This window comes from Nocardioides coralli (assembly GCF_019880385.1).
GTDB lineage: Bacteria > Actinomycetota > Actinomycetes > Propionibacteriales > Nocardioidaceae > Nocardioides > Nocardioides coralli.
The window spans coordinates 445,241-671,822 of sequence record NZ_CP082273.1 but is presented as its reverse complement, the minus strand read 5'-3'; the positions used below and the strand labels follow the sequence as shown (position 1 = coordinate 671,822).

The 226,582-nt window shown below is 71.5% G+C and carries 216 protein-coding genes, 2 tRNA genes and 1 pseudogene (2 of these 219 cut by a window edge); 108 read left to right on the top strand and 111 right to left on the bottom strand.

The annotated features are described in order from the left end of the window. Window positions 1-820, bottom strand: the 5' portion of a protein-coding gene (locus tag K6T13_RS03325; protein WP_222897121.1) for an FAD-dependent oxidoreductase. 407 nt of this gene lie to the left of the window's left edge; 820 of the gene's 1,227 nt are visible here — the first part of the coding sequence; the start codon lies at window positions 818-820; its stop codon lies off the left edge, out of view. Between the two features lie 71 nt (window positions 821-891). On the opposite strand from K6T13_RS03325, the gene K6T13_RS03320 reads away from it, so the two are divergent. The 7 genes from K6T13_RS03320 to K6T13_RS03290 all read left to right on the top strand — a co-directional run bounded on the left by K6T13_RS03320 (window position 892) and on the right by K6T13_RS03290 (window position 7,421). Then, entirely contained in the window at window positions 892-1,473 is a 582-nt protein-coding gene (locus K6T13_RS03320; protein ID WP_222897120.1) for an RNA polymerase sigma factor, read from the top strand. Continuing rightward, window positions 1,470-2,297, top strand: a complete 828-nt coding sequence (locus K6T13_RS03315; RefSeq protein ID WP_222897119.1) for a zf-HC2 domain-containing protein — start codon at window positions 1,470-1,472, stop codon at window positions 2,295-2,297. The genes K6T13_RS03320 and K6T13_RS03315 overlap by 4 nt, the downstream gene beginning before the upstream one ends. Continuing rightward, the gene (locus K6T13_RS03310; protein ID WP_222897118.1) at window positions 2,294-3,163 is read left to right on the top strand and encodes an ATP-binding cassette domain-containing protein; all 870 of its coding nucleotides are present in this window, start codon (window positions 2,294-2,296) and stop codon (window positions 3,161-3,163) included. The genes K6T13_RS03315 and K6T13_RS03310 overlap by 4 nt, the downstream gene beginning before the upstream one ends. Before the next feature lie 28 nt (window positions 3,164-3,191). After that, window positions 3,192-4,085, top strand: a complete 894-nt coding sequence (locus tag K6T13_RS03305) for a hypothetical protein (RefSeq protein ID WP_222897117.1) — start codon at window positions 3,192-3,194, stop codon at window positions 4,083-4,085. Continuing rightward, the gene (locus K6T13_RS03300; protein ID WP_222897116.1) at window positions 4,082-4,702 is read left to right on the top strand and encodes a hypothetical protein; all 621 of its coding nucleotides are present in this window, start codon (window positions 4,082-4,084) and stop codon (window positions 4,700-4,702) included. The genes K6T13_RS03305 and K6T13_RS03300 overlap by 4 nt, the downstream gene beginning before the upstream one ends. Window positions 4,703-4,767: 65 nt before the next feature. Then, window positions 4,768-6,420 carry a LuxR family transcriptional regulator gene (locus K6T13_RS03295; RefSeq protein ID WP_222897115.1) on the top strand — a complete coding sequence of 551 codons (1,653 nt, stop codon included), beginning with the start codon at window positions 4,768-4,770 and terminating at the stop codon, window positions 6,418-6,420. Window positions 6,421-6,569: 149 nt separating this feature from the next. Then, window positions 6,570-7,421, top strand: a complete 852-nt coding sequence (locus tag K6T13_RS03290; protein WP_222897114.1) for a class I SAM-dependent methyltransferase — start codon at window positions 6,570-6,572, stop codon at window positions 7,419-7,421. A 10-nt stretch (window positions 7,422-7,431) separates the two neighbouring features. Here K6T13_RS03290 and K6T13_RS03285 read toward each other — a convergent pair whose 3' ends face one another. Beyond that, window positions 7,432-7,617 carry a DUF1918 domain-containing protein gene (locus K6T13_RS03285; protein WP_222897113.1) on the bottom strand — a complete coding sequence of 62 codons (186 nt, stop codon included), beginning with the start codon at window positions 7,615-7,617 and terminating at the stop codon, window positions 7,432-7,434. Window positions 7,618-7,685: 68 nt separating this feature from the next. Here K6T13_RS03285 and K6T13_RS03280 point away from each other — a divergent pair, with 68 nt between their 5' ends. Further along, window positions 7,686-8,357 (top strand): nitroreductase family protein, encoded by a 672-nt coding sequence (locus K6T13_RS03280; RefSeq protein WP_222897112.1) that lies wholly within the window; start codon window positions 7,686-7,688, stop codon window positions 8,355-8,357. A gap of 6 nt (window positions 8,358-8,363) precedes the next feature. Here the strand turns inward: K6T13_RS03280 and K6T13_RS03275 are convergent, their stop codons facing one another. Then, window positions 8,364-9,254, bottom strand: a complete 891-nt coding sequence (locus tag K6T13_RS03275) for a haloalkane dehalogenase (protein WP_222897111.1) — start codon at window positions 9,252-9,254, stop codon at window positions 8,364-8,366. Between the two features lie 4 nt (window positions 9,255-9,258). Beyond that, window positions 9,259-9,639, bottom strand: coding sequence for a DoxX family protein (locus K6T13_RS03270; RefSeq protein WP_222897110.1), 381 nt, complete (start codon window positions 9,637-9,639; stop codon window positions 9,259-9,261). Between the two features lie 54 nt (window positions 9,640-9,693). Here K6T13_RS03270 and K6T13_RS03265 point away from each other — a divergent pair, with 54 nt between their 5' ends. The 6 genes from K6T13_RS03265 to K6T13_RS03240 all read left to right on the top strand — a co-directional run bounded on the left by K6T13_RS03265 (window position 9,694) and on the right by K6T13_RS03240 (window position 13,146). Beyond that, complete coding sequence (locus tag K6T13_RS03265) at window positions 9,694-10,416, top strand: YwaF family protein (RefSeq protein WP_222897109.1); 723 nt, start codon at window positions 9,694-9,696, stop codon at window positions 10,414-10,416. Between the two features lie 26 nt (window positions 10,417-10,442). Next, entirely contained in the window at window positions 10,443-10,754 is a 312-nt protein-coding gene (locus K6T13_RS03260) for a WXG100 family type VII secretion target (protein ID WP_222897108.1), read from the top strand. Beyond that, window positions 10,751-11,053, top strand: coding sequence for a WXG100 family type VII secretion target (locus K6T13_RS03255; protein ID WP_222897107.1), 303 nt, complete (start codon window positions 10,751-10,753; stop codon window positions 11,051-11,053). The genes K6T13_RS03260 and K6T13_RS03255 overlap by 4 nt, the downstream gene beginning before the upstream one ends. Next, window positions 11,050-12,438, top strand: coding sequence for an RNase A-like domain-containing protein (locus K6T13_RS03250; RefSeq protein WP_222897106.1), 1,389 nt, complete (start codon window positions 11,050-11,052; stop codon window positions 12,436-12,438). The genes K6T13_RS03255 and K6T13_RS03250 overlap by 4 nt, the downstream gene beginning before the upstream one ends. A gap of 1 nt (window position 12,439) precedes the next feature. Further along, complete coding sequence (locus tag K6T13_RS03245) at window positions 12,440-12,727, top strand: contact-dependent growth inhibition system immunity protein (protein ID WP_222897105.1); 288 nt, start codon at window positions 12,440-12,442, stop codon at window positions 12,725-12,727. A 140-nt stretch (window positions 12,728-12,867) separates the two neighbouring features. Beyond that, window positions 12,868-13,146: a hypothetical protein gene (locus tag K6T13_RS03240; protein WP_222897104.1), complete on the top strand. Its 279-nt coding sequence runs from the start codon at window positions 12,868-12,870 to the stop codon at window positions 13,144-13,146. Between the two features lie 6 nt (window positions 13,147-13,152). Here the strand turns inward: K6T13_RS03240 and K6T13_RS03235 are convergent, their stop codons facing one another. Next, the gene (locus tag K6T13_RS03235) at window positions 13,153-17,343 is read right to left on the bottom strand and encodes an nSTAND1 domain-containing NTPase (RefSeq protein ID WP_283247944.1); all 4,191 of its coding nucleotides are present in this window, start codon (window positions 17,341-17,343) and stop codon (window positions 13,153-13,155) included. Between the two features lie 152 nt (window positions 17,344-17,495). Here K6T13_RS03235 and K6T13_RS03230 point away from each other — a divergent pair, with 152 nt between their 5' ends. From K6T13_RS03230 to K6T13_RS03205, 6 genes are all read left to right on the top strand, one after another. Then, window positions 17,496-17,747 carry a hypothetical protein gene (locus K6T13_RS03230; RefSeq protein ID WP_222897102.1) on the top strand — a complete coding sequence of 84 codons (252 nt, stop codon included), beginning with the start codon at window positions 17,496-17,498 and terminating at the stop codon, window positions 17,745-17,747. A 106-nt stretch (window positions 17,748-17,853) separates the two neighbouring features. Then, the gene (locus K6T13_RS03225; protein WP_222897101.1) at window positions 17,854-18,954 is read left to right on the top strand and encodes a flavin-containing monooxygenase; all 1,101 of its coding nucleotides are present in this window, start codon (window positions 17,854-17,856) and stop codon (window positions 18,952-18,954) included. Between the two features lie 32 nt (window positions 18,955-18,986). Then, on the top strand, window positions 18,987-20,615 hold the full coding sequence (locus K6T13_RS03220) for a LuxR family transcriptional regulator (RefSeq protein WP_249423909.1): 1,629 nt from the start codon (window positions 18,987-18,989) through the stop codon (window positions 20,613-20,615). Window positions 20,616-20,711: 96 nt separating this feature from the next. Beyond that, on the top strand, window positions 20,712-22,793 hold the full coding sequence (locus K6T13_RS03215; protein WP_222897098.1) for an alpha/beta fold hydrolase: 2,082 nt from the start codon (window positions 20,712-20,714) through the stop codon (window positions 22,791-22,793). Between the two features lie 97 nt (window positions 22,794-22,890). Next, window positions 22,891-24,738, top strand: coding sequence for a glycerophosphodiester phosphodiesterase family protein (locus K6T13_RS03210; protein WP_222897097.1), 1,848 nt, complete (start codon window positions 22,891-22,893; stop codon window positions 24,736-24,738). Between the two features lie 94 nt (window positions 24,739-24,832). Further along, window positions 24,833-26,017, top strand: coding sequence for a fibronectin type III domain-containing protein (locus tag K6T13_RS03205; RefSeq protein ID WP_222897094.1), 1,185 nt, complete (start codon window positions 24,833-24,835; stop codon window positions 26,015-26,017). A gap of 32 nt (window positions 26,018-26,049) precedes the next feature. On the opposite strand, the gene K6T13_RS03200 is transcribed toward K6T13_RS03205, so the two are convergent. Further along, window positions 26,050-26,676, bottom strand: a complete 627-nt coding sequence (locus K6T13_RS03200; protein ID WP_222897090.1) for an NERD domain-containing protein — start codon at window positions 26,674-26,676, stop codon at window positions 26,050-26,052. Window positions 26,677-26,874: 198 nt separating this feature from the next. On the opposite strand from K6T13_RS03200, the gene K6T13_RS03195 reads away from it, so the two are divergent. The 4 genes from K6T13_RS03195 to K6T13_RS03180 all read left to right on the top strand — a co-directional run bounded on the left by K6T13_RS03195 (window position 26,875) and on the right by K6T13_RS03180 (window position 30,666). After that, window positions 26,875-27,666, top strand: coding sequence for a glycerophosphodiester phosphodiesterase (locus K6T13_RS03195; RefSeq protein ID WP_222897087.1), 792 nt, complete (start codon window positions 26,875-26,877; stop codon window positions 27,664-27,666). Window positions 27,667-27,737: 71 nt separating this feature from the next. After that, on the top strand, window positions 27,738-29,207 hold the full coding sequence (locus K6T13_RS03190; RefSeq protein ID WP_222897083.1) for a hypothetical protein: 1,470 nt from the start codon (window positions 27,738-27,740) through the stop codon (window positions 29,205-29,207). A 26-nt stretch (window positions 29,208-29,233) separates the two neighbouring features. After that, window positions 29,234-30,232 carry a GTP pyrophosphokinase gene (locus tag K6T13_RS03185; RefSeq protein ID WP_283247943.1) on the top strand — a complete coding sequence of 333 codons (999 nt, stop codon included), beginning with the start codon at window positions 29,234-29,236 and terminating at the stop codon, window positions 30,230-30,232. Between the two features lie 35 nt (window positions 30,233-30,267). Continuing rightward, on the top strand, window positions 30,268-30,666 hold the full coding sequence (locus K6T13_RS03180) for a GAF domain-containing protein (RefSeq protein ID WP_249423908.1): 399 nt from the start codon (window positions 30,268-30,270) through the stop codon (window positions 30,664-30,666). Window positions 30,667-30,672: 6 nt separating this feature from the next. On the opposite strand, the gene K6T13_RS03175 is transcribed toward K6T13_RS03180, so the two are convergent. The 3 genes from K6T13_RS03175 to K6T13_RS03165 form a co-directional block, all read right to left on the bottom strand. Then, window positions 30,673-31,698 carry an SPFH domain-containing protein gene (locus K6T13_RS03175; RefSeq protein WP_222897073.1) on the bottom strand — a complete coding sequence of 342 codons (1,026 nt, stop codon included), beginning with the start codon at window positions 31,696-31,698 and terminating at the stop codon, window positions 30,673-30,675. Between the two features lie 4 nt (window positions 31,699-31,702). Continuing rightward, window positions 31,703-32,161 (bottom strand): NfeD family protein, encoded by a 459-nt coding sequence (locus tag K6T13_RS03170; RefSeq protein WP_222897071.1) that lies wholly within the window; start codon window positions 32,159-32,161, stop codon window positions 31,703-31,705. A gap of 207 nt (window positions 32,162-32,368) precedes the next feature. Further along, window positions 32,369-33,082, bottom strand: a complete 714-nt coding sequence (locus K6T13_RS03165; RefSeq protein ID WP_222897067.1) for a trypsin-like serine protease — start codon at window positions 33,080-33,082, stop codon at window positions 32,369-32,371. 116 nt (window positions 33,083-33,198) lie between these two features. Here K6T13_RS03165 and K6T13_RS03160 point away from each other — a divergent pair, with 116 nt between their 5' ends. Then, window positions 33,199-33,546: a hypothetical protein gene (locus K6T13_RS03160; RefSeq protein ID WP_222897065.1), complete on the top strand. Its 348-nt coding sequence runs from the start codon at window positions 33,199-33,201 to the stop codon at window positions 33,544-33,546. A gap of 7 nt (window positions 33,547-33,553) precedes the next feature. On the opposite strand, the gene K6T13_RS03155 is transcribed toward K6T13_RS03160, so the two are convergent. The 4 genes from K6T13_RS03155 to K6T13_RS03140 form a co-directional block, all read right to left on the bottom strand. Beyond that, window positions 33,554-34,792, bottom strand: a complete 1,239-nt coding sequence (locus tag K6T13_RS03155; protein ID WP_222897053.1) for a hypothetical protein — start codon at window positions 34,790-34,792, stop codon at window positions 33,554-33,556. Between the two features lie 135 nt (window positions 34,793-34,927). After that, complete coding sequence (locus K6T13_RS03150) at window positions 34,928-35,572, bottom strand: hypothetical protein (protein ID WP_222897043.1); 645 nt, start codon at window positions 35,570-35,572, stop codon at window positions 34,928-34,930. Between the two features lie 112 nt (window positions 35,573-35,684). Continuing rightward, window positions 35,685-36,572, bottom strand: coding sequence for a hypothetical protein (locus K6T13_RS03145; protein ID WP_222897040.1), 888 nt, complete (start codon window positions 36,570-36,572; stop codon window positions 35,685-35,687). A gap of 54 nt (window positions 36,573-36,626) precedes the next feature. Further along, window positions 36,627-36,821, bottom strand: a complete 195-nt coding sequence (locus K6T13_RS03140; RefSeq protein WP_222897037.1) for a hypothetical protein — start codon at window positions 36,819-36,821, stop codon at window positions 36,627-36,629. Window positions 36,822-36,851: 30 nt separating this feature from the next. Between K6T13_RS03140 and K6T13_RS03135 the strand changes: the two genes are divergently transcribed. Continuing rightward, window positions 36,852-39,770: a DEAD/DEAH box helicase gene (locus tag K6T13_RS03135; protein WP_222897034.1), complete on the top strand. Its 2,919-nt coding sequence runs from the start codon at window positions 36,852-36,854 to the stop codon at window positions 39,768-39,770. 191 nt (window positions 39,771-39,961) lie between these two features. Here the strand turns inward: K6T13_RS03135 and K6T13_RS03130 are convergent, their stop codons facing one another. The 6 genes and pseudogenes from K6T13_RS03130 to K6T13_RS03105 all read right to left on the bottom strand — a co-directional run bounded on the left by K6T13_RS03130 (window position 39,962) and on the right by K6T13_RS03105 (window position 46,760). Continuing rightward, a complete protein-coding gene (locus K6T13_RS03130) occupies window positions 39,962-40,663 on the bottom strand; it encodes an ATP-binding domain-containing protein (protein ID WP_222897029.1) in 702 nt (233 codons plus the stop codon). Beyond that, window positions 40,663-41,604, bottom strand: a complete 942-nt coding sequence (locus tag K6T13_RS03125) for an NERD domain-containing protein (protein WP_222897027.1) — start codon at window positions 41,602-41,604, stop codon at window positions 40,663-40,665. Before K6T13_RS03125 ends, K6T13_RS03130 begins: the two co-directional genes overlap by 1 nt. Beyond that, window positions 41,601-42,902 (bottom strand): TY-Chap domain-containing protein, encoded by a 1,302-nt coding sequence (locus tag K6T13_RS03120; protein ID WP_222897019.1) that lies wholly within the window; start codon window positions 42,900-42,902, stop codon window positions 41,601-41,603. Before K6T13_RS03120 ends, K6T13_RS03125 begins: the two co-directional genes overlap by 4 nt. 72 nt (window positions 42,903-42,974) lie before the next feature. Further along, window positions 42,975-44,282 (bottom strand): DUF6884 domain-containing protein, encoded by a 1,308-nt coding sequence (locus K6T13_RS03115; protein WP_222897014.1) that lies wholly within the window; start codon window positions 44,280-44,282, stop codon window positions 42,975-42,977. A gap of 301 nt (window positions 44,283-44,583) precedes the next feature. After that, a pseudogene (locus tag K6T13_RS03110) lies at window positions 44,584-45,633 on the bottom strand (PGN_0703 family putative restriction endonuclease); the annotation flags it as partial. Between the two features lie 149 nt (window positions 45,634-45,782). Next, a complete protein-coding gene (locus tag K6T13_RS03105) occupies window positions 45,783-46,760 on the bottom strand; it encodes a hypothetical protein (RefSeq protein ID WP_222897007.1) in 978 nt (325 codons plus the stop codon). Between the two features lie 215 nt (window positions 46,761-46,975). Here K6T13_RS03105 and K6T13_RS03100 point away from each other — a divergent pair, with 215 nt between their 5' ends. Further along, complete coding sequence (locus K6T13_RS03100) at window positions 46,976-47,590, top strand: hypothetical protein (RefSeq protein ID WP_222897004.1); 615 nt, start codon at window positions 46,976-46,978, stop codon at window positions 47,588-47,590. Here the strand turns inward: K6T13_RS03100 and K6T13_RS03095 are convergent. From K6T13_RS03095 to K6T13_RS03085, 3 genes are all read right to left on the bottom strand, one after another. Then, window positions 47,587-49,071, bottom strand: a complete 1,485-nt coding sequence (locus tag K6T13_RS03095) for an ADP-ribosylglycohydrolase family protein (protein WP_222896996.1) — start codon at window positions 49,069-49,071, stop codon at window positions 47,587-47,589. The two genes, K6T13_RS03100 and K6T13_RS03095, sit on opposite strands and share 4 nt — an antisense overlap. Next, window positions 49,068-49,913 (bottom strand): ARPP-1 family domain-containing protein, encoded by an 846-nt coding sequence (locus tag K6T13_RS03090; RefSeq protein WP_222896993.1) that lies wholly within the window; start codon window positions 49,911-49,913, stop codon window positions 49,068-49,070. Before K6T13_RS03090 ends, K6T13_RS03095 begins: the two co-directional genes overlap by 4 nt. A 78-nt stretch (window positions 49,914-49,991) precedes the next feature. Further along, window positions 49,992-50,540, bottom strand: a complete 549-nt coding sequence (locus K6T13_RS03085; protein ID WP_222896988.1) for a hypothetical protein — start codon at window positions 50,538-50,540, stop codon at window positions 49,992-49,994. A 325-nt stretch (window positions 50,541-50,865) separates the two neighbouring features. Here K6T13_RS03085 and K6T13_RS03080 point away from each other — a divergent pair, with 325 nt between their 5' ends. Both K6T13_RS03080 and K6T13_RS03075 read left to right on the top strand, forming a co-directional pair. Further along, on the top strand, window positions 50,866-52,731 hold the full coding sequence (locus K6T13_RS03080; protein ID WP_222896985.1) for a hypothetical protein: 1,866 nt from the start codon (window positions 50,866-50,868) through the stop codon (window positions 52,729-52,731). Window positions 52,732-53,068: 337 nt separating this feature from the next. Continuing rightward, entirely contained in the window at window positions 53,069-53,923 is an 855-nt protein-coding gene (locus K6T13_RS03075) for an HNH endonuclease (protein WP_222896981.1), read from the top strand. Here the strand turns inward: K6T13_RS03075 and K6T13_RS03070 are convergent. Beyond that, on the bottom strand, window positions 53,920-57,411 hold the full coding sequence (locus tag K6T13_RS03070) for a TM0106 family RecB-like putative nuclease (RefSeq protein WP_222896979.1): 3,492 nt from the start codon (window positions 57,409-57,411) through the stop codon (window positions 53,920-53,922). The two genes, K6T13_RS03075 and K6T13_RS03070, sit on opposite strands and share 4 nt — an antisense overlap. A 231-nt stretch (window positions 57,412-57,642) precedes the next feature. On the opposite strand from K6T13_RS03070, the gene K6T13_RS03065 reads away from it, so the two are divergent. From K6T13_RS03065 to K6T13_RS03040, 6 genes are all read left to right on the top strand, one after another. Continuing rightward, window positions 57,643-59,964, top strand: coding sequence for a DUF262 domain-containing protein (locus K6T13_RS03065; protein ID WP_222896977.1), 2,322 nt, complete (start codon window positions 57,643-57,645; stop codon window positions 59,962-59,964). Window positions 59,965-60,122: 158 nt separating this feature from the next. Beyond that, window positions 60,123-61,736, top strand: a complete 1,614-nt coding sequence (locus K6T13_RS03060) for a DEAD/DEAH box helicase (RefSeq protein WP_222896973.1) — start codon at window positions 60,123-60,125, stop codon at window positions 61,734-61,736. Continuing rightward, window positions 61,733-63,547, top strand: a complete 1,815-nt coding sequence (locus K6T13_RS03055; protein WP_222896969.1) for an ATP-binding protein — start codon at window positions 61,733-61,735, stop codon at window positions 63,545-63,547. Before K6T13_RS03060 ends, K6T13_RS03055 begins: the two co-directional genes overlap by 4 nt. Before the next feature lie 56 nt (window positions 63,548-63,603). Then, on the top strand, window positions 63,604-64,134 hold the full coding sequence (locus K6T13_RS03050) for a hypothetical protein (RefSeq protein ID WP_222896966.1): 531 nt from the start codon (window positions 63,604-63,606) through the stop codon (window positions 64,132-64,134). Window positions 64,135-64,356: 222 nt separating this feature from the next. Beyond that, window positions 64,357-65,055 (top strand): phospholipase D-like domain-containing protein, encoded by a 699-nt coding sequence (locus K6T13_RS03045; protein ID WP_222896962.1) that lies wholly within the window; start codon window positions 64,357-64,359, stop codon window positions 65,053-65,055. Beyond that, the gene (locus K6T13_RS03040) at window positions 65,052-65,465 is read left to right on the top strand and encodes a T3SS (YopN, CesT) and YbjN peptide-binding chaperone 1 (RefSeq protein ID WP_222896955.1); all 414 of its coding nucleotides are present in this window, start codon (window positions 65,052-65,054) and stop codon (window positions 65,463-65,465) included. The genes K6T13_RS03045 and K6T13_RS03040 overlap by 4 nt, the downstream gene beginning before the upstream one ends. Here K6T13_RS03040 and K6T13_RS03035 read toward each other — a convergent pair whose 3' ends face one another. The 6 genes from K6T13_RS03035 to nrdR form a co-directional block, all read right to left on the bottom strand. Continuing rightward, window positions 65,466-66,317: a phosphoadenosine phosphosulfate reductase family protein gene (locus K6T13_RS03035; protein ID WP_222896951.1), complete on the bottom strand. Its 852-nt coding sequence runs from the start codon at window positions 66,315-66,317 to the stop codon at window positions 65,466-65,468. It lies immediately after the preceding gene. Further along, window positions 66,314-69,808, bottom strand: coding sequence for a hypothetical protein (locus K6T13_RS03030; protein ID WP_222896945.1), 3,495 nt, complete (start codon window positions 69,806-69,808; stop codon window positions 66,314-66,316). Before K6T13_RS03030 ends, K6T13_RS03035 begins: the two co-directional genes overlap by 4 nt. Continuing rightward, window positions 69,805-70,764 (bottom strand): DUF4007 family protein, encoded by a 960-nt coding sequence (locus tag K6T13_RS03025; RefSeq protein WP_222896941.1) that lies wholly within the window; start codon window positions 70,762-70,764, stop codon window positions 69,805-69,807. The genes K6T13_RS03030 and K6T13_RS03025 overlap by 4 nt, the downstream gene beginning before the upstream one ends. After that, a complete protein-coding gene (locus K6T13_RS03020) occupies window positions 70,761-71,918 on the bottom strand; it encodes a cysteine desulfurase family protein (RefSeq protein WP_222896937.1) in 1,158 nt (385 codons plus the stop codon). Before K6T13_RS03020 ends, K6T13_RS03025 begins: the two co-directional genes overlap by 4 nt. A 124-nt stretch (window positions 71,919-72,042) precedes the next feature. After that, window positions 72,043-74,922, bottom strand: a complete 2,880-nt coding sequence (locus K6T13_RS03015; RefSeq protein WP_222896933.1) for a vitamin B12-dependent ribonucleotide reductase — start codon at window positions 74,920-74,922, stop codon at window positions 72,043-72,045. A 146-nt stretch (window positions 74,923-75,068) separates the two neighbouring features. Next, complete coding sequence (nrdR, locus tag K6T13_RS03010; protein ID WP_222896929.1) at window positions 75,069-75,545, bottom strand: transcriptional regulator NrdR; 477 nt, start codon at window positions 75,543-75,545, stop codon at window positions 75,069-75,071. 310 nt (window positions 75,546-75,855) lie between these two features. On the opposite strand from nrdR, the gene K6T13_RS03005 reads away from it, so the two are divergent. Both K6T13_RS03005 and K6T13_RS03000 read left to right on the top strand, forming a co-directional pair. Then, window positions 75,856-76,209 carry a hypothetical protein gene (locus tag K6T13_RS03005; protein ID WP_222896924.1) on the top strand — a complete coding sequence of 118 codons (354 nt, stop codon included), beginning with the start codon at window positions 75,856-75,858 and terminating at the stop codon, window positions 76,207-76,209. 112 nt (window positions 76,210-76,321) lie between these two features. Beyond that, window positions 76,322-76,465 (top strand): type IV toxin-antitoxin system AbiEi family antitoxin domain-containing protein, encoded by a 144-nt coding sequence (locus K6T13_RS03000; RefSeq protein ID WP_222896920.1) that lies wholly within the window; start codon window positions 76,322-76,324, stop codon window positions 76,463-76,465. 43 nt (window positions 76,466-76,508) lie between these two features. Here the strand turns inward: K6T13_RS03000 and K6T13_RS02995 are convergent, their stop codons facing one another. The 3 genes from K6T13_RS02995 to K6T13_RS02985 all read right to left on the bottom strand — a co-directional run bounded on the left by K6T13_RS02995 (window position 76,509) and on the right by K6T13_RS02985 (window position 78,427). Further along, on the bottom strand, window positions 76,509-76,826 hold the full coding sequence (locus tag K6T13_RS02995; RefSeq protein WP_222896916.1) for a GIY-YIG nuclease family protein: 318 nt from the start codon (window positions 76,824-76,826) through the stop codon (window positions 76,509-76,511). A gap of 276 nt (window positions 76,827-77,102) precedes the next feature. Beyond that, a complete protein-coding gene (locus K6T13_RS02990; protein ID WP_222896913.1) occupies window positions 77,103-77,456 on the bottom strand; it encodes a LysM peptidoglycan-binding domain-containing protein in 354 nt (117 codons plus the stop codon). Between the two features lie 182 nt (window positions 77,457-77,638). After that, complete coding sequence (locus tag K6T13_RS02985; protein WP_222896911.1) at window positions 77,639-78,427, bottom strand: SDR family NAD(P)-dependent oxidoreductase; 789 nt, start codon at window positions 78,425-78,427, stop codon at window positions 77,639-77,641. Between the two features lie 139 nt (window positions 78,428-78,566). Between K6T13_RS02985 and K6T13_RS02980 the strand changes: the two genes are divergently transcribed. The 4 genes from K6T13_RS02980 (at window position 78,567) to lexA (ending at window position 82,621) form a co-directional block, all read left to right on the top strand. After that, window positions 78,567-79,265, top strand: a complete 699-nt coding sequence (locus K6T13_RS02980; RefSeq protein WP_222896908.1) for a DUF4386 family protein — start codon at window positions 78,567-78,569, stop codon at window positions 79,263-79,265. A gap of 14 nt (window positions 79,266-79,279) precedes the next feature. Beyond that, window positions 79,280-81,241 (top strand): sensor histidine kinase, encoded by a 1,962-nt coding sequence (locus tag K6T13_RS02975; protein ID WP_222896905.1) that lies wholly within the window; start codon window positions 79,280-79,282, stop codon window positions 81,239-81,241. Beyond that, window positions 81,238-81,843 carry a response regulator gene (locus tag K6T13_RS02970; RefSeq protein WP_222896897.1) on the top strand — a complete coding sequence of 202 codons (606 nt, stop codon included), beginning with the start codon at window positions 81,238-81,240 and terminating at the stop codon, window positions 81,841-81,843. The genes K6T13_RS02975 and K6T13_RS02970 overlap by 4 nt, the downstream gene beginning before the upstream one ends. Before the next feature lie 64 nt (window positions 81,844-81,907). Next, complete coding sequence (gene lexA / locus K6T13_RS02965; protein WP_222896891.1) at window positions 81,908-82,621, top strand: transcriptional repressor LexA; 714 nt, start codon at window positions 81,908-81,910, stop codon at window positions 82,619-82,621. Window positions 82,622-82,683: 62 nt separating this feature from the next. Here the strand turns inward: lexA and K6T13_RS02960 are convergent, their stop codons facing one another. Then, on the bottom strand, window positions 82,684-83,133 hold the full coding sequence (locus tag K6T13_RS02960) for a hypothetical protein (RefSeq protein ID WP_222896883.1): 450 nt from the start codon (window positions 83,131-83,133) through the stop codon (window positions 82,684-82,686). A 160-nt stretch (window positions 83,134-83,293) separates the two neighbouring features. Here K6T13_RS02960 and K6T13_RS02955 point away from each other — a divergent pair, with 160 nt between their 5' ends. The 7 genes from K6T13_RS02955 (at window position 83,294) to K6T13_RS02925 (ending at window position 92,264) form a co-directional block, all read left to right on the top strand. Next, on the top strand, window positions 83,294-84,457 hold the full coding sequence (locus tag K6T13_RS02955) for a sensor histidine kinase (protein ID WP_222896874.1): 1,164 nt from the start codon (window positions 83,294-83,296) through the stop codon (window positions 84,455-84,457). Beyond that, window positions 84,454-85,116, top strand: coding sequence for a response regulator (locus tag K6T13_RS02950; RefSeq protein WP_222896871.1), 663 nt, complete (start codon window positions 84,454-84,456; stop codon window positions 85,114-85,116). The genes K6T13_RS02955 and K6T13_RS02950 overlap by 4 nt, the downstream gene beginning before the upstream one ends. An 86-nt stretch (window positions 85,117-85,202) precedes the next feature. Continuing rightward, window positions 85,203-86,870 (top strand): alkaline phosphatase D family protein, encoded by a 1,668-nt coding sequence (locus K6T13_RS02945; RefSeq protein ID WP_249423907.1) that lies wholly within the window; start codon window positions 85,203-85,205, stop codon window positions 86,868-86,870. Continuing rightward, window positions 86,867-88,576 (top strand): alkaline phosphatase D family protein, encoded by a 1,710-nt coding sequence (locus tag K6T13_RS02940; protein ID WP_249423906.1) that lies wholly within the window; start codon window positions 86,867-86,869, stop codon window positions 88,574-88,576. The genes K6T13_RS02945 and K6T13_RS02940 overlap by 4 nt, the downstream gene beginning before the upstream one ends. Next, window positions 88,573-89,820, top strand: coding sequence for an alkaline phosphatase family protein (locus tag K6T13_RS02935; protein WP_249423905.1), 1,248 nt, complete (start codon window positions 88,573-88,575; stop codon window positions 89,818-89,820). Before K6T13_RS02940 ends, K6T13_RS02935 begins: the two co-directional genes overlap by 4 nt. Window positions 89,821-89,907: 87 nt before the next feature. Then, window positions 89,908-91,542: an MXAN_6640 family putative metalloprotease gene (locus K6T13_RS02930; RefSeq protein ID WP_222896865.1), complete on the top strand. Its 1,635-nt coding sequence runs from the start codon at window positions 89,908-89,910 to the stop codon at window positions 91,540-91,542. A 32-nt stretch (window positions 91,543-91,574) separates the two neighbouring features. After that, complete coding sequence (locus K6T13_RS02925; protein ID WP_222896861.1) at window positions 91,575-92,264, top strand: lysoplasmalogenase; 690 nt, start codon at window positions 91,575-91,577, stop codon at window positions 92,262-92,264. On the opposite strand, the gene K6T13_RS02920 is transcribed toward K6T13_RS02925, so the two are convergent. The 5 genes from K6T13_RS02920 to K6T13_RS17560 are packed head-to-tail and all read right to left on the bottom strand — an operon-like array spanning window position 92,251 to window position 98,992. Then, the gene (locus K6T13_RS02920; RefSeq protein ID WP_222896858.1) at window positions 92,251-94,224 is read right to left on the bottom strand and encodes an ATP-dependent DNA helicase; all 1,974 of its coding nucleotides are present in this window, start codon (window positions 94,222-94,224) and stop codon (window positions 92,251-92,253) included. The genes K6T13_RS02925 and K6T13_RS02920 overlap by 14 nt on opposite strands. A gap of 9 nt (window positions 94,225-94,233) precedes the next feature. Next, window positions 94,234-94,902: an SGNH/GDSL hydrolase family protein gene (locus K6T13_RS02915; RefSeq protein WP_222896853.1), complete on the bottom strand. Its 669-nt coding sequence runs from the start codon at window positions 94,900-94,902 to the stop codon at window positions 94,234-94,236. Window positions 94,903-94,910: 8 nt separating this feature from the next. After that, window positions 94,911-97,181: a protein translocase subunit SecD gene (gene secD / locus K6T13_RS02910; RefSeq protein WP_222896849.1), complete on the bottom strand. Its 2,271-nt coding sequence runs from the start codon at window positions 97,179-97,181 to the stop codon at window positions 94,911-94,913. Between the two features lie 48 nt (window positions 97,182-97,229). Next, window positions 97,230-97,883: a response regulator transcription factor gene (locus tag K6T13_RS02905; RefSeq protein ID WP_222896845.1), complete on the bottom strand. Its 654-nt coding sequence runs from the start codon at window positions 97,881-97,883 to the stop codon at window positions 97,230-97,232. Continuing rightward, complete coding sequence (locus K6T13_RS17560; RefSeq protein ID WP_222896842.1) at window positions 97,880-98,992, bottom strand: sensor histidine kinase; 1,113 nt, start codon at window positions 98,990-98,992, stop codon at window positions 97,880-97,882. The genes K6T13_RS02905 and K6T13_RS17560 overlap by 4 nt, the downstream gene beginning before the upstream one ends. Window positions 98,993-99,126: 134 nt before the next feature. Here K6T13_RS17560 and K6T13_RS02895 point away from each other — a divergent pair, with 134 nt between their 5' ends. Continuing rightward, a complete protein-coding gene (locus K6T13_RS02895; RefSeq protein ID WP_222896837.1) occupies window positions 99,127-99,828 on the top strand; it encodes a hypothetical protein in 702 nt (233 codons plus the stop codon). A 79-nt stretch (window positions 99,829-99,907) separates the two neighbouring features. Then, on the top strand, window positions 99,908-101,413 hold the full coding sequence (locus K6T13_RS02890) for a PhoX family protein (RefSeq protein ID WP_222896833.1): 1,506 nt from the start codon (window positions 99,908-99,910) through the stop codon (window positions 101,411-101,413). A 21-nt stretch (window positions 101,414-101,434) separates the two neighbouring features. Here K6T13_RS02890 and hflX read toward each other — a convergent pair whose 3' ends face one another. Beyond that, complete coding sequence (hflX, locus tag K6T13_RS02885) at window positions 101,435-102,901, bottom strand: GTPase HflX (protein WP_222896830.1); 1,467 nt, start codon at window positions 102,899-102,901, stop codon at window positions 101,435-101,437. Between the two features lie 92 nt (window positions 102,902-102,993). Here hflX and K6T13_RS02880 point away from each other — a divergent pair, with 92 nt between their 5' ends. Continuing rightward, entirely contained in the window at window positions 102,994-103,389 is a 396-nt protein-coding gene (locus K6T13_RS02880; protein WP_222896826.1) for a pilus assembly protein CpaE, read from the top strand. Window positions 103,390-103,392: 3 nt separating this feature from the next. Here K6T13_RS02880 and K6T13_RS02875 read toward each other — a convergent pair whose 3' ends face one another. From K6T13_RS02875 to miaA, 6 genes are all read right to left on the bottom strand, one after another. Then, a complete protein-coding gene (locus K6T13_RS02875) occupies window positions 103,393-104,859 on the bottom strand; it encodes a nitric oxide synthase oxygenase (protein WP_249423904.1) in 1,467 nt (488 codons plus the stop codon). Continuing rightward, the gene (locus K6T13_RS02870; RefSeq protein ID WP_222896822.1) at window positions 104,856-105,407 is read right to left on the bottom strand and encodes a DivIVA domain-containing protein; all 552 of its coding nucleotides are present in this window, start codon (window positions 105,405-105,407) and stop codon (window positions 104,856-104,858) included. The genes K6T13_RS02875 and K6T13_RS02870 overlap by 4 nt, the downstream gene beginning before the upstream one ends. After that, window positions 105,404-106,579 (bottom strand): globin domain-containing protein, encoded by a 1,176-nt coding sequence (locus K6T13_RS02865; protein ID WP_222896815.1) that lies wholly within the window; start codon window positions 106,577-106,579, stop codon window positions 105,404-105,406. Before K6T13_RS02865 ends, K6T13_RS02870 begins: the two co-directional genes overlap by 4 nt. A gap of 282 nt (window positions 106,580-106,861) precedes the next feature. Further along, window positions 106,862-107,638: an SDR family oxidoreductase gene (locus K6T13_RS02860; RefSeq protein ID WP_222896808.1), complete on the bottom strand. Its 777-nt coding sequence runs from the start codon at window positions 107,636-107,638 to the stop codon at window positions 106,862-106,864. Window positions 107,639-107,739: 101 nt separating this feature from the next. Beyond that, complete coding sequence (gene dapF, locus K6T13_RS02855; RefSeq protein ID WP_222896806.1) at window positions 107,740-108,519, bottom strand: diaminopimelate epimerase; 780 nt, start codon at window positions 108,517-108,519, stop codon at window positions 107,740-107,742. Between the two features lie 54 nt (window positions 108,520-108,573). Then, window positions 108,574-109,470: a tRNA (adenosine(37)-N6)-dimethylallyltransferase MiaA gene (gene miaA, locus K6T13_RS02850; RefSeq protein WP_222896805.1), complete on the bottom strand. Its 897-nt coding sequence runs from the start codon at window positions 109,468-109,470 to the stop codon at window positions 108,574-108,576. Between the two features lie 38 nt (window positions 109,471-109,508). Between miaA and K6T13_RS02845 the strand changes: the two genes are divergently transcribed. The 5 genes from K6T13_RS02845 to K6T13_RS02825 are packed head-to-tail and all read left to right on the top strand — an operon-like array spanning window position 109,509 to window position 110,833. After that, on the top strand, window positions 109,509-109,715 hold the full coding sequence (locus K6T13_RS02845; RefSeq protein ID WP_222896804.1) for an antitoxin: 207 nt from the start codon (window positions 109,509-109,511) through the stop codon (window positions 109,713-109,715). Window positions 109,716-109,723: 8 nt separating this feature from the next. Continuing rightward, entirely contained in the window at window positions 109,724-109,879 is a 156-nt protein-coding gene (locus tag K6T13_RS02840; protein ID WP_222896803.1) for a hypothetical protein, read from the top strand. Then, window positions 109,876-110,316 (top strand): NUDIX hydrolase, encoded by a 441-nt coding sequence (locus K6T13_RS02835; RefSeq protein ID WP_222896802.1) that lies wholly within the window; start codon window positions 109,876-109,878, stop codon window positions 110,314-110,316. The genes K6T13_RS02840 and K6T13_RS02835 overlap by 4 nt, the downstream gene beginning before the upstream one ends. Window positions 110,317-110,327: 11 nt before the next feature. Then, the gene (locus K6T13_RS02830; RefSeq protein ID WP_222896801.1) at window positions 110,328-110,585 is read left to right on the top strand and encodes a hypothetical protein; all 258 of its coding nucleotides are present in this window, start codon (window positions 110,328-110,330) and stop codon (window positions 110,583-110,585) included. Beyond that, complete coding sequence (locus K6T13_RS02825; RefSeq protein ID WP_222896800.1) at window positions 110,582-110,833, top strand: hypothetical protein; 252 nt, start codon at window positions 110,582-110,584, stop codon at window positions 110,831-110,833. The genes K6T13_RS02830 and K6T13_RS02825 overlap by 4 nt, the downstream gene beginning before the upstream one ends. A gap of 34 nt (window positions 110,834-110,867) precedes the next feature. Here K6T13_RS02825 and K6T13_RS02820 read toward each other — a convergent pair whose 3' ends face one another. Together K6T13_RS02820 and miaB are read right to left on the bottom strand one after the other, a co-directional pair. After that, complete coding sequence (locus K6T13_RS02820) at window positions 110,868-111,752, bottom strand: hypothetical protein (RefSeq protein WP_222896799.1); 885 nt, start codon at window positions 111,750-111,752, stop codon at window positions 110,868-110,870. Window positions 111,753-111,791: 39 nt separating this feature from the next. Then, on the bottom strand, window positions 111,792-113,294 hold the full coding sequence (miaB, locus tag K6T13_RS02815; protein ID WP_222896798.1) for a tRNA (N6-isopentenyl adenosine(37)-C2)-methylthiotransferase MiaB: 1,503 nt from the start codon (window positions 113,292-113,294) through the stop codon (window positions 111,792-111,794). Between the two features lie 1,054 nt (window positions 113,295-114,348). Between miaB and K6T13_RS02810 the strand changes: the two genes are divergently transcribed. Continuing rightward, complete coding sequence (locus tag K6T13_RS02810; protein ID WP_222896797.1) at window positions 114,349-114,543, top strand: hypothetical protein; 195 nt, start codon at window positions 114,349-114,351, stop codon at window positions 114,541-114,543. Window positions 114,544-114,551: 8 nt separating this feature from the next. Here K6T13_RS02810 and K6T13_RS02805 read toward each other — a convergent pair whose 3' ends face one another. Further along, window positions 114,552-115,670: a glycerate kinase gene (locus K6T13_RS02805; RefSeq protein WP_249423903.1), complete on the bottom strand. Its 1,119-nt coding sequence runs from the start codon at window positions 115,668-115,670 to the stop codon at window positions 114,552-114,554. A 14-nt stretch (window positions 115,671-115,684) separates the two neighbouring features. After that, window positions 115,685-116,728 carry a LacI family DNA-binding transcriptional regulator gene (locus K6T13_RS02800; RefSeq protein WP_222896795.1) on the bottom strand — a complete coding sequence of 348 codons (1,044 nt, stop codon included), beginning with the start codon at window positions 116,726-116,728 and terminating at the stop codon, window positions 115,685-115,687. Between the two features lie 123 nt (window positions 116,729-116,851). Between K6T13_RS02800 and K6T13_RS02795 the strand changes: the two genes are divergently transcribed. Genes K6T13_RS02795 through K6T13_RS02755 form a run of 9 tightly spaced genes read left to right on the top strand, consistent with a single transcriptional unit; the run spans window position 116,852 to window position 125,049 of the window. Then, window positions 116,852-118,087 carry an amino acid ABC transporter substrate-binding protein gene (locus K6T13_RS02795; RefSeq protein ID WP_222896794.1) on the top strand — a complete coding sequence of 412 codons (1,236 nt, stop codon included), beginning with the start codon at window positions 116,852-116,854 and terminating at the stop codon, window positions 118,085-118,087. A 42-nt stretch (window positions 118,088-118,129) separates the two neighbouring features. Continuing rightward, the gene (locus K6T13_RS02790; protein ID WP_222896793.1) at window positions 118,130-119,008 is read left to right on the top strand and encodes a branched-chain amino acid ABC transporter permease; all 879 of its coding nucleotides are present in this window, start codon (window positions 118,130-118,132) and stop codon (window positions 119,006-119,008) included. Continuing rightward, window positions 118,992-120,110: a branched-chain amino acid ABC transporter permease gene (locus tag K6T13_RS02785; RefSeq protein ID WP_249423902.1), complete on the top strand. Its 1,119-nt coding sequence runs from the start codon at window positions 118,992-118,994 to the stop codon at window positions 120,108-120,110. Before K6T13_RS02790 ends, K6T13_RS02785 begins: the two co-directional genes overlap by 17 nt. Continuing rightward, on the top strand, window positions 120,107-120,880 hold the full coding sequence (locus tag K6T13_RS02780) for an ABC transporter ATP-binding protein (protein ID WP_249423901.1): 774 nt from the start codon (window positions 120,107-120,109) through the stop codon (window positions 120,878-120,880). Before K6T13_RS02785 ends, K6T13_RS02780 begins: the two co-directional genes overlap by 4 nt. Next, window positions 120,870-121,616 (top strand): ABC transporter ATP-binding protein, encoded by a 747-nt coding sequence (locus K6T13_RS02775; protein ID WP_222896792.1) that lies wholly within the window; start codon window positions 120,870-120,872, stop codon window positions 121,614-121,616. The genes K6T13_RS02780 and K6T13_RS02775 overlap by 11 nt, the downstream gene beginning before the upstream one ends. 33 nt (window positions 121,617-121,649) lie before the next feature. After that, window positions 121,650-122,786 carry a Gfo/Idh/MocA family protein gene (locus K6T13_RS02770; protein ID WP_222896791.1) on the top strand — a complete coding sequence of 379 codons (1,137 nt, stop codon included), beginning with the start codon at window positions 121,650-121,652 and terminating at the stop codon, window positions 122,784-122,786. Further along, window positions 122,783-123,961, top strand: coding sequence for a dihydrodipicolinate synthase family protein (locus K6T13_RS02765; protein ID WP_222896790.1), 1,179 nt, complete (start codon window positions 122,783-122,785; stop codon window positions 123,959-123,961). The genes K6T13_RS02770 and K6T13_RS02765 overlap by 4 nt, the downstream gene beginning before the upstream one ends. Continuing rightward, window positions 123,958-124,860, top strand: a complete 903-nt coding sequence (locus K6T13_RS02760; protein WP_222896789.1) for a sugar phosphate isomerase/epimerase family protein — start codon at window positions 123,958-123,960, stop codon at window positions 124,858-124,860. The genes K6T13_RS02765 and K6T13_RS02760 overlap by 4 nt, the downstream gene beginning before the upstream one ends. Window positions 124,861-124,878: 18 nt before the next feature. Next, window positions 124,879-125,049, top strand: coding sequence for a hypothetical protein (locus K6T13_RS02755; protein WP_222896788.1), 171 nt, complete (start codon window positions 124,879-124,881; stop codon window positions 125,047-125,049). Window positions 125,050-125,058: 9 nt separating this feature from the next. Here K6T13_RS02755 and K6T13_RS02750 read toward each other — a convergent pair whose 3' ends face one another. After that, entirely contained in the window at window positions 125,059-127,347 is a 2,289-nt protein-coding gene (locus tag K6T13_RS02750; protein ID WP_222896787.1) for an ATP-binding protein, read from the bottom strand. A 127-nt stretch (window positions 127,348-127,474) separates the two neighbouring features. Here K6T13_RS02750 and K6T13_RS02745 point away from each other — a divergent pair, with 127 nt between their 5' ends. The 5 genes from K6T13_RS02745 to K6T13_RS02725 all read left to right on the top strand — a co-directional run bounded on the left by K6T13_RS02745 (window position 127,475) and on the right by K6T13_RS02725 (window position 131,841). Next, complete coding sequence (locus K6T13_RS02745; protein ID WP_222896786.1) at window positions 127,475-128,392, top strand: sulfotransferase domain-containing protein; 918 nt, start codon at window positions 127,475-127,477, stop codon at window positions 128,390-128,392. Between the two features lie 138 nt (window positions 128,393-128,530). Then, window positions 128,531-129,307 (top strand): amino acid ABC transporter ATP-binding protein, encoded by a 777-nt coding sequence (locus tag K6T13_RS02740; RefSeq protein WP_222896785.1) that lies wholly within the window; start codon window positions 128,531-128,533, stop codon window positions 129,305-129,307. Window positions 129,308-129,338: 31 nt separating this feature from the next. Beyond that, entirely contained in the window at window positions 129,339-130,226 is an 888-nt protein-coding gene (locus tag K6T13_RS02735) for a glutamate ABC transporter substrate-binding protein (RefSeq protein ID WP_222896784.1), read from the top strand. A 71-nt stretch (window positions 130,227-130,297) separates the two neighbouring features. Next, window positions 130,298-130,984, top strand: a complete 687-nt coding sequence (locus K6T13_RS02730; RefSeq protein WP_222896783.1) for an amino acid ABC transporter permease — start codon at window positions 130,298-130,300, stop codon at window positions 130,982-130,984. Further along, a complete protein-coding gene (locus tag K6T13_RS02725) occupies window positions 130,981-131,841 on the top strand; it encodes an amino acid ABC transporter permease (RefSeq protein ID WP_222896782.1) in 861 nt (286 codons plus the stop codon). Before K6T13_RS02730 ends, K6T13_RS02725 begins: the two co-directional genes overlap by 4 nt. 12 nt (window positions 131,842-131,853) lie before the next feature. Here K6T13_RS02725 and K6T13_RS02720 read toward each other — a convergent pair whose 3' ends face one another. Genes K6T13_RS02720 through trxA form a run of 3 tightly spaced genes read right to left on the bottom strand, consistent with a single transcriptional unit; the run spans window position 131,854 to window position 132,996 of the window. Beyond that, window positions 131,854-132,318: a hotdog fold domain-containing protein gene (locus tag K6T13_RS02720; protein ID WP_222896781.1), complete on the bottom strand. Its 465-nt coding sequence runs from the start codon at window positions 132,316-132,318 to the stop codon at window positions 131,854-131,856. 44 nt (window positions 132,319-132,362) lie between these two features. Further along, entirely contained in the window at window positions 132,363-132,626 is a 264-nt protein-coding gene (locus K6T13_RS02715; protein WP_222896780.1) for a metal-sensitive transcriptional regulator, read from the bottom strand. Window position 132,627: 1 nt separating this feature from the next. After that, a complete protein-coding gene (trxA, locus tag K6T13_RS02710; RefSeq protein ID WP_222896779.1) occupies window positions 132,628-132,996 on the bottom strand; it encodes a thioredoxin in 369 nt (122 codons plus the stop codon). 97 nt (window positions 132,997-133,093) lie between these two features. On the opposite strand from trxA, the gene K6T13_RS02705 reads away from it, so the two are divergent. The 4 genes from K6T13_RS02705 to K6T13_RS02690 are packed head-to-tail and all read left to right on the top strand — an operon-like array spanning window position 133,094 to window position 135,745. Beyond that, entirely contained in the window at window positions 133,094-133,402 is a 309-nt protein-coding gene (locus K6T13_RS02705; RefSeq protein WP_222896778.1) for a rhodanese-like domain-containing protein, read from the top strand. Next, a complete protein-coding gene (locus K6T13_RS02700; protein WP_222896777.1) occupies window positions 133,402-134,769 on the top strand; it encodes an MBL fold metallo-hydrolase in 1,368 nt (455 codons plus the stop codon). The genes K6T13_RS02705 and K6T13_RS02700 overlap by 1 nt, the downstream gene beginning before the upstream one ends. After that, window positions 134,769-135,557 carry a TSUP family transporter gene (locus K6T13_RS02695; RefSeq protein ID WP_222896776.1) on the top strand — a complete coding sequence of 263 codons (789 nt, stop codon included), beginning with the start codon at window positions 134,769-134,771 and terminating at the stop codon, window positions 135,555-135,557. The genes K6T13_RS02700 and K6T13_RS02695 overlap by 1 nt, the downstream gene beginning before the upstream one ends. A 26-nt stretch (window positions 135,558-135,583) precedes the next feature. Then, complete coding sequence (locus K6T13_RS02690; protein ID WP_222896771.1) at window positions 135,584-135,745, top strand: hypothetical protein; 162 nt, start codon at window positions 135,584-135,586, stop codon at window positions 135,743-135,745. A gap of 1 nt (window position 135,746) precedes the next feature. Here K6T13_RS02690 and K6T13_RS02685 read toward each other — a convergent pair whose 3' ends face one another. Then, window positions 135,747-136,118 carry a VOC family protein gene (locus tag K6T13_RS02685; protein ID WP_222896767.1) on the bottom strand — a complete coding sequence of 124 codons (372 nt, stop codon included), beginning with the start codon at window positions 136,116-136,118 and terminating at the stop codon, window positions 135,747-135,749. Continuing rightward, a complete protein-coding gene (locus tag K6T13_RS02680; RefSeq protein ID WP_222896765.1) occupies window positions 136,115-136,894 on the bottom strand; it encodes a methyltransferase domain-containing protein in 780 nt (259 codons plus the stop codon). The genes K6T13_RS02685 and K6T13_RS02680 overlap by 4 nt, the downstream gene beginning before the upstream one ends. A gap of 54 nt (window positions 136,895-136,948) precedes the next feature. Here K6T13_RS02680 and K6T13_RS02675 point away from each other — a divergent pair, with 54 nt between their 5' ends. Continuing rightward, on the top strand, window positions 136,949-137,434 hold the full coding sequence (locus tag K6T13_RS02675) for a MarR family winged helix-turn-helix transcriptional regulator (RefSeq protein WP_222896761.1): 486 nt from the start codon (window positions 136,949-136,951) through the stop codon (window positions 137,432-137,434). 68 nt (window positions 137,435-137,502) lie between these two features. On the opposite strand, the gene K6T13_RS02670 is transcribed toward K6T13_RS02675, so the two are convergent. From K6T13_RS02670 to rsmI, 6 genes are all read right to left on the bottom strand, one after another. Continuing rightward, the gene (locus tag K6T13_RS02670) at window positions 137,503-139,320 is read right to left on the bottom strand and encodes an ABC-F family ATP-binding cassette domain-containing protein (RefSeq protein ID WP_222896759.1); all 1,818 of its coding nucleotides are present in this window, start codon (window positions 139,318-139,320) and stop codon (window positions 137,503-137,505) included. Then, window positions 139,317-140,240 carry a 4-(cytidine 5'-diphospho)-2-C-methyl-D-erythritol kinase gene (locus K6T13_RS02665; RefSeq protein ID WP_222896755.1) on the bottom strand — a complete coding sequence of 308 codons (924 nt, stop codon included), beginning with the start codon at window positions 140,238-140,240 and terminating at the stop codon, window positions 139,317-139,319. The genes K6T13_RS02670 and K6T13_RS02665 overlap by 4 nt, the downstream gene beginning before the upstream one ends. Beyond that, the gene (rsmA, locus tag K6T13_RS02660) at window positions 140,237-141,094 is read right to left on the bottom strand and encodes a 16S rRNA (adenine(1518)-N(6)/adenine(1519)-N(6))-dimethyltransferase RsmA (RefSeq protein WP_222896752.1); all 858 of its coding nucleotides are present in this window, start codon (window positions 141,092-141,094) and stop codon (window positions 140,237-140,239) included. The genes K6T13_RS02665 and rsmA overlap by 4 nt, the downstream gene beginning before the upstream one ends. A gap of 30 nt (window positions 141,095-141,124) precedes the next feature. Then, the gene (locus K6T13_RS17555) at window positions 141,125-142,261 is read right to left on the bottom strand and encodes a resuscitation-promoting factor (RefSeq protein ID WP_222896749.1); all 1,137 of its coding nucleotides are present in this window, start codon (window positions 142,259-142,261) and stop codon (window positions 141,125-141,127) included. A 238-nt stretch (window positions 142,262-142,499) separates the two neighbouring features. Beyond that, a complete protein-coding gene (locus tag K6T13_RS02650) occupies window positions 142,500-143,390 on the bottom strand; it encodes a TatD family hydrolase (protein ID WP_222896746.1) in 891 nt (296 codons plus the stop codon). A 10-nt stretch (window positions 143,391-143,400) separates the two neighbouring features. Then, window positions 143,401-144,237: a 16S rRNA (cytidine(1402)-2'-O)-methyltransferase gene (gene rsmI, locus K6T13_RS02645; RefSeq protein WP_222896743.1), complete on the bottom strand. Its 837-nt coding sequence runs from the start codon at window positions 144,235-144,237 to the stop codon at window positions 143,401-143,403. A 49-nt stretch (window positions 144,238-144,286) separates the two neighbouring features. On the opposite strand from rsmI, the gene K6T13_RS02640 reads away from it, so the two are divergent. Continuing rightward, complete coding sequence (locus K6T13_RS02640) at window positions 144,287-145,951, top strand: dolichyl-phosphate-mannose--protein mannosyltransferase (RefSeq protein WP_222896736.1); 1,665 nt, start codon at window positions 144,287-144,289, stop codon at window positions 145,949-145,951. Between the two features lies 1 nt (window position 145,952). On the opposite strand, the gene K6T13_RS02635 is transcribed toward K6T13_RS02640, so the two are convergent. From K6T13_RS02635 to K6T13_RS02625, 3 genes are read right to left on the bottom strand one after another with little or no spacing between them, the layout of a single operon-like run. Further along, entirely contained in the window at window positions 145,953-147,176 is a 1,224-nt protein-coding gene (locus tag K6T13_RS02635) for an acetyl-CoA C-acetyltransferase (RefSeq protein ID WP_222896733.1), read from the bottom strand. 16 nt (window positions 147,177-147,192) lie between these two features. Next, window positions 147,193-147,663, bottom strand: a complete 471-nt coding sequence (locus K6T13_RS02630) for a hypothetical protein (RefSeq protein ID WP_222896724.1) — start codon at window positions 147,661-147,663, stop codon at window positions 147,193-147,195. Between the two features lie 37 nt (window positions 147,664-147,700). Further along, window positions 147,701-148,084 carry a hypothetical protein gene (locus K6T13_RS02625; protein WP_222896723.1) on the bottom strand — a complete coding sequence of 128 codons (384 nt, stop codon included), beginning with the start codon at window positions 148,082-148,084 and terminating at the stop codon, window positions 147,701-147,703. A 41-nt stretch (window positions 148,085-148,125) separates the two neighbouring features. On the opposite strand from K6T13_RS02625, the gene K6T13_RS02620 reads away from it, so the two are divergent. The 6 genes from K6T13_RS02620 to K6T13_RS02595 all read left to right on the top strand — a co-directional run bounded on the left by K6T13_RS02620 (window position 148,126) and on the right by K6T13_RS02595 (window position 153,469). After that, a complete protein-coding gene (locus K6T13_RS02620; RefSeq protein ID WP_222896722.1) occupies window positions 148,126-149,394 on the top strand; it encodes a hypothetical protein in 1,269 nt (422 codons plus the stop codon). A 66-nt stretch (window positions 149,395-149,460) separates the two neighbouring features. After that, on the top strand, window positions 149,461-150,120 hold the full coding sequence (locus tag K6T13_RS02615) for a fasciclin domain-containing protein (RefSeq protein ID WP_222896721.1): 660 nt from the start codon (window positions 149,461-149,463) through the stop codon (window positions 150,118-150,120). A gap of 172 nt (window positions 150,121-150,292) precedes the next feature. Then, window positions 150,293-150,757, top strand: a complete 465-nt coding sequence (locus K6T13_RS02610) for a hypothetical protein (RefSeq protein WP_222896720.1) — start codon at window positions 150,293-150,295, stop codon at window positions 150,755-150,757. A gap of 70 nt (window positions 150,758-150,827) precedes the next feature. Beyond that, entirely contained in the window at window positions 150,828-152,003 is a 1,176-nt protein-coding gene (locus K6T13_RS02605; protein ID WP_222896719.1) for a sensor histidine kinase, read from the top strand. Continuing rightward, complete coding sequence (locus K6T13_RS02600) at window positions 152,000-152,683, top strand: response regulator (protein WP_222896716.1); 684 nt, start codon at window positions 152,000-152,002, stop codon at window positions 152,681-152,683. The genes K6T13_RS02605 and K6T13_RS02600 overlap by 4 nt, the downstream gene beginning before the upstream one ends. A 102-nt stretch (window positions 152,684-152,785) precedes the next feature. Beyond that, the gene (locus K6T13_RS02595; protein ID WP_222896713.1) at window positions 152,786-153,469 is read left to right on the top strand and encodes a hypothetical protein; all 684 of its coding nucleotides are present in this window, start codon (window positions 152,786-152,788) and stop codon (window positions 153,467-153,469) included. A 252-nt stretch (window positions 153,470-153,721) separates the two neighbouring features. On the opposite strand, the gene K6T13_RS02590 is transcribed toward K6T13_RS02595, so the two are convergent. From K6T13_RS02590 to K6T13_RS02580, 3 genes are read right to left on the bottom strand one after another with little or no spacing between them, the layout of a single operon-like run. Next, the gene (locus tag K6T13_RS02590) at window positions 153,722-153,886 is read right to left on the bottom strand and encodes a hypothetical protein (protein WP_222896711.1); all 165 of its coding nucleotides are present in this window, start codon (window positions 153,884-153,886) and stop codon (window positions 153,722-153,724) included. A 29-nt stretch (window positions 153,887-153,915) separates the two neighbouring features. After that, a complete protein-coding gene (locus K6T13_RS02585) occupies window positions 153,916-154,431 on the bottom strand; it encodes a phage tail protein (RefSeq protein WP_222896709.1) in 516 nt (171 codons plus the stop codon). A gap of 22 nt (window positions 154,432-154,453) precedes the next feature. Continuing rightward, entirely contained in the window at window positions 154,454-155,215 is a 762-nt protein-coding gene (locus K6T13_RS02580) for an MBL fold metallo-hydrolase (protein WP_222896706.1), read from the bottom strand. A gap of 189 nt (window positions 155,216-155,404) precedes the next feature. On the opposite strand from K6T13_RS02580, the gene K6T13_RS02575 reads away from it, so the two are divergent. Next, complete coding sequence (locus tag K6T13_RS02575; protein ID WP_222896704.1) at window positions 155,405-156,874, top strand: DUF4331 domain-containing protein; 1,470 nt, start codon at window positions 155,405-155,407, stop codon at window positions 156,872-156,874. A gap of 65 nt (window positions 156,875-156,939) precedes the next feature. Beyond that, entirely contained in the window at window positions 156,940-158,250 is a 1,311-nt protein-coding gene (locus tag K6T13_RS02570) for a tetratricopeptide repeat protein (RefSeq protein WP_222896701.1), read from the top strand. Window positions 158,251-158,286: 36 nt separating this feature from the next. Here the strand turns inward: K6T13_RS02570 and ppdK are convergent, their stop codons facing one another. Next, entirely contained in the window at window positions 158,287-161,016 is a 2,730-nt protein-coding gene (gene ppdK / locus K6T13_RS02565) for a pyruvate, phosphate dikinase (protein WP_222896695.1), read from the bottom strand. Between the two features lie 7 nt (window positions 161,017-161,023). Next, the gene (glpX, locus tag K6T13_RS02560) at window positions 161,024-162,058 is read right to left on the bottom strand and encodes a class II fructose-bisphosphatase (protein WP_222896691.1); all 1,035 of its coding nucleotides are present in this window, start codon (window positions 162,056-162,058) and stop codon (window positions 161,024-161,026) included. 258 nt (window positions 162,059-162,316) lie between these two features. Here glpX and K6T13_RS02555 point away from each other — a divergent pair, with 258 nt between their 5' ends. Next, complete coding sequence (locus K6T13_RS02555; protein WP_222896684.1) at window positions 162,317-162,973, top strand: DNA alkylation repair protein; 657 nt, start codon at window positions 162,317-162,319, stop codon at window positions 162,971-162,973. 92 nt (window positions 162,974-163,065) lie between these two features. Here K6T13_RS02555 and K6T13_RS02550 read toward each other — a convergent pair. The 8 genes from K6T13_RS02550 to K6T13_RS02515 form a co-directional block, all read right to left on the bottom strand. Beyond that, window positions 163,066-163,138, bottom strand: a tRNA-Ala gene (locus K6T13_RS02550). A gap of 42 nt (window positions 163,139-163,180) precedes the next feature. Then, window positions 163,181-163,663 (bottom strand): SRPBCC family protein, encoded by a 483-nt coding sequence (locus tag K6T13_RS02545; protein WP_222896680.1) that lies wholly within the window; start codon window positions 163,661-163,663, stop codon window positions 163,181-163,183. Window positions 163,664-163,696: 33 nt separating this feature from the next. Then, window positions 163,697-164,494, bottom strand: a complete 798-nt coding sequence (sepX, locus tag K6T13_RS02540) for a divisome protein SepX/GlpR (RefSeq protein WP_222896679.1) — start codon at window positions 164,492-164,494, stop codon at window positions 163,697-163,699. A gap of 105 nt (window positions 164,495-164,599) precedes the next feature. After that, window positions 164,600-165,202: a GNAT family N-acetyltransferase gene (locus tag K6T13_RS02535; RefSeq protein ID WP_222896676.1), complete on the bottom strand. Its 603-nt coding sequence runs from the start codon at window positions 165,200-165,202 to the stop codon at window positions 164,600-164,602. Next, on the bottom strand, window positions 165,199-165,690 hold the full coding sequence (locus K6T13_RS02530) for a MogA/MoaB family molybdenum cofactor biosynthesis protein (RefSeq protein WP_249423900.1): 492 nt from the start codon (window positions 165,688-165,690) through the stop codon (window positions 165,199-165,201). The genes K6T13_RS02535 and K6T13_RS02530 overlap by 4 nt, the downstream gene beginning before the upstream one ends. Continuing rightward, window positions 165,675-166,154, bottom strand: a complete 480-nt coding sequence (moaC, locus tag K6T13_RS02525; protein WP_222896672.1) for a cyclic pyranopterin monophosphate synthase MoaC — start codon at window positions 166,152-166,154, stop codon at window positions 165,675-165,677. Before moaC ends, K6T13_RS02530 begins: the two co-directional genes overlap by 16 nt. After that, entirely contained in the window at window positions 166,154-167,386 is a 1,233-nt protein-coding gene (glp, locus tag K6T13_RS02520; protein WP_222896669.1) for a molybdotransferase-like divisome protein Glp, read from the bottom strand. Before glp ends, moaC begins: the two co-directional genes overlap by 1 nt. Then, on the bottom strand, window positions 167,379-168,755 hold the full coding sequence (locus K6T13_RS02515; protein ID WP_222896666.1) for a UTP--glucose-1-phosphate uridylyltransferase: 1,377 nt from the start codon (window positions 168,753-168,755) through the stop codon (window positions 167,379-167,381). The genes glp and K6T13_RS02515 overlap by 8 nt, the downstream gene beginning before the upstream one ends. Before the next feature lie 22 nt (window positions 168,756-168,777). Here K6T13_RS02515 and K6T13_RS02510 point away from each other — a divergent pair, with 22 nt between their 5' ends. Next, window positions 168,778-169,392, top strand: a complete 615-nt coding sequence (locus K6T13_RS02510; RefSeq protein WP_222896660.1) for a 5-formyltetrahydrofolate cyclo-ligase — start codon at window positions 168,778-168,780, stop codon at window positions 169,390-169,392. On the opposite strand, the gene K6T13_RS02505 is transcribed toward K6T13_RS02510, so the two are convergent. After that, complete coding sequence (locus K6T13_RS02505; protein WP_222896655.1) at window positions 169,389-172,010, bottom strand: penicillin acylase family protein; 2,622 nt, start codon at window positions 172,008-172,010, stop codon at window positions 169,389-169,391. The two genes, K6T13_RS02510 and K6T13_RS02505, sit on opposite strands and share 4 nt — an antisense overlap. A gap of 80 nt (window positions 172,011-172,090) precedes the next feature. Between K6T13_RS02505 and K6T13_RS02500 the strand changes: the two genes are divergently transcribed. The 3 genes from K6T13_RS02500 to K6T13_RS02490 all read left to right on the top strand — a co-directional run bounded on the left by K6T13_RS02500 (window position 172,091) and on the right by K6T13_RS02490 (window position 173,540). Further along, complete coding sequence (locus tag K6T13_RS02500) at window positions 172,091-172,417, top strand: FmdB family zinc ribbon protein (protein WP_222896653.1); 327 nt, start codon at window positions 172,091-172,093, stop codon at window positions 172,415-172,417. Between the two features lie 63 nt (window positions 172,418-172,480). Further along, complete coding sequence (locus K6T13_RS02495; protein WP_249423899.1) at window positions 172,481-173,122, top strand: SAF domain-containing protein; 642 nt, start codon at window positions 172,481-172,483, stop codon at window positions 173,120-173,122. 55 nt (window positions 173,123-173,177) lie between these two features. After that, entirely contained in the window at window positions 173,178-173,540 is a 363-nt protein-coding gene (locus K6T13_RS02490) for an MscL family protein (RefSeq protein WP_222896651.1), read from the top strand. A 4-nt stretch (window positions 173,541-173,544) separates the two neighbouring features. Here the strand turns inward: K6T13_RS02490 and K6T13_RS02485 are convergent, their stop codons facing one another. Both K6T13_RS02485 and K6T13_RS02480 read right to left on the bottom strand, forming a co-directional pair. Next, complete coding sequence (locus K6T13_RS02485; protein WP_222896649.1) at window positions 173,545-173,733, bottom strand: hypothetical protein; 189 nt, start codon at window positions 173,731-173,733, stop codon at window positions 173,545-173,547. Beyond that, complete coding sequence (locus tag K6T13_RS02480) at window positions 173,730-174,929, bottom strand: LCP family protein (protein WP_222896647.1); 1,200 nt, start codon at window positions 174,927-174,929, stop codon at window positions 173,730-173,732. Before K6T13_RS02480 ends, K6T13_RS02485 begins: the two co-directional genes overlap by 4 nt. A 129-nt stretch (window positions 174,930-175,058) precedes the next feature. Here K6T13_RS02480 and K6T13_RS02475 point away from each other — a divergent pair. From K6T13_RS02475 to K6T13_RS02465, 3 genes are all read left to right on the top strand, one after another. After that, window positions 175,059-175,131, top strand: a tRNA-Arg gene (locus tag K6T13_RS02475). A gap of 57 nt (window positions 175,132-175,188) precedes the next feature. Further along, window positions 175,189-177,516, top strand: a complete 2,328-nt coding sequence (locus K6T13_RS02470) for a response regulator (protein ID WP_222896644.1) — start codon at window positions 175,189-175,191, stop codon at window positions 177,514-177,516. Beyond that, complete coding sequence (locus K6T13_RS02465) at window positions 177,513-177,788, top strand: Hpt domain-containing protein (protein ID WP_222896637.1); 276 nt, start codon at window positions 177,513-177,515, stop codon at window positions 177,786-177,788. The genes K6T13_RS02470 and K6T13_RS02465 overlap by 4 nt, the downstream gene beginning before the upstream one ends. Before the next feature lie 132 nt (window positions 177,789-177,920). Here K6T13_RS02465 and K6T13_RS02460 read toward each other — a convergent pair whose 3' ends face one another. Next, window positions 177,921-179,093, bottom strand: coding sequence for a saccharopine dehydrogenase family protein (locus K6T13_RS02460; RefSeq protein WP_222896635.1), 1,173 nt, complete (start codon window positions 179,091-179,093; stop codon window positions 177,921-177,923). Window positions 179,094-179,186: 93 nt separating this feature from the next. Between K6T13_RS02460 and K6T13_RS02455 the strand changes: the two genes are divergently transcribed. From K6T13_RS02455 to K6T13_RS02445, 3 genes are all read left to right on the top strand, one after another. After that, on the top strand, window positions 179,187-181,115 hold the full coding sequence (locus K6T13_RS02455; protein WP_222896632.1) for a beta-propeller domain-containing protein: 1,929 nt from the start codon (window positions 179,187-179,189) through the stop codon (window positions 181,113-181,115). A gap of 64 nt (window positions 181,116-181,179) precedes the next feature. Next, window positions 181,180-181,449 (top strand): DUF2277 domain-containing protein, encoded by a 270-nt coding sequence (locus K6T13_RS02450; RefSeq protein WP_222896629.1) that lies wholly within the window; start codon window positions 181,180-181,182, stop codon window positions 181,447-181,449. Then, window positions 181,446-182,276, top strand: coding sequence for a Sir2 family NAD-dependent protein deacetylase (locus K6T13_RS02445; RefSeq protein WP_222896627.1), 831 nt, complete (start codon window positions 181,446-181,448; stop codon window positions 182,274-182,276). The genes K6T13_RS02450 and K6T13_RS02445 overlap by 4 nt, the downstream gene beginning before the upstream one ends. Here K6T13_RS02445 and K6T13_RS02440 read toward each other — a convergent pair. Further along, complete coding sequence (locus K6T13_RS02440; RefSeq protein ID WP_222896622.1) at window positions 182,263-182,949, bottom strand: iron-dependent transcriptional repressor DtxR; 687 nt, start codon at window positions 182,947-182,949, stop codon at window positions 182,263-182,265. The two genes, K6T13_RS02445 and K6T13_RS02440, sit on opposite strands and share 14 nt — an antisense overlap. 47 nt (window positions 182,950-182,996) lie before the next feature. Between K6T13_RS02440 and K6T13_RS02435 the strand changes: the two genes are divergently transcribed. Genes K6T13_RS02435 through K6T13_RS02425 form a run of 3 tightly spaced genes read left to right on the top strand, consistent with a single transcriptional unit; the run spans window position 182,997 to window position 186,689 of the window. Beyond that, on the top strand, window positions 182,997-184,328 hold the full coding sequence (locus K6T13_RS02435; RefSeq protein ID WP_249423898.1) for a cryptochrome/photolyase family protein: 1,332 nt from the start codon (window positions 182,997-182,999) through the stop codon (window positions 184,326-184,328). Beyond that, window positions 184,325-185,053: a hypothetical protein gene (locus K6T13_RS02430; RefSeq protein WP_222896617.1), complete on the top strand. Its 729-nt coding sequence runs from the start codon at window positions 184,325-184,327 to the stop codon at window positions 185,051-185,053. Before K6T13_RS02435 ends, K6T13_RS02430 begins: the two co-directional genes overlap by 4 nt. A 46-nt stretch (window positions 185,054-185,099) precedes the next feature. Continuing rightward, entirely contained in the window at window positions 185,100-186,689 is a 1,590-nt protein-coding gene (locus tag K6T13_RS02425; protein ID WP_222896612.1) for a glycoside hydrolase family 13 protein, read from the top strand. Window positions 186,690-186,952: 263 nt separating this feature from the next. Here K6T13_RS02425 and pdxH read toward each other — a convergent pair whose 3' ends face one another. Then, window positions 186,953-187,594, bottom strand: coding sequence for a pyridoxamine 5'-phosphate oxidase (gene pdxH, locus K6T13_RS02420; RefSeq protein ID WP_222896607.1), 642 nt, complete (start codon window positions 187,592-187,594; stop codon window positions 186,953-186,955). Between the two features lie 75 nt (window positions 187,595-187,669). Between pdxH and K6T13_RS02415 the strand changes: the two genes are divergently transcribed. From K6T13_RS02415 to K6T13_RS02405, 3 genes are read left to right on the top strand one after another with little or no spacing between them, the layout of a single operon-like run. Then, on the top strand, window positions 187,670-188,782 hold the full coding sequence (locus K6T13_RS02415) for a citrate synthase 2 (RefSeq protein WP_222896605.1): 1,113 nt from the start codon (window positions 187,670-187,672) through the stop codon (window positions 188,780-188,782). Continuing rightward, a complete protein-coding gene (locus tag K6T13_RS02410) occupies window positions 188,770-188,973 on the top strand; it encodes a GNAT family N-acetyltransferase (protein ID WP_222896602.1) in 204 nt (67 codons plus the stop codon). The genes K6T13_RS02415 and K6T13_RS02410 overlap by 13 nt, the downstream gene beginning before the upstream one ends. After that, entirely contained in the window at window positions 188,974-189,306 is a 333-nt protein-coding gene (locus K6T13_RS02405; RefSeq protein WP_222896596.1) for a GNAT family N-acetyltransferase, read from the top strand. Window positions 189,307-189,315: 9 nt separating this feature from the next. Here K6T13_RS02405 and K6T13_RS02400 read toward each other — a convergent pair whose 3' ends face one another. Beyond that, complete coding sequence (locus K6T13_RS02400) at window positions 189,316-189,717, bottom strand: VOC family protein (protein WP_222896588.1); 402 nt, start codon at window positions 189,715-189,717, stop codon at window positions 189,316-189,318. A gap of 44 nt (window positions 189,718-189,761) precedes the next feature. Here K6T13_RS02400 and K6T13_RS02395 point away from each other — a divergent pair, with 44 nt between their 5' ends. Beyond that, window positions 189,762-190,355, top strand: coding sequence for a class I SAM-dependent methyltransferase (locus K6T13_RS02395; protein WP_222896586.1), 594 nt, complete (start codon window positions 189,762-189,764; stop codon window positions 190,353-190,355). 17 nt (window positions 190,356-190,372) lie between these two features. Here K6T13_RS02395 and K6T13_RS02390 read toward each other — a convergent pair whose 3' ends face one another. From K6T13_RS02390 to K6T13_RS02380, 3 genes are read right to left on the bottom strand one after another with little or no spacing between them, the layout of a single operon-like run. Next, the gene (locus K6T13_RS02390; RefSeq protein ID WP_222896585.1) at window positions 190,373-190,927 is read right to left on the bottom strand and encodes a VldE C-terminal domain-containing protein; all 555 of its coding nucleotides are present in this window, start codon (window positions 190,925-190,927) and stop codon (window positions 190,373-190,375) included. A 59-nt stretch (window positions 190,928-190,986) separates the two neighbouring features. Continuing rightward, on the bottom strand, window positions 190,987-191,478 hold the full coding sequence (locus K6T13_RS02385; protein ID WP_249423897.1) for a GNAT family N-acetyltransferase: 492 nt from the start codon (window positions 191,476-191,478) through the stop codon (window positions 190,987-190,989). Next, window positions 191,471-191,896, bottom strand: a complete 426-nt coding sequence (locus K6T13_RS02380) for a zinc ribbon domain-containing protein (RefSeq protein WP_222896584.1) — start codon at window positions 191,894-191,896, stop codon at window positions 191,471-191,473. The genes K6T13_RS02385 and K6T13_RS02380 overlap by 8 nt, the downstream gene beginning before the upstream one ends. A 113-nt stretch (window positions 191,897-192,009) precedes the next feature. Here K6T13_RS02380 and serC point away from each other — a divergent pair, with 113 nt between their 5' ends. Continuing rightward, window positions 192,010-193,131: a phosphoserine transaminase gene (gene serC, locus K6T13_RS02375; RefSeq protein WP_222896583.1), complete on the top strand. Its 1,122-nt coding sequence runs from the start codon at window positions 192,010-192,012 to the stop codon at window positions 193,129-193,131. A 19-nt stretch (window positions 193,132-193,150) separates the two neighbouring features. Here serC and K6T13_RS02370 read toward each other — a convergent pair whose 3' ends face one another. The 10 genes from K6T13_RS02370 to K6T13_RS02325 all read right to left on the bottom strand — a co-directional run bounded on the left by K6T13_RS02370 (window position 193,151) and on the right by K6T13_RS02325 (window position 204,650). After that, window positions 193,151-193,648: an O-acetyl-ADP-ribose deacetylase gene (locus K6T13_RS02370; protein WP_430227866.1), complete on the bottom strand. Its 498-nt coding sequence runs from the start codon at window positions 193,646-193,648 to the stop codon at window positions 193,151-193,153. Between the two features lie 20 nt (window positions 193,649-193,668). After that, window positions 193,669-194,670 (bottom strand): DNA topoisomerase IB, encoded by a 1,002-nt coding sequence (locus K6T13_RS02365; protein WP_222896581.1) that lies wholly within the window; start codon window positions 194,668-194,670, stop codon window positions 193,669-193,671. Between the two features lie 53 nt (window positions 194,671-194,723). After that, window positions 194,724-195,728: a hypothetical protein gene (locus K6T13_RS02360; protein WP_222896580.1), complete on the bottom strand. Its 1,005-nt coding sequence runs from the start codon at window positions 195,726-195,728 to the stop codon at window positions 194,724-194,726. After that, the gene (locus K6T13_RS02355) at window positions 195,715-196,932 is read right to left on the bottom strand and encodes an SAM-dependent methyltransferase (RefSeq protein ID WP_249423896.1); all 1,218 of its coding nucleotides are present in this window, start codon (window positions 196,930-196,932) and stop codon (window positions 195,715-195,717) included. Before K6T13_RS02355 ends, K6T13_RS02360 begins: the two co-directional genes overlap by 14 nt. A 92-nt stretch (window positions 196,933-197,024) precedes the next feature. After that, window positions 197,025-199,730 (bottom strand): FAD-binding and (Fe-S)-binding domain-containing protein, encoded by a 2,706-nt coding sequence (locus tag K6T13_RS02350; protein ID WP_222896579.1) that lies wholly within the window; start codon window positions 199,728-199,730, stop codon window positions 197,025-197,027. Continuing rightward, window positions 199,727-200,989, bottom strand: a complete 1,263-nt coding sequence (locus K6T13_RS02345) for a hydroxyacid-oxoacid transhydrogenase (RefSeq protein WP_222896578.1) — start codon at window positions 200,987-200,989, stop codon at window positions 199,727-199,729. Before K6T13_RS02345 ends, K6T13_RS02350 begins: the two co-directional genes overlap by 4 nt. Before the next feature lie 17 nt (window positions 200,990-201,006). Beyond that, window positions 201,007-201,891 carry an NUDIX hydrolase gene (locus tag K6T13_RS02340; RefSeq protein ID WP_222896577.1) on the bottom strand — a complete coding sequence of 295 codons (885 nt, stop codon included), beginning with the start codon at window positions 201,889-201,891 and terminating at the stop codon, window positions 201,007-201,009. 9 nt (window positions 201,892-201,900) lie between these two features. Next, the gene (locus K6T13_RS02335) at window positions 201,901-202,689 is read right to left on the bottom strand and encodes a lysophospholipid acyltransferase family protein (protein WP_222896576.1); all 789 of its coding nucleotides are present in this window, start codon (window positions 202,687-202,689) and stop codon (window positions 201,901-201,903) included. A gap of 11 nt (window positions 202,690-202,700) precedes the next feature. Continuing rightward, window positions 202,701-203,936 carry a geranylgeranyl reductase family protein gene (locus tag K6T13_RS02330; protein ID WP_222896575.1) on the bottom strand — a complete coding sequence of 412 codons (1,236 nt, stop codon included), beginning with the start codon at window positions 203,934-203,936 and terminating at the stop codon, window positions 202,701-202,703. Between the two features lie 60 nt (window positions 203,937-203,996). After that, on the bottom strand, window positions 203,997-204,650 hold the full coding sequence (locus K6T13_RS02325) for a 4a-hydroxytetrahydrobiopterin dehydratase (protein ID WP_222896574.1): 654 nt from the start codon (window positions 204,648-204,650) through the stop codon (window positions 203,997-203,999). Window positions 204,651-204,767: 117 nt separating this feature from the next. Between K6T13_RS02325 and K6T13_RS02320 the strand changes: the two genes are divergently transcribed. Both K6T13_RS02320 and K6T13_RS02315 read left to right on the top strand, forming a co-directional pair. Continuing rightward, on the top strand, window positions 204,768-205,352 hold the full coding sequence (locus tag K6T13_RS02320; protein ID WP_222896573.1) for a TlpA family protein disulfide reductase: 585 nt from the start codon (window positions 204,768-204,770) through the stop codon (window positions 205,350-205,352). A gap of 4 nt (window positions 205,353-205,356) precedes the next feature. Continuing rightward, on the top strand, window positions 205,357-206,124 hold the full coding sequence (locus K6T13_RS02315; protein WP_222896572.1) for a cytochrome c biogenesis CcdA family protein: 768 nt from the start codon (window positions 205,357-205,359) through the stop codon (window positions 206,122-206,124). A 7-nt stretch (window positions 206,125-206,131) separates the two neighbouring features. Here the strand turns inward: K6T13_RS02315 and K6T13_RS02310 are convergent, their stop codons facing one another. Beyond that, the gene (locus K6T13_RS02310; protein WP_283247942.1) at window positions 206,132-206,794 is read right to left on the bottom strand and encodes a response regulator; all 663 of its coding nucleotides are present in this window, start codon (window positions 206,792-206,794) and stop codon (window positions 206,132-206,134) included. Further along, on the bottom strand, window positions 206,791-207,939 hold the full coding sequence (locus K6T13_RS02305) for a sensor histidine kinase (RefSeq protein WP_222896571.1): 1,149 nt from the start codon (window positions 207,937-207,939) through the stop codon (window positions 206,791-206,793). The genes K6T13_RS02310 and K6T13_RS02305 overlap by 4 nt, the downstream gene beginning before the upstream one ends. Before the next feature lie 145 nt (window positions 207,940-208,084). Here K6T13_RS02305 and K6T13_RS02300 point away from each other — a divergent pair, with 145 nt between their 5' ends. Further along, complete coding sequence (locus K6T13_RS02300) at window positions 208,085-208,771, top strand: hypothetical protein (protein ID WP_222896570.1); 687 nt, start codon at window positions 208,085-208,087, stop codon at window positions 208,769-208,771. Here K6T13_RS02300 and K6T13_RS02295 read toward each other — a convergent pair. Continuing rightward, window positions 208,706-209,395 carry a DUF429 domain-containing protein gene (locus K6T13_RS02295; protein ID WP_222896569.1) on the bottom strand — a complete coding sequence of 230 codons (690 nt, stop codon included), beginning with the start codon at window positions 209,393-209,395 and terminating at the stop codon, window positions 208,706-208,708. The genes K6T13_RS02300 and K6T13_RS02295 overlap by 66 nt on opposite strands. A gap of 82 nt (window positions 209,396-209,477) precedes the next feature. Here K6T13_RS02295 and K6T13_RS02290 point away from each other — a divergent pair, with 82 nt between their 5' ends. Then, window positions 209,478-209,843 carry a hypothetical protein gene (locus tag K6T13_RS02290; protein WP_222896568.1) on the top strand — a complete coding sequence of 122 codons (366 nt, stop codon included), beginning with the start codon at window positions 209,478-209,480 and terminating at the stop codon, window positions 209,841-209,843. A gap of 278 nt (window positions 209,844-210,121) precedes the next feature. Here the strand turns inward: K6T13_RS02290 and K6T13_RS02285 are convergent, their stop codons facing one another. The 11 genes from K6T13_RS02285 to K6T13_RS02235 all read right to left on the bottom strand — a co-directional run. After that, window positions 210,122-214,000, bottom strand: coding sequence for a DNA-directed RNA polymerase subunit beta' (locus K6T13_RS02285; RefSeq protein WP_222896567.1), 3,879 nt, complete (start codon window positions 213,998-214,000; stop codon window positions 210,122-210,124). Between the two features lie 33 nt (window positions 214,001-214,033). Further along, window positions 214,034-217,534, bottom strand: coding sequence for a DNA-directed RNA polymerase subunit beta (rpoB, locus tag K6T13_RS02280; RefSeq protein ID WP_222896566.1), 3,501 nt, complete (start codon window positions 217,532-217,534; stop codon window positions 214,034-214,036). Between the two features lie 242 nt (window positions 217,535-217,776). Continuing rightward, window positions 217,777-218,616 (bottom strand): J domain-containing protein, encoded by an 840-nt coding sequence (locus tag K6T13_RS02275; RefSeq protein ID WP_222896565.1) that lies wholly within the window; start codon window positions 218,614-218,616, stop codon window positions 217,777-217,779. After that, complete coding sequence (locus K6T13_RS02270) at window positions 218,613-219,233, bottom strand: hypothetical protein (protein ID WP_222896564.1); 621 nt, start codon at window positions 219,231-219,233, stop codon at window positions 218,613-218,615. The genes K6T13_RS02275 and K6T13_RS02270 overlap by 4 nt, the downstream gene beginning before the upstream one ends. Beyond that, a complete protein-coding gene (locus tag K6T13_RS02265) occupies window positions 219,206-220,483 on the bottom strand; it encodes an MCE family protein (protein WP_222896563.1) in 1,278 nt (425 codons plus the stop codon). The genes K6T13_RS02270 and K6T13_RS02265 overlap by 28 nt, the downstream gene beginning before the upstream one ends. Further along, on the bottom strand, window positions 220,480-221,991 hold the full coding sequence (locus tag K6T13_RS02260) for an MCE family protein (RefSeq protein ID WP_222896562.1): 1,512 nt from the start codon (window positions 221,989-221,991) through the stop codon (window positions 220,480-220,482). Before K6T13_RS02260 ends, K6T13_RS02265 begins: the two co-directional genes overlap by 4 nt. Continuing rightward, window positions 221,988-223,121 (bottom strand): MCE family protein, encoded by a 1,134-nt coding sequence (locus K6T13_RS02255; RefSeq protein ID WP_222896561.1) that lies wholly within the window; start codon window positions 223,119-223,121, stop codon window positions 221,988-221,990. The genes K6T13_RS02260 and K6T13_RS02255 overlap by 4 nt, the downstream gene beginning before the upstream one ends. 5 nt (window positions 223,122-223,126) lie before the next feature. Beyond that, window positions 223,127-224,095, bottom strand: a complete 969-nt coding sequence (locus K6T13_RS02250; protein WP_222896560.1) for an MCE family protein — start codon at window positions 224,093-224,095, stop codon at window positions 223,127-223,129. Further along, window positions 224,095-225,138 carry an MCE family protein gene (locus K6T13_RS02245; RefSeq protein ID WP_222896559.1) on the bottom strand — a complete coding sequence of 348 codons (1,044 nt, stop codon included), beginning with the start codon at window positions 225,136-225,138 and terminating at the stop codon, window positions 224,095-224,097. The genes K6T13_RS02250 and K6T13_RS02245 overlap by 1 nt, the downstream gene beginning before the upstream one ends. Next, window positions 225,135-226,427 carry an MCE family protein gene (locus K6T13_RS02240; RefSeq protein ID WP_222896558.1) on the bottom strand — a complete coding sequence of 431 codons (1,293 nt, stop codon included), beginning with the start codon at window positions 226,425-226,427 and terminating at the stop codon, window positions 225,135-225,137. The genes K6T13_RS02245 and K6T13_RS02240 overlap by 4 nt, the downstream gene beginning before the upstream one ends. Window positions 226,428-226,434: 7 nt before the next feature. Continuing rightward, a protein-coding gene (locus K6T13_RS02235; protein WP_222896557.1) for an MlaE family ABC transporter permease crosses the window boundary here: on the bottom strand, window positions 226,435-226,582 show its 3' end. The gene runs 680 nt beyond the window's last position; the window shows 148 of its 828 coding nt (coding positions 681-828); its start codon lies off the right edge, out of view; its stop codon occupies window positions 226,435-226,437.

The window sequence follows — 226,582 nt, the reverse complement described above, 5'->3', positions numbered from 1 at the left end:
ACCACCAGGTGGTGAGCGACCGGGTCGGGGAGCCGGGGACCCCCAGCGCGCTGTCGGTGTGGCCGTTGGCCGCGACCACGACAGCACCCGCACGGACCGACCCGGCGTCGGTGGCGACGACGCCCCCGGCGACCGACCCGACCCGGACGCCGAGGTGCAGCGAGTCCGACGCGAGCCGGGCCGCCAGCTGGTCGGGCATCGCCTGCATGCCGAGCGCCGGCAGCGACGGGTTGCCGCGGGCGAAGGACCGCAGCAGCATCGAGGCCATCCGCTGCGAGGAGGTGAGCTCCTCCTCGGCGAGCACCCCGGCGAGGAAGGGCCGCAGCACCCGGTCGACCATCACGTCGCCGACGCCGCGGTGGTGCAGCTCCTCGATCAGCGGTCGGTCCGGGGCGTGCAGGACGGTGTCGGGCGAGCCGAACGCCACCCCGGTCACCCACCGGACCAGGGCCGCCTTGTCCTTGAGCGAACCGACCGGGGCGGTGAGGCCGTGCACGACGGAGCCCGGCATCCGCCGGGGGTCTCCCAGGATCCAGCGGCCGCCGGCGCAGGCCACGACGAGCCCCGCCTGGAAGGGCTGCAGGTCCAGCGCGTCGAGGTCGAGCACCCGCTGCGCCTCGGGGTAGGCCGGGTTGAGGAGCTGGAAGCCGCGGTCGAGCCGGAAGCCGTCGACGACGTCGGTCCGGACGCGGCCCCCCACGGCCTCGGCGGCCTCGACGACGACCGCCTCGACGCCCGCCTCCTGGAGCCGGACCGCGGCGGCCAGCCCGGCCAGTCCCGCGCCCACGACGACGACGTCGGCACGGGCGGGGAGCGGCATGTCGTCAACCTAGCCAACCCGACCTGACCGGACCGGGAACCATTTCGGCCACCCGGTGCGACAGTGAGGGCATGGAGGGTACGGGGGGCCGCAGTGACGCCGAGCTGATCGGGCTGGTCGCCGACGGTGACACCGGCGCCCTCAAGGAGCTCTACGACCGGCACGCCGCGTGGCTCCACGCCCGGCTGGTGCGCCGCTGCAACGACGCCGAGGTCGTCCTCGACGTCGTGCAGGACACCTTCGTCGCCCTGTGGAAGGACTCCCGACAGTTCCGCGGCGAGGGGGAGGTCGCGGCCTGGCTGTGGGGGATCGCCTTCCGTCGGATGGTGTCGCGGCTGAGGTCGCGCAAGGACCTGATCCTCCTCCCTGACTGGGAAACGACCCAGCCCGACGCCGCGCGGTCCAGCTCCACCGGGCCGAGCGCGGAGGACGAGGTGCTGCTCGGCGTGGAGTACGGCGACCTCGCCGGTGCCCTGCGCCGGCTGTCGCCGGAGTTCCGCGCGGTGGTGCAGGCCGTGGTCCTCGACGGGCTGACCACCAAGGAGGCCGGGCGGCTGCTCGGTGTCCGTGAGAACACCGTGAAGACCCGGCTCCACCGGGCCAAGGCGCAGCTGCGGGGCGCCCTCACCGAGCCGCAGGAGGGATGGCGATGAGCACCCGGACCTGGCACACCGACGACGAGCTGCTGGCGGCGTACGTCGCGGGCCGCCTCGACGCGGTCGCCGCCGCCTCGGTCGAGCAGCACCTGACGCGCTGCGCCGAGTGCCGCACCGCGATCCGCGGCCACGTCGACCCGAACCCGCTCGAGCTCGCCTGGCGCGGCGTCCGCGACGCCGTCCAGAGCCCGCCGCTGCCGCTGCCGATCCGGCTCGCCCGCCGGCTGGGGCTGCCCGACTCCACCGCGGTGCTGCTCGCCGCGGCCGCCTCGCTGCGGACCGCGTGGCTGGTCAGCGCCGTGGTCGCCGTCGCCTTCGCCGTGGTGGCCACCGCCCTCGCCGAGGGCCTCACGCTGGCCCCGTTCCTGCTGGTGGCACCGCTGGTGCCCGTGCTCGGGGTGGCCGCGGCGTACGGCCCGCAGGAGGACCCGCTGGAGACCCTGGTCGTGACCGCGCCCGTGGGCCGGACCCGGCTGGTCCTGATCCGCACGGTGGCGGTGCTGGTCACGGTGCTGCCGGCCACTGCGGCCCTGGGTCTGCTGCTTCCGGGTCCCCTCTGGGTGGCTGCGGCGTGGCTCGGCCCGGCGCTGATGCTGGTGCCGGTGCTGCTGGCGCTGTCGAGCTTCGTGGGCCCGCGTGCCGCCGCTGCGGTGGTCGCCGTCGGGTGGAGCGTGGTCGTCGTGGCCCCGCTGCGCCGGCTCCCGGCCACGTGGCCCATCGAGGCCGACCAGCAGCTCGCCTACCTCGTCCTGGCCGCGGTCGCGTGCCTGGTCCTCGTCATCCGCTCCCGGGCGGACCGTCAGATCGGAGCCGTTCTGTGAACGCCATCGACCTCAGCGGGGTCACCAAGTCCTACGGCCGGACGCAGGCGCTGGCCGGGGTCGACCTCGCCTTCGACCGCGGTGTCACCGGGCTGCTCGGGCCCAACGGCGCCGGCAAGACCACGCTGCTGCGGATCGTCGCGACCTCGATCGCCGCCGACCGCGGCGAGGTGCGGCTGCTCGGCCGTGACCCGCACGCCTCCCACGCCGAGGTGACCGCCGTCCGCCGCGAGCTCGGCTACCTGCCGCAGGAGCTCGGGTTCCCCTCCGACATGACCGCCTTCGGGTTCGTCGAGTACGTCGCCGTCCTGAAGGAGTGGAACGACCGCGACCGCCGGGCCCGTGAGGTACGCCGGGTGCTCGACCTGGTGGGTCTGGGCGACCTGGCCACCAAGCGCGTGGCCAAGCTGTCCGGCGGCCAGCGGCGCCGGGTCGGGCTCGCCCAGGCGCTCATCGGCGACCCGCGGATCCTGGTCCTCGACGAGCCAACGACCGGTCTCGACCCGACGCAGCGGGCCGACCTGCGACGTACCCTCTCGGCCGCCGCCGGCCAGTGCGCCGTGCTGCTCTCGACCCACCAGACCGAGGACGTCGCAGCGCTGTGCGAGCGGGTCGTCGTGCTCGCCGGCGGCTCGATCCGCTTCGACGGACCGGTCACCGAGATGGTCGCCACGGCCGCCGGCCAGGTCTGGCTCGCCGACGAGCCCGGCCCCGACGCGCTGGTCAGCTGGCGCACCGGTACCGGCCGACACCACGTCGTGGGCGGCACCCCGCCTCCGGGCGCGGCACCTGCCGAGCCCACGCTCGAGGACGCCTACCTGCTGATGCTCGGTGCGGACGCCCGCACCGCCCACGCCCCCGCCTGAGAACCCACCACACACACCGGGAGTCACCATGACCAGCATCTCGCTGCCCGCGACCGGCACCGCCGGCACCCGGGCGATGGCCGCCATCGAGGCCCGACGGCTCGCGCGGCACCCCGCCTTCCTCGTGGGCACCCTGCTCGCCTTCGGCGTCCTGGCGCTCACCATCGTCCTCGACGACGACCCCGTCGCGTCCGACCTCCTCTCGGTCCCGGTGCTGCCGGCCTTCTTCATCGGCCTCCCCAGCCTGGTGGCCACCGCCCGGCTCACGCGGTCGACCGAGACGGCCGTCGAGGCGGTCGCCACCGCTCCGGGCACCGAGGCGCGGCGCACCGCCGCCCTGCTGGCGGCCTGCGTCGTGCCGTTCGCGGCGGGTGTCGTCTTCACGGGCGCGGTGCTGGTCCTGACCGCGATCATGGGTGTGCATCCCCACGAGTGGTGGTTCGGCACCATGCCCGACTGGCAGGTCTGGAGCATCCTCGTCGCCCTGGGCCCCGTCGCGTGCCTGGGCGGCGCCGTGGTGGGCGTGCTGGTCGGCCGGTGGCTCCACTTCCCCGGAGCGGCGGCGGTGGCCGTGGTGGCCCTCGTGGCGCTGAGCATCCTCGCCGAGCTCCCCGCCGACACCGAGGAGTCGAGGATGCGGCTGTGGGCGCCGTGGGCGCTCTGGCACTCGGGCAGCTGGCCCGACGGCACCGCCTTCGTCTACGCCGGCAACCCCGCCTTCTACACCGGCTACCTGCTGTGCCTGTGTGCCGCTGCCGGGCTGGTCGCGATCTGGCACGACCGCACCGCGCGCAGCTCGCGGCTCACCACCGCGATCGTCGGTGTCACCGTCGTCGGACTGGCCTGCCTGGCCCTCGCGACGACCACCGGACCGTCGGAGAACCGCCAGTCGAAGCCTGTCCCGTTCCAGGTCGCCACGTGACCCAGCGGGCCTGGTACCTCCGCCGCGGCGTGGCGTGGCAGCCGGTCCTCGGCTGCTGCGCCGCCGCGGCGGTCGTGGCTGCGCTCGTCGCACGCTGGCCCGAGAGCTCCCCGATGATGCTGCCGGCCCTGCTCGCCTGCTGCGCCGCCGCCGCGGGCTTCGTCTTCGACGAGCCGGCCACCTCGGTCGTGACCGTCACCCCGCGCGGCAGCGACTGGCGGCGTACGGCGCGGGCCGCCGTGGCCCTGCTGCCGCTCGCCCTCTGGGCGGCCGTCGTGCTGGCACGTCCCGGCGACCTGCCGCTGTCGCGGCCCGGTTGGCTGCTGATCGGTGCTGTCGCCGTCGGCACGGGCCTCGGCGCCGCCGGTCTCGCATCGCGGCGGGGCGTGGCGCGACCCGGCTCCGGGCTGGCCGCCGTGCTCGCCGTCGCGATCCTCGCCCCCGTGGTCACCGTCGGGTTCCTGGGCATCGACTCGCCCTACCCGCTGGGGCCGTTCAGCGACCCGGTCCGGACCGCCTGGCTGGTCGCCGCCGGCGTCGCGGGCCTGCTCCTGCTCGCCGCGCTCGCCCCCGTGTCCGACCGCACCGTAGCCCGGCTCGTCGGCACCCCACGCTGACGCATCCTGAGGCACGCACGCGCGACCCGTGGCACCCGGGGACGACAGCGACGACAATCGGCAAGGTGACGGGCTCGCGCGACGCGGCGAGAGCCGACCGGCTCGCGGCCGGCTGGCGACACCTGGCGGCCGCGGAGTGGGACTCTGCCCGCGCCGCCTTCGCCGGCTCGCTCGGTGACGACCCCGGCACCCACGAGGGGTTGAGCTGGGCCGCCTGGTGGCTCGACGACGCCGACACCGTCTTCGCGGCGCGCGAGGCGGCCTACCGGCTCTACCTCACGCGGCAGAGCCCGGTCGACGCCGCCCGGATGGCGACCTGGCTCGCCGCCGACGAGGTCGACTTCCGGGGCGCCACGGCCGTGGCGCAGGGCTGGCTCCGTCGCGCCCACCAACACCTGCACGGCCTCCCGGACGTGCCCGAGCACGGGTGGCTCGCCTTCCAGGAGGGCTACCTCGCGCGGATCGTCGGCGACACCGGGCGGGCGCTCGAGCTGGCGACCCGGGCGGCCGAGGTCGGCCGGGACCTCGGCGTGCCCGACCTGGAGGTCCTCGGGCTGGCGCTCCGCGGTGCCGTGCTCGTCTCGGAGGCGGACGTCGAGGAAGGCATGGGATGCCTCGACGAGGCCACCGCCGCCGCCCTCGCCGGCGAGACCACCATCCCGATCTCGGGGGCCTGGGCCTGCTGCTTCCTCGTGGGCTCCTGCAACGCGGTGCGCGACTTCGAGCGGGCGGGTCAGTGGTGCGAGCGGATCGAGGAGCTCGCCGAGCGCTACGGCAGCCGCTACCTGCTGGCGACGTGCCGGGCCGAGTACGGCGCCGTCTACCTGTGGCAGGGCAGGTGGCGCGACGCCGAGACCATGCTCGAGGGCTCGGTCGAGGACTTCGGACGCTCCCGGCCGGGGATGGTCGGCCGCCCGATCGAGGGCCTGGCCGAGCTGCGCCGCCGGCAGGGACGGGCCGACGACGCCCGGTCCCTCCTCGAGCGCGCCGGCGGGTCGACGCCGGCCTGGTTGACCCGGGCGCGCCTCGCCCTCGACGAGGGTCGGCCGGGCCGGGCGGTCGAGCTGGCCGAGCGCCACCTCCGCGGCACCTCCGAGCGGTCGCGGCTCACCCGTGCGCCGGCGTACGAGCTGCTGGTCCGGGCCCGGGTGGCCAGCGGCGACCTGGCCGGTGCCCGCGACGCCCTCGGGTCGCTGCAGGAGGTCTCCCGCCTGATCGGGACCGAACCCGTGCTGGCTGCCGCCGACGCCGCCCGCGGGGTCGTCGACGCCGCCGCGGGGGAGCACGAGTCGGGGCGGCGGCTCCTCGAGGACGCCGTCGACCGCTTCGACCGGTTGGGTGCGCCGTACGAGGCGGCCGTGGCACGGCTCGACCTCGCCACCACCCTCACCGCCCTCGGCCGCGGCCACGAGGCGCACCGCGAGGCGGAGGCGGCGTGCGCAGTGCTGGTCGGCCTCGGCGCGGAGGCCGAGGCACGACGGGCCCGCGACCTGCTGGGACGGACCGGGGCGGAGCGCGAGGAGGGACTGACCCCGCGCGAGCAGGAGGTGCTGTCCCTCGTCGCCGAGGGGCTGGCCAACAGGGACGTCGCGGAGCGGCTCGGGATCTCCGAGCACACCGTCCACCGGCACGTCACCAACCTCCTGCGCAAGCTCGGCCTGACCTCCCGCACCGCCGCGGCCGCCCACTGGCTCCAGCGCGACACCGGCCGGGGGTGACGGCCCTCCGGGCGTAGCCAGAACCGGCCAGTCCGGGGGCCACCGACGTGGTCGGTTACGGCGAAGCGCACCCCTCCCTCGCGGACCTACGGTCGCCCCAAGAGTCGCCAAGAGGGTCGCCGAGCGTGCGACCCGGCCGAGGAGGAGCCATGACCAGGGTGAGGACCGAGGCGCCCTACAGCACCGAGCTGGACCGACAGCTCAAGGCCGCGACGCGGGCGGCGTGGGCGCAGGGCGACTACCACCGGTTCGCCAAGGCGACCGTGTGGGGCGGGGGTGAGGTGCTGGTCGAGGCCTGCGGGATCCGGGCCGGCGACCGGGTGCTCGACGTCGCCGCCGGCACGGGCAACACCGCCATCCGCGCCGCACAGCGCGGTGCCCGGGTGATCGCCTCGGACCTGACGCCGGAGAACTTCGAGGCGGGCCGACGCGAGGCCGCTGAGGTCGGGGTGGAGCTGGAGTGGGTGGAGGCGGACGCCGAGGCCCTGCCGTTCGCCGACGGGGAGTTCGACTGCGTGACGTCGTCGTTCGGCGCCCTGTTCGCCCCGGACCACCAGGTCGTCGCGGACGAGCTGACCCGCGTGTGCCGACCCGGCGGGACCATCGGGATGCTCAACTTCACGCCGACCGGACTGATCTCCGACTTCTTCGGTGCGCTCGCGCCCTACCTGCCGCCGCCACCGCCCGGCGCCCTGCCGCCGCCGTTGTGGGGGGACGAGGACCACGTCCGGTCGCTGTTCGGCGACCGCGTCAGCGACCTCCGCACCGAGCGCCGGACCTACCTCGAGCGGGCCGCGAGCCCGCAGGCCTACTGCGACCTGTTCACCGAGACCTTCGGGCCGGTCGCCGCGACGTACGCCGCGCTGGCCGACGACCCGGAGCGCCGGGCCGCCTTCGACCGCGACTTCCTCGCCTTCGCCACCGGGGCGAACCGCACGCCCGACGGGCCGGGCGCGGAGTACGCCTACGAGTACCTCGTGGTCGTCGCCACGAGGGCGTGACCGGTAGGTGTCAGCCGGCCGGGACGACGTGCGCGTCGGGCCCCGGGAAGGTGAGCCCCTCGTGCCCGTCGCTCCAGCGGACCAGGAACGGCGGGCCGCCGCCCTCGCCACGCACCTCGACGATCTCGCCCTCACGCCGAGGCGTGTCGACCTTGTTGCTCTCGACGACCAGGCGGTCGCCCACGTTCGCGTGCATCACACCACCTCCGTGCTTCCCTCCACCTTGCTCCGGCCCTGGGTCGGCGGCAAGGGCAGGATGGGCGGGTGACCCCCGACCAGCTCCCGGACCACCCGACCGTGCCCGCGCCCGCCCGGCCGCGGCCCAGACCCGAGGAGTCGGTCGCCCGCTGCCGCGAGTTCGCCGACGAGATGGCCGGGCGACGGACGATCCGGGACTTCTCGACCGAGGAGATCCCGCTCGAGGCCGTGCGCGAGGCCGTCCGGGCCGCCGCGACCGCGCCCAGCGGGGCGAACCTGCAGCCGTGGCGGTTCGTCGTCGTCACCGACGCCGAGCGCAAGCGGCTGCTGCGGCAGGGCGCCGAGGACGAGGAGCGCACCTTCTACGAGGCCCGCGCGTCGGAGGAGTGGCTGGCGGCCCTCGCCCCGCTCGGCACCGACTGGCGCAAGCCGTTCCTGGAGGAGGCGCCCGTCGTGATCGCGGTGTTCGAGGTCCACGGCAGTACGGAGACCCCGAAGCCCTACTACGCCAAGGAGTCGGTGGGCCTCGCGGTCGGCCTGCTGCTCGCGGCGCTCCACCGCGCCGGCTTCGCGACGCTGACCCACACCCCGTCGCCGATGAAGTGGATCAACCAGGTGCTGGAGCGGCCCGCGCACGAGCGGCCCTTCGTGCTGATCCCGGTGGGCTACCCGGCGCCGGACGCGCGGGTGCCCGACATCACCCGCAAGCCGCTCAGCGAGGTGCTGGTCGAGCTCTGAGCGGGGTCAGGCGGCCATCCACGCCAGGGTGCGCCGCACGATCTCCTCGCCGGCGTCCTCCTGCACGAAGTGCCCGCCGCTGACGCGGGCGTGCGGCTGCCCCGCGGCGCCGGGGAGGTGGCGCTGCAGCGGGCGGTCGGCCCGGCCGAGGATGGGGTCGCCGGTGCCGAAGACGGTCAGCACCGGCTTCTCCCACTCCCCCAGCCGACGCCAGGCCTCGCGGTTGGCGGGGACGGCGGGGTCGTCGGGAGTCGTCGGGACCAGCGCCGGGAAGGCCCGCGCGCCGGCCTGGTGGGCGCGGGTCGGGAACGGCGCGTCGTACGCCGCTCGCTCGGCCCGCCCCAGCCGGCGGCGCGTGCCGGCCTCGACGATCCAGCCCGCCGGGAACACCGGGGTCCGCACGGCGAAGCCCCGCCACAGCCGGAACGCCGTCGGGGCGGGCCGGTCGGCGATGGGCAGGAAGCCGTTGGCGACGACGATCCGGTCGAACCGGTCGGGCTGCTCGGCGACCAGCCGCAGCCCGAGCAGCGAGCCCCAGTCCTGGCAGACGAGCGTGATCCGGCGCAGGTCGTGGGCCAGCAGCCACTCGGTCAGCCAGTCCATGTGTGACTGGTAGCTGTAGTCGTGACGGCGGCGGGGCTTGTCGGACTTGCCGAACCCGATCAGGTCGGGGGCGACCGCCCGCAACCCGGCGTCGGCGAAGCCGCGGACCATGTGGCGGTAGAGATAGCTCCACGTGGGCTCGCCGTGGAGCATCAGCACCGGGTCCGCGTCAGCCGGGCCCTCGTCCACGTGGTGCATCCGCAACCCGTTCGCGAGCTCGGTCCAATGAGGTGCGAAGGGGTAGTCGGGGAGGTCCCGGAACCGTTCGTCGGGGGTGCGCAGCGCGTCGGTCACGGGGTCAGCCTCCCACCGGCGCCGGGCCGAACCGGCCGTAGGTGACGACGGCGGCCAGCACCAGGAGGGTGCTCGTGACACCGACGTACTGCCACTCGCCCCGGCGCACGTGGGTCCCGGCCGCCGCGAGCATGAGCAGCACGAGGCCGAGAGCCGCGAGCGGCACGACGACGGTGGCGATGTCGAGCACCGCCGGGAGGATCAGCCCGACCACGGCGAGCAGCTCCAGCACGCCGATCATGCGGATCGTCGGCTGCGAGAAGTCCTCGACCCAGCCCATCCCTGCCTGGTGGAGGTCCTCCTTGGTCCTCGTCAGCTTCATCACCCCGGCGCCGAGGAAGGCCACGGCGAGCCCCACGGTGAGCACCCACAGGAAGATGTTCATACCGGGGCAACCCGCACCGGCGCGCAGATATGCCGGGCGCGGGATGATGGTGGCGTGCTCGCCACCGCGGAGCAGTTCGAGCCCTACGGCACCGCCCACCTGGTGGCGGTGCTGGTCCTGGTGGGCGGGGCGGTGGGTCTGGCCGTCGCGGGCCGACGCGTGCGCGACGACCGCGACCGGCTCGGCAAGGTGCTGGCGATCGCGATCCTCGTGACCACCATCCCGCTCCAGGTCCTGTACTTCACGCCCGCCTACTGGGACCTGCAGACCACGATCCCGATCCAGCTGTGCGACGTGGCCTCGGTCGTGGCGGCGTACGCGCTCTGGACGCGACGGTGGTGGGCCGTGGCCCTGACCTACTTCTGGGGTCTCACCCTCACCCCCCAGGCCATCGCGACCCCGACGCTGGAGCAGCCCGTCGGCCACCCGGTGTTCTGGCTGTTCTGGGGGATGCACATCGGCACGATCTGGGCCGCGGCCTACCTGACGTGGGGGCGCCGGGTGACGCCGGACTGGCGCGGCTACCGGCTCGCCGTGGCTGTGACCGCGGTGTGGGCGCTCGCCGTGTTCGGCTTCAACCTGCTGGCCGGCACCAACTACGGGTTCCTCAACCGCAAGCCCGGCAGCGCCACCATCCTCGACCTGCTCGGCCCGTGGCCCTGGTACGTCGCGGCGGAGATCGCCATCCTGCTGGCGGCGTGGGCGCTGGCGACGTGGCCGTGGGTGCGGGCGCGCAGCCGGGCACCGGCAGACCCTGTGGACAGCGCTCGCCGCTGACCGCGGATCTCGGTGATGCTCGGGGCATGCAGATCGTTCTCGGGCACACCACCGTCGACGACGCGCTCGCGGCGGTCGGCGGGGCGGTCGCCGAGCTGGCGGAGACGCGCACGTCGGCCGCGCGCCAGGTCGGGCTGCTCCTCGACGGGAGCTGGGCGGGAGCGGCCGCGGCGTCCTTCGACGAGGCGTGGCAGGACTGGCTGGCCGGCGAGGAAGAGGTCCGGGAGGCGCTGGGTGCGCTCCGGGACGCCCTCGCGGCCACCCGGCGCGACCTGACGGCGACCGACACGGCGACGGCCGCCGGGCTCGACCGGCTCCACGGGCGGTTGGGCGGATGACCCCCGAGCGGTTCCGCGTCGACCTCGACCACCTCGCCGACGTGGTCGCGCAGCTGGAACGTGACCATGCCCGGCTGGTCGCGCTGGCCGACCGCCTCGGCGCCCGGGTCGCGCGGCTGCACGACGACTGGGAGGGCGCCGCGGCCGCGGCGCACCTCGTCGCGCAGGCGAGGTGGGACCACGGCTTCGCGCAGATGCGCACGGCGCTCGCGGCGATGGCCGGCGCCGCCGGGACCGCCCGCCGCAACTACGCGACGGCCGGGGAGACGAACCTCGCGATGTGGCGGCAGGTCGGATGATCCTCGACGTCGAGGCCGGCAGCTACGTCGCCGCGGCGGACGCGTTCCGCACCGGCAACCACGCGGTCGCCGAGGCCCACGATCTCCTCGTGACCGGACTCGCCCCGCTGGCCGGGATGGCGGGTGACGACGCCTCCGGCACCGAGTTCGCGGCGGCGTACGACGGAGCAGCGGACGAGCTGCTCGCCGGCGTCCGGGACGCCGTGACCGCCTTCGCGACCCTCGGGCGGCTGACCCGGGAGTCGGCCGACAACCACCGACGGGCCGAGGCACGCTCGCTGGTCGGCGGCTCGGTAGTCGTCGAGCCGTGTGCGCCGGTGGCCGACGACGCCGACCGAGCGGTGCTCCCGACGACGCTGCCGACCTCGCTGGGCGGTGACCTGCCAGCGCTGACGCCACAGCAGGCCTGGGTCCTCGACCACCTCGAGGGCTTCGTGTGGCCCGACGCCGACGTCGCCGCACTCCGCGCGGCGTCGGCCGTGTGGCGCCGCATCGGCGGGTCGCTCCGCGACGCCGCCGGGTTCGCCGGGGTGGCTGCCACCACGCTCGAGTCCCAGCGCTCCCCCGAGATCCCGCTGGCCGTCGACGCGGCGAGCGACCTGCGCGCGACCGTCGACGAGCTGGCGGACTCCTGCTTCGGGCTCGGCGTGAAGTGCGAGGCGTACGCCGACGCGGTCGAGGTTCGTCGCGCCGAGGTCCTGGCGCTGGTGCACGAGGTGCTCCGGCTCGTCGTCGAGGGGGTCGTGATCGGCGCCGCCCTCGCGGCCGTCACCGCCGGCGCCGGAGCGGCGGTGGGTCTGGGCGCCATCGCCGCGCGCGTCGCGAAGCAGTCGCCCCGCTTCCTCGCCGTGCTGGCGTCGCTGCGGTCGACCACGTCGGCGATCGCGGCCTCGGTCCGTGCCACCCGTGCCTCGGTCGCCACCCAGCGGGCGCGGCTCGACCGCTTCCTCGGCCTGCCCACCCGCACCGAGGCGGGCCACCTCGTCCTCGGCCCTGCCCGCTGGCGCCGCGGCTGGCTCCGGGCCCACGAGCGCGGTGGGGGTCACACGATCAGCAAGCACGTGGGCCAGAGCGAGGCTCAGCTCGCGCAACGTCGCGCCGCCGAGGGGTTGCCCTACGCGTCGTCCTTCCGCAATCAGGACGAGGCAGAGACCTTCGTCGCCGCCGCCCTTCGCGGCAACGCGCAGAAGGTCGACGACTGGATGTCCGGCGGCGGAGGGCGCAACCTTCTCGTCAGCCATGACCTCGGTCGCCCTGTCGGGATCAGCGTGGGACCCGCTGGACCCGAGTTCCCCACCGGACTCCGCGTGATTCTGCGCAAGGATGCCGGAATGCCCGACGGATTCCGGGTTGTGACCGGATTCCCCCACCCGGTAGGGAGATGACGTGGACACCCCACTCCTGGAGAACCTGCTCGGCGCCTACTTCCACCCCGACTGGCGACACGAAGGCACGGAGCAGCAGCAGATAGACGCCTTCCTGCAGGCCGACCCCGAGCTGGCGGAGCAGCTGCGGAAGGAGGTCGATCACGTCCTTGCCGGGGCGCCCTCTGACGAGGCGCTCGAGAGCGTGCTGTGGCACAAGGGGTCCTACTACCTGGGCGATCCGGAACGTGGTGGCCCCCGCGCGTTCCTCGAGCGCATCGCCGAGCGCGCCCGCACCCACGGCCCCTGAGCCGCTTCCCCGGTTGCCCGGCCGACGCCCGCTGACCGCCCCATTACCGCCCCGTTACCGCTCCGAGACCGGGTGGATACCGACGTGCGGCACAACGGTGGCCACTGACGACTGCAGACACGACACGAGGGGGAGCCGTCATGACCATCACCACCGCCCACCCGGGACACCATCACATCTCCGTCAAGAGCGCCGCGCTCGCCATGGGAGGGGCCCTGCTGACCGTCGGGGCCGGCTTCGGGATCGCCGCGCTGACCGGCGACGACGTCACCTCCCCGGGCCGGCAGCCCGCGAAGGTCGTGAACACCGGCGGCGCCTGGGACTCCTGGGACCGTCGCGGCAACCGCAACTCCGTCCCGGGCACCGAGAACGGCGTCCGCGACTCGTGGATGCGACCGGGGACCACCGACCGGGGCTGACGCGCCTCACGCACACACGTCGACGTAGGGCCGCTCGCCGAACCACTCCTGCCACTCGGTGGGGTCGAGCCCGCCGTCGAGGATGCGGCAGGCCGTGCGAAGCGCGTGCTCGGGGCTGGTCCGCCAGATGTAGGCCGCGCCGTCGCTGTACTGCAGGAACAGCGTGTCGGCGTCGAGGAACAACGGCTGCACCTGCGAGTCTCCCGGCTGCACGGTCCCGAGCAGCTCGGCGGTGCGACCGTCCCAGAGGCTGACGCTGCCCATCCCGTCGGCGGTCGCGATGAGCCGACCGTCGGGAGAGAACGTCGGCAGCTGGCCCTCGGCCTCCGCGGCGCCGGTGCGGTCCTGGGACACCGTGGACGCAGCGGTGGCGAGGTCGACGATCTCGACCCCCGCCGGACCGGAGACGGCCATCCGGCTGCGGTCCGGCGACAGCACCAGGGCCGTGCCGGGCTGCCGGAGCGATCCCGACCTCACCGTCTGACCGGTCTCGAGGTCGACGACCCGCCACCGGTCGGTCACGGTGTAGCCGAAGGCGCTGTTGTTGGGCTCCGCGGTGATGAGGACGGCCGTCTCGTCCCCCGCACCGAGCGCTGCGTCGGTGACCCGGTTCGTCAGCTGGATCGGGCTGCCCACTGGCAGCAGGTCCTGCGCGTCGAGCAGGACGAGCCCGCGGGGGGTGACGGCGAAGATCCGCCTCCCGTCCTCGTCGTAGGCGAGCTGGCTGGCGCGGAAGGTGCGCGTGGTGACCAGCTCCTCCTCGCGCCAGTTCCAGACGCGCAACCGGTCGCGCGAGTCGACGAACGCGAGGTGCTCGTTGTCCGGGGACCACGCCGGTTCGAAGGTGTTGCCCGCCCAGCTCAGGCCCAGCTCGGCCACCGGCTGCTCCGTGACGCGCGACCGGATGTCGAGCACCGAGGCCCCGCGCGCCGGCTCGTAGGAGCTGGTCGCGACGACCGGCTCGTACGGCGAGCCGTAGCGCGTGACCCGGAAGTCCCCCGCCGTCCCCGGCGTGCCCCGACGCACCCGGGCGACGTAGCGCTCGAGGCCGGTGAGGCCGAACACGTCGAGGCGCGAGCCGTTCGGCACCAGCAGCCGGTCGCTGGCGAGGTCGAACCCGACGTCGTGCCCCTGGTCCTCCAGCACGATCTCCTCGAGCAGGTCCCCGGTGAGCACCTCCCACACGAAGACCGCCGGGTCGTCGGCGATCGCCGCGACCGTGCGCCCGTCGGGCGAGAACGCGACCTGTCGCACCTGTCCCTGCGGGCCCCGCAGCCGCTCCTCGATCTCGCCGGTGTCCTCGTCGACCAGCACCACCGTCGAGCCCTGGGCGTAGCCGAGCAGCGTGCCGGCCTGATTGATCGACAACCCCTGCCCGCCGTCCGGGGAGGTCCCGAGGAGCTCGCCCGTCCGCGTCGACCAGGTCCACCGGCCGGGGGGCGCGTCGGAGTTCCAGCCGGGCGATGCGTGGAGCCGGCGGCCGTCCGGGGAGAACGCCACGAAGAACGTGTCGCCGGGCAGCGATATCACCTGGCTCGGACGGGCGGGTCGCGCCAGGTCCCACAGGTAGATCAGGTTCTCCCCCTGCTGTGGTCCCTGCACCACACCCACGCTGACGGCCAGCTGGCGACCGTCGGAGCTGAGCTGGACGTCCGTGGGGTAGGCCCAGGGCGGCTGTCCGCCGGGCTGGCGGCGCGCCTCGGCGTACGTCGCGCTGTCGAGCAACCGGACGACCTCGTCCTCGATGGTGAGGACACCCACGGCCATGGTCGACCCGTTCCCGCTGAAGGCGAGCGGCGAGACGTTGCCGGCGACCGCCTGGACCGCGAGGCCCGGGTAGGGGTCGTATTGCCCCAGCTGCCGCAGGGTCTCGGTGTCGAGGAACCTGACCTGGTGGTTGTAGTCCATGAGGGCGGCCACGCTCCCGTCGGGACTGGAGCCCGACCACGCACCCGGCACCGGCCTGACGGCGACGAGCTCGGGGAACCGGGTCAGCGCCGCGAGCAGGCCCGCCTGGGACTCCGTGGACGGCTCCGCACCGAACGCCGCCGCAGCGAGCGCCAGCGACCGGTCGACGCCGGCGGCGAGCTGGGCCTGCGCAGCGACCCGGCGGGCGTCGGCGGTGCGGGTCACGTCGGCGGCACGGTTGGCCTGCCCGATGGCCAGCGTGCCGGTCACCGCCGACACGAGGAGCAGCAGGGCGGCCACGCCGAGCAGCGCGCGGAGCCGGCGGTTGGTGCGGGCCTGCCGGGCGGTCTGCTCGAGCAGGGAGCGCTTCTCGGCCCGGTGCCGCCTGCTGCCCGCGTCCAGGAAGTCGGCCTCCACCGGCGTGAGGTCCGGCTCGGTGCGGTCGCGCCACTCCAGCGCGGCGGCCAGCCGGTTGCCGCGGTAGAGCTCGTCGTCGGGCCGGCCCATGGAGTCCCAGGTGTCGGCGGCGATCGCCAGGTGGCGCAGGATCCGCTGGCCCTCGGTGTCCTCGTCGAGCCAGCCCTGCAGCCGCGGCCACGACCGCGCGAGCGCCTCGTGAGCCAGCTCGACGGCCTCGTCGTCGCTGCTGACCAGCCGCGCCGCGACCAGCCGCTCCATCATCCGGTCGTGCTCCGGGTCGGCGGTCAGCAGCCGCCGGGGCACCCGGCTGCGGACCGGTTCACCGTCCGGACCGGGGGACACCAGCCGCAGCATCACGTCGCGCAGCATCACCCGCTGGTCGCTCGACAGCTCCTCGTAGACCCGCTCGGCCGACCGGGCGACGGCGTCGCGGATCCCACCGGTGGACCGGTAGCCGTCGATCGTCAGCACCCCGCCCTCGCGCCGCTCCCACGTCTGGCGCAGGGCGTGGGACAGGTGGGGCAGCGCGCCCGGCTGGCCCTCGACCTCGGCGACGAGCAGCTCGACCAGGCCGGCGTCGAGACGCAGCCCGGCCAGCTGGGCGGGGCCCTCGATGGCGTCGCGCAGTGCGTCACCGCTCATCGGGGTGAGGACGAACAGGCCCTGCTCGACCAGCCGCGCGAAGACGGCGTACGCCGCCAGGTCGCCGAAGCGGTCCGCCCGCAGCGCCACGACCAGCCGGCCGCCGGCGGCGTGGAGGGTGAGGGCCGCGAAGAACTGCTCGACCTGGGCGGGGTCGTCGGGCGCCATCACCGCCTCCTCCGCCTGGTCGACGATGAGGACCACCCGGGGGTCCCGCGGCACGGCCGAGAGCGCGTCGAGGGGCCGGCGGCCGGGGGTGATGACCACGACCCGCTCCCCGTCGGCGCGCAGGGCTGCCGCCACGCCGGCCCGGACCAGCGAGGACTTGCCCGACCCCGAGGGCCCGACGACCGCGACGACCCCCGTGTCGGCCAGTCGCCGCCGGCACGCGGCGACGTCCTTCTCCCGGCCGAAGAAGGCGTCGCTGTCGGCGATGTCGTAGGGCACCAGACCGAGGTAGGGGCAGGCCCGGGCGGCGGTCGGCGTCGCCTCCTCCGGCTGGAGGTCGGGGTCCTGCCGCAGGATCCGGGTCTCGAGCTCGATCGCGTCCGGCCCCGGGTCGATGCCGAGCTCCTCCACCAACGTCCGACGCAGCTGGTGGAGGGTGCGGAGCGCGTCGGCCTGCTGCCCGGAGCGGTACTGGGCGAGCGCGAGCAGCTCCCAGCGACGTTCCCGCAGCGGCGCCTGCTCGACGAGCCGACGGGCGTCGACGAGGACGTCGCCGTGCCGGCCGTCGCGCAGCGCTGCGTCGACCCTCAGCTCCTCGGCGTCGCGGCGCAGCTCCCCCAGCCGGTCGGCCTCCTGCCGCCCCGGCTCCCAGTCGCTGAGCTCGACGAGCGCCTCACCGCGCCACATCGCCAGCGCCTGGTCGAGCAGGTAGGTGGCGCGGTCCGGCTCCCCCTGCGTCAGCAGCTCCCGCGCCCGCGCCACCAGCCGCTCGAACTCGCGGGCGTCGACCTCGCCCCTCGGCAGCGCGAGCCGGTAGGCGTGGCCGACGGTCTCGACGGCGCCGGGGCCCAGGGTCTTGCGGATCTGGACGATCGCGGTCTGCAGCGCCTTGGGCCAGGTCGCGGGGAGCCGGTCGCGCCACAGCGCCTCGGCCAGCTGCTCGCTGCTGACCGCCTCCCCGACCCGCAGTGCCAACGCTGCGAGGACCACGCGTTCGCGCCGAGCGAGCGTGGATTTCCCCCCATCTATCAGCAACGGGCCCAAGACCGCGATGCCCATCTGTCGAGAGTGGCCCTCCGGCGAGGAGCGGTCAATGGCCCCCTGTCGCTCCCATTACCGGGTCGTTACCGGCCCGAGACCGTCTGGATACCGGTGTCCTGCACAACGGTGACCACGACGACCGAAGGACAACACATCGAGGGGGAGCCGTCATGACCATCACCACCGCCCACCCGGGCCATCACCACATCTCCGTCAAGGCCACGGCACTCGCGTTCGCCGGAGCCCTGCTGGCCGTCGGGGCCGGCTTCGGGATCGCCAGCGTGGTGCTCGACGACGAGGTGCTCCCGATCACGCCGGCACCGGCGGAGTCGGAGTTCGACCTCGACCGGTACCCCGGCTTCGACCCCAACGGCTACGCCGGGACCAACCGCGAGGACCGCGCCTTCCAGCACCGTCGCTGAGCCCCGGAACAGGCGGGCATGGGCAGTTCGGCCCATGCCCGCTTGCCTGTCCTTTGGGTGCTCCGCCCGACGCGGAGCGGGCCTCCCCGTCCCTAGCGTCGGCGGCATGGACACCACACACATCGACACCGTCGTGATCGGCGCCGGCCAGGCCGGCCTGGCGACCGGTCACCACCTGCAGCAGCACGGCCGCGAGTTCGTGATCCTCGACGGCAGCGCCCGGGTCGGCGACAACTGGCGCCGGCAGTGGGACTCCCTGAAGCTCTACACCCCGGCGCAGTACGACGGCCTGCCCGGCCTCGACTTCCCCGCACCCCGCGGCAGCTTCCCCGGCAAGGACGCCGTCGGCGACTACCTCGAGTCCTACGTGCGGCACTTCGAGCTGCCGGTCCGGCTCGGCACCCGGGTCAGCGCCCTCGAGCGCGACGGCGAGGGCTACCGCGTGACGACCGACCACGGCGCCTGGACCTGCGACAACGTGGTCGTGGCCACCGGCACCTTCGGCCGCGCCCCCAGCGTCCCCGCGATCGCCGACCAGCTCGACCCGGGGATCCTGCAGCTCCACTCCAGCGAGTACCGCCGCCCCGGCCAGCTCCGCGACGGCCCCGTGCTCGTCGTCGGCGCCAGCCACTCCGGCAGCGACATCGCCTACGAGGTGGCCGAGCACCACCCGACGATCCTCGCGGGACGCGACTGCGGCCAGATCCCGCCGCGCCTGGACGCCCCGGTCATGAACGTGATGTTCCCGGTGCTGCTCTTCGTGTGGCGCCACGTGATGACCCGCCGGACGCCCGTGGGCCGCAAGGCGATGCCGCAGGTGCGCCACCACGGCGGGCCCATGCTGCGGGTCAAGCGCTCCGACCTGGCCGACCGTGGCGTCGAGCGGGTCACCTCCCGGATCGAGGAGGTCACCGACGGGCTGCCCGTCGTCGACGGCACGCCGCGCGAGGTCGGGACCGTGATCTGGGCGACCGGCTTCCGCCAGACCTTCGACTGGATCCGGCTGCCGGTCCTCCGCGACGACGGCTGGCCGGCCGAGCGGCGCGGGGTCGTCGAGGACGCCCCGGGGCTGTACTTCTGCGGCCTGAGCTTCCAGTACTCCTTCAGCTCGATGCTGCTTCCCGGCGTCGGCCGCGACGCGGCGTACGTCGTCGACCAGCTGGTCCGGCGCACCTCCCGGTCCGCAGCGCGGGCCGCCGCGGCATGAACGGGCTTAGGCTCGGGGCGGAGGTGCTCGCCGTGAGTGCTACGGGGCTGGAGCAGGCCCGGGCCGCGTTCGACCGCGGCGACTGGGTCGCGGCCCACAGCGCCTTCGGCGAGGTCCCGGACGATGCGCTCGAGCACGCCGACCTCGACCGTCTCGCCACCACCGCCGAGCTGCTCGGCGACCACGACGGGGCGGTGGCGGTGCTGCAGCGCGCCTTCGCCGGAGCCCAGGCCGCGGGTGACGTCACCGCCGCGGTCCGCTGCGTCTTCCGGCTGTCGATGACGCTGCTGACCCACGGCGAGCCGGCCCTCGCCGCGGGGTGGACCGCCCGGGCCGACAGCCTCCTCGAGGGCCTCCCGCCCGACGCCGTCGAGCACGCGTGGATCGCCTTCCCTCGCATGTTCCGGGCCCTGGGCGCCGGCGACCTCGTGACCGCCGCCAGCTGCGCCGCCGAGGTGACCGCGGCGGGCCGCCGGCACGGCGACCCTGACCTGATGGCCCTGGGGCTGTGCTCCCAGGGCCGGCTCTCGCTCTACGCCGGCCGCTTCACCGAGGGGCTGGCCCGGCTCGACGAGGCGATGGTCCGGGTGATCGCCGGTGAGACGACCTCGCCGATCCTCGCCGGCCACGTCTACTGCACCGCCATCGAGGGCTGCCAGGAGATCAGCGACTTCGCCCGGGTCGCGGAGTGGACGGCCGCGCTCGACCGGTGGTGCGCGAAGCAGCCCGGGCTGCTCGCCTTCACCGGCCAGTGCGCGGTGCACCGCGGCCAGCTGCTGCGCCTGCGGGGTGACTTCGGCGGCGCGCTCGCCGAGTTCGAGCTGGCGGCCGACCGCTACCAGCGGGTGGGGGCACCGGACGCGGTCGGGCTCTCGGCGTACGAGACGGGCGAGGTGCTGCGCCTGCAGGGCGACCACACCGGCGCCGACGAGGCCTACCAGCGGGCGGCCGACCACGGCTTCGACCCGCAGCCGGGCCTCGCGCTGCTGTGGCTGGCCCGCGGGCAGACCGACGTCGCCCGGGCCGCGGTGGAGCGGCTGCTCGCGGAGACCGGCGGCCCCGTGCACCGGGGACGGCTGCTGCCCGCCGCCGTCGAGGTGCTGCTGAGCACCGGCGAGGTCGACCGGGCCCGGACGGTCACGGCCGAGCTCGACGAGGTGGCCGCCGGCTTCGGCTGTGACTGGCTGCTCGCCGCCGCGGCGCACGCCGCCGGAGCCGTCGAGCTCGCCGCCGGTGACCCGGCGGGCGGCCTCCCCTACCTGCGCAAGGCCCAGCAGCTCTGGGCGCGCTGTGACGACGCCTTCCAGCGGGCCCGGACCCAGCTCGTCACCGGCCGCGCCCTCCTGGCCGCGGGCGACGAGGCCTCGGCCCGGCGCGAGCTCGAGACGGCCCGCACCACCCTGCGGCGGCTCGGCGCCCGGCCGGCCGCCGACCAGGCGGAGGAGCTGCTCGCCCCGGCCGCGCTGCCCGGCGGCCTGACCGCCCGCGAGGCCGAGGTGCTGCGGCTGGTGGCCGGCGGGCGCAGCAACGCCGACATCGCCGCCGAGCTGGTGCTGAGCGAGAAGACGGTCGCCCGTCACCTGTCCAACATCTTCACCAAGCTCGGCGTCGGCTCGCGGACGGCCGCGACGGCGTACGCCTACGAGCACCGACTGGTCTGAACCACCCAACCGCGCGTCAACGTCCGGTCTTCCCCATGCCTGTCCTCGGTGGGAAAGTCGAACGCTGGCGTCAGCCCAACCCTGAGGGGGAGCAGGATGGAAACGTCGAGAACACTGCGGATCATCGCGGTCACCGCCGCCCTGAGCCTGCTGGCCGTACCTGCGGCCGGCGCCGCACCCGGGCGGGGCCATCCGGGGCCAGACCGCTCCGCGGACAAGGCGATCCAGCTGGCGCAGCCCGAGCTGCTCCGGGACAGGTCGGTCCGCGGCCGGGCCCGACCCGGCACGCTGGCAGCCGACCCTGGCGTGGCCCTCGCACCCTGCCCGGAGGACGACGGCTGGCTCTGCGGGACCGTGGACGTGCCGTTCGACCGGGCCGAGTCGGGGGGTCGCGAGCTGCCGATCGCCTTCGCGGTGCTCCCCCGCAGCAACCCCACGTCGACCGCCACCGACGCCGTCTTCCTGACCGACGGCGGCCCCGGGGTCTCCAACGTGGCGAACCGCTGGTTCCTCGGCTTCCTGGGCGGCGGGCTCAACGACGACCGTGACCTCGTGGTCGTCGACCACCGCGGCACCGGCCAGTCGGGGGCCATCGACTGCCCGAAGCTGCAGAACCTGTTCGAGGGCGTCGTGACCCAGGAGGACGCCGTCCGGGCCATCGGCGCGTGTGGTCGCCAGCTCGGCGACGACGCCGACCGCTACGGCAGCGGTGACGTCGCGATGGACCTCGAGGCCGTGCGGGCAGCCCTGAGCTACGACCAGATCAGCTTCTACGGCCTCTCCTACGGCGGCGTCTTCGTGTCGGCCTACGCCGTCCGCTACCCGGGCCGGCTCCGGGCCGCGATCCTCGACGCCCCGACCCCGGTGACCGACGACCGGCACGAGTGGACCTGGGGCACGGAGATCCCGCCCGCGATCGCCGAGGGTGTCGGGCTGGACTGCCGGCGCGCTCCGGCTTGCCACGCGGCCCAGCCCAATGCCGACACGGCCCTCGCCCGGATCGCCGACATCCTGCGCGACCGCCCGGTGTCCGGGTGGGTGAGGGTGTCCGACGTCGGGCGGCGTCGCGTCACGGCCGACATGGAAGCGCTGGCGTGGCTGTCCCGGGGCAACTGGATCAACAACGGTGAGCTCGCTGCCGCCGCCAAGGCGCTCGGCCGGGGCGACCGGCGACCCCTGCTCCGGCTCGCCGCCGAGACCCTGCACCTCGGCGGAGTAGGCGGTTCGGCGCCACCCGAGTTCGACTCGCTCGGCAACAACGCGGCCGTCTTCTGCAACGACGCCGACCCGGTGTGGGACCGCGGCGACCCGCGGTCGACCCGCGAGGCGAAGTACGCCGCCGCCTACGCCGCCCTGGCTGCCGCCGACGCCTTCGCGCCGTTCACGGCCGAGGCGTGGACCGAGTACTTCTGGCCGCGGTGGTGCCTGCGCTGGCCGGCTCCCGACCGGTTCGTCCCGGCCATCCCCGACGGCGCGACCGTCCCGGCGGGGGTCCCGGCCCTGATGCTCACCGGGGACCGCGACACCCAGGTCCCGACGGACATGTCCCGGGAGCTGCTCGAGGTCTTCCCGGCGGCACACCACGTCGAGGCAGCGGGTGCCGCCCACCCGGCGGCCGGCTGGAGCGAGTGCGCGCGGGAGCTCTTCCACGCCTTCGTGCGGACCTTGACGCCGCCGGCGGCGGACGACTGCGACGAGCCGGCGAACGTCGTCCCGACGACGTCGAAGTTCCCCGAGCACGCTCGCGGCGCGGCGCCGGCGACCCCGGCGCCCGGCGACCGCTCCCGCCCGGTGCACCGCAAGATCGCCACGGTGGTCGTGCAGACGGTCCGCGACGCCTGGCTGCGCAGCTTCCGGGTCCCGGGGGCGAGGGGCGGGCTGACCGCCCTCCGGGGTGGCGGCGGCTCCTTCGACTACCGCGACTTCTCGGGCAGGCCGGCGCTGATCTGGCTGGACCAGGCGCAGCTCGCACGCAACGTGGCGGTCTCCGGTCGCACCACCTGGCACCTCTTCGGGGCCAACGGTCTGCGCTTCATCGTCGACGTCGACGGACCCCGAGGCGAGGACGGGTGGCTGCGGGCGCGCGGCAAGTTCGGGTTCTCCGGTCCCTACCGGGACTTCCGGGTCACCGGCGAGCTCGGCGGCAGACACGTCGAGGTGACCGTCCCGGCCAACTGAGGCGGGAGCGGCGCCCGGCCGAGGGTTGTCCGTCAGGTCATCCCGAGGTCGGGCGCCGGTCACCTGCCGTCCGCCTGGAGCGGTTCCCGTGTGGGGCATGCGGAACACATCTCGGGTACCGCGGCTCGTCTGCGCCGCGGTCGCGTCTGCCCTGTCGACCCCCCTCCTGGTCCTGGTCGCCCCTGCGGCGCAGGCCGACGACGACCTGGAGGAGGGCTTCGACCTCCAGGCCCACCGCGGCGGGCTCGGCCTGACGGTCGAGGGCACGCTGCCGGCGTTCGCCAAGGCCCTCGAGCTCGGCGTCACGACGCTGGAGCTCGACACCCAGATCACCGAGGACGGCGTCGCGGTCGTCACCCACGACCGCAAGGTCAGCGACAAGAAGTGCCTCGACACCGCACCGGCCACCCCCGGTGACCGGGAGTGGCCCTACGTCGGCAGGTACGTCAACACCCTGACCTTCGCGCAGGTGAAGACCCTCGACTGCGGCAGCCTCCGTCAGCCGGACCACCCGGACCAGGAGCTCCACCCCGGCGAGCGGATGCCGACCCTCACCGAGGTCTACGACCTCGTGACGGCCTACGACGCCGACGACGTGGTCCTCAACGTCGAGACGAAGGTCGAGGCGGGCGCGCCGCAGGAGACCGCGCCGCGTGAGCAGTTCGTCCAGGTGGTGGCCCGCGACACCCGGCGGGCCGGGATGCTCGACCAGGTCACCATCCAGAGCTTCGACTGGGGCGCGCTGATGCGGATGTCCGAGGTGGAGCCGCGACTGCCGCTGGTGGCGCTGACCAACCACGACTTCCTGCAGGTCGACCGGCCGGGCGCCTCGCCGTGGCTGGGCGGCATCGACATCGACGACTTCGACGACGACCCGATCGCCGCGATCGACTCCTTCGGCGCCGACGCGTTCTCACCGGTCCACGGGTTCCCGCAGCGCGGGAAGGTCACCGACCCCGACTACCGGCCCTACGTCACGCGGGCGATGGTCCGTCGTGCCGACCGCGCCGACATCACCGTGATCCCGTGGACGGTCAACGACAAGCCGACGATGGCCTCGCTGATGGACGCCGGCGTGGACGGGCTGATCACCGACTACCCCGACCGGCTCCGCGAGCTGATGGCCGAACGCGGCCTCGAGCTGCCGCCGGCGTACTCCCGGGACGAGCCGGAGGACGACAACGAGATGGCGGCCGCGCCGCTGGCGCGCGCGCACGCCCACAACGACTACGAGCACGCCCGTCCGCTGCGCGACGCCCTCGACCACGGCTTCAGCAGCGTGGAGGCCGACGTGTGGCTGGTCGACGGTGAGCTGTTGGTGGCCCACGACCGGCACGAGGTGCGGCCCGGTCGCACCCTGGAGTCGCTCTACCTCGACCCGCTGGTGGAGCGCGCGGAGCAGCAGGACGGCGCGGTCTACGAGGACTGGGACGGCGTCTTCCAGCTGCTGATCGACGTCAAGAGCGAGGCGAGGCCGACCTACCGGGCGATCGACGCCGAGCTGCGGGAGCACCGCCGGATCATGACGTCCTTCCGCGGCGGTCGCGTCGACGACCGTGCGGTCACCGCCGTCTTCAGCGGCAGCCGCGACCTGCCGTTCATGCAGGCCCAGGAGACGCGCTACGCCGGCTACGACGGCCGGATGCCCGACCTCGGCTCCGGGCTGCCGGCCTCCGACATGCCGCTGCTGAGCGACAGCTGGACCCGCCACTTCACCTGGCAGGGCGTCGGCCCGATGCCCCGGGCCGAGCGCGACAAGCTGCACCGCATCGTCGACGAGGCTCACGCCGCCGGCTACCGGGTCCGCTTCCGGGCCACGCCCGACCTCGACGTCCCGGCGCGGGAGGCGGTGTGGCGCGAGCTGCTCGCCGCCGACGTCGACCACCTCAACACCGACGACCTCCCGGGTCTCCGGCGGTTCCTGCAAGAGCACGACCGGGGCTGAGACATAGCCCATCCGAGGGGTGGCGCCGGCGTGCAACAGGCACCACCATGAGGCCCAGCGGCAGCGACGTGCCGCCCGGTCGAAGGGGTGCCCCGTGTCCCGATTCCCGTTGCTCACCGGTCTGGGCGGCCTGCTGGCCGCCGGCCTGGTCGTCCTCCCCGCCACACCCTCGGTCGCTGATCCGGCTGACTGGTGCAGCGCCCCCGGAGCCACGGCGCCGTGCATCGTGTCCGTCAAGCGCGACGGCGTGGGCATCACGCCGACCGACCCCGTGTGGCAGGTCGACCTGTCGGTCTTCGACGCCGGCCACGACGTCCAGTGGAACTTGGCCCAGAACGGCGCCTACGAGCTCACCGGCGCGGCCGCCGGTCGCTGGGAGGTGGTCCTCGACGTGGGGACGATGGTGCCGCGGGTCAACTTCGGCGCCGGGCGCAACGGCGAGGTCGTCCGGACCGACGACGGCGACGGCACGTGGACCGTGTCGATGACCGCGGAGCCGACCCTGGTCGCGGAGGGCTGCGCCGCGTCGCCGTTCCCCTGGCCCTGCCCCACCAACGCCACCGACGAGGACCTGCGGTTGGCCAGCCAGCTGCTCGACTGGCACTTCTGGAGCGACGCCACGCAGCGCCGGGCCTTCTTCGGCGTCGACTTCTGGACCAACGTCGAGGTCACCAGCTTCCCGCCCGGCGTCACCTACGACGACGCGACGGGGATCGCGACCATGCGGCTCGACTTTGGCGCACCGCACTTCGAGTCCGACGGGACGACCGTCTACCGCGGCCACTTCGAGGCGGTGCTGCCCAACGACTTCCTGCGCGAGAACTTCTTCATTCCGGACCCGGGCACCGTGACGCCCGCCAGCCTGGTGGTCGCCGGCGCCGGGCCGATCTCGAGCTCGTCGGTGGTCAAGTCCACCCCCGCGTCGCCGGCCGAGATCGAGGTGACCGACATGACCTTCAGCGTCCGGCGCCTCAAGGTGAGGACCGGCAAGGTCGTTCCGACCCGGCCCACCAATCTGCGCGCCAGCCGCACCGCGGCGCGCACGGGGAAGGTGGGCTACGACAAGGCGAAGCCGCGCGGGGCCAAGGTGACCGGCTACAAGGCCAGGTGCGTCTCACCACGCGGCGCCGTCGAGACCGCCAAGCGGAAGAAGAACAAGGCGCCGGTGACGGTGAGAGGGCTCAGCCGCGGCACCCGCTACACCTGCCGCGTCCGCGCGCTCTCCCGGGTCGGTCCCGGCCCGTGGTCGGGCAAGGTCAACCTCGCGCGCCGACCCTGAGTCACCGGGCCGGACCCCGACAACGGACGAGCTCAGCCGGCGGCGCGGTGCCGCGGAGCCACGGGCACCTGGACCGGGGTCGACTCGCGGCCCCAACCAGCCGGCGGCACGATCACGTGACCGTCGAGGCTCGCCTCCATCTCCCAGGCGAGGCGGTCGATCTCGGTCACCGACAGCACCTGCGGGCACCCCTTCATCGTCCAGGCGAGGGTCGGCGTCGAGGCGATCAGCACCTCCTTGGCGCAGCCGAGCACCTGCTCCTCGGTGGCCACGCTCAGTACCGGCCAGACCAGCTCGCGGCGCATCGTCGGCACCAGGGCGAGCAGCGCCTCGGCGTACCGGGTCGAGCGGCGCAGCGCCAGGTTGTGCCAGATGCCGTTGCGACGCAGCACATCGCCCTTCACCGTGATCGTGCCGGTCCAGCTACGGCGGTCGACCACGAAGACGCCGGGGGGGCCGACGACCACGTGGTCCAGGACGGCGCGCCCGAGCCGGAGGTCGTGGAAGACGATCCACTTCTCCTCCGGCAGCTGGTGCAGCGCCGCTGCTGTCTGCTGACCCTCGGCTCCGAGACCGTCCAGCTCGGCGTAGCGCGTGATCCGCATCGCCTTGTCGTGCTGACGCCGAGCGGCCTCCCGTGCGGTCGGTGCAATGCTCATGTTGGGGGTCCCCCTCCGTCAAAGGTTGATACAGGGTGGAAGACCCCCCAGACCCCCGGCGGGCGCTTTGCCGAACTTTTACCCACCTGTGCACCTGTCGCTCGATGGTCCGGCGCCATCCATGTCGCGGTCATGCGACCGTCACCTCGTCCGAGCAACCTCGCGGTCGACGGAGCTCCCTCACGCGAGGAGACATGGATGCGCACCACCGGACCGGTCACGCGGATCGCCCACCGCGGCGCGAGTGCCCACGCTCCCGAGAACACGATCGCTGCGCTCGAACGGGCCATCGTCATGGGCTGCGACATGGTGGAGGTGGACGTCCAGCGGACCCGTGACGGCGTCCTCGTTCTCCTCCACGACCTCGACCTGACGCGCACCACCGACGTGTGCCGGGTCTACCCGCGGCGCGCACCATGGCGGGTCCAGGACCTGACCTACCGCGAGCTGCTGCGCCTCGAGGCGGGCCGGTGGTTCAGCCCGGCGTACGCCGAGCAGCGGATCCCGACGCTGGAGCAGACCATCGACCTGCTCCACCACACCGGCACCGGGCTGCTCCTGGAGGTGAAGAAGCCGGCGCTCCACCCGGGCATCGCGGTCGACATCAGCACCACGCTCCGCCGCTTCCCGGGCTTCGTCCGCGAGGGCACGACCCACGAGCGGCTGGTGGTCCAGTCCTTCGACCATGCCGTGATGCGCCGCTTCGCGACCCTCGAGCCCGACATCCCCGTCGGTCTGCTCGGCCGGCCGCCGGTGCGCCGGCTGCCACGGCTGGCGACGTGGGCCCACCAGGTCAACCCACGTCACCGGGTCGCCACGGAGGAGTACGTCGCCGCCGTCCACGCCGCCGGGTTGGCGTGCAACGTGTGGACCGTCGACGCCCCCGGGGACATGCGGCGGGTCCTCGACCTGGACGTCGACGGCGTGATCACCAACCGGCCCGACGTGCTGGCGGAGGCGCTGGCTCCGCAGCTGGTGACGGCTGGCTGACACTCCCAGCGGGTCTGTGGGAAACCCGCAGAGTACTGGTGTTCGAACACGTGTTCGACTAGACTGGTCGCATGACGACCCCCCTCCTCACCCCGGGCACCGCCGCCCCGGCGACCGTGCCCGGGGAGGGTGCGCTGCTCGACGAGCGGGACGCGCGGGCGACCCTCGAGGCGGCCACGGCGGCCGTCCGTGCGCGGCGGGCGACCGAGGTCGAGGAGCTGCGGATCGCGGCCCACTGGGCGGCGCTCAACGGCGAGCCGCGGGACGACCGCGACCCGATGTCGGCCGTCGGTGGCGACGGCACCCTCGACGTCCGCGAGTACTGCCTGCCCGAGCTGGCGATGGCCCGTGACACCCACACCGCGACCACGCGGGCCCTGGTGGCCGACGCGCTCGACCTCGCCCACCGGCTGCCGCGGACGTGGGCCCATGTCACGGCTCTCGCGTGCGAGCCCTGGGTGGCGCGCAAGGTGGCTGTGATCTGTCGCGCCGTTCCTCGGGAGGCGGTAGCGGTCGTCGACCGCGCGGTCGCCGCCGCCATCGCCGGCCACGCCCCGTCCACGGTGCTGGAGATCGCCCAGGCGAAGGTGATCGAGGCCGACCCGGAGACCTACGCGATGCGCCGGGAGCTTGACCGCCACCGGCGCTACGTCACGCTGTCCCGGTCCGACGAGTTCGGCTACCGGTGCCTCATCGCCCGCGTCACGGCCGGCGACGCCGCCTGGATCGACGCGATGGTCGACCGGGTCGCCGACATCCTCGCCGCCGAGCACGGCCACGACCACAACCGCGACGAGCTCCGGTCGCTCGCGCTCGGCTGGCTGGCGCGGCCCGCCGACCTGCTCACGCTCCTGCTCGACCACACCCCGACCGACAGCGAGGCGTCGGAGCAGCCCGCATGGGCGCCCGACCACCTGCGCGACACCGTCGACCGCCTCGCCTCGATGTCGTGCCGCCAGCTCGCGTCCCTGCGCGGCAACGCCCAGGTCTTCGTCCACCTCACCGAGGCGGCCGTCCGGTCCCAGGCCGGCGTCGCCCGGGTGGAGGGCATCGGCCCGATGCTCGTCCAGGGGCTGGCGGAGCTGATCGGGCACGCCGACGTCCGGGTCACCCCCGTGATCGACCTCAACGGCCGCGTCCGCACCGACGCCTACGAGCACCCCGACCCCCTCAAGGACCGGGTGTGGCTGCTGGCCGGGGGTGACGTCTTCCCCCACTCGCCGCGCTCCGCCACCCGCGCCGCAGTCGACTTCGACCACTCGACGGCCCACGTGGCCGGCGGGCCGCCCGGCCAGACCGGGAGCCACAACTCCGGCCCACTCCGCCGCCGACATCATCGCTGGAAGACCCACGGCGGCTACCGCTGCCGACAGTCCGGCCCCGGCCGCTACCTCTGGCAGTCCCCGTGGGGGGTCTGCACCCTCGTCGACCACACCGGTTCCCACCGCCTCGCCCCTGACGACGCGGAGCTCATCCTGACCGCACCCGACGGCGTCGACCTCTACCCCAGCGACTTCTCCCTCGCCTACGAGGCCGCCTGAGGCGTCCCGTGGTGCAGGGTGGACCTGTGACCGACTCCCCCGACACCCCCGTGCGCGAGGCCGTGCGCACCTACGCGGCCCGGCAGCCGAGCCTGCGGCGGCCGACGCAGCGGTTCGTGGAGCTCGTCACCGCGCTCCTCGACGAGGCCGGCATCAACTACCTGACCGTCGAGGGCCGCACCAAGAGCGTGGCGTCCTTCGCCGCCAAGGCCGCTCGCACCGTCGACGGACGACCGCTCTACCCCGACCCGCTCGAGCAGATCACCGACCAGCTGGGAGTGCGCGTCATCACCTACGTGCACGCCGACGTCGCTGCGGTCGTCGACGTCTTCGAGGACCAGCTGCACGTGCTCGACGACCGCGACATGGGTGAGCAGACGGCCCGGCAGGGCGGCTTCGGCTACGCCAGCCGCCACCTGCTCGTGGAGGCGCGCGAGCCGGCACCGGCGACGTACGACGACCTCCTCGGCCACCGGGCGAGCATCCAGGTGCGGACGGTGCTGCAGCACGCGTGGGCGGAGTTCGAGCACGACATCCGCTACAAGGGCACGGTGCCGGAGGAGCACGTGCCCGACCTCGACCGGCGCTTCACGCTGGCGGCGGGTCTGCTCGAGCTGGCCGACCAGGAGTTCTCGGCGATCCGGGCGCGACTGCAGGAGGGCGCGCCACCCGAGACGCCGCAGGCCGACCCGGCCGACCCGCGGATCAGCGGACAGGAGCTGGCGGCGTTCCTGGCCGGGCAGTACGCCGACGCCGGCTGGTCGCACACCGACCACTACGGCTGGATCGCCGGCCTGCTGCTCGAGCTCGGCATCACCTCGCTCGGCGAGCTCGCCGACCTGCTGACCTCGGTCGACCCCGACGCGGTCATCCGCCGGATGGGCTACCGCTACCCCGCCGGCGCGGTCCGCCGGCTCGACGACGCGCTGCTCGCGATCTTCGGCGAGCAGTACGTCGGGCTCACCGGCAACGCCCACCGGGTCTCGCAGCTGCAGACGCGGCTGCAGCGGCTGACCACGGAGTGAGCCGCGCCGTGCCTCCTGACGCCTACCGCGCCCCGATGCAGTCGCGCCGCGACGACGTCGACCACCGCCTCGCCGTACGCCGGGCGCTCGAGCTCGGCCTGTGCGGGATCGGGGAGCCGCTCGAGGAGCGGGCCGCCGCCCGGCTGGAGCGGTTCTGCGCCGTCCCGGACGGCAGCTTCGTGTGGACGCTCGACGACACCTCGTTCCGGCTCGGTCGGCTCGCCGGCCCCTGCCGCCGCGACGACGACCGCGGCGCAGCGGCGGCCGACCTGGTCCACGTCAGGCCGTGCGAGTGGCTGGCCGAGCCGGTGGACCCGCTGCTGGTGCCCGAGCAGGTGGGCTACGCGTTCTCCCGCGGCGGCCGCAACTTCCAGCGCATCGGGCTGCCCGGCGCCGGGGAGGCGACGGCGCGGGTGTGGGACCAGATGGCCTGAGCGTCGTCAGCCGATGATCGACCGCTTGGCGTCCTCGGCCTGCGCCTTGGCCTCGTCCACGAGCGCCTTGGCGTCGTCCGCAGCCTGGGTGGCAGCCTCGACCGCCTGCGGCCGGGCGACGGGCCCGATGATCCGGTTGGTGTCGTTGACAGCACGAGCCGACGTACCCCCTCCTTCGGCGAAGGCCGAGGTCACCGTCTTGACGGCCTCGGTGAACTCGCCGGGGATCAGCAGGTAGCCGTTCCCGTTCTCGGTCAGCCGCGGGAGCATCTCGAGGTACTTGTAGGCCAGCACCTTGGCGTCGGCGTCGTTGGCGTGCACGGCCTGGAAGACCCGCTCGAGCGCCTTGGCCTCGCCGTCGGCCTCGAGCACCATCGCCTGCTGCTTGCCCTCGGCCTCGAGGATCTGCTTGTTGCGAGTGCCCTCGGCGGTGAGGATCAGCGAGGCCCGCTCGCCCTCGGCGTGGAGGATCGCGGCGCGCTTGTCGCGCTCGGCGCGCATCTGCTTCTCCATCGCCTCCTTGATCGTCTTGGGCGGGTCGATGGCCTTGATCTCGACGCGGTTGACCCGGATCCCCCACTTGCCGGTGGCGGAGTCGAGCACCTCGCGCAGGCGGGTGTTGATGGTCTCCCGGGAGGTGAGCGTGCTCTCGAGGTCCATCGAGCCGATCAGGTTGCGCAGCGTGGTCACGGTGAGCTGGTCGATCGCCTTGAGGTAGTCGGCGACCTCGTACGCCGCGGCCCGCGGGTCGGTGATCTGGTAGTAGAGGACGGTGTCGATCGCGACGACCAGGTTGTCCTCGGTGATGACCGGCTTGGGGTCGGAGGAGTAGACCTGCTCGCGGATGTCGAGCTTGGTGTTGACCCGGTCGACCAGCGGGATGATCAGGTTGAGTCCCGGCTGCAGGGTCCGTTGGTAGCGCCCGAACCGCTCGATGTTGTAGCGCCGGGCCTGCGGGACGATCCGGATCGCCGCGCCCACCACGAAGGCGACGAATGCCGCCAGGACGATGATCGGCACCATCGCTTCCATGTGCTCACCCTTCTCCAGGGAGCGGGTCGGGAAGCGGGTCGCGCGGGTGCACGAGCGCCGTGGCGCCCTCGATCTGGAGGACGTCGACCTTGACGCCCGCCGGGATGACGAGGTCCTCCTGGTAGGGCCGGGCCGTCCAGTCCTCCCCGGAGAGGTTCACCAGTCCGCTCGAGGCGGTGATCTCGCGGGTCACCAGCCCGGAACGACCGACCAGCGCGTCGCTGCCGTCGCGCGAGGCGGGCATCAGCTTGAGGTGCCGCTTCGCGATGGGACGGACAGCCACGAGGCCGATGCCGCCGGTGGCGGCGAAGGTGAGGAACTGGATGGCGACGGGAGCGCCGAGCCCCGCAGCGATCGAGGCCGTCAGGGCGGCACCGGCCAGCAGGCCGAGCGCCAGCGTCAGCGTGAAGAACTCAGCCACGCCGAGCACCACGGCCAGGAACAGCCAGACCAACCACCACATGCTTCCACCCACTCGTGAGTGTGCCGTCCATGCTACGTGGCTTGTGGAAATCCCACCCCCGCCGAAGCCGGAGGTTGAGGCCGCCGGAGGTTGAGGTGCGAGGGCGTGCAACGCCCGAGCCACGAAACCCCCGGCCCACCAAGGCCAACCCGACCCCACGGAGGTCGAGCCTGTCGAGACCCCCACCGCCGTACGCCGGAAAGCCGCTCAGCTGGCCCGCTTCACCAGGTTCGACGTCGACCAGAACCGCACCGCCTTGTCGGTGCCGCACTTCTTCTCGTTCACGGTGAGCCCGACCAGCCGCCGTTCCTCGTCGAGGACGGGACCCCCGAGGTCACCCGGGCAGGCGTTGAAGTCCCCCTCGGGAACCGCGCAGAAGTAGACGGACAGCCGGTCCTCCCCCACGACGTCGGCGCACTCCTCCTCGGAGACGACGGTGAGCCGTTCGGGCCGTGGCACGCACCCACCTCCGGGCCGACCGGGGCCCCAGCCCCACGCCACGACGATGTCACCCCCGGTCGGGACATCACCGCGGGGCAGCGGCGCGGCCGCCTTCGGCGGCACCTTCGCCTGCAGCTTCACCACGCTCGCGGTCCCGAGCGACGCGCGCGTCGCGTCGACACCGCGCCGCCGCATCCGCACCAGGCACCCCTCGGCCTTGAGGACCCGCACGTTGACCGACCGCGCCTTGCGCTTGCGCAGGCAGCGTGTGGCGGTGAGGACCTGCTTGGGTCCGATGAGGACGCCGGCGCAGAACCCGGCAGCGGGATCGGCGTCCGCTCCGCGCTCGCCGAGCACCAGCAACGGTGGCGGCACGGGTCCCGACGTCCGCGGTTTGCTCGTGACGGCGCCGCAGGCGGAGGCGACCATCGCGACGATCGCCGCCACCCCCACCAGCACCTTCGGCGTCCGATGCCCCATCAGGTCCCCTCCCCAGCTCCCCACTCTGAAGACTGCCCTGTACCCACCTCGGGCGACAGGCATGTCCCAGGTCCCGGACCGGCGCCGCGACGCGCACGGCTGGCTAGGCTCGGGAGATGGGCACGAGGAAGGACTACCGCGGCCCCGCGGAGGCCTTCGACAAGTACGACGCCGCGATCGCGCTGGTCGACGGCGTCACCCGCAAGGGCGCGGCGAACCCCTACACCTCGGGGAACGGGTGGATGGCGACGTACCTCGGCAAGGAGGGCGAGGTCGCGATCCGGCTGGGCACGGACGACCTCGAGGCGTTCCTCTCCGAGCACGGCACGGAGCGCCCGGTGTCCTACGGCTCAGTGATGAAGGACTTCGCGATCGTGCCCGAGCCGATCGTGGCGGACGCCGAGCAGCTGGCTCCCCTGATCCGCCGGGCCCACGACCACGTGAGCTCGCTGCCGCCCAAGTGAGAAAGGCTCAAGGCCGCCAGGCGGTCCACAGGCTGGCGTGGCTGGTGTCGAACCGACGGGTGAACAGCAGCATCACGTCGTCGGACGCGTTGACGTCGAGGTACGGCGCCGAGGACATCGGCTTCCCGACGACGGTCCGGCGGTCGCTCCAGGGCTGCCCGTCCAGCTTGCGCACGACCTGGATGCCGTCGCGTGCGGGCCAGGCCACCGTCGTCGTGCCCACGTCGCTGACGGCGACGGAGGCAGCCGGCTCCCGGGACAGCTGCGCCCGTGGACTCCAGCTGCCGTCCGGGCTGCGCACGGAGGCGAACGTGCGCCACGCGACGGAGGCTCGGCCCGTCTGGCGGCCAGAGCTCCAGACGACCGCGGCCCGGCCCGGCGCGGAGGCGTCGAGCGAGAAGGAGTTGTCACCGCCGAACGCGTCGTGCCTGCCGTAGGGCACCGGCTCGCGCCGCATCTCACCGCCGGGCGCGCGGGACCAGACACCGTGGTAGCTCATCAGGTAGACGCGGCCCTGGTCGTCGACGGCGAGGTCCAGGGGTACGCCGGCCCAGGGCCTGGCCCAGCAGCGGGCTGGACTCCAGGTCCGGTTGGCACCGTTGGCGACGCACCGCGCGCCGGAGTCGTTGACCCAGGCAGCCGTGACGCGTCCGCGCGGCCCGGTGACGAGGCGGAGCCCGTTGCCACCGCGGCGTGCCAGGGTTGCCGGGCCTCCCCAGCGTCCGTCGAGGAAGGTGAAGACGCGCGGTCGCGGCTGCCACCCGCCCCGCCGCGCGTAGGACAGGCCGACCGAGACCTTGCCCCGCGGGCCGACCGAGACCTCGGGCCCGTCAGTGCCGAACGCCGGGGTGCCCACCGCCAGCGTGGTGGGGCCGTTCCACTGCCCGCCTGCCGTCCGACGACTCACCCGGAGCCGCGTGTGGTTGCGGCCCTCCCGGGTCCAGGCCACGGCGACGTCACCGCGGTCGTTGACCGCGACGCTGGGCGAACGCGAGCCCCGACCGTCGAGGCGGACCTTCTGGTGCCAGTCCGTGCCGGGCACGCGCAGCCGGACGCGTACTCCTCGCGTGCCGGCCCAGGCGATGGCGGCGACGCGGTCGCCCATCGCGACGTCGTGGTCGAACACGCCGACGCGTGCCGGTGCCTGCTTGAGGGGCTGGTGCCACGCCGAACCGGCGCCGGGACCGGCGGCCGGTGCCGCCGAGTCCGCCGGTCCCGCTGTCGCTGTGAGGACGAGGGTTGTCACTACCGCAGCCAAGCCGGTCAACCGCCGGCGTCCGCTCGCGACCATCCCCCGTCACCTCGCCCCCCGCGATCCTCCAGCATGGCAGCGGGAGAGATGGGGCCGGTATCGGCACATTTGCCGAGGCGGCCGAGGGCGCTACCTCCAGAGCCTCCTCGCCTGCGGGAAGCCAGCCCGGATGTGGAGGCTCGTGGCGGCGGAGCGTTCGACACCGCCGCCCAGCTCGAACCCGAGCTGCTTCAAGCGGATGCCGAGCTCGCCGTCGACGGCATGGGTGCGGTTGCTCTTGATGTTGATGACGACCTCGGTGGCGGCGTTCTCGAGGACGCTGCTCACGGCCGCGGCGAAGCCCGGCTCGTCGGGCCACCGGAGCGGACGAGGATCGCGGGGCGCGCTCCCCGCACCGTTGTGGCGGAAGTCGAAACCGCTGTTCTCGAGCCGCTGCTGCTGCAGCTCGGCGCCCCGTCGCTTGACCCGGGCGCGGAGCCCGCGCCGCGTGGCAACCTCCCGGAACGTCTCGCAGGTGATCGTCGAGGCGCCGAGGGTGTTCATGATCCGGATCGCCTCGTTGTAGCGGTCGCGCAGTGACCAGTCGTCGTAGTCGGCGAAAGGGATCAGGAAGGGCCCGGCCTCACTGGCCCTCTCGACGTACACGACGGAGGTTCGCACGGCACCTTCGACCGACCTGCGGTCCGCCGCCGCCGCGATCGGCACCTGGTGGAGCTCGACCTGCCCCTTCACCTCGATGGGCTTGTCCTCGTAGTAGGCGACAAGCTGACTCATGTGCTCCCCGTTCGTCATCGACGTCGCGTGGACGCTACCGGTCCTCAGGTGCGGACCCTGCCAACGCGCCGGTGCACGCCTCGTCCGTCAGCCCGGCAGGAGGCCGGTGGCCTCACCCTGGGGCGGCGACACTCACGACCATCGCCATCACGTCGTCGATGGTGCATTCGCCGCGGGCCATGATCAGGTCACGAGCCGCGACGACGAGTCGCCGGCAGTGCGCCGGCGTGGTCACCCGACCGGCGATCCGACTGGCGAGGGTGTTGTCGATCAGCTCCTCGCACCGATGCTCGAAGATCAGCTCGATGGCGATCTTCGCCATCTCCTCCCACGTGTACGGGACGAGCTGGTCGGTGACCGGGAAGCCGTCGATGACGGCCGCCGGTAGCGCGTCCGGCATGACGGTCCCGGCGATGACGGTGATCTCCGACGCGAGGACCTCCTCGCCCTCGAACTGGACCGTCCGTGCCTCCAGCAGCGTCGTCAGCGCTGCCGCCCCGAACCCGTCGATGCGGTCGATCTCGTCGATGAACAGGATGTCGCGGTAGTCCAGCAGCGCCAGGGCGTCGTACAAGGCCCTCGCCGGAAAGGGAGCGATGAGCTCGACCAGCTTCACGTCGACCAGGCTCGCGAGCACCCGGGCGAAGTGGCGCTTGCCCATCCCGTACTCCTGGGATTCCAGCAAGGTGTGGGGCAACCGTCCGTGCCGCGCGAGCGCGGACTCAACCCGCACGCCGAATCGCTCCCGCAGGTGGTCCTGCCCGATGAGACTCGACCAGTCCCGAGTGAAGCGCGTCGCCGTGAGGTCGACCGGCGCAACACCCCACCGGATCTCGGACGCACCCGGCGACCCGCCCTCGGGGATTCCGGGGTCCCACTCGCTCAGGGCGGCACGTACGCCGTCCGTGATCTGCGCAGCTAGCCGGTCCTGACCGTGCCGGTAGAGCGCGTAGCCGGTCCCGAGCACCATCGGGTCCACCCCGTCGTCCAGGTCGTCCACGTCATCCATGGTCGTCCCCCGTCACGTCGTCGTCGTCAGCCTAGGCCATCGGGGTCAGGCGACCGTTGGTTTCGAGACGCCGATCCACCGGAGCTGAGCGAAGCGGAGTTTCCTCGAGATGGCGGTTCCTCGCAGCAGAAGAATGATCGCCGACAGCGCGTCGGTCTGCTCGGCAGACACCACCGACTCGCGAACCACGACAACTCTCTCCGCACCGAGTGCCTTCCCAGCGAAGGTCTGTAGTGCCAAGGTGGGCACCTAGCCTCTCGGGAGGTAGTTGTGGCTGAGCACTATCAGATCGTCCCGTCTCCTCAGTACCTACAGGATCGTAGGGAGCTGATCGACAATCCTCGCGTTCTCAAGGATCTGACTCGGCTCGAGGCACTGCTGAGCCGCGAGGGAACGCGCGCGTGCAAGGAAATCCATCGCGTCGGTGACGCATGGACCGTCTACCTGGGCGAAGGTCGTCGCGTCCTTGTTCGGCCGGAGGGGACGCAGGTCCATCTGCTGAGGGTGGGCGAGCACGACGACGTCTACCGGGCGCACGCACGGGCGGGCAATCCTGTGGCGATCGAGCAGGCAATCGCCGTCGGCCACGACAGCGTCGAGGAGCCGCGATCCGCCGACGGAGTACTCCATCACCTCAGCGACCAGTTCCTGCAGCGGCTCGGTGTCAGTGAAAGCCATTTCGCGTCACTTCGGGCCTGCCGCCACGAGGGAGATGTCTGGGAGCTCGTGGAGCAGCTTGGAGAGAACCTCACTATGCGGCTGGTCGAGTGCCTCGAGTCGCCGCCGGAGGATGTGTTGGCCGCGTACGAGAGCCGTGGCAAGGACGACGAGGCACAAGCGCTCATGCACGAGGCCGAGGAGGCGCGGCTTGCGGAGAAAGAAGCGCGCATGGCTGCCGAAGAGAAGGCCGCCGAGGCACATCGGGAAGCAGACGCGGCTCGCGACGAGCTCGTGTCGAAGAAGGCAGAGCTCGCACGGGCTGAACAGGAGCTTTCGGATCTTCATTCGCGGTCTGCTGACGGCGCCCGTGTGGAGCAGCTCGAGTCCCAGGTCGATGCCCTCAGTGAACAGCTACCCAGGCTGCTCGAGTCCATCGAGAAGCTGGACGAGAGAGCACGTGAGCGCCAGGCACAGCTCGAGAACGTGCCGGGCCCGCAGGACGCTCAGCCGAGCACTCCATCCGCCAGTACGACCCCGCACGTGACGCGTAGACCAACGCTGGAGCGACGCTTCGTTCCGAGCCCGGGGACCCCCTGGGACAACGAACCCGGCCGCGAGCGCTGGCGCCTTAGTGCGGCGACGCGGAGCATGACCCGGCTCAGTGATCATCAAGGCTTGGCCGGAGTCGTCGGGAAGGATGTCGCGAACCGGTTGGTCAGTCAGTTCCTCGCTGTGCGGCCCGAGGGCGGTCGCGTCTGGGTCGACCAGGAGGGGAACGCAGTGACCCTGGCGCATGGCCGCCACGTCTTCCTGGGTCAGATCGTCGGCGGAGCCTCGAACCTGGAGCTGCCGTCGGACAACAGCCTGCGCTCGGCGATCATCCGGTACCTGTCGGAGGTCCCGGACTCCACCGCTCGCGAGATCGCGTTTGCTCTCAGCCGCGGCGACTTCCCGTCGGTGGCGCGGGGTGACGTCAACTCGGCCCTGTACCGAGACCTTCAAGTGTTCTGTAAGGACGACTCGCGTGTACCAAGGTGGAGTCTCGTGCACGCCGACGGCAGCGCCGCTACCGTGGCTGGCGGACCGACGCGCGGCGAGACGGTTGCCAAGCTGCACCGCCGGGACCATGACGAGGGGACGGCGTACGCCGATCTCGTCGCCATGGCCACCCCGGCGCGGACCTCGCCTGTCCAGCCGGTGGCTCGACGCCCGGTCGAGCCAAGGCCACTCCCCGACCAAGTGCTCGGCCTCCTTACCTGGCAGCAGGAAGCCATGGCCGCCTGGTACGCGCACGGCTGTCACGGCATCGTCGAGGCAGTCACCGGCACAGGCAAGACCCACCTCGGGTTAGAGGCTGCGGCCCATGCCGCGACTGCGGGGCAGCGGACCACGGTGCTCGTACCGTCGGTAGACCTCCAGCAGCAGTGGGTGGAGAGGTTCGCGACCTTCCTGCCCCATTTGCGACTCGCAAGAGTGGGCGGCCACAAGGCCGGCGACCCTCACCGGGCCGACGTAACGGTCGCGGTCGTTCACTCAGCGCTGACTCACGACCTGAGCGATCTGTCCGACGACTCCCTGGTGGTGGCCGACGAGGTGCACCGCTACGGCGCCGAACAGTTCCAGTACGCCCTGCGGGCCCGGTATGCCCGGCGACTGGGTCTCACGGCCACTCTCGAACGATCAGGCGACGACGCGGTGGAAGAGGTACTGCTCCCCTACTTCGGAGGATCGATCCTCACTGTCGACTTTGATCGCGCGCTGCGCGAGAACGTGGTCGCCCCCTTCAAACTAGTCATGGCTCCGATCAGCCTCGACGGCGAAGAGCAAGAGCAGTACGACGCTGTCAGCCGCCAGATCTCGAACGGGCTCAAGGTGCTCCGCAACAGCGGCGCACTGAAGTCAGGCGGCGGAGACGTCGTCCGCCAACTCGGCCGCCTCAGAGGTGCCAGTGGACAGATCGGCGCCGCCGCTCGCTCAGCCGAGTCGGGCATGCGAGCACGTCGGCGCCTGCTCGCGGGACTCACAGGCAAGCTCGACGCAATCGAGGAACTCAGCGAGCTCGTCGAGCAGAGCCAGGGCACGGTCATCTTCACCCAGTCGAAAGAGGTGGCGGAGGACGCTGCTCTGCGGCTGCGGGAGTGGGGCATCAAGGCCTCCGCGCTGCATGGAGGGATGCCCGACGGCGAGCGCAAGCAGAGCGTGGATGGACTGGCCTCCGGGCGGCTGCAGGCGCTGGCTGCTCCCAAGCTGCTCGACGAAGGCATCGACGTGCCCACGGTGGACCTCGGTGTCGTGATGACGGCTAGCCGCTCGCGCCGCCAGATGGTGCAACGCCTCGGACGCGTTATCCGCAGGAAATCCGACGGGCGACCCGTTCGCTTCGTGCTTCTTTTCGCAGCCGGAACCGTGGAGGATCCCGCCAGTGGAGTCCACGAGGGGTTCTTCGATCTCGTGGGCGAGGTCGCACGCGACAAGACGGTGCTGGAACCGGGATGGACTGCGGACGACCTGCTCGGGCTCCAGCCGTAGCACGACGAACCCCGGTGTGGGTGTCTAGAAGGTGGCGCCGTTTGTATGCGCGCCTCCGTAGAGCGGTATGCAATCCCTGCACTCCGCCTTCGGGTCGAGGTCGACCTTAGCCTTGCAGTCGCTTGGCTCGCCGGTTTGCGCCGCACGCCACCTCGGAAGCACTGGTCGAATGCCGCACCAACGAAGCGACCTCAGATCCCGAGCTGCTCGGCCACCGCCGGTCCGCCGATGTCCCGCACCAGCGCCGGGTCGCCGACGACGATCAGCTGGTCGGTGGCACGCGACATGCCGACGTACAGCTTCTCCCGCGAGCGGTCGTGGGCGGCCGACTCGTTGACGCAGAGCACGACGGCCGGTCGCTCGAGGCCTTTGCAGCCGAGGACGTGGCCGTAGAAGACCTCGTCGTCCCAGTAGGTGCGCCAATAGCCGACCTGGCCGCGCGACTCGGCGAGCTCGACCTGGACGTTGTGGCGCTTGCCGGTCGTGAGCAGCGCGATGTTGCCGGGCGCCCAGCCAGCGTCGAGGAGGATGTCGATCGCGTCGTCGGCCGCACCCACCGGGTCGTCGGCCGTGGGGATGAAGTGGACCGCGGCACCCTCGCCGCCCCGCGACGTCATGCGGGTGGGCGCCAGCGGCTTGAACGACTCGTGGATCTGACGCGTGTTGCGCAGGTTGTGGTCGAGCACGAGCGGCACGAGCGGCACGGGCGGCTGACCGAACCGGGCGAAGATCCGCTGGTTCTCGTCGGAGTAGACGTAGACCCCGCCGTGCTCGGGGTCCTTGAGCGCCCGCAGCAACGGCACCCACCAGCTGTCGGCGAAGTCCTGCGCCTCGTCGACGATGATCGCGTCGTACTTGTCGTGGTCGGCCAGGTCGGCGGCGAGGTCGGCCATCAGCTCGGGCAGCCGTTCCTCCCAGAACTCGCTGTCCTCGCGGTCGCCCTCGGGGGCGCCCCACCGTCGCCCGACTCGTGGAAGGTGCCGACGTACGCCGGGCGGGTGCCCTTCGGCCACGACTCGACCTCGCGCCGCAGGAACTGCCCGAGGCCGATGGAGTAGCAGAGCACCGCGACCCGCTGGGGTGGGGCGTCGTGTCGGCCCCGCGTCAGCTCCTTGGCCTGCGCGAGGGCGAGCACCGTCTTGCCGCTCCCCGCCCCGCCCCGTACCTCGATCCGGTTGAGCAGCCGAGTCACCTGGAGCAGTGCGGCCTGCTCCGCGGTGAGCCGGTCGGCCTCGGCCTGCCGCTCGAGCGCCTCGGCGTTGCGGTCGTGGCCGGTGAAGCCGCGCCCCCGGAGGATCTCGCTGATGAGCTCGACGTCGGCGTGGGACGGCGCCCTGTGGGACTGCGACGCGCAGCGGGCGTTCTCCGCGAGCCGGCCGGCGAGGTCGTGGACGTCGTCGCGGTCGTGGAGCGCCCACCGCGGACAGTCGGGCGCCGCGAAGTCGGCGGGGAAGGCGGAGTACGGCGTCACGACCGCGTGGGCCCACACCACGTGGCCGCGCCCGCCCCACCGGGGGTCGGCCTCGACGTAGTCGCGGAAGGCGTACTTGACCCGGATCGCCTGGTCGACCGGGCGGATCTCGCGCTCGCCGCCGCCGCGCTGGGTCCATCGCCCGCCGTCGTAGGAGACGGATCCGCCCTTCACCTCCACCACCACGACCCCCGCGTCGGGCAGGAGGACCATCAGGTCGGCCTCGTGGTCGAGGTTGTGGTCGACGAGCCGCTGGTTGGCGATGAGGAAGGCGTCGCCGGGGAGCGTGTCACGCAGTCGCTCCCACACCTGTTTCTCGGCCTCGCTGGCGAACTGCGGCCGCTCCGGGAGCAGCCGGGTCACGAGATCGCCTCGTCCTCGGGGAACAGCGTCAGCTGCTCCTGCCGGTCCGGCTTCGCCGGGGCCTGCACGGCCAGTCGCAGCGCGCTCCGCTGACGCGCCCGCAGCCCGTGGTAGTAGCGCTGCCGCGCTCGGGACAGCTTGGCCGTGGCCGTCCGGCCCTCCTTCTCGGCCTCACGCAGGCGCACACCCCACTTGTTGGCCCGCGCGAGGGAGTGCCGGATCGCGGCGAGCAGCAGGTCGCGGTCGCCGTGGAAGATCCGGAGCATGGTGCTCGGGTCGACCGACCCGCGCTCCTCGCTCTCGAGCTCGCGCAGGACACGCAGCGCCTGCTGGAGCCGCTCGTCGTGCGGCCCGTCCGCTTCCCGGCTCGGAGGCGTGGCTGCCTGGGGCGACTGGGCGGCCTCGTCAGAGAAAACGTCCCGTCCTCCCACTCGGGTGACGAGCTCGCTCACCCATCGGTCCATGCTGTCCCCGACACGCTTGATCTCTGCGCGGAGGACCTCCGGCACGAAGGCGGCCACCGGCAGCTCTCGCCGGACGGTGATCCGTCGCTCGGCGAGGACGAAGGTGAGCCCGAACTCGGCCTGGTTGAGGAGGTTGACCTCGCTCAGGGCCCGCTGCTCGTCCACCACGTCGACGACCAGGGTCGCGTGCATGAGGATGCGGGGCGCCGACTGGGCGATGGTGAGGTAGAGCACCGACCGCTCGGTCATGATCGGGAGGTCGCCGTCCTCGTCCCAGTGGGGGGCGTGGCCCAGGACGGGGGCGAGCGCGGCGTCGAGGGCTGCCCTGACCTCGTCCGCGTTCTCCGCGAAGGTGGTCCGGTCGGCGTCCGCTGCCTCCCCTGGGTCGGACTCGGGCTCCCTCGGCTGCGGCTCGAGCCCCCCGGCGTCGAGGTAGATCGGGTGGAGCACCCCGTAGACCTCACGCAGGGCGCGGACCATCATCACGGCTGCGAGGTCGGCCTCTCGCTGCTCGAGGTCCGTCCAGTAGTTCGGCGAGGCGTCCGGCTGCGGCAGGGCGAACCCGAGCTCGCGCATCGCCTGCTCGCCCGTCTCGTCCAGCGCGTGGGCCCGGTCGAGGAACTCGTTGCTGACTGCCTCGACGCGCAGCTGGTCACCGTAGGCCAGCGCCTGGCAGTAGGGCGTCGCACCCTCGAGCTCGTCGTCCTGGGGCAGTTCCACGACGACCGACTCGTCGGCGCCCAGCTCCGCCAGCCGGTCTCCCAGCCGCTGCCTGAACTCGCTCCAGGCCTTCTCCACTGCGTCGTCCCACCGACGCTCCAGCTCATCCGTCATCTCGACCCCCGTTCTCGTCGTGCAGATCACACGTTAGGGGCGACCACTGACAGTCCGGCTGCACGCGGCGGTTTACTCCCGGCCCGCGGCGCCAGCGCGGAGAGCCTTCAGTCGTACACGTAGTGGCGACGTGCTGACGTGGTCGAGGTTCAGCGGAGGGTCGAGACGATGAACCACGCGACGCTCGAGATCCCCTATCACGTCCCCGTCATCGAGCCTCAACAGAACCACGCTGAGGTGCTCGCGCATCCAGTCGGTGAGTTCTGGTGGGCCCAGGATCCGGCCGCGCGTCTCGTCGAGCACGGCACCGAGGGTCCGGCGAAGTGTCGACGCCGACCGGCGACGTCCCAGGTGCTGCCCAAGAATCCGCGTGCGGAGCGTGCTCGCGCTCCGTGTACCCGTTGGCCACTTGGTAGCGCCTGTCTGTCCGACATAGATGAGACCGGGCGCCACCGGCTCACCGAGTCCTCGCGCCAAGTCCGCCGCGCCGGAGTCGTCCACGAACCAGGCGTACAGGCCCGGTCCGGCCAGCTCCGTCCTTGACAGTAGGCGCCCATTGCTTGCGGACGTCGCCACCGACTCGTCCGCCAGTCGGCGCCACACCGGTTCCACGTCCCCGGCGAACAAGTGCGAGCGGTCCGTGGACCCGACGCGGCCATACCACTGCAGCTGCGAACCCAGTGACAATCCGGCCAATGGGAGCTGGATCGTGGCGCCCGCAGCTCGCAGCGGCCCGTGAAGCGGCCCGACGTACTGCCGCCCGGCGTGGATCTCGATGGTGCGCCCGCCCAGACCGTTGAGCAGCAAGCTCAACCGGGCAACGACCCACTCACCCCACACGCGACGGTAGGCACGAGGCGTGTCCGGTAGATAGCGGTCGTACGGCGCCAACCACTCATCTGGGCTCACGAGACCGTGCTCGGCGGAGAGGATGAACCAGGGAACTCCTGCGCCCTCGGCGTACCTCCGCGCTTTCGAGAACCGCGTTGAGGAGTAGAGGTCCTTCGCGGCACTCGGCTTGTCACGCTTGGTCTTGGAGCAGGACACCAGGACCACCCGACCTCGATCCGCTAGCCGGTCAGCCGTGACTGCAGTTGCCGCACCGTGTGCGACAAGGGTCTGCATCGGTCGACTGTCCGGGACACCCCCGCCGCCGGTCCGCACAAAGGTGACGGAGACGCCGGGTTCCCGGGACTCCAGCTCGAAGCCGGCGGCCCGCCATGCGCGCGTGTGCGGACGGTCCCCGCTCCACCAGGGCACGTGATTCAACGCTGACTCCGGTACACCCCCCACGAGGGCGTCGAACTCGGGCCAGCTCAGCTCGACGCGCTCGCCCTGTGTGCTGAGGTGCCTGGCCAACGCACGCCAGTTCGCTGCCATGGATACAGGGTGGCCATGCAACCAATCATTCGCCAGACCCGCTTCTTCGCCGGCAACATGGCCGATCAGGTCACCGCACCTCCATGACCGGCTCGCCACAGTTGGGGCACGGGTTCATCTCGACACACTCGTCGTCGGAGGACGTCCCTTCACTGCCGCAGTAGTCGCACTCCCAGCGCGCCATGACTCCCCGTTCCGCGGACCCGTGCGGCCCGACGTGACGACGCTACAGACGGCCACCGACAACCGGGAGGAGCTGCCCGTGCCTCTCCTGGGCGACAACGGTGCGGTTCAGGGCCGATCAGTCGTCGCGCGCGAGCTGCTCCGCCTCGGCTGCGAGCTGAGGTGCCAGCTCGAACAGCTCCTCGATCAGGAACGGGTACGCGACGAAGGTGCCGGCCCGACCCACGATGAGCTCCACGCCGTCCTGATGCAGCTGCACGTCGCCGTCGAAGTCCACATCGACGTAGAGGCGGTCCTCCACCCCCGAGTCGTCGTCGGCGCCCATCGCCTCGAGGAGTCCCCGGCGATCATGGGCTGCGCGGTTCCCGTAGCGCAGCGCGTACTCCCGTGACGTGACCGCCGGGTCGTGGAAGGCGGACGCGTCCAAGCTTGCGAACCTGTCGGGCACCCGGATGAGCCGCTGCCAGACCTCGCTGACGGACGCGCCCAGTGCTCGGTGCTCGGGCCGGGTCAACGAGGCTTGATACGCGTCGTTGCCACGAGGTAGCACGTGGACCACGCGCACGCGTTGGGCGCCCTCGGCGCCCGCCCGCTCCAGCTCGTGGGCGAGCAGCTGCTGGCGGACCAGCTGGTAGAAGGGCTCGTCCAGGAGCAGCTCGAACGGCAGCACGTCGCTCCGAACCGGCCCCGACGGGTCCTCGACGAATGGCTTGTAGCGTCCGGCACGGACCTCGTCCCTTCGCCTGTCGGGCTTCCGCTGCCCGTACGACTCCGTGTACTTCCACTCCACCAGGACAAGCTCGACGACCCCGTCAGGGGTTCGGTGGAGGAACGCTGCGTCCACGCTCGTGCACCTCGCACCTCGAGTCCTCGAGCCGGTGACGGACTCGCCGAAGAAGTCGGTGGGCCCGATGTACTCGAAGGTCAGGAAGCGTCCGGGTTCGATCTCGAGGACCTCGCCGACCTCGATCACGGACGCGAAGGCCCTGGCGATCCTCGTGGGGTCGTCGACCATGCGAGCGAGTGCGTTGACGCACTGGACCTGCGACGACAGAAGGTGGTTGCTGGGTCCGTTCCCGACTCCCGCGTGCCAGGGAATACCCAGCTCCTCGAAGACGCGGAGCGCTGTGCTGCGAACGTCGGGCAACAACGTGAGGGCGGCATGCTCAGGCGGGAGGCAGAAGTCATGGTCAGTGGTGCCGCTGAGACCGTCCTACCCGACGTACGGCGCCGGGAGCCGGGCCTCGTCGGGGAGCGATGTTGTCGAGTTCTTCCATCGCGCTGCTCTTGCTCGCTCGGCCAGCACGAAGGCGCCGGTCATCCGGCAAGCTCCTTCAAGTCCCCGGTGATCGAGACCTCGTAGACGCGCACGTCCGGGACCCCGAGGTCGGCGGCGTTCAAGGCATCGCGCACCGCAAGCATGCGGTCCTTCAGCTTCTGGGTGGCGCCACGCTGGAGAGCCACGACGGGCCGCACCGACAGTCGACCGGGCAGCGTCACGTCAGTCTTGGGGCAGAGCCCGAGCTCGCGGCGTTGACGGAGTGTGTCGCCCAGGACTTCCCGCGCGAGCGCGTGACCGTCCTCGTCGATCCACGTCTGGAGCACCCGGGCATACATGGTCGCTTGAGCGGCCACCCACGGGACCCCACCGCCCGCGAGCGGCTTGACCTCGATGGCGAGCACTTCGCCGCTGGCCTCGAGCGCGAGGAGGTCGCACTCCGCTCCGAAGTTCGTGGGAACCTTCCCCGGCCCGAAGTCGTGTCGGTGCAGGACGTCCAGGATGGGGCGCCGGCAGTCCCTGAGCATCCGCTCCTTCGTCTTCTTGTCGCGGAAGTGGGGCACCACCTCGCGGTCGAGCATGACGCGCTTGCGACTCGTGCCCGAGCTGACGGCCGCCTGCACAGCTCCCTCGGTGACGCCGTGGTTCTTCGTGGCGACCGGGATGACGCGCTCGAGGTAGAGCTCGACGTCGTGCCAGCGCTCACGCCAGGTGTCGACCGGCGCAGTCTTGCGCCAGTCTTGGTCGAAGCCGTGACCCTTGCCGGTCCAGGTCTGGTGGCCGCTCAGCTTCAGTCCGTCCTTGGTGCGGTGGAGGTTGAGCACCGCCGTGAGCCCCGTGTAGAGCGTGGCGTGCTCTGCGCCGGACTTGGGTGACCTGCGGAACTGCAGGTCGAGAGGATAGAGCGCGCGCTTGGTGACCATGCGGGTCAGCGAGGCGGCCACGCCCTTGGGGCGAAAGTGAGCCAGCAGATCGTCCGAGACACGGCGGTCATAGCGGATCTCGAAGTCGCTCATGTTTCCTCCCGAGAGTCGATCCTTGCGTGACAGTAGTCGACGGGGCTGACAACACGGGGGGAGTCGGTGCGAGCCCACCGGCGCGATCTGGCGCGCGTCGATGCACTGTGCCGAAAGGCCCCCGGCTCGAGACATCGGCAAGTAGCGTTCACCCCGGCGGTGATCAACCGCCCGCCATACTCTGCATCACGACACCACAAGGCTCGGGACTTCTCATGACACGACGGCTGACCAGGTCGGCACTGCGCCTCCTGCCCCTCCTCCTGACATTCGTCGTCTCACTCGGCGTCTTCTCCGTGGCGAAGAGCCTCGGATGGCTCTCACCCTTCGGGATCCAGTCCGAGACCAACGACTCGCAGGTGATCCGCGCCATCGAGCGGACGCAGGAAGTCTCCCTGCTGAGCCTCGGGATCCAGGGAATCACCGACAAGACCGAGAGCCGTGAGGTGTTCGGGCAGTCCATCCCGGGCAGCGCCGAGACGGTCTTCCTCCAGTACAACTTCGACGCCAAGCTCGGCATCGACGGCGCTGAGGTCACGGTGACCCGGACCGGTGAGGACAAGTACCAGGTCTCCGTCCCCGAGTTCATCTTCATCGGGTACGACGAGCCGACCTTCAGGGTGGCCGTCGAGGAGGACGGGCCCCTGAGCTGGGTCACCCCGGACGTCGACAAGGTCGAGATGGTCAACGAGATCCTGAACGACGACGCCCGTGACACCTACATCGAGTCGAACCAGGACCTGCTCGAGGAGCAGACCGCGGTGTTCTACGACCAGCTGATCACCAGCATCGCCCCGACCGCCGAGACCACTTACGAGTTCCGCTCCTAGGACGTACGGCGCGCACTCGCGAGGCTCTCGAGCGCCTCGACGAAGAACCGCCGCGGCGAGGCAGCAGGCAGCGCCGCCGTCACCTGAGTCAGGGCGTCCTCGAGCGACGCCCCCTCCAGCACCGCCACACGCGCGGCCACCGTGGGCGTGCGGCTCTGGGCAGCCGCGCAGTGCAGGTAGACCCGCTTGCCCTCGTCGCGCAGCCGCAGCACGGTCCGCGCGGCGTCGTCGATGACCCAGTCGACGTTCGGGTTGTCGGCGGGCTCGGTGTCGATGAGGCGCACCTGCACGTGCTCGCGACCGACCACCTGGGTCCGCCCGACCCGGCACAGGCTCACGACGACATCGATGGTGTCGGGCAGGTCGTCGAGCGCCGTCGCCCCGCCGATCCACACGTGCTCGACAGTCGGGTGGGGCACGAACGCCCGGTGGTAGTCGTAGTCCGCGTAGTCCATCCGGTCGACGTCAGGCCAGTGACCCGGGCGAGGCGCCACGGTGCGCGTCGCGAGCTCGACCAGCGCCTGCCCGCTAGGGGCACCCCAGCCGTGCAGCATCGACACCCACGCCAGCGGTACGGCGCTGGCACCCCACCGGGCCCCGAGCAGCGCACCGGCGATCGCGGCGACCGTGTCAGTGTCGTGGCCGATGCCGATTGCGGTGGCGAGCGCGTCCTGGAGCTGCCGGCACGGCATCACCTCGGGCACCGGTGTGTGGACGATCGCCGACCACGCCGCCTGCAGCGCGCCCACGACCCATCCGTTCTGCGCGAACGCCGAGGGCGGGTTGGCCTCCGCCTCCGCGAGCAGCGCCGCCCAGTCGATGTCGCCGGTGGTTGAGGTGCGAGCGGAGCGAGCCTCGAAACCCCCGGCATCCTCGAGCTCGGCCAGGGCCTGCGCCGCCGTCGGGAGCTCACCCGTCAGCACCGCGTGCCGGATCATCAGGCACCACAGCGCGGCTCCCTCCTGCGCCAGCGGGTCGTGGTGGGTGAGCGCGCTGACGGCCTTGGCGGCCTCTACCAGCGCGGCGGGGTCGTCGAGGTGGGCGAGCGCCACCGGCCCGGTCCGCATCAGCGACCCGTTGCCGGCGGAGCGTCCGCTCTGCTCGTGCACCCGGCGCGCTGCCTCGGCCATCTCGGCGCCGGTGGCCGATCGGCCCGCCAAGCGCAGCACCTGGCTGGTCTGGATACCGACGTCGGCCGGCCCCCCGGCGTACCACTCGGCGAACCCGTCCGCGACAGCGTCGAGCGCCTCTGCGCTGCGCAGGTCCGCGCCGGTCGCGGCCACCCGGGCGATCGCCACCGCCTGAGCGGTGTCGTCGGTCCACTCGCCGGGGGCGAAGCCACCGAGCCCGCCGCCGATCATCGCCGGCGTCCCGTCGTACGGCGCTGCCCCGAACTCGTAGCCGGCGCCCAGTGCGTCACCCGCGGCCGAGGCCAGCAGCACCCCGCAGGCCCGGTCGATCTGTGCCGAGGTCAGCCTCATCGCACACCTGCCAGCATCGGGTGGCGCACGTTGCTCAGCCGGGTGTGCACGTCGCGGCCCTGCCACTCGAGCCGGACCCGGTCGACGTGCTCGGTCGCGCCGACCCCGCGCTGGGCGACCCCGGCACCCTGCACGTAGCGGTCGTGGACCAGCTCAGCCCTTCCGAGGAAGCGACGGGCCCGCCGACCCGGCGTCGCGACCTCGGGTGCGAACCGCGCGTCGAGGGCGGCGGCGTCGATGATCGCCCGGAACTCTCGGCGCAGCGTGATCGTGGAGTCGAACACCTCGGCGACGTAGGGCTGACCGCCGAGCCCGATCAGCACCCCGACCTGGCCGGGCAGCGCCCGGAAGGCGGAGGTGTCGACCGTCGTCCCGTCCAGGTGACGCACGAACGAGTCGGTGTCGTTGGTGGTGCCGGCGGTGTGCTCGGCGACCCGGCTCCAGACCGTGCGCTGGACGTCGCCTCCCCCGCGGACGGCGTCCCGAAGGTACGGCGTCGCGCGCCGCCCCCGGCTGGTCTGTCGGGTCGACCCCGCCCAGCGGCCCTGCTCGACGCACGCGACGTCGACCGGCATCCGCTGGTGGACACCGACCATGACCGACAGGGTAGCCATCCGGTGCTGCCAGCCACCCTCGAACAGCTGGCCTTCGAGCACCAGCACCGGCCGGTCACCGTGGTTGCCCACCATGAGCTGACCGACGTCGGGCCCGTTGTCGGCCTCGCTGATGTCGAGCGTCTTCGCGCTCGTCGTGTACCGGCTCCAGCCGGCTCGGTCCGCCCACAGCGGGAAGACCGTCATCGCGCCCCGGGTGATCCCGCGACCTACGTGCAGTGTGTTCATCGTTGCCTCCCATTCGCCGGCGTTGTGTCCGGCGGGAGGACTGTGACAAGTGGACCGTCATTGGGAGGGTGACTCGACTTACCTCCACCGGGGCGCGAGGTCAGCGGGGAGGTCGTCGATGGTGATAGTTCGGGTGAGGTGGCACAGGTAGTGACCGAGCTGGTCCAAGCTTTCGAGGTTCAGCCACCGCTCTTCGTTGACCCGGTCACGGACCGCAAGCACCGTTTTCGTCAACGCCGGCTGCCCGATGCCGAGGGCAGAGGCGGCCGCGGACAGCAGATTGGCCGGGGCGGGCTCGCCGACCAGGAGCCACCGGAACGTGGCCGCAATCCGCTGCCGCTGGGTCGTCGTCAGGTTCAGGCGGTGGGCGCCGTATCTGGTGCTGCTCACCTCCCCGGGGTCGCGCGCGTCCTGCAGCTCCGGCACGTCCCACGCGAGCTCCTCGGTGTGAGGATCGACCAGCGGGAGCGACTGGATGACCACACCAAGCTGGATGAGCTCGTCAAGCTCGGGGAAGGTCAGCGTCGACTTGCCCTCCTGCAACGCGATCAGCGCGTGGCAGCCGAAGACGTGGTCGCCGACGAACTCGTTGACCACGCGGACCCGCGCGCGAGAGCCGAGCTGCACGATCCATCCCATGGGGGCCGGGACGAACCGGCACAGGTTCCTCGGCACCCACGAGTTCGGAATCACCAGGCCATGACCAGGTGCGCGGCCGACTGACGCCGGTTCCGCGGTGGGCAGTCGCCACTTGCCCGCGGGCCCATCCTGGGTGTTCAGCCAGACGTGGCCCAAGACATCGTTGATCACCGTCGCAGGGTAAGTCGACTCACCTCTGGGCGTGGCCAGGTTGTCCTAGCGTGTGCACAGCGCCCACCCCGCCGAAGGAGTCGCCATGCCGGCCGATCAGTCCGTTCTCCTGCTCCGCATCTCACAGTCGTGGTCTCCGAGCATGACCGACGACGAGGTTTACGCCGTCACCCGCCACTGGTGGCGGACGAAGTTGGAGAAGGCAGAGCAGGTCGAGCGCGTTCTAGCCGTCGCGCACGGACGAGTCGTCGCCGCGTTCGAGCCTTACGCCTGGGACCGGTGGCCAGCGGGCGAGCCGTACCGCTACGGCTTCGAGGGAAAGGTCGCTCCTGACGCGGCCGACTGGCTCGGGTACGACGTCCGACACCTCTTCAAGCCTGGCGCTGCCAACCCGGTCCGCTACGCGACAGTGGACGAGGTGCGTACACCCGCGACAGCTTCGCCACCGTCACTACACACCTCCGGCGAGACCATCCTCGTGCTCCGCATCAGCCAGGCGTGGCACCCCGCGATCACCCCCGAGGAGCTGTACGACGCAACGCGCCACTGGTGGGTGCTCAACCGGGAACGCCTCCCCGGCATCAGCCTCGTCCTCGCCGTCGCGGGCGGAGAGGTCCGGGAGGCGTACCGGCCCACCGCCTGGGAGTCCTGCCACGAGCCAGGTTGGGAGCACCGGGTCGGCTTCTCCGGCGAGATCGATGCCCAACGACAGCGTTGGGCAGGCCTCGACGTCTCCCACCTCTTCAAGCCGGGCTCTGCCAACCCGGTGCGCTACCTGTCGTACCGCGACTTCACCGGGCTCGAGGCTGATGCTCAGGCCCCGTCGAGGGTGCGGGAGCTCATCGACAGCGCCGATGGTGAGGAGCCGAGCCTCCTCGAGCAGGTAGCGCCTCTCTTTGACGCGTTGTCCGGTGACCTGTTGTGGAGCATGTCGCAGGCGGCTCAGGAGCTGTTCCACTCGAACACGCTGGGCTGGCTGATCGAGCACCGCCCGAGGGCAATGCAGCCGCTCGTCGAATTGTTGTGCGGACGCCGTTTGGCCCCAGTCGACCACAGCACTGTGTGGCGCGAGCACGCCAACCTCGACCTGGTTATCGAGTCGGCGCTGAACACTGGCGAGAGCGTCCGCATCGTCGTCGAGAACAAGACGTACTCCATCCCTGCGTCTGCACAGCTAGAGAACTACTACGAGTCGAAGAAGCTGCCTTGGCAGAAGCAGCCACAGCCCCAGGATGCGGAGTGGACGCTACTCACCCTCATGGCACCGACGTTCCCCATGCCATACACGTGGCAGGTCGTGAGGTACGCCGACCTGGTCAGGGCGTTGGACTCGGTCGACGCTGCCACACTCGACGACGACGGGGGTTGGTCCGGCACCAGCGCCCCCGCGCGCGAGCTCTTCGAGCGGTACCGCCGCTTGGTACGTCGTCTGGTCGATCTCGAGGTGCTCCTCCAACCGGCGGCTGCTCTTGACTCCGCCTTCGAGGTCACTGACGTGATGCAGCACTTGGTGGGGACCAAGTTCGGTGGGCCGCTGCAGCGCATGCGCTTCAGCGGACTCGCCGACCTCGTCCAGCAGAGGCTGAACCACACCGAGACCATCGGCACCGGTTTCTCCAAGGGCACGGGTCTGGTCGAGTGGACGACGGCGTTGACCGACCAGACGCGCATCGGCTGGCAGCTCCAGGGTGGTCAGCTGCGTCAGCAGCTGGTCGTCGGCAAGCGACACCCCACGTACGGTCGCGGTGATAAGGCGGCCACGACTCGCGCTGAGCTGGCCGACGAGTTGTGCCCCGACTACTTCGACCTGTCGGCGGCTGAGCGCGTATTGGGGCCCCGGCTTCTACCCGTCGTGGGCAGCGCCGGCGGTTGGAAGCACTTCGCACCCGACTTCGTCTACCGCTACCGCAAGGTGGATCCGTCGACCACCACTGATCAATTGGCAGATGCCCTCGTCACGTTAACGCGCTGGGGTCGGGAGTTCGCCCGTCGCTGCCAGAGCCTCTGAATCTCGGCTCCTGGGTACGTGGGACCTCGTCGCAACCGTAACCAGATTGGTCACCTGCACAGTCGGCTGCACCCACATCCTCCGGGGGACTCGACTCCTCGCCGTCCCACCATTCAGAAGACGGATGACCGTGTGGAGTCTTTGACGACGCGGGTCTCCTCATGGACTTGCACGGGGCCGCGACGAATCAGCGGCTCCGTTTGGCTACAACGTTCTGTGGCTAGACGGGATCACATGTAGCGCCGCGAGGCTTACGCGGACCTCCCAGTTCGGGCGGATGTCTGGTAGGACCAGGAGAGTGGATGTCGAGCGCGAACGGGCAGTCCGAGAGGCAGCGATGGCATGGCTCGACCAGAGACGAGAGCCACGGGTCGACTACTCCTGGCTGCGGGGCTTCGAGTATCAAGGGCAGCAGCTGCCCTTGATGGACCGACAACGCGGGATCCGGAAGCCGCTCGGGATGGATGCGGCGCTGGCCATACGAACAGCCTTCACTGAGCCCGGCAAGACTCCGCCTTATGCCGACGCCATCGGCGTCGACGGGCTGCAGCGCTACAAATATCGCGGCGACGATCCGATGCACCCCGAGAACGTGGCTCTCCGTAACGCCATGAACGCCAAGCTGCCGCTCATTTGGTTTGTGGGCGTTTACAAGGGTCTCTATGAGCCCATCTATCCGGTATGGATCATCGGCGACGCTCCCGATCTACTGGAGTTCACGCTCGCCGTAGACCAAGCGCAGCGGTACTTGGATACGTCTTCATTCGACGATGACATGCGGCGATACGCGGAGCGACTGACCAAGATGCGTCTTCACCAACGCATCTTCCGCTCCCAAGTGCTCCTGGCGTACGACGGGAAGTGCGCGATCTGCCGTCTCCGACATAGCGAACTGCTTGACGCAGCTCACATCATCGCTGACGGTCAGCCCCACGGTGAGCCCGTTGTCCCGAACGGCTTGTCGCTGTGCAGAATTCACCACGCAGCCTTCGACAACGGAATCCTGGGCATCAGACCCGACCTGTCAGTGCACGTCCGTCAGGACGTGCTCGACGAGGTTGACGGGTGGATGCTCAAGGGCGGCATCCAGAACGTCCACAACAAGTCACTTGAGGTCGTGCCCGCAAGCTTGCCAGCGCGGCCCGATCCCGTTCGACTCGATGAGCGGTACGCCGAGTTTCTCAGCGCCTAGGCCCCGGTGAGTGAGGCCTCGCAGAGGCCGGCGAAGGCGCCGAGCTCTAGCAGTCCCGGCACCGTGGCTGGCATGTAGGCCGTCAGCGTCTCCGAGCGCACGAGGATGGCGAGCCACTGTGCGCGAGAGACCGCCACGTTCACTCGGTTGCGGTTGAGCAAAAACCCGATCCCGCGCGGAACCTCGGCCTGCGAGGACGCGGTCATGGAGGTCAGGACCACCGGCGCCTGCTTGCCCTGGAATTTGTCCACGGTCCCGACCTGGACCTCGTTGAGACCGGCTGCCTTCATCTTGCGGCTGATGAGCTGGCGCTGGGCGTTGTACGGCGCCACAACGAGGAAGTCGCGCTGATCGAGAGGCCGAGTCACGGGCAGGGCCTGCGGATCCGTCCACGGCGTCCCCATCAGCGCCTGTATGCGGGCGACGATCTCCTCCGCCTCTTCAGCGCTCGCCACGCTGTTGCCCACGTGCGGCACCCTGACCACCAGCACGCCCGGGTGGACCCCATGCAGCGTGCGAGCAGCTGGAACCTCGGTGGCCTTGAGCTCGCCGTCGTAGGACAGGGTCGAAACCAGTTCACAGACGGCCGGATGCATTCGGAAGCTCCGATCGAGGAAGTAGCCCAATTCCGGAGGCAGGGCTGCGTCCTCGCCCATGAGCCAGCCGAGGGCGGACTCATTGACCGGCTCACCGTGTGTCCCCTGGCTCACCTGTGGGAGCTGCTGGGGATCTCCGAGCAGCAGCAGTCGCCGCGCCGCCACCGAGACAGCCATGGTGTTGGCAAGCGAGAACTGTCCGGCCTCGTCGATGACCAGCAGGTCTAGGCATGCGCGTTCGAAGCTGGACGCCGAGAAGTTCCAGGCGGTCCCCCCGACGACACATCCCTCGGGGTGGTTCGCGACGAAGGCGGCAGGGTCGCCCACCGTCTGCCATGGCGCGGCAGGAGTCTTGGTGGCCTTCTTGCCGATCAGCTGCGCATCTAGCCCCGACCCGACCACGCTGGCCAGGAAATTCTCGACAACGTCGTGGGACTGGGCCACGACGCCCACTTTCCAGCCGTGCCGTTCTACAAGCTCTCTGATCACATGAGAGCCGGTGTAGGTCTTGCCAGTGCCTGGCGGTCCTTGGATGGCTAGGTACGAACTGTCGAGGTCGCGCAAGGCCGCGACGATGTCGCGTCGGACGTCGCCAGTCCTTGGCAGCGCGGCCAGAGACCGCAGGCGCGGGGGGCGCCGACGCAGCACATCGGCAATCGCACTTTGAGGCAGGATTCCGAGCTGATCGGCCCCCTCGGCGACCTCGCGCACAGCGGCTTCGAGGGGCTTGTCGTTAACGCCGTACCCCGGCACCAGGGCTAAGGGCGTCTGCGGAAACCCCGTCTGACCCCTCTTGAGCCGCTCCTCGAAACGGACCTTGACTTGTTCGTCGTTGACATGAGTCAGCTCGGTGATGGTGGCACCGCATCCGATCGCGTGGCGCGCGCCGTCGTGCGGTTCACTGCACGACGGGTACGGCGCGGCGTATAGGGCGCTCAGTTCGCCGCGGCTCACCCGGTTGCCAGGCCCCACGTGAGCGATGCACTCCAAGACCCGACTATAAGTCTGCTTGCCTGGCAGCTTCTCCCAGTCCTGCACGATCGCCGGCGAGTCACTGAACACCAGAACGTCCGAGCTGCTCTCCCACTCCGCAACGGGGTTAAAGAGTCGATGGAAGTGCTCCCAAGCCGAGGGAAGGCGCTCGCGACGGTGATAGCCAAGGGCCGAGGCGAACATCGCCCACGCCTGCTCCTCGGGAGAGCGCTCGATGCGCTCGGCGGAGCCACTGCGGCTAAGCAGCGACATCGCAAGCTCGTCGTGCTCCTCATCCTTCTCCCCGCTCTCACTCGCAGCCGGCACAGAGGAGGGGGAAGAAGATCGCTCAACAAGCGCGTACAGCCAATCGCGGAGCTCCAGCGTGCTCTCGCAGTCGTAGCGGTTGTAGTCGAGCAACGCCCCTCGAGACTTCATCGCGTCCTCGGACTTTCCCTGCTCGAGGAAGAGGCGATAGGCGTGATACTCCGCGATGGAGACGTCCCCCTTTGTCACGTCTCCGGTTCGCGGGTTCTCTATGTAGAGGGGCTCGAGCATCTTGATGCTGTACGACCGCTGCGAGATGCGAATCGAGGCGCGAACCACGGCGTACAGGTCGACGAATACGTTGTTGCGCAGCAGCTCGTCCAGGATCGCCTCATGGGTCTTGTGCTTGGCGGTCAGTCGCTTGAGTGCGGACACCTCGTAGGGCGCGTAGTGATAGATGTGCAGATCGGGATGCTCCGTCAGTCGGACGGCGACGTCGTCGAGGAATGCGATCAACTGAGCGCGCTCCTCGGCATGGCTGTCCGCCCAGAGCGGGAGGAACTCGCGCTGCTGTGTTGGATGCGCGGGGCTCGTGAGGACCCCCCAGAGATACTCCAACCCCCAGTCGCTGGGGTCGCCCTCGTTGTGAAGCGGGTCGCCCTCGAAGTCGAAGAAGAGATCCCCCGGTGACTTGGCCGGCATCGCGAGCAGAGCCTCCTCGTCAAACACTCGGAAGTGAACGCTCGGCACCTCCCCGACTGGGGTCTCCTCCTGCAGGATCTGCATCTCCGCCTGGGCGCGCAGTCGCTGGAAGGTGGTCGCCGCCATCCCCTCCGGCGCTGTCTCGCGCGCGGCTAGATCCTGGAGCGTGTATGTCCCGGCCGCGTTCAGCTTGCGGCGCTGCTCCATCCGCATCCCCGCCACGAGGATCAGATCGTCGGCCTTCTTCGCAGCTGCCTGGCAGTCCACACAGCTGCCACACACAAGCAACTCAGGCGCCGGCCACCCGACAGGCTGATCCTGTGCGGCGTGTTCGTTTAGGAGCGGCACCAGGCGGGCGCGGCGCTCCCGAAACACCGGCTCGATGTCGGACCGTCGAAACGTCTCACGCACGCCATTGCCGAGAAGCAGCTCGACCGTGGGCGCCACAGAGGCACCAAGAGCGGCGAGCTGATCCGCGTACGCGGCCAACTGCAGTAGCGCGGCAGCCTTCGCGTGACGGGCCAGCTTCGCATCGCAGACAACCCAGCCCGCATCGCTGCGACGCACGAAGTCGGCCAGCCCGAAGAACGACTCATCAAAGAACGCCGGTTGGTAGAGGACATCGGCCCCGGACTTGAGCGCTCCGGCTGTGAGCTCAGCGGCGCCATCCAAGACGGTCGCGTCTCCCCCGCGCGGCAGCTGAAACTCACGTACGCCAGACCCGGTGACGGCATCGTAGGGTCCGTGCAACTCGCGAAGCCGCTCTAGCTCACGTTTCTCGTGTCGGATACCCAGCTCCGCGATCTGCTCTATAAGGGGGTCTTCGGCCTGCTGCGCGACGGCGACGCGCCCCAGCCGGCGGTCCACCTCAGACAACAAGCCGTACTCGCAGCTCGCAGCGGCTGTCAGGTCGGTGGCGCTCCATAAAAGTCGGCTTCCGAGTAGCTGCACGTTCCCTACATACACGAGATCCCCAGTGAACGGCACGAGTCCGTCCTGCCAACGCTGGGCACAGGTCAATGACCCCGCCTACAGGACGTGATTGCCTCCCACTGTGGCACCGGCCCGGGGGAAGGCCCACAGGAAGTAGGTCAATGAGCTGATGAAGCCCTAAGGGGATCGACTAGTGTCTCATCGACGCTCGACGAACTAGTTCCTGATCCCTGAAAGGACAGCGCCAGTATGGGCACCACTGAGGTAGACGCGCTCTTCAAACCCACCTCGGCGTCCATACGGCAGCTTCTCTCAGACCTCGTCGGCGGGTTCTGCATTCCTTCCTATCAGCGGCCATACAGGTGGAAACCAGCCGACCTGCGACGGCTTTGCGAAGATTTGATTGCTGGCCTTCAGCGGCTCAGCAGCGACGAATCGGCTGTCTCATTCATTGGCGCCATCATTACGGTCAGCGGGATTAGCGATCTACATGACACCAAGCCATCCGACGCGCGGCAGGTTATTGATGGCCAGCAGAGACTAACCACGATCCTTATGTTGGCAGTCGCTCTTCATGAGCGTCTTGGGCAGCAGCAGGGGTCAGTTGACACAAGTTCTCTACCTGAAGAGGTACGGGATTGGTGCACTGAACAGATCGCGGAGACCCGTGGCGGCCTCTTTGCCTGCCTCGGCCAAGTACGGCAGTCGGGAGACGCGGCTTTCCGTAATTTACCCAAGCTGGTCAGAGATGTCTCAGACATTTGGAGCGCCAAGCAGTCGAAAGCACAGTATCGATCTCCGATCTCTCGACTTCTCATTGGATACATTCAACACGATGGGACCAACACCTACTCGCCAACCCTCCCATCTTCGATAGTTATGCCCGAGGCGCCAGGGAGCTCTCTCGCCGACTTCGAGACGGTTAATCGCAGATACCAATCGATTAAAGAGCTCGTTAGAGACCTGGCTCGAGGGCGAGAAGGCGATCTAGCGGACGCGATTGATTTGGATGTATTACTGGGCCCATCTTCCAAAGCGCTCCCCGCACTCTTCGAGAACGTAACCGACACTTTGGCTCCGTCCCTCCGAACGGCCGCCCTTACATCCACGCAGCTCAGCGAGGCCTTGAGGCTGCTGCTTCTGAGTCGATTCCTCCTCGAAAGAGTGGCATTAACTCAGATCAACGCTAAAGACGAAGCGTATGCATTCGACTTGTTCGACTCGCTGAACACCACGGGCGAGCCTCTCACAGCACTGGAAACCTTTTTGCCGTTGGTGGTTGAGGCGGAAGGGGTGGAGAAATATCCAACGTCACCTAGCTTCGAGCACATGTCGCTGACCAGTAGGCTGCTTGGCGACGACGATAACGTTCAGCGGCAGGCCGAACGTCTGGTGACCATGTTCTTGCTGTCGGACGCGGGATTAAAAGTTCCAAACAAGCACAATGATCAACGGCGTGAGCTTAACAAGCGGTACAAGAGCGCCGAGAACGCGGACCAGCAGCGAGCGATGACGCGATACTTGGCAGACTGCAGCCTGACGTACTTCCACATGTGGCAAGAGTTGGAACTGTCGACTGGAGCGACCGGGGTCGAAGGGCACCTCGACGATCAGTCACTTTTTGCGCTTCGTTTCCTTAACCAAATCAACCACACTGTCGTCCTCGCCCCGCTTGCCCGATACTTCGCCGCATGGCGCAAGGACCCGTCAGTACAGACGGTTTCTGCCCTACAGGCGGCCATTAAGTCCTCCACGGCATTCTCCGTCCTTTGGCGTGCGGCTCATGGCGGGACCGATGGCATCGATGGTATCTACCGGAAGATCATGTCAAGCGGCGTCGACGGGATTTGCGCCCCCCTTGCCCGCACCGCAGGTTCTAGCCATGACGAGCGGGAGCTTCCCGACGTGAGCGCTCTCGCTGCCGCGTACCGACACCACCTGGCAGGCGCCAACGGCTATAGCTTCTCCAGCAAGTCTGACTGGTTAGCTCACGTGGCCGGACGTCCGATCTATGATGAGCAGTTCGAGTTGTCCAGGTTCCTCCTGCTGCTCGCCGCCCATCACGCCGTCCCAGAAGAGACCTCAGGGCTAACCAAGGACGGCGCCAAGGCTGACCACACCGACATGCTTAAGCCCGATCGCTACACAACCGACGATCGGCTCGCCACGGTTGAACACGTCGCACCACAGAATCCGACACCAGACGATTGGGCAATTGACCTATACGCGTCCCCCTCCGCGATCCCAGTCCTTGGAAATCTGACCCTCTTGCCCTTGGACGACAACTCATTCATCAGCAACCGGCCTTGGAACGAGAAGCGTCGCCTATATTCGGCTCTATCGGCCGAGTCGCCAGACGCCGCCCGTGCTCTACTGGAGGCAGCTGTCAAGGAAGGCGTCTCTCTCAGTCCGGAGAAGATCGATTTCCTAGTTGGTCGGCGGCTCCACCTCCCTGTCCTGCAGGCAATCGCCAATTACGAAGGAGAGTGGGACAGAGATTTCATCGATCAACGCACCAGAAACCTCCTAGAGAGAGCTTGGACCGTTCTCGACGGATGGCTATCCACCTAGTCACATGCTCGGCGAACTGGGTGCGCCACAGGCGCGGGGACCGAGCTCTCCATCAAGCGGGCGCCCCCAAGCGCCTGGACAAAGCGTTCGCACCTTGGGTGAGGCAGGAACGCAGAGCTTCTTGAATGCAACCACCACATGTAGAGGTGCCTAATTCAATGTTGACCTTCGAGGAGCTGCTGTCCAGGGCGAGCGATCCAACCCTCCAGGAGCTCGTGGGTCGGAAGGTTGTCCGACTTCTCGCCAAGCTGCAAGAAGACCTTGCTCATCCAGATCGGCTGCGCGAGGTCCTGCAAGACCTAAGGGCCCCTTCGGAGCTCCTACTGAATCGAGACTCAAGGGCCGAGCTCGCGTCCCTGCTGCCCCCTTCCCAGGCTCGTGATCTTGCAACGGCGCTGGACCTGCCGGGGGATGATCCCTTCCGCGAGCTCTCGAGCGTGTCGATACGGCGTGGGTCAGAGCGCGCAAGACGGCTCTTGGAGTTCTTCTACGTCCAAGACGAGTCGCCGCCGGTGAGGGATGCTCCGACGAGCACAACGGTCACGGTGGGTCACGGACTTTTCCCGCATCAGCGCAATGCGGCCCGACAAGTCCTAAGCCTGTTGGAGGCTGAGCCGCAGCGTGCACTGCTCCACATGCCGACTGGATCCGGTAAGACCCGTACGGCCATGAACGCCATTTGCGAGCTCATGAACCGGAGCGAGCCATTCCTGGCGGTCTGGCTGGCGCACTCCGAGGAGCTCTGCGAGCAGGCCGTGGAGGAGTTTTCGTCTGCCTGGCAAAGCCTAGGTAACCGGGACGTCCCCGTGGCGCGATGGTGGGGTGACCACGAGCTCGATGCAATGTCCATGAGGGACGGGCTCCTGGTCGCCGGGCTGCCCAAGGCGTACGCCTCGGTGAAGCGCGACTTTCGTCAGCTCGGTCAGCTCTCCGGCCAAGTTGGACTCGTCGTCATGGACGAGGCCCACCAGGCGATCGCGCCCAGCTACCAGCTTGTACTCGACCTTCTGTCTCAGGCGGGTAGCCCTGCCCCACTCCTCGGTCTCAGCGCAACGCCGGGTAGGACCTGGAACGACGTTGACGAGGACCAGAAGCTCGCGGACTTCTTCTATCGCCGTAAGGTCACACTTCGCGTTGGGGGCTACGACAATCCCGTGGACTACCTCGTGGATGAAGGCTATCTAGCTGCGGCGCAGTTCGAGAGTCTGCACTCGAAGATCGGCGTCGAACTGACTCAGACCGACTACGACAACCTCGCTGACGGTCTCGATCTGCCTGCCAGAGTGCTAGAGCAACTCGCCGACGATGAGAAGCGAAACCTGCTCATCGTTAATCGGGCCGAGCAGATAACACGAACGACGGCAAGACTGATCATCTTCGCTGCAACAGTCGAGCACGCAGTCGTGTTGGCTGCAGTGCTCCGTTCCCGTGGCCTCTGGGCCCGTGCTGTCACGGGGAAGACTCCTTCCTCGGAACGAGCGCAATCCATCGGCGAGTTTCGAGACGACTCTCCCGAACCTCGAGTCTTGGTGAACTACGGTGTGCTGACAACGGGGTTCGACGCCCCCGCCACTGGAGCAGCGATCATTGCCCGTCCGACGGCGAGCCTGGTCCTCTACTCCCAGATGGTGGGTCGCGCCATTCGAGGCCCCCGGGCGGGCGGCAACGCGCGAGCTGTGATTGCCACTGTCGTGGATCCGGGGCTCGAGGGGTTCGCCTCCCCTTCAGATGCTTTCGAGAACTGGGAGGACGTGTGGGAGACAGCGCGATGACCGAGTACGACATTGTGCCGACCTCGCTCGCGGTGAAGGCGATGCGGGACAACGGATACAAGAACGCGGCCTACGCACTCGCCGAGCTGATGGACAACTCCATTCAGGCGGGGGCAACCCGTGTCGATCTGTTGTGTGCAGATCAGGAGACCATGGTCGACCAGCGGACGCGTCGTCGACTCAGCTCGGTAGCCGTACTAGACAACGGCAGCGGAATGGACTTCGACACCCTCCAGATCGCACTGCAGTTCGGCAACGGAACTCGTCTTTCGCCGGAGAACGCCGCCAAGGGGATGGGCCGATTCGGCATGGGGTTGCCAAGTGCATCCATCTCGCAGTGCCGGAGGGTCGATGTGTGGAGCTGGCAGAAAGGCGCATCGTCTGCCATGCACAGTTACATCGATCTCAACGAGATCGAGGCTGGGTCGCTCAAGGTCGTCCCTGCGCCCCAGCCGCTGGCGATTCCGGACACGTGGCTAGACGCCAAGAGCGGTGAAGGGTTCGGCGAATCCGGAACTCTAGTGGTCTGGAGTCAGATCGATCGAGCGCTCTGGCGGACGTCGAAGGCGCTCATCGACAACTCCGAAGAACTCATTGGCCGGATGTACCGCGAATGGATTCATCGCGGCGACGTGGCCATCCGCCTTCGGAGCTTTCTTGAGTACGACCCTCGAAAGCCGGTTATCGACAAGACGGCGAAGCCGAACGACCCGCTGTACCTCATGACGCGCACAACTTGTCCGGCGCCGTTCGACGACAAGCCGATGTTCCAGCCCTTCCCCTCTGAAGAGGCGTACGAGATTCGCACCACGATCCGTTTCCAGGGTGAGGATCATGAGGTCGTCACCCGGCTCGCGATCGCTTCTGAGGCGGCGCGATCGGGCGACAACGCCGGCAGCAAGCCCCACGGTCGACACGCGGCTCGCAATGTAGGTGTATCGGTTGTCCGGGCTGGCCGTGAGCTCGAACTCGACCCGGCCTGGACCACCGCATACGACCCGCGCGAGCGTTGGTGGGGAGTCGAGGTGCGGTTCGAGCCTGGACTCGATGAACTGTTTGGTGTCTCCAATAATAAGCAGTCCGCCCGCAACTTCGCTGAGGCAGCCAAGATCGACACGGCCGCCTTGATAAAGGAGCACGGCGGGTCAATCAGTCGAGCGCGTCAGGCGTTGGCGGACGAGGAAGACCCCCTCGAGCCGCTGCTAGAGCTCGTGCATCGGATCCAGACCAACATCCGCGAGATGCGCAAGTTGATTGGTGTCCAAGCCGAGGGTCGCAGACGAAAGAGGCATCAAGACAAGAGTGTCGAGGTCCAGGCGACTGAGGCAGTCCGCAAGCGCCAAGAGGCCGGCCATCGCGGCCGCAGCGACGATGACGAGCAGCGTCCGCTGGAAGAGCGTGCGAGCGAACTCGCCGAGCAGCTCGAAGCCTCGGGTCACTCGCCCGAGGCTGCCCAGGCTCTCGCCGCGGAGACGATCGATAAGGGTCTCAAGTACCGCATGGACGTCGCCTCCCTCGAAGGCGGCGCGTTCTTCTCGGTGCAGCCGCGCGGCGGCGTCCTACTCGTCACGCTGAATACTGACCACCCCGCCTATGAGCTCCTGCTGGGAGCACAAGACCCGGCTTCGTTGCCGGGGGATCCCGAGGCCCTCAAGGAGAAGCTGCAGGCTGCGCAGTCCGGCCTCGAGATGATGCTTTTCGCCTGGGCGCGTTACGAAGATGAGCAGACGTCCGTAGAGCAGCGCCGTTCGGCACAGAACGTCCGCCATGACTGGGGTCGGATGGCCGAGGGCTTCTTGGGGGCTCAGTGACCGCTGATTCGCCTAAACGAAAGGTCGTCGACGAGCTTGGGCGAGCTGAGGGGCCCATGACGGTCCCTCAGCTCGCCGCAGCGACTGGACTCGCGGAGCGAGAGGTCGACGCCCTCCTGTGGGGGTCTCCGCAATCTTTCGTGTGGCAGCCCGGCCACAAGTGGGGCCTTAAGTCCTCGAAACGACGCCCTGGTTCGGTCGATAGCGCCAAGGTTGAGGTCGTCGACTCCAAGTCGGAGCTGTTAGCGGCCAAACCCGCTAAAGACCTTGGCGCCCGCACGCTTTCTAATGGCCTGACTATCCAGTTCCGTCGTCGTGCGTTGGACACGGATGCCTTCTTCGCCGTCAAGTCGAGTGGCAACACCATCGAGCTCACGCTTAACTCGACCCACGAGATCTTTGATTATCTCCCCATCCCCTACGACGACGACGACAGCGATCACTCGCCCTACAGAGAGCTGGTCGAGACCCTGCTTTCGGCCTGGGCGCTCCACGAGGACGGTGCCAGCACACCGTCGGCGCGTCGACAGCTCGTCGATGACAGGCTCTTCTGGGGGCGCAGGGCCATCGAAATCCTTCGGGAGTGAGACGTGCCCCTCGGCGACGACTTGCTACAGCTGTGCTCTCGGGCGCGTCGCGAACTGGTCCTCTGCGCTCCCTTCGCGAAGACACACGTCATGTCGCGGCTTCTAGAACATCTGGGTACCCAGGTCCGGCTAGTGGTCATCACCAGATGGCGAGCGGAAGAGATTGCGTCGGGGGTCTCAGACCTCGAGGTACTGGAACAGGTGGCTGCGCGTGGAGGGGACGTGCTGCTACACGACCGACTCCACGCGAAGTACTTTCGCAGCGAAAGTGAAGTCCTGCTCGGGTCCGCGAACCTAACGGGGGCCGCGCTTGGCTGGAGCGCGCCACGCAACCTGGAACTGCTCATTCCCAGTCCGTTGGGAGTGGTCACGAAGCTCGAAGACCAGTTGCGCTCCGAATCGATCCGTGCCACCGCAACGTTGGCCCACGAGCTTCGGGAGATCGCCAACCAGTTGCCTATTCGGGCCACCGTGGCCCCGCCGGATGAGCTACACAGCCCCCCCGCGGTGCAACGCCCCTGGCTGCCGTCTTTTAGGCACCCGGCCGACCTATGGCTGGCCTACCGCGGTGAACAGGAGACGCTTAGTCTCCCGGGCAGGTCAGCGGCAGCGCAGGATCTCGCCTGGCTCGAGCTTCCGGGCGGCTTCGACGAGCCAGCCTTCAAACGTGTGGTCGCCGGCCGGCTCATGCAACATCCGTTCCTCACAGAGCTGGACGACTTCTTAGTCTCCAGTCAGCGCTTCGGGGCCGTTCGGGACTTTCTTGCTGCGCGGTTTGAGCTGGATCGCGAGGAGGCCGATCTGGCGTGGCAGACACTGATGCGTTGGCTACTCGAGTTCCTACCCGCTCGCTATACAGTGACCACCGCGCGCTGGTCCGAGGTGATTCAGCGGAGACCGTCCCGCGAGGAGCGAGTGTGAACCTGACCAAGTCCCGCAGCAACGTCCGCTCGATTCTGGAGAGCAACGGAATGACATGGCACGAGACAGGGGACGATCTCGTGCTCCGCTTCGCCAGCGCCCTGGTAACCATTTCCTTTCGAGAGTGGGGCTCGCAGTCGCTGGTCGAGTTGCGTTCTAAAGTGCTGCGTGGCATCTCAGCTACTAGCGAAGACGTCCTGCGCACGGTCAATGAGCTGAATTGCGAAGAGGTCTTCGGGCGATGGGTCTACTACGCAGACGAGGCCCTGCTCACCCTGGAGTACGACATGCTCGGCGATCACCTTCAAGAGCCGGAGCTCATGGCCGCTTTCACCTCCATCGCCCAGATTGCTGATCACTACGATGATGTCCTGCGGTCATCCCTTGGTGGTCACCGCGGGATTGACTAGCTAAAGGGCGCAAACGGCGCAGGCTTCACTGTCATCGTCCTCGTCAAGAGCGCCTGACAACACCTCGATCAGCGGCAGATTGCGGCGGCTCTTGGCTGCTCGCGCCATGGCGTCCGCGTGCTTCTTGAGGATCTCCTCCCGGCGCTCAAGCAGCTCAGGCAGGGTCTCGCCATTCGACCAGGTGTAATCGCGTCCCTGCATCGCGAGCCCCTGGTAGCTCGCGTCCCCCGAAGCTCCGGCATCCTTGAGTACCTTGCTCTCGATGGCCACGGCCCGCTCGAAAAGTTCGGGGTGACGGTCAGCGAGTCCGATCCACTCGGCCTTGCGCTGGTAGAAGCAGAAGTAGCAGCCGCTACGAGTCCGCCACTGGTAGTAATCCGGAAGGCCAACGCCCGCCTCGTCCAGGATTCGCAGCACTCCCTCATGGTCGATGTCGTTCTCGACGAAGGGGAAGATTGCCGAGATGTTCGGCTTGGTCGAGACGTATCCCTTGCGATTCTTCTCGTCGGCGCGGATCGCTACGTAGCTGATCGCCTCATCGTCGCCGAGCCATGCCTCAAGCGGCTTGATCTTCACCAACTTGGTGCACCAGCGCATCTGGGGGGAGGGCAGCGTGCCTCGGTAGACCTCGAACCAGTGGTCGAAGCCCTTGTCCGCATTCAGTCGCGCGATCGGCTTCCCAAGAACCACCTCGAGCTTGTTCAGGTACTCGTAGGTTTCCGGAAGCTCAGCGCCGGTGTCACAGAAGAAGTACTCCATATCGGGGACCTGGTCGCGAAGGTAGATCGCGAGGGCGCTCGAGTCCTTGCCTCCCGAAATCCCGCAGACGTGCCTTACCTTGCCGCTGCTCATGCGAGGTTCTCCTTTCTGGACGAGTCATTGTCACCGTAGGCGCGACCACCGACATCGATCCGGCTTGCCGTGCTTTCAAGCTCTACGTGGAGGAGGTGGGCCAGAATCCACTCGCGGGCTTCACGCGCGTCGACGCCATGCTCCAGAAGGCTGGCCAGCGTCGACTCAAGAGCGCGGCCAACCGCTGCGCTGCGACTCTCGTCCAACTGGACAAGACGGACAAGATCTCCGCCTCGAGAGGAGTTAACGGAGATACGCATTGCCTCGAAGTTCCCGTCGAGGGCGCGCATATCGGCGGCCAGCGCTTCAACCCGCAGGAATGCCGCGCCCAGGTCATGCATTGTCAGCTCGAACCGGTCAGCATCCTCGTCGGTCCAGCTGCTTGGCGGTGCCCCCACGACCTGCATCGCGACGTAGTCCAGCCACTCGTCACGGTCCATCTCACCCTGTAGGGCTACAGACAACGCCCTAAGGCGGGAGTCCAGGATCTTGTCCTTGACCTCGAGGCTGCGGTGCCTCAACGAGGCTTGCACGTCGCCCTGGACCTTGAGCTGGTCTCCGAGAACCTTCTCGATGCGGGAGGCGAGAACCCCTCTGGCGGCCTGCAGCTCATGGAGGGCGGCGCCCACTCGGGCGGCCACCTGCTCGTACTCGTCCTTTGGACGGCGATCCCTGATCGAGATCGGCTCCTGTCCCACGGCGGTCGGCAACAAAGCGAAGAGCAACTCATCTGGCTCCGTAGCCGACAGGAGCGCAGCACGGACCGCAGCCGCGTCTTCGCCCACGATGCGCGTCTTCTTGGCGTACTGGGTCAGCATGTTGAGGCGCGCGACCATTGAAGACACCACTGTCACCACGCTGGCCTTCTGCGGATCACCGGACAGCCCCAGCTCGACCGCCATCGCGCGAACGAACTCGTGGCGCGCGCGGCTTCGCGTTCCGAAGCACTTGAGCTCGAAGTTCCCGGGGTTGCGCAGCAGCCGCTCAACGACATCCCCCGTCAGCCGCGGTCTGAAAGTGCCGTGCTCGTACATCGCGAACTCGTCGGAGTGGGCGCACAAGACCGCCAGCAGCAGGATCGGAGCGACCCCAGCCCGCAGGCCGAACGGCGGCAGCGCTAGCTGCTCGAAGAGCCCGGCGACGTTGAGGCGAGAACCTGTGGTCGATCGGATCTCGGTAACGAACGCGTCCCACACGTGAGAGGCCTCGCTCCCCCGCTCGGGCGGAACGAACGCCCAGCTCTCACCAACCCGGCGGTGGATGCCGAACGCGGCGAAGATCGATCGATAGAGGGTCCGATCCGGACCGAAGCCGTCGAGACCGAGCTCCGCATGCTGCTGCCTCGCCTGCATGATCTCGGTGACTTCCCGGCGAGCCTTGGCCGCTTGCGACGAGAGCTCATGACGGTTGATGAGGTCGTTTCGAATCGGGATGGCGTGGGTGTAACAGGCGTCTGCCACCTCCGACACGACTGCGGCCAAGGAGCCCGTGAAACTGCGACGGTCGTCGTTCTGGGAGCTCGCCCAGATCCATTCGACCGGCGCAAGCGGACCGAAGGCCGACTCGAACTCCCGCTTCGCGTCCACGATCGCAGCGACCCGTCGCTCGCTCAGCTCCTTGCGTACGACCCAGTCGTCCTGGACCAGAGCATCGTCGCCGAGTAGGTCCTGCAGGGCGAGAACTTCGCGTGCCGCGTCGACCAGCCGCGAGGAATCCGCCTGTCCAATCACGACGGGCTTGTCTGTCTCGCGTGCCAGAACGTCGCCGCAGAACTCACCTCCGACGACGTACGCGACGAGGCCATCCCCTCGGTCACTGCTGGTCAGCGGCGTCAGGTTGGCGCGGTTGTCCACCCACACCCGTTCGAACGCGCGAAGCGTTCCCGACTGGTGTGAGTGACGGGCGGCGACAACCGGCGCGAGATGCAGTACCTCGCTGAGCGCTTCATCAGCTCGGACATCTCTGATACGCCTACGCGCCTGCTCGAGCGCACCCTGGACGTCGAAGTCGCTACCCTGCCAGACCCGGTACTCGTCGGCAAAGTCGCGGTAGGTGACGAGTGCGCGTTCCTGAAGTTCCGTGAGGGCGGACTCGAACTGCCCCTGGCCCGGCCCCGGCTCCTCACCCATGGCATACCGCAGAACCTGTGCGCTGGCACGAAGGACGCCACCACTGGAAGTCAGATTCAGCAGGCCGATCGACTTGAGCAGCTCCAAGGCGGCGTCACTGAGCCCACGCGCGTCCCTGATTCTCGTGTCGATCTCGATCCAGCGGGAGGCATCCGCGGAGACTCCAACCATGTTGGATGCCGACTCGATGAAGTAGTCGTAGAGCCGGTTGAGGCGCACCGCTGGCAACGGCTGTGCGCCCTCCCAGCGGGAGTCGTGAAGGAACCGGCCAACGCTCTGGGGCTCACGGCTCGCCAGGAACGAGAACATGGTCCGCTCGTTTTGGCCGTACCGGTGACAGAGGTCCGGGAGGACCGCTAGGGCGAGAGGATGCAGGGGCCAGCTGCGACGGATGATGTCGCCGTCGTCCGCGAGGTCAGCGAGCCCGAGGACCTTGAGACGCTCGAGGTGTCCCTGTACCCAACTCGTGAGGGGGGCAGTCAGCTCCTCGTCCGCATCTCCGAATGCGGCCGCGATGAGTGCCCGGGTCTGGCTCGGCGTGTCGATGAACGGCACGTCTTCGAAACGGCCTTGGATCTTCATCCACTCACGCCGTTGGACTCCGGAGGCACCGGTTGCGTAGTCACCGAAAGCCATGTGCTGAAGCGTCACAAGGGCGATCGGATGCCGCTGACTGGATCGTGTCCACTCCGCGAGTTCCTGGAGGAGGAAGAGGTCACTCTCTCCTGGGCTCTCGGCGAAGGCCTCGAGATTCTTGCCGAACTCGTCGATGAGAATCAGCAAGGGTGCGACCTCGCTGATGCCGTGAACGAGCTCTCGGATCTCTCGGGTCTGTACGGCGAAGTCACCAGTGGTGAATCCCTCAGCCAGAACCTCGATACGCCGGGAGAGGTCCCGCACGACGCCCGTATGCTTCGCCGGCGGCTGGAATCGGGCGAGCCCATGTCCGAGCGCTCGGAGAACTGTCTTCGAAACCGGTTCCCGTTGCGCGGTCACCACGGCACGAACGAATCCAGAGCGATCCGCGTTAGCGCGCTTGCGCGCCTCAGTAACAACTGCGAGCACCTCGGGCGCCGCCTCGAACAGAATGCTGTCGGCCGTCTGACGCGAGCCGTCGGCCTTGGGTGCATAGAGGCAGTCAAGAAGCAGCGCCAGCGACGACTTCCCAGTCCCATAGGGGCCCGTTACGGAGAGAGCGACTTCACCCTCGCTGAGCATCGCATTAGCGAGCCGTTCGACGCTGTCGATCGCGCGCCCCACCGGCAAGTAGCCGTCGATGGCGTGCGTCCCGGCGTCGCGCTCCACATTGATGGACCGCGCGAACCGGTCGCGCGGCGCCTTCAGGTCAATCAGTCGCCTCACGCGGCATTGCCCCTCATGGTCGTAGGCCGGAGCTCGGCTCCGAACTGCGCGTAGTGGTCGATAAGCAACTTCTGCATGGCCGTGTACGGGTCTGTCGGGAGCACTAGCTGAGGAAGGCCGTTCGAGAGCTGCACGTTGACGGCCTCGGAAGACTCAGCCGCGCGCTCTAATAGGTCCAGCGCCGCGCCTTCGGTCAGCCGAAACGCTCGACCGGGCGAGCCTGGCTCAGCCAGGGCACGACTCATGCTGACGACACGGTCCTCGCCGCCTGCGCGAAGCATGAAGTCGATCACTGTCGCGGCGAACACCATGGGCGGGAGCGTCACCTTGGGTCCGACCATGAATCGGTACGCGCCCTTCTGCGCGCTGCTGGGCTGGACAAGACCTAGCTCGCGGAATGGGCAGTCAATCTTGTCCTCGAAGGTCGCGCGGGTTGCATGGCCGGAGGCGTACATCCTCAGAAGGACACTCACATCCTTCTTGAGGGATGTGGCGTTGGGCCGACCGAAGCCCTCGAGACGGTCGGTGACGAACGCGAGCAGCTCTTCCTCGGTGAATTCAATGGCAGGGAACTCGTTAAAGGTCACCCACCACACCGGGGCCTGCGACGGCGGAGCGAGGAGCCACCAGTGCAGAAGCCAATCGGTCCCGGGCAGCTCCATGAAGGGGTCGACGCCCTCTTGGTCGTCGAACCAGGCCCGTCCGATGTCCGTCCGCCGCAAAGTCGGCATGCGAGATCCTTCGACCTTGACGGCCTCCAAAACCTTGAAGGCCAGGCTCCAGTGGCGAATCGACTTGACCATGTTCTTGCCCACGCCCATCGACACGACGGCCGCGGCCTTGTTGAAGATGTTGGGATCAGCCGACGCGTCGTACCCCTTCTTCACCCAGCCGTACCGGGGGTGAAACGTCTCGTGTCGAGCGAAAACCCGCTCGCACGACTCGTCCAACCTCACGCGCCTGCTCCTTCTCTTGTCAGCTCTCTGACCCTTGTTGCGGCCGCAGCAATGGCGGCCGCCGCTGTCGTGACGTCATTGGGGGTTGTCTCTCGGCCCATGCTGATCCGCACGCACTCATAGGCCGTCTCCTGGGTCATGCCCATGGCTTGCAGGACGTGAGAAGCGTCGGGCACGCGTGCGGTACACGCCGACCCTGTGGAGATGAGGATCTGCGGCGCGTTCACCAGAACAGCCTCACCGTCAGCACCGACCATGCGGAGGTTGACCGTGTTGGGAATCCGAGTAGCGCCGCTCCCTACAACCTGCCAATCGTCGAGGAGCCGGTCGAGCTCGCCTAGGAAGATACGCATGAGCTCCGCATAGCAGCGGCGATCCTCCACCAGCCGCTGCACGGCCAAGTCTGCTGCGGCGCCCATCCCGACGATCCCGGGGACGTTGCTGGTCCCGCTTCTCAGGCCGCCTTCGTGGCCTCCGCCGTGGATCTGCGGCGTCACCTGGAGCCCTCGACGGACGAACAATGCTCCGGTCCCCTTGGGGCCGCAAAACTTGTGCGCGGAGAACGAGGCTAGATCCACACCAAGCATTTCCAGATCGATCTCAAGGCGTCCAGGAGCCTGGGTTGCATCCGTGTGGACGACAGCGTCGACCGCCCCCGCCATGGCGGCAATTCGCTCGAGGGGCTGCACGACGCCGGTCTCGTTGTTAGCGAGCATGACGGACACCAAAGCCACGTCCCGACCAAGAGCCCGCTCATAGTGATCCAGATCCAGAAGGCCATCGGAGTCGACCGGAAGCACCTCGAGCTTGAACCCCTTTGCCGCGATGGCCTCAGCGGTATCAAGGACCGACTTGTGCTCGGTGGCCGAAACGAGGATGCGGGCCCCGGGAGGAGCGGCGTTCATCACGCCCTTAAGGGCGAGATTGTTCGCCTCCGTCGAGCCAGAGGTCCACACGATCTCTCGGGGCCGAACACCCACAAGGTTGGCCACGCTTTCGCGGGCCCGGTCGATGGCAGCGGAGGCCAGGCGACCACCGGCGTGTGCCGAAGCGGCGTTCCAGGAACGATCCCGCATCCACGGGAGCATCTGGTCGAGCACCTCTGGTGCGACGGGTGTCGTCGCGTTGTAGTCCAGATACACGAACTCAGACATCCCAAACCTCCGCTCCAGAACCTACGCCGCTACCGACGCGCTCACGCGCACCCTCCACAGGTGTCGCAACACCGATGTGGCGCCGATCGGTGTACCGCTCGGCGCCACATCGAATCGACGTCGATCAGCTGCAGCCGGAGGTGCTGCCGCAGCCCTCGCACACGTAGCAGGAGCCGGCGGGGCGCATCTTGGTGCCGCAGGTCATGCAGAGCGGGCTGTCGACGGCGTGGCCGGTGATCTGCTCGAGGAGCTCGGCGGAGGTGTGGGCCTCCTTGGTCTCGACAGGCTCGACCTCCGTGTGGGCGGTCTCGACAGGCTCGACCTCCGTGGTGGTCTCGACAGGCTCGACCGGCGTGGACTCCGGTGAGAGCAGCTCCGACGGCGAGCCGGTCTCTTCCTGGAGGGGCTCGTACGAGCCGGTCTCGAGGTAGCGCTGGCGCTCGTCGGCCGAGTAGATGCCGAGTGCCGAGCGCTTCTCGAAGGGCAGGTAGTCCAGCGCCAGGCGGCGGAAGATGTAGTCCATGATCGACTGGCTCATCCGCACGTCCGGGTCGTCGGTCAGACCGGCCGGCTCGAAGCGCAGGTTGGTGAACTTCGAGACGTAGGTCTCCAGCGGGACGCCGTACTGCAGCCCGATGCTGACCGCGATCGAGAAGGCGTCCATCACGCCGGCCAGGGTCGAGCCCTGCTTGCCCAGCTTGAGGAAGATCTCGCCCAGCTCGCCGTCGTCGTGGGCGCCGGAGGTCATGTAGCCCTCCGCACCGCCGACCGTGAAGCTCGTGGTCCGCGACACCCGCGACTTCGGCAGCCGCTTGCGAGTCGGGGCGTAGACGACCTTCTCGACGACCTTGGTGGCCTCCTCGACCTCCGACGCGGCGGCCTTGTCGGCGGCGTCCTTCTTCGCCTTGCCGCCACCGTCGGCCAGCGGCTGGCCCACCTTGCAGTTGTCGCGGTAGACGGCCGTCGCCTTGAGGCCGAGCTTCCACGACTGCAGGTAGATGTCCTCGATGTCCTCCACGGTCGCCGTCTCCGGCAGGTTGACCGTCTTGGAGATCGCGCCGGACAGGAACGGCTGGGCCGCCGCCATCATCCGCACGTGACCCATCGGCTTGAGCGCCCGGGCGCCCATCGCGGTGTCGAAGACCTCGTAGTGCTCGGTCTTCAGGCCCGGCGCGTCGATGACGTGGCCGTGCTCGGCGATGTAGTCGACGATCGCCTCGACCTTCTCCTCGTCGTAGCCCAGCTTCTTCAGGGCCCGCGGGATGGTCTGGTTGACGATCTGCATCGAGCCGCCACCGACCAGCTTCTTGAACTTCACCAGGCTGAAGTCGGGCTCGATCCCGGTGGTGTCGCAGTCCATCATGAAGCCGATGGTCCCGGTCGGCGCGAGCACCGAGGCCTGCGCGTTGCGGTAGCCGTTCTTCTCGCCGAGCTTGACGACCTTGTCCCAGGCCTTCGTGGCGAGCTTGTGGACCCGCTCGTCCTCGAGGTGGAGGGTGCGGACCGCGTCGTTGGCCGCCTGGTGCTTGCGCATCACCCGCTTGTGGGCCTCGGCGTTGCGGGCGTAGCCGGCGTACGGGCCGACGACCCCGGCGATCTCCGCCGAGCGGGCGTAGGACGCGCCGGTCATCAGCGAGGTGATCGCCGCCGCCATCGCGCGGCCGCCGTCGGAGTCGTAGCCCAGGCCCATCGCCATCAGCAGCGCGCCCAGGTTGGCGTAGCCGATGCCGAGCTGGCGGTAGTCACGCGTGGTGTCGCCGATCGGCTCGGTCGGGAAGTCCGCGAAGCAGATCGAGATGTCCATCGCCGTGATGATCAGCGTGACGGCCTTCTCGAACAGGGCGGCGTCGAAGGTGTCGTCGTCCTTGAGGAACTTCAGCAGGTTGAGGCTCGCCAGGTTGCACGAGGAGTTGTCGAGGCTCATGTACTCCGAGCACGGGTTGGACGCGGTGATCCGCCCGGTCTCGGGGTTGGTGTGCCAGTCGTTGATCGTGTCGTCGTACTGCAGCCCCGGGTCGGCGCAGGCCCAGGCGGCCTCGCTGATCTTCGTGAACAGCTCGCGGGCGTCGACGGTCTCGATGACCTCGCCGGTCTTGCGGGCCCGCAGCCCGAACTCGGTGCCCTCCTCGACCGCCCGCATGAACTCGTCGCTCACGCGGACCGAGTTGTTGGCGTTCTGGTACTGGACCGAGGTGATGTCGGCGCCGCCGAGGTCCATGTCGAACCCGGCGTCACGCAGCGCGCGGATCTTGTCCTCCTCGCGCGCCTTGGTCTCGACGAACTCCTCGATGTCGGGGTGGTCGACGTCGAGCACGACCATCTTGGCCGCCCGCCGCGTCGCGCCGCCGGACTTGATGGTCCCGGCCGAGGCGTCGGCACCGCGCATGAAGGAGACCGGGCCGCTGGCCGTACCGCCGCTGGAGAGCAGCTCCTTGGACGAGCGGATCCGCGACAGGTTGAGGCCGGCACCGGAGCCGCCCTTGAAGATGAACCCCTCCTCCTTGTACCAGTTGAGGATCGAGTCCATGGAGTCGTCGACGGAGAGGATGAAGCACGCGGACACCTGCTGGGGAGACTGGGTGCCGACGTTGAACCAGACCGGGGAGTTGAACGAGAAGTACTGGTGCACCAGCAGCCAGGTCAGCTCGTGCTCGAAGAGCTCGGCGTCGGCCTCGGAGGAGAAGTAGCCGTGGTCCTCGCCGCCCTTGCGGTAGGTCTTCACGACCCGGTCGATGAGCTGCTTGAGGCTCCACTCTCGCGCGTCGGTGCCGACCGCGCCGCGGAAGTACTTCGTGGTGACGATGGTGGAGGCGTTGACGCTCCAGAAGTCGGGGAACTCGACGCCCCGCTGCTCGAAGACCGTCTCGCCGGTCTTCCAGTTGGTCTGGACGACGTCGCGGCGCTCCCAGGTGATCTCGTCGTACGGGTGGACACCCTTGGTCGAGAAGACCCGCTCGATCTTCACCCCGGTGCTGGTGCCCGCGCCGCTCACGGTCTCCGTCATGTACTTCTCCCCTGTCGCTGGTGCTGTGTGTGCTGGTGCTCTTCTTGATGGTGGCCCGATCCACCGACACTGCTGGTGCTGCTGGTGTTTTGGTGGGGCCCGGCGTACCTGGCTTCCCCTCCACGCACGCCGGGCCCGGTCTCTGGTCAGCCCGAGGGCTGAGGTTGTGCCTCGCGCTCCATGCGGAGCATCGCGATCTCGGCCTCGAAGTCGTCGACGGACTCGAAGGCGCGGTAGACGCTCGCGAAGCGCAGGTAGGCGACCTCGTCGAGCTCGCGCAGCGGGCCCAGGATCGCCAGCCCCACCTCGTGGGCGGGGATCTCGGCGGCACCCGACAGCCGGAGCGCGTCCTCGACCTGCTGGCCCAGGCAGGCCAGCTCGTCCTCGGTCACCGGCCGGCCGTGACAGGCCTTGCGCACCCCGCGCACCGCCTTGTCGCGGTTGAAGGGCTCGGTGGCACCCGAACGCTTGAGGACCGTCAGCTGCATCAGCTCCACGGTGGTGAAGCGCTTGCCGCAGTCCTCGGCGTTGCAGGTACGCCGGCGGCGGATCGCGCTGCCGTCCTCGGCGACCCGCGAGTCGACGACCCGGGTGTCGGTGTTCCGGCAGTACGGACAGTGCATCGCGGGCCTCCCTTCGGGGTCGCTCGAGACACCCTCGATGAGGGTGTAACGGCTGTGGATGTGTGGGTGTTTCCTGTGGAGTACGGCTGCTGTGCTGTGAGTCACACACCCGGCCCCTGTGAACTAGATGTGGAGAACCACAACGGTGTAACTACTAGATGTAGTGGTAACCGTACGTCGCGGGCGGAGGGCGCGCAAGCAGAACGCGGCAGATTGCCGAGAGGTTTTCGCAAAGTCTGCATCTGCGCAGGTCAGCGGCCTCTTGGCGGGTTCCGGGGCGGCGTGTCGGGGCATCGGACACAATGGCCCGGTGGCACAGCGGGGCAAACGGGTCGGGCCGAAGAAGAAGGCCAGGTTCCGCCCGACCCCGCTCCTGCTCGCCCTCGGCGTCACGCTCGGCGTGGTGGCCTGGGGCTACCTCGTCAAGGCCGCCATCGACTTCGGCGTCGAGGCCCGCAACGGCGACTCCGGCGCCTGGCTCTACCTCGGACTGGCCTGCCTCGGCGCGGTCGCCTGCCTGTTCATCGGCCTGCTCATGGTCGCCCGCCTGCTGCGGGTGCTCGGCATCACCCAGCCGTCCTCCGCGGCCGCCCCGCCGGCCGAGACCGAACCCCCGCGGCGGGCCTCCGGCGGCGGCGGCGGAGGCCGGCGGGCCGCTCGGTAGGGGCTTGTGCGGTCGATCGTGGTCGCCAGGTGACACCGATCGACCGCGTTGATCCACAGACCAGCGAGGTGGCCCTTACGACGGGTGACGGTCCGGTGCAGGGTGACCGGCCATGGACGAGCTCCGAGACCTGCTGGACCAGCAGTCAGGGGTGATCTCACGCGGGCAGGCCCGCGACTGCGGCCTGCGGGACCACGACATCCGCCGCCTCGTACGCCGCCGCGAGCTCGTCGTGCCGGCACCCTCCGGTGGTTGAGGTGCGAGGAGCGCCAGCGACGAGCCTCGAAACCCCCGGAGGTCTACGCCGACCCGTCCCCGTCCTCACCTCGGCGCGCGGACGGACGTCGGGCCAGCTCCGGAAGATCCGACCACCGCTCCTCGATGAGGGCGATTCGCTTGGCCCGGCTCCAGCCCTGGACCTGCTTCTCGAACCAGAACGCGTCGTCGATCCGCTCGAAGTAGCCGGACCACGCCAGTCGGACCGGGAGCCGGTCACGTCGTGAGGTGTAGCGCGAGCCCTCCCCTGACTCGTGCTGGGCTAGCCGTGCCGTGAGGTCGATGGTGCTCCCGACGTAGAAGGAGCCGTCAGCGCACTCGAGGATGTAAGTCCAGGCCATGTGGTGGGTCTGCCCGCCGACTCGTGGCCGAAGCCTGGGTCAGCGCGCCCTGTGGAGGACGTGGGAGGGCTCCGGGGGTTTCGAGGCTCGGGCCTTGGCGGCCCTCGCACCTCAACCACCGGAGTGGCGCGGCACGTCACCTGCCTCTCGAGTGCCGGGACGCCGCGAGGGGCGGGCCAGCGTGTGGCCCACCCCTCGTCTTCCCCGGCTCGCCGCCCGGGGGTCGAGGTCGGGCGGCGAAGTATTCAGTTGTGGGTCTGGGTTGGTCGGGACTGCTCAGCCGACCGGCACGCGGAGGCGGTCGCCGACCTGGATCACGCCGGACTCGAGGCCGTTGAGGCGCTGGATCTGGTGGATCGTGGCATTGACGTCGCCGTCGGTGGTCGCATCGGCGGCGAGGCCGAAGAGGGTGTCGCCCGGCTGGACCTGGACCACCTGGGTGGCCGGCTCGCCGCGCTGCTCGGAGGCGACCGAGCCCGCACCCCACACCATGCCGAGGACCAGCACCGCGAGCAGCCCGGTCGCGAAGACCACCAGCCGGCCGCGGCGCGTCAGCCGGACGGGCGCGGGGCGGGCGGGCCGGGTGGGGCGGCGTACGGGCATCGGGCGGGTGATCGTCATGGTGCTCATCGGGACCTCCTGGGGAAGCGGCGGTCAGCCTGTCGGTCGGTGTTCGGGTCGAAGCCTGACCGAGACCACTGACAAGCCCCCCGGCCGAGGGTCTCGATCAGACGTTCGATCGAACACGTGTACGAGAGTAGAGCAGGTGTTCGAACGAAAGCAAGGACCAGACGAACGCGTGTTCGACAGCGTCAGCGGGCGCGGCGGGCGATGGTGCGCCGGCCCTGCGCGGCCACCAGCCTCATCGCGTGCCGCGACAGCGACGGGGCGACGGCCGCGGTGCGCACGACTCCCCCGCGCCAGCGCGGCACCGAGAGCAGCACGCGACGCGAACCGAGCAGCGAGACCGCGTCGCGGGCGACCTCGTCGGCGGTGAGGACCACGCCGGAGTGGGCGATCCGGGAACCCAGCGAGTCGTGGGTGTGCCCCTCGGTGAGCATCGCGGTGTCGACGACGTCGGGGCACACGGCGTGCACCCGTACGTTGCGTGGCGTCTCGGCGTCGACCGAGGCGGTCAGCGAGACGACGCCGGCCTTGCTGGCGGCGTAGACCCCGAAGCCGGGGACCGGTCCGAGCCCGGCGAGGGAGGCCACGTTGACGATGTCGCCGCCGCCCTTGCCGAAGGCGCCGAGCGCGGCGCGCATCCCCCACATCGTGCCGAGCAGGTTGACCTCGACCAGGCGGCGTACCTGCTCCTCGCTCTGCTCCGTCAGCCGGCCGTCGTCACCGACCCCCGCGTTGTTGAACCACGCCGTCAACGGCGCGTGGTGGAGGGCCGCCTGCGCCGCGGCCTCGTGGTCGGCGGGGTTGCGTACGTCGTGGGTCAGCCCCTCCTCGGCACCGATCTCGGCCGCGGTGTCGGCCGCCGCGGCGCCGTCGATGTCGGTGATGACCACCTGGTGACCACGGGCCACCAGGAGCTCGGCGATGGCGCGGCCGATCCCGCGGGCCCCGCCGGTGACCACGACGCTGCTGTCCATGGGGCGCGAGTCAACCAGACCCCGCTCCCGGGCCGACCGGGAGATCTTCCCGGCCGGTCCGGGAACGGGCCCGATGTGCCGGCGCGCCCGGCGCCGCACGCTCGGGGCATCGACCACACCGCACCTCGAGGAGGACCCCATGACCGCCGTACCCCGCCGCCTGTGGCAGATCGCCGGAGCGCTCGCCCTCGTCCACGTGGCCCTGATCCCGGTGGGCATCGCCCTCCAGGGCGGGCCGCTGTTCGCCGACGGCCGTGAGGGCATCGTCGACTCGTACGCCGAGGGCGACCTGACCCGGTCGTTCACCGGCGGCATGCTGGAGGCCGTCGGCTTCGTGCTCCTCCTGGCCGTCCTGGTCTTCCTCGGCCAGGTGCTGGGCCGCAGCACCGCCGGCGGCCGCTGGGCGGCGCAGACCGGCACCGTCTGCGGCCTCGCCTACGTCGCCGTCACGTTCGCGGTCGGCTTCCCCGCCGGCGCCGCCGCCATGTACGGGGTGCAGCACGGGCTCGACGTCGACGCCGCGTTCGCGATCAACAACGTCCGGCTCTTCGGCTACTTCCTGTCGCTGATGCTGCTCGGCGCCAGCACCCTCGGCTTCGCCGCGGCCGCGCTCGCCGAGCGCGTGCACCCGCGCTGGATCGGCTGGTTCGGCCTGGCGACCGGCGCCCTCCTGGTCGCCTCCACCCCGCTGGCCGGGGTGGGGCACCAGGACTGGGGGACCCTGGTCTGGATGGTCTGGTTCGCCGGCGTCGGCGTGCTGATGATCCGCCACCGCGAGCCGGCCACCACCGCCGCCGCAGATCGCTCCCCCACCGGCGTCGTCGTCGGGCACTCTTGACCCGAGGTGAGGCGATGCGCGGGATCCGGGTCGTGGCGGTGGTGCTGCTGGCCGCCCTCGCGGTCGCGGGCGGCGTCGTCGCCCTCGCCGCCACCGACACCCGCAGCGCCTACGACGGGCTCGCGATCGTCCTCGCCCTGACGGCGTACGCCGCCGTCGCCGTCGCCATCGAGCTCGCCCGGCCGGGACACCCGGTCGGGCGGCTCGTGCTCGTCGGCGCCCTCCTCTGGGGCGTCGGCGAGGGGCTGCTGGCCCTGGGCCTGGCCGGTCTCGAGACCGGTCTCGGCGCCCCGGGCGCGGCCCTGGCGGGCGTGCTCGGCACGGCTTGCCGGGGAGCGGGCTGGCTGCTGCTCGTCCTGGGGCTGCCGCTGCTGTTCCCCGACGGCCGGCCCCCGGGACCCAGGTCGGTCGGGCTCGTCGCAGGATCGATCGCCGCCTTCACGCTCGCCACGCTGGTAGCCCCGACGCCGCTGGAGTCGCGGCTGGACGGGGTCGACAACCCCATCGGCGTACCGGAGTCGGCCCGGGTCGCCGCCGACCTGCTCGCGATCGGCTCGCTCCTGGCGACGTTCGTCGCGCTGGTGGTGGTCGTCCGGTCGCTGGTGGTCCGCTGGCGCACCGGCGCCGAGCTGGAGCGGCAGCAGGTGGCGATCTTCGGCGCCGCGTTCTCGCTGCCGCTGCTCCTGCTGCCCGTGATCTCGACGCCGTGGGCGGCGCCGTGGATGTTCGCGCTGGTGTTGATCCCGACCCCGGTCGCGGTCGGGGTCGCGATGTTCCAGCGCCGGCTCTACGACGTGCAGCGCGCCGCCAACCGCACCCTCACCTACGTCGCGCTCTCGGTCGTCCTCGCCGGGGTGTACGCCGCCGTGGTCGCGGGCGTCGGCGTGGTGCTCGACGACCGGGGGGCTACCTGGCTTCCCTGGGCGGGGGCGGGCGTCGTCGCCGTGGCCTTCGCGCCGGTGCGTGACTGGCTGCAGCAGGGCGTCAACCGGCTGACCTACGGCCGGTGGTCGACACCGGCCGAGGTGCTCGCGGACACCGGACGCCGGCTCGCGGACGCCGCCGACGCGCCGACGCTGCTGCGGTCGCTCACCGACGAGCTCGTGACCGGGCTCGGTCTGGCCCGCGCCGAGATCCACGACGCGTCCGGGCGGGTGCTCGCCGCGTCCGGCCAGCCGGTCGCCACGACCGGGTCGGTACCGCTCACGGCGTACGGCCAGGGCGTGGGGTCGCTCCGCTGGGCTGGGTCGCCGCTGCGGCCGGTGCACCGCTCGCTGCTCCTCGACCTGGCCCACCAGGTCGGCGCCACCGTCCACACCGCCGGCCTCGTCGACTCCCTGCGCCACGCCCGCGAACAGCTGGTGCTCGGCCGCGAGCAGGAGCGCCGGCGGCTGCGCCGCGACCTCCACGACGGGCTGGGCCCCTCCCTCGCCGGGCTCGGGCTGCACGTCGACGCGGCCGCGAACCTGCTCGCCGCCGGGCAATCGCCCGACACCCAGCTCCAGCTGCTGCGCGAGGGCCTGGGCCACACCGTCGCGGAGGTACGCCGGGTGGTCGAGGGCCTCCGGCCGCCGGCGGTCGACGACCTGGGACTGTCCGGGGCGATCGCGGAGCTGGGCCGCGAGCTCACCGGTGGCGCGGGGCTCGACCTGGCGCTCGAGCTGCCCGAGGACCGACCCGCCCTGCCGGCCGCGGTCGAGGTCGCGGCGTACCGCGTCGCCCAGGAGGCGCTCACCAACGTGGTCCGCCACGCCCACGCGGAGCACTGCCGGGTGCGCGTGTGCGTCGAGGCGGCCGAGCTCGTCCTCACCGTCGCCGACGACGGGCACGGCGGGGCGGCGCCCGGCCGGGGTGTCGGGCTGGGCAGCATGGCCGAGCGGGCGCAGGAGATCGGAGGCAGCGTGCAGGTGACCAGCGACACCGCCGGGACGACCGTGGTCGCCCGCTTCCCGGTCCACGAGGCGGTGGGCCCGTGATCGGGGTCCTCGTCGTCGACGACCACCCGCTGTTCCGCAGCGGGCTCGCCGGCCTGCTCGCCACCGTGCCGGACGTCGAGGTCGTCGGCGAGGCGGCCGACGGCGACGCCGCCGTCGCGCAGGCGGTCGCGCTCCGGCCCGACGTGGTGCTGATGGACCTCAACCTGCCGGGTACGCCGGGGCTGGAGGCGACCCGTCGCATCGGCGAGGCCGCGCCGGAGTGTGCGGTGCTCGTGCTGACGATGGTCGCCGACGACGCCAGCGTGGTCGCGGCGCTCCGGGTCGGCGCCCGCGGCTACCTGCGCAAGGAAGCCGGTCAGGACGAGGTGCTGGCCGCGATCCGCACCGTGGCCGCCGGCGGCGCGGTGCTCGGGCCCGGCGTCGCCACCCGGTTGGCCACCGGCGGTGGCCTCGCCGAGACCCTCACGCCCCGCGAGTCGGAGGTGCTCGCCCTGCTCGGCCGCGGGCTCGGCAACGGCGAGATCGCCCGCGAGCTCGGGGTCAGCCTCAAGACGGTCCAGAACCACGTGTCGGCGGTGCTCGGCAAGCTGCAGGTGCGCGACCGGACGCAGGCGGCGTTCCGCGCCCGCGGGCTGGAGTGACCGAGCCGACACGCCGTTCGAACAGGTGTTTGAAGTCCGGGCGGCGGCGTGGCACGCTGCCCTCATGCCGCAGAAGAAGGTCTCGGAGCTGCCCGACGGCCCGCCCGACGCCACCGGGCTCACCCCCCGGCAGCAGAAGGTGCTGGCCACCATCAAGGACTCGATCGAGAAGCGGGGCTACCCGCCCAGCATGCGCGAGATCGGTGAGGCCGTGGGGCTGACCAGCTCCAGCAGCGTCGCCCACCAGCTCAAGACGCTGGAGGAGAAGGGCTTCATCCGCCGCGACCCCAAGCGGCCGCGCGCGCTCGAGGTGTTCCTGCCCGAGGTGATGGCCGCCCGGCGCAGCCTCGGCGGCTTCGAGGAGAGCTCGGTTGACGAGACCGGCATCGGCGACGCCGCCCCGACCGCCACCAACGTGCCGGTGGTCGGCCGGATCGCGGCCGGTGGCCCGATCCTGGCCGAGGAGCGCGTCGAGGACGTCTTCCCGCTGCCCAAGCAGCTCGTCGGCGAGGGCCAGCTGTTCCTGCTCGAGGTCTCCGGTGACTCGATGGTCGACGCCGCGATCTGCCACGGCGACTACGTCGTGATCCGTCAGCAGCCCACCGCCGACAACGGCGACATCGTGGCCGCGATGATCGACGGCGAGGCCACCGTCAAGACGTTCCAGAAGAAGGGCGGCCAGGTCTGGCTGCTCCCCCACAACGAGGCCTACGAGCCGATCGACGGCACCCACGCCACGATCCTCGGCAAGGTCACGGCGGTGCTCCGCCGGGTCTGACGCAGCGCACCTCGACGCCCGGTCCGGCTCCCCCATGGTCGGACCGGGCGTCGCTGCGTCTCTCAGCCGGGCAGCCCGGCCATCCCCTGCAGGCCCTCGCTGACGTAGATCCAGCCGTAGAAGAGGACCGCGAGCGTGCTCAGCACCAACCCGGCGATCGCCGTGCCCGCGCCCTCCCGGGAACGTCGGCCGGCGTTCCCGAGCACCATGGCCGCGACACCGAGCACGAGCGGCAAGCCGCTCCAGAACGCCGGAACGACCACGAGCGCGGCGAGCACGGCCAGCACCAGCGCCGCTCCTCCCTGGCTGTCCCGTCGCAGCGCCCGCGGCACGACCAGGCCGTAGACGATCGCGCCGGCGACGACGATGACAGGCGCGACGGTCGCGACCTCGGCCCAGTCGTGGGCGAAGAGCGTGGTCAGGGTGAGCGCGACGGCACAGGTGGCGGCGCCGATTCCGGCGACGGTGCCGGTCGTGATGGTGGTGCTCGGGGTGCGGGTCAGGGTGGTCATGGTGGGTCCTCTCGTCCGGAGCTGGTTGCACAGCAGTCTTCGGCGTCGGGCACTAGCGGGTCGTCACGCTGCGGAGTGGTTGTCGGGCACGGCCCGGGTGACCCGCAGGTCATCCTCGGGAGTGACTCCCGGGTGGCCCGGCTGGCCCTACCGTGGCGTCATGGACCTGCGCTCCGCCCGCGAGAGGTACGGCGACGCCGTCCTCGCCGTGGTCCTGGCGATGATCGCCGTCGCGGAGGTGGTCGCCTGGGTCGAGGCCGGCCTGGCCACCGCCGTGCTGTGGGCGCTGGTCATGACGCTGCCGCTGGCCCTGCGCCGCCGCAGCCCGCTGGCGTCGTTCGTGCTCGTGATGCTGGGTCTGAACCTGCTGACGGTCGCGCAGCCGGGCTTCGACAACGACTCCTCCGCCCTGGTGATCGCCTTCTTCGTCTCCCTCTACTCACTGGGTCGGCACGCCCGCGGGGTCGAGGCCTGGCTCGGCGGCGTGGCGCTGCTGGTCGTGATGGCGAGGTTCGTGCAGAGCGAGGGTGGGTGGCAGCAGACCGACCTCGGCGACATCGCGTTCCTGCTCGGCTTCGTGGGGGCACCGTGGGCGGCCGGCTTCACGCTGCGACTGCGGCAGGACCGTGAGGCCCAGCTCAACGCGGAGAACGAGGCGCTCCGCCGGGAGCAGGAGCAGGCGGTCGCCGAGGAGCGGGCGCGGATCGCCCGCGAGCTCCACGACGTGGTCGCCCACGCCATCTCGGTCACCGTGCTCCAGGCCCGCGGCGCACGCCGGGCGATGGACGCCGACCCCGAAGCGGTACGCCGGGCCCTGGACGCGATCGAGCAGACCAACGCCGCCGCGCTGGGCGACATGCGCCGACTGCTCGCCGTCCTCCGCGACACCGAGCCCGACGGCTTGCACACCGCCGACGGCGACCGGGCGCCGCAGCCCTCGCTGGCCCACCTCGACCGGCTCGTCGACCACGTCCGCGACAGCGGCGTACCCGTCGACGTCGAGGTCACCGGCACCCGGCGCGACCTGCCGCCCGGCGTCGACCTCTCGGCCTACCGGATCGTCCAGGAGGCGCTGACCAACGTGCTCAAGCACGCCGCCGACGCGCGGGCCACCGTGCGGCTCGACTACTCCGCGGACGAGCTGGTCGTCACCGTGTCCGACGACGGCATCCCCGGCCCGCTCGGGGCCCCCCGCGGCGGCCACGGCCTGATCGGGATCCGCGAGCGCGTCTCGGTGGTCGGGGGCGCCGTCGAGGCCGGGCCCGGACCCGACGGCGGGTACCGGATCCGGGCCCGCCTGCCCTACGCACTGGAGCTCACGTGACCGACCCCGCGACGATCCGGGTGCTGCTGGCCGACGACCAGCCGCTGGTGCGCACCGGCCTGCGGATGATCCTCGGCACCGAGCCCGACCTCGAGGTGGTCGGCGAGGCCGCCGACGGTCGGGCCGCGATCGACGCCTGTGCCGAGCTCGCCCCCGACGTCGTCCTCATGGACGTCCGGATGCCCGGCGTCGACGGCATCGAGGCGACCCGCGCCGTCACCGCGCTCCCCGACCCGCCCCGGGTCCTGGTGCTGACGACCTTCGACCTCGACGAAGTGGTGTACGACGCGCTGCGGGCCGGTGCCAGCGGCTTCCTGCTCAAGGACGCGCCCGAGGAGCGGCTCGTGACCGCGATCCGGGTCGTGGCCGAGGGTGGCTCGCTCTTCGCGCCGTCGGTCACCCGGCGCCTCATCGCGGAGTTCTCCCAGCGGGCCCCGCGCAGCACGGTCGACCTGGGCGCCCTGACCGAGCGGGAGCAGGAGGTGCTGCGGCTGGTCGCCCGGGGCCGTTCCAACGCCGAGATCGCCGGCGAGCTGTTCGTCTCCGAGAACACCGTGAAGACCCACGTCGCCCGGGTGCTGATGAAGCTCGGCGTCCGCGACCGCGTGCAGGCGGTCGTGCTCGCCTACGAGTCCGGGCTGGTGCGGCCCGCGACGTAGCCGCCCGCGTGAATGCGCCGTGAACGGTCGGTGACGTCGTCAGCGTCACGCGTCACCGGGCAGCCGGCCCGTCGTTGGAACCTCACGTGAGCACTCCCGCCCTGCCCCGCCGCACCGTCCTCGCGACCGGCGCGACCGCCGCCGGCGTCTCGGCCGTCGGCCTGCCCACGACCGCCGCGGCCCGTCGCGGCGGCCGCCGCGACCGCGTCTTCGCCCACGGTGTCGCCTCCGGCGACCCGCTCCCCGACGCCGTCCTGATCTGGACCCGCGTCACCCCGACCGCGCAGGCCACCCCCGGCAGCGGCCGCGGCCCGCGGATCGAGGTCGGCTGGGAGGTCGCCACCGACCCGAGGTTCCGCGACGTCGTCCGCAGCGGCACGTTCGCCACTGGCCGGGGCCGCGACCACACCGTCAAGGTCGACGTGACCGGGCTCGACCCCGACACCTGGTACTTCTACCGGTTCACCTGGGACGGCGTGCGCAGCCCGGTCGGCCGCACCCGCACCGCCCCGGCCGACGGCGCCGCGGCCGAGCGGCTCCGGGTCGGCGTCGTCTCGTGCTCCCACTGGGAGGCGGGCCACTTCGCGGCGTACCGCCACCTCGCCGACCGAGACGACCTCGATGCGGTGCTCCACCTCGGCGACTACCTCTACGAGTACGGCGCCGACGAGTCGGCCGTGCGCCAGCACCACCCGGCCCACGAGATCGTCAGCCTCGGCGACTACCGGCAGCGCCACGCGCTGCACAAGAGCGACCCGCACCTCGCGGCCCTGCACGCCCGGGTGCCGTTCGTGGTGACCTGGGACGACCACGAGGTCACCAACGACAGCTGGAAGGACGGCGCCGAGAACCACGACGAGGGCGAGGGTGGCTACCGGCGGCGTCGCGCCCGGGCCCACCGGGCCTACGACGAGTGGATGCCGGTGCGGATGAACGGCACCGCCGACCTGCGCGACGGGTCCCGGCTCTTCCGCCGGCTGCGCTGGGGGGCCCTCGCGGAGATCTCCATGCTCGACCTGCGGACCTACCGGGACAAGATGGTCGAGACCGCAGCGCCGTTCCCGGCGCCGCAGGTGCAGGCCGAGGCCGACGACCCCGACCGCACCATCACCGGGGTGCAGCAGATGGCCTGGCTCAAGGACTCCGTCGTCCGCGACAGCGCCCAGTGGAAGCTGATCGGCAACTCGGTGATGATCGCGCCGCTGTCGATGGCGCAGCTGCCCGAGGACACCGTGAGGCTGATCGACCAGGTGACCGGCGAGCACCCCTCCGACGGGGCCCCCTTCAACACCGACCAGTGGGACGGCTACACCGCCGACCGCCGCGAGCTCTTCGCCCACATCGCCGACCACGAGGTCACCGACACCGTCTTCCTCACCGGCGACATCCACTCGGGCTGGGCCAGCGACCTGCCGCTGGACCCCGGCGCCTACCCGCTCGGCGGCACCGCCGGCGTGGAGTTCGTCTGCACCTCGGTGACCTCCGACAACATCGACGACATCACCGGCGCACCCCCGCGGACCGCCACCCGCGCGATCGAGGCCGGGCTGATGGCCAACAACCGGCACATCAAGTACGTCAACTTCGACGACCACGGCTACTCGGTGCTCGACGTCACCCCGGAGCGGGCACAGATGGACTACTTCGTCGTCGAGGACAAGACTGACCCCGACACCGGCGTGCACCACGACGCCTCGTGGTTCACCGCGGCCGGCTCGGGTGTCGTGACGTCAGCGGAGGGACCCGTCACGTGAGCACGCCTGTTCTGCCCCGTCGTACCGTCCTGGCCACGGGAGCCACCGCCGCGGGCGCCGCGGCCGTCGGGCTCCCCCACGGAGCCACCGCCGCGAGCGAACGCCGCCGCGACACCGTCTTCGCCCACGGCGTCGCCTCCGGCGACCCGCGGCCCCGCTCGGTCGTGATCTGGACCCGAGTCACCCCGACCGCCCAGGCCAGCCCCGGCAGCGGCCGCGGCCCCCGGGTTCAGGTGCTGTGGGAGGTGGCGACCGACCGGGCCTTCGCCAACGTCGTACGCCGCGGCAGCTTCGCCACCGGCCCCGGCCGCGACCACACCGTCAAGGTCGACGTCACCGGCCTGAAGCCGGCTCGCTGGTACCACTACCGCTTCACGTGGGACGGCGTGCACAGCCAGGTCGGCCGCACCCGGACCGCGCCCGGGCGACGCGCCAGGCCGGGCAACCTGCGCTTCGGCGTCGTCTCGTGCGCCAACCTGCAGGCCGGCTGGTTCAGCGTCTACCGCCACCTCGCCGACCGCGACGACCTGCACGGCGTGCTCCACCTCGGCGACTACCTCTACGAGTACGCGCCCGGCCAGTACGGCTACGGCAAGGACGACGAGGACGTCCGGCCGCACGACCCGCCGCGCGAGATGGTCTCGCTGTCGGACTACCGGCGGCGCCACGCCCAGTACAAGACCGACCCCGACGCGCAGCGGCTGCACGCGAAGTACCCCTGGATCATCACCTGGGACGACCACGAGGTCACCAACGACCAGTGGCGCGACGGCGCCGAGAACCACGACGCCAGCGAGGGGAGCTACCGGCGGCGCCGGGCCCGCGCCCACCGCGCCTTCGACGAGTGGATGCCGGTCCGGATGGACGGCACCGCCGACCTGCGCGACGGCACCCGGCTCTTCCGGCGGCTCGCCTTCGGCCGGCTCGCCGAGATCTCGATGCTCGACCTGCGGACCTACCGCGACAAGCAGGTCGAGCAGGCCGCCCCGCCGGCGCCCGAGCCGGACGGCGAGGTCAGCGACCCCGACCGGACCATCACCGGAGCGCCCCAGCGCCGCTGGCTGCTCGGCGCGCTGTCCCGCAAGCGCGCGCAGTGGAAGGTCGTCGGCAACCCGGTGATGATCGCGCCGGTCGACTTCGGGGACCTGCCCGACGAGGCGACCGGCCAGGTCAACGACGTCACCGGCCTGCTGCCCGAGGACGGCGCCCCCTACAACACCGACCAGTGGGACGGCTACACCGCCGACCGCGACCGGGTCTTCGGCTACATCCGCGACGACGGCATCACCGACGTGCTCTTCGTGACCGGCGACATCCACTCCGGCTGGGCGTGCGAGCTGCCCCTGGACGCCGGCACCTACGCCTACGAGGACCCCGACCGGCAGACCGCGGGTGTCGAGCTGGTGTGCAGCTCGGTGACCTCCAACAACCTCAAGGACATCACCGGTGACCCCTCGGGCGCGACGAGCGAGGGCATCGAGGAGTCGATCAAGGCCAACAACCGGCACGTCCGCTACCTGAACTTCGACGACCACGGGTTCTCCGTGCTCGACCTGACCGCCGAGAGGGCACAGATGGACTGGTTCATCCTCACCGGCGAGCGGAACGACCCCGCCGCCGGCATCGCCTGGGAGACGTCGTACCGCAGCCTGGCCGGCAGCAACCGGCTCGAGCAGGTCGACGAGCCGCTCGGGGGTGGCGCGTGAACGCCCGGCTGAGCCGCCGCGCCTTCGTCACCACCAGCGCGGGAGCGGTGTTCGCGACCGCCGCCCTGCCCGACGGGTACGCCGCCACGCCCGGCCCCCGCGGCCCGAAGCGCGCCTACGTGCTGGTGGTCGACGGCTGCCGACCCGACGAGATCACCCCGGTGCTCACCCCCACCCTGGCGGGGCTGCGCAACGGCGGGATGAACTTCCCGCGGGCCACGTCGTTGCCGGTGATGGAGACGATCCCCAACCACGTGATGATGATGACCGGGCTGCGGCCGGACCGCACCGGCGTCCCCGCCAACGCGATCTACGACCGCAGGCTCGGCGACACCCGCACCCTCGACCAGCCGCGTGACCTGCGCAGCAGCACGGTGATCCAGCGACTCAACAAGGCGGGGTTCACCACCGCGACCGTGCTCAGCAAGGACTACCTGGTCGGCATCTTCGGGAAGCGCGCCACCTACCGCTGGGTGCCCCAGGGCTACATCCCCGTCTCGGGCCACGTGCCGGACGCGGCCACCATGGACGCCACCCTGTCGATGATCGAGGACCACGACCCCAACATGGTCTTCGTCAACCTCGGCGACATCGACCGGATGGGCCACTCCGACGAGACCGGCCCGACCCCCGTGCAGGCGGCCCGCCGCGCCGCCCTCGCCGACACCGACGCGCAGGTGGCGCGCCTGGTCCAGGAGCTGCGGTCCAGCGGCCGGTGGGAGCACTCCCTCGTCGTGGTGCTCGCCGACCACTCGATGGACTGGTCCCTCCCCGACGCCCGGGTGGCGGTCGGACCCGCGCTCGAGGCCGACCCGCTGCTGGCCGGCAAGGTCGCCATCGCCGAGAACGGCGGCGCGGAGCTCCTCTACTGGCTCGGCCCCGACAGCGAGCGCGACGCGGCAGTCACGCGGATGCGGCGCGCCGCGCTGTCGGTCGACGGCGTGCTCCGGGCCCACCCCCGGACCCGCCGCTCGCTGCGGCTAGGCCCGGAGGCCGGCGACGTGGTCCTGTTCTGCGAGCCGGGCCGCCGGTTCAGCGAGGCGCCGCAGAACAACCCCATCCCCGGCAACCACGGCCACCCGGTCACCCGCCCCATCCCGTTCTTCCTCAGCGGCGGGCACCCGCGGGTGCCGCGGGGAAGCTCGCGGGGCAGGGCGCGGACGATGGACGTCGCCCCCACCCTGTCGCGGTTCTTCGGCGTCGGCGGGCCACGGGGCGGGTACGACGGCACCAGCCGGCTCTGAGCCACAAACCGCCGTTCGAGTGGCGCGGTGGCACCCGGCCCCGTACCGTCTGTGACGTCCTGTCACGACTCCCCCTCGGGACTCCCCTTGCGCGCTCCGATCGTCACGGTGCTGGCTGCCGTGCTGCTGGCCACCCCGCTCGCCCCGGGGGCCGTCGCCGACCCCGTCGGCAAGGGCGACCCCGCGACCGCCGGCCCGGTCGCCCGCGCGGAGGCCGAGGCGGCGCTCGACGCGGCGCTCGCCCTGGTCCCCGAGGACGCCGCCGCCCGGTCACGCTCGGCGGCGCCGACGCAGTCCGCCCTGGTGGGTCGGCAGGCCACGATGCTGCTCCACGAGGTGATGCGCACACGCGGCGACCTCGGCCCCGAGGACCGCGAGCGCGCCGACCGGCTGCTCGCCCGTCCGACGGGGAGCGGTGACCCCTACCTCGACTACGGGACCGCGCCGACCGCGTCGCACTGCGACGCCGTCATCTGTGTCCACTGGGTCACCGACGGCTCCAACCGCCACGCGCCGGACCTGACCGACAGCGGCGGCGTCGCCGGCGTCCCCGACGTCGTGGAGGAGACGCTGACGACCACGCGGCAGGTGCACGACACCTACACCGGCTCCGGCTACCGGCGGCCCGACCCCGACGGGACGAAGGGTGGCGGCTCCGACCTGGTCGACATCTACCTCGGCGACATCGGCGACCGGGGCATCTACGGCTACTGCACCAGCGATCAGCCGGACCCCGTCGAGGAACGCTGGAACCGGTGGGCCTACTGCGCCATCGACGAGGACTTCCGGCGAAGCCAGTTCCCCACCAACACCCCGCGCGAGAACCGGCAGGTCACCCTGGCGCACGAGTACTTCCACGCCGTCCAGTTCGCCTACGACGCCTTCGAGGACGGCTGGATCATGGAGGCCACGGCCACCTGGGCCGAGGAGCAGCTCTTCGACGGTGTCGACGACAACCGCTTCTACCTGAAGTACGGCCAGCTCCGGCAGCCGCGGCTGCCGCTCGACGAGTACGACGGCGGCCTGGCGCCCTACGGCCAGTGGATCTTCTTCGAGTACCTCACGCAGCGCTGGGACGCGACCGGTACCGGCACCCTGCCGACGATCATGCTCGACATCTGGGAGGAGCTCAGCGGGCGGGCCGGCGACCCCGACGCCTACTCCACGCAGGCGGTCCAGCGGGCGCTCAAGGACCGGGGCACCCACTTCACCGACGTCTACGGCGAGTTCGCGGCCGCCAACCGGCAGCCGTCCCGCAGCTACGAGGAGGGACGCGCGTCGGCGTACAAGAAGGCGCGGGTGACCACGTCGATGAAGCTCCGGCGCTCCAAGCGCGACAGCGGCCTGCGACGCACGACCCTGGACCACCTCACCCACCAGGCGGCCCGGTTCCGCACCGACGACACCACCGGCTCGGGCTGGAAGCTGCGCGTCGACGTCGACCTCGCGGGCCGCGCCAGCGCGCCGGTGGCGATCCTCATGATCAAGAAGACCAGCGGCGACGTGGTCTACCGGACGCTGAAGCTGTCGAAGCGCGGTGAGGGCACCGGCCGGGCACCGTTCCGCGCAGACTCCGTCAAGTTCGTGGAGCTGGTGCTGGTCAACGCCAGCCGCCGGACGAGCTGCTGGGACGGCGGCGGCTCCGCCGACTACGCCTGCCTCGGCAACCCGCGTGACGACTTCCGCAGGGCCTCCTACCGCGCCCGGGTCGTCCGCCGCTGACGCACCGGCCGCGGGAGCACTAGATTCCGGCCGTGCGCACCTCCACCCGCCTGACGCTGGCGTACGCCGGTCTCGCAGCCGTCGACAGCTGGCTCGCCGGGTCGCGCCGACCCGCCGCCCACCGGCTGCGGCGGGCCACCAAGCCGCTGCTGATGCCGACCCTGGCCGCCTCGCTGGCAACCGATCCCCGGGCGACCGGGTCGCCGCTGCGCACGACCACGCTGATCGCCCAGCTGGGCGGCTGGGGCGGTGACGTGGCGCTCCTCGGCGACCGGCCACGCGACTTCGAGCGGGGGTCGGCGTCGTTCGCGGTCGGTCATGTCGCCTACACGGCCGGTTTCCTGCGCCACCGCGACCCAGCAGGACGGCCGGGGCCGCGGCCGGTCGCGGCGCTCTGGCTCCTCACGGCCCCGGGGGTGGCGCACCTCGCGGCCCGCGAGGACCGCCGCCTGGGCTTCGTGCTGCTGGGCTACTCGTCGCTGCTCGCCGGGACCGTCGCCGCCAGCACCCAGCTCGACCGCTCGCTGCCGGCGTCGTCGCGACGGCTCAGCGTCGCCGGGGCCGCGCTCTTCATGACCTCGGACGCCGTGCTGGGTCTGCGTCGCTTCGTGCTCCGCGACGCGCCGCCCCGCAGCGAGACCGTCGTGATGGCGACCTACACCGCCGCCCAGCTGCTGCTCCGGCTCGGCGCCGCCCGCGCGGGTCGGGTCAGCCGGCGCTGAGCCGCGTCAGCGCGGCCCGGACGACCGCCGGGTCGGTGGTGGTCCACATCGGCGGCAGGCTGGCCCGCAGGAACGAGCCGTAGCGCGCGGTCACCAGCCGCGGGTCGAGCAGCGCGACCACGCCCTTGTCGGTGGTGGTGCGGATCAGGCGCCCCGAGCCCTGCGCGAGCAGCAGCGCCGCGTGGGTCGCGGAGACCTCCATGAACCCGTTGCGCCCCGCCTGGTCGGCGGCCCGGGCGCGCGCGGACATCAGCGGGTCGTCGGGCCGCGGGAAGGGGATCCGGTCGATGAGCACCAGCTGGCAGGTGTCGCCGGGGACGTCGAGCCCCTGCCACAGGCTCAGGGTCCCGAAGAGGCAGGTGTGGGGGTCGCCGACGAACTGCTTGGCCAGCTCGGGCAGCTGCGCCTCGCCCTGGGCGAGCGTCGTCAGGTGGGGCAGCCGCTCCCGCACGGCCGCGGCGGCCGCCTCCGCGCCGCGGCGGCTGGAGAACAGCCCGAGCGTCCGCCCCTCGGCGGCGTCGACCAGCTCGACGATCTCGTCGAGCTGGGCCGGCCCGAGGCCGTCGCGCCCGGGCGGCGGCAGGTGGCGGGCGACGTAGAGGATCGCCTGGCGGCCGTAGTCGAAGGGCGAGCCGACGTCGAGGCCGCGCCAGGGGACGACACCCTCACCCGGCTCGGCGCCCTCCTCGGCGGGCTTGAGCCCCAGCGAGGTCGCCACCGGCCCGAAGTCGCCGCCCAGCCGCAGCGTGGCGCTGGTGAACACCACCGTCTTGTCGGTGAGCAGCTTGTCGCGCATCGGCCCCCACACCTGCAGCGGGGCGACGTGGAGGCGCGACGGCACCCGCTCGCCGGCCTCGGAGAGCCACAGCACGTCGCCGTCGCTGTCGGCGGCCATCCGCTCCGCCGTGGTGAAGACCTCCTGCACCGAGCCGCGGGCCTGCTGGCGCCCGGCGTCACCCTCGGCGTCGTCGCTCTCGCGGGGATAGGCCGACAGGCAGGCGCGGGCCGCGTCGCGCACCAGCACCAGCGCGTCGGACAGCTGCTGCGGGACGGTGTCGAACCGCCCCGGCGAGGCCTCCGCGATCGCCGCCGCCAGCGCGTCGCCGGCATCGCCCAGGTCGTCGGCCTCGGAGCCGTCGACGTAGCGCTGTGAGCGTCGGGCCGCCCGGTCGACGTCGGACGGCGCCAGCTCGTCGGTCGCCGCCTGCGTGATCCGCGAGACGACCTCGTGGGCCTCGTCGACGACCACCACGTCGTAGTCGGGGATCATCGGCACCCCCTCGATCGCGTCGATCGCGAGCAGCGAGTGGTTGGTGACGACGAGGTGGCTGCGGTGGGCCTGCTCGCGGGCCAGCTCGACGAAGCACTCCTGCCCGAAGGGGCACCGGGCCGCGCCGAGGCAGTCGCGGTGGCCGACGCTGACCTGCCGCCACTCGCGGTCGGTGTGGCGGGGTGCCGCGTCGCGCTCGCCGCTGCCGCCGTTCTCGGCCTGCTCCTCGGCCCACGCCCGCAGCTCGAGCACCTTCTGGGCCATCGACCCCTGGGGCACGTCGACCAGGGCGCCCTGGTCGTCGGGAACGCCCTCCCGGATCCGGTGGAGGCAGGCGTAGTTGGAGCGGCCCTTGAGCACGGCGTGGCTGGTGTCGACGTCGGGGTCGACCTCGGCCACCGCCTCGACGAGCCGCGGGATGTCGCGCTCGACGAGCTGGTGCTGGAGCGCGAGCGTGGCCGTCGCCACCACCACGCGGTCGCCGTGGAGCAGGCTCGGCACCAGGTAGCCGAGGGACTTGCCGGTGCCGGTGCCGGCCTGGACGAGCAGGTGCTCACCACCGGCCATCGCCGACGCCACGGCCTCGGCCATCTGCACCTGCCCGGGCCGCTCCTGACCACCCAGCGCGGCGACCGCGGCACCCAGCAGGCCTCCGACGGTGGTCGGCGTCTGGGTCTCGGTCTCCGGCACCCGCGAAGCCTATGCGGCCGGCCCGACAGCCTCGGCGACGCGGTCACCGAACTCCCGGTGGCCCGCCGGGGTCAGGTGCAGCCCGTCCGGGAGGTAGTCGAGCTCCCAGTCGTACGTCGACACGTAGCCCCACCCGGCGGCGTCGGCGAGCCGCGCCAGCAGCGCGTCCACGCGGGCGGCACCGGCTGCCCGGCTCGGCGCGGCCGCGGGCCCGACCACGACCACCTCGTGCCCCTCCAGCACCTCGATGAGCCGGGCGACACCCGCCTCGATGTCCTCGTCGCTCTGGTCCACGTCGTTGAGCCCGCCGGCGACCACGACCCTCCGGGGCCTCACCTCCGCCTCGGCGGCCTGGGCCGCGAACGACACGCCGTCGCAGCCGCTGGCCCCGGGGCTGAACCCGCTCCCGGAGAACCCCGCCACGTGCACGCGCCCCGGCAACCGGGTGGGCCAGGAGTCCGCCGGGTCGGCGAGGTCGGGGGCGACCGACCACGAGTCGCCGACGACCAGCAGGTCGGGGCCGGTCCCGGTCACCAGCGCGGCACGACGGGCCGCGTCGTCGGCGAGCCGGTCGCAGATCGCGGGGTCCGCGCCCCGGAGGGACAGCCCGCCGGCCACGGCTCCCGCACCGACCAACACGGCGACGACCGCGCCGCGGCGTACTGCACGAGGGTGCACGTCCGGGCTCAGACGACCGCGCCGGAGTCCTCGGGGTCGCGGGCCTTCTTCACCTTCTGCTCGCGGGCCATCGGGAAGCGCTCCTGCAGCCAGATCAGGATCGGGGTCGCGGTGAACACCGAGGACGCGGTGCCGATGATCAGACCGACCAGCAGGGCGACCGCGAAGTCCTGCAGGGAGTCGCCGCCGAGGAAGGCGAGCGCCGCCAGGATGAACATCGCACCGAGACCGGTGTTGACGGTTCGCGGCACGGTCTCGAGGCAGGCGGTGTTGGCGATGTCGGCGAAGGCGCCCTCCCGCGAGGCCCGCCAGCGCTCGCGAATCCGGTCGAACACGACGACCTTGTCGTTGACCGACAGACCCACGATCGTCAACGCCGCGGCGAGGAAGACGCCGTCGATCGGCTTGCCGAGCCACGCGAAGAGGCCCACCACGATCAGCACGTCGTGGAACATCGCCAGCACGGCCGCGAGGCCGAAGGTCCACTTGAACCGGATCGCGAGGTAGAGCATCTGGGCCAGCAGCGCGATGCCGAAGGCCAGCAGCGCCCGGTTGCGCAGCTCGTCGCCGAGCGAGGCACCGATCCGCTGGTCGTCGACCTGCTCGACAGTGCCGCCGATGTCCTCGAGGGAGGCCTGGATCCGGTCCTCCTCCTCGTTGGAGATGTCGCCGACCCGGACGGTGAAGTCGGCGGTGTCGGCGCCCTGGACGACGGCCTCGGGGAAGCCGGCGTCGGCGATCGCCTTGCGGGCCTCGTCGACCGAGACGTCCTCGGAGACGGAGTAGTCGAGGGTCCGGCCACCGGTGAACTCGATGCCGAGGCTGAGGCCCGGGCCGACGACGCCGCCGATGGCCGCGACGAGCGCGACGACGGAGGTCGCCAGCCACACCCGGCGGCGCGACATCAGGTCGGGCTTCTTCCGGTCGAGCCAGCCGCGCACCTTGCCGGTGTAGCCGAGGCCGGCGAACTTGGGCCGCCGGGCCAGCGCCTGGGTCGACACCGCCGCCTGCGTCAGGAGCCGGGCGATGATCAGCGCCGAGATCATCGAGGCGATGACACCGATCGACAGCGTCACACCGAAGCCCTTGACCGGCCCGGAGGCCAGCAGGAACAGCAGCGCGGCGGCGAGCAGCGTCGTGATGTTGGAGTCGATGATCGCCGACCAGGCCTTGTTGAAGCCGATGGTCAGTGCCTGCCGCAGACCCGCCTTGGGTGCGTCGACATACTCCTCCCGCGCTCGTTCGAAGACCAGCACGTTGGCGTCGATCGCGAGACCGATGGCGAGCACGAAGCCCGCGAGACCCGGGAGCGTCAGGGTCGACCCGAGGCCGACGAGCATCGCGTAGGCGAGCAGGGCGTACGACGCCAGCGCGAGCGTCGCGAGACCGCCGACGAAGCGGTAGACGACCGTGATGAACAGGCCGGTGAGGATCAGGCCGATGATGCCGGCCTCGAAGGAGTCCGCGATGGCCTGGTCACCCAGGGTCGGGCCGACGAGCCGGTCGGAGATCGACTCCAGCGGCAGCGGCAGCGCGCCACCCTCGATGAGGGCCGACAGCTCCTGGGCCTCCGCGACGGTGAAGTCACCGGAGATCTGGGTCGAGTTGCGGATGCTGCCGCCGCAGGGAACCTCGACACCCGGGGAGGAGATGACCCGGTCGTCGAGCACGATGGCGATCCGGTTCTGGGCCCCCTGGGCACACGCGGCCTCGGCAGACAGCTCGCCGAAGGCGTCGGAGCCGGAACGGTTGAAGTCGACGTTGACGACCCACTGCAGGCTGTCCTGGGGCTGGGCGGCCTCCGCGCCGGTGATCTCCTCACCCCGGAGCGCGGCGGGGCCCATCTCGAGGGTGTCGCCCTGGTCGCTGGGCAGCACGAGGTTGTCCGGCTGGCGTGGGTCGGCGTTCTGGTCGGCGACGACCCGGAGCACCGGGTGCACGCTGAGCTGGGCGGTCTGCCCGATCTGCTCACGCGCGTCCTCGGCCTCCTCCTCGTCGGTGATGCCCGGGAGCTCCACCAGGATCCGGTTGTCGCCCTGCCGCACCAGCGTCGGCTCGGTGACGCCGAGGGCGTCGACGCGGCCGCGCAGCACCTCCAGCGTGCGGTCGACGTTCTCCGGCGTCGCCTCGGTCTGCTCGGTGCTCTGGGCCTCGAAGACGAACTGCGCGCCGCCCTGCAGGTCCAGACCCAGCTTCGGCTCGCGCTCCATCGCCACCCAGCCCGCTCCGGCGAGCACGCCGATGACGAGGAGGAGGCGGAACCAGGCACCACGGGACATGGGGCGCATCTTCCCCCACGCCCGGCGGGGGCCCAAACCCGGGCCCGGTCAGGTGCGAGGCGCGACCAGACCGGCCTCGTAGGCGAGCACGACGGCCTGCACCCGGCTGGCGACCCCGAGCTTGGCCAGCACCCGGTTGACGTGGGTCTTGACCGTGGCCACGGCCACCACGAGATCAGCGGCGATCTCGTCGTTGGACCGCCCCCGTGCCATCAGCTCCAGCACCTGGCGCTCCCGGCCGGTCAGGGTCGCCAAGGGGCCGCTGGCCCGGTCCTGCGCCGGCGGGTGTTGCAGGTAGGACTCGATCAGCCGGGTGGTCAGGCTCGGCGCCAGCAGCGCCTCGCCCGCACAGACGGTGAGGATCCCCTCGACCAGCCGGTCCGGCGGGGTCGCCTTCAGCAGGAACCCGGCGGCCCCGGCGGCGAGCGCGTCGTAGACGTAGCGGTCGAGGTCGTACGTCGTGAGCACCAGCACCCGGGTGCGGCACCCGCTCCCCGTGAGCTCGCGGGTCGCGGCGATCCCGTCCATCACCGGCATCCGGATGTCCATGAGGACCACGTCGGGGTCGGTGCGGCGTACGACGTCGACAGCCTCCCGGCCGTCACCGGCCTGACCGACCACCTCGCAGCCGCGGGCCTGCAGCACCAGCTCGAGGCCCGACCGCACCAGCTCCTGGTCGTCGGCGATCACCACGCTCGTCACGGCGCCGTCTCCAGCACCGGCAGCTCGACCTCGACCTCGAAGCGGTCCTCGCCCGCCTCGCGGCGCAGCGTCCCGCCGACCAGCGCGACCCGCTCCGCCATGCCCTGGAGACCCAGGCCGGAGCCCGGCCGCCGCGTGCCGTTGACGGCGTTGCTGCAGCGGATCACCACCCGGTCGCCCTCGGCCGTGACCTCCAGCCGCACCGGGCCCTTGCCGTGCCGCTGCGCGTTGGTCAGCGCCTCCTGCACCACGCGGTAGGCCGTCACGTCGACGACACCCGGCAGCGGGCGGTCCGGCAGCCGGAGCTCGGCGTCGAGCGTGAGCCCGCCCCGTCGGCTCGACGCCACCAGCTCCGGCAGGTCACCGAGGCCCGGGGCGGGGCGCAGCCCGAGCTCGTCGGCGTCGTCGCGGACCAGGTGGAGCAGCCGGCCGGTCTCGGCGAGCGCCTGCCGCCCGGCGTCGGCGACCCGCTCCAGGAGCAGCGCCGCCCGGTCGGGCTGGGTCCGGAGGAGGTCCTGGGCCGCCGCCGTCTGCACCACCATCGCGCTGATCGAGTGAGCGATCACGTCGTGCATCTCGCGGGCGATCCGGTCGCGCTCCTCCCGCACCGCGGCGTCCCGCAGCTGTTCGCCCTGCTCGGCGAGGAGCCGGGTCTGGTCCGCGAGCCGCTGGCCGATCCTTCCGAAGGCGAAGGGCGGCACCGCGAGCGCCAGCACGAAGACGGCGTCGGTCGGGTCGGGGCTCCCCGGGCTGGTGGCGAAGTCGACGGCCACCACCCCGAGGGTCGCGAGCGCGACCAGCACGGCCCCGAGCCACGGCAGGTAGCGACCCAGGCTGTACATGCCCAGCACGTAGAAGAAGATCGGGGTCGCGGCCGCGTCCATGGCGGTGCCGGTCCACGGCATCAGCATCAGCAGCAGCGCCGCGGCCGGCGCGGCCAGCCAGGTGTGGGTGCGCCGGAAGACCAGCGCGACCCCGGCCAGCGCCTCCAGCGCCGCCGCGAGGACCCAGCCGTCCGACCCGAGCCAGGCCAGCTCCGTGGTGCCGAGCACCACGAGACCCGCCGGGACCAACATGTCCCGCCGACCCGGGCGCGCGCCCTCCTCCACGAGGGGAGCGTACGGCGAACCCCTTCCACCCGCGTCCACCTCAGGGTGGAGAGCAGGACCGACTCCCGGGCTGACGACCCGGACCCCCGGGTGCCGCCACGCTCGACCCAGGTTCCCGACACCGAGGAGGAGACATGTTGCAGGGACGAGACCGCCAGGTCGGCACGTTCGCGTGGGTGATGGCGTGGGTAGGGCTGGTCGTGGGCCAGCTGCACGCGCTCGCCCGCTTCCGCACCCCGGAGGGGCTGAAGGACGTGGACCCCGACGAGTACCCGTGGACGGCTGCGTGGGCCGTGCCCGCCGACGACCTGCTGTCACCCCTGCTCGACTGGGCGAGCCCCGAGCAGGTGTACGTGCACTACGGGAAGGTCTGGTTCCCGGTGCTGGCGGCGGTCACGCTGTGCGCGCTGGTCGTCTACCGGCGGCGCCAGCCCCGCGGCTTCGAGCGCGGCGCGTGGTGGGCAGCGATCGCGACGTACGCCGCCGGCTCGCTCGGGGTGTTCCTCGACTACTGGACGCAGTGGTCCGGCGACTACGAGGGCAACGGGATCGAGGCGACGCTTTTCACCATCGGCGCGTGGATCAGCTTCCCGGCGCTCTTCCTCATGATGCTCACCACCACGGTGCTCGGCGTGACGCTGCTGATCAGGCGGTTCCGGCCGGCGCTGCCGGCGATCCTGATGGTGTCGACCATCCCGTTCGCGTTCCTCGTGGTCATGCAGGTCACCTCGCTCGGCAGCGTGTTCCTGACCGCGGCCTTCGCCTTCGGGGTCCTCGGTCGCCGCATCGCCCGGGCCGACGGGCCGGTCCCGGACCGGACGCCGGTCAGCGCCTGACCCTTCCCCCTCCGGTGTGACGCGGCTAGGTTGGCCCGATCCCCCTGACCGTGACCGCCCACACCGGAGGATCCCGAGCATGACCCTCGACCGTCGCACCCTGCTGAAGACCACTGCCGCCGGCGCCGCCGCCGGGCCGTTCGCCGGCCTCGTCGCCGCGCCCGCGCACGCCGACCCCGACCCCACCCGGCTCGTGCCGGTCAAGGACAAGCGCGACGGCGTGGTGCGGCTGCACCTGCCGCGGGGCTTCCGCTACCGCTCCTTCCACGACACCGAGCAGCCGGTGACGCTGACCGACGGCACGAGCCTCCCGGGCTTCCACGACGGGATGGCCGCCTTCGACGGCCCCGGCAAGACGGTGCTGCTGGTCCGCAACCACGAGGTCAACAAGCCTCAGGATCACTTCGGCCCCGGGCGTCCCTACGACGCCATGGCCGGTGGCGGCACGACGACCGTGCAGGTCACCAAGAAGGGCAAGGTGATCCGCTCCTTCACCAGCCTCAACGGCACGATGATGAACTGCTCCGGAGGGCCCATGCCGTGGGGCTCCTGGATCACCTGCGAGGAGACGGTCAACGGTCCCGACGTCGGTCCCGACTTCACCGGCACCTCCAACGTGCCTCTGGAGCAGCGTCACGGCTACGTCTACGAGGTGCCGGCGAGCCGGTTCCCCGGACGCGGCCAGTCCAACCGTCGGCCGATCCGGAGCGCCGGGCGATTCGCCCACGAGGCGGTCGCGTTCGACCCCGAGGGCGGCTGCCTCTACCTCACCGAGGACAACTTCGGGTTCGCCTCCGGCTTCTACCGCTACACCCCGCCCAACGACCCGATGGAGGACGGCTACATCGCCGACCGGGGCAAGCTCCACATGCTCAAGGTCCGCGGGGTCGACAACGCCCACCTCGAGGGCCACCAGGTGCAGGGCACGGTCTACGACGTCGAGTGGGTCGAGATCGACGAGCCGGACGTGGAGTACCCCTACACCCCCGGCAGCCCGGCCAGCACGCCCAACAACACCGCCCTGACCCACGTCAGCAGCCAGGGCTGGGGCAAGGGCGCTGCCTACTTCTCCCGCCTCGAGGGCCAGATCTACTCCCCCGAGGACGAGACGATCTACTTCACCTCCACCAACGGCGGCGGCGAGCCCGAGGTCGGCACCAAGGCCGGCCCCTACGGCAACGGCATCGGCCAGGTCTGGGCCTACGACCCCGAGGAGGAGACGCTGCGCGTCGTCTTCCAGTCCACCGACGACATGAAGCTGGAGCTGCCCGACAACATCACCACCTCCTCCGGCGGCACGCTGGTGGTGTGCGAGGACGGACCGGCCGACAACTACCTGCGCGGGCTCACCCCCGACGGCCGGATCTTCGACATCGGCCTCAACCGGCTGCGCTCCAGCGGAGGAACGGAGCGCTTCGGCGACGAGTTCGCAGGGTCCACCTTCAGCCCCGACGGCCACACCCTCTTCGTCAACATCCAGTCGACGAACGGGATGACCTTCGCGATCTGGGGCCCGTGGGACGAGCTCGAGGGCTTCGACGACGACGGGGACGACGACGAGGACGACGACCGCGACGACGACTGAGCCGGCGGGCGGCGTACTCGCTCAGGAGAGGGTGTACGCCGCCAGCTCGCCGGCCAGGTCGGCGTTGGCCCGGCCGGTGACGCGGGTGCCGTCGGCGGTGTGCTCGAGCTCGTCGATCTCGCCGTGGCGGTGCAACCGGTCGACGAGGTCACCCCGGTCGTAGGGCAGCAGCGCCGCGAACTCGACGCCGGGCCGCGGCAGCTCCCGCTCGACGGCCTCGAGGACCGCGTCGACCCCCTCGCCGGTCTTGGCGCTGACCACCACGCTGTGGGGCTCGCGGGCCTGCAGCCGCGCCACCACCATCGGGTCGGCGGCGTCGGCCTTGTTGATGACGACCAGCTCGGGGACCTTGTCGGCGTGGATCTCCGCGAAGACCTCGCGGACCGCGGCGAGCTGACCCTCCGGGTCGGGGTGCGAGCCGTCGACGACGTGGAGCACGAGGTCGGAGTCGGCGACCTCCTCCAGCGTGGAGCGGAAGGCCTCGACCAGCTGGTGGGGCAGGTGGCGGACGAAGCCGACGGTGTCGCTCATCGTGTAGACGCGGCCGTCGCTGGTCTGGGTGCGACGGGTGGTGGGGTCGAGGGTCGCGAACAGGGAGTCCTCGACCAGCACGCCCGCGTCGGTGAGCCGGTTGAGGAGGCTCGACTTGCCGGCGTTGGTGTAGCCCGCGATCGACACGCTCGGCACGTGGTGGCGGCGGCGCTCCTGCCGCTTGACCTCGCGAGTGCCGGACATCTCCTTGAGCTCGCGCCGGAGCTTGGCGATCTTGGTGTTGATCCGGCGCCGGTCGGTCTCGATCTTCGTCTCACCGGGACCGCGGCCACCGATGCCGACACCGCCGGCGGCGCGACCGCCGACCTGGCGCGACAGGTTGCCGCCCCAGCCGCGCAGCCGCTGCTTGAGGTAGGTGAGCTGGGCCAGCTCGACCTGTGCCTGGCCCTCCTTGGACTTCGCGTGCTGGGCGAAGATGTCGAGGATCAGCGCGGTCCGGTCGACGACCTTGACCTTGAGCCGGTCCTCCAGGTTGCGCAGCTGGCTCGGCGCGAGCTCGCCGTCGCAGATCACGGTGTCGGCGCCGCTGGCGTCCACGACCTCCTTGATCGCGTCGACCTTGCCGCGCCCGACGAACGTCGCGGGGTCGGGACGGGTGCGGCGCTGGAAGACGGCCTCGAGCACCTGCGAGCCGGCGGTCTCCGCCAGGAGGGCCAGCTCCGCCATGGAGTTCTCGGCGTCCTCGACCGTGCCGTCGGTCCAGACCCCGACCAGCACGACGCGTTCCAGGCGGAGCTGGCGGTACTCGACCTCGGTGATGTCCTCGAGCTCGGTCGACAGGCCCGCGACCCGGCGGAGCTGGTGGCGGTCGGCCAGGTCCTGCTCGCCGGTGGTGAGCTCGGGCTCGTCGGCGTACCCGCTCTCGAACTGGTCGTCGTCCCAGGCGGTGGTCTGCTCGAGCTCGGCGTCGAGGTTGAAGTCAGGTGCGTTCGTCATGTGCCTCACAGGGTAAGGAGGCCGCGCATGGTGCGCGACTCGTTATCGGTTCCAACGCTTGGCTCGGGCGCGGGATTCCGGATGATGGAGGGGTGATCAGCCTCCACCACGCGGAGCAGCTGGACTACCTGCTGCGGTCGCAGGGCCGCGAGTGGGAGCCCGCCGACGGCGACCGGTTCGTGATCCCCGGGCGCGACCTCGACCAGGTCTTCGTGGTGGCCGAGATGACCATCGAGGTGCAGGAGATGGGGACCCACCGGTTGGTCTGCTTCAACGGCACCACCGAGTGGGCGCTCGACAGCATCCTGGTCGAGGAGGTGCTGTGGCTGCCGTGGGAGCACCAGCTGCGGGAGCTGCTGGGCGACCGCTTCCTCTCCCTCGCCGCCCACGGCGACGCCTTCGTGGTCACGCTCACCGACGGCACGCGCGTCGTCCACGACGACGTCGAGGAGGCCTACGCCGAGGCGCTGCTCGGCGAGTTCACCTGACCCTCAGCGGAAGGCGGGCGGGCCACCCCGGAGCGCCCGGGTGGTGGCGCCGGCGTCGGTGAAGAAGTTGGGCACCTGGTCCTCGGTGTCGTAGTACCGGTGGAACACGGGCGTCAGCGACCCCGACATCGGCGGCACGATCCAGCTCCAGTCGGCCGGGCAGCTGCGTCCGTTGCGCTCCTCCTTCTCGAGGTGGGTGAGGAAGCGGCGCGACTCGGTGTGGTGGTCGGTGATGCTCACGCCCTGGGTCTCGAAGGAGTGCAGCACCGCGCGGTTGATCTCGACCAGCGCCTGGTCCCGCCACAGCGTCGCCTCGTCGGAGGTGTCGAGCCCCATCCGCTTCGCGACCTCGGGGATGAGGTCGTAGCGGTCGCTGTCACCGAGGTTGCGGGCACCGATCTCCGTGCCCATGTACCACCCGTTGAAGGGCGCGGCCGGGTAGGAGACCCCGCCGATGCTGAGCCGGTTGTTGCTGATCACCGGCACGGCGTGCCACCGCATGCCGAGCTCGGCGAACCACGGCAGGTCGGGGTGCTCGAGCTCGACCTCGCGCACCGCGTCGGGCGGGACCGGGAACAGCCGGGGACCCTCCTCCGCGGTCTCCACGACCAGGGGGAGCACGTCGAACTGACCCGGCGTGGCCGGCGGCCGCCACCCGCGCCGGACCAGGTTCTCGGTGAAGGTGCGGTAGCGCGGGTCACCGAGCACGTGGCCGTCGGCCCGCTCGTAGCCGGCGTACCGGATCAGCTGCTCGTTCCAGATCCGCGGGGCGGGCCGCTGCGGGGTCTCCGGGGCGAACACGGTGATCATCGGCCGGATCTTGCCGCCGTTGTCGGCCGCCCGCAGGTGGTCGAAGCAGGCCCGGGCCACGCCCGCCGCGTCGGAGACCGAGCGCAGGTCGCGGACCTGCAGGCTGCGCCAGTAGAGCCGCCCGATGCAGCGCGCGTTGTTGCGCCAGGCGACGCGGGCGCCGAACACCAGCTCCTCGGGGGTGTGGCGGTAGGTGCCCGTGCGGTCGATCTCGCGGGTCACCTCGGCGATGCGCGCGCCGGCGGGCCCCGCCTCGGGGTTCTCGGCGTGGAAGAGCTCGATGAACTCGACCGCCTCCTGCACGTCGACGGCGGCGGCCCCGCCCGGCCCGTGCGTCGGCGCGGGGGGCGCCGGCGCCGGGTCCGGGCGGGTCCTCGCCGTGCGCCGCCGGGCGCGCGAGCCCACCGACCGAGCCGGTCGGCGTACGCGGACCCGCACCTCGTCCGCAAGGACGACCCCGCCGAGCGCGACCGCGAGCAGTCCCCAGGGGTCGACCGGGACACGGCCGCCGAGACCGAGCGCACCGACCGTGGCGCCGGCCAGAGCCAGCGCGACCACCACGAGCGGGGCGGCTTCGCGGGGCCGGACCGCGGTCGCGGTGCCGGGCCGCGCTGTCTCGACCCGGGTCGGCTCGACGTGGACCGGACAGCCCGCGGTCACGCCTCCCGCCCCGTGGCAGGCGCCGGCCACTCGGCGAAGAGCGGGTCGTCGACGCCCTCACCCGGGCCGTCCGCGGGCGGCGTGCCGCCCATCCGGTCCACCTCGGTGGCGAAGGAGTCGACAATCGACTGCATGCGGGCCTGGGCCGAGCGGGCGTAGGTGCTGACCTCACGACCGGCGGTGTCGAGGGCCTCCTCCACGATCTTCCGCTCGTGGGCGCGGGCGTGGCTGATGCGTTCGCGGGCGTCACGCGTGACGTCCTGGACCATCTCCTCGGCCACGAGCTGGGCCTGGCTGAGCAGCTGGACCATCTGCTCGTTGGTCCGCTCGCCGACCTGCTCGTACTCCTCGAGCTCGGCCTGCACGCGCTCGAGCCGGGCTGCGAGCCGCTGGTTCTCCGCACGGCTCTCGGCCAGCTCGCGCTCGGCCGCCTCGGCCTCGTCGGCCAGCCGGTCGAGGTAGGCGTGGACCCCGTCGGCGTCGAGGCCGAGCAGCTTGCGGGGGAAGGACTGGTCGCGGATGTCCGCGGGGGTCTGGGGGGTGGTCACCGGTGTTCTCCTGAGGGGATCAGCGCCGGCCGGACGGTGTGCTCGTCGGCGGCGGGGTAGTAGAAGTGCTCGTAGGTGATGTCCGAGGGCTGCATGCCGGCGTCCGAGAGCCGCTGCAGGGTGTGGGCGACCATCTGCGGGCCGCCGCACACCATCGCGGTCGAGCCCGGCACCGCGTGCCGGGAGGCGATCGCGCCGACCTTGCCGCGCACGCCGGGGTAGGACGCGTCGTCCGAGACGACCTCGGTGTACTCGAACCAGGGCCGCTCCCGCGCCAGCTCACGCAACCGGGGACGGTCGTAGAGGTGCCAGGGCATCCGCACCCCGTGGAACAGGTGGACGTGCGGCGCGGTGCCGGACCGCTGCCACTCCAGGTCGACCTGCTCGAGCACCGCCAGCAGCGGGGCCAGGCCCGTCCCGCCGGCGACCATCAGCAGGTCGGTGGGGTCGTAGGAGCGGCGGGTCAGCCGCTCGCCGACGGGCGCCCCGAGCCGCACCGTGTCACCCACCGCGAGAGAGCGGACGACCGTCGGGCTCACCTGCCCGCCGTCGATCTGCTGCACGTGGAGGTCGATGGTCCCGTCCTCGCGCGGTGCGTTGGCGGGGCTGAAGTAGCGCCACAACCGGGGTCGCTGCGGGATCTCCACCGACACCGACTGGCCCGGGCGGTAGCTGAAGGGCTGACGTGGCCGGACCTGCAGCAGCGCGAGGTCCATGGTCCGGCGCTCGACGCCGACGACGTCGGCGTCCCACCAGTCGGGGGTCGACTCCGAGGAGTTCTCCGCCGCCTCGACCATCACCCGGGCGATCACCTGGTAGGCGGCGGTCCAGTGGGCGGCGAGCTCCTCGTCCCACTCCGACCCCAGGAAGTGCTTGAGGGTCGCGCAGAGCGAGGCACCGACCGCGTCGTAGTGGTCGGCGACGACCTCGTACTTGCGGTGGTCACGGCCGAGGTGCTGCAGGAACGCCGTGTCGTGCTCGATCTGGTGGGCGTTGCTGACGATCCTGCCCAGGGCGCTGACCAGCTTGTCGCGCTGGCCCGCCATGGAGAGCGGGAACATGGGGCGCACCTCGGGGTGGGTGACGAAGAGGTGCGAGTAGAAGTAGAGCGCGACGTGGTCCCCGTGACGGGTCACCCGGTCCCAGCTGCGCTGCAGTGCCTGGACGTCCATCGGGCTTCAGCCGGCTCGCTGGACCAGCTCCTGAGCCGGGACCTCGGGGGGCCCGGCTGGGGCAGCGCGGTGCCGCCGAAGGGCATGCAGGGGCAAGGGGTGAAGCGTCGACAAGGGTTCCCTCCCGGTCAGTCCCCCGTCTGACAAAGACTCCCCCGTCTGACCGCCGTTCCCTCCCAAGACCCGGCGGCGTCCGGACCCGACACGGTCGAGCCACGGACACGGCACGGTAACAAAAGGAACGTTCTGGTGCCAGCCCTCGCGTCGTTCTGCTACGGGCGCCTACCGCGGTGGCATCCGGATGCCGCCGTCGACCCGGATCGTCTCGCCGTTCATGTAGGAGTTGGTCAGGCACTCGAGCACCATCGACGCCAGCTCCTCCGGCGTCCCGAGCCGCTTGGGGTGGAGCACCGACTGGCCCAGCTGCTCCTTGAACGCCTCCGGGTCGGGCACGAAGTCGTAGATCGGGGTCTCGATGAGGCCGGGGGCGACGGTGTTGAGCCGGATCTGGGCGGCCGCGAGGTCGCGCGCCACGGGCAGCGTCAGCCCGACCAGCCCGCCCTTCGAGGCGGCGTACGCGGCCTGGCCGATCTGGCCGTCGAAGGCCGCCACCGAGGCGATGTTGACGATCGCGCCCCGGTCGCCCGACTCGGTCGGGTCGAGCTGCGACATCCGCGTCGCCGCGTGGCGGACCATGTCGAAGGAGCCGATCAGGTTGATGCCGACGACCTTCTTGAAGGCGTCGAGGTCGTGGGCTGAGTCGTAGGTGCCGTCCTTGCCGACCGTGCGCTGCGCCCAGCCGATGCCGGCCGAGTTGACCAGGACACGCAGCGGGCCGAGCTCGGCGGCGCGGTCGACCGCGGCGCGGACCTGCTCGGTGTCGGTGACGTCGACGTGGACGAACTCCCCGCCGATCTCCTCGGCCAGCGCCGAGCCCTTGTCGTCCTGCACGTCGGCGACGACGACGCGCGCACCGCGGGTCGCGAGCTGGCGGGCGACGGCGGCGCCGATCCCCGAGGCGGCACCGGTGACGACGGCGGATGCTCCCTGGATGTCCATGACCCGGACCCTAGTCGGGACGTTCGCCCCTCCGGACGTTGAGGTGCGAAGGCGTGCAACGCCTGAGCCACGAAACGCCCGGACCCTCCGCCGTACCGAAGTCAGAGGTCGGTCTCGCCGCGGGCCACGATCACCGCCGGCCCGGACAGCAGCACCCGGTCGTCCTCGGTCCACGTGACGGTGAGCGTGCCGCCCGGCACGTCGACGCGGTACGTCGACCCCGGCCCGGCCCCGTCGGCGTTCGCCGCGGCCACCATCGCCGCACAGGCGCCGGTCCCGCACGAGCGGGTCTCCCCCGACCCGCGCTCGTGGACCCGCATCGCGACGTGCTGCGGCCCCCGGCGTACGACGAACTCCACGTTGACGCCGTGCGGGTAGACCGTCGCGTCGTGGAGCGGGGCCTCGTGGAGCGGGCCGGCGTCGTCGAGGTCCTCGGTCTCGCCGAGGAAGGCGACCGCGTGCGGGTTGCCCATGTCCACGTGGACGGCGGACCACGAGTGGTCGGACACGGCGACCTTGGTGTCGCCGAGCACGCGGGGACGGCCGAGGTCGACGGTGAACCCGTCCCCGTCCTCGGTGAGCGTCTTGACCCCGTCACGGGTGCCGACGTCGAGCGGCAGCGTCTCGCCCTCCTCGTCGCGCAGGTAGCGGGCGAAGAGCCGGATGCCGTTGCCGCACATCTCGCTGACCGAGCCGTCGGCGTTGCGGTAGTCCATGAACCAGCGGCCGTCCTCGCGGGCCGCGCGGATGACGCCGTCGCCGCCGATGCCGGCGCGCCGGTCGCAGAGCGCACGCACGCGCTCGGGCGTCAGCTCCACCTCGGCCGGCACGATCACGAAGTCGTTCTCGGTGCCGTGGCCCTTCACGAACGGGTAGGTCACGCCCCCGATTCTGTCACCGCCGGTGCGAGTGGGCCGACCGATCTTGCTGAGGTCTCAGCCCCGGACCGCGGTCACCGCACGCTCGACCCGGTCGGGGTCGTCGAAGCGCACCCAGCTGATCCGCGGGTCCTTGCGGAACCACGCCAGCTGCCGCCGCGCGAACCGCCGGGTGGCGACCGTCGTCTGCTCGACGGCCTCCTCCAGGGTCAGCTCCCCGGAGAGGTGGGCGGCCGCCTGCCGGTAGCCGATCGCGGCAGCCGCGGTCCGGCCGAGCGGGCCGAGCCGGGCGACCTCGTCGACCAGCCCGGCGTCGTACATCCCCCGGACGCGGGCCGCGATCCGTTCGTCGAGGGTCGGCCGGTCGATCTCCACACCGACCTGGACGGTGTCGGGGTCGGCGTACTCCAGCGACGGCAGGGTGGCGGTGAACGACCGGCCCGTCAGCTCGCCGACCTCGAGCGCCCGCACGATCCGGCGGCCGTTGTCGGGGAGGATCCGCTCGGCCGCGGCCGGGTCGCTCGCGCGGAGCCGCGCGTGCATCGCGGTCGCCCCCACCTCGGCGAGCTCGGCCTCGAGCCGGGATCGGACCGCGGGGTCGGTCCCCGGGAACTCGAAGCGGTCGAGCACGGCGCGGGTGTAGAGCGCCGAGCCGCCCACCAGCACCGGCACCACGCCGCGGTCGCGCAGCGCTGCGATCACGGCTCGCGCCTCGGCCTGAAACTCCGCGACCGTCACCGTCTCCCCCGGGTCGTGGGTGTCGAGCAGGTGGTGCGGGATCCCCCGGCGCTCTGCCGGCGGTGGCTTCGCGGTGCCGATGTCCATCCCGCGATAGATGGCCATCGCGTCGGTGTTGACGATCTCACCGCCGAGCCGTTCGGCGAGGTCGAGCGACAGCGCGGTCTTGCCCGAGGCGGTCGCCCCGACGACGGCCACGATCGGGACATCGCTCATGGGGTTAGTGTGGCAACAACCGGACAGGAGGTACCGACATGGGATTCCTCGACAACCTGAAGAAGAAGGCCACCCAGGCCGTCGACCAGCACGGCGACAAGATCTCCGGCGGCCTCGACAAGGCTGCCGACGCCGTCGACAAGAAGACCAAGGGCAAGTACTCCGGCAAGATCACCTCCGGCCGCGACAAGGCCAAGGACGCCCTGGACCGGCTCGACGGCAAGCAGGACGGCGACGTCCGTTGACGGGAGCCGTGCCGGAGGAGGAGAGCGAGCCGCTCGGTCTCACCGAGGCCCCGCCCGACGAGCACGGCAGCGAGCTCCCGGACCCTGCGGACACCGAGGGTTCCCGGACGCAGGAGGAGAACGCCGACTCCGCGCTCGACCAGCCCTCCGACGAGGCGACGTGACCGACCGCTTCGTCGTCGTCCCCGCCTCCTACGTCTATCTCATGCGTGACGACGAGGTGCTGCTGCAGCTGCGGCAGCACACCGGCTACATGGACGGCCACTGGGCCGCTGCCGCGGCCGGCCACGTGGAGCGCGGCGAGACGGCGTACGACGCCGCCCGGCGGGAGGCGGCCGAGGAGCTCGGCCTCGCCGACATCGATCTCCGCTTCGAGCTCACCATGCAGCGCACCCAGCACGACCTGCCGATCGACGAGCGCGTCGACTTCTTCTTCACGGCGCGGTCGTGGAGCGGTGAGCCGCGGATCATGGAGCCGGCCAAGTGCGCCGAGCTGCGATGGTGCCGGCTGGACGCCCTGCCCCATCCGGTCGTCCCCCACGAGGCGCACGCCCTGGCCTCGCTGGGGAAGGGCGACCCCTATCTCACGTTCGGTTTCTGAGAGGAGCACGCATGTCCGACGACAAGCTGGGGCCGATGCCCGACCCGGAGGTGGAGAAGGCGGCTGAGAACCCCGGTGGGGTGGACGCCATCAACGAGGACGCACCGTTCGCGGGCGACCAGCGCGGGCCCTACGGCCGCGACCTCGACCCCGAGAAGAACCCCGAGGTCGAGGACCAGCTCCCCGACGACATCTCGCAGCCCGACGACAAGACGCAGGACCCGGACGACGAGAGTCAGCAGGGCCCGGACAAGGAGGACCCGGTATGAGCGACGACAAGCACGACATCCGCCACTCCCACCACGACGCCTCGGGCGACATGGGGGTCAGCAGCGAGCGCGAGGGCCCCACGGGTCCTGGCCAGCACGACACCGACGGCATCCGTGACGTGACGCCTCAGAGGCCCGCCGACGAGGACGCCCCGCCCGAGCAGCGGCCCGGTGGTGAGGAGGAGAACCCCGAGGGGATCCCGCCGAAGGCCGGTTACTCGAAGATCGACCCGCGCTCGGAGTCGTAGACCGAAGGACCGAACGGCCGCTCTGGCCGCGAGCTCACGCGGCAGTCCCGCAGCGACACCGTCGTTCGGTCCTTTCGGCTACGGCGGCCTTCAACACCAGCTCGACCTCGTGGGGCTGGAACATCACGTCCTCCCACGTGAAGCGCAGCACCAGCCACCCGTGGACGGCGAACCGGTTGTAGCGGCGGGCATCCCGCGCCAGCGCGGCCCGGTCGCCGTGCCACGCGAAGGAGTCGGCCTCGATCACGATGCCGAGCCGCTCGTCCACGAGGTCGGGCCGGCCCAGGAAGGTCCGGGCGCGCAGCGCCACCTGCGGCACGGCGCAGAGCCCCGGGACCTGGAGGGCGACGGCCCGCAACGCCGACTCGAAGGCGTTGGCGGCACGGCCGTCGGCGCACGCGGCGACGCGCCGGATCCGGGCCGAGCCGGGCCCCCGTGCGTCCCGCGCCATCGCCCGTAGGCGCCCGGGGGCGAACCCGTCCCGGAGTGCCGAGTCGGCGACGCACAACCCGTCCGCGAACGACCCGGTGCGCAGGCAGTCCGCCAGGGTGCGCTCGGGCGAGGTCGCGATTCCCACGACGTCGTCGGGGCCTAGGTCGATGCGGTGCACCTCCACTCCGCGTCGCCGCTCGGGTGCAGGTGCCCGACCCTTGGCGAGGGTGACGTGCGGGCGGTCCGGCGGTAGCCGCACCTGCCAGCCGTGATGGATCGCAGCGCTCTCGTGGGACACGACCCCGCTCAACCGGTGTGCGGCCACCAGCGCCTCGTCGGCGGAGGCCAACGCATACCGGCCGCGGGCGACGGCCGTGATCGCCCCGCACGCCAGGGCGGCATCGACCGCGGCGCGGCTGGTGGCGCGGATCAGTGCGGCTCGGGTGGCGACGCCACCCATCCGTCCCAGCACCTCGACGACCGACACACCCCCAGCATCACGCGGTACGGCGGGGCGGGCGGTCGGTCATCCACAGGCAGGCGCGGCGGGCAGCGGCGGTGGGACGCCGACACCGGGCATGCCCAGGCCGACCGAGCCCGGTGCGGTAGGAGCCGTGGTGCGGGCCTCCCACGCGTCGCCGGAGCGGGTACGCCGCACCTCGAGGACCGGCCCGTCGGCGACCAGGTGGTGCGGCGCGGCGTAGGAGATCTCGACGGTGACCATGTCGCCGGGCCGGACCTGTTGGTCGGCCGGCGGGGCGAAGTGGACCAGTCGGTTGTCGGGGCCGCGGCCGGAGAGGCGGTGGGTGGCGGCGTCCTTGCGCCCCTCCCCCTCGGCCACCAGCAGCTCGACCCGGCGACCGACCAGCCGCTGGTTCTCCTCCCACGCGATCTCGTTGACCAGCGCGACGAGACGGTCGTAGCGCTGCTGCACGACGGGGCGCGGCACTTGCTGCTCCATCGTCGCCGCCGGCGTACCGGGTCGTGGGGAGTAGATGAACGTGAAGGCGCCGGAGAACCGAGCCTGCCGGACGACCTCGAGCGTCTGCTCGAAGTCCTCCTCGGTCTCGCCTGGGAAGCCCACGATGATGTCGGTCGTGATGGCGGCGTCGGGCATGGCGTCGCGGACCCGCTCGATGATGCCGAGGAACTTGCGCTGCCGGTAGGAGCGGCGCATCGCCTTCAGCACCCGGTCCGAGCCCGACTGCAGCGGCATGTGCAGCTGGGGCATGACGGTCGGCGTCTCCGCCATCGCCTCGATCACGTCGTCGGTGAACTCGGCCGGGTGGGGGCTGGTGAAGCGCACCCGTTCGAGCCCCTCGATCTCGCCGCACGCACGCAGCAGCTTGGAGAAGGCCTGCCGGTCGCCGAACTCCACGCCGTAGCTGTTGACGTTCTGACCGAGCAGGGTCACCTCGCTGACGCCGTCGGCCACCAGGGCGCGCACCTCGGCGAGCACGTCGCCGGGCCGGCGGTCCTTCTCCTTGCCGCGCAGGCTCGGGACGATGCAGAACGTGCAGGTGTTGTTGCAGCCGACCGAGATCGAGACCCAGGCGGCGTACGCCGACTCGCGCTTGGTGGGCAGCGTGGAGGGGAAGACCTCGAGCGACTCGAGGATCTCGACCTGGGCCTCCTCCTGCGCGCGGGCCCGGTCGAGCAGCGCCGGCAGCGAGCCGATGTTGTGGGTGCCGAAGACGACGTCGACCCACGGCGCCTTCTCGACGATCGTCGAGCGGTCCTTCTGGGCCAGGCAGCCGCCGACGGCGATCTGCATGCCGGGCCGCTTGGCCTTCACGGGCGCGAGGTGCCCGAGGTTGCCGTAGAGCCGGTTGTCGGCGTTCTCCCGTACCGCGCAGGTGTTGAAGACGACCACATCGGGATGGCCGGCCTGGTCGCCCCCGGCTGCGGGGTCGAACCGGACGTAGCCCGCGTCCTCCAGCAGCCCGGTGAGCCGCTCGGAGTCGTGGACGTTCATCTGGCACCCGTAGGTGCGGACCTCGTACGTCCTCGGCGCAGCGTGTGGGTTCATCAGGAGGCAAGGCTACGTCCGGTGAACATCCGCGAGCGAATCATGCAGGAGGCGTCGGAGAGTGCCTCCTGGGGTCCACGACGCTGTCCCACCGCCGACTGCTCGACGGTCTGGGTGTACCCCAGGCGGCAGTTCGCCCAAAGTGCTCACGGGCACACTCGTCGCGACATACCGTTCGCACGTGGCCGCCGACACAGACGCGCATCAACCCGGCGTTTCTGTCTACCAATCAGGTCCTGGCGAGTGGGTCGCGACCGCGGAATGCAAGTGTGGTTGGGCCGTCGAAGCCAGAGCTCAAGTTGGACCCACGGCGAAGGGGCGCGCACGGCGACTTGCAGAGGCGCACGCACTCGACCCCTCGGATGCGCCTGTAATCCCCCGTGTTGATGTCCATGCTCTCGCAACAAGGGTCGGGACTGCCCTCTGGGGAGCGGCTGGGCTCGCTCTCCTCCTGCTCGCCGCCGCGATCCCCATCATGCTCATCATCGGGGTCGTGAACCTGTTCTCCGGCGGGGATGACGGCAGCCCGGCTGACCGAGGCGAACCCACTGTGATTACCGACAACGGTTCGCACAGCGACTGCGATAGGGCCGTAACGCAGCAGATGGAGAGCGAGTACGGCGGGAGTTGGGGCAGCGGTGCTTGGCCGGAAGGTGAGTACCCACGGCGCGTCAATGAGTGCAAGGGCGGCTGAGGGCCGCCGCGAGCGCATCTACGAACGCTCGCATTCACCGGGCAAGGAAGTTGTCCCTACCAGGGGCGCGGTGCGCCGATGCCCAATGGTGCGGAGTCGCGAGGTCGTGGCTCCCTCGGCTCTTCGTCGCGCTCAGAGCGAGAGACGTTGCTGTCGTCCAACGAGCGCTACTTCTGCGCTCTGCTCTTGATGGGTGTCGAGCACCTGCCTGCGTTCGAGATGACACACAAGGTGTTTCTGAGCGCTGACGATGTGGCTGGCAAGGCGAGGCCGGACAAGACGTGCTCACCGCGATGCGGGCGGACTTGCAGGCGCTTCCTGGCACTAGGCTGCGACTCCACGACTGATCGGGGGTTCTCCATGTCCGAGGGCTACTACGTCCTGGCCGGCATCGCGGCCGTCCTCTTCCTGGCGCTCTTCGTGCTGCGCCGGCCGTCGCGCCGCAGCCGCTCCGCCTCCTCGTCCTCCGAGTCCGGGGCCGGCTACGAAGAGGCGCGGGCCTGGACCGAGATCAGGCAGCGCAACCACGACCACGGTGGTGGCCTCGGATTCTGACCGCCTGCTCAGCAAGGGTGCAGGTATGCCCTCGCGATCTGCTCGCCGAGGCGCGTCAACAACGGCTCCGGGTCGTCGATGCACCGCTGCGCGTCCGGCTCGAGGTCGAGCAGGGCGTACGACGAGGCGATGTGGACCGACCGCAGGACCGACTCGTCGAGGCTCCGTCGCCCGCACACCGCGACGACGGGAACTGCCGCCCGCCGGGCCCTACGAGCGACGCCCACCGGCGCCTTGCCGTGCAGGCTCTGCTCGTCCAGTGACCCCTCGCCGGTGACCACCAGGGTGCTGCCCGCGAGGGCCTCGTCGAAGCCGAGCAGGTCGAGCATCAGGTCGATGCCCGGACGCAGCCGTGCTCCGAGCACCGACACCGCGGCGAAGCCGACCCCGCCGGCCGCTCCGGCGCCGGGCTGGTCGCGCAGGTCACGGCCGAGCTCTGCGGCGACGACTTCGGCGAACCGGCCCAGCGCGGAGTCGAGCAGCTCGACGTCGGCGGGCGTCGCTCCCTTCTGCGGCCCGTAGACCGTCGCCGCGCCGGCGTCACCCAGCAGCGGGTTGTCGACGTCACAGGCGATCACGAAGCGGGCGGCTCCGACACGGGGGTGCAGCCCGGACAGATCGGCGCGCGCGACCGTCGACAGGGCCTCGCCACCAGGCGGGAGGACCCGCCCCTCGGCATCGAGCAGCCGCACCCCGAGCGCCTCCAGCATCCCGGCGCCGCCGTCGGTGCTCGCACTCCCGCCGATGCCGACCACCACCTCCTCACAGCCGGCGTCGAGAGCCGCCGCCAGCAGCTCACCCAGCCCCCGCGAGGACGCACCCAGCGGCGCCGGGACACCGCCTGGCAACCGCGCCAGGCCGCAGGCGTCCGCCATCTCGACCACCGCCGTCCGTCCCTGCCGGGCCCAAGCAGTGGCCACCGGCTCCCCCGTCGGACCGGACACCGTCGCCGGCACCCGCTCGAAGCCGGCCGCGAGAGCGGCGTCTAGGGTCCCGTCACCGCCGTCGGCGACCGGCAGTGCCACGACCTCGGTGTCCGGAACCACCGAGCGGATCCCCCGCCCCAGGGCGTGCGCCACCCCGGAGGCGGGCATCGATCCCTTGAACTTGTCGGGTGCGAGCAGCACCCGGCACGCCCCACTCATGCGGGCGGCGGGGCCGTCGAGTCGCGGACCACCAGCTCGTGGCCGACGCGGCGGCGACGTGGCCGGGCGGCGGGATCAGCCAGCGCGAGCTGCAATGCCTTCTCCCCCATCTCCACCATCGGCAACCGGATCGTGGTGAGGGACGGCGCCAGGTCGCGCGCCACCGCCACGTCGTCGAAGCCCGCGACCGAGACCTGCTCCGGCACCCTGATCCCCCGGGCCCGCAGCACCGACAGCACCCCGATCGCCATGTCGTCGTTGAGCGCGAGGACGGCGGTGGTTTCCGGGTGCCGGTTGAGCAGCTCTTCGGCAGCGCGACGTCCGCCTTCCCGCGTGAACTCAGCCTCGGCGAGCGGCAGGTCGTCATAGCGGATCCCGACAGCCGTGACCGCTTCCGCGACCCCGGCCAGCCGGTCGGCGACGGTGGTCAACCCCCGGGAGCCGGTGACCAGAGCGATCCTGCGGTGGCCCAGGGCGGTGAGGTGCTCAGCCATGCTCCGCCCGCCTCCCTGGTTGTCGGGCAGCACCGCGTCCGTGCCGAGGTGGTGTCGACCGATGACGGCGACCCGGCCGCCACCCGCTCGAAAAGCGTCCAGGTCGGCGCGGGCTCCCGCCTGCACCTGCGGGTCGACGAAGCCTGAGCCGGCGATCAGGATCGCTCCCACCCGGTTGGCCACGAGCGTCCGGATCTGCTCCAGCTCGAGCTCCGGGTCGCGTCCAGAGTGGCAGATCTGCACCGTCAGCCCAGCCGGGGCCGCTACGTGCAGCACGCCGCTGGCGATCTCGGAGAAGTAGGGGTCGCCGATCTCGTGCACCACGAGCCCCACCGACCGCGACTTGCCGGCGGCCAGGCTGCGGGCGTGCATGTTCGCGACGTACCCCAGCGAGCGTGCCACTTCCCGCACCCGCTCGGCCACTGACTCGCTGACGCCCGACGCGCCGGACAGACTGCGAGAGGCGGTGGCCAGCGAGACCCCGGCGGCCTCGGCCACGTCCTGCAGCCGCAACGCGCGGGGGCGCTCGTCCCTGAGGCCGGTCATCGGCTGTCCTCCATCGATCGGTGGGGTGAATTCGGCTGTGACCCTTGCCACGTGCCGGGGGTCACACCTACAGTACCCGAAAGCGCTTACGAAAGCGCTTCCGCAGACAGTTCGAGGAGCGACATGAAGTCACGCAGCACCACCTTCGTCCGCCTCACGGCCCTGGCAGCCGCGGCCACCCTCGCCCTGACCGGGTGCATGAGCTCGGGGTCCAGCGGCAACGAGGGCTCCGACGACGACGGCGCCATCCAGATCGGCATCTCGCTGCCCCTCACCGGCGACTTCTCGGAGCCCGGCAAGGGCGTACAGCGCGGCTACGAGGCCTGGGCCTCCTACGTCAACGAGAACGGCGGCCTGCTCGGTCGGGACGTGGAGCTCACCATCCTCGACGACCAGTCGAACGCCGACCGGGTGGCAGCCGACTACGAGAAGCTCATCAACCAGGACGGCGTGGACCTCGTGTTCGGCCCGTTCTCGACCCGCCTCGTGGTTCCCGCCGCGCAGGTGGCCCAGGACTACGGCTTCCTGTTCGTCGAGCCCGCTGGTGCCGCCGAGGAGGTCTTCACCCAGGGCTTCGAGAACCTCTTCTACGCCGCGCCGGCCGTCGCCGACGACCACTACAACCACCTGGCCGAGCACCTGGAGTCGCTGCCGGACGACCAGCGTCCGAAGACCGCAGCCTTCGCCGCCATGGACGACCCGTTCGCCATGGGCACGGCCTACGGCCTCAAGGACAAGCTGGAGGCGATGGGCGTCGAGATCGTGGTCGACGAGGTCTACCCGCCGAACACCACCGACTTCGGCTCGATCGCCGCCAAGATCGCCGACAGCAAGGCCGACATCGTGGTCGGCGGCACGCAGTACCAGGACGCCGTCAACCTGATCGTCGCGCTGCAGCAGCTCAACTACCAGCCGGAGATGGCCGCGTTCTCGACCGCGCCCACCAACCCTGAGTTCCCCGAGGCGATCGGTGACAAGACCGAGGGCATCCTCTCCCCGACGGGCTACACCCCGGACGCCTCCTACGAGTCGAACCAGGAGTTCGTCGACTACTACACCGAGCTGAACGGGAATCCGCCCGCCGAGGACGAGGCCAACGCCTGGACCACCGGCCAGGTCGTTGCCGCCGCCGTCGAGGCCGTGGGCTGCGCCGACCCCGACCCGGAGTGCCAGCAGCAGCTCATCGACTGGCTGCGCGGGAACGAGGTGGACACCGTGGTCGGCCCGCTCACGTGGGACGAGGCCGGCCGGCCGCAGGGGGCGCACCTGATCCAGCAGTACGTCGACGGCGCGATCCGGATCGTGCTGCCCGAGGAGGCCGCGGAGGCGGACCTGATCCTCGACAAGCCCGCCTGGTGACCCCCCGCTGCTGACGCACCCCGATTCCACGGAAGGCACACCATGTCCCTGCTGCTCCAGAGCATCGTGCTCGGCGTCCTGCTGGGAGGGCTCTACGCCCTCCTGGCAGCGGGCCTGACGCTCTACTTCGGCGTGATGCGGGTGGTGATGATCGCCCACTCGGCGTTCCTGATCCTCGCCGCGTACCTCGCCTGGTACTTCACCACGAGCACGGGGCTCGACCCGCTCCTCTCCCTGGTCGTGACGGTGCCGCTCTTCTTCGGGATCGGGGTGCTGATGCAGCGCCTGCTGCTCTCACGGCTGCGGCCGGCGACGCTGACGATGATGTCGGTGCTGCTCACCTTCTCCATCGCGCTCGTGATCGAGGGGATGCTGGGCTTCGTCTTCACCGGCACCCAGCGCCGGATCCGGCTCGACTACGGCGCAGCCAGCTTCGAGGTCTTCGGCGCCAACGTCGCGGTGGTCAAGCTGATCGCCTTTGCCCTGGCGGCCGTGTCGTTGCTGGGCCTGTACGTGCTGCTGAAGAAGACGCAGTTCGGCCAGGCGCTCCGGGCCACCATCCAGCACCCGGAGGCCGCCCGGCTGGTCGGCATCAACACCGACCGGGTGGCTGGCTACGGGTTCGGGCTCGGACTCGCGACCGCCGCCATCGGAGGGACAGCGCTGGCGCTGGACTCCACCATCTACCCCTCGCTCCACTGGCACTGGATCGGCCCGCTGATGGCGATCATCGTGGTCGGCGGTCTGGGCAGCATCCCGGGCGCCGCCATCGCGGCCCTCGTGCTCGGTCTCGGCCAGAGCCTGCTGCAGATCCCCCTGGGCACCACCTGGGCCCAGACGTTCTTCTACGCGGCACTGTTCCTCACGCTCATGGTGCGGCCGCAGGGATTCTTCGGAGGTCGTCTTGCGCAGCGCTTCTGACACCGCCCCCACCACCGGCCGCGGGCTCCTGCTCGCCCGCCTCGCGGGACTCGTGGTCCTGGCCGCGCTGGTCCTGTCGTTCCCCTCCCTGGCCCCCGACCCGTTCATCCTCTCGGTGGGCGTGGTGATCATGAGCTACGCCGTGCTGGCGACGTCGTGGAACTTCGTCGGCGGCTTCACCGGCTACATCTCCCTGGGCCACGCCTCCTACTCCGGGCTCGGGGGCTACGCCACCGGGCTGCTGGTGATCCACACCGGCGTCAACCCATGGCTGGCCATGCTGGCCGGCGGCCTCGTCGTGGCGGCGCTCGCGGTGCCGATCGGCATCGCCAGCCTGCGGGTCCGCGGCGCGTCCTTCGTGATCGTGTCGATCGCCCTCGTGCTCATCCTGCTGCTGGTCTTCCAGTCCTGGGGCTCGTTCACGGGCGGCTCCAACGGACTGCGGATCCCGCGGCCGTTCGACCCCTCGGTGCTGCGCCCCGAGCAGCACGAGCGCTTCTTCTACCTCCACGCCGCGCTGCTCGCGGTGGCCCTGCTCACCTGGTGGGCCATCGACCGGTCCCGGTTCGGCATGGGCCTGAAGGCGATCCGCGAGGACGAGGACAAGGCGCAGTCGCTGGGAGTCCCCACCTTCCGCTACAAGCTGGTCGCCTTCGTGGTGTCGGCGTTCTTCACCGCCCTCGGCGGCGGCCTCTACGCCCTCTGGTTCGGGTTCCTCGACCCGATCTTCCAGTTCTCCATCCTGGTCGGCTCCTACATGGTGCTGATGAGCCTGCTCGGCGGGATCCGGAGCCTGTTCGGCCCGCTGCTCGGCGCCGTGATCGTCGGGTACGCCGTCGAGTACTTCAAGAACCAGTACGGCGACACGCAGTTCCACCTCGTCGCCATGGGCCTGCTGCTGGCCGTGGTGGTCCTGTTCATGCCCGACGGCATCATCCCCGCGATCTCCCAGCTGGTCGCACGGTTCCGGCCGCAGGCGGCCTCGATCCGCGAGATGACCCAGGCCGACCTCGCCCAGCAGCGGCGCGGCGCGGCCGAGGAGACAGACGACACCACCGACGGCGCAAGCCCGTCCCGCGAGAACGAAGGAGCACACCGGTGACCGCCACCAGCCCGCAGCCCGAGGCCGTCGCCCCGGCCGAGGTCAGCCTGGCCACCGACGGGCTGCGCAAGGCCTTCGGCGGCGTCCAGGCCGTCGACGGCGCCAGCGTCCGCTTCCACCACGGCAAGGTCAACGCCCTGATCGGACCCAACGGGTCGGGAAAGACGACGTTCTTCAACTGCGTCACCGGGATGATCCAGCCAGACGAGGGCACGGTGACCTACCGCGGCCGCGACATCACCCGCAAGCCGCCGCACCGGGTCGCACGGGCCGGCATCGGCCGCAGCTTCCAGCTGTGCCGAATCTTCCCGCGGATGACCGTGATGGAGAACCTGCTGGTCGCGGTGCGGCCCGGCAGCCTTGGGCGTCAGCTCCGCAGCGCCCAGGACCGCGCCGACATGGAGCGTGCACGCGGGCTGCTGGCTCGGGTGGGAATCGACCACCTCGAGCACGCCGAGGCCCGTGACCTCTCCTACGGCCAGCAGAAGCTGCTCGAGCTGGCCGGCGTGCTGATGGCCGACCCCGAGACGATCATGCTCGACGAGCCCGCCGGCGGCGTGAACCCGGCGCTGATCGACAGGATCGCCAACCTCGTCCGCTCGCTCAACGCCGAGGGAAAGACCTTCATCGTCGTCGAGCACAACATGGACCTCGTCATGAGCCTGTCGGACCACGTGGTCGTCTTCGACCGCGGCCGCCAGATCTGCGAGGGAGCGCCGTCGGTCGTGCAGAACGACCCCCGAGTCCTGGAGGCCTACCTTGGCGTCTGAACACCTGCTCGAGCTCGAGGGCATCGAGGCCGGCTACGGCCGGGCGGCCCTGGTGCTGCGCGGCCTCACGGTCAAGGTCCCACCCGCCACCGTCGTGTGCCTCGTCGGCCCCAACGGCGCCGGCAAGTCCACCGTCCTGAAGGTCGCCAGCGGCATGCTGACGCCCCGCAGCGGCACCATCCGGGTCGCCGGCGAGGACGTCACCCAGAACAACCCCCAGCAGATGCTGGCCGCCGGGCTCTCCCACGTCCTCCAGGGCCACAGCGTCTTCAAGGAGATGACGGTCGAGGAGAACGTCCGGCTGGGCGCCTTCTCGGTCAAGGACCGCTCCGAGGTCAACGACCGGATCGACTTCGTGAAGTCCCTCTTCCCGGTCGTCGCCGACCGCTGGAACGCCCTTGCCGGCGCTCTCTCCGGTGGGCAGCAGAAGCAGGTCGAGTTCGCGCGGTCGTTGATGGTGAGCCCCCAGGTGGTGCTGCTCGACGAGCCGTCGATGGGCCTGGACCCCAAGGCCACGGGCACCGTCTTCGAGCAGGTGGTCCGCATGCGCGACGCCGGCACCGCCGTGCTGCTCGTCGAGCAGAACGCCCGGCGCGCGCTCGAGACAGCCGACCTCGGCTGCGTCCTCGACCTCGGCCGGGTCCACATCTCCGGCCCCGCCCAGGAGCTGCTGGAGGACCCGCAGCTCGCCGAGCTCTACCTGGGTGGCCGTCCGCAGGCCCCCAGCACCAGCTGACCACCGCTTCCGCCACTACCGCGAGGACCACACATGCCAGACACCACCTACCGCATCCTGATGAACGGCGTCACCGGCCGGATGGGCTACCGCCAGCACCTGCTGCGCTCGATCCTCGCGATCCGCGACGACGGCGGGGTCCCGCTCCCCGACGGCGGCCGGCTGCAGGTCGAGCCCGTCCTCGTCGGCCGCAACGCCGACAAGCTCGAGCGCCTCGCGACCTACCACGGGATCGCCGACTGGACGACCGACCTCGACACCGCGCTCGCCGAGGACGGTGCGCCGATCTACTTCGACGCCCAGGTGACCAGCGAGCGCAAGAAGGCCATCCTCAAGGCGGCGGCCGCCGGCAAGCACGTGTTCACCGAGAAGCCCATTGCCGAGTCGGTGTCGGAGGGCCAGGAGCTCGTGGACGCCGCGGCCCAGCACGGGATCATCAACGGCGTCGTCCACGACAAGCTCTACCTGCCCGGCCTGATGAAGCTCAAGCGACTCATCGACGGCGGCTTCTTCGGCCGCATCCTGTCGGTCCGTGGGGAGTTCGGCTACTGGGTGTTCGAGGGTGACTACCTGCCCGCCCAGCGCCCGAGCTGGAACTACCGCGCCGAGGACGGCGGCGGGATGGTCCTCGACATGTTCTGCCACTGGAACTACGTCCTCGAGAACCTCTTCGGCGGCGTCGAGGCGGTGACGGCCCGGGCCGTGACCCACATCCCGGAGCGGTGGGACGAGAACGGCGAGCCGTACGCAGCCACGGCCGACGACGCGGCGTACGCGATCTTCGAGCTGGAGGGCGGGGTCATCGCCCAGGTGAACTCCTCGTGGGCGGTCCGGGTCGAGCGCAAGGAGCTCGTGGAGTTCCAGGTCGACGGCACCCGCGGCTCCGCGGTGGCCGGCCTGTTCGGGTGCCGGATCCAGCCGCGGGAGGCGACGCCCAAGCCGGTGTGGAACCCCGACCTCCCCACCACCGAGGACTTCCGCGGGCAGTGGCAGGAGGTCCCCGACAACCAGGAGTTCGGCAACGGCTTCCGCGCACAGTGGGAGCAGTTCCTCCTCGATGTCCACCACGGCCGCCCGCACCCCTACGACTTCGCGGCCGGCGTCCGCGGCCTCCGGCTGGTCGACGCCGGGCTCGCCTCGTCCGCCGAGGGCCGACGGGTCGAGCTGTGACCACCACCCACACCCGCCTCGGCTCGGTCGTCGTCCCCCGGGCCGACGGCAGCACGGCGACCGTCGGGCTCCGCGAGCCGCGCGCCTGGGCGCCCCACCCGACGCCCTTCCGGGAGCGGGTGGCCTTCGCGGCCGCCCACGTGGTGGCCGACCCACTGGCCGAGAACGTCCCCGGTGCCCCCGCCGCCCTCGACTGGGAGGCGACGCTGGCGTTCCGCCAGCACCTGTTCCGTCACGGGTTCGGCGTCGCCGAGGCGATGGACACGGCCCAGCGCAACATGGGCCTGGACTGGCCCGCGGTGCAGGAGCTGGTCAGCCGCAGCGCCGACCAGGCGCGTGACCACGACGCCCGGATCGCTGCCGGGGCAGGCACGGACCATGTCGGAGCTCTCGCGAGCGCCGCGGAGGTGCGCGACGCCTTCGCCGAGCAGGTCGCCTTCGTCGAGGGCACCGGCGCCCAGGTGATCCTGATGGCCTCGCGGCAGCTGGCCGCCGTCGCCCGCGGTCCTGAGGACTACCTCGAGGTCTACGGTGAGCTGCTGCGCCAGGTGCGCGAACCGGTGGTCCTCCACTGGCTCGGCGAGGCGTTCGACCCGCAACTGCGGGGCTACTGGGGCGACGTCGACGTCGACGCCGCCACCGAGACGTTCCTCGGGCTGGTCCGCGAGCACGCCGACCGGATCGACGGCGTCAAGGTGTCGCTGCTGTCCGCCGACCACGAGACCGGGCTGCGAGCCGCGTTGCCTGAGGGGGTGCGCCTCTACACCGGCGACGACTTCCACTACCCCGAGCTGATCCGCGGCGACGGCACCCACCACTCCGACGCCCTGCTCGGCGCCTTCGCGGCCGTCGCCCCGGCGGCCGCAGCCGCGCTCGCCGCGCTCGACGACGGGGACCTCGCGACGTACGACGCCGAGATGGCGCCGACGCTGCCCCTGTCGCGACACGTCTTCGAGGCCCCCACGTGGCACTACAAGACCGGCATCGCGTTCCTCGCCTGGCTCAGCGGTCACCAGCCCGGCTTCACGATGGTGGGCGGCCTCCAGGCAGCCCGCAGCGTGGTGCACCTCGGGAGGCTGTTCGAGCTGGCCAACGAGGCCCGGCTGCTGCCCGACCCGGCGCTGGCGGCCCACCGGCTGCGGCTGGTGCTCGACGCGGCAGGGGTGCCGCGATGACCGTCACCACCGCGGTGGACCTCCCCTCAGGCACGCCCGCCCGCGTCCCCACCCCTGCCCCGGGCGACGCGCGGCTGGCCAGGCTCTCCCTCAACCAGAAGACCGTCGACCGGTGGTCGCTGGCCGAGGCCGTCGACGCGTGCGCCTCCCACGGCCTGCCGGCCATCGGCGTGTGGCGCGAGCCCGTGGCCGAGGTCGGGCTGGACACGGCCGTCCGGATGGTCCAGGACGCCGGGCTGCGCGTCTCCTCGCTGTGCCGAGGTGGCTTCATGACCTCGCCGGAGGCGGCCACGCGGCGTGAGCGGCACGACGACAACCGCCGCGCGCTGGACGAGGCTGCGGCGCTCGGCGCCCCGTGCCTCGTGGTGGTCCCCGGGGGGCTCCCTCACGGCGACCGGGACCTGCGGGCCGCCCGCGGGCGGGTGGCCGACGCCGTCGAGGCGCTCGTCCCCCACGCGCTCGAGACCGGCGTCCGGCTCGCGATCGAGCCGATGCACCCCATCTTCGCAGCCGACCGGGGCGTGGTCTCCACGCTCGACCAGGCCCTCGCCATCGCCGAGCCGCTGCCGCAGGCGGCGGTGGGGGTCGTGGTCGACACCTTCCACGTCTGGTGGGAGCCCGGCGTCGAGGAGCAGATCGCCCGGGCGGCCGACCGGGTGGCCAGCTACCAGGTCTGCGAGTGGATCACGCCGCTGCCGCCCGACGCCCTACTTTCGCGCGGGATGATGGGCGACGGCCACATCGACTTCCACCACCTCACCTCCTGCGTGTCCGCGACCGGCTACCGCGGCGACGTCGAGGTCGAGATCTTCAACGCCGACGTGTGGGCTGCCGACGGCCATGCCGTCGTCGACACGCTGGCCCGCCGTTACGTCGAGCTCGTGGAGCCGCACCTCTAGGGCGGCCCCCGCCACAGCGTGGCCGGCATCGCGGCCGTCCTCTTCCTGGCGCTCTTCGTGCTGCGCCGGCCGTCGCGCCGCAACCGCTCCGCGTCCTCCGCGTCCGGGGCCGGCTACGAGGAGGCGCGGGCCTGGACCGAGATCAGGCAGCGCAACCACGACCACGGGGGTGGCGGCCTCGGGTTCTGAGCCACTGGCTCAGTCGTCGAGCAGCTGCGTCACGAGGTCGAGCAGCTCCGCCGACCGCCCTTCCTCGTAGGCCGCCTGCCACGGCGCGCGGGACGCGGCCTCGCGCACCGCGGAAGCCGCCGCGTCGTCGAGCTCACGGACCACCCACGCGAAGACCGGGTCGCCTGCGTCAGCGAGGACGACGTCGGCCGCGCCGAGCAGGCGAGCGGCGGTGATCGACGCGCCCGCCACGCCATCGGCGAGGGCGATGCCGCGGAGGCAGTAGGCGATGTTGACCGTGTCGGCCAGCTCGACGGCCACCTGGAGCGAGTCGCGGAAGTGGCCACGCGCCCGGTCGTCGTCGCCGGCAGCCCAGGCGAGAGTCCCGAGCACCTGCAGCGCCGTCTGCCGGGCCAGCCGCTCCCCGGTCCGGCGGGTGAGGTTGAGCGCCTGCCGGGCGAGCGCCTCGGCGGAATTCGGGTCCCCCTGCCGGAGCGGCACCACCGCGAGGTGGTTGAGCAGGTGAGCGGAGTTCGCGTCGTCACCCCGGGCCCGGCTCAGGGCCAGAGCCTGCTCCAGCACGGACCGGGCCTCCTCGGTCGCGCCCTCGGCGAGCAGCGCGAACCCGAGCATGCCGAGGGCGTACTCCTCACCGCGCGTGTCCCCGACGTCGCGGAACAGGGCCAGGCTCTCCTCCGCCAGCCGGCGATGCGGGCCCGCGAAGCCGTAGCGGCAGAAGGCCAGCACGTGGAGCAGCATCGCCCGGTCGCGACGGGAGAGCTCCGGCGCGTCCACCGCGGGCTCGAGCAGCACCCGGCCCTCCTCCCGACGATCGCGCATCAACCAGAAGATGCGGAGCGCCCAGCCGAAGCGCACCGCCCAGCTCGCCCGGCCCGCGCCGACCGTCCACCCGATGGCAGACCGGAGATCGTCGTTCACGCTCGTGAGCCGATCGAGCACCGTGACCTGCTCGGCGCCCTCGAGCAGCGGCTGGGCCCGCTCGGCCATCCCGAGGAAGTACGTCGCGTGCGCGAGCCGCACCGCATCCGGGTCACGGTGGTCGGCGAGCCGGCGGGCGGCGTACTGGCGCACCGGCTCGAGCATCCGGTACCGGACAGTCGTCCCACCCGTGTCGGCCTCGGCCACCACGAGAGAGTGGTCCACGAGGTGCCCGAGCGCGGTGGTCACGTCGCGGTCGCCGAGGTCGCCGCCGACGGCCTCGGCAGCATCGAGGTCGAAGTCGCCGGCGAGAACCGACAGCCGGGCGAGCAGCACCCGGTCCGGCTCCTCCAGCAGGTCGTGGCTCCAGTCCAGGGTTCGGCCCAGCGTGCGATGGCGCTCGGGCAGGTCCCGCGCTCCCTCCTGCTGCAAGGCGTCGTCGAGCCGGGCCAGGAGCTGACCGGGCCCTAGGAACCGGATCCGGGCCGCGACGATCTCCAGCGCCAGCGGCACCCCGGAGAGCCGCCGGCAGATCGCCGCCACCTCGGCGGCGTTCGCCTCCGTCACGTCGAAGGTCGGGGACACGTCGCGGGCCCGCTCGGCGAACACGCGGCCGGCCGGAGACCCCAGCACGGCCTCGGCGGACGGCCGATCGGTCTCGGGAGACCACAGCGGCTGGACGGGCACCTCACGCTCGCCACGCAGCCGCAGCGGTGCCCGGCTGGTCACGAGCAGCACGGGTCCCTCGGGCAGCGTCAGCAGCGGGGCCAGGTCCGCGGCGGCGGGGAGCAGGTGCTCGACGTTGTCGAGCACCAGCAGCAGGCGACGGCCTGCCAGGTGCCGTCGGAGCAGCTCCGCACGCTCACCCCCCGCCTCCCTGAGCCCGAGAGCCCGCACCAGCGTCGGGAGCACGAGGTCGGGCGAGGCGACCGGGGCCAACGGCACGAAGACCGCACCGGCGGGGAAGGCGGGCGCCAGCTGCGACAGCAACCCCAGGGCGAGCCGGGTCTTGCCCACACCGCCTGGTCCGGTCAGGGTGACCAGCCGGGTATCGGGATCGCCCAGCAGCTCGGTCAGCGCGTGCAGCTCCCGGTCCCGGCCGACGAGGGGGGTCGGCGGAACCGGCCACGTCGGGGACGTGTCAGTCGCGGCGGCCCCGCGCGCCGCCGCGCGCAACGCCGTCCGCTGCTCCTCCGACAGACCCAGCGCCTCGGCCAGGGACGTCACCGTGTGGGCGTAGGGCCGGGTCCGCTCCCCACGCTCGAGCAGGCTCACCGCCTTGGCGCTGAGCCCTGCCCGCGTGGCCAGCTCCTCCTGGGTGAGCCCGGCGGCCTCGCGCAGGGCCCGCAACCGATCGCCGAAGCCGTCCTCGCCGGTCACGGACCCATGCTGCCGCACCGGGTGCTGTTCCAGCAGTGTTCCAGCCGTTGTGGCTGGGCAGTTCCCGGCGCCGGACCCACGCTCGGAGGTGCCGGGCAGAGGCCCGGCCCGACGTGAGGAGAAGGCGATGACAGAGCTGCTCGGCACGCTGCCGAACAAGACCAGGGAGCTGCACAACCACCACTTCGACTCGACCATCTGGAACGACTTCCGGTTCCGGGACGACGACGTGGTGATCTCGACCTACGCCAAGTCCGGCACGACGTGGACCCAGCAGATCGTGGGCCAGCTGATGTTCGGTCCCGAGCCCGAGCTCGAGGTCGCCACGATGTCACCGTGGCTGGACCTGCGCGTTCCGCCCAAGGAGGTCAAGCTGCCCGAGGTGGAGGCCCAGCGGCACCGACGGTTCCTCAAGACCCACCTGCCGCTGGACGCCCTGGTGTTCTCGCCGCGGGCGAAGTACCTGTACATCGGCCGGGACGGCCGGGACGTGGTCTGGAGCATGTACAACCACCATCGCAACGCCAACGCCCTCTGGTACGAGGTCCTCAACGACACCCCGGGTCGCGTGGGCCCACCCATCGAGCCGCCGCCGGACGACGTCCGGAAGTACTGGCGGGACTGGATGGACCGCGACGGCCACCCGTTCTGGCCGTTCTGGGAGCACGTCCGCAGCTGGTGGTCCGTACGCCACCTGCCCAACGTGCTCTTCCTCCACTTCGCCGACCTCAAACGGGACATGGAGGGCCAGATGCGCCGGATCGCGGACTTCCTCGACCTGCACGTCGACGAGGCCGACTGGGGCCGGGTCGTCGAGTACTGCACGTTCGACTGGATGAAGCGGCACGGCGATCGCAGCGTTCCGCTCGGGGGCGCCATCTTCGACGGTGGGGCGCAGGTGTTCATCAACCGCGGCACCAACGGCCGCTGGGCCGACACGCTGACCGCCGACGACGTTGCGGAGTACGAGGAGCGGGCGCTGCGCGAGCTCGGTCCGGACTGTGCGGCGTGGCTCGCCGGTGGTGGACCGGTCGACCGGGTCTGAGCAACCTCGCGGACCTGCGTGGTGCACCGGGAACACCCGTCCCGGAGCACCGCCCGAACATCACAGAAGCGTCACCATCACGGCGCACACGGGGTGCACGCGTGGCCCGTGACCGTGAAATGCCCTAGGTTCACGTACATGACGGTGCAGGAGCAGCAGCCCGGAAGCACTGGCCAGGGGGAGCCACTCGTCGTCCTCGACGGGGTGAACAAGTGGTTCGGGGACCTGCACGTCCTCCAGGACATCAACGTCAGCATCCAACGCGGCGAGGTCATCGTCGTCATCGGACCGTCGGGGTCCGGCAAGTCCACGCTGTGCCGGGCCATCAACCGGCTCGAGACCATCCAGCAGGGGTCGATCACCCTCGACGGCCAGCCGCTGCCCGAGGAGGGCAAGGGCCTCGCCGCGCTGCGCGCCGAGGTCGGCATGGTGTTCCAGAGCTTCAACCTCTTCGCCCACAAGACCATCCTCGAGAACGTCACGCTCGGGCCGATCAAGGTCCGCGGCAAGAAGAAGGACGAGGCCGACAAGCGCGCCCAGGAGCTGCTCGACCGCGTCGGCGTCGGGCACCAGGCCGCCAAGTACCCAGCCCAGCTCTCGGGCGGTCAGCAGCAGCGCGTGGCGATCGCCCGCGCCCTGGCCATGGACCCCAAGGTGATGCTCTTCGACGAGCCCACCTCGGCCCTCGACCCCGAGATGATCAAGGAGGTCCTCGACGTCATGGTCGACCTCGCCCAGCAGGGCATGACCATGGTCGTCGTCACCCATGAGATGGGATTCGCCCGCACCGCTGCGGACCGGGTCCTCTTCATGTCCGACGGCGCGATCGTCGAGGAGAACACCCCGGAGGAGTTCTTCACCAACCCCCAGTCCGACCGGGCCAAGGACTTCCTCGGAAAGATCCTGAAGCACTGACCGACCACGGCAAGGGAGAAGGGAAACAGAGATGCGAGTCAAGAGGAGCATGGCGGCAGCGGGCTTCGGCCTCGCGCTGGTGCTCGCCGGTTGCGGCGAGGCCGGCGAGGAGGGCGAGGGCCGCGAGGTCGCGGCCGAGGAGGACTGCGCCGACAAGTTCGACGACGGCACCAAGATGGCCGAGCTCGCCGAGTCCGGCGAGGTCACGGTCGGTGTGAAGTACGACCAGCCGGGCCTGGGCTTCAAGGACGCCGCTGCGGACGTGCCGTCCGGGTTCGACATCGAGATCGCCAAGATCCTCGTCGCCGACCTGTGCATCGATCCCAGCAGTGACAACGTCACCTGGGAGGAGACGATCTCCGACAACCGCGAGCCCTTCCTCCAGCAGGGCCGCGTCGACATGGTGCTCGCGTCGTACTCCATCACCGACGAGCGCCGCGAGATCGTCGGGCAGACCGGGCCCTACTTCATCACGGGTCAGCAGATCCTGGTGCCCGCCGACAGCGACGTGGAGTCGATCGAGGACCTGCAGGGCGAGGAGGTCTGCTCGGTGAGCGGATCCACCTCGATCGAGCGGGTCGAGGAGCAGGGCGCGGTGCCGGCCCCGGCTGACACCTACTCCGCCTGCGCCGACGACGTGCTCAACGGCAGCGTCCCGGCGATGTCGACCGACGGCGCCATCCTGCTGGGCCTGGCTGCCCAGAACGAGGGCGAGCTCAAGGTCGTCGGCGAGGAGTTCTCCGAGGAGCGCATCGGCGTCGGCTACCCGCAGGAAGCCCCGGAGATGTGCGAGTGGATCAACGGCGTGCTCGAGGAGGCCTTCGAGGACGGCTCGTGGGCCGAGGCCTTCGAGACCACCCTCGGCGGCGAGGACGTCGAGACCCCGGAGCCGCCGGAGCTGGACGACTGCCAGTCCTGATCCCGCAGTCGTGACGGCGGGGTGGCCGTCCGCGGCCACCCCGCCACCCCGATGACCAGGAGAGACCAACTGTGTCCGTCGTCCTCGACAACCTCGACCTCGTGCTGTGGGCGTTCGCCCACACCGTGGCCCTGTTCCTGATCTCGGGTGTCCTGTCCCTGCTGCTCGGAACCTTCCTGGTGGCGCTCCGCGTCGGCCCGATCCCCATCCTGCGCCGGGCGGTCTCGGTCTACGTCACCCTGATCCGCAACACCCCGTTGCTGATCATCTTCATCTTCTTCCGCTTCGCCGGCCCCAAGATCGGCATCAACTTCAACTTCGTGGACATCGTGTGGGGCGACCTGCGGATGAACAACTTCTTCGCCGCCGCCATCGCCGCCCTGACGATCTACACCTCCACCTTCGTGTCCGAGGCGATCCGCTCCGGCATCAACGCCGTCCCGCTCGGCCAGGCCGAGGCGGCGCGCGCCGTCGGACTGTCCTTCGGCGGCGTCATGCAGCAGGTGGTGCTCCCCCAGGCCTTCCGCGCCTCGGTGCCGCCACTGGCCAGCGTGCAGATCGCCCTGCTCAAGAACACCACCGTCGCCGGAGTCTTCGGTGTGGCCGAGGCGCTCTTCCGGGTGCGGGGCTTCACCAACAACTTCCCCGGTGAACGGGTCGGCATCTTCATCACCTTCGCGCTGTTCTTCGTCGTGCTGGTGGAGATCGTGTCCTTCGTCGCCAACCGCTTCGAGCGGCGCTGGGGGGTGGCCCGATGAGCACCCAGGCCAGCGTCCTCTTCGACGCCCCCGGGCCCAAGGCCGAGGCCCGGCACCGGCTCTACAGCGTCCTCGTCCTGGTGGGCCTGGCGGGACTGCTCGCCTTCATGCTCTGGCGGCTCTGGGCCGAGAACCAGTTCACCGAGGCCAAGTGGGAGCCGCTGGTGACGCCGCGCTACGTCGAGGCGCTGCTCCTCGACGGGCTGCTCACCACCCTGCAGATGGCTGCCCTGTCCGTGCTGTTCGCCGTGGTCTTCGGGCTGGTCTTCGGGATCGGCAAGCTCTCCGACCACGGCGTCGTCCGGTGGCCGTGCTGGGCGGTGGTGGAGTTCTTCCGCGCCGTCCCGGTGCTGCTGCTGATGATTCTGATCTTCTTCTCCTACGGCATCGACCGTGGCGCCAGCGGCGCCTACTGGAGCGTGGTCTTCGCGCTGACCCTCTACAACGGGTCGGTGCTGGCCGAGGTCTTCCGGGCGGGGATCCAGGCCGTGCCGAGGGGACAGTCGGAGGCGGCGTACGCCATCGGCATGCGCAAGTCGCAGGTGATGATGCAGATCCTGCTGCCGCAGGCCGTGAAGATCATGCTGCCGGCGATCATCAGCCAGATGGTGGTCGCCCTCAAGGACACCAGCCTCGGCTTCGCGGTGGCCGCGCCCGGCCTCACCCAGGTCGGCGAGGCGATCTATCTGCAGTTCGGCAACCAGATCCCGACGGTGATGGTCGTGGCCGCGTTCTACATCGGGGCCAACCTGGTCCTCACGGCCCTGGCCACATGGGTGCAGAAGCGCTTCGTGGGAGAGAAGGAGCCGCTGGCGGTCTCGGGGGTGGGCAACATGGCCGGCGGCGCGAGCGCCTGACCGGCGCGGGCCTCAGCCCTGCCGCGGGGTGACCCAGAGCCGGATCTCGCCCTCGATGACCACCTCGCCGTCGTCCCGGACCCCACGCACGCGCACCGGCAGGTCCGGGTCGTCGGAGCTCCACTGCTCGGGATCGGTCTCGGCGATGCAGGTGATGTCGGTGGTCGCCTTGGCGGTGTAGGCGACGGTCATGCCCTTCGGGATCCACCGCTTGCCGGGCGGGATAGTCACCTCGGCCAGCGCGCCCATCGCCGCCTCCAGGCCGTTGCACAGGGCGATCGCGTGCACGGTGCCGATGTGGTTGTGGACCCGGCGCCGGTCGCGGACGACCAGCTCGGCCCGGTTCGGCTCGACCACGGTGAACCGCGGCGCGATGCTCGCGAAATACGGCGCCTTGCGGGCGAAGACGAACGAGAAGAGCCGGTCGCCACGCGGCAACCGGGTGGTGGTCCGCCAGAGGCTCAGCACGGAGGGCATGCCGGGAGGCTACCGGCTGGTAACCAGCTGCGCCGTGGCTCCGGTCACGCCAGGGAGAGGAACAGCTTCTCCATCCGCGCGACGTCGAGTCCCTCGTCGTCCTCGCCCTCGGTGAGGCACTGGCGCAGGCCCGTGGCGACGATGGCGAAGCCGGCGCGGTCGAGGGCGCGCGAGACCGCGGCCAGCTGCATCACGACGTCCTCGCACTCGCGGCCCTCCTCGAGCATCCGCAGCACGCCGCCGAGCTGGCCCTGGGCCCGCTTGATGCGGTTGATGACCGAGCCCATCTCCTCCGGTCGCAGCTCCATCTCAGCTCTCCTCGCGCTGGGCCGCCACCTGCCGGTGGACGTCCTCCATGTCGAGACCCTTGACGGCGGTGATCAGCTCCTCGAGGGCCGGAGCCGGGAGCGCACCCGGCTGGGCGAAGACGAGCACGCCCTCACGGAAGGCCATCAGGGTGGGGATCGAGGTGATCTGGGCCGCGGCCGCGAGCCCCTGCTGCTCCTCGGTGTTGATCGACCCGAACACCACGTCGTCGTGGCGCTCCGAGGCCTCCTCGTAGACCGGCGCGAACTGCCGGCACGGGCCGCACCAGCTCGCCCAGAAGTCCACCAGGACGATGTCGTTGTCGGTGATGGTGCTCTCGAAGTTGTCGGCGACCAGCTCTATCGTGGCCATGACTCCCTCTCTGTCGACTGGTGTGGGACGGTACCCCAGGGGGTGTTAAGGTCGCCAACGCACATACCCCCTCAGGTATTCCAAGGAGTGTGTCCGGATGCAGACCGTGACGATCGACCAGCTGTCCGACGTCCTCGACGAGGGAGGTGTGGTCATCGACGTCCGCGAGCGCGAGGAGTACGCCACCGCGCACGTCCCCGGCGCGCGGTCGATCCCGATGGGCCAGGTGGCGTCCCGCAAGACCGAGATCGACCGCGAGCGTCCGGTCTACCTGATCTGCGACTCGGGCAACCGCAGCAGCGCGATGGTCGACCTGCTGGCGGCCGAGGGCTACGACGCCCACAACGTCCGGGGCGGGACCCGTGCCTGGATCGAGTCGGGCCGCCCCGTCGAGGGAGGTGCCTGATGTCGCCCCTGCAGGTCCTGACGCTGGAGACCCCCAGCCTGGGTGACCGCAGCTACGTCGTGCACGACGGCGCCGTCGCCGTGGTCGTCGACCCCCAGCGCGACATCGACCGGGTGCTCGACCTGCTGGCCGAGCACGACCTGCGGCTGCTGCACGTGCTCGAGACCCACGTCCACAACGACTACCTCACCGGCGGGCTGGCCCTAGCCGAGCGGACCGGCGCCACCTACCACGTCGGCGCGGACGACCCGGTCGAGTTCGAGCGCTCCCCCATCCGGCCCGGGGACGTGGTGGAAGCGGGCGAGCGGATCCGGGTGCGGGCCATCCACACGCCCGGCCACACCTTCACCCATCTCTCGTTCGCACTCTCCGACGGCGACCGTCAGGTCGGCGTCTTCACCGGCGGCTCGCTGCTCTACGGCGCCACGGGACGTCCGGACCTCCTCGGTGAGGAGCACACCGACGAGCTCGTGCACCTGCAGCACGCCTCCGCCCACCGCCTCGCCGCGGAGCTCCCGGACGAGGCCGAGGTCTGGCCCACCCACGGGTTCGGCTCGTTCTGCGCCTCCGGCGGAGCCGGCGAGCAGCAGGACGAGTCCACCATCGGCCGCGAGCGGGAGCAGAACCCGGTGCTCAACCAGGACGTCGACACCTGGGTGCGCGCGACCCTCGCGGGGCTCGACGTGTGGCCGGCCTACTACGCCCGGATGGCACCCGGGAACCTCGCCGGCCCGGACGCCCCCGACCTCAGCCTGCCCGAGTCGGCGGACAAGGCCGAGCTGCGACGCCGGATCGAGGCCGGGGAGTGGGTCGTGGACCTGCGCAACCGGGTGGCGTTCGCCGCCGGCCATGCGCCGGGGACCCTCAACTTCGGGCTGGACGGCTCCTTCGTCACCTACCTGGGCTGGATGATCCGCTGGGGCACCCCGCTGACGCTCCTCGGCGAGTCGACCGAGCAGGTCGCCGAGGCGCAGCGCGAGCTGGTCCGCATCGGCATCGACCGTCCCGAGGCAGCCGCCACGGGTGGTCCGGAGGACTGGAGCGACGACAAGCCCGCCAGCCTTCCGCGGGCGACCTTCGGCGACCTCGCGGACGTCCGGCACCACCGGCGCGTCGTCGTGCTCGACGTACGCCGGGCCGCGGAGTACGACGAGAGCCACATCGAGGGCGCCGTCAACGTCCCGATCCACGAGCTGCCGGACCGCGTGGCCGACGTGCCCGCCGGCGAGGTGTGGGTGCACTGTGCCAGTGGCTACCGCGCCTCGATCGCGGCGTCGTTCCTCGCGGCCGCGGGCCGTCAGGAGCTGGTCGTGGTCGACGACATGTACGACGAGGTCGCCGCCACGCCGCTGGCGACCACGGCCTGATGGACCTCGCGGTCGCCGTCGCCGGCGGCATCCTGATCGGGTTGCTGCTCGGCGTCCTGGGTGCGGGCGGGTCGGTGCTCGCCGTACCCGTCCTGGTGCTGGGGCTGGGCCTCGGCGCCTACGAGGCGACCAGTGGCTCGCTGGTCGTCGTCGGCGTCACCGCCGCGGTGGCCGCGGTCGCTTCCCGACGCCGGGGCGCTGTGGCGGTCGACCGCGGCCTGCTCTTCGCGGCGGCGGCGGCCGCCGGCACCGTGGCGGGTGCCGCCCTGTCCGGGCGCGTCGCCGAGGCCGTGCTGCTCCTTGCCTTCGCGGTGCTTCTCGTCGTCGCCGCGGCCGCGATGCTCCTCGGGCGTCGCCCGGAGCCCTCTACCCGCGGGCCCGTCCTGTCCTTCAACCCGTTGCGCTGCGACTGCCCTCGCGCCCTCAAGATCGCCGTGGCGGCCACGGTCGTCGGCCTGCTGACCGGGTTCCTCGGCGTCGGCGGCGGCTTCCTCGTCGTCCCCGCCCTGGTCCTCGCCCTCGGGCTCGACCTGCGGACCGCCGCCGGGACCTCGCTGCTCGTCATCGCCGTGACCTCGGCCATCGCGCTGGCCACGCGGCTCGCCGGCGACGCCACGGTCCCGTGGGGCCCGTCACTGACCGTGACCGCCGCCGCCCTCGTGGCGGCCGTTGCCGGCACTCAGGTGGCCGCACGGCTCCCGGCCCGGGCCCTGCAGCGCGGATTCGCCGCGCTGCTCCTGGCCGTCGCCGTGACCACCGCCTGGCAGGCCGCCCCCGCCCTCACCTGACCCGTCCGCCACGAGAAGGAGACACCATGTGCCGACCCGCCGTCTGCCACACGTGCGGCAAGCAGACCTGGAAGGGCTGCGGGATGCACGTCGACCAGGTGATGGCCGGCGTGCCGCGCGACCAGCGTTGCCCCGGCCACGAGACCGAGCAGCGACCCGGGCTGCTCGCGCGCCTGCGCGGGCGCTGAGTCAGGGGCCGGTCGCCAGCAGCTCCACCCGGTTGCCGTGACCGTCGAAGGCGTGCACGCGCACGTGCCCCGGGAAGGACTCGCGCTGCGTGTGGTCGACCTCGAAGCCCGCCTGCTGGAGCCGCGACGCCACGTCCTCCAGCTCCGCGACGCTCTCGAGGAGCAGGGCCGGGTGGGCCTTGCGGGCCGGCTGGAACGGCTCCTCAACCCCGAGGTGCACCTCGGCCGCGCCCCCTCTCACCCACAGTCCGCCCCGCGCCCGCAGCTCGCTCGGCTTGTCGACCTCGGTCATGCCGAGCGCGTCGACCCAGAAGCGGCGCGCCTCGCCCTCGCCCCCGGCCGGGATGGCGACCTGCACGTGGTGGAGCCTCACGCCGTCCGCCGCCCGACCGCGAAGATCCGACGGAACGGCAGCACCACGCCGTCGCCGCGGTCGGGGTACGCCGCCCGCAACCGGGCCCGATAGTCGGCCTCGAAGTCCTGCCGGAGCCCGTCGGGCAGCGCCTGGAGCGTCGGCCGGGCACCCGTGCCGGACACCCAGGTGAAGACCGGGTCCTCCCCGCGCAGCACGTGGAGGTACGTCGTCTCCCAGACATCCACGTCGCATCCCGCGGCCGTGAGCGCGGCGAAATAGTCGGCCGGCTCGTGGCTGGCCGGCACCGCCACGCCGCGGGTGTGCTCGGCGTACGGCTCCTGCGCGGCGAGCTCGGCGCGGATGGTGTGGCTGGGCTGGTCGAAGTTCCCGGGCACCTGGAAGGCGAGCCACCCCTCCGGCCGCACGGCCGCGACCAGGCGCGGCAGCAGGTCGAGGTGGTCGGGCAGCCACTGCAGCGTCGCGTTCGAGAGCAGGACGTCGACCTGCTCGCCGCGGTCGATCCAGTCGCGAAGGTCGGCCTGCTCCCACGCGAGCTCGGGCACCTCGCGGCCGGCGGCCTCGATCATCTCGGCACTGGCGTCGACACCGCGTACCCGGGCTGCGGGCCAGCGCTCGGCGAGCAGCCGTGTGAGCGTGCCGGGGCCGCAGCCGAGGTCGACCACGTCGGCCGGTGCCTCCGCACCGACCCGCGCCACCAGCTCCACGAACGGTCGACCGCGCTCGTCGGCGTACGCCAGGTAGCGGTCGGGGTCCCAGGTGTGCGGCGTGTGCATGCCGGCCACAGTATCTTGATATCAAGATTCTTGACAAGGGGTACCCTGCTGCCCATGAGGGACGAGGTCGACGACCTGACGGAGGCCTGGGCGCGTGAGCGCGCCGACCTCGACCTGGCTCCCGTCGCGGTCTTCAGCCGGATCTCGCGGCTGGCCCACCACCTCGACCGCGCCCGGCGCGGCGCCTTCACCGAGCACGGCATCGAGTCGTGGGAGTTCGACGTCCTGGCCGCGCTGCGGCGCGCCGGTGAGCCCTACGAGCTCTCCCCCGGCCGGCTGCTCCGCGAGACGCTGGTGACCAGCGGCACGATGACCAACAGGATCGACCGGCTCGCCGGTCGTGGCCTGGTCGAGCGCTACCCGGATCCCGGCGACCGGCGCGGCGTCATCGTGCGACTCACCGACGAGGGCCTGGCCACCGTCGACGCGGCGTTCGAGGAGCTGCTGACGGCCGAGGCCGAGCTGCTCGCCGACCTCTCCGACCGCGACCGCGCCCGCCTCGCCGACCTGCTCCGCACCCTGCTCGCCCCCTTCAGCTGACCCGTCACTCCAGCTGGTTCAATCCCCGCCGAGCCGTCACTCCAGCTGGTTCGCAACCCGCCGAGCCGTCACTCCACGAGCTCTGCGGCCTCCAACCACTCCAGCTCCAGCGCGTCACGCTCGTCCTGCAGCTCGCGGAGTACGCCGCCGAGCTCGGCCAGTCGCTCGTAGTCCTGGCCGGCCGCCTCGACCTGTGCCGACACCTCGGCCTCGCGCTCGGCAAGCCGCGCGAGCTGCTTGTCGACGCGGGCCAGCGTCTTGCGAGCCTCGCGCTCCTCGGCGCTGCCGACCTTGGGCCGGCCGGAGTGACGGCCGGCGCCCTCCTCAACCTGCTGAAGTGACGGCTCGGCGGGGTCTGAACCAGCTGGAGTGACGGCTCGGCGAAGGGTGATTCGGCGGTGCTCGAGGTACTCGTCGACGCCGCGGGGGAGCATCGAGATCTGGCCGTCGCCGAGCAGCGCCCAGGTGCTGTCGGTGACCCGCTCCAGGAAGTAGCGGTCGTGGGAGACGACGACGAGGGTGCCGGGCCAGCCGTCGAGGAAGTCCTCGAGGACGGTCAGCGTCTCGATGTCGAGGTCGTTGGTCGGCTCGTCGAGCAGCAGCACGTTGGGCTCGGTGAGCAGCAGCCGCAGCAGCTGGAACCGCCGCCGCTCGCCACCGGAGAGGTCGCCGAGCCGGGCGGTGAGCCGGTCGCCGGTGAAGCCGAACCGTTCGAGCATCGCCGTGGCGGTGATGTCGGACCCGTCAGCGGTCCGGGTCACCCGCTTGACCGACTCCACCGTCGCCAGCACGCGCGCCTCGGGGTCGAGGTCGTCAAGCTGCTGGCCGAGGTGCTGCAGGCTGACGGTGCGCCCGTGCCGCACCTTCCCCACGTCGGGCGCGAGGGTGCCGGCGAGCAGCTGGAGCACCGTGGTCTTGCCGGCTCCGTTGACCCCCACCAGGCCCACCCGGTCCCCCGGCCCGAGCCGCCACGTGGCGTGGGAGAGCAGCGTGCGGTCGCCGCGCCGGAGGTCGACGTCCTCGAGGTCGACGACGTCCTTGCCGAGCCGTTGGGCGGCGAACCGCTGCAGCTCCATCCGGTCGCGCGGCGGCGGCTCGTCGGCGATGAGGGCGGTGGCGGCGTCGATGCGGAACTTCGGTTTGGAGGTGCGAGCCGGGGCACCGCGCCGCAGCCACGCCAGCTCCTTGCGGACCAGGTTCTGCCGGCGCTCCTCCGTGGCCGCGGCCTGACGTGCCCGCTCGGCCTTGGCGAGCACGAAGGCGGCGTACCCGCCCTCGTAGCTGTCGACCTCGCCGTCGTGGACCTCCCAGGTCCGCTGGCAGACCGCGTCGAGGAACCAGCGGTCATGGGTCACGACCACGAGCGCCGAGGGCCGGTCGGCCAGGTGTCCGGCAAGCCACGCGACGGCCTCGACGTCGAGGTGGTTGGTCGGTTCGTCGAGCACGATCAGGTCGTGGTGGTCGAGCAGCAGTGCGGCCAGCGAGCAGCGCCGGCGCTCACCACCGGAGAGGCCGACCACGGCGCGGTCGAGCTCGACACCGGCGAGCAGCTCCTCCACGACCTCGCGCGTGCGCGGGTCGGCGGCCCACTCGTGGTCGGCCTTGCCGGCAAGGACCGCCTCGCGCACCGTGTGGCTGTCCGAGAGCGCGTCGCCCTGGTGGAGGTAGCCGACCTGCAGCCCCCGCGCCTGCGAGACCCGGCCGCTGTCGGGCGGCTCCTGCCCGGTCATCACCTCCAGCAGCGTGGTCTTGCCGCCGCCGTTGCGGCCGACGATGCCGATCCGCTCCCCGGCCGCGACACCGAGCGACACCTCGGTGAGCAGCGGTCGGATGCCGTAGGCCTTCGACACCCGCTCGAGGTTGAGGAGGTTGGGGGCGGCGCTCATCGGTCGTACTCCACCACGTGGGCGCCCGCGACCGCTCCGGTGGCCACGAGGACGCGGTCGCTGCCGTGCTCCTCGGTGAGTACGCCGGCGACCGCCCGGGCCGCGTCGGCGTCGGCGCACCAGAACACGCACGTCGGCCCGGAGCCGGACACCAGGCCGCGCAGCGCACCCGCGGCCTCGCCGGCGGCCAGCACGTCGGCCAGCTCGGGTCGCAGGTCCAGCGCCGCGGGCTGGAGGTCGTTGTGGAGCAGTGGTGCGACAGCGTCCGCCGGGTCGGACAGGAAGGCGACCAGCCGGTGCGGCGCCCGCGGCTCGGCGGGGGCGTCGGGTGAGAGCTCGTCGAAGCGGCGGTAGACCGCAGGCGTGGAGAGGCCGGCGGGCGCCGTCACCACGACCCACCAGCGCGGCACGTCGGCCCCCGGCAGCTGCTCGACCACCTCGCCCCGGCCGGTGCCGAGCGCGTTGCCGCCCACCAGCCCGAAGGGGACGTCGCTGCCGAGCCCGGCGGCGAGGTCGAACAGGTCGGCGTCGGAGGTCTCCAGGTCCCACAGCCGGTCGAGGGCCACGAGTGCTGCGGCTGCGTCGGCCGACCCGCCGGCCATGCCGCCCGCGACCGGGATCCCCTTGCGCACCCGGATCCGCGCGGCGCGCCGGACCCCGTGGTGGGCGACCAGCGCGCGGCCGGCACGGACCACGAGGTTGGAGTCGTCGAGCGGCACCGCGGAGACGTCGACGCCACCGACGGCCGAGACCTCCACCGCCCAGTCGTCGGCGTCGGCCACGGTGACGTCGTCGTAGAGCCCGATGGCGTGGTAGACGGTCATCAGCGGGTGGAAGCCGTCCTCGCGCGGCGCGCCCACGCCGAGGTGGAGGTTGATCTTGGCGGGCGCGCGGACCGTCACGGACCTCCCGGCGCTCACGACAGGGCCTCGGCGATCCGCACGAAGTCCTCGATCGTCAGCGACTCGCCCCGCGCCAGCGGGTCGATGCCGGCCCGTTCGAGGGCCGCGGTCGCGGCCTCGCCCGAGCCGGCGACGCCGCGGAGCGCGCCCCGCAACGCCTTGCGACGCTGGGCGAAGGCTGCGTCGACGACCGCGAACACCCGCTCGCGGGACACCGCGGTCGTGGGCGGCTCGCGGCGCGTCCACGCGACCAGCCCGGAGTCGACGTTGGGGGCGGGCCAGAAGACGGTGCGGCCGATCGCACCCGCGCGGCGTACGTCGGCGTACCAGGCGGCCTTCACCGACGGCACCCCGTAGGTGCGCGACCCGGGCGCGGCGGCCAGCCGGTCGGCCACCTCCGACTGCACCATCACCAGTCCGTGCTGCAGCGACGGCAGCAGCGCCAGCAGGTGGAGGAGCACCGGCACCGACACGTTGTAGGGCAGGTTGGCCACGAGCGCCGTCGGCGGTGGCCCGGGTACGTCGTCGACGCGCATCGCGTCGGCCAGCACGAGCTCGAAGCGGTCGACCCGCTCGGGGGCGTACTCCGCCACCGTCGCCGGCAGCCGGGACGCGAGGACGGGGTCCACCTCGATCGCCACCACCCGGGCCGCGACCTCGAGCAGCGCCAGCGTCAGGGACCCCAGCCCGGGACCCACCTCGACGACGACGTCGTCACCGGTGATGGCGGAGTCACGGACGATGCGGCGCACCGTGTTGGGGTCGATCACGAAGTTCTGACCGCGCTGCTTGGTGGGGCGCAGGTCGAGCTCGGCGGCCAGCGAACGCACTTCCGCCGGCCCGAGGAGCCTCGGGCCGGCGGAAGACGTCATGCGGAGAAGGCTAGTGGCCTCGTCAGGAGGTCACTGCGGCAGACCGAGCTGCTGCGAGCAGTGCGGCCAGGCCCCGTAGCCGCCGTTGGCGTCACGCAGTCGGGTGGCGACGGCGATCTGCGTCTCCCGCGACTGCTGGTGCGGGTAGCCGGTGCCGCCGTAGGCACGCCAGGTGTCGATGTTGAACTGGAGGCCGCCGTAGTAGCCGTTGCCGGTGTTGATGGCCCAGTTGCCGCCGGACTCGCACTGCGCGAGCCGGTCCCACACGGAGCTGCCGGAGGCGAAGTTGGCGGTCGGCTCCTCCTTGGTGCCGACCCGCACGACCTCCTCGACGGGGGCGTCGAGGACCTTCGCGCGCAGCACCTTGCGGGCGACGATCTCGCCGTTGCGGTAGGTGATCCGGTAGGTGACGTCGCGGGCGCCGTCCTGGCCGGCCCGGACGACCTTCGTCTCGCCCTCGAACATCGAGGAGTCCTCGCGCTCGACGGTGGCGTGCTCGACGGCCTCACGCTTGATCCGCTTGGTGACCACGCGGAAGTCGGTGAAGACGATCTTGTCGCCGTTCTCCAGCTCCTGCTTCGGCCGGGGGCTGATCTTGTCGTGCTTGTCGATCTCGACGCCGAGCTGCTTCAAGGCGTCGCGGGCGTTGAGGGCGGCCACCTTGCGGGTGACGACCTTCTTGTCCGCGATCTTGACCTTGAGCTTCTTCTCGGTGACGACCTCGAGGGTCATGCCGTCGCGGTCGATGCTGCCGCCTCGCGAGACCGAGAGGGACGCGCCGGCGAAGCGGCGGCCGATCTCGGAGAGGGCACCGGCGACGTCGGTCGAGGTCACCCAGTGGGTCGTGGACTCGCCGTCGACCTCGAGCGTCAGCGGCCGGCCGAAGCGGACGCTGATCGCGTCGCCGTCGGAGACCTCCTCGTCGAGGCTGGGGGCGACCTGGTCGTGCTCGCCGACCTCGATGCCCTCGGACTCGAGGACGTCGCCGACGGTGCCGCCGAGGGCGGACACCTGCTGCGACTCCCCGTCGAGGGAGAGGGTGACGTCCTTGCTGAGGGTGCTGTAGCCGTAGGTGGTCCCGGCGAGGGCCAGGACGACGGCGGTGACCAGTCCGACGAGGACGGCCTTGCTGTTGATCAGGCGGGCGATGGAGCTGGGGGGCTGCACACTTCTCCGTACGTCGTTCGTCCCGGGCCTCGGGTGCCGGCGCGTCCCGGACGCACACGTGGGCTCACCAGGGGTGTGAGTGAGCGCGAACGGGGGTTTCGCTGGGCGGGACGATGGTGGGGATCCTGCCCGGGCGCCGGTCGAGATCCTCCCGATCCCGGCCAACAATCACGAAACGATAACGAGGCCCGGTGGTTATGCCAAACCCTCGTCCACCGGCCGTGACGCGCGCCACGCGCTACCAGGCACCGCCGAAGGCGGTCTCGGTGGCGGCGTCGATGGCCGCACACAGCTCGGCGAGGTCGTCACCGCGGACCTCCGCCATCGCCCGCACCGTGTGGGGCACCAGGTAGGAGGCGTTGGGCCGGCCTCGGAACGGCACCGGGGTGAGGTAGGGGGCGTCGGTCTCAACGAGGAGCCGGTCGGCGGGGGTGACCACGAGCGCGTTGCGCAGCGGCTGGGCGTTCTTGAAGGTGACGGTGCCGGCGAAGCTGAGGTGGGCGCCCCGGTCGAGGCACTGCCGGGCGAGCTCGGCGTCGCCGGAGAAGCAGTGCATCACCCAGCGCTCGGGTGGGCCCTCGCTGTCGATGACGCGCAGCACGTCGTCGTGGGCGTCGCGGTCGTGGATCACCAGCGTCTTCTCGAGCCGCTTGGCGAGGTCGATGTGCCGCCGGAAGCTCTCCTCCTGCGCCGCCCGGCCGTCCTCGCCGGTGCGGAAGTGGTCGAGGCCGGTCTCCCCCACCGCGCGGACCTTGTCGTGGGTCAGCGCGAGCCGCTCGACCTCGGCCAGCGCTGCGTCGAGCTCGCCGGCAGCGGCCAGCCGCGGCGCCTCGTTGGGGTGCAGCCCGACCCCGGCGACCAGCTCGTCGTGCCCGGCGGCCGCCTCGACCGCCCAGCGGGCGCCCGGCAGGTCACACCCGATCTGCACGATCCGCCCGACGTTGACGGCGCGGGCGGCTGCGATGGCCTCCGCGAGGGGGAGCCAGTCGCCGTCGGCGATGTCGAGGTGGCAGTGGTTGTCGACCACCGGGTGCGGGAGCGGCTCCGGGGCCGGGGGGCGCTCCCGGTCCCGGCGCGCACCGGACCGCTCCTCATGCGCGGCGCGCTGCCGGGTCGGTCCGTCCGTCATGCCGGTCAGCCTAGGAGGGTCGGTGGACCGCGTCGTAGACCTCGCGCTTGGGTACGCCGGCGGCGCGGGCGACCTCGAGGATCGCCTCCTTGCGGGGGGTGCCCGCAGCCTCGCGCTCGGCCACCGCCTCGCGGTAGCCCGCGGGGTCGGTGGGGGCCGAGGCGGTGGGATCGGCACCGGTGACCACGATGGTGACCTCGCCCCGCACGCCGGCCGCGGCCCACGTCACCAGCTCCGCCAGCGGCCCCCGGCGTACCTCCTCGTGGGTCTTGGTCAGCTCGCGGCACACCGCGGCCGACCGGTCGCCGCCGAAGGCCTCCGCGAGTGCGGCCAGCGCTGCCTCGGTCCGGTGGGGCGCCTCGAAGAAGACCAGCGTCCGCTCCTCGCTCGCCAGCCCCGCCAGGCGCCGGGCTCGCTCGCCGGCCTTGCGGGGCAGGAACCCCTCGAAGCAGAACCGGTCGACGGGCAGCCCCGAGACGGCGAGCGCGGTCAGCACGGCCGAGGGGCCGGGCACGGCCGTGACGTCCACCCCGGCCGCGACCGCGGCAGCCACCAGCCGGTAGCCCGGGTCGGAGACGCTCGGCATCCCGGCGTCGGTCACCAGCAGCACGCGCTCGCCGCCGAGCAGCGACTCGACGAGGGCCGGCGTGCGGGCTGCCTCGTTGCCCTCGAAGTAGGAGACGACGCGGCCTGCGGGCTCCACGGCCAGGTCACGGCAGAGGCGGCGCAGCCGGCGGGTGTCCTCGGCCGCCACGACGTCGGCGTCGCGCAGCTCGGCCGCCAGCCGGGGCGGTGCGTCCTCGACCCGGCCGATGGGGGTCGCTGCCAGGACGAGCGTGCCGGTCATGGCCCGATCATCGCAGCAGGGTCGCGGTGGCCCGCCTAGAGTTCCGACCATGAGCGCGCCCACCGCCGAGCGGCCCCTCACCGGCCTCTCGCGGACGGCCGGCGGGCGCGACGTACCCCTCGCGCGCGACCGCGCCGTGGCTCACCCGCCCGAGGAGGACCGGCTGCTGTCGTGGAGTGCCGCGATCGCGGTGGCGCTCCTGGCGCTGCTGCTGCGGCTGCGCGACCTCGGCACGCCCGACGAGTTCGCCTTCGACGAGACCTACTACGCCAAGGACGGCTGGTCGCTGGTCAACCACGGCTACGTCCTGGAGTACGTCGACGACGCGAACCGGCGGATCCTCACGGGTGACACCACCGGCCTCTGGCGCGACGAGCCGTCGATGATCGTCCACCCCGAGGTCGGCAAGTGGCTGATCGGTCTCGGCGAGCTGCTGCTGGGCCTGGGCCCGGCGGCCTGGCGGGTGCCGTCGCTCGTGGTGGGCTGCCTGATGGTGCTGGTCATGGTCCGTCTCGTGCGCAGGCTGACGGGCTCGACCCTGTGGGGCTGTGTGGCGGGCCTTCTCCTCACCTTCGACGGCCTGCACTTCGTGCTGTCGCGGCTCGCGCTGCTCGACATCTTCGTCGCCTTCTTCACCCTGTGCGCGGTGCACTGCGTCGTCGCCGACCGCGACTGGTTCCGCCGACGACTGGCGGGGCTGGTCCCTGACGGGATCGGCAGCGGCTGGGGGCCGGTGCGGGGCCTGCTGTGGCGGCCGTGGCTGCTGACCGGCGGTGTCTGCTTCGGCCTCGCCGTCGGCAGCAAGTGGGTCGCGCTCTACGTCCTGGCCGGGTTCGGGGTGCTGAGCTGGCTGTGGAGCGCCGGCGCCCGCCGCTCGTTCGGGGTGCGGTGGCCGGTGCTGCGGTCGGCGGTGGTGGACGGCGTGCCGGCGTTCGTCCACCTGGTGCTGGTCGGGTTCGTCGTCTACGTGGCGACGTGGACCGGCTGGCTGGTCAACGCTGAGGAGTACGAGCGGGCGCTGTCGGACACCCAGTACACCCAGCACGACGGCGGCGAACCGTGGCCCACGCGCGACGAGCCCGACGCCTCCGGGGTGGGCGAGGTGGTGCAGTCGCTGCGGTCGCTGGCCTACTACCACCGCGACGTCTACGTCTTCCACACCCACTTCCTCGACGACTCCGACCACAGCTACGAGTCCCTCCCCCTGGGCTGGCTGCTGGTCAACAAGGGCGTGGGCGTCAACGCGGAGACCGACATCCAGCCCGGCAAGCAGGGGTGCGACGCGCCGGAGGGGTCCGACTGCCTGCGGCAGGTGCTGCTGATCGGGACACCCGCGCTGTGGTGGGGCTCGTGCCTGGCCCTGCTCGCGTCCGCCGCACTGTGGGTGGGGCGACGCGACTGGCGCTTCGGGGTCCCGGTGGTCGGCACCGCGATCACCTGGCTGCCGTGGCTCGCCAACGACGACCGGCCGATCTTCTTCTTCTACGCCGTGATGACGCTGCCGTTCCTGGTGATCGCCTCGACGCTGGTGATGGCGCAGCTGGTCGGCACGGCACGCTCGCCCGGTCCCCGGCGTACGGCGGGGGTCGTGGTGGCGGGCTCGTTCTTCCTGCTGGTGCTGGTGAACTTCGTGTGGTTCTGGCCGATCTGGACCAACGAGCTGCTGACCCACGCCGACTGGCTCGACCGGATCTGGTTCAGCCGCTGGATCTAGGTCAGGCCACGCGCTCGAAGACCGCGGCCAGGCCCTGGCCGCCGCCGATGCACATCGTCTCGAGGGCGTAGCGGCCTTCGCGTCGGTGGAGCTCGTGGGCCAGGGTTGCGAGGATCCGCGCACCGGTCGCACCGACCGGGTGGCCCAGCGAGATGCCGGAGCCGTTGGGGTTGAGCCGCTCGTCGGTCCCGTCCAGGTGCCACTCCCGCAGGCACGCCAGCACCTGCGCGGCGAAGGCCTCGTTGAGCTCGACCAGGTCGAGGTCGGCCATCGTCAGGCCCGCACGCTCCAGCGCGGCCGCGGTGGCCGGGACCGGGCCGATGCCCATCACCTCGGGGCCGACCCCGGCGAGGGCCCAGGCCCGCAGCGCGAGCAGGGGCCGCAGCCCGAGCCGCTCGGCGTGCTCGCGGGTGGTCACCACGCACATTGCCGCGCCGTCGTTCTGGCCGCTGGCGTTGCCGGCGGTGACCGTCGACTCCGGGTCGAGCCGCAACCGCACGGGCCGGAGCGCCGCCAGCTGCTCGGCCGTGGTGTCGGGGCGTGGGTGCTCGTCCCTGTCCACGACCGTGTCGCGGGCACCGCGGTGGCCGGGCACCGTGAGGGGCACCAGCTCCTCGGCGAACCGGCCCTCCTCCTGGGCGGCGCCCGCCCGCTGCTGGCTGCGGAGCGCCAGCTCGTCCTGCTCCTCGCGGCCGATGCCGTAGTCGCGCCGCAGGTTCTCGGCCGTCTCGAGCATGCCGCCGGGGACCGGGTGGTCGCGGCCGCCGGCGGTCTCCCGCGCCCGGTCGAGCCGGTCCACGAGTGCCAGCCCGCCCTGTCGTACGCCGGTGCGCAGGCCGAGGGCGTAGTGCTCGACGTTCGACATCGACTCCACCCCGCCGGCCACGACGAGCCGCGCCATCCCGCTGCCGACCTGCCCGGCGGCGTGCAGCACCGCCTGCAGGCCGGACCCGCAGCGCCGGTCGAGCTGCAGCCCGGGCACTCCGGTGCCGAGCCCCGCGTCGAGGGCCGCGATCCGGCCGATGGCGGGATTCTCGCCACTGGGGTAGGCGTGCCCCAGGACGACGTCGTCGACGTCCCCCTCCCCCAGGCCGGTACGCCGCACCAGCTCGCGCAGGGTGGCGCTGGCCAGGTCGACGGCCGTGAGCGGGGCGAGGACTCCGCCGAAGCGCCCGACCGGGGTGCGCACCGGAGCACAGACGACGATCTCGGTCCTGTCGGTCATGGGGCTCACCGTAGGCTCACCACCCGAAGAACCGGGTGGTCGGACGCGGCGGGCTCGTGGGCTCCTCGAGCGCCGGCTCCAGGTCGGCGCCGGCACCGGCGGCGAGCTCGCGCAGCCGGTCGACCGCGTCGGCGAGCGAGCCGGGCCGGTCGGTTCGGGTCTCGGCCATGTGGAGCAGCAGCGTCGGGCCCTCCTCGGGCTGGACCCACAACGACCGGGACGGCGCGATGCCTACCTGCCGGACCTGCGCCAGGGGGAGGGTGCGCCGGACGATGCGCCCCTGCATGTGGAGGGTGTCACCGGTGACCCGGATCCCGCGCCACATCTCCGAGGTGCCCCACAGGCCCAGGGCGATGAAGGCGACGGCCCAGGGGTCGGCGAAGAAGAGCGACCAGATGCCGATGCCCAGGATCACCATCCCGGGCCACCGCTGCAGCCGCTGCCAGCCACGCGGGCGCACGATCAGCGTCGTCAGCTCGGTGTCCACCGGGGGATCCTCTCAGGCACCCCTCGGCCCCCCGCGCTCAGGCGGTCCGCTCCCGCGGGACGTCCAGGAGCGGCACCCCGCCCAGCCCCTTGCGGTAGCGGACGTGGGCGGCGTGGGCGTCGAGGGTGCGGTAGAGCGTCGAGCGCGCCGACCACGGGAGCGGCTCGGCGTCCTGGCGCCTCGTGTCACCGAAGGAGATCCACACCGGAACCCAGTCGGCAGCCTCGTCCCACGCGCCGCGGCGGGCCATCAGCAACCGACGCCGCAGCTGGAAGGCCTGCCGCGGGCCGTCGTCGCAGATCGGTGCGGTGGCGACCGGCCACAGCCGCAGGTCGAGCGCCATGAGCTCCACCTCGAGCTCCACGAGCACGCCCGGGTCCACCAGGACCGTGGCGACGTTCTCGTGCGGCCGGCGCAGCATGGCGCCCACGGTCGCTGCCCGCCGGCAGCACGGTCAAGGGCATGCTGGCACCCGTGGACCTCCCCTCCTTCGTGCCGGTGGCGACGCGACGGCCGGTGACCGTGGCCCGGCCGGCTCCGCTGACCGAGGCGCTCGCGCCGTACGTCGCGGTAACGGGTCCAGCCACGCCGGGTGCGGAGCTGGTGCTGCGCAGCGGGGACGACCGGTTGGTGGGCCACCACGACGGCACGGGGTTCGCGCTCGCGGTGACGGCCGGTGGGCGGACCACCCACCACCGCAGCCGACGGTCCGGGCGTGCCCGCCGCGAGGTCGATCGCCTGGCCCTCGCCCTCACCGGCACGCACCTCGCCGTGCTCGGACGTGAGGGCGACGACTGGGTGGTCCGCGGCCGGGTGGACCTCCGCGAGCGGGTCGACACCCGCGACGAGGGGTGGCTGGCCGGTCTCGCGGCCGAGGGCGGCGAGCTGCACGGCTTCGGCGAGCTCGGCCTGCGCGACCTCCGGCTGGTCACGCGCGCCGACGGCAGCGCCTGGTGGGAGGACGACCGCGTGCTGCTGACCGCCACCAGCGCGGGTCCGGGCTTCTTCGACACCGCCCACACCTCGGTGTGGAGCCTCGACCCGGTGTCGCTCGAGCTCGAGCACCGCAGCGACCTGTTCCTGCGCCGGACCGACCGACCGGGCGTCTACGGCGACCACGCCTGCCACCTCCTGCGCGACGGCGACCGGTGGCTGCTGGCCGCGAGCACCTGGGGCGACTTCGACCCGGCCGTGCGCGGTGCGACCGTCCGGGCCACGCTGGGCACCAGCACCGAGGACCTGCTGACCGGCCGGCACGTGCTCGACACGGTGCCGCTCGACCTGCCGACGACCGGGTTCCGCTCGGTGGGCATCTGGGACCCAGCCCTGGTCCGCACGGCGGACGGGTGGCTGGCGGCGTACGTCAGCGCGAGCCGGTTCTTCCGCTTCCACCCCGTGGTCGCGACCGGGCCCTCCCTCGACGCGCTGACGCTGCGTGCGGCCGCGACCCGCGGCCACACCGAGACCGAGGGCGTCACCTGGCACCGGCACCACGGGGTCTGGCGGCTCCTGGTCAGCGACAAGCCCGGGCGCCGCTACCCGGTGCTCGACCTCGACCTGCGGGAGGTCGGCGTCCTCGACGCGCCCTACACCGACAACCTGCCGTGGCCGACCGTCGTGGAGCACGCGGGCGGCTGGCTGCACATCGGCTTCGACGGCACGCCCCACGGTGGCCGCCTGGTGGGCTACGGCAGCCACGGCACCGTCCACCTCGCCCGCTCCCATCCGTGATCAGGGTCACTCCGAACCACCCTCGAGCGGCCGTGCCCACGCGGCCCCAGGGGAGAGGAGACACACATGCCCGTCACGACCCACAGCCTGCGACGACTCGTCGTCGCCGCGACCGGGGCCGCGCTGGCGATGACAGCGGTCGTCGCACCACCGGCCGCAGCCAAACACCAGCAGCTGGGTGACCGGAGCCTGGCGGAGGTCCTGACCTCCGACGGGAACCGTTTCGACCGCAACCCGCGGGACTTCGACATCCTGACCGAGGCCGTCCTCGCGGTCCTCGACGCGAAGCCGAACTCGCCGGTCAAGGTCCTGACCGACGGCAGCACCCCGCTGACGGCGTTCATCCCCAACGACTTCTCGTTCAAGGTGCTGGCCTACGACCTGACGAAGCGCTGGTACCGCTCCGAGCGGCGCGCCTTCCAGGCCATCGCCAACAAGGTCGGCATCGACGCCATCGAGTCGGTGCTCCTCTACCACGTCATCCCGGGGGCCACCATCACCTCCAAGCAGGCGCTCAAGTCCGACGGTGCCGAGCTGGCCACCGCGCTGTCCGGCGCCACGGTCGAGGTCGACGTGCGGTCGAAGCGGTGGAAGATCGTGCGGCTGCGCGACAACGACCCCAACGACGTGGACCCGTTCCTCATCCGGCGCGGGCTCGACATCAACAAGGGCAACAAGCAGATCGCCCACGCGATCCTCTTCGTGCTCCGGCCGCTCGACCTCTGAGCCGACCGCGCCACCGGAGGCCGGACGCCCCTGCGGTGTCCGGCCTCCGCCGGTCCTGACGCGGCGCAGATCACACCGTCACCCCCGTGACGTCGGCGTTCCCCAGCCGTTTGCGTACCGAGAGTATGCAACCGACCCCGGGTCGGAACCCGGGAGCTGGGAGGGATTCCGCATGCTGCACCGACGTACGACGCCACGCTGGTCGGCCGCCGCCGCCGTGATCGCGGCCGTGACCCTCACCGCCGGGCTGGCCGGTCCGACCGGCTCCGCTGGCGCCGCCCCGGTCCCGCCGGGTAGCCCGCTCCACGAGTACTCCCACGAGGAGGCCCGGGCCAGCTTCGGCTCGAAGGACGGCCGGTTCCGCGACCGCTGCCAGCGTCACCCCTACCGCTACCGGGTGAAGCCGCGCGGCACCGACTGGTCGCTCGAGCTCTTCCTCGTGGACCCGCGCGGCGAGCGGGTCGGCACCGGCTACGAGTGGAAGGGGCAGGACCCGACGCGCGGTACGGGGAAGTTCCGCTTCTGCGGCCGTACCACCCGCCCCGGCACCTACACCGTCAAGGCCCGGCTGACCTGGGACGACGGGGCCTACCACGAGAAGTGGCTGAAGCCCCGCAAGATCCGGCTCCGACGCTGACCGGCGCGGGCCCGACACATCGGTCCCGAGACCGATGTGCGAGCCCCCGCGACGGTCTACGGTGCTGGGCGTGTCGACGACTGCGCCCGAACGGGTGCGCCCCGCGTGGTGGCCGCGCCGGCCCCCGCACGTCGACATCGCCATCGCCCTGGTCTTCGTCGCCCTCGGTCTCGCCGAGCTCGTCGGCGTCGAGCCGATCCGCTCCCCGGTCGAGCACGCGCTGACCGCCGCCCTCCCCCTGGGTGTGCTGGCCTGGCGGCGCCAGTTCCCGGTGGCCGTCACGGCAGTGATCGTCGCGGTCCAGCTGGCGGTCGACCGCGAGCTCCAGTTCACGATCGTCCTCACGCTCGTGCTCTGCCTGTCCACCGTCGGCTTCGAGGCCCGCCCGCCCCGCTCCTACGTCGGGCTCGCCATCGCCCTGACGCCGTTCCTGGTGGTCTCGGCCGCCGAGAACGGGTTCCTCCCCAGCGACTACGCCGCCGCGGGGGTCTTCATCGTCGGGCCGTGGCTGGTCGGCAGCTACCTGCGGCGCAGGACCGAGCTCGACCGGGCCGCGGTCGCCGCCGCGGAGCAGCGCGCGCGTGACCAGGAGCGACGAGCCGCCGAGGCGGCCGAGCAGGAGCGCAGCCGGATCGCCCGTGAGCTGCACGACATCGTGTCCCACTCGATCAGCGTCATCACGATCCAGGCACAGGCCGTCCGCCGGCGGCTGGGCGACGAGCACCCCGACGAGGTCGCCGACCTGGTCCGGATGGAGACCGCAGCCCGGGAGGCGATGGCGGAGATGCGGCGGCTCTTCGGCGTCCTGCGCAGCGATAAGGAAGCCGCGGACCTCGCGCCGCAGCCGGGTGTCTCCGAGCTCGACACGCTGGTGGCAGGCGTGCCCACGGACGGTCCGACCGTCGAGCTGCACACCGAGGGCGAGTCGCAGCTGCTGCCGCCCGGCCTGGACCTCGCGGCCTACCGCGTCGCGCAGGAGGGGCTCACCAACGCGCTGCGCCACGCAGCCGCCTCGCGGGTGGTGCTCACGCTGCGCTACGAGCCCGACAGCCTCACCGTCGAGGTCGTCGACGACGGCCGCGGAGACGCCAGGTCCGGCACACCCGGCCACGGCCTGATCGGGGTGCGCGAGCGTGCCGCCCTCTACGGCGGCACGGTCGACCTGACGGACGTGCCCGCGGGCGGCACCCGGCTGCGCGTCCGGCTGCCGATGACGCCGACGCCGGGTGGAGGGAGGTCGACGTGACCAGCGTCGTGATCGTCGATGACCAGGGCATGGTCCGGGCCGGCTTCCGCAGCCTGCTGGCCTCGGAGCCTGACCTCGACGTGGTCGGCGAGGCCGCCAACGGTCAGGACGCCCTCGAGGTGGTGACGCGGCTGGTCCCCGACGTCACGCTGATGGACATCCGCATGCCGGTGCTCGACGGCCTCGCGGCGACCCGCCGGCTGGTCGAGGCCGGGGTCGCCACCCGGGTCATCGTGCTGACGACGTTCGACCTCGACGAGTACGTCTTCGAGGCGCTCCGCGCAGGCGCGTCCGGGTTCCTGCTCAAGGACGCCCCGGCCGAGGAGCTGGCGGAGGCCATCAGGGTCGTCGCCGCGGGCGACTCGCTGCTCGCGCCCCAGGTCACGCGCCGCGTGATCGACGCGTTCGTGGGACGGGCCGCGCCGCCGCGCACCACCCCGGACGGTCGGCTCGCGCACCTCACGCCCCGGGAGCTGGAGGTGCTGCGGCTGCTCGCCCGGGGCCTCTCCAACCAGGACATCTCCCGCACGCTCTTCGTCTCCGAGGGCACGACGAAGACCCACGTCAGCAACGTCCTGGCCAAGCTCGCCCTCCGCGACCGGGTGCAGGCGGTGGTCTACGCCTACGAGAACGGGGTCGTGGTCGCAGGCGACCCGGGTCCGGATCCGTCGTCCGGCTGAGCCCGATATCCCTCCGCCGCCGGATCCGGTTGAGGTCGTCGGCGCCCAGCATGGAGGTCGGCGCAGGACAGACCGGCGCCACCGTCCCGGAGGAGGACTCGCATGACCACCCTGACCACCCACCCCCGCACCGACAGCGCGCCACCGGCCCCGGCCCGCCGCTCGCTCGCCGTCCGTCGGGCCTGCCTCGTGGCCGCGCCCGCCCTCGGCGGGCTGCTCGCCGTCGTCGGCGCCGTCGCCGACCCGGCCGCGGGCGTCAGCGGTCGGGAGATGTGGCAGATCTACGCCGACAACCCGGAGCCGCTGCAGTTCAAGTCGCTCGGCTTCAAGTGGTCCTACGCGTTGTGGATGGCGCCCGCGATGCTCCTCGCCCCGCTGATCCGCTCCCGCGGCGCCGCCCTCGCGACCCTCGCCGCCGTCATCGGCTTCCTCGGCATGACGACGCTTCCCGGCCTGCTGTTCGTCGACTGGTACGACAGCGCCGTCGGCCAGCACTTCGGGGTCGACGGCACCGAGGCCGTCAACGACACCATGGGCGCGATGTGGGGTGTCCCCTACTTCACGCTGCCCGGCATCATCGGGCTCTTCCTGGCCCTCCCCCTGGCCATGCTGGCCGCCTGGCGTGCGGGCCTGACGCGCTGGTGGGGCCTGGTCGCCGCCGTCCTCGCCATCGCGGTGTTCCTCGGTTCCGGCGTCACCGTCTGGGGCGCCGTCGGGACGGCCGTGTGCCTGGCCGTGGTGTCCGTGGCCCTGGCTCAGGGCACCCGCGTCCACGCTCGCGACTGATCGTCACACGAGGGCCCCGGGACGCCCGGGGCCCTCGCAGGCGGGCCTTGCGGCCGGCGACCAGCAGGAGGAACATCGACAGCTCGGGGGCATCGACCAGCCTGGGGAGGCAGACGTGACAGTGCTCGAGCACCGGTCGGCGGAGGGACACCACCACACGCACGGGCCGGACTGCGGCCACGAGGCCGTGATCCATCTCGACCACGTCGACTACCTCCACGACGGCCACCTGCACCACGAGCACGAGGGGCACTACGACGAGTGCACGAAGTGCGAGTGCGCCAGCTGCTCCGACAGCTGTGCGACCTGCACCTGCACCGACTGCACGTGCAGCACGTGCAACCACCACACCTGCAGCTGCGCGCACTGCTCCGACTCGTGCGCGAATTGTGCGTGCGCAGACTGCAGCTGCGCCACCTGCCAGCACGCGGCCTGACCCGCGCGGCTCAGCTCCGGGAGGGGAAGATCCCTTCCAAGGCGATGCACCAGCTCAGCGGCAGGTACGGCGGCAGGTTGTCGTGCGGCAGGCCCCCGCCGACCTCGGTGATCATCTCGACGTGCATCGTCTCCGCGTGCTGCGCGTCGTACAGCCGGCCGCGGCGCGACCGCGCCAGGAACCGGCCCGCGGGGTTGCGGGACCTGCCGCGGCGTCGCGAGGCAGTCACCTCGTGGCGGTGTGCCGGCAGCTGGTCGATCGTGAGGGCGACGGCCTCCGCCCCACCGGCCGCGCCCTGCCGGTGGTTCGCGAGCCCGGGCCCCTGGCCTGACCCGACCACGGTCCGCCCCCGCAGGTCGGGCAGCGCGAAGGTGGTGCGCCCGTCGCCGCCGTAGAGGGTGCCGAGCAGGCTGAACAGGGCCGTGTGCTGCGTGATCGGGAGCAGCTGGCCGTGGCAGAGGGCCCAGCCGCGGGGCGCGAAGGTGAAGCCGAACAGCCGGATCTCGCCCACGAACGGATCGCTCATCTCTCCCCTTCCGGAGCCGCGGCTACAACGAGTCCGCCAGCGCCTGCAGCGCGTCCGCCGCGCCGTCGGTGACCGGCGGGCCGTGGCCGACGAGGATGGTGCTGGGTGTCAAGGCGGCGAGCTTGCGCACCGACTCCGCTGCCGCGGCCTCGTCCTCGGTGAACTGGGGGATCGACCCTGACAGCTGCGCCTGGTTGGCCAGCGCGTCACCGGCGACGAGCACCCCGGTGTCGGGGTCGAAGACGGACAGGTGGCCGGCCGTGTGGCCCGGTGTGGCGACGACCTGCAAGCCGAAGACCTCCTCGCCGTCTCCCAGCGGCTGCAGGTCGGCGTCGATCGCGGTGAGGTCGGCCTCGCCGGCGTACCCGGTCGCGCCCGAGGCCTCCGTGAGCACCGCGCTGGTGCTGCCGATGTGGTCGGGGTGCTTGTGGGTGAGCACGACGTGCCGGACGCCGGCCCAGCCCGGCCCGGCGTCGTCGAGCACCGTCGCGATGGCGGGAGCGCTTCCCTCGACACCGGTGTCGACGACCGCTGCCTCCTCGCCCCGGACCAGGACGTACGCCGCCACGAAGCCGAGGTCGACGCGCTCCCAGCTCAACGGCTCGACCGTCGGCTCCTCGGTCGGCTCCGGCGACTCCTCGGTCGGGCTGGCTGCGTCCTCGGTGGGCTCGGCGGCGTCGTCGCCGCAGGCGGCCGTCCCCAGGATCGCGAAGCCGACCGCACCCCCGCCGGCGACCCTCAGGAGCGACCGGCGCTCGATGAGCAGGTGGGGCACGAGGCCCATACCTCGACCCAACCCCTGTGAGGCCGCTTCGTCAAGGGCCCTGCCGGACCTCAGCCGCGGCTGGACTCGCGGCGCCACCAATCCGTGTGACGTGTGACTCCGAACACGTCGGTCCCGGCGCCGACGTGCGACCCGGATGCGTCCGACGACATGAGTCGCCCGGTACGCCTGACGAGGGGAAGTCCTGACATGACACCACGACTCACGGGACGGCGGGGCGCAGCCTTGCTGGCCTCCGGGGGACTGCTCGCTGCAGCGGGTCTGGCGGGCCTGGGGCCCACCACCGCCACGGCCTCCAGCCACCGGGAGGCACCCATGATCGCTGCCACACCGCAGTACGACACCACTGACCTCTACGCCTTCCGCAGCCCGGAGCGGCAGTCCACGGTCACCCTCATCGCCAACTGGCTGCCCTTCCAGGAGCCGGCCGGCGGACCGAACTTCTACAGCTTCGCGACCGACGCTCGCTACGACATCCACGTCGACAACGACGCCGATGCCAAGCCCGACGTGACCTTCCGGTGGACCTTCAAGGACCACTACCGGAGCAAGGAGACCTTCCTCTACGCGACCGGGCAGGTCACCTCGCTGACCGACGAGAACCTGAACTACTACCAGACCTACCGGCTGGTGCGGATCAAGGGGAACAAGAAGAAGGTCATCGTCCCGCGCGCTCGCGTGGCGCCGTCCAACGTCGGCAAGGCCTCCATGCCCGACTACCAGAAGCTGCGCGACCAGGCCACCCGCACCAAGGGCAGGGTGAGCTCCTTCACCGGGCAGGCCGAGGACCCCTTCTTCCTCGACCTGCGCGTCTTCGACCTGCTCTACGGCGGGGACCTCTCCGAGACCGGGGACGACACGCTGCGCGGCTTCAACGTCAACTCCGTCGCGCTCCAGGTGCCCCGGCGCATGCTGACCTCGGGCAAGGTGGACGACAACCCGGTGGTCGGCATCTGGTCCACCACGTCGAAGAAGTCGATGGGCGGCGGCTACCGCCAGGTCTCCCGTCTGGGCATGCCGCTGGTCAACGAGGTGGTCATCCCTCTCAAGCTCAAGGACGCCTTCAACGCCTCGCGGCCGACCCAGGACGGTGCGGCACTCAAGTACGTGACCGACCCGGAGCTGCCGCGACTCATCGAGGCCATCTACGGCATCGAGGCGCCGGAGACGCCCCGCAACGACCTGGTCGAGGTGTTCCTCACCGGCGTGAAGGGCCTCAACCAGGCCAAGGGCAAGGTGACACCCAGCGAACAGCTGCGGATCAACCTCACCACCCCGGTCACCGAGCGACCCAACCGTCTCGGTGTGCTGGAGGGCGACGCCCAGGGCTTCCCGAACGGACGGCGTCTCGCCGACGACGTGATCGACATCGCGCTCCAGGTCGTGGAGGGCGAGCTCGTCGGGTCCCCGAACGACCTCGGCGACGGGGTCGACCGCAACGACGTCGCCTTCGGTGACACCTTCCCCTACCTCGCGCTGCCCGTGTCGGGCAGCAACGAGGACCCGCACCCGTCATCGGGTGGCGCGTCGTCGTCGAGCGCGGAGTCGGCGTCCACGACCGGGCTGACCCGACGGGTGGCGTCGGGCGGCCTCGTCGGAATGGGCGCCATCGCCATGGTCATCGGCGGCATCGGCCTCGGCCGGCAGCGTCGGGCCTGACACCCTCGGCCCGGCCGCGCGCCCCGCGCGCGGCCGGGCCCCCTACCCCACGAAGGGGCACGCACATGCTCAAGTACGTCGTGGTGATGGCCGTCAGCCTGGCGCTGGCGGTGTCCGGTGCCGTCGGGCTGGCACGCAACGAGGAGCCGGCCGCCACCGCCTCCGCGGTGCTCGCCGCTCCGAACCCGCTGTCGGCGAGCGGTGCCGACCCGGCAGCGGCCGTGGCAGCGCTCGAGGCACAGGTGGAGCGCGTCCCCCGTGATCACCGGGCCTGGGCCGAGCTGGGCTTCGCCTACTTCTCGCTCGCCGGCGAGGAGCTCGATGCCGAGCTGTTCGACCAGGCCGACCGGGCCATCGAGCGCTCCCTGGAGATCGCGCCGGACGACAACGTCCGTGCTCTGGCCAACCAGGCCGCGATCAGCGCCTCGCACCACCAGTTCGTCGATGCTCTCGACCAGGCGGAGGCAACGCTCGCGATCGCGCCCTACGACCCCACCGCGCTGGCCATCCGGATCGACGCCCTGACCCAGCTGGGACGCTTCGCCGACCTCATGCCCGCCGTGCGTGAGGCCGACCGGCGTCAACCGGGTGTCCCGGTCGTGTCCCGGTGGTCCTACGCCGTCGAGCTCGACGGCCGGCTCGAGGAGGCCCGCCGCATCCTGCTGCGGGGAACGGGCTCGGCCAGCAGGGACGAGCTGTCCCACCTGCTGAGCCACGCCGCGGACCTGGACCGGCGGCAGGGCCGGCTCCGGGCGGCGGCGCGGCGGCTGGACCGCGCCGACGCGGCGGCACCCGGCGACGTCGACGTCCAGGTCGGGCGTGCGCTGCTGGCCCAGGCCCGGGGCGACCTCGCGGAGGCCAGGCGCACGTGGCAGGGCGTCGTGAGGTCAGACCCCCTCCCCGAGCACTACCTCGCGCTGGGGGAGCTGCTGGAGCACCTCGGCCGTGACGCCGAGGCCGCGGCAGCCTACGACCGCTCACGTGAAGCCGTCGACCTGCTCGCCAGCGGTGGCGCCAACATCGACGGCGAGCTCGCGCAGTTCCTGGTCGACCACGGCGAGGTCGCGGACCGCGCCGAGGCCCTGGCGCTGGGACGCGCGGAGGCGACCCGGAGCCGTGGCGTGCACGCCTCCGATGCCTACGCGTGGGCGCTGCACGCCTCGGGGCGTCACCGACAGGCCCTGACCTACGCCAGGCTCGCCACCCGGCGGGGCACCCAGGAGGCGATCCTCTGGATCCACCGCGGCACCATCGAGGCCGCGCTGGGCCGCGACGCGGCCGCCAGACGCCACCTGAGGGCGGGCATCGCCATGGACCCCGGGCTCTCGCCGTGGCAGGTCGCTCGTGCCCGAGAGGTGCTGGAGGGGCTCGGCTAGCCGGTGGCGGCCGGGACCGCGGCAGGAAGCGGTGTCCTAGCTCCGCTGGATCTCCACGTCGTCGGACGTGTCGGCCTCCTCCTTGCCGAGGACCGCTCGACCGGCCTCCAGCCGCGCGACGGGGACCCGGAACGGCGAGCAGGAGACGTAGTCCAGTCCGACCCGCTGGAAGAAGTGGATCGAGTCCGGGTCGCCGCCGTGCTCGCCGCACACCCCGGTCTTCAGACCGGGCCGGGTGCGGCGCCCCTCGCGGGTCCCGATGTCGACCAGCCGGCCCACACCGTCCACGTCCAGGCTCTCGAAGGGTGAGGTCGTGAAGACGCCCTTGTCGAGGTAGGCCGCGAAGAACGCCGCCTCCACGTCGTCGCGGCTGAAGCCCCAGGTCGTCTGGGTGAGGTCGTTGGTGCCGAAGGAGAAGAAGTCGGCCTCCTCGGCGATCCGGAACGCCGTCAGCGCCGCCCGCGGGAGCTCGATCATGGTCCCGACCGGGATCTCGAGCGCGACGCCGGCGGCCTCGGCCACCTCCGCGACGATCCGGGCGGCCTCCTCGCGCACGAGGTGCAGCTCCATCAGCGAACCCACCAGCGGGACCATGATCTCGGGCCTCGGGTCGTGGCCCTCGGCGATCAGGTGTGCCGCCGCCTCGGCGACCGCACGGATCTGGCCGCCGAAGAGACCGGGCACCACCAGGCCGAGCCGGACCCCTCGCAGCCCGAGCATCGGGTTCGACTCGTGGAGCCTGTCCACCGCTGCCAGCAACCGCACGTCCGCCTCGGCCGCGGCTCCCTGCTCCTCCGCCCGGGCGACCCGGACCATCAGCTCGGCCCGGTCGGGCAGGAACTCGTGGAGCGGCGGATCGAGCAGGCGGATCGTCGCCGGGAGACCGTCCATCGCGGCCAGGAGCTCCTCGAAGTCCTCCCGCTGGGGAGGCAACAGGGCGGCCAGCGCCTCGTCGCGCTCCCCGGCGCTGTCGGCCAGGATGACGCGTTCGATGAGCACCCGGCGGTCGCCGAGGAACATGTGCTCGGTGCGGCACAGGCCGATACCCTCGGCGCCCATCCGTCGGGCGCGCAGCGCGTCGGGGCCCGTGTCGGCGTTCGTCCTGACCTGCATGGTCCGGACCGAGTCCGCGTGGGCCAGGAGCCGGTCGACGGCCCGGATCAGCTCGGCGTTGTCGTCGTCCACGCCGTCGAGGGCGGGCTCGAGGCCCTCCTCGAGGTAAGTGACGACGGGCGAGGCGACCACCGGCAGCCGGCCGACGAACACCTCACCGGTCGATCCGTCCACGGACAGGAGGTCCCCCTCCCGCACCTCGACGCCGTCGGCGCGGGCGACCTTCTCCTCCTCGTCGACGTGGAGCGCCTCGGCGCCGCACACCGCTGTCTTGCCCATGCCGCGGGCCACCACCGCGGCGTGCGAGGTCTTGCCGCCGCGACTGGTCAGGATGCCGGTCGCGGCGATCATGCCCTCGAGGTCCTCGGGGTTGGTCTCCTGCCGCAGCAGCACGACAGGTTCGCCCCGGCCGGCCCACTCCACCGCCGTCGCCGAGTCGAAGACCACCTTGCCCACGGCCGCGCCCGGCGAGGCGGCCATGCCCCTGGTGTAGGGCGTGCGCTCCGCGTCCGCGTCGAACTGCGGGAACATCAGCTGCGCGAGCTGCGGTCCGCCGACCCTCTCCAGGGCCTCGTCCAGGGTGATGAGCTGCTCGTCGACCAGCTGGGTGGCGATCCGGAACGCCGCCGCGGGGGTGCGCTTCCCCACCCGGGTCTGCAGCATCCAGAGCTTCCCGCGCTCCACGGTGAACTCGATGTCGCACAGGTCCCGGTAGTGGGTCTCCAGGCGCCGCATGATCCTGCGGAGCTCCTGGTAGGACGCCGGGTCCACCTCGGCGAAGTCGTCCAGCGACAACGTGTTGCGGATCCCGGAGACGACGTCCTCCCCCTGCGCGTTGACGAGGTAGTCGCCGTAGACCCCGGGCTTGCCGGTCGACGGGTCGCGGGTGAAGCACACGCCGGTACCCGAGGTCTCCCCCAGGTTGCCGAAGACCATCGTGCAGACGTTGACGGCCGTACCTGCGTCTTCGGGGATGCGCTCCCGGCGCCGGTAGACCCTGGCCCGGTCGGTGTTCCAGGAGTCGAAGACGGCGCGGATGGCGAGGTCCAGCTGCTCCCGGGGGTCCTGCGGGAAGGGCCTTCCGCAGCGATCCTCCACGACGACCTTGAAGTCCTCGACCAGCTGGCGCAGGTCAGCCGCGTCCAGCTCGACGTCGCTGGTCACGCCCTTGGCGGCCTTTGCTGCCTCGAGCGCCTTCGCGAAGTCGTCGCCCTCCATGCCCAGCACGGTCTTGCCGAACATCTGGATCAGGCGCCGGTAGGAGTCCCACACGAAGCGCTCGTCCCCGGACGCCTCGACCAGTCCCCTGACCGAGTAGTCGTTGAGGCCGACGTTGAGGACGGTTTCCATCATCCCCGGCATCGAGTACTTCGCCCCGGACCGCACGCTGACGAGCAGAGGGTCCACGGAGTCACCGAGGCGACGTCCCACGTCGTCCTCGAGCTTGCGCAGGGCCATGGTGACCTGCACCCGGAGGTCGTCGGGCAGGCGTCCGTGCTCCAGGTAGTGACGGCACGCCTCCGTCGTCACGATGAACCCCGGGGGCACCGGGAGGCCCAGCCGGGTCATCTCGGCGAGGTTGGCTCCCTTGCCCCCCAGCAGGTCCCGCTGGTCCCGGTCGCCCTCGTCGAAGTGGTACACGAGCTTGTCCATGTGTCGGTCACTGCCTCTCGTCGTCTGTCACGGTCACCCCGACGTGGCGGAGCATCTTGTCCAGTGCGTGATCGCTGCTGACCTCGCGAACCGTGCCGCTTCGTGAGCGCATGACCAGCGACCGGGTCCGGGCACCGCCACCGGAGTAGCGCACGCCCGGGAGGAGGTTGCCGTCGGTGATGCCGGTCGCGACGAAGAAGGTGTTGTCGCTCGTCACGAGGTCGTCGTGACCCAGCACGCGGTCGAGGTCATGGCCGGCGGCGAGGGCCCGCCGGCGCTGCTCGTCGTCGGCAGCGTAGAGGCGAGCCTGGATCTCCCCGCCCATCGCCTTCAGGGCGCACGCGGTGATGACGCCCTCGGGGGTCCCCCCGACGCCCATGAGCACGTCGATCCCCGAGTCGGGCCGGGCGACGGCGATCGCCACCGCGACGTCGCCGTCGGGGAACAGCGTGATCCGGGCTCCGGCAGCGCGCAGCCGGTCGATGAGCCGGCCGTGCCGAGGACGGTCCAGCACACCCACGGTGACGTCGGAGACCGAACCCCCCTTGGCCTCGGCCACGACCCGCAGGGTCTCCTCGACCGGCGCCGTCACGTCCACCCGTCCGGCCGCCTCGGGACCCACGACGAGCTTCTCCATGTAGAAGACGTCCCGCGGGTCGAACATGCTGCCGCGGTCGGCGGCGGCGATCACCGCAATGGCGTTGGGCATGCCGTTGGCCAGCAGCGTCGTGCCGTCCACGGGGTCGACGGCGATGTCCATCTCAGGCCCGGTCCCGTCGCCGAGGTGCTCGCCGTTGTGGAGCATCGGCGCCTCGTCCTTCTCCCCCTCACCGATGACGACGACGCCCTGCATCTGGACGCCGGCGAGGACCTGGCGCATGGCGTCGACGGCGGCGCCGTCGCCGCGTTCCTTCTCGCCGAGACCGGCCCAGCGGCCCGCGGCCATCGCCGCTGCCTCCGTGGCTCGCATCAGGTCGAGCCCCAGGTTGCGGTCGGGCAGCTGGTAGGGCCCCTCGTGGTGCGGCCCGCTCCCTGCGCTCATGCGCCTGCGTCCATGCGTCGTGCCTCTCCTCGGGTGGTGATCGACCGGATGGTCGCCGTGATCCCCGCCACGTGAATCTTTGAATACCTTTATACATCTTTGTTTGCGTGGGTTCAAGGGGTCGCCGGACACTGATGCGGGCACAGAACAACAGCAGCCAACGACGCTTCGGGCGCGACGGCAGACCACGGCCGGGTCCGAGGTGAGTTCGGTCGACGTGCGCGGTCCCTACCCTCGGACCAGCCCGAGGAGGCCCTGATGGAGCTCACCGCCGCCGTCGTCGTTCGACGGTTGTCCGACCACGCCTCGGCTGTCGAGCACGCCAAGATCACCAGGCGGGTGGGACCGGGCGAACGCGTCATCGGTGTCCGGATGGGCACCCTGTTCGAGATCGCCAAGGAGCACGCCGCCCTGCCTCCGGCCGAGGTGGAACGCCTGCTGGCCGAGCCGACCTACGAGGCGCGCATGGCCGGCTGCTGCATCCTCGACTTCCAGGCCCGCAAGCAGCTCGGCGACCCGGACCTCTGTGAGAGGTACCTGAGCCACCACGACCGCATCACCACCTGGGACATGGTGGACCGCGCTGCGCCCCGCGTGGTGGGAGCCGCGGTGGCCGGCGGGCCCTACGACGTGCTCCACCGGCTCGCGGGAGCCGAGGACCCGTTGCGACGACGCACCGCCATCACCGCCCCGCTGTGGTTCGTGAGGGCCGGGAGCGACGCGGACGTCGAGGAGGGCTTCGCGATCGCTGCGAGGCTGACCGGTGACGCGGAGCCCGTGGTCCACAACGCCGTCGGCATCTTCCTCGCCCATGCCGGCGAGCGCAGCGGCGCACGCCTGGACGAGTTCCTCACGCAGCACGCGCACGCGATGCCGAGGCCTGCCCTCCGGCTCGCGACCCGCAAGCGACGGTGAGCCCGCGGACTGCAGGGTGCCCGCATCAACGAGAAGAGGCCACGCGCGGCTCCTGGAAGAGGACCCGCACATGGCCTCGGGTGGTGCCTGGGTGGAGCTGAGGGGATTCGAACCCCTGACCTTCTCATTGCGAACGAGACGCGCTACCAACTGCGCCACAGCCCCCAGCGGCTGAGAGGTTAGCACCCGCCGGCCGCAGCCTCCGAATCAGGCGTGGCCGTGCTCGGCGAGCAGGTGTCGCTCCACGTCCTCGAGGACCCGACGGGCGTAGCCCCTGAACATCAGCCCCACCAGCGGCGTCGCCAGGGCGCCCATGCGGCCCGCCGGGTGGATGGTCCAGGCCCAGGTGACGCGACAGCCGGTGCCGACCGGCTCGAAGCTCCAGCGACCCTCCACCCGCTCGGCGATCGGCGCCATCGGGCCGGTCACCTCGGTCAGGTCGTAGCCGAAGGCGTGGGGTGGATCGACCTGGGTCAGCGTCTCCAGGACGGTGCTGCCGTCGGTGAGCACGATGCGGCGGGACTGGCCGACCTCTCCCCACTCGGCGGGGCCGTCGCGGGTCTCGCGGACGGGGGCGATGGCGGCGTACCGCCGGCGGATCACCGCCTCGAGGGGTGCGGTGAGCACCCGGTGGGCGACCTGCTCGGGCGGCAGCGGGACGGTGCGCGACTGCGCGACGTGGGTGGCCATGCCCGAGTATGACCGCTCCCGGCCGGCCGCGGGTCAGGAGCCGGTCGCGCGGCGCTGGTGCTCGGCCTGGGCCTGCGCCCGGGCAGCGCGGTCGTCGTGCTCGGCCTGGCGGGCCAGGGCCGCGTCGGCCTCGGTGCGGCCCGAGGTCCACACGCCCGTGGAGTCGAGGTCGATGGTGCGGACGCTCCGCTGACCGGCCGCCGGCTTGCCGACGTAGGTCGGAAGCGTGACCGGCATCGGGTCCCACAGGCTCGCGTCGGTGACGGCCGGGGTCTGGGTCGTGTCCTCGAGCGGGTCCAGGTCGGGGACCTCGGACCGGACCACCGGCACCTCGCCGGTGGCCTCGCGGAGGTCGGCGTCGAAGCGCCTCCCCTGCTCGCTGCGGACCATCAGCCGGCAGGCGACCAGCCACGCCACCAGCAGGCCGGCCGGGATCGCGACGTACCACCAGCTGATCAGGCCGACGGCGGCGACCACGACGGTCGCGAGCAGGGCCACCAGGATCGAACCGAGCACGCGGCGGCGCCGGCGGGCGGCGCGGTTGGCGGCGGCCCGGGAGAGCGCGGGGCGCTGGTCGGCGAGCTGGGCGGTGGGCCTGACGGTGGGCTTGGCGGTGACGATAGGGGCCGAGGGTGCCCGGCCCGGGCTCACGACGAGCCGGGCGTCGCGGCGGTTGACGGGCTCGCGGCGGGCGAGGACCCGCATGGTGTGGGAGAAGCGGTCGACCGAGCGGCTGCGGACCACGTCGTCGTGGTGCTTCAGCGCCTTGGGGATCAGGTAGACGGCCCACGCCACCGCGAGGGCCACGAAGATCAGCGCAGAGAGGTCCACGAAGCCGAGCGTAGGAGCGGGCGACGGGAGCGACCGGCACCGTGAGTGGTGTGTCGCGAAATCACTTCTGTGACGGGTGTGATCAGGTCGACTCCGCGCCGACGCTCACCCGGTCTCGGGGGGTGCGGCCACACGCGCGAGCATGCCACCGGGGCACTCCTCGACGGTGACGGCGTAGATCCGGTGGTCGCGCCAGGCGCCGTCGATGTGGAGGAACCGCGGGGCGAGGCCCACCTCGTGGAGGCCCAGCTTCTCCACGACGCGGAGCGAGTTGGTGTTTTCGGGACGGATGCAGATCTCGACGCGGTGGAGCCCCGCGGTGAAGAAGCAGTGGTCGATCGCCATGGCCACCGCCCGGGGGACGACGCCGCGGCCGGCGTGCTGCTGGTCGATCCAGTAGCCCATCGAGGCGAACTGGGCCGAGCCCCGCACGATGTTGTTGACCGTCAGCTGGCCGACGAACTGCCCCGACACCTCGATGGCGAACGGGAAGGTCGTGCCCTGCCGGGCCAGCCGGTGCAGCCGCCGTACCAGGCCGCCGAACGACGACGGTCGGGCGTCACTGCCGGGGGGGACCGTGGCGTCCCACGGCCGCAGCCAGTCGGCGTTACGCCGCCGTACCTCTCGCCAGGCCGCCCGGTCCGAGCGCGCCAGCGGCCGCAGCGTCACCTCGCCGGAGCTGAGCCGCGCCGGCCAGCCCCGGGTCAATGGTCGCTTCCCACGATCTGCTCCACCGCGTGCACGAGGATCGGCTCCAGCACCCCGAGGCCGTCCTTCACGCCGCCGCGCGACCCCGGCAGGTTGACCACCAGGCAGTCGCCGACCACGCCCGCGAGACCACGCGACAGCGAGGCCGTCGGGACGCCCGCAGCGACCCCGGCGGCACGGATCGCCTCGGCGATGCCCGGGACCTCGCGGTCGAGCAGCGGTCGCGTCTGCTCGGGCGTGAGGTCGGTGGGCGTGAGGCCGGTTCCGCCGGTGGTCAGCACGACCCGCGCCCCGCCCTCCACCGCAGCGGCGATGGCCACGCCCACCGGGTCGCCGTCGGGCACGACGACCGGCCGGTCCGCCACGAAGCCGAGCCGCTCGAGGAAGGCGATGATCAACGGGCCGGTCTCGTCGGCGTACTCGCCGCTGGCGGCGCGGTTGGAGGCCACCACCACCTCGGCGCGCAGGCCCGTCACGGTCGCGTCCACTCGCCGGACCTGCCGCCGCTCTTGGCCTCGACCCGGACGTCGGTGATCACGGCGGCCTTGTCGACGGCCTTGACCATGTCGACCACGGTGAGCGCGGCGACGGTCACCGCCGTCAGCGCCTCCATCTCCACGCCGGTGCGGTCGGTGGTGCGGACGCTCGCCGTGATCACCACGGCGTCGTCGTCGACCCGCAGGTCGACCGTCACGCCGGAGATCGCGAGCGGGTGGCACAGCGGGACGAGCGACGGAGTCTGCTTGGCGCCCATGATCCCGGCGAGCCGTGCCACCGCGAGCGCGTCGCCCTTCGGCACCCCGTCACCGCGCAGCAGCTCGACCACCCGCGCCGAGACCAGCACCCGCCCGCTGGCGACGGCCTCGCGTGCCGTGACCTCCTTGCCCGACACGTCGACCATCCGGGCCGCACCGGAGGCGTCGAGGTGGGTGAGGTCGCCCTGGTCGGCCATCAGAAGTCCTCGTCGAGCACCAGCACCTGGACCTGCTCGCCGGCCGACACGCTCGTGACGTCCTCCGGCACGATCACCAGGGCGTTGGCGTCGGCGAGCCCGCCGACCAGGTGGGACCCCGGCCCGCCGACCGGCGTCACGGTGGGTCCGCCGCGACCGACCTCGTAGGAGCCGCGCAGGAACTGGCGCCGCCCCTCGGGCGAGGAGACCCCGTGAGTCAGCCGCGCCCGCGTCGAGGGGCGGGAGTACGGCGTACGGCCCATGAGCTTGCGCAGGGCAGGAAGCACGAACATCTCGAAGGAGATGTAGGAGGACACCGGGTTGCCGGGCAGCGTGAAGATCGGGACCCGGTCCTCGCCCACCAGGCCGAAGCCCTGCGGCTTGCCCGGCTGCATCGCCACCGACCCGAACCAGACGTCGCCGGTCGGGGCGAGCGCCTCCTTCACCACGTCGAAGTCACCCTGCGAGACCCCGCCGCTGGTGACCACGAGGTCGGCCCGCACGAGCTGGTCACCGAGGGCGTCGAGGAAGGCGCGCGGCTCGTCGGGCACGATCCCCACCCGGTAGGTCACCGCACCCGCGCGCCGGGCCGCCGCGGCCAGCAGCCACGAGTTCCCGTCGTAGATGGTGGCGGGTCCGAGCTCGGTGCCGGGCTCGCGCAGCTCCGAGCCGGTCGACATCACGACGACCCGCGGTCGCGGTCGGGACCGGACGGTGGCCCGGCCGACGCTGGCCAGCAGCCCGAGGTGCCGCGGGCCGAGGACCGTGCCGGCGTCGATGAGGTGGTCGCCCGCCTCCACGTCCTCGCCGGTGTGCCGGACGTGCTGGCCGGGCTCGGGGGCCTGGCTGATCACGACCTTGGCGATGCCGCGGTCGGTCCACTCGTAGGGCACGACGGTGTCGGCGCCCGCCGGAACCGGCGCCCCGGTCATGATCTTCGCCGCGGTCCCCGGCGAGAGCGCGAGCAGCCGCGACTGGCCGGCACCGATCTCACCGACCACGGGCAGGTGCACCGGCGTCTCGGCCGAGGCCGCGGCCACGTCGTCGTGGCGGACCGCGTAGCCGTCCATCGCGGAGTTGTCGAAGGAGGGCAGCGAGATCGGCGAGACGACGTCCTCGGCCGCGGCCAGCCCCAGGCACTCCATCAGTGGCTGCGGGAAGTCCGGCAGCGGCTGGATGAAGGAGAGGATCCGGCCGAGGTGCTCCTCGACCGCGATCGGGGCGTCAGCCATCGGCGAGCACCGTCCCGCTCTCGACGCGTTGCGCCGACGGGGACTCGAGGTCGACGTCACCGACGACCCGGACATCGCGCCCGAAGGTCCAGTCGCCCGCCACGGTCAGCCGGGTCGCCTCCTTCAGCGACGGCGCACCCTCCGGGAACCGCTTGTCGAACTCACCCACCAGCTTGTAGTGGTTGTCGAGCTCGATGAACGGGACCTCTTCGGCCGTCTGGTCGAGCTGGAAGTCCTCGCCGATGTCGTAGACGTCGGAGCGCAGCACCAGCAGGTCGTTGGTCGTCTTCACCGGCACGAAGCGGTCCCGGCCCACCTCGATGGTGCGGGCGCCCTCGAAGACCTCGATGGCCGCGCCCATCGCGGTCTCGACCTGGATCACCTTCGGGCTGGAGGCGTCGCCGGGGTCGACGTGCTTGACGTTGCGGATCAGCGGCAGCCCGAGGATGCCGCCCCGGACGTCGAGCGCCTCCTTCATCGCCTGCAGGTCGAACCACAGGTTGTTGGTGGAGGTGAACCGGTGTCGGTCGAGGTCGGCGAGCGCCTCCTGGTCCTGGGGCAGCGTCTGGGCGGTCTCGCGCAGCACGATCCGCCCGTCGAGCTTGCGGCGCGCGAAGTGACCGCCCTTGCGGTCCGAGGGCGTACGACGCACCGCCTCGATCGCGAACGGCGCGCCGCTCGCGGCGAACCAGCCCGCCACCCGGGGGTCGGCGACCGCACCGAGGTTGTCGGAGTTGGCGACGAACGCGTAGCGGTAGCCGGCCTGGATCATGCTGTCCAGCAGGCCGGTGCCGCGCAGCGCGGTGTAGACGTCGCCGTGGCCGGGCGGGCACCACTCGAGGTCCGGGTCCTTGGGCCACGACACCGGCGCGAGGTCGTCGACGAGGAGCTTGGGCTCCCGGTTCTGCAGGAACTCGAGCGGCAGCCCCTCGACGGCGAGGTCCTCGTAGCGGGCGAGGGCGGCCATCGAGTCCTCGCTGGTGCGGAAGCTGTTCATGAAGATCAGCGGCAGCGTCACGCCGTGGCGCTCACGCTGGTGCAGCACCTGGCGGGCGATGATGTCCAGGAAGGAGAGGCCCCGCCGCACGCACAGCAGGGACTTGGCACGGTCCATGCCCATCGACGTGCCGAGCCCGCCGTTGAGCTTGATCACCACCGTCGCTCGCAGCGCCTCGACCCCGTCGTCCTCGGACACGTCGACGTCGGCCAGCTTCTCCATGTCGAGCGGCTCGATCGAGTCCTCGGGGACCATGCCGGTCTCGCCGTGCTCGAGCAGCCGGTAGTAGTGCGCGAACGTCTCGATCGCGACCTCGTCAACCCCGGCGTCGGCCATCTTCTGGCGGGCGCGGTTCAACCCAGCACTACCCATGTGGCGATCGTAGGCTGGTGCCGTGCAGTCCCCGCAAGCACCCCGCGACGGCACCGCGGCCGCCAAGACGGCGCTGCGCGACCAGGTGCTGGCCGCCCGGCGGCAGATCCCGCTGGCCGAGCTCGGTGAGCACGCGCGGGCGATCGCGCGGCACCTGCTCGCGACCCACGAGGTACGCCGGGCGGCGACCGTGGCGGCGTACGTCTCGGTGGGCCGGGAGCCGGGCACCTCGCTGCTGGTGGAGGAGCTGGCCGCGGCCGGCAAGCGGGTCATCGTGCCGGTGGTGCTGCCCGACCTCGACCTCGACTGGGCCACGTGGGCAGGTGAGGCGGCACTCGCGTCCGCCGGCCGCGGCCTGCTCGAACCCACGACTCCCCGGCTCGGCGCGGCGGCGGTCGCCACCGCCGACGCCGTCCTGGTGCCCGGCCTGGCGGTCGACCCCGCCGGCCACCGGCTGGGCCGCGGCGGCGGTTGCTACGACCGGGCGCTGGCGAGGGTCCCGGCCGGCACGTTCACCTGCGTGCTCCTGCACGACGGCGAGGTCGGCCTGCCCGTGCCGGTGGCACCTCACGACCGGCCGGTCACCGCCGCGGTCACGCCCGGGGGTGGCGTGGTCCGGCTGACCCCGGCGACCTAGCCGTCGGCGGGGACGAGCTCGAGGGTGTCCTCGGCGGCCTCCTCGACCGCCTCGCGGGTGAAGCGGAAGGGCAGCATCTCGCCCTCGACCCAGAGCTCGGTCTGGTCGGTGTAGTGGTCGGAGGCCGGGTGACCGCTGACGCCGGTCAGGTTGACCCACTCCGACTCGTCGAGGTCGGCCATGCTCACGATCATCCGCATCGACGGCGACGCGCTGACCGTGTAGCCCTCGCGGGCGTCCCACGCGGTGGCGTTGACGATCGCGCCGCCACCGCCGACCTCCCAGTCGCCCCGGTTGAAGAGCCACTCGACGACACCGATCCCCGACGTGCCGAGGGTGGCGTGCTCGAGGTCGAGCTGGTGGAGGTGGCCCCAGTCCCACCGCTCGGGGTTGCGTGCCTCGATGCGGGTGAGCTCGTCGCGCGCGTCGATCATCGCCTGGCGCAGGATGTCGTCACGCAGCTCGACGTCGTCCTCGGTGGTGCGGTCGTCCCACCACGACGCGTCGGGGTCGCGCAGCAGGCCGTCGACGGCAGCCATCCAGGTGTCCCCACCGTCGGGCCACGCCTCCTCGGGCAAGTCGTCGTGGAAGGTCAGCTCGAGCAGGTTGCGCCAGACCACGTTGTAGTAGGCCGCTGCGGCGCTGTCGGGCGGCTGGTCGAAGTCCCAGCGGGCCAGGAGCCGCTGTCCGTCGCTGTAGTAGCCCGGGGGCAGCGGCTGCTCGAGCAGCAGCGGCACCAGCGTCGGGGCCAACGGGTGGCGGGTGTCGAGCATGACCTCGAGGGTCTCGTCGACGGACATCTCGCCCTCGGCCTCGAGGAGCTCCCGGATCCGCTGCGCCCGGTAGCCCTGGTCCCAGTCGTCGGTGAGGAAGTAGGGGTAGTCGCCGCCGATCACCTGTTGGTTGGCGGTCACGACGTACCCCTCCTCGGGGTCGAGCACGCTCGGCAGGCCGTCGAAGGGGACCACCTCGCCGGTCCAGTCGTCGTCGGGCCGCCACCCCTCGGCCGGGAGGTAGCCGTCGTTGCCGGACTGCCGGATCGGGATCCGTCCCGGCGCCTGGTAGCCGATGTGGCCCTCCCGGTCGGCGTAGACGAGGTTCTGGCTCGGGACGTCGAAGCGCGCCGCCGCGTCGCGGAACTCGTCCCAGTCGGAGGCGGTGTTGAGCGCCAGGATCGCGTCGGCGGTCGGCGAGGGTTCCAGCGCCGTCCACGCCAGCGAGACGCCGAACGACGTACGGCCCCCGACGGGGTGCTCCGGCCGGGCGGTGCGGCCGACCTCCTCGAAGGTCTCGGAGACGTCGGACAGCAGCGGCCCGTGGGCGGTCGACCGGACCCGCAGCCGCACGTCCTCACCGCCGCGCACCTCGATCGTCTCCTCGCGCACCTGCAGCGGTCGCCGCTCTCCGTCGTGGATCCAGTCGTCGTCCTCGTCGAGGACCTTCTCGAGGTAGAGGTCGGTGACGTCGGGCCCGAGGTTGGTGAAGCCCCAGGCGATGTCGGCGTTGTGGCCGATGATGACGCCGGGCATGCCGGAGAAGGTGAAGCCGGCGACGTCCAGCGGGCAGGCGTTGGTGACGGTGCGGCAGTGCAGCCCCATCTGCATCCAGATGCCCGGCACGCTCACGCCCAGGTGCGGGTCGTTGGCGAGGATCGGCTGGCCGGTCGAGGAGTGGTCGCCGTCGACGACCCAGGAGTTCGACCCGATGCCGTCGCCCTTGCCGAGGAACGCCGGCAGGGCGCGCAGCCGCTCCCGCACGCCCGTGAGGGCGTCGACGGCGTCGGGCGACTCCAGGTAGCCGGGACGGGTCGGCAGCCGCGAGCCGCCGGTGGCGTCCTGGTCGAACACGCCGTCGACGACCGCGCCCCGGCCCACGATCGGCTCATGGCGCTCGGCGTCGTAGGGCGGGTAGAGCTCCGCGACCTGCTCGGGGGTGTTCTGGGACAGCGCCAGCACCCGCTCGATCTCCTCGGTCATGTTGCCGCGCAGGTCCCAGGCCATCGCCTTCAACCAGGCCACGGAGTCGGGGGTCGTCCACGGCTCCGGCTCGTAGGTGAGCCCGGTCATCCGCAGCACGGAGTACTCGAGACCGAGCTCCGCGGTCGAGTGCTGGTCGAGGTAGGCGTTCACACCGTCGGCGTAGGCAGCGAAGGCGTCGCGGGTGGCCGGCTCGAGCAGCGCCACCTCGCGCTCGGCGACGTCGCGCCACCCGAGGGTGCGGATGAAGGTGTCGGTCTCGAGCGTCGACTCACCGAAGAGCTCCGAGAGCCGCCCGGCGGTGACGTGGCGGCGGACGTCCATCTCCCAGAAGCGCTCCTGGGCGTGGACGAAGCCCTGGGCGCGCATCAGGTCGGCGACGCTGTCGCCGTAGACGTGCGGGATGCCGTGGTCGTCGCGCACGACGGTGACCGACCCCTCCAGCCCGGGCAGCTCCAGCTCGCCGGAGGTCTCGGGCAGCGGCTGCCTCATGAGCACGATGCCGGCCAGCAGGATGGTGACGAGGACCAGCACGACGGCAGCGGAGATGTAGGCGGAGACCCGCACGGCCCGGGGCAGCCCGCGGAAGGCCTGCCACCAGCTGCGGTCGTCGGACGGGTGCTCGGCCTCGGACTCAGTCATCGCGCTGACATTGTGCCGTATCATTGGCAGTCGAAGACCGGGAGTGCCAGCTCCCGCCACCGCGAGTCCAGGGATCAGACGTGCCGACCTACCAGTACGCCTGCACCGAGTGCAGCCACCGCTTCGAGCAGTTCCAGAGCTTCAGTGACGACGCGCTGACCGAGTGCCCGGAGTGCTCGGGCCGGCTGCGCAAGCTGTTCAACGCCGTCGGCGTGGTCTTCAAGGGGTCCGGCTTCTACCGGACCGACAGCCGCTCCAGCGGGTCCGCCGAGAGCGCGTCGACCGCGTCCTCCGACAAGAGCTCGTCCGACAAGGGCTCCTCGGACAAGGGCTCCTCGGACAAGGGCTCCTCGGACTCCAAGGGCACCGAGAAGAAGGCCACCGCGCCCGCGACCTCCGGCAGCTGAGCCCCGGGCAGACCCTGTGGACGGCGAGCCCGCCGGACCGCCGTCCTCGCCTACCGTCGCGTGGTGCCCACCACGCAGCCCCGCGTTCCTCGACTGACGCGGTTCCGCCGCGCCGTACGCCGCGCACTGCTGGCCCGGCGCCGGCTGCTCGCCGCCCTGTGCGCGGCCGTCGCGCTCCTCGCCGCGCTCCGCGCCGTCGCGGCACCTCCGCCGCCCACGGTCAGCGTGCAGGCGGCTGCCCGCGACCTCCCTGCCGGCACCACCCTCGCCGCCTCCGACCTGCGACCCCTGACGCTCCCCGACGGCTCGGTCCCCGCCGGGGTGGTGACCCGGGCGGTCGGCGAGGTGCTCGCCGCCCCAGTCCGCGCCGGTGAGCCGATCACCGACGTCCGCCTCGTGGGCGACCGGCTGGCGGCGGCCCACCCGGGGCTCACGACGATGCCGGTCAGACTCCCGGACGCGGGCCTGGTCGACCTCCTGGCGCCGGGCGACCGGATCGACCTGATCGCGACCGACCCCCAGGGGGGCACCACCGAGGTGGTGGCCCCGGACGTCCTGGTGCTGGCGACTCCCTCGGGCTCGACGGACACCGCGTCGGGCGCGGCGCCAGGGGCACTGGTGGTGCTGGGCGTCCCCGTCACGACCGCGACCGACGTGGCGGGCGCCAGCGCCCGGTGGTTCCTGAGCTGGTCCTACGCCGACTAGGGTCCCGGGCACGACCTGGCACCGAGCGCCCGCACGGGGCGCCGAGGAGGAACACGTGACCGGCTTCAAGAACTTCATCCTGCGCGGCAACCTGGTCGAGCTGGCCGTCGCCTTCATCATGGGCGCCGCCTTCGCGACCGTCGTCACGGCGTTCGTGGAGTGGGTGACCGGCCTGATGCCCGACACCACCTCGGAGATCTTCTCCACCCAGGAGCAGAGCTTCGGGGCCTTTCTCAACGCCGCGATCGCCTTCCTCCTGCTCGCGGCGGTCGTCTACTTCGCCGTCGTCATGCCCTACACGAGGGCGCAGGAGCGGTACTTCCCCAAGGAGGAGCCGGGGACCCCGGACGACATCGCCCTGCTGCAGGAGATCCGCGACCTGCTCGCCGCCCAGCGTGGCGGTACGCCGGGGGCCTGACGCGTCAGGACCCGTGGTGGGGCGGCACCTGGCCGCGCAGCCACTCGTCGGTGTCGCGCTCACCGGAGGCGTCGGTGTCCCGCTCGTCGCTGGTGGTCTCGGGGAGCACCTCGCCGAAGACCGCCGCCAGCCGGGCCCGCCGCTGCGCGGCCGTCTCGTCGCGACGGTCCTCCGGGGAGGGGGGACGGCTCATGCGCAGAGCCCGTTCCGCTGGGCTTCCTCCGCCCGCTCGGCCGCCTTGTCCGGGTTCTTCGGCCGGGCCTTGTCCTTCTTGCCGCCCTGGCCGGGCACCTTGCCTGCGCTGATGGCGTCGCCGGTGAACCGCTTGCTCAGCGGCTCGTCGGCCGCGAGCTCGCGCCAGAGCCGGTCGGCCGACTTCTCGAGGTAGACCCGGCCGGAGAACTCCGAGTCGGTCGGGTAGTAGGCGTTGGGTGCGGTGAGGAACTTGATGTTGTCGAGCCCGATGCCGTTGAAGCCGACGCCGATCCGGGCGATCTTGACGACGTTCTCGAGGTCCTCGTCCACCGTGAGCGACTGGGTGGCCGCGTTGAGGAAGCCGACCAGCCGGTCGACGCGGGCCAGGGTGTCGGCCGAGATCACCTTCTTGGCCATCGCGGCGATGAAGGCCTGCTGCCGCTTGATCCGGCTGATGTCGGAGCCGTCGCCGAGGGTGTAGCGGGCGCGCACGTAGTTGAGGGCCTCGCGACCCTCGATCTCGCGGGTGCCGGCGGGGATGTTGATGCCGTGGGCGGGGTCGTTGATGTCCTCGGGGATGCAGACCGGCACCCCGTCGATGGCGTCCACCATGTCCTCGAACCCGGCGAAGTCGACCACCACGATGTGGTCGATGAAGACGTCGGTGAGCTCCTCGAACTGCTGGACGGTGCAGGTCGGCCCGCCGACGTTGAAGGCCTCGTTCCACATCGCGTCGGTGGCGCCCGGGATCGTCTCTCCCTGGGCGTCGATGCAGTCGGGCCGGTCGACGATGGTGTCGCGGGGGATGCTGACGCCGTAGGCGCGCTCGCGGTCGCCGGAGAGGTGGAAGAGGATGGTGGTGTCCGACCGCTGCCCCCCACCGGTGAGGCCGTCGATGTTGTTGCCCTCCTGGTCGCGGTCGTCGGACCCCATGACCAGGATGTTGAGCGGCTGCTGCGGCTCGTCCACCGACTCCTTGTCGGGCCGGTCGGTGAGCTGCCCCTCGATGTCGACGACCGTGAGGTTCCCGTTGAGGTGGCGGTAGAGGTAGACCACGCCCAGGCTGGTGAGCAGCGCGAGCACCAGCGAGCTGGCCAGCAGCACCTTCAGCACCGTGTGCTTGCGGCGGGTCATCCCCCGCCGCTTGGGACCGTCGACCTCGCGCTCGGGCTCGGGCGCGACGGGATCGGTCATCGGTGGTACCTCGGTGTGTGGGCGGTCACGTGCACCCTAGGGTGCAAGGTCCCAATATCGCCCGGGTGACCTCGATCCGACAAACCCGCGGGCGGCCTGACAGGATGTGCGGGTCAGTGCGCCGTCCCAGCCCCAGTAGCTCAGTGGATAGAGCAGCCGCCTCCTAAGCGAAAGGTCGTAGGTTCGACTCCTACCTGGGGCACAGGCGCGATGCCGCGATTCGGCACGCGACGGCAAAGACGCTGTCTACGCTGTCGACATGGAGCGCGAGGCCAGCCACGGCCGGGTCCTCGTCGTCGACGACGACGAGATGATCCGGGAGCTCGTCGCGGCCGGGCTCGAGGACAAGGGCCACCACGTCCTCCTCGCCGGCGACGGCGTCGAGGCGCTCGCGCACCTGCGCTCCACGCCCGTCGACCTCGTGGTCACCGACGTCCAGATGCCCCGGCTCGACGGGTTCGGCCTGCTCGAGCAGGTCCGCGCCGACCCGGAGACCAGCGCGGTCCCCGTCGTGGTGATGACCACCCTCAGCGACCCGGAGCACGTCGTGAGCGGGCTGCGGCTCGGTGCCGACGACTACGTGCGCAAGCCCTTCGACCTCGGCGAGCTCGTGGCGCGTGTCCAGACCCGCATCGACCGGCCGCCAGTGTCCGTGGCGGGTTTTTCCGAGGCGCGCAAGGTCGGGGTGCTGACCGCGGACCGGATCGTCCTCGAGCTCGAGCGGGAGCTGCGTCGCTCCGAGGGTGGGCTCCGGTCGGCCGCGGTCGCCGTGCTGCACTTCGCCGAGCAGCAGGCACTGGCCGAGAGGTTCGGGCGCCAGGGCCTGGTGGACGTGGTCCGGATGGCGGCACAGGTCGCGCAGGGCAGGCTCGGTCCGCTCGACCTGGCGGGTCTGCTGCCCGGTCGGGGATCGGGCGAGCTCGGGCTGCTGCTCGTGCTGCCCGACACCCCGGCGGAGGACGCCGCCCGCCGGCTGGCCGAGGTCGCCTCGGCGATCGCCGCCGACCCGTTCACCGTGCACGACGAGCACGTCAACGTCACGCCGGTGACCGGGTGGACGACAGCCGGCGACGTGCCGCTCGACCGCGACCCCAGCCGGGCGATCGAGCGCGCCGCCCTCGCGGCCGACCAGGCCAGCGCCCACCTCGACCTGATGCCGATCCGCTGGTCGCCGGAGCTCCAGGCCTTCGTGGAGGCCACCCGGGCCGGGCGGCGCGACCGGGTCAACCTCGCCACCCCGGTGCAGGTCCTCGTGACGCTGATGATCGGGCTCGCGGTGCCGTTCGCCGGCTACCTGCTGCTGCACAGGTTCGGCATCGACCCGGTCGGCGTCGCCTACCCGGTGGTCGTGCTCTCGCTGGTGGTCACCGCCGCACTGATCTGGACCGAGGGCTTCCTGGCCCTCGGGGCCACCGGACCACCGCGGGAGGCTGCCGGTCCCCCACCGCGAGCCTCGGCCATCATCGCGGCCTACCTGCCCAACGAGGCCGCCACCGTCATGGACACCGTCGAGCACTTCCTGTCCCTGGACTACCCCGGCGGGCTGCAGGTCGTCCTCGCCTACAACACCCCGCACCCGATGCCGATCGAGGATCGCCTGGCCGACCTCGCCCGACGCGACCACCGGTTCGTGCCCTTCCGCGTCGACGGCAGCACCTCCAAGGCCCAGAACGTCAACACCGCCCTGGCGATCGTCGACGGCGAGATCACCGGCGTCTTCGACGCCGACCACCACCCCGACCCCGGCTCCTTCCAGCGCGCCTGGCGCTGGCTCTCCCACGGCTACGACGTCGTGCAGGGACACTGCGTCGTCCGCAACGGCGACACCACGCTCACCGCGCAGACCGTCGCGGTCGAGTTCGAGGCGATCTACGCCGTCAGCCACCCGGGCCGCGCCCGCCTGCACGGCTTCGGCATCTTCGGTGGCTCCAACGGCTACTGGCGCACCCAGGCGCTGCGGCACGCGCGCATGCAGGGACGGATGCTCACCGAGGACATCGACTCGAGCATGCGGGCCCTGCAGAACGGGCGTCGGATCGCCTCCGACCCGGGGCTGCTCAGCCGCGAGCTGGCGCCGACGACGTGGAAGGCCCTGTGGCACCAGCGGATGCGGTGGGCCCAGGGCTGGTTCCAGGTGTCGATGCGGCACCTGCTCCGCGGGTGGAAGGCCTCCCACCTCTCGCTGCGCAACAAGCTCGGGCTCTTCTTCCTGCTCGGCTGGCGCGAGATCTACCCGTGGCTGTCGATCCAGATGTTCCCGCTCGTGGCCTTCATGATCTGGCGCGAGGGCGGTCAGGAGCAGCTCGACTGGGTCATCCCGGTCTTCGTGCTGACCACCATCTTCACGCTGTCGGTCGGTCCCGGACAGGTGCTGTTCGCCTACCTGCTCGGCGCACCCGAGATCCGGCAGCGCCGTGCCTGGTTCTGGGCCTACCTGGTGGTCGCCTCCCTCTTCTACACCGAGTTCAAGAACGTCATCGCCCGGGTCGCCCAGCTGAAGGAGCTGGCGGGCGAACGCCGTTGGGTCGTGACCCCACGGCAGGTCTCCACACGCCCGGAAGCGGTACCGACCAGGAGTGCGGCATGAACGACGAGGCGATCATCGCGGCGCTCTGGCAGCGCTTCCGCCACCGGGCGACCGACCACCTCGCCGTCCTCGAGTCCTGGGCGGACGGGCACGGCGCGGACGACGAGGCGCTGACGGCGGCCCACAAGCTGGCCGGGTCCCTCGGCTCCTACGGCAGACCGGAGGGCTCGCAGATCGCCCTGGAGCTCGAGCAGCACATCCGGGCCGGCACGGCGACCCCGGGCCCCGAGGTCGGGGAGATGCTGGTGCGCCTGCGCTCGTCGCTGGAGTGACGGCCCCCGACGTCAGAGGGCGGCAGGCCCTAGCCCCCCGACTCGGGCCCACCGCCACGTCAGTCGCAGGTGCGCACGGGAAGTCTGCACCCCGGGTGCGGCGCCCACAAGCCCACTCTGGGTGATGTCTGCCTACTCCACGTTGTCGAAGCGGATGCCGGCCTCCTGGAGGCGGGCGAGCAGCCGGTCCCCCATCGCCACCGCGGGGGTGACCTGACCGGAGGTGTCGGGGTTGTCGTCCAGCGCGAGGCAGAGCGCCGACTCGGCGAGCATGGTCGCCGTCTCGGTATAGCCGGGGTCGCCACCCGACACCCGCGTGTGGAGCACCCGCTCGCCGCACTCGGCCACGATGTCGACGGTGAACCACGACTTCTCCCGCACGGCGTCGTCAGGGCCCTCACCCGCGGGGATCAGTCGAGCCGCCCGCTTGCGCAACGGCGGGAGCTGGGCCATCACACCGATGCCGGTGGCCACGGCTGCGCCGGCCGCGGCGTGCCGCAGGGTCTTCGTGCCCGCGAAGTGCGAGTAGCGGAACCGCGGCCCGTACGCCGGCAGTGCCCGGCCGCTGCGGGCGACCACCAACGGGTCGATGGTCGGCAGCGGCAGCAGCCAGTAACCGAGCAGCGAGTCACGCCCCGGCCTGCCGCGGACCGCCCGCGAGGACCGGCTCCCGGTGCGCTCCTCGGCCTGCCGTCGAGCGGTGCTGGCGGCCCGCATCTGGCGGGCGCGGCCCAGCTGCGTCAGGGCGGACTGGAACGTCCCGCCGGAGGGCCTCCCGCCGGCACGCACGACCCCGCGGACGCTGATGGGCTGGTCGTCGGGAAGCTGCGTCACGGTGTAGTAGACGCCGAGGTCGTAGGGGATGGAGTCGAAGCCGCAGCTGTGCACCAGGCGCGCCCCCGAGCGGCGGGCGGTCTCGTGGTGCTCGACGTACATGCGGTCGACGAACTCGGACTCCCCGGTCAGGTCGACGTAGTCGGTGCCGGCCGCCGCGCAGGCGGCGACCAGCTCCGCGCCGTGCTCGAGGTAGGGCCCCACGGTCGTGGCCACGACCCGGGTGCGGGCGGCGAGGGCGTCCAGGGCGCTCCGGTCACCCGCGTCGGCCTCGATCAACTCCAGCTTCGCCAGTCCCGCGTCGATGCCGGCGAGCCGGTCGCGGACGGCGGCCAGCTTCTCGGCGTTGCGTCCCGCCAGGGCCCACCGCAGCCCCGACGGTGCATGACGGGCCAGGTAGTCGGCGGTCAGGCCGCCGGTGAAGCCGGTGGCTCCGACGAGGACGAGGTCGAGGTCGCGGGGGGTCGGCATGGGTTCATGCTCCCAGCCGTGGAACCGATCCGGCGCCCGGGGCGTCCGATCCCCGAACTGCCCAGCCGACAACGGCCAGTGGAGGGAGCAACCATGAGCAGCACACCCGGACAGGCCGGACTCGCCGTCGCCGCCGTCGCCGGACTCGGCGCGTCCTTCCTCACGGGCATGGTCGTGGCCGGCGCCTTCGAGCCGGTGGCGGACCCCCCGATCGGCCGGGCCCCGACGAGCGCGGACCTGCCGATCCGGCTCGTCAACGCGGACCTGACCGCGCCCGGATCGTGCGAGGCGCTGCTGGACTCCTACGTCGAGCGCGGGCTCGACCGGGTGGGGCCCTACGGCTGGGACTCGGTGGTCGAGCTGATGGGCCGCGCGGAGGCGAGCGTGGGTTCGGGCGCGGTGGCGGAGGAGGCGGCACCGGTCGACCGCGGCGTGGTCGAGCAGGGCAGCAGCGCCACCGGCACCAACGTGCAGGAGACCGGGGTGGACGAGCCCGACGTGGTCAAGACCGACGGAGAGGTGCTGGTCCGCGTCCGGGACGGTGAGCTGCTGGTCCACGACGTCACCGGCACGCGCCCGGTGGGCCAGGGCGACACCGACCTCCCCGACGGCCTCGCCGCCGCAGAGCTGCTGCTCGCGGGCGGGACGGTCGTGGTCACCGGCGAGTCGACCGACGCGCCGTGGCACGTCCGCGAGCGGACCACCCACGTGGTGACCTACGACATCTCCGACCCGGCCTCGCCGCGCCTGGTGGACCACCGCTCCGTCGACGCCGGGCTGGTGCGCGCGGTCCAGCACGGCGACGACGTCCGACTGGTGCTGACCAGCGGGCTGCCCGACCTCGACTTCGTCCAGCCCCGCTGGTGGCGTGACGACGACGGCGCCCTGGAGCGCAACCGCGACGCCGTCCGGCGCAGCACCCTGGACGACTGGCTCCCCTCGGTGACGACGTACGACGCCGACGGCTCCGAGACCGGCACCCAGCGACTCGTCGACTGCTCGCGGGTCACCGTGCCGAGCCACGAGGACGCCGCCCTGGGCACGATGACGCTGGTCGGCTTCGACGCCGACGACCCGGCCGACACCGACACCCTCGCGGTGGCCACCGACACGGGGCTCGCCTACTTCTCGCCGACCCGGCTCTACCTCGCCACCAGCGGATGGAGCGGCTGGGGCTGCTGCTGGGACGGCCCGGTCGGAGGGCCGGTCGGACGGCCGGTCGTCCCGGGCGACCAGGGCCGCAGCCGCCTCTACGCCTTCGAGCTCGACGGCACCGACGCCACCTACGTCGCCTCGGGCGTGGTCGACGGGGTGATCCGTGACCGCTGGTCGATGGACGAGCACGACGGCGTGCTGCGGGTGGCCGTGGGTCCGAGCCACGAGACCGGGAACTTCAGCTCGGTGCTCACCCTCCGGGAGGACGGCGACGACCTCGAGGAGATCGGCCGCGTCGACAAGCTGGGGGTGAACGAGGAGATCAAGTCGGTCCGGTGGTTCGACGGCCTCGCCGTCGTGGTGACGTTCCGGCAGATCGACCCGCTCTACGCGATCGACCTCACCGACCCCGCCGACCCCGAGCTGCTCGGTGAGCTGAAGATCCCCGGCTTCTCCGAGTACCTCCACCCGATCTCCGGGCAGCGGCTCATCGGCATGGGCCAGGACGCCACCCTGCAAGGCCGCCTGCGCGGGGCGCAGGCGGCGCTCTTCGACATCAGCGACCTCACCGACCCGCGACGGACCGACGTCGTCACCTATCGGAAGGGCTCGGTCGCCGGAGCGGCCACGGACCCGCGGCAGTTCACCTGGCTGCCGGGTCGGGAGACCGCCCTCACCGTGGTCACCGACGGCTGGACCGGTCGTACCGGCTGGGTCTCCGTGCTGCGTGTCGCGGGCGACCAGCTCGACAACCGGATGGTCGAGGTGGCCCACGGCTCCGACGTCGACGCGATCCGGCTGGTCCCGCTCCCCGACGACCGGGTGGTGCTGCTCACCGGCGACGACATCTCCTTCTTCGAGGTCTGACCCGACGTCCGACCCGACGGCTGACCCGGGGCCGCGCCACCCTCGTCGGCGTACGCTCGTGAGCATGTGCCGCAACATCCGACCCCTCCACAACTTCGAGCCGCCGGCCACCGAGGACGAGGTGGCGGCCGCCGCACTGCAGTTCGTGCGCAAGGTGAGCGGCTCGACGAAGCCGTCGCAGGCCAACCAGGCGGCCTTCGACCGGGCGGTCGCGGAGATCACCCACGCCACGCGGCACCTGCTGGAGGAGCTGGTGACCCAGGCGCCGCCGAAGAACCGCGAGGTCGAGGCCGAGAAGCGCCGAGCCCGGGCCGCGGCCCGGTACGCCGGATGACCCTGGCCCCGGCGGCCGACCGCGTCGCGGCCGCCCTCGACCTGCTGCGGGACCGGCCGCTGGTCGTGCTCACCGGCGCCGGCCTGTCCACCGACTCGGGGATCCCCGACTACCGCGGACCCGGGTCCGTGCCCCGGACGCCGATGACCTACCAGCAGTTCGTCGCGGGCCCCGAGGCGCGGCAGCGGTACTGGGCGCGGGTCCACACGGGCTTCGGCCGGTTCCACGCCGCGACCCCCAACGCCGGGCACCTCGCCCTCGCACGGCTCGACCCCGAGCTGCTGATCACCCAGAACGTCGACGGTCTCCACGAGGCCGCCGGCTCGCGGCGGCTGGTCGCGCTGCACGGCCGGATCTCCGACGTCATCTGCCTCGGGTGCCGCGCGACCTCGTCGCGCGCCGCCCTGGAACGCCGCCTCGCGGACCTCAACCACGGCTGGGCGGAGCGGTACGCCGACCTCGCGCTGCGTCCCGACGGCGACGTCGACCTCGTCGACTGGGCGGGCTTCGTCGTGGCCGACTGCGAGGACTGCGGCGGGGTGCTGAAGCCCGACGTGGTCTTCTTCGGCGAGAACGTGCCGGGGCCGCGGGTCGAGCGCTGCTACGCGGCCGTCGACGCCCTGACGGACACCGGAGGGGCGTTGCTGGTGGCGGGCTCGTCGCTGGCGGTGATGTCAGGACTGCGCTTCGTCAAGCGGGCCGCGAAGGCCGGGGTCCCGGTCGTCGTCGTCAACCGCGGGCCCACCCGGGGTGACCCGCTGGCGACCTGCAAGCTCGAGGTGGGGTGCAGCGAGTTCCTCGACGAGCTCAGCCTCACAGCACCTTGACGAAGATGTGGTCGGCCGCGTCGGGAAGGATCTCGGCGGTCTCGCCGCCGGAGCCGACCAGCACCCCCTCCTCGGTGCGGGCCACGGTGACGGTCTTGTCGGGGAGGGCGCCGACGCGGCGCAGCGCACCCATGAGCTCCTCGTCCTTCTGCATCTCCTCGGAGATCCGCCGGACGTGGACCCGGGCCTCCCCGTCCGCCCCGACGTCGGAGAGCGGCGTGACGCCGGACATGAACTCCTCGTCGTGGGGCGTCTCCCCGAGCTCGTCGAGGCCGGGGATCGGGTTGCCGTAGGGCGACTCGGTGGGATGGTCGAGCAGCTCGATCAGCCGGCGTTCGACGGTCTCCGACATCACGTGCTCCCAGCGGCACGCCTCGGCGTGCACGAGCTCCCAGTCGAGACCGATCACGTCCACCAGCAGCCGTTCCGCGAGGCGGTGCTTGCGCATCACGCGGGTGGCCAGCCGCTCGCCCTCGGCCGTCAGCTCGAGGTGGCGGTCGCCCTCGACGGTCAGCAACCCGTCGCGCTCCATCCGGGCCACGGTCTGCGAGACCGTCGGGCCGCTCTGGTGGAGCCGCTCGGCGATCCTGGCCCGCAGCGGGACGATGCCCTCCTCGACCAGCTCGTAGATGGTCCGGAGGTACATCTCGGTGGTGTCGATCAGGTCGCTCACCTCGCCATTCTCACCCATCGCCCACAGCGATGGCAGAGTGGACACCGATGACGGCGGTGATGTGGTTCCGGCGCGACCTGCGCCTCGGTGACAACCCTGCCCTGGTCGAGGCCGCGGCTGACGGCGGGGACGGCGGGGTGCTGCCGCTCTTCGTGCTCGACCCGCGGCTGTGGGGGACGGCGGGCATCTCCCGCAGGCTCTACCTCGGCGACTCGCTGCGCGCGCTCGACGCCTCCCTCCGCGACCGCGAGGGCGGCAGCGGTGGACTGCAGGTGGTCCGGGGTGACCCGGTGCGCCGGGTGGTGGCGGCGGCCCGCGAGGTGGGCGCCTCGCGGGTCCACGTGGCCGCCGACCACGGCCCCTACGGCTCCGAGCGGGACGCGGCGGTCGAGGAGGCACTGGCGCGGCACGACATCGAGCTGGTGCGCACGGGATCGCCGTACGCCGTCTCGCCGGGGCGCGTCCTCAAGAAGGACGGCACCCCCTACTGGGTGTTCACGCCCTTCAGCCGGGCCTGGGCGGAGCACGGCTGGCGCGGCCCCATCGACCCGCCGCGCCGCGTGCGCTACCTCACCCTCGCCGACACCAGCGGCATCCCCGATCTCCAGCGGCCCGACGGGCTGTCCCTCCCGACCGCCGGCGAGGACGCGGCGCGACGGCGGTGGCGGGCGTTCCTCGACGGGCCGCTGACCGACTATGCGCGTGACCGCGACAAGCCGGGGGTCGACGGGACCTCGCGGATGAGTGTCCACCTCAAGTGGGGCGAGATCCACCCGCGCACGATGCTCGCCGACATCAGCGAGCGCGGCGGCAAGGGCACCCAGACCTACCGGTCGGAGCTGGCGTGGCGCGAGTTCTACGCCCACGTCCTGCACCACCGGCCCGAGACGGCGCGCGACTACTACAAGCAGGAGTTCGCGCGCATGGAGTACGACGAGCCGGGCGAGCTGTTCGAGAAGTGGCAGCAGGGCCGCACCGGTTTCCCGGTCGTCGATGCCGCGATGCGACAGCTGCGCGCCACCGGCTGGATGCACAACCGGGCCCGGATGATCGTGGCCAGCTTCCTGGTCAAGGACCTCCACGTCGAGTGGCAGCACGGCGCCCGCCACTTCATGGAGTGGCTCGTCGACGGTGACCTCGCCTCCAACCAGCACGGCTGGCAGTGGACCGCGGGGTGCGGCACCGACGCGGCGCCGTTCTTCCGGGTCTTCAACCCCGTCAGCCAGGGCCGCAAGTTCGACCCCGACGGCGCTTACGTACGCCGGTGGGTGCCCGAGCTCGCCGACGCCGAGGACCCCCACGAGCCGGTCGACCCGATCGTCGACCACGCCGAGGAGCGCCGTGAGGCGCTCGACCGCTGGGAGCGGATCCGCGGATGACCGAGCTGCTCGTGCCGACCCGGTTCCGCGGCCCGGCCTCCTCCGGCAACGGCGGCTGGACCGCCGGTGCCCTGGCCGCGCTGGCCGTCGCCGACCCCGTGGGGGAGGCGGCTCCGGCGGTGCAGGTGACCCTGCGGGGCCCGCCGCCGCTCGACACCTCGATGCCCGTCGCCGACGGCGCCGCGCGCGACGGTGAGGACGTCGTCGCCGAGGCGGTCCCCCTCGAGCGGGACCTGGAGCCGGTCGACCCGGTCCCTGTCACCGAGGCCTCGGCCGCGATGGCGACCTACCCCGGGCTGACCAGCCACCCCTTCCCGTCCTGCTTCGCCTGCGGCACCGGCCGCGGGCCCGGTGACGGGCTGCGGATCTTCCCCGGCGAGGTCACGGCCGACCCCTCCGGCCGGACCCGGGTGGCCTCGACGTGGACCCCCGACCCGAGCCTCGACGAGCGGGGCCGCGTCCCGGTCGCGGTCGCCTGGGCAGCGCTCGACTGCGTCGGCGGGTGGGCCGGCGACCTGACCGAGCGGCTGATGGTGCTCGGCCGGATGACGGCGCGCCTCACCGACCTGCCGCGGGTCGGCGTGGAGCACGTCGTCGTCGGGGGCGCGCGCGGCCGCGACGGCCGCAAGACCTTCACGGCCGCCTCCCTCTACGACGGCGACGGACGCCTGGTCGGGACGGCCGAGCACGTGTGGTTCGCGGTCGACCCCGCGGCCTTCTCCTGAGACTGCGGGTTTGACCGGACCCGCCCCCGACGAGAAGACTCCCCCCATGGCTTTGAACGATCCAAACCCGTGGTGGCAGTACGCAGCGGTCTACCAGGTCTACGTGCGCAGCTTCGCGGACTCCGACGGTGACGGCGTCGGCGACCTGCCGGGCATCACTGCCCGGCTGCCCTACCTGCGCGACCTCGGCGTCGACGCGCTCTGGATCACGCCCTTCTACACCAGCCCGCAGCACGACCACGGCTACGACGTGGCCGACTACTGCGACGTCGACCCCCTCTTCGGCGAGCTCGCCGACGCCGACCGGCTCATCGCCCGCGCGCACGAGCACGGGCTCCGCGTGATCGTCGACGTGGTGCCCAACCACACCTCGAACGAGCACGCCTGGTTCCAGGCCGCGCTGGCGGCCGCGCCGGGCAGCCCCGAGCGTGCCCGCTACCTCTTCCGCGACGGTCGCGGCGAGCACGGCGAGCTCCCGCCCAACAACTGGGCCTCGGTCTTCGGCGGCCCCGCCTGGACCCGTGTCCCGGACGGCCAGTGGTACCTCCACCTCTTCGACACCACGCAGCCCGACCTCGACTGGCGCAACCCCGAGGTCGGTGACCTGCTCGAGGGAGCGCTGCGCTTCTGGCTCGACCGCGGCGTCGACGGCTTCCGCATCGACGTCGCCCACGGCCTGCTCAAGGAGGAGAGCCTGCGCGACCAGGTGCTGCCCGAGCAGGACGCAGCCGAGGAGGAGCACTCGATGGTCGAGCGCGTCGGCGACGACGAGCCGATGTGGGACCAGCCCGAGGTCCACGACGTCTACCGTCGCTGGCACCGCGTCCTCGCCGACTACGAGGGCGACCGGATGGCCGTGGCCGAGGCGTGGACCCGGACCGCCGAGTCGATGGCCCGCTACGTCCGGCCCGACGAGCTGCAGCAGAGCTTCAACTTCGCCTGGCTGCTGGCGGAGTGGTCGGCCGACCAGTTCCACGACGTCGTCCGCGGCACCCTCGACGCGCTCACTCCGGTCGACGCCGCCCCGACCTGGGTGCTGTCCAACCACGACGTGGTGCGCCACGTGACCCGGTACGGCGGCGGCGAGCGCGGCCTGGCCCGGGCCCGGGCCGCGACGCTGGCGATGCTGGCGCTCCCCGGCTCTGCCTACCTCTATCAGGGCGAGGAGCTCGGGCTGGAGGAGGTCGACGTGGCCGAGGAGCACTGGCAGGACCCCGCCGCGCTGCGGATGGGCCGGGCCGGCCGCGACGGCTGCCGGGTCCCGCTCCCCTGGGGCGGCAGCGAGGCGCCGTACGGGTTCGGGCCGGGCGAGGGTCAGCCGTGGATCCCCCAGCCCGACGACTGGGCCACCGTCACCGTCGCCGCCCAGGCCGAGCGCGACGACTCCACGCTGGCCTTCTACCGCGAGGCGCTGCGGTGCCGTCGCGAGCACGCCGTGCCCGCCGGGCCCGACGTCGACCTGGCCGACGTCGACGGAGAGGTGCTGTCGTTCACGCGCGGCGCGCTGCAGGTGGTGCTCAACTGCGGCGACAGCCCGGTCGGGCTGCCCGCCGGCACCGAGGTGCTCGTGGCCAGCGGCCCGGTCGAGGGCGACAAGCTGCCGGGGGACACCGCGGTCTGGCTGCGCGGGGCCTGAGACGCCGGAAATGCGGACAGCCCGCAGGTGTGGCTCCCCTGAGGACAGGGTCGCCGCTCCGGAGGACGTGTCCGGATCACCTGCGGGCCGGGTGACTGCTGTGGATTCGCAGCAGCCGTGTCGGGTGGTCCCACCCGACGGTGCTACGGGCTGCTAACGGGCAGCCACCTCACGCGTCCAACAAGAATTCATTCCTCGGACCACCTCCTTTCCCGTGTGCGACCACGGTAGGTCGGCGGTTCAAGGGGCGACAAGGGATTTGTTCACGGTGCGAGCCGCTGGACCGTCCAGCCCTCGCCGCCACGGGTGTAGACGAGCCGGTCGTGCATCCGGCCCGGCCGCCCCTGCCAGAACTCGATCGCCGCCGGCGCCACCCGGTAGCCGCCCCACTCCTCGGGCACCGGGACCTCCCCGTCGGCGTACCTGGCCTCCGCGGCGTCGTACGCCGCCTGGAGCTCGGCCCGGTCCGCCACCGGCCGCGACTGGCGCGAGGCGTGCGCGCCGAGCCGCGAGCGCTCGGGGCGCGACCCGAAGTAGGCCTCGACCGCCTCCTGGGGCAGCCGGGTGGCGGTCCCGTCGACCCGCACCTGGCGCTCGAGCGGGTGCCAGGGGAAGAGCAGCGCGCACCGCGGGTTGGCCGCCAGCTCGACCCCCTTGCGGGAGCCGGTGTTGGTGAAGAAGACGAACCCCGCCTCGCTCACACCCTTGAGCAGCACCATCCGCGACGAGGGCCTCCCGTCGACCGAGACCGTCGAGACGACCATCGCGTTCGGCTCGTAGAGCCCGGCCTCCCGGGCCTCCTCGAACCAGCGCCGGAACATGGCGATCGGGTCGGGGTCCAGGTCGGCCTCGGTGAGACCCGCGTCGGCGTACTCGCGTCGGAGCCCGGCGATCTCGTCGTCCATGTCGGCGACCCTAGACGGTGACGCCACCCCGAGCGGGGTGCAGAATGCTCCAGCGCACCGAGACGAAGGAGTCCCATGCCCGAGCAGCCGACCGTCCACCACGGCCTGGAGGGCGTGGTCGCCTTCGAGTCGCAGATCGCAGAGCCCGACAAGGAGGGCTCCGCGCTGCGCTACCGCGGGGTCGACATCGAGGAGCTCGTGGGTCGGGTCCCCTTCGAGAACGTCTGGGGGCTCCTGGTCGACGGGAGCTACACGCCGGGGCTGCCCCCGGCGGAGCCCTACAACATCGCCATCCACACCGGCGACGTCCGCGCCGACGTGCAGGCGAGCGTGGCGATGCTGGCGCCGCTGCTGGGCATGGGGCAGACCTACGACATCTCCGACGAGGCCGCCCGCGAGGACCTCTCACGCGTGGCGGTGATGGTGCTGTCCTACGCCGCGCAGGCGGCCCGCGGCATCGGCAAGCCGGTCGTGCCGCAGCGCGAGGTCGATCGCGGAACGTCGCTGGCCGAGCGGTTCCTGATCCGCTGGCGCGGCGAGGCCGACCCCGCCCACGTGCGCGCCATCGACGCCTACTGGTCCTCGGCCGCCGAGCACGGCATGAACGCCTCCACCTTCACCGCGCGGGTGATCACCTCCACCGGCGCCGACGTCGCCGCGGCGTTCTCCGGGGCGATCGGCGCCATGAGCGGCCCGCTCCACGGCGGCGCACCCTCGAGGGTGCTCGGCATGATCGAGCAGGTCGAGCAGCGGGGAGACGCCCGGGCCTACGTCAAGGAGCTGCTCGACAACAAGGAGCGGCTGATGGGCTTCGGCCACCGGGTCTACCGCGCGGAGGACCCGCGGGCCCGGGTGCTGCGGCGCACCGCCAAGGAGCTCGACGCGCCGCGCTACCAGGTCGCCGAGGAGCTGGAGCAGGCCGCGCTCGCCGAGCTGCGCGAACGACGACCGGACCGGGTGCTCGAGACCAACGTGGAGTTCTGGGCGGCGATCGTCCTCGACTTCGCCCAGGTGCCCGCCCCGATGTTCACCGCGATGTTCACCTGCGCCCGCACCGGTGGCTGGTCGGCCCACATCCTGGAGCAGAAGCAGACCGGTCGGCTGATCCGCCCCTCCGCCGTCTACGCCGGGCCCACCGAGCGTCCCGCCGCCGAGGTCGACGGCTGGGACGAGGCGTGGGCACGCTGAGGCCGACCCTCCACACCGAGCGGCTGCGGCTCGAACCGCTCACCGAGGACCACCTCGAGCTCCTGGTCGAGCTCGACAGCGACCCGGAGGTGCTTCGCCACATCGTCGGCCGGGCCCTGACGCGGAAGGAGGTGCTGACCGACTCCGCCCCGCGGCGGCTCCGCACCGACGACCTCGGTCGCGGCACCTAGATGGGGTACGACGCCGACGGCGACTGGCTCGGGTGGTGGTGCCTCGCCGTCGACGAGACCGACGAGGCGGCCGCCGAGCTCGGCTACCGGCTGCGGCGTACGGCCTGGGGGCACGGCTACGCCACGGAGGGGTCACGGGTGCTGCTGGACCACGCGTTCGAGACGCTCGGCCTGCAGCGGGTGTGGGCGCAGACGATGGCGGTGAACACCCGTTCGCGGGGCGTGATGGAGCGGCTCGGGATGCGGCACGTGCGCACCTACCAGGGCGAGTGGGAGGACCCGCTGCCCGGAGCCTGGCGCGGCGAGGTGGTCTACGAGATCACGCCGTCCTGACCCGGGCGGTCACCACATCGGCTCGGGCTCGTCCTCGAAGGCCGGCGGCCGGTAGGCCGGCTGGTAGAGCAGCATCGACCGGGCGCCGGGCACGCGCAGCCGGACGGTGCGTCCCCAGGGCTGCTGCTCCACCTCGCCGTCGAACTCCGCACCGCGCTCCCCCAGCTCGGCCATCGTCGCCTCGAGGTCGTCGCACATCAGCGAGAGGTCGAAGTGCTGCCCGGTGCCGATCGAGCCGCCGCCGACGTCCTCCCACGACGCCGGGTGCACACCGAGCTCGCTCGGGCCGGTCCGGAAGATCAGCCAGCCGCCACCGGTGTCGACACCGGGCAGCCGCAGGACGTCGCGGAAGAAGGCGCGGGCGGCGTCGGGGTCGTCGGCGTAGACGAGGGTGTGGAGCGCGGTGATCATCGACCCACCGTAGCCGTGTCGGCGGGGCGTGGTTGGCTGGCGCCGTGACCGACGAGATCGCCCCCCAGATCGCCCTGTGGGACCGCGAGGCGGAGACGTTCGACGAGGCGGCCGACCACGGCCTGGCCGACCCCACGTGCCGGGCGGCGTGGCGCGAGCTGTTGCTGGAGGCCCTGCCGCCGGCTCCCGCACGGGTGGCCGACCTCGGGTGCGGCACGGGCACGCTGTCGAGGCTGCTGGCCGAGGAGGGCTACACGGTGACGGGGGTCGACTTCTCCCCCGAGATGGTGCGCCGGGCCCGGGCCAAGGCGGGGTCGCTGGCGGAGTTCGTCGTCGGCGACGCCGCCAGCCCGCCGCTGGAGCCGGCGGCCCACGACGTCGTGCTGAGCCGCCACGTGCTGTGGGCCATGCCGTCCCCCGCCGCGGCGCTGGCGCGATGGATCGACCTGCTCGCCCCGGGTGGACGCCTGGTGCTGGTCGAGGGCAGCTGGTCCACCGGGGCCGGACTCACCGCCGAGGAGACGGTGGCGCTGGTCGAGGCAGCCGGCCGGGAGGCGAGGCTGCGCCGGATGCCCGAGCCGGTCTTCTGGGGTGGTCCGGTCAGCGACGACCGCTACCTCGTGGTCAGCGGCCCCTGACGCCCACCCGGTGACGGTCAGCCCAGCCGGCCGTCGTACCAGCTGGTCCGACCCTTGCCGCCGGGGCGGCTCAGCGAGATGTGCATGTGGTCGCGGTGGCGCAGGGTCTTGGAGCACTTCTTGCGCTTCTTGCACGAGGAGGAGAGGTAGTCCTCCTTGGCGAACTCGTTCCACGACGCGTACATGTGGTCGTTCCAGATGATGTACATGATGCCCATCCGGCGCGCCCTGGCGTCGGCGTTGCCCGCACGGTCCTGCTTCCGCACGAGGGTCAGGAGCTCGCGGGCCCGCACGCGGTCCCGCTTCCGGTCCGCGTCCAGCATCCAGTCGAACGCCCGGCCCTCCTTGTGCTCGGAGGTGCCGCCGATGCGGCACTTGCGGGAGATGGGGCCGTAGCCGCCACCCTGGTTCCGCACGATCCAGCGGGCCAGCACCTTGGTGCCGGCCTTGGCCTTGGGCGAGCACTTCGTCTGCGGCTGGTAGCCGGCGTAGCCCTCGATGTCCTGAGCGAGGGCGGGAGCGGACGAGAGCAGGAGCGCGGCCGTCACGGCGGCCACGAGCAGGCGTGACATGAGAAGCCCTTCCGGGGGGTGTTGGGGCCCATCGAGGGTATGTCGGGTCGCCGCTCGTGTCAGGAGATCGAGGGGAGCCGCCTGGCGAAGCAGCGCTGCAGGGGTGACCAGCCGTAGTGGCCGAACGACCCGATCCGGACGTAGCCCGAGGACTCGTAGAGGGCGATCGCCTCGGGCTGCTCCGCACCCGTCTCCAGGATCATCACCGCCGCGCCGGCTGCGGTGGCCGTGCGCTCGAGGTGGGCCAGGATCGCCCGCGCGTGACCCGCGCCGCGGGCCTCGGGCACGACGTACATCCGCTTGATCTCCGCGGCGTTGGTGGTGCCGAAGGCCTCGACGTCGTCGCGTCGCCGCCACGCCCCGGACGCGACCGGCTCCTCGCCGACGTAGCCCACGAAGAAGCTGCCGTCGGGCGGCTCGAACATCAGCGGGTCGAGCGGGGTGTCGTCGCGGCCGCCGTAGCGGACGACGTACTCCCCCTGCACGGCCTCGATCAGCCGCATCGCGTCCGGGTGGGCGAAGCCCACCTGCTCGATCCGCAGCTCAGGCAAGCGAGGTGCCACACCCGTCGCAGAAGCGGGCGTCGCCGTCGTTGCGGGTCCCGCAAGAGCGGCAGAACGGCCCGGAGGCGCGCTCGTCGTCGACGGTACGACCCACGCCGAGCAGGCCCTCACCGTCGGTCAGGTAGGCCGCCGAGTCCTTGACGACGGGCGAGAGCTCGCCGGAGGCGTAGCGCGCCGCCACACCGCCGTACCCGGCCTGGGTGAGCCAGCCGCCCACCGCCAGCATCGGGATCGCGACCATCAGCATCCAGAACCGGGTGGGCGGCCCGAAGGAGTTCATGGAGCCGATGAAGTCGACGAAGCCGATGATCCCCAGCACCACCGCGCCGAGGAGCACCAGCGGTCCGGTGACGCGGAAGAACGCGCGTACGCCGGCCTGGTTGCGCAGCCCCGGATTGGTGTCCATGTCTCCCCCTCAGGTCGTGCTCCGGATGGAGCGGGTGCCAGAATAGGCCCCGCCGACAGCGTCGTCAGGCACTGCCACTCAAAGGCCACGCACTGCCACCGGAAGGTTGCCCGATGAGCGACGCCCTCCAGATCCCCGCCGACCTGCTGCCCGCCGACGGCCGCTTCGGAGCGGGTCCGTCCAAGATCCAGACGGGTCACGTCGAGGCGCTCGCAGCGACCGGCTCATCGCTGCTGGGCACCTCCCACCGCCAGGCGCCGGTCCGCGAGACCGTCGGTCGGGTTCGCGAGGGCCTCGCCGCCCTGTTCGACCTGCCCGACGGCTACGAGGTGGTGCTGGGCAACGGCGGCGCGACGGCCTTCTGGGACATCGCCTGCTTCGGCCTCATCCGCGAGAAGAGCCAGCACCTCTCCTTCGGGGAGTTCTCCTCGAAGTTCGCGAGCTCCGCAGCGGCGGCGCCGTGGCTGGCCGAGCCGTCGGTCATCGCCTCCGAGCCCGGTTCGCGGCCCGAGCCGGCCGCCGAGGACGGCGTCGACGTCTACGCGTGGCCGCACAACGAGACCTCGACGGCCGTCATGGCCCCCGTGCGCCGGCCGACCGGTGTCGCCGACGACGCGCTGGTCCTCGTCGACGCCACCTCCGGCGCCGGCGGCCTCCCGGTCGACCTGGCCGAGGTGGACGCCTACTACTTCGCGCCGCAGAAGTGCTTCGCCTCCGACGGCGGGCTGTGGATCGCGATCATGTCCCCCCGGGCGCTCGGCCGCGCCGAGGAGATTGCGGCGAGCGACCGCTACGTGCCGCCGTTCTTCGACCTGCCCACCGCCATCGACAACTCGGCGAAGAACCAGACCTACAACACCCCCTCGGTCGCGACGCTCTTCCTCATGGCCGAGCAGCTGGACTGGATGAACGACAACGGCGGCCTCACCGGCATGGTCGAGCGGACCACCGCGTCGTCGGACGCCCTCTACGGTTGGGCCGAGAAGACGTCGTGGACGACGCCGTACGTCACCGACCCGGCACACCGCTCGCTGGTCATCGGCACCATCGACCTCGACGAGCAGATCGACGCCGCCGCAGTCGCGGCCACGCTGCGGGCCAACGGGATCGTCGACACCGAGCCCTACCGCAAGCTCGGCCGCAACCAGCTGCGGATCGCGATGTACCCCGCCGTCGACCCCGCCGACGTCGAGGCCCTCACCCGCTGCATCGACCACGTCGTCGACCACCTCTGACGAGCGGCAGCGGGGGTGGCTAGCCGCCCAGCGCTGCCGCGATCACGTCGTGGGTGGCACGGTCGTAGGCCACCAGCCGGGCCTCGCTGACCTCCGTCGGCGTCGTCCGGAGCGTCTCGACGGCTGCCGCGACCGCGTCGTCCTTGGGCCAGCCGTAGATGCCGGCGCTGACCAGCGGGAAGGCGACCGTCCGCGCGCCGAGCTCGTCGGCGACCTCGAGCGCCCGCCGGTAGCAGGAGGTCAGCAACCCCCGGTCGGTCTCGCCGGCCCGGAAGTTCGGCCCGACCACGTGGATGACCCAGCGGGCGGCCATCGCGCCGGCCGTGGTCCAGCCGGCCTCGCCCGTCGCGAGGCCGTCCGGGAACCGGCGGACGCAGTCCTCGAGGACCGCCGGTCCCCCGGCCGCGTGGATCGCGCCGTCCACGCCTCCCCCGCCGCGCATCGCCCGGTTGGCGGCGTTGACGACCGCGTCCACCACCTGCTCGGTGATGTCGCCGTGCACCACGGTGAGGTCCATGCCCGCCATCGTGGCACGGGTCAGGCGTCGCGCAGCAGCCTCAGGACGGCCCGTTCGAGGGCCGACTGCCGCTCGTCGGGGGTGCGGTGCCGGCGGCGCGCGGTGGTCGCGATGGTCCGCCCCTCCTCGTAGGCGTCGACGACCCGGGGGTCGACGTAGGAGTTGCGGGCGAGCGTGGGCGTGTTGCCCAGGAACTCCGCGACCTCCTTCATGGCCGCCGCCACGGCCCGCTTGCGCGACGCCTTGGTCTCTCCCGGCTCGTCGGACATCGCGAGCGCCGTGGCGGCGAGCACGGTGGCGTGCCAGGTGCGGAAGTCCTTGGCGGTGTAGTCGTCCCCCGTCGTCCGCCGCAGGTAGTCGTTGACCTGGCGTGAGTCGAGCTCGCGCCAATGGCGGCCGTCCTTCCAGGCCATGAGCTGCTCGCTGCCGCGACGGCGGCGCATCGCCTCGACAGCCTCGACCACCGCGGGATCGTCGATCTCGATCTGGTGCTCGATCCCCGACTTGCCCTCGAACCGGAACTGCAGCCGGTCCCCCCGCCGGCGGACGTGCCGCCGCTGCAGCGTGGTCAGGCCGAAGCTCCCGTGCTGGTCGGCGTAGACGTCGTTGCCGATGCGGAAGTAGCCGAGGTCCAGCAGCCGAACCGCGACCGCGCAGGCACGGTCCTGGGTCATCCCGGCGGCTCCGAGGTCGACGAGGATCTTCTCGCGCGCCCGCGACAGCACCTTGCCGAAGCCGAGCACGCGCACGTGCTTGGCGCTGTCGCGCTGCTCGCGCCACACGGGGTGGTAGAGGTACTGGCGGCGGCCGGCGTCGTCGGTCCCGACCGCCTGCAGGTGGCCGTTCTCCGCCGGGCAGATCCACACCTCGCGCCAGGCTGGCGGGATCACGAGCTTCTTGCAGCGCTCGACGTCGACCTCGGCGAGCCGGTTGCCGTCCTGGTCGAGGTAGACGAAGCCGCGGCCGGACCGGCGGCGGGTCCAGCCCGGGTCGTCGGGGGAGGTACGTCGCAACCGCGGCATGCCACGGAGCGTAGACGGGCCGTGGGCGAGGACGGCTCACCCGATCGTCGGGATCAGCGGGGCCGCAGCGCCCGCCACAGCACGAGCAGCACGGCGGCGAGGATGCCGCCACCGATGAGCCACTGGGTGGGGTCACGCGGTCCCGGTTCCTCCTCGGGCAGCTCCTCTCCCACGCGGGACCGGGTCGACGGGCTCGGGTCCTCCGGCAGCGGCGACGGCTCGGCTGCGTCGGTCGGCTGGAGGCCGACCTCGCGCGTCACCGACGCCGGCAGCGGCACCCGCAGCACCGGGGCCCGCGCACCCTCCGAGGTCAGGACGAGGGTGCCGTCGGGCAGGACCGTCAGGGCCTCGCCCTGCTCCTGGCTGGGCAGGTCGATGAGGTCGCCGACCGGCTGCAGCCCGGGCCACGAGTAGACCTGCGCCCTGCCGTAGTTGCGCAGCACCAGGTGGCGCCCGTCGGGGAAGAACTCACCGCCGGTGACGAGGGGGAGTGCGCGGTCGCGTGGCCGGAGCTCGTTGGTCGCCCGGGGGTCGAGGCTGCGGGGTGCCAGGAAGAAGCGGCCGCCGAGGGGGTTCTTGGTGACCACCACCAGCCGGCCCGTGGTCGGGTGGGCGAGGAGCGCCTCGGCGTCGGCAGGACCGTCGGGGTAGGCCAGCTCGAAGGTGTCGCCGGCGACGGTCAAGTCGCCGCTCCCGACGCTGAGCCGGGTGAGGGAGATCGTGTCGCGGGCCTTGGCGTTGTCGCCGATGTCGCCCACCCACACGCGGCCGTCCAGCGCCGGCGCGAGCGCCTCGACGTCCTCCACCTCCGCGTCCCACCGGGTGGTGCCGACGGTCTCCCCGGTCTCGGGGTCGACGACGAAGAGCCGGGCCTCGTCACCGGAGTCGTTGACCGTGACCATCATCCCGAAGACGAGGGCGACACCGCTCGACTCGACGATGGCGGGGTCCTCGAACCGGAACCACGGCTGCGGCTCCTGCTCGACCGAGGCGGCGCTCAGCCCGAGGGCGAACGGCGCCGCCACGGCGAGCGCCACGACCGCCTCACGCGCGCCCATCGCGCTCCAGCAGCTCCGCGAGCCGGGGCGCGATGCCCCAGCTCCGGACGAGCTCGTCGTACTCCTCGCGCACGGCACCTCCCCCCGGTGGCTCGCCGGTCCGGGTCGCGCGCACCAGCGTGTTGCGGGGCGTGTGCCGGCTCTCGACGAACTGCATGACCTCGACACGGTATCCCTGCAGTCGCAGCAGCGAGGCGCGAACGGCGTCGGTGAGGGTGTCCGCGAACCGCTCGCGCAGGATTCCGTGACGGGTCAGCATCGAGTACGGCGCCGGCGTCTCGCTGCGGCGCAGCTGGGCAGCGATGTCGTGGTGGCAGCACGGGGCGGCCAGGACCAGGGTGGCCTCCCACTCGACCGCTCGGGCCAGCGCCTCGTCGGTGGCGGTGTCGCAGGCGTGGAGGGCCAGCACCACCTCGGGTGCGGGGTCGACCTCCGCGTCGGCGATGGAACCCACGACGAAGTCGGCCGTGATGCCGAGGTCGGCGGCCACGCGCGTGTTGTGGTCGCGGGACTGCTGCTTCACGTCGACCCCGACCAGCCGGACAGGCAGCCCGCGCACGTCGGCCAGGTAGCGGTGGGCGGCGAAGGTCAGGTAGGCGTTGCCGCAGCCGAGGTCGACCACGCGCAGCGGGTCCTCCGGCGTCGGCCGTCGCAGGTGACCCTGCTCGAGCGCGTCGGACACGGAGGCCTCCAGGATCCGGAGGAACTCCTCCACCTGGCGGTACTTGGCCTGCCGGCTCGGCTTGATGCGACCACGGTCGTCGGCGATGCCCAGGGCCGCCAGCACCGGGTCGCCCTCGGGCAGCAGGCGTCGCTTCTCGCGGTCGTGCTCGCGGTCGGCCACCACCACCTCGGCACGTGACCGGGTGTGGACGTGGGCGTCCCCCTTCTTGGTCACCCGCACCTGGTGGGACGCCGTGACGGTGTCCACGTGCCAGTTGCCGAAGGGCTGGCCGAGCAGGTCGTCGACGGCGCGGGCCGCCGGCTCCCCGAGCGGGTGGTTGCTGGTGTGGGCCTGGGTGTCGTCGTAGGCCGTGAGCTGCAGGTGTCGCCCGGCCTTCAGGTCGACGTAGCGCAGCTCGACCCGTCGCCACGGCGGGCGGGCCCCCTTCTGCCGTCCGGCCGCGACGACCCGCACCAGCGTGGCCGGGTCGAGGGCCATCCCGCGGACCTGCTCCAGCACGTCGGTCAGCGGCTGCGCCACTAGAGGACCGCCGCGACGACGACGAGCAGCAGCAGCGCCCCCAGCGCCACGGGGATCACGAGGCGGCGGTGGCGGGGATTCACGCCGCGATCCTATCGAGGCAGTGCGGGGTGCCGGTCCGCCAGCAGCTCCACGAGGTGCAGCGCCCTCACCCCCGCGAGGTCGGCCAGCTGGTGGCGACAGGACAGGCCGTCGGCCAGGACGACCGCGTCGGGGTCGGCGCGCAGGGCCGGCAGCAGCGCGGACTCGGCCACCGCGACCGAGACCTCGTAGTGGCCGCGCTCCATGCCGAAGTTCCCGGCGAGGCCACAGCAGCCCGGGACCCGGACCACCGTGGCGCCGGCGCGCCTCAGCAGCCGCTCGTCGGCCTCCCACCCGAGCACGGAGGCGTGGTGGCAGTGGGGCTGGGCGACGACGCGGGTGCCCGCGAGGTCGGGCAACGGCAGGTCGAGCCGCTCGGCGAGCTCGGCGAAGGTCATCACACCGGACGCGAGGGCGGCAGCCCCGCCCGGGTCGACCAGCTCGGCAGCGTCGGTCCGCAGCGTGGCCAGGCAGGACGGCTCGAGCCCGACCACCGGGATCCCGCTGGCGACGTACGGCGCGAGCGTCGAGACCGTCCCGGCGACGATCTCCCGGGCCCGGTCGAGCTGCCCGGTCGTGATCCAGGTGAGGGCACAGCAGGCGGGCTCGGGGATCACCCGGGCGGACAGCCCCGCCCGGTCGAGGAGCGCGCCGGCAGCGGCGGCGATCCCCGGACCGAAGTGGTCGGTGAAGGTGTCGGCCCACAGCCACACGTCGGGCTGCGGTCCGGACGCCGGACGCGCCAGCCGGCGTGGCGCGGGACGCGGCAGCGTCCGTCGCCGGTCGACGCCGGCCACCGCCTTGGCGACCGTTGCGACCGGGCCGGCACCCGCCAGCCGCCGGGCCCACCCCGGGGTCCGGTCCAGCCACGCCGGCAACCGCCCGAGGGTGTAGTGGCTCCGGGGACGGCGTCGTCCGGCGTACTGCTGGTGCAGGACCTCGGCCTTGTAGGTGGCCATGTCGACGCCGGTCGGGCAGTCGGACACGCACCCCTTGCAGGACAGGCAGAGGTCGAGCGCCTCGGTCACCGCCGGGTCGCGCAGCCCTTGGACGAGGGTCCCGTCGAGCGCCTCCTGCAGCACCCGGGCGCGTCCCCGGGTGCTGTCCCTCTCCTCCCGTGTGGCCACGTAGGACGGGCACATCACCCCGACGGCCGCAGGCGCCACGCACGCACCGACGCCGGTGCACCGGTGGACGGCAGCCCCGAGCGACTCGTCGTGGGTGAGCCGCAGCGCGGTGCGCACGGAGCCGACCGGTCGGGCTGGCCGCAGGTCGGCGTCGACCGGCGCCGGGTCCACGAGCACTCCCGGGTTGAGCAAGCCGTCGGGGTCGCAGGCCCGCTTGACCTGGCTGAAGAGGGCGAGCGACTCGGCGTCGTACATCAGCGGCAGCAGCTCCGAGCGGGCCCGCCCGTCACCGTGCTCGCCGGAGATCGAGCCGCCGTAGGTGCGCAGCGCGGACGCGGAGGCGAGGAGGAAGTCCCGGAACCGCTGCCGGCCCCGGTCGTCGCCGAGGGGGAAGTCGATCCGGGCGTGGACGCAGCCGTCGCCGAAGTGCCCGTAGGGGACGGTGGTGAGGCCGTGGTCGGCCAGGAGCCGCTCGAAATCACGCAGCCACGCCCCGAGGTGCTCGGGCGGGACGGCGGCGTCCTCCCAGCCGGGGTACGCCGGCCGCGCCAGGCTCCGCGCGGCCAGCCCCGCCCCGGCCTCCCGGATCCGCCACAGGGCGGCGGCCTCGCGGGGGTCGTCGACGGTGCGCCGGTCGAGCTCGCCGGCCGCCACCACCGGCTCCTCCCCCGCCACCTCGACGAAGAGCCAGCCGGCGCCACGCGGCAGGGCGGGCACGGGTCTCCCGGCGGCGCGCACCAGGTCGACGATGCGCGCGTCGAGGCCCTCGCACGCCACGAGCCGGTTGCCGCCGGCCAGCAGCGTCGGCACCGCGTCGGCCGCCTCGGCCATCGACGGGTAGCCGAGCACCGTCAGCCGGCGCGGCTCCTCAGGCACCAGCGACACCGTCGCCTCGGTCACCACCGCCAGCGTCCCCTCCGACCCGACGAGGAAGCGGTCGAGCCGCCGCCCGCGCTCGGGCAGCAGGTGCTCGAGGGCGTAGCCGCTCACCTGCCGGGAGAAGCGTCCGAAGTGCGTCCGCACGTGTGCGAGCCGGGCGTCGACGAGCCCGGCGAGCCGGTCGGTGGCGTCGTCGACGAGCCACGCGAGGCGCAGGTCGGCCACGTTGTCGCTGGTCCGCCCGTAGCCGAGTGCCCGTGAACCGCAGGCGTTGTTGCCGATCATCCCGCCGATCGTGCAGCGGGGATGGGTCGACGGGTCCGGCCCGAAGCGCAGCCCGTGGGGTGCGGCGGCCCGCTGCAGCGACGCGTGGACCACGCCCGGCTCCACCCGGGCGGTGCGTGCCTCCGGGTCGACCTCGAGGATCCGCCCGAGGTGGCGCACGGTGTCGACCACCAGCCCCGGGCCGACCGCGTTGCCGGCGATCGAGGTGCCTGCCCCCCGCATCGTGACCGGGACCGAGTACTCGCGCGCGACGTCGAGGATCGCGTGCAGCTCGTCGGGGTGCCGGGGCCGGGCGACGGCTTGCGGCACCACCCGGTAGAGGGAGGCGTCGGAGGAGTAGAGCGCGCGGTCGAGCGTCGCGTCGGAGGTGTCGGTGACCCCGCGGCGGCGCAGCTCGGCCAGCAGCTCGGCCGGCTGTGGCTTCACCAGTTCTCCAGCGACGCGCCGACGATCCCGGCCAGGTCCTCGGCCGTGACCTCCCGCGGCGCGGTCGCGAGGAGCCGTTGTTGCTTGAGGGTGCCCTCGACCAGGTCGGGCACGTCGGCCTCGGCGTACCCGACCTCGGCCAGCCCGCGCGGCAGGCCCACGTCGCGCATCAGGTCGACCAGGACGTCCGGCAGCGTCTCCGGCCCCTCGCCGGAGCAGCCGGGGTCGAGCAGCCGGGCCGCACGCAGGTGGCGCTCGGGCGCGGCCGCGAAGGTGAACCGGAACGCCGCCGGCGCCGTCAGCGACACCGCCATGCCGTGGGGGACGATCGGCTCGTCGCCGGGGTAGTCGGCCGGGCGGAAGTCGCGGACCCGGCCCGCGATCGGGTAGGCGCAGGCGTGCGGGACGTGAACGCCCGCGTTGCCGAACCCGAGCCCGGCGAAGGTCGCCGCGAGCGCCATCTGCTCGCGCGCCCCACGGTCGGACCCGTCGCGCACCGTGGCGCGGAAGGCCCCGGCCAGCAGCGACATCGCCCGCTCCGACCACAGGTCGGCGATCGGGTTGGCCCCGCAGTAGGGCACCCGCTCCTCGGGCTGCTTGGCGTCGAAGTCGGCGAACCAGCGCGCGGTGTAGCTCTCCAGCGCGTGGCAGAGGATGTCCATCCCCGCGGCCGCCGTCACCATCGGCGGCTGGGTGAGCGTGAGGTCGGGGTCGACGACGGCGTGGGTGGGCCGCAGGGCAGGGTGGCTGATCCCGGTCTTCACGTGCTGGGCCAGCACGTCGAGGACGCAGATGGTGGTGCTCTCGCTCCCCGTCCCGGTGGTGGTCGGCACCGCGACCAGCGGCAGCAGCGGCCGGCTCGGCGCGCGGCCGCCGCCGACCGGAGGGTTGACGTAGTCCATCAGCTCGCCGGGGTTGGTGGTGAGCAGGTTGACGGCCTTGGCGGTGTCGATCGCCGAGCCGCCACCGACCGCCACCACGGCATCGAGCGGACCGGCGTCGCGGGCGAACGCGATGGCGTCCGCGAGGGAGGCGTCGGTCGGCTCGACCCGCGCGGCGTCGTACGTCGTGACGGTGAGCCCGTGACGCTCCAGCTGTTCGGCGATCCGGGCGGGGTGGCCGGTCGCGGCGACCCCCGGGTCGGTCACCAGCAGCACCCGGCGCACGCCCAGCGCCGCCAGGTCGTGCCCGATCTCGGCAGAGGCGCCGGGACCGAACTTGAGGCCCGGCGCGGCGTAGGTGAAGACCGTCTCGCTCATGCGTCCTCCCGAGGGGGTCAGCGACTGTCCGTGGTGAGTCCCAGCACGTGCCTGACCAGGTCGAGGACGGGGACCGCGCCCGACTCGATGTCGGCGACCTCGACCCACGCGGCGGCGTCGGTGGTGCCGTCGTGCTCCGCGACCGGCTCCGCGCCGTCCGGCACCGTGGCGCCGTAGACCAGGTGGATGCCGTGGTAGTCCTCGCGCCGACCCGTGGGCGCGGTGCCGGTGAAGTGGGTGTCGTGGACCCCCAGCAGGTGGTCGACGGTCGCGACGAGCCCGGTCTCCTCGTGCACCTCGCGCACCACCGCGGTCGCCGGCGTCTCGCCGTGGTCGACACCGCCCCCGGGAAGGGTCCACTCGCCGGTGTGGGCGCCCTGCTCGGAGATCCTGGTCAGCAGCAACCGGGACCCCCGCCGCACGACGGCGTACGCCGCGACCCGCTGCCGCCGGTGGAGCTGGTGGTCGGCGAGGGCCTCGGCCACCAGCGGCGCGACCGGCAGGCTGCCGTCGAGGATCCGCGAGAGCGGCTGCCACGCCGACTCGATCGTGGATCCGTCGACCTCCACCACGCGCGGGGCGGGCGAGCCGGGCGGCACCCAGCCCTCGTAGACGATCCGCAGCGCGTGGGCATTGACCCGGCGACCGCCCCGCCACGCCGAGGGCATGTGGGCGGAGTAGACGCGGGCGGTGTCGCTGATCCGGGCGGTCAGCCCGGTCTCCTCGGCGACCTCGCGGACCACGGCGTCGCGGGGGTCCTCCCCGTGGTCGACGCCGCCCCCGGGCAGCGTCCAGAGCTCGTCGGTCGTGACCAGCGGCGAGAGCCTGCTGAGCAGGATCTCGTCGTCGCGCACGATCACGGCGTACGCCGCGACGCGCTGCCGCTTGGGGGTCCGGGCCACCCTGACAACCTAGTGGGCCGGGCCCCAGCTGGGCGGCACGGCGCTGCGCGGCACCACGTCCAGGCCCCGGGCCTCCACCCGGTCGGGAGCGTGGCCGCCGAGGTGGGCCGGGTACCACGGTGCGTGCTCGCCGGGCCGCGGCCGGTGGTGGGGCCGACGCTGCAGGTCCTCGAGGAGCTCGGTGAGCACCCCTCCGAGGCGGGCGGTCCACTCCCGCGGGTCCGCGGTGGGCGGCACGCGCAGCGGGGGCCCGAAACGCAGGTCGTTGCGGATCCCCCGGCGGGGTCGCGGCCGTGGCTGGCGGCCGTCGACCGGACGGGCGACGCTCCACAGCCGCTGGATGCCCCACTGCACCACCGGCACCACCGGCGCACCGGTCTCCTGCGCCAGTCGGGCCACCCCGGGCATCAGCGACCGGACGGTGTAGGAGTAGCTGATGCCCGCCTCCGGGAAGACCCCGACGGCCTCTCCCTCCCGCAACAGCCGCCGGGCCCCCAGGTACGCCGCCGCCGGGGCCTCCCGGTCCACCGGCACGTGTCGCATGCCGGTCATCGCCCGTCCCACCACCGGCACGTCCCAAACGTCGTGCCGGGTCAGGAACCGGACGCGGCGGCCCCGGGTCAGGGCGGCCTGCGCCAGGGTCAGGAAGTCCGGGTAGGCCACGTGGGTGGCCGCCAGGATCACCGGCCCGCTCGCGGGGAGGTGGTGGGCGCCCTCGACGCTGGTGCGCAGGTCGACGGCGCGCAGGGCGAGCCGTCCGAGCAGCACGGTGGCGCGGTACCACCCGTCGTCAGGCACCGTCGCGGCGCTCAGGCGAAGGGCGGCCGGGCGTCGCGCGCCAGGGACCGGCGACCGGCCCAGCGCCAGACCCGGGCAGCCCGGTCACGGTCGTCGTCGGTCACGAGGTTGCCCATCCACCGCAGCGCCAGCGTCATCAGCCAGTCCGAGCGCATGCCCGCCGGGCCGAGCGCCCTGAGGACGCCGGGGACGGTGACCAGCCCGGCGAGCCGGCGGGCGATCGAGAACGCCTCGCCGTAGTGCTCGCTCAGCAGCGCGGGCCACGAGCGGGCGAGGTCGTCGTGGGCCAGCATCGTGTCGACGACGAGACGGCCCGACTCCAGGCCGTAGTCGATGCCCTCACCGTTGAGCGGGTTCACGAGCGCGGCCGCGTCACCGACCAGCGCCCAGTTGCGGCCGGCCACGCGGGAGACCGCCCCGCCCATGGGGAGCAGCGCGGAGGTGGGAGCCCGCAGCTCCTCCGCGAGACCGAAGTCGTCGCGGATCGTGTCGGCGTACACCTGCATGAGGGGCTTGATCGCGACCTCCGCCGGCCGCTTCGCGGTGGCCAGGGTGCCGGCACCGAGGTTGACCGAGCCGTTGCCGAGGGGGAAGACCCAGCCGTAGCCGCTGAGGATCTGGCCCGCCTCGTCACGCAGCTCCAGGTGGGAGCTGATCCACGGGTCGTCCGACATGGTCGAGTCGACGTAGGTCCGGCCGGCGACGGCGTAGACGGTGTCGCGGTGCCACTCCCGCCCCAGCCGCTTGCCCAACGGCGAGCGCACGCCGTCGGCGACCACCAGCCGCTCGCAGGCGATCTCGAACCGCTCCTCGGCGCCCTGCAGGACGACGGCGGCCACCCGGCCGCCGTCCATCCGGACGTCGACGGCCCGCACGCCGTCGACGGCGGTGGCGCCGGCCTTGATGGCCGTGGTGCGCAGGTGGTCGTCGAGCTCGGTGCGCGCGACGGCGGAGCCCCAGTCGGGGAGCGACCCACCCGGCCAGCGCAGCAGCAGGGTCTGGCCGAAGCCGTGGGCCCGCAACCCCTGGTTGACCGCGTGGGCCCGCAGCCAGTCCTCGAGGCCCAGCCGCTGGAGCTCGCCGATCGCGCGCGGGGTGAGGCCGTCGCCGCAGGTCTTGTCGCGCGGGAAGACGGCCGCGTCCACCAGCACGGTGTCCAGCCCGGCGCGGGCGGCCCACGCGGCGGCAGCCGACCCGGCGGGGCCGGCGCCGACGACGAGGACGTCGGTGCGGGTGGGGGTGCTCACCCCCCGATTCTCTCAGGGGCCCGAAGGGCGCACCCAATCCGGACGCCGGCGGTGCCGGGGTCAGGACCCGCGCTGGAGGCTGGTGCAGACGCAGACCCGGTTGCCCTGGGCGTCGGCCAGCACCCAGAAGCTGGGCGCCTCGTCGTCGGACTCCAGCACCCCGCCCGCCGCCAGGGCGGCGTCGACCCGCTCCCGCGCCGCGTCGGGCGCCACCCACACGTCGGGGTGGTAGCGCTGCCGCGGGACGTCGTGCCGGTCGGTCCCCTGGAACCAGAGCGTCGGCAGCTGGCCGGAGGGGTCGACGACCTCGCCGTCGCGGACCTCGCCGCCGAGGACCGCCACCCAGAAGGGACGGATCTGCTCGGCGTCCCACGTGTCGATCGTCAGCTCCAGGAGCTGCCGTGCCACCGGGTCGGCGGACGCGCCGAGCTCGGCGGCGATCTCGCTGATGCGGCGGGCGAGCCGCAGGTCGCGGTCGGTGATCCCGCCGACGTCGTGGCTGGAGAGCGTGACGTCGACGTAGGGGTAGCGGAGGTCGAGGTCCGGGTGGTGGTTCATCTCCTCCGCGGCGTCGGTGACCCGGTCGACGAGCGTCCGCCCGGTGACGAAGTCGCCGGTAGCGAAGCGGGCCCGGATGGTGCCGAGGATCGGCCGCCAGTCGGCCAGCCCCTCGGCCATCACCTGGTCGCCGGTGAGCGTGTCCCTGTCACCCATGCCTGTCACCCATGCCTGTCACCCTGCCACGGAGCCACCGACCCGGACAGTGTTACGAAGCGCTGACAGTGAGCGCGGACACGGTTCCCCGCCGACGTCGGCTGTCAGGATGGGTCCATGCCGCGGCCCCTCGTCCTCGCGATCCTCGCCGTGCTCGTGCTCAGCGGGTGCGGTGGCTCCGCCACCGAGACGGCGGCCGAGCCGACCCCGTCAGCGACCTCGGCCAGCCCCGAGGAGTCCCCCGAGGCGCAGGAGTCCACCGGGGGCCAGCAGCTCGAGCCCGAGGCCGAGCCCGAGGCGGTCCCCGACTCCCTCGACTTCACGGGCACCACCGTGGCCGGGGCCGAGTTCGAGGGCGCGACGCTCGCGGGTCGACCCACCCTGCTGTGGTTCTGGGCGCCCTGGTGTCCCAGCTGCCGCGGCCAGATCCCCCAGGTCGAGGGCCTCGCCGAGCAGTACGACGGCGAGCTCAACGTGGTCGGCGTGGGATCGCTCGACAGCGCCGAGGCCATCGCGGGGTTCGCCGGCGACGTCGACGGCGTCACCCACCTCGAGGACGCCGACGGCGAGCTCTGGAAGCGTTTCGGCGTCAGCGAGCAGTCCTCCTTCGTGCTCCTGGACAGCGACGGGTCGGAGGCCTTCCGGACCGGGTACGGAGGCTCGGACGAGCTCGGCGACCGGGTCGCCGACGCCGTGGGGTGACCGCGTGGGCGACACCCTGACGCTGGCGGTGGCCGCCGGCATGCTGGCCGCGGTGAACCCGTGCGGCTTCGCCCTGCTGCCGGCGTACCTCTCGGTGCTGGTGCTGGGTGACGACTCCCCCGGCACGGGACGCGCCGTCGGTCGTGCGCTGGCCCTCACCGGGTGGATGACCCTGGGTTTCGTGGCCGTCTTCGGCATCTTCGGACTGGTCATCTCGCCGGTGGCCTCCCAGGTCCAGCAGTACCTGCCCTGGTTCACCGTGGTCTTCGGTGTCCTTGTCGCCCTCGCCGGCGTGTGGCTGGCGCTCGGACGCGAGCTGCCGCAGCTGCGGATCGGCACCGGCAGCGGCAAGGCCGTCACCCGGACCGCCCCCGCCATGGTGGGTTTCGGGGCGTCGTACGCCGTCGCGTCGCTGACCTGCACCATCGCCCCGTTCCTGGCGGTGGTCGTCGCCGGCTTCCGGGCAGGCTCGGTCGGCGAGGGCGTCCTGCTCTACGTCGGCTACGCGGCCGGCATGGGCCTGTTGGTCGGCGTCGCGGCCGTGGCGGTCGCGGTCGCCCGTCGCGGGCTGGTCACGGGGCTGCGGCGCACCGGTCGGTGGGTGCCGCGGGTCGCCGGCGTGCTGCTGCTCGTGGTCGGTGCCTACGTGGCGTGGTACGGCGCCTGGGAGCTGCGCGTGCTGGGCGGTGACGACCCCGCCGACCCGGTCATCGACCTCGCCGCCCGGATCCAGCGGACGCTGGCCGAGTGGGTCGACGCCCTCGCGCCGTGAGCGCCGCTCACCCGCCGCGGGGCACGACCAGCCCCGACTCGTAGGCCAGGACGGTCAGCTGCACCCGGTCGCGGACGTCGAGCTTGGTCAGCAGCCGCGACACGTAGGTCTTCACGGTGGCCTCGCTCAGGTGGAGCCGACCGCCGATCTCCGCGTTCGACTGCCCCGACGCGACGGCCAGCATCACCTCGCGCTCGCGCGCGCTGAGACCCTCGACCCGCGGGTCGGCGACCGTCTCGGGCTGCTCGGCGAAGCGCTCCAGCAGCCGGCGGGTCAGCGCCGGGGCGAGCAGGGCGTCACCGCGGGCCACGACCCCGACGGCGTGCACCAGGTCGGCCGGCGGGATGTCCTTGAGCAGGAAGCCGCTGGCGCCCGCCCGCACGGCCTGCATGACGTACTCGTCGAGGTCGAACGTCGTCAGCACCACGACCCGCACGGCGGGGTCGTGGGCCACCACCCGGCGGGTGGCCTCGATGCCGTCGAGCCGGGGCATCCGCACGTCCATGAGCACCACGTCCGGCGCCAGGGTGGCGGCGGCCTCGACGGCCTCGAGGCCGTCGGCCGCCTCCCCGACGACCTCCACACCCCCGCGTTCGAGGATCATCCGGAAGCCGACCCGCACCAGCTCCTGGTCGTCGACCACCAGCGCCCGGGTCGCCGCCGCGGTCACGTGGCCACCGGCAGCACGGCCCGGACGGCGAAGCCGCGGTCGCGCTCCGGGCCGGCCGTGAACCGGCCGCCGTACATGCCGACCCGCTCGCGCATGCCCACCAGCCCGTGCCCACCCGGCTCCCGCGCCGACCCGCCCCGGCCGTCGTCGACGACCTCGAGCCGCACTTCGTCGGGGTGGTACTCCAGCCGGACCACGCACTCGCTGGCCTGCGCGTGCTTGCGCACGTTGGTCAGCGCCTCCTGCACGATGCGGTAGACGGCGAGGTCGAGGCCGACCGGCAGCTCCCGCTCGGCTCCGACCACCTCCAGCCTCGTCGCCGGTCCCTCGGTCGAGGCAGCCGCGATGAGGGCCGGGAGCGCCTCGAGCCGGGGCTGCGGTGCCAGCGGCGCATCGCTCTCCTCCCGGAGCATGCCGACGAGCCGACGCATCTCGGCCAGCGCGTCGTTGCCGGTGCGCCGGATGGCGTCGAGGGCGGTGTCCACGAACGCGCGGTCGCCGTCGGCCTGCTGCGCGGCTCCCGCCTGCACCACCATCGAGGTCACCGCGTGCGCGACGATGTCGTGCAGCTCCCGTGCGATCCGCGTCCGCTCGTCGACCACGGCGCGCATCGCCTGCTCCGCTGCCCCCACCTCGGCCTCGATCGCCCGCCGGGTCGACGCGCGGGCCCGGCCCTCCAGCCGACGCAGCCCGACGGCGGCGCTGGCGGTCAGCAGCCCGACCGTCCAGTGGAAGAACAGCTCGCCCGGCGACCGCATCTCGGTGCTGAACACGTCGATGGCCACGAACGACGCCACGACCACGCCGGCCCCCAGGGCCGGGACCCGTCCCTCGCCGTACCTCACCGTGAGGAAGAGCACCACCAGCAGCGGCGCCAGCTGACCGTAGAACAGGATGAAGACCGAACCGGTCGGCAGCAGCGCCAGCGGCCAGGCGACGGCGAACACCACGGCCGGCAGCCAGGGGACGCGCCGGCACCACAGCAGGGAGACCGCGACGACGGCCGCGGCGGCCGCGGACGCGACCTCCGACCCCGACCCGACCCGGGAGCCGAAGGGCACCAGCACCTCGCCGACGCCGAGCACGCCGAGCAGCCCGGCGGCCACCAGCTCGACGAGACGGGGCCTCCCCCGCAGGATCTCCACGCGTCGACGGTAGTGCTCCCGAGGGGGTCCGGACAGTCATCTGGAGTCGACACCTGCCGCGACCTGCGGCCGATGCGCGGAACGGGCCACGCCCGGTGTGCTGGGTGCCAACCGGCCCGCCGGGCCACCGAAACGAGGAGCCGCCATGCTGCCCGACACCCCGTCCCGTCGCCTCGCCGCCGAGCTGTCGCTGCTGGCCAGCCCGGTCCTCGCCCTGCTGTTCGTGGCCCTCAGCCCGCCCTTCCCGGACGACCCCGTCGACCGGCTGGCCGGGTTCGCCGACGGGTGGGCCCCCACCGTCTCGGCCACCGCCTTCACGGTGATGCAGCTGCCGATGCTGGTGGCCTTCCTGGCGATCGGTCGGCTGCTGCTCCCGGGCGCCCGCCGCCTCTCGGCCTGGGGCACCGCCCTCGCGGTCGTCGGCTGCTTCGGGCACGTGGTGTTCGGCGGCCTCTCGATGGCCTACCTCGTGATGGCCCACGACGAGGCCAACCGGGCGACGTACGCCGGGCTGATGGCCGACGTCGAGAGCTCGCCGGTCATGGTCTTCGCCGTCGCCGGGCTGCTGGGGACGGTCCTCGGCGAGCTGCTGCTCTCCATCGGCCTGTTCCGGACCCGGACCGGGCCGCGGTGGGTGGGGCCCGCCGTCTGGGCGTTCCTCGTGCTCGAGTTCGGGCTGAGCGCCGTCAGCCCGCTGGCGTCGTACCTCGCGGTGCTGCTCCTCGGTGCCGCCTTCTGGGCACTCGCCCTCGAGATCCGGGCCCGCTCACACGTGGATGGCGGCCGGCAGCCCGTCGGAGAACACCTCGGGGTCGGCGGGCAGCGAGCGTGAGGCACCGGTGAGGTGACGTCGGGCGGTCCAGGCCACGGCGCAGGCGTCCAGCAGGTCGTCGGCGCCGTGACCGGGGCCGTCCAGCCGCGCCGGTGGCGTGATGCCGGCCCCGCGCAGCGCGGCCAGCCGGACCGCGCGTCCGGCCGCGGTCCGCTTCGAGGGGACGGTGTCGGCCCCCATGGCCGCGAAGCTCACCTCCGGGTGGACCTCCAGCACGGGGACCTCGGGGCCGAGCCGCACCCACCGGTCGACCTCGGCGATCTTGGCGCACAGGTGGAACCCCTGGACGCTGAGCCCCTTGCCGGTCGCAGCCCGCTGGGCGGCGTTGGCCTCGGGGTGGCTCGCCGACGCCACCGCAGCCCGGACCGGCGTGGGGAAGACCGAGGACTTGCGTCCGACCGGCAGCTCGCGGCGCGCGGCGACGTCCGCCACCCGGGGCCCGTCGTCGGGCAGCCCGATGGGGATGTCGATCCCGACCACCGCCGGCGGGTGCGTCCGCCCCGCGGTGGCCACCAGGGTCGTGATGTCGGGCTCCACCAGCACTTTGACCTCACTGCCGACCAGCAGCGCGCCGACCCAGCCGGCGCGGCAGCCGTCGACCCCGAGGACGACACGCCGCGACATGGGCGCCAGCGTAGGGCTCGGGTCAGCAGCTGAACCTGCTGGCAGCCTCCCGCCGAGACCCCGGCGGTGCTTGGATGTCCTCGTGGACGAGGCACGGCAGTTCGTGGCAGCGATCGTGAGGCACGACCCGGAAGGGCTGGCGCGCCCGCTGTCCCCGACCGTCGACTTCAAGGGTCTCACCCCGGGCAGGCTCTGGGAGGCGTCCTCGCCGCAGGGTGTGGTCGATGTCGTGCTGGGCCACTGGTTCGGCGAGAAGGACCGGATCGTCGAGCTGCTCGGCGTGGTCGAGGACGAGGTCGCCGACACCCGGCGCATCGGCTACCGGTTCGCCCTGGAGAACCCCGACGGCGCGCACGTCGCCGAGCAGCAGGCCTACTACCGCACCGGTCCCGACGGCATCGGTCACCTGCGCATCATGTGCTCCGGCTACCGCCCGCGCACCCTCTGACCTGCCGAGCCGTCACCACTGCTGGTTCACAACCCGCTGAGCCGTCACTTCTGCAGGTTCACCACCCGCTGAGCCGTCACTCCTGCTGGTGCGCTTCTCCCCAAGCCGTCGACCGCGTCGGGACCGATCCCCTGTACGTGACGGCTCGGCGCCATCTCAACCAGCTGGAATGACGGCTCGGCGCCATCTCAACCACCTGGAATGACGGCTCGGCGTCGGTGGACCGCGACGGCCCCCTCCCGCCGGGCGGGAGGGGGCCGTCGTCGACGCAGACTCGCTCAGTTCTGGTAGGAACCGAAGTCGAAGTCGTCCAGGGCGACCGCCTGGCCGCTTCCGCCGCCGAACTCGTAGTCGTAGGAGTCGTACCCGGTGACGGAGTACGCCGCCGCGCGAGCCTCCTCGGTCGGCTCGACCCGGATGTTGCGGTAGCGCTCCAGGCCGGTGCCGGCCGGGATCAGCTTGCCGATGATCACGTTCTCCTTCAGGCCGCGCAGCGAGTCGCTGCGACCGTTGATCGCCGCGTCGGTGAGGACGCGGGTCGTCTCCTGGAAGGAGGCCGCCGACAGCCACGACTCGGTGGCCAACGACGCCTTCGTGATGCCCATCAGCTCCGCACGACCCGAGGCGGGCTTGCCACCCTCGGTGACCACGCGCCGGTTCTCCTCCTCGAAGATCACCCGGTCGACCAGGTCGGAGGGCAGCAGGTTGGTCTCACCCGACTCGATGACCGTCACGCGGCGCAGCATCTGCCGCACGATGATCTCGATGTGCTTGTCGTGGATCGACACACCCTGCGACCGGTACACCGCCTGGACCTCGTCGACGAGGTGCTGCTGCGCCCGACGGATACCGAGCACGCGGAGCACCTCCTTCGGGTCCGGCGTACCGACCGTCAGCTGGTGGCCGACCTCGACGTGGTCGCCGTCGGCGACCAGCAGCCGGGCCCGCTTGCTGACGGAGTACTCCTGGACCTCGGAGCCGTCGTCGGGGGTGACCAGGACCTTGCGGGCCTTGTCGGTCTCCTCGATCTCGACCCGGCCGGCGAACTCCGTGATCGGCGCCAGACCCTTGGGCTGACGGGCCTCGAACAGCTCGACCACACGGGGCAGACCCTGCGTGATGTCGTCGGCCGAGGCCACACCACCGGTGTGGAAGGTCCGCATCGTCAGCTGCGTGCCGGGCTCACCGATCGACTGGGCCGCGATGATGCCGACGGCCTCGCCGATGTCGACCAGCTTGCCGGTGGCCAGCGACCGGCCGTAGCACTTGGCGCAGGTACCGGTCCGGGCGTCGCAGGTCAGCACGGAGCGGACCTTGACCGTCTCGATGCCGGCCGCGACCAGCTCGCCGATCTTGACGTCGCCGAGGTCCTCGCCCGCAGCCACCAGCGCCTCGCCGGTGTCGGGGTGGGTGACCTCGACGGCCGCCGTCCGGGCGTACGCCGCGGTCTCGGCGTTGTCGTCCTTGCGGACGACACCGTCCTCGCCCTTGACGCCGATCACCTTGTCGAGGCCGCGCTCGGTGGCGCAGTCGTCCTCGCGGATGATGACGTCCTGGGAGACGTCGACCAGTCGACGGGTCAGGTAGCCGGAGTCGGCGGTCCGCAGCGCGGTGTCCGCCAGACCCTTCCGGGCGCCGTGCGTCGCGATGAAGTACTCCAGCACCGTGAGGCCCTCACGGAAGTTGGACTTGATCGGACGCGGGATGATCTCGCCCTTCGGGTTGGCCACCAGACCACGCATGGCCGCGACCTGCCGGATCTGGTTCATGTTTCCGGAGGCACCGGAGTCGACCATCATGTAGATCGGGTTCGACCGGTCGAAGTTGCCCTCCATGGCCTTGCCGACCTCGTTGGAGGCCTGCGTCCAGATCTCGATGAGCTCCTGGCGGCGCTCGTCGTCGGTCACCAGGCCCCGCTCGTACTGCTTCTGGACCTTCTCGGCCTGCTTCTCGTAGTCAGCGAGGATGCCGGCCTTGTCCTCCGGGGTGGTGACGTCGTCGATGGAGACGGTCACACCGGACCGGGTGGCCCAGTGGAAACCGGCGTCCTTGAGGGCGTCCAGGGACGCCGCGACCTCGACCTTGGAGTAGCGCTCGGCGAGGTCGTTGACGATCGCGCCCAGGGCCTTCTTGCCGACCTCGTAGTTCACGTACGGGTAGTCGGCGGGCAGCGTGTCGTTGAACAGCGCCCGACCCAGGGTCGTCTCGAGGGTGATCGAGCGACCCTCCTCCCAGTCCTCGCCCAGCTCGAGGTCGAGCGGCGGCACCAGGTCGGGGAACCGGATCCTGACCTTGCTCTGCAGGCTGATCTCACCGTGGTCGAAGGCCATGACGGCCTCGGCCGTCGAGGCGAACGCCCGGCCCTCGCCTGGCTCGCCCTCACGCTGCGTGGTGAGGAAGAACAGGCCGATGATCATGTCCTGCGTCGGCATGGTGACCGGCCGGCCGTCGGACGGCTTGAGGATGTTGTTCGTCGACAGCATCAGGATCCGCGCCTCGGCCTGCGCCTCGGCGGACAGCGGCAGGTGCACCGCCATCTGGTCACCGTCGAAGTCGGCGTTGAACGCCGTGCAGACCAGCGGGTGGATCTGGATGGCCTTGCCCTCGACCAGCTGCGGCTCGAAGGCCTGGATGCCGAGGCGGTGCAGCGTGGGTGCCCGGTTGAGCAGCACCGGGTGCTCGGTGATGACCTCCTCGAGCACGTCCCACACGACCGGCCGGGCACGCTCCACCATCCGCTTCGCGGACTTGATGTTCTGGGCGTGCGACAGGTCCACGAGCCGCTTCATGACGAAGGGCTTGAAGAGCTCCAGGGCCATCTGCTTGGGCAGACCGCACTGGTGCAGCTTCAGCTGCGGACCCGACACGATCACCGAACGGCCGGAGTAGTCGACGCGCTTGCCGAGCAGGTTCTGGCGGAACCGGCCCTGCTTGCCCTTGAGCATGTCGGACAGCGACTTCAGCGGCCGGTTGCCCGGGCCGGTGACCGGACGACCGCGGCGGCCGTTGTCGAACAGCGAGTCGACGGCCTCCTGGAGCATCCGCTTCTCGTTGTTGACGATGATCTCGGGCGCACCGAGGTCGAGCAGCCGCTTGAGACGGTTGTTGCGGTTGATCACCCGGCGGTAGAGGTCGTTGAGGTCGGAGGTCGCGAAGCGGCCACCGTCCAGCTGGACCATCGGCCGCAGGTCCGGCGGGATGACCGGGACGGCGTCGAGCACCATGCCGATCGGCTGGTTGCCGGTCTTGCGGAAGGCGTCGACCACCTTCAGCCGCTTGAGGGCACGGACCTTGCGCTGGCCCTTGCCCGTGGCGATGACGTCGCGCAGCGCCTCGACCTCGGCCTCGATGTCGAAGGACTCCAGGCGCTTCTGGATCGCCGTGGCGCCCATGTGGCCCTCGAAGTACTTGCCGAACCACGCCTTCATCTCGCGGTAGAGCATCTCGTCGCCCATGAGGTCCTGGACCTTCAGCGACTTGAAGGTGTCCCAGACCTCGTCGAGACGGTCGATCTCGCGCTGCGCCTTGTCGCGCAGCTGCTTCATCTCCCGCTCGGCGCCGTCACGCACCTTGCGCCGCTGGTCGGCCTTGGCGCCCTCGGCCTCGAGGGTCGCGAGGTCCTCCTCCAGCTTCTTGGTCCGGTCCTCGATCGCGCCGTCGCGACGCTTCTCGAGGCGCTCGCGCTCCAGCTGCACCTTGCCCTCGAGCGAGGACAGGTCGCGGTGACGGGCGTCCTCGTCGACGGAGGTGATCATGTAGGCGGCGAAGTAGATGACCTTCTCGAGGTCCTTCGGCGCCAGGTCCAGCAGGTAGCCCAGCCGCGACGGCACACCCTTGAAGTACCAGATGTGGGTCACCGGGGCGGCCAGCTCGATGTGGCCCATCCGCTCGCGGCGGACCTTCGAGCGGGTCACCTCGACGCCGCAGCGCTCGCAGATGATCCCCTTGAAGCGCACCCGCTTGTACTTGCCGCAGTAGCACTCCCAGTCCCGGGTGGGACCGAAGATCTTCTCGCAGAACAGGCCGTCGCGCTCGGGCTTGAGCGTGCGGTAGTTGATGGTCTCCGGCTTCTTGACCTCACCGTGGCTCCAGGCGCGGATCTCGTCCGCGGTGGCCAGGCCGATCTTCAGCTGGTCGAAGAAATTAACGTCGAGCACTGTCGTCCAACTCTCCTAAAAACCCGTAGTCCCTCAGACCTCTTCGACCGAGCTCGGCTCGCGGCGGGACAAGTCGATGCCCAGCTCCTCGGCCGCCCGGAAGACGTCTTCCTCGGCGTCCTTGAGCTCGATCTGCGAACCGTCCTGGCTGAGCACCTCGACGTTCAGGCAGAGCGACTGCATCTCCTTGACGAGCACCTTGAACGACTCGGGGATGCCGGAGTCGGGGATGTTCTCGCCCTTGACGATGGCCTCGTAGACCTTGACGCGACCGGGCACGTCGTCGGACTTGATCGTCAGCAGCTCCTGGAGGGCGTACGCCGCACCGTAGGCCTCCATGGCCCACACCTCCATCTCGCCGAACCGCTGGCCGCCGAACTGGGCCTTACCGCCCAGCGGCTGCTGCGTGATCATCGAGTAGGGGCCGGTGCTGCGCGCGTGGATCTTGTCGTCCACCAGGTGGTGCAGCTTGAGGATGTACATGTAGCCGACCGAGACCGGGTCCGGGAACGGCTCGCCTGAGCGGCCGTCGAACAGGTTGGCCTTGCCGGTCTCGTCGATCAGCCGGTCACCGTCACGGTTGGGCAGCGTGGCACCCAGCAGGCCGGTGATCTCGTCCTCGCGGGCACCGTCGAAGACCGGGGTCGCGACCTTCGTGTCCGGCTCGGCCTTCTGGGCGTGGATCGACATGAGTCGGTCCTTCCACGCCTGCGAGCCCTTGTCGCCGTGGAGGTCGAGGTCCCAGCCCTGCTTGGCCAGCCAGCCCAGGTGCAGCTCGAGGATCTGGCCGATGTTCATGCGTCGCGGGACACCCAGCGGGTTGAGCACGACGTCGACGGGCGTGCCGTCCTCCATGAACGGCATGTCCTCGATCGGCAGGATCTTGGCGATGACGCCCTTGTTGCCGTGGCGGCCGGCGAGCTTGTCGCCCACCGAGATCTTCCGCTTCTGGGCGACGTAGACGCGCACCAGCTGGTTGACACCCGGGGGCAGCTCGTCGCCGTCCTCGCGGTCGAAGACCCGGACGCCGATGACCGTGCCGGACTCACCGTGGGGCACCTTCATCGAGGTGTCGCGCACCTCGCGCGCCTTCTCGCCGAAGATCGCGCGGAGCAGGCGCTCCTCGGGGGTGAGCTCGGTCTCGCCCTTCGGGGTCACCTTGCCGACGAGGATGTCACCGGTGGTGACCTCCGCGCCGATCCGGATGATGCCGCGCTCGTCGAGGTCGGCGAGCATGTCCTCGCCGACGTTCGGGATGTCGCGGGTGATCTCCTCGGGGCCCAGCTTGGTGTCGCGGGCGTCGACCTCGTGCTCCTCGATGTGGATCGAGGTGAGCACGTCCTCCTGCACCAGGCGGTTGCTGAGGATGATCGCGTCCTCGTAGTTGTGGCCCTGCCACGGCATGAACGCGACCAGCAGGTTGGTGCCCAGCGCCATCTCGGCGTCGTCGGTGCACGGACCGTCGGCGATCGGCGAGCCCACCTGGAGCTTGTCGCCCTCGCTGACCAGCGGCCGCTGGTTGATGCAGGTGCCCTGGTTGGACCGGCGGAACTTGGCCAGCTTGTAGGTGGTGTAGGTGCCGTCGTCGTTCATGGTCTCGACGATGTCGGCCGAGACCTCCTTGACCACACCGGCCTTCTCGGCCACCACGACGTCACCGGCGTCGACCGCGGCGCGGTACTCGATGCCGGTGCCGACCAGCGGGCTGTCGCTCTTGATGAGCGGGACAGCCTGGCGCTGCATGTTGGCGCCCATGAGCGCGCGGTTGGCGTCGTCGTGCTCGAGGAACGGGATCAGGGCGGTGGCGACCGAGACCATCTGCCGCGGCGAGACGTCCATGTAGTCGATCTCGCCGGCCAGGATCTCCGAGACCTCGCCGTCACGCTGGCGCACCAGCACCCGCTCGTTGACGAAGCGACCCTTGTCGTCGAGCGCGGCGTTGGCCTGCGCGATGACGTAGCGGTCCTCGTCGTCAGCGGTGAGGTAGTGCACCTCGTCGGTGACCTTGCCGTTCTTGACGACCCGGTAGGGGGTCTCCACGAAGCCGAAGGGGTTGATCCGACCGTAGGAGGCCAGCGACCCGATCAGGCCGATGTTGGGGCCTTCCGGCGTCTCGATCGGGCACATCCGACCGTAGTGCGACGGGTGGACGTCGCGGACCTCCATGCCGGCGCGGTCACGGGACAGACCGCCGGGGCCGAGCGCCGAGAGGCGACGCTTGTGCGTCAGACCGGCGATCGGGTTGGTCTGGTCCATGAACTGCGAGAGCTGCGAGGTGCCGAAGAACTCCTTCAGCGCCGCGACCACGGGCCGGATGTTGATGAGGGACTGCGGCGTGATCGCCTCGACGTCCTGGGTGGTCATCCGCTCCCGAACCACACGCTCCATCCGGGCCAGGCCGGTGCGCAGCTGGTTCTGGATGAGCTCGCCGACCGTCCGCATCCGGCGGTTGCCGAAGTGGTCGATGTCGTCGGCGTCGATCACGATCTCGCCGGCCGGCGCCTCGAGCGACTCGCGGCCGTCGTGGAGGGCGACGATGAACTTGATGGTCGCCACGATGTCGGCGATCGTCAGCGTCTGCTGGTCGAAGGCCTCGGTCAGGCCGAGCTTCTTGTTGATCTTGTAGCGGCCGACCTTGGCGAGGTCGTAGCGCTTGGGGTTGAAGTAGTAGTTCTTCAGCAGCGTCAGGGCGGCTTCGCGCGTCGGCGGCTCACCCGGGCGGAGCTTGCGGTAGATGTCGAGCAGCGCGTCGTCGGGACCCTGCGTGTGGTCCTTCTCCTCGGTGAGCTGGATCGACTCGAACTCGCGCAGCTCCGCCATGACGGCGTCGTAGTCGTAGGCCTCGCCGGTCTCCTCGGCAACGGCCTGCAGCGCCTTGAGCAGCACGGTCACGTTCTGCTTGCGCTTGCGGTCCAGGCGGACGCCGACGAGGTCGCGCTTGTCGACCTCGAACTCCAGCCACGCACCGCGCGACGGGATCAGCTTGGAGGTGTAGATGTCCTTGTCCGACGTCTTGTCGGGGGTGCGCTCGAAGTAGACGCCGGGCGACCGGACGAGCTGCGAGACGACGACGCGCTCGGTGCCGTTGATGATGAAGGTGCCCTTGGGCGTCATGAGCGGGAAGTCGCCCATGAAGACCGTCTGGCCCTTGATCTCACCGGTCTCGTTGTTGGTGAACTCGGCGGAGACGTAGAGCGGTGCGGAGTAGGTGAAGTCCTTCTCCTTGCACTCCTCGACGGTGTACTTCGGGTCGTAGAAGACCGGGTTGTCGAACGACAGCGACATGGTCTCGCTGAAGTCCTCGATCGGGGAGATCTCCTCGAAGATCTCCTGCAGCCCCGACTTGGCGGAGACGTCCTCGTCGGCGTCCCGGCGCCGCTTGACCTCGGCGTTCCAGGCCTCGTTGCCGATCAGCCAGTCGAAGCTGTCGGTCTGGAGGGAGAGGAGCTGCGGGAGCTCGAGCGGTTCGGTGATCTTTGCGAAGGAGATTCGCTGGGAGCCAAGCGTGTGACCAGTGGCGGTGCGCGCAGCCAAGAGGTGTCCTTTTCACGGGTCGCTCTGGGAAGTGACACCCGATCACCACACATCCGCCACCGGGCAGGCGGAAGCGCATTTGAGAACGGGTGCGAACGTGAAGAGTACCCCAGCCGTGGGCACGACACAACATCGGCGTCAAGACCGCGCTCGGTGCTCCCGGCCAGCGGTCCGCGACGTTGCGTAGATGATGGACGCAGGCCCACGTCCAGGTCAAGCAGCGGCGGATCCCGGGCGTGTGGTCAGGATCCGCAGCTGCCGTCCGGTGCGGTGATAAGGCAGTCCACCAGCCACTCGCCGTCCACCTTCTCCAGCCGGACCCGGACCTGGTCCTTGAAGACCTTCGGCTCCTCGGTCTCGGCGTTGGTGGTGGGCCGGTTGACGAAGAGCAGCACCTCTGCCCGGTCCGCCGAGGCACGCACGACCGCGGAGGTCACGACCTCCACCTCGACGGCCGCCTCCGTCCGCTCGGCATTGGCCGTGACGACGTCCTCCATGAACCGGTCGTACTCCTGGCGGTAGTCGTCGGTCAGGAAGGCGTGGGCGGCCGCCTGGTCCTCCTCGAGGGTCCGGTAGTCGTAGGAGAGCACCGGCACGATCGCCTCCTCGGCGGCGCTGCGGGCACTGGCGGCCGCCTCCTCGACCGAGGCCTCCGACGGTTGGGTGAAGAGGTAGGACATCAGGCCGACGGAGAGCACGGCCAGCAGGGCAACGGCGACCAGCAGCCAGGTGGGCACCGGACGATCGCGCCACGCAGGCGTGGGTCGTTCGGCGACCGGTCCGGTGGCGGCTGCGGGCGCGGCAGCGGCAGGCGCCGCAGGCTCGGCCGGCACCGTGGCCCCGGCCTCGTCGGCGTCCTGCGTGGCCTCGGGCCGGTCGGCCACCTCGGCGGCCAGCTGGGCGTCGTAGGCGGCCCGCCGCTCGTCGTCGAGCAGCACCTCGGCAGCCTGGTTGTAGAGGCGGAAGCGCCGGTCGGCCGGGGTGAGGTCGGCGATCGCGGCTCGCCAGGCGTCGCGGATCTCCTCGCTGCTCGCACCGGGGTCGACGTCGAGGACGTCGTAGTAGTTCGGGCCGCTGGTCACTGCTCGGCTCCCGTCACCGGGGTGAAGTCGTCCACGAGCCACTCACCGTCGATCTTCTGCAGCGTCAGCTCCATCCGGAACGGCACCGGCTCCTGGGGGACCAGCTCGCCGCCCCGGCTGGGGTAGGAGTTGACGAAGGCGCCGGCCACGAGGGCGGTGGCGGAGGTGTCGGAGAGGGTGGACACCCCGGTGGAGAGGACCTCGGTCTCCCGTGCCGCACCCGCCTGGGCCACGATCTGCTCCGCTGCGGTCACCGACTGCTCGAACGAGGTGGCGAACTTGGGCGTGATCACCTCGGTGACCAGCTCGCGGTACTCGGGGAGCTGTCCGTCCTCCAGCTGGTCGGGGCCGTAGGTGCCCATCCGCAGCATGAACTGCCGTGACTGCGACATCACCGCGTCCCGCTCGGCCTGCACCTGGCTGGGTCCGGCGTCGATGCCGACGGCCGAGAAGCCCCGCGAGGAGATCAGCCACCCACTCGTGGCGAGTGCGACCACGGCCACCACGGCGCACACCGCGAGCAGGACGGGCCGCAGCCCGCTCGGGCGTGCCGTGCCGTGGGGGGTGGTGGGGTCCGTTGCTCCGTCGCCTAGGTCATGGGCTGGAGGAACAGCCACTTCCACGACTCCTCTCCGAACGTGCTGGGCGCCAACGTACCGGGAGTCCGCAACTCGGCGGGGACGTCGTCACCCCACAGGACCTCGTCGGTGCCCTGGTCGTAGTAGGCGACCACGGGCGCCTCGTAGTCGGCGGCTGCCCGACGTGGGGCGTGCTGGGCGCCGCGCGGGTTGCTCTTCGTCGCCGGCTCGGCGCAGCGCGCCTTCATGTTCATCGGCCGGTTGCTGCCGTCCTGCGGCGGACGCCGGTCGGTGCTCTCGTAGCCGTGGGTGCACACGTGCGGCTCGGAGGTCTCGATCATCCCGAAGTGGGCGTCGTAGAGACCGTCCGGGGACTTCGAGACCACCGTGAAGCCGCCCTCGACGACGTAGGGGTAGATGGCGAGCACCTGCTCGATGCCGTCGAGGTTGGCGACGGTCACCTCACCCGTGGTCACCAGGTTGTTGACCAGCTCGGCCAGGTCGACCTCGTTGTCCTCGAGGAAGCGACGGAGCTCGTTGGCCGTCGTCGACCCGGCGTCGATGACGTTGCGCAGGTCGTCGTCGTTGGCCGCGAGGGTCCCGGTGAACCGCGACATCTCCCGAGCGAAGTTCCGGATGGCGCTCGCCTTGGCGAGCTGACCCTTGAGCACGACGTTGCTGTCTCGGATGAGAGCGGTCGTCACGTCGAAGTTGGCGTTGGCGTCCTCGATGAAGGCGTTGCCCGTGTCGATGATGCGCTGCAGGTCCTCGCCGGTGCCACCGAACGCGGCGCCGAGCTCGGTCACCGTCGTGCGCAGCGCCTTCTTGTCGACCGACTCCACCGTGTTGGACAGGTTGGTCAGGAACGTCTTGACCTGGATCGGCGTGCGGGTGTTCTCGACCGCGATCTCGGAGTCCTCGGCGAGGAAGGGCTCGCCGTCGCTCTGCGGCTGCAGCTCGACGTACTGCTCACCGACAGCGGAGCGGTTGCCGACCAGCGCCACGGCGTCGGCCGGGATGTCGTCGTGGTCCTTGTCGATGGCCAGGTGGAGGTCGACGCCGTCGTCGGTCAGCTCCATGCGCTCGACCTGCCCGATCTTGACCCCGCGGTAGGTCACCTCGCCGCCGGAGAAGATGCCGCCGGACTGGGCGAAGTGCGCCACGACGGTGAAGGTGTCGTCGCGGACGAGCCGGTCGAGGCGGGCGTAGCGCGCGCCGACGAAGCTCACACCGACCAAGGTGATGATCACGAAGATCAGCAGCTGGGTCTTGGTACGACTGTCGATCATCGGGTCACCACCATCCCGGGCACGAGGAGCGAGACCAGGGCAGGGTCGTAGTGGGCGCTGAGCTGGCCCATCGTCGGACCCCGGTCGGCGTCGACGGACGTGTCGGGACCGAACGGCGCACGCGGCAGCTGGATGTCGGGCAGGTCGGGCAGGCCGCCGCCACCGCCGCCACCGCCGCCACCGCCGCCACCGCCGTTGACGTCGGGGCACTGGTTCTGCGGGATGCCGAGGAGCTGGCAGGTGTTGTCGAGCACGCCCTGGGTGACCTTCTGGATCGTGACGCCCAGCCGCTTCTCCAGGCAGTTGACGAGCTTGTCGATGTCCGGCTTGGCCAGGCACTTGTTGATGGCCTGCTCGGCGCCGTCGCAAAGGTCCTCGAGGCTCTCGAGGTAGTCGATCAGCTCGTCGAGAGGCACGTTCTTGCCGAGCTCCCGGCGTACGTCACGCAGGGTGGTGCAGGCCTCGCCCGGGTCGACCGGCGGATTGACGGTGTCGCCCTCGTCGTCGTTGAGCGCGATGTCGAACGTCACCGACAGGTTGGTGTAGTCGCCCATGTGGAGGTTGCGGGCCACCTGCGGGTCGCGGCCCACGACCTCGTCGACGAACGGGTAGGTCAGGAACACGTGGAAGGCGTCGACGAACGCGTCACCGGACTCCGAGAGCTGGGTCAGCACCGGGACGAGCTGCCGGAAGGAGTCGATGGTCGCCTTCTTGGAGGTCCGGATCACGCGGACCCCGACGTCGCCCAGCCGGTTGAGCTGCTTGAGCATCCGCACCAGGTCGCGGCGCTGCGCGTCGAGGGTGTTCAGCGCGCTGGGCAGCTCCTCGAGCGCGGCGTCGATGGTCTCGATCTGCGCGTTGGCCTCGATCGAGAGGCGATTGAGGCCCTCGATGGCCGCGACGATGTCGCGCTTGTTGTCGTCGAGCTGGCCCATGAACTGGCGGATCTGCCGGAACACCGACTTCGCGGAGTCCTCGCGACCCTCCAGGGCCTTGTTGAGCTCGGTCGCGATGGTCTTCATCTGCGCCACGCCGCCGCCGTTGAGCAGCAGGCTGAGCGCGCCCAGAACCTCCTCGACCTCCGGGTTGCGACCGGTGGCGTCGAGGGGGATGGTCGCGCCGTCGGCGAGCGTGGAGGAGCTGGCCCCCGACGCGGGAGGCTCCAGCGAGATGAACTTCTCGCCCAGGAGGCTGGTCTGCCGGATCTGCGCGGTGGAGTTGGCCGGCAGCTCGATGTCCTGCGGCAGCTCCATGGTGACCAGTGCGGTCTCGCCGTCGAGGTCGATCTCGGTGATCTTGCCGACGCTGACGTCGTTGACCTTGACCGTCGACTGCGGCACGAGGTCCATGACGTCGGTGAACTCGGCCGTCACCTCCATCGGCTCGTCGCCGACGTCGGTGCCACCCGGCAGCGGCATGTCGTAGACGCTGAAGCTGCAGCCGGTCAGGACCAGGGCACCGCAGAGAGTGCCCAGCAGCGCCTTGAGCAGGAGCGGGACGCGCCTCATCGGGTCACCTCCACCAGTCCTCCGAGGGACGGGTCGGACTCGTCCTGCCAGCGTGGGTTCTTGCCCTGCATCGTGCGCAGCGCACCCGCCCGCGGGAACGCCGCCTCGATGGCGTCACAGGTGTCACCGGAGGTGTCGGCCTGGTTGACGATGCCGCACAGGAACACGGCCGGGTCGGAGGTGATCTGGTAGTCGAGCTCACCGAGGTTGGCGCGCGTGTCGAGCGTGCCCGCCTGCGGGTTGTAGGTGAGCGCGAGGTTGTTGAGCGCCACGGGGGCAGCCGAGAGGATCTCGTCGAGCGCGCCGCGCTGCTTGGCGAGCACCTTGCTGACCCGGTTGAGCCCCCGGATGTTGCGCCCGAGGATGTCGCGGTTCTCCTGGACGAAGGTGGAGACCTCGCCCATGGCCACCGACAGGTTCTCCAGCGCCGCCTTGAGCTCCTGCCGCTCGCCGGAGAGCATCGAGGAGACCTCGGAGAGCGAGTCGTTGAAGTCGCGGACGGTCTCGTCGTTGGAGGCCAGCGTGCTGATGAACCCCTGCAGCGCCCGCATCGACCCGAAGAACTCCTGGCGGTTGTCGGCCAGCGTCTCGCTGAACCTGCCGAAGTTGCGGATGGTCTCGTTGAACTTCTCGCCCTGGCCACCGAAGTTGTCGGCCGTGACCTGGAGCAGGTCGGAGAGGGCACCCTCCCGGTTGGCACCGGTGGGGCCCAGCGCGACGTTGAGCTTGTCGAGGTTGTCGTAGATCTCGTCGAGCTCCAGCGGCACCGCGGTCTGCTCGACCTCCAGGGTCGCGCCGTCGGCGAGCTTCTCGCCACCGCCGTAGGTGGGCGTCAGCTGGACGTAGCGGTCACCGACCACCGACGGGGAGATGATGACGGCCTTCGCGTCGGCGGGCAGGGTGACCTCGCGGTCGTAGGACATGGTGACGACCACCTCGGTGCCCGACGGGGTCACCGTGTCGACGGTGCCGACGGGGACGCCCAGCACGCGGACGTCGCTGCCCTCGTAGACCGAGATGGTGCGCGGGAACTTGGCGGTCAGCGTCTTCTGGTCCTCGCCGCCGAGCATGGTCACGGCAGCGGCCGCGAGCAGGGCGAGCAGCACGCCGGGGACGATCAGCTTCTTCATGGTCCTCAGCCCCCCACCTGCGGCACCGGGGGCATGTTCTGGATGTAGGTGTCGAACCAGGGGCCGTTGCCGAGGGTGTTGGCGAACACCCGGTAGAACGGCGCCATCAGCCGCAGGCTGTTGTCGATGTTGTCCTCGTTCTTGTTGAGCACCTGCACCACGCTCTCGAGCTTGGTGAGGGCGGGCCGGAGGTCCTCGCGGCTCTGACGCACCAGGGCGGTGAGCTCGCGCGAGAGCTCCGAGGTCGCCACCAGCAGGTCGTGGACCGCGTCGCGTCGGGCGACGAGCGCGCGGAAGAGGACGTCGGCATCGCGCATCAGGGCGATGATGTCCTCGTCGCGCTCGTCGAGCACGGTCGAGACCTTCTCCAGGTTCTGCAGCAGGGTGCCGATCTGCTCGTTCTTCTCCGCCACGTTGGCCGACAGCGCCGAGACACCCTTGAGTGCCTCGCGGAACTCCTCCGGCGTGTTGCGGCTCAGGTCGGCCATCGTCGTGAGCGACTCGGCCAGCTGGTCGGTGTCGATCGCCTCCGACGTCTCGGCCAGGCCGGTGAAGGCCTCGACGGTGTCGAAGGGCGAGGTGGTCCGCTCGACCGGGATCTCGCTCCCCTCGTTCATCTGGCCGTCGCCCGCGGGCTCGAGGGCCAGGAACATGGCGCCGAGCACGGTCTTGACCTTGATGGCGGCGTTGGTCTCCTGCCCGAAGTCGGCGTCCTGGTCGACGCGGAAGGAGACCCGGACGTGGTCACCCGCCAGGGCGACCTCCTCGACCTTGCCGACGCGGACGCCGGCGATCCGGACCTCGTCGCCCTCCTTGAGGCCGCCGGCCTCGCTGAAGGCGGCGTGGTAGACGTCGCCGCCGCCGATGACCGGCAGCGAGGACGCCTTGAAGGCCATCGCGATGAGGGCGACGATCACGGCGAGGCTGATCGCGCCGACCACCACGGGGTTGCGCTCACGGAACGGGATGCTCATCAGAGATCACACCTGTCGGCGACCTTGGTCCCGGCGGCCGGGTAGTTGACGTCGAGCGGGCCGACGCCGGGCACCCGGACGCTGCCGGTGAACTCGCAGAGGTAGAAGTTGAAGAAGGAGCCGTAGATCGCGGTCCGTCCCACCTTGGTCAGCTTGATCGGCAGCACCTGCAGGGCCCGGTCGAGCTCGGCCTTGTTGCGGTCGATGTTGCCGGCCAGCCGCCGCAGCTGGGCGATGTCCTCGACGAACGGCTTGCGGATGCCCTTGACCATGCCCGCCGTCTCCACCGACAGCGCGGAGATCTCCTCCAGCGAGCCGAGGATCGCCTGCCGGTCGTCCTTGAGCCCGCCGATGAAGGTGCGGAAGGACACGATCAGCTCGGACAGCTGCTCGTCGCGGGCGCCGACGTTGGCCAGCACCTCGTTGAGGTTGTCGATCAGGTCGGAGATGACCTGGTCACGGTCGGCCAGGGTCTGCGTGACCGAGGCGGTGCTCGCCAGCAACCCCTCGAACGTCCCGCCCTCACCCTGGAAGACCTGGATGATCTCGTAGGACAGCTGGTTGAGGTCCTCGGGCGAGAGCGCCTGGAAGAGCGGCTTGAAGCCGTTGAACAGCACGGTGAGGTCGAGCGCCGGCGAGGTCTGCCCCACCGGGATGGTCGACCCCTCCTCCATCGCGGAGGTGTCACCGATGGTCTCGCTGAGGGAGATGTAGCGCTGTCCCACCAGGTTGCGGTAGCGGATCGCCGCGTGGGTGGCCCGGCTCAGCGTGGTTTCCTCGTCGACGGCGAAAGTAACCAGGGCCCGGGTGCGGTCGACGATCTCGACCTCCTCCACGGCCCCGACCTTCACGCCGGCGATGCGGATGTCGTCGCCCGGCACGACGCCGGTGGCGTCGACGAACTCCGCCTTGTACTCCTTGGTGCCACCAAAGGAGACGTTGCCGATGGTCACGATCAGCACACCCGTGGCGAGCGTGGTGACCAGGATGAAGATGAGCAGCCTGACCAGCGAGCCCATCGTCTTCGCGTCGAGTCCGGTCATCGCAGGCTCACCTCCGCCCCGCGGGCCATGGGGGCGACGAGCAGCACGCCCAGGTCGGAGACGTCCTCGGCGGCCACGCCCATCGACGGAGCCAGCAACGACTTCAGCAGCATCGCCTCGGACGTGCTGCCGGCGTAGCCCGCGCCGCTGCTCCAGCCGGGGGCGACCCGGCTGGTGCCCTTGCCGGTGGGCTCGTCGACGCCGTCGTCGAAGTCGGGCTGGTGGCGCACCGGGTTGTTCTGGGACCACGGCGGGTTGGGCAGCTGCAGGCAGCTCGGCCCACGGTCCTCACCGAAGCGCGGGGTGTCCTTGGAGTTGTAGCCGCGCGGCTGGTTGGGCAGCGTCTCGAGCACGATGTGGAGCATGAACCCGCGGAAGGCCTCCGCCTGCAACGGGCCGGCGTTGACGATGCCCTTGAGCAGGCAGGGGTAGCCCGGCGCGTACTTGGCGAACGTGCGCAGCTGCTGCGAGCCGAGGTCGGCGAGCCGGATCAGGTTGTCGCCGTTCTCGTCGAGGAACTCGCGCGAGGTGGCGGAGAAGGCCCCGACGTCCTGGTAGAGCGCCCGGACCTTCTCGTCCTGGTCCTCGAACGTGCCCGTCGTCGTGATGCTGTTGCGCAGGATCGCGGCGATCTCGGGCATCACGTCGGCGTAGAGGTCGGAGACCTCGGCGGTCATCCGGAGGTCCTCCACGATCAGCGGGATCTGCGGGTTGAGCCGCTTAAGGTAGCTGTCGAGCGTCTCGAGGTTCTCACCGAGGATCTCACCGCGTCCCTCGAGCGCGGTGGCGATCGCGTTGAGGGTCATGTTGAGCTCGGCCGGCTGGACCGTGCGGAGCAAGGGGTAGAGCTCGGAGAGGACCTTCTCGACCTCGATCGAGACCTCGGTGCGGTCGATGTTCTGGCCGACTTGCAGCGACTCGCTGCTGCTGGGGGTGCTCCCCTCCGGGATCTCGAGGGAGACGTACTTCTCGCCGAAGAGCGTCTTGGGGATGATCGATCCGGTCACGTCGGCGGGCACCTGGTCGATCTCGCCGGGGTAGAGACCGAGGGTGAGCTCGGCGCCGTCGGCGTTCGGCTCGAAGTCGAGGACCTCGCCGACGATGACGCCCCGCACCTTGACGTCCGCGCGCTCGGGCAGCTGCAGACCGATCTTGCTGGTCTGCAGCGTCACCTCGTCGTAGTCGGCGAAGGTCTTGTTGAAGATGGCGTAGGTGAACCAGACACCCAGCAGCAGCAGGCAGATGAAGAGGATCCCCAGCACCTTGTGGGGCACGGCGGCGAGTCTCATGTCGTGATCACCCCGCCAACCTGACGGTGGTCGTGGTGCCCCAGATCGCCATCGACAGGAACAGGTCGAGCACGTTCACCGCCACGATGCTGGTCCGCACCGCACGTCCGACGGCCACACCCACGCCGGCTGGCCCACCGCTGGCGTTGTAGCCG

Coding starts and splice junctions, on each gene's coding strand:
- K6T13_RS03320 (WP_222897120.1), top strand. CDS start 892: ATGGAGGGTACGGGGGGCCGCAGTGACGCCGAGCTGATCGGGCTGGTC.
- K6T13_RS03315 (WP_222897119.1), top strand. CDS start 1,470: ATGAGCACCCGGACCTGGCACACCGACGACGAGCTGCTGGCGGCGTAC.
- K6T13_RS03305 (WP_222897117.1), top strand. CDS start 3,192: ATGACCAGCATCTCGCTGCCCGCGACCGGCACCGCCGGCACCCGGGCG.
- K6T13_RS03290 (WP_222897114.1), top strand. CDS start 6,570: ATGACCAGGGTGAGGACCGAGGCGCCCTACAGCACCGAGCTGGACCGA.
- K6T13_RS03285 (WP_222897113.1), bottom strand. CDS start 7,617: ATGCACGCGAACGTGGGCGACCGCCTGGTCGTCGAGAGCAACAAGGTC.
- K6T13_RS03270 (WP_222897110.1), bottom strand. CDS start 9,639: ATGAACATCTTCCTGTGGGTGCTCACCGTGGGGCTCGCCGTGGCCTTC.
- K6T13_RS03260 (WP_222897108.1), top strand. CDS start 10,443: ATGCAGATCGTTCTCGGGCACACCACCGTCGACGACGCGCTCGCGGCG.
- K6T13_RS03255 (WP_222897107.1), top strand. CDS start 10,751: ATGACCCCCGAGCGGTTCCGCGTCGACCTCGACCACCTCGCCGACGTG.
- K6T13_RS03250 (WP_222897106.1), top strand. CDS start 11,050: ATGATCCTCGACGTCGAGGCCGGCAGCTACGTCGCCGCGGCGGACGCG.
- K6T13_RS03240 (WP_222897104.1), top strand. CDS start 12,868: ATGACCATCACCACCGCCCACCCGGGACACCATCACATCTCCGTCAAG.
- K6T13_RS03235 (WP_283247944.1), bottom strand. CDS start 17,343: ATGGGCATCGCGGTCTTGGGCCCGTTGCTGATAGATGGGGGGAAATCC.
- K6T13_RS03230 (WP_222897102.1), top strand. CDS start 17,496: ATGACCATCACCACCGCCCACCCGGGCCATCACCACATCTCCGTCAAG.
- K6T13_RS03225 (WP_222897101.1), top strand. CDS start 17,854: ATGGACACCACACACATCGACACCGTCGTGATCGGCGCCGGCCAGGCC.
- K6T13_RS03215 (WP_222897098.1), top strand. CDS start 20,712: ATGGAAACGTCGAGAACACTGCGGATCATCGCGGTCACCGCCGCCCTG.
- K6T13_RS03210 (WP_222897097.1), top strand. CDS start 22,891: ATGCGGAACACATCTCGGGTACCGCGGCTCGTCTGCGCCGCGGTCGCG.
- K6T13_RS03200 (WP_222897090.1), bottom strand. CDS start 26,676: ATGAGCATTGCACCGACCGCACGGGAGGCCGCTCGGCGTCAGCACGAC.
- K6T13_RS03195 (WP_222897087.1), top strand. CDS start 26,875: ATGCGCACCACCGGACCGGTCACGCGGATCGCCCACCGCGGCGCGAGT.
- K6T13_RS03190 (WP_222897083.1), top strand. CDS start 27,738: ATGACGACCCCCCTCCTCACCCCGGGCACCGCCGCCCCGGCGACCGTG.
- K6T13_RS03180 (WP_249423908.1), top strand. CDS start 30,268: ATGCAGTCGCGCCGCGACGACGTCGACCACCGCCTCGCCGTACGCCGG.
- K6T13_RS03175 (WP_222897073.1), bottom strand. CDS start 31,698: ATGGAAGCGATGGTGCCGATCATCGTCCTGGCGGCATTCGTCGCCTTC.
- K6T13_RS03170 (WP_222897071.1), bottom strand. CDS start 32,161: ATGTGGTGGTTGGTCTGGCTGTTCCTGGCCGTGGTGCTCGGCGTGGCT.
- K6T13_RS03165 (WP_222897067.1), bottom strand. CDS start 33,082: ATGGGGCATCGGACGCCGAAGGTGCTGGTGGGGGTGGCGGCGATCGTC.
- K6T13_RS03160 (WP_222897065.1), top strand. CDS start 33,199: ATGGGCACGAGGAAGGACTACCGCGGCCCCGCGGAGGCCTTCGACAAG.
- K6T13_RS03150 (WP_222897043.1), bottom strand. CDS start 35,572: ATGAGTCAGCTTGTCGCCTACTACGAGGACAAGCCCATCGAGGTGAAG.
- K6T13_RS03130 (WP_222897029.1), bottom strand. CDS start 40,663: ATGGCCGACCTCGCCGCCGACCTGGCCGACCACGACAAGTACGACGCG.
- K6T13_RS03120 (WP_222897019.1), bottom strand. CDS start 42,902: ATGACGGATGAGCTGGAGCGTCGGTGGGACGACGCAGTGGAGAAGGCC.
- K6T13_RS03115 (WP_222897014.1), bottom strand. CDS start 44,282: ATGGCAGCGAACTGGCGTGCGTTGGCCAGGCACCTCAGCACACAGGGC.
- K6T13_RS03105 (WP_222897007.1), bottom strand. CDS start 46,760: ATGAGCGACTTCGAGATCCGCTATGACCGCCGTGTCTCGGACGATCTG.
- K6T13_RS03100 (WP_222897004.1), top strand. CDS start 46,976: ATGACACGACGGCTGACCAGGTCGGCACTGCGCCTCCTGCCCCTCCTC.
- K6T13_RS03095 (WP_222896996.1), bottom strand. CDS start 49,071: ATGAGGCTGACCTCGGCACAGATCGACCGGGCCTGCGGGGTGCTGCTG.
- K6T13_RS03090 (WP_222896993.1), bottom strand. CDS start 49,913: ATGAACACACTGCACGTAGGTCGCGGGATCACCCGGGGCGCGATGACG.
- K6T13_RS03080 (WP_222896985.1), top strand. CDS start 50,866: ATGACCGACGACGAGGTTTACGCCGTCACCCGCCACTGGTGGCGGACG.
- K6T13_RS03075 (WP_222896981.1), top strand. CDS start 53,069: ATGGCATGGCTCGACCAGAGACGAGAGCCACGGGTCGACTACTCCTGG.
- K6T13_RS03065 (WP_222896977.1), top strand. CDS start 57,643: ATGGGCACCACTGAGGTAGACGCGCTCTTCAAACCCACCTCGGCGTCC.
- K6T13_RS03060 (WP_222896973.1), top strand. CDS start 60,123: ATGTTGACCTTCGAGGAGCTGCTGTCCAGGGCGAGCGATCCAACCCTC.
- K6T13_RS03055 (WP_222896969.1), top strand. CDS start 61,733: ATGACCGAGTACGACATTGTGCCGACCTCGCTCGCGGTGAAGGCGATG.
- K6T13_RS03050 (WP_222896966.1), top strand. CDS start 63,604: ATGACGGTCCCTCAGCTCGCCGCAGCGACTGGACTCGCGGAGCGAGAG.
- K6T13_RS03035 (WP_222896951.1), bottom strand. CDS start 66,317: ATGAGCAGCGGCAAGGTAAGGCACGTCTGCGGGATTTCGGGAGGCAAG.
- K6T13_RS03020 (WP_222896937.1), bottom strand. CDS start 71,918: ATGTCTGAGTTCGTGTATCTGGACTACAACGCGACGACACCCGTCGCA.
- K6T13_RS03015 (WP_222896933.1), bottom strand. CDS start 74,922: ATGACGGAGACCGTGAGCGGCGCGGGCACCAGCACCGGGGTGAAGATC.
- nrdR (WP_222896929.1), bottom strand. CDS start 75,545: ATGCACTGTCCGTACTGCCGGAACACCGACACCCGGGTCGTCGACTCG.
- K6T13_RS03000 (WP_222896920.1), top strand. CDS start 76,322: ATGGACGAGCTCCGAGACCTGCTGGACCAGCAGTCAGGGGTGATCTCA.
- K6T13_RS02995 (WP_222896916.1), bottom strand. CDS start 76,826: ATGGCCTGGACTTACATCCTCGAGTGCGCTGACGGCTCCTTCTACGTC.
- K6T13_RS02990 (WP_222896913.1), bottom strand. CDS start 77,456: ATGAGCACCATGACGATCACCCGCCCGATGCCCGTACGCCGCCCCACC.
- K6T13_RS02985 (WP_222896911.1), bottom strand. CDS start 78,427: ATGGACAGCAGCGTCGTGGTCACCGGCGGGGCCCGCGGGATCGGCCGC.
- K6T13_RS02980 (WP_222896908.1), top strand. CDS start 78,567: ATGACCGCCGTACCCCGCCGCCTGTGGCAGATCGCCGGAGCGCTCGCC.
- K6T13_RS02975 (WP_222896905.1), top strand. CDS start 79,280: ATGCGCGGGATCCGGGTCGTGGCGGTGGTGCTGCTGGCCGCCCTCGCG.
- lexA (WP_222896891.1), top strand. CDS start 81,908: ATGCCGCAGAAGAAGGTCTCGGAGCTGCCCGACGGCCCGCCCGACGCC.
- K6T13_RS02960 (WP_222896883.1), bottom strand. CDS start 83,133: ATGACCACCCTGACCCGCACCCCGAGCACCACCATCACGACCGGCACC.
- K6T13_RS02955 (WP_222896874.1), top strand. CDS start 83,294: ATGGACCTGCGCTCCGCCCGCGAGAGGTACGGCGACGCCGTCCTCGCC.
- secD (WP_222896849.1), bottom strand. CDS start 97,181: ATGTCCCGTGGTGCCTGGTTCCGCCTCCTCCTCGTCATCGGCGTGCTC.
- K6T13_RS02895 (WP_222896837.1), top strand. CDS start 99,127: ATGTTGCAGGGACGAGACCGCCAGGTCGGCACGTTCGCGTGGGTGATG.
- K6T13_RS02890 (WP_222896833.1), top strand. CDS start 99,908: ATGACCCTCGACCGTCGCACCCTGCTGAAGACCACTGCCGCCGGCGCC.
- hflX (WP_222896830.1), bottom strand. CDS start 102,901: ATGACGAACGCACCTGACTTCAACCTCGACGCCGAGCTCGAGCAGACC.
- K6T13_RS02865 (WP_222896815.1), bottom strand. CDS start 106,579: ATGGACGTCCAGGCACTGCAGCGCAGCTGGGACCGGGTGACCCGTCAC.
- K6T13_RS02860 (WP_222896808.1), bottom strand. CDS start 107,638: ATGGACATCCAGGGAGCATCCGCCGTCGTCACCGGTGCCGCCTCGGGG.
- miaA (WP_222896805.1), bottom strand. CDS start 109,470: ATGAGCGATGTCCCGATCGTGGCCGTCGTCGGGGCGACCGCCTCGGGC.
- K6T13_RS02845 (WP_222896804.1), top strand. CDS start 109,509: ATGGGATTCCTCGACAACCTGAAGAAGAAGGCCACCCAGGCCGTCGAC.
- K6T13_RS02830 (WP_222896801.1), top strand. CDS start 110,328: ATGTCCGACGACAAGCTGGGGCCGATGCCCGACCCGGAGGTGGAGAAG.
- K6T13_RS02825 (WP_222896800.1), top strand. CDS start 110,582: ATGAGCGACGACAAGCACGACATCCGCCACTCCCACCACGACGCCTCG.
- miaB (WP_222896798.1), bottom strand. CDS start 113,294: ATGAACCCACACGCTGCGCCGAGGACGTACGAGGTCCGCACCTACGGG.
- K6T13_RS02810 (WP_222896797.1), top strand. CDS start 114,349: ATGTCCGAGGGCTACTACGTCCTGGCCGGCATCGCGGCCGTCCTCTTC.
- K6T13_RS02800 (WP_222896795.1), bottom strand. CDS start 116,728: ATGACCGGCCTCAGGGACGAGCGCCCCCGCGCGTTGCGGCTGCAGGAC.
- K6T13_RS02795 (WP_222896794.1), top strand. CDS start 116,852: ATGAAGTCACGCAGCACCACCTTCGTCCGCCTCACGGCCCTGGCAGCC.
- K6T13_RS02790 (WP_222896793.1), top strand. CDS start 118,130: ATGTCCCTGCTGCTCCAGAGCATCGTGCTCGGCGTCCTGCTGGGAGGG.
- K6T13_RS02770 (WP_222896791.1), top strand. CDS start 121,650: ATGCCAGACACCACCTACCGCATCCTGATGAACGGCGTCACCGGCCGG.
- K6T13_RS02760 (WP_222896789.1), top strand. CDS start 123,958: ATGACCGTCACCACCGCGGTGGACCTCCCCTCAGGCACGCCCGCCCGC.
- K6T13_RS02745 (WP_222896786.1), top strand. CDS start 127,475: ATGACAGAGCTGCTCGGCACGCTGCCGAACAAGACCAGGGAGCTGCAC.
- K6T13_RS02740 (WP_222896785.1), top strand. CDS start 128,531: ATGACGGTGCAGGAGCAGCAGCCCGGAAGCACTGGCCAGGGGGAGCCA.
- K6T13_RS02735 (WP_222896784.1), top strand. CDS start 129,339: ATGCGAGTCAAGAGGAGCATGGCGGCAGCGGGCTTCGGCCTCGCGCTG.
- K6T13_RS02725 (WP_222896782.1), top strand. CDS start 130,981: ATGAGCACCCAGGCCAGCGTCCTCTTCGACGCCCCCGGGCCCAAGGCC.
- K6T13_RS02720 (WP_222896781.1), bottom strand. CDS start 132,318: ATGCCCTCCGTGCTGAGCCTCTGGCGGACCACCACCCGGTTGCCGCGT.
- K6T13_RS02715 (WP_222896780.1), bottom strand. CDS start 132,626: ATGGAGCTGCGACCGGAGGAGATGGGCTCGGTCATCAACCGCATCAAG.
- trxA (WP_222896779.1), bottom strand. CDS start 132,996: ATGGCCACGATAGAGCTGGTCGCCGACAACTTCGAGAGCACCATCACC.
- K6T13_RS02705 (WP_222896778.1), top strand. CDS start 133,094: ATGCAGACCGTGACGATCGACCAGCTGTCCGACGTCCTCGACGAGGGA.
- K6T13_RS02700 (WP_222896777.1), top strand. CDS start 133,402: ATGTCGCCCCTGCAGGTCCTGACGCTGGAGACCCCCAGCCTGGGTGAC.
- K6T13_RS02695 (WP_222896776.1), top strand. CDS start 134,769: ATGGACCTCGCGGTCGCCGTCGCCGGCGGCATCCTGATCGGGTTGCTG.
- K6T13_RS02690 (WP_222896771.1), top strand. CDS start 135,584: ATGTGCCGACCCGCCGTCTGCCACACGTGCGGCAAGCAGACCTGGAAG.
- K6T13_RS02680 (WP_222896765.1), bottom strand. CDS start 136,894: ATGCACACGCCGCACACCTGGGACCCCGACCGCTACCTGGCGTACGCC.
- K6T13_RS02675 (WP_222896761.1), top strand. CDS start 136,949: ATGAGGGACGAGGTCGACGACCTGACGGAGGCCTGGGCGCGTGAGCGC.
- K6T13_RS02670 (WP_222896759.1), bottom strand. CDS start 139,320: ATGAGCGCCGCCCCCAACCTCCTCAACCTCGAGCGGGTGTCGAAGGCC.
- rsmA (WP_222896752.1), bottom strand. CDS start 141,094: ATGACGTCTTCCGCCGGCCCGAGGCTCCTCGGGCCGGCGGAAGTGCGT.
- K6T13_RS02650 (WP_222896746.1), bottom strand. CDS start 143,390: ATGACGGACGGACCGACCCGGCAGCGCGCCGCGCATGAGGAGCGGTCC.
- rsmI (WP_222896743.1), bottom strand. CDS start 144,237: ATGACCGGCACGCTCGTCCTGGCAGCGACCCCCATCGGCCGGGTCGAG.
- K6T13_RS02640 (WP_222896736.1), top strand. CDS start 144,287: ATGAGCGCGCCCACCGCCGAGCGGCCCCTCACCGGCCTCTCGCGGACG.
- K6T13_RS02635 (WP_222896733.1), bottom strand. CDS start 147,176: ATGACCGACAGGACCGAGATCGTCGTCTGTGCTCCGGTGCGCACCCCG.
- K6T13_RS02625 (WP_222896723.1), bottom strand. CDS start 148,084: ATGCTGCGCCGGCCGCACGAGAACGTCGCCACGGTCCTGGTGGACCCG.
- K6T13_RS02620 (WP_222896722.1), top strand. CDS start 148,126: ATGCTGGCACCCGTGGACCTCCCCTCCTTCGTGCCGGTGGCGACGCGA.
- K6T13_RS02615 (WP_222896721.1), top strand. CDS start 149,461: ATGCCCGTCACGACCCACAGCCTGCGACGACTCGTCGTCGCCGCGACC.
- K6T13_RS02610 (WP_222896720.1), top strand. CDS start 150,293: ATGCTGCACCGACGTACGACGCCACGCTGGTCGGCCGCCGCCGCCGTG.
- K6T13_RS02595 (WP_222896713.1), top strand. CDS start 152,786: ATGACCACCCTGACCACCCACCCCCGCACCGACAGCGCGCCACCGGCC.
- K6T13_RS02585 (WP_222896709.1), bottom strand. CDS start 154,431: ATGAGCGATCCGTTCGTGGGCGAGATCCGGCTGTTCGGCTTCACCTTC.
- K6T13_RS02580 (WP_222896706.1), bottom strand. CDS start 155,215: ATGGGCCTCGTGCCCCACCTGCTCATCGAGCGCCGGTCGCTCCTGAGG.
- K6T13_RS02575 (WP_222896704.1), top strand. CDS start 155,405: ATGACACCACGACTCACGGGACGGCGGGGCGCAGCCTTGCTGGCCTCC.
- K6T13_RS02570 (WP_222896701.1), top strand. CDS start 156,940: ATGCTCAAGTACGTCGTGGTGATGGCCGTCAGCCTGGCGCTGGCGGTG.
- ppdK (WP_222896695.1), bottom strand. CDS start 161,016: ATGGACAAGCTCGTGTACCACTTCGACGAGGGCGACCGGGACCAGCGG.
- glpX (WP_222896691.1), bottom strand. CDS start 162,058: ATGAGCGCAGGGAGCGGGCCGCACCACGAGGGGCCCTACCAGCTGCCC.
- K6T13_RS02555 (WP_222896684.1), top strand. CDS start 162,317: ATGGAGCTCACCGCCGCCGTCGTCGTTCGACGGTTGTCCGACCACGCC.
- K6T13_RS02545 (WP_222896680.1), bottom strand. CDS start 163,663: ATGGCCACCCACGTCGCGCAGTCGCGCACCGTCCCGCTGCCGCCCGAG.
- moaC (WP_222896672.1), bottom strand. CDS start 166,154: ATGGCCGACCAGGGCGACCTCACCCACCTCGACGCCTCCGGTGCGGCC.
- glp (WP_222896669.1), bottom strand. CDS start 167,386: ATGGCTGACGCCCCGATCGCGGTCGAGGAGCACCTCGGCCGGATCCTC.
- K6T13_RS02515 (WP_222896666.1), bottom strand. CDS start 168,755: ATGGGTAGTGCTGGGTTGAACCGCGCCCGCCAGAAGATGGCCGACGCC.
- K6T13_RS02505 (WP_222896655.1), bottom strand. CDS start 172,010: ATGACTGAGTCCGAGGCCGAGCACCCGTCCGACGACCGCAGCTGGTGG.
- K6T13_RS02485 (WP_222896649.1), bottom strand. CDS start 173,733: ATGAGCCGTCCCCCCTCCCCGGAGGACCGTCGCGACGAGACGGCCGCG.
- K6T13_RS02480 (WP_222896647.1), bottom strand. CDS start 174,929: ATGACCGATCCCGTCGCGCCCGAGCCCGAGCGCGAGGTCGACGGTCCC.
- K6T13_RS02470 (WP_222896644.1), top strand. CDS start 175,189: ATGGAGCGCGAGGCCAGCCACGGCCGGGTCCTCGTCGTCGACGACGAC.
- K6T13_RS02465 (WP_222896637.1), top strand. CDS start 177,513: ATGAACGACGAGGCGATCATCGCGGCGCTCTGGCAGCGCTTCCGCCAC.
- K6T13_RS02460 (WP_222896635.1), bottom strand. CDS start 179,093: ATGCCGACCCCCCGCGACCTCGACCTCGTCCTCGTCGGAGCCACCGGC.
- K6T13_RS02455 (WP_222896632.1), top strand. CDS start 179,187: ATGAGCAGCACACCCGGACAGGCCGGACTCGCCGTCGCCGCCGTCGCC.
- K6T13_RS02450 (WP_222896629.1), top strand. CDS start 181,180: ATGTGCCGCAACATCCGACCCCTCCACAACTTCGAGCCGCCGGCCACC.
- K6T13_RS02445 (WP_222896627.1), top strand. CDS start 181,446: ATGACCCTGGCCCCGGCGGCCGACCGCGTCGCGGCCGCCCTCGACCTG.
- K6T13_RS02435 (WP_249423898.1), top strand. CDS start 182,997: ATGACGGCGGTGATGTGGTTCCGGCGCGACCTGCGCCTCGGTGACAAC.
- K6T13_RS02430 (WP_222896617.1), top strand. CDS start 184,325: ATGACCGAGCTGCTCGTGCCGACCCGGTTCCGCGGCCCGGCCTCCTCC.
- K6T13_RS02425 (WP_222896612.1), top strand. CDS start 185,100: ATGGCTTTGAACGATCCAAACCCGTGGTGGCAGTACGCAGCGGTCTAC.
- pdxH (WP_222896607.1), bottom strand. CDS start 187,594: ATGGACGACGAGATCGCCGGGCTCCGACGCGAGTACGCCGACGCGGGT.
- K6T13_RS02415 (WP_222896605.1), top strand. CDS start 187,670: ATGCCCGAGCAGCCGACCGTCCACCACGGCCTGGAGGGCGTGGTCGCC.
- K6T13_RS02405 (WP_222896596.1), top strand. CDS start 188,974: ATGGGGTACGACGCCGACGGCGACTGGCTCGGGTGGTGGTGCCTCGCC.
- K6T13_RS02400 (WP_222896588.1), bottom strand. CDS start 189,717: ATGATCACCGCGCTCCACACCCTCGTCTACGCCGACGACCCCGACGCC.
- K6T13_RS02390 (WP_222896585.1), bottom strand. CDS start 190,927: ATGTCACGCCTGCTCGTGGCCGCCGTGACGGCCGCGCTCCTGCTCTCG.
- K6T13_RS02380 (WP_222896584.1), bottom strand. CDS start 191,896: ATGGACACCAATCCGGGGCTGCGCAACCAGGCCGGCGTACGCGCGTTC.
- serC (WP_222896583.1), top strand. CDS start 192,010: ATGAGCGACGCCCTCCAGATCCCCGCCGACCTGCTGCCCGCCGACGGC.
- K6T13_RS02370 (WP_430227866.1), bottom strand. CDS start 193,648: ATGGACCTCACCGTGGTGCACGGCGACATCACCGAGCAGGTGGTGGAC.
- K6T13_RS02365 (WP_222896581.1), bottom strand. CDS start 194,670: ATGCCGCGGTTGCGACGTACCTCCCCCGACGACCCGGGCTGGACCCGC.
- K6T13_RS02360 (WP_222896580.1), bottom strand. CDS start 195,728: ATGGGCGCGCGTGAGGCGGTCGTGGCGCTCGCCGTGGCGGCGCCGTTC.
- K6T13_RS02345 (WP_222896578.1), bottom strand. CDS start 200,989: ATGAGCGAGACGGTCTTCACCTACGCCGCGCCGGGCCTCAAGTTCGGT.
- K6T13_RS02325 (WP_222896574.1), bottom strand. CDS start 204,650: ATGGGTGACAGGGACACGCTCACCGGCGACCAGGTGATGGCCGAGGGG.
- K6T13_RS02320 (WP_222896573.1), top strand. CDS start 204,768: ATGCCGCGGCCCCTCGTCCTCGCGATCCTCGCCGTGCTCGTGCTCAGC.
- K6T13_RS02300 (WP_222896570.1), top strand. CDS start 208,085: ATGCTGCCCGACACCCCGTCCCGTCGCCTCGCCGCCGAGCTGTCGCTG.
- K6T13_RS02295 (WP_222896569.1), bottom strand. CDS start 209,395: ATGTCGCGGCGTGTCGTCCTCGGGGTCGACGGCTGCCGCGCCGGCTGG.
- K6T13_RS02265 (WP_222896563.1), bottom strand. CDS start 220,483: ATGATCGACAGTCGTACCAAGACCCAGCTGCTGATCTTCGTGATCATC.
- K6T13_RS02260 (WP_222896562.1), bottom strand. CDS start 221,991: ATGAGGCGCGTCCCGCTCCTGCTCAAGGCGCTGCTGGGCACTCTCTGC.
- K6T13_RS02255 (WP_222896561.1), bottom strand. CDS start 223,121: ATGAAGAAGCTGATCGTCCCCGGCGTGCTGCTCGCCCTGCTCGCGGCC.
- K6T13_RS02250 (WP_222896560.1), bottom strand. CDS start 224,095: ATGAGCATCCCGTTCCGTGAGCGCAACCCCGTGGTGGTCGGCGCGATC.
- K6T13_RS02245 (WP_222896559.1), bottom strand. CDS start 225,138: ATGACCGGACTCGACGCGAAGACGATGGGCTCGCTGGTCAGGCTGCTC.
- K6T13_RS02240 (WP_222896558.1), bottom strand. CDS start 226,427: ATGAGACTCGCCGCCGTGCCCCACAAGGTGCTGGGGATCCTCTTCATC.